The organism is Rhizorhabdus sp. P4_G6 (assembly GCF_056401045.1).
Genome location: NZ_JBFUKC010000005.1, coordinates 1 through 195,690 on the forward strand (window position 1 = coordinate 1; position 195,690 = coordinate 195,690).

A 195,690-nucleotide genomic window follows, 5' to 3' on the forward strand; every position below is an offset into this window, starting at 1 on the left:
GATTTCGGTTGGCAACGGGCCTGCAGCCCTTTAGTGCGCCTAAAACGGTTGACTAAATCATGTCGTTTGCGGAATGCAGAGCGCAAAATCGACTGGGAGCGGATGGTGCAGCGGCTTGTAGGAATAGGCGGTGTCGAATCCGGCCGAGATCAGCTCACTGGCCAGATGTTTACCGGCTTCTGCAACGCCCGGCAGCACGAATTCCTTTTCGACTGGCTCTCCCCAGATATTGTTGGGAAAGTTGTGAAAGCGGAACTCAGGGTGCGCATTCACGCAATAGGGCGGCACGATATCTTCACGGAAATTCTCATACTGATCATCGCCCCACATCAGGACGAAATCGGGATTGAAATCGTCCAGCGCCTGTCGCGCCTTTCGAGTCCAGTCGACCATCTGCTCGCGGTGGACCGCTGCAGCCGCCTCGCCCTCGTCGTCGCCCCATTCCTTCTGCATCGCCTCCGACCATCCTGCCGGGGTCTTGAGTGATTCAGGGAGGTTCGGATTCCGCATCATCGCCTTGAGCAGACCGGACATGTTCTTGTCGGGCCAAAGTAGCGGCGGATAGTGACTGATCCCAAGCGCCAAGATTTCGGCCATGTGAGTTCCTTCCGTAGCAATCCGTTAGTTCAACCRAAAAGGCAGATCACGCTGCCACATCCGCTCCCAGTCGATTTTGCGCTCTGCATTCCGCAAACGACATGATTTAGTCAACCGTTTTAGGCGCACTAAAGGGCTGCAGGCCCGTTGCCAACCGAAATCTGCGAACAGGTGCAATGCAATGCTTTCATTGACGCGTGGATGGCCCGTCCAGTTCGGCGGCCTAGGGCAGATCTGGGGCGCTGCGCATGAATAACACATATATGGCATCACTGCAGAATGTACGCGTGATTGCGGTGGCCCGCGCAGAATTAGGCAAATTCGGGTGCATTGGCGTCACCCTCTTGCTACCGTGGTTGGCAACTGATCGACTGATGCCGTCGCCATTGAACGACCGAAAGATCCGGCGTTCTCTGTCTGCGCTTATTACGCTTTTAACACGAATGTCTAAAACGATCAGCAGGGTCCGGCACGACAGGAATGGTCGTAGATCGGGTCGGTAGTCTACGGAGAGGTAGCTCGTGCAATTGAACTATCCAAGCGCGAAGCCGGGGAATTGCATAGTGCAGACAGAGGAGGAGGAGGAGAGCGGCTCTCCCCTGCGAGGCGCGACACTCACCGTCGCCCTTCTGACGCTGCTCTATGCCGTGTCCTATGTCGATCGCAGCATCTTGGCGCTTCTGGCCGCGCCGGTGTCCCAGGCCCTGGGTTTGGACGATCGCCAGATGGCGCTGCTGCTCGGCGTGGGCTTCGCGCTGTTTTACGCGGTGGGTGGCCTTGTTCTCGGTCATTTAATCGACACACGCAGCCGTCGCATCGTGGTCACCGCGGGGATCATTCTGTGGAGCCTCTCCACGATCCTGTCAGGATTTTCCAACGGCTTCTGGATGATGCTCATCCTGCGCAGCGGAGTCGCGCTTGGCGAGGCGGTGCTGACGCCGGCAGCCATTTCTCTAATTGCGGATCTCTACCCCCGTTACATGCGCGGACCTCCGGTAGCAATCTACACTTCCGTTGCCGGGGTCATGCCGATCGGTTCATACGCGGTGGGCGCAATGGCGATGGACCTGGCGGGTGCGACGAGTGGCTACGCCGGTCTGCAAGCTTGGCAATTGACATTCGTCTTCGTCGGACTGCCGGGTCTGTTGCTCGCGGTGCTGTTCGCACTGACTGCCACGGTGCCGGAGCGGCGCGCGATCAACAATATCGCGACTAACGACGCCGACATGCGGGTCGTTTTTGCCTATCTGCGTACCCGCATCGGTTTTTTCGGTCCGTTGCTATCACTCACTGGACTGAACAGCCTGTTTGTCCTCGCGATCATTGCCTGGTTTCCCTCACTGCTGGCGCGTGAGCAAGGGATCAGTCCATCGCACGTTGGCTATCTGATGGCGATCGTCGGCGTACCCGCGGGTTTGTTCGGCAACTTCTTCTGGCAATGGATCGCGACCCGGAAACAGTTGGCAGATCCGGTAGCCGGCATCGTGCGGACCTTCTGGCTGCCGTCTCTCCTTACAGCCCCGGTCTTCGTGGTCGGCCTCATGCTGGATTCGCTCGTCTTGCAACTCTGCTGCGTCGGCGTGGCTATGGTCATGAGTACCGCCTTTGCTGTGGTGTCTCCAATGAGCATCCAGCTTTTTGCTCCCCAGCGGATGCGCGCGCGTATGAGCAGCATCTACCTGTTGTTTGTCGCAGTCCTGGGCTACGGGCTGGCGCCGCTCGCCGCGGTGGAACTGGGAGCACTCGTGGCAGGTGAAGGAAAGGGCCTGCGGCAGGGGCTGATCCTCCTGTCACTCTTGGTCTGGCCGGTGCTCATCTTGCTGACTTTCCTCGCCAATCGCAATGCCCGCCTTGCCGAGGTGCAGTGATCCGCTGGAGATCATTTGGCTTTCCGCTACGCAGAAACAAGCGATGAAGCAAAAGGGGCTTGCCCGAATAGAACCGGGAAAGTCCCCCATTCGCATGCCAACCCGCGGAGGAGGCTCAAGCCTGCTGGCTCCTCCATTGCGCCAGCCGTGCGGCGACTAGCTGCAGCGAGTCGACGCCGAAATACATGTCCGTACCGTTCAGGAAGGTCGACGGTACACCGAAAGCACCGCGCTCGATCGCTTCATCCACCTTTGCACGTAGCGCCGCCTTGGAATCGGGCTGTACGATACGCTCCAGCAGCCAAGGACCATCGACCCCGACCCGCTGGCAGATGTCGAGCAGGACTGCATCATCCGCAATCGAACGATCGTCGCCGAACAGGGCCTGGAAACAACCTCGCGCGAAGGGAACCATAAGCCCCATTGGCTTCAGGATCAGGCAGGCGCGCATTGCCTTGACACTGTTTAACGGGTGACCAGTGGGCGGGAAGATGATCTTGACCCCGGTGATGTCGGCCCAATCCTGCATGACTTTGATATGATAATCGATCTTGCGCTTCGGAAGTATGTGCTTTGACTTGTTAAATTCGATCCCGGGATTGACCGCATTGAAAACACCACCAACGAGGATGGGTTGCCATTCGACCTCAAGTCCGAAACTCTCGGCCAATGGCATGATCCGCTCGAACGCGAGGTAACTCCAGGGGCTAGCGCAATCAAAAAACATCTCGATTTTCATGGTCTCTCCTACGAATCGTTGTGAACCGCAAACAAGCCGGGTGGCGGCCCGGCGCGCATGCCTGCGACGCCGCCACCCGCGGCGATCCCGCGCTGCACTGCAGGCCGGGCGCGGACCAGTGCAAACCAGGTCTTGATTGCCGGGTAATCATCAAGCGTCAGGCCCTGCGCCTTGTGCGTCATGATCCACGGAAAGCAGGCGATGTCGGCGATCGAATAGGCGTCGCCGGCAACGAATGCGCCGGTGCAGGCCAACTGCGCGTCCAGCACCGCGTAAAGGCGGCGCACTTCCTTGCCAAAGCGCGCGATCGCGTAGGGTATCCGCTCCGCGGCGTAGAGCAGGAAGTGGCCATTCTGACCCGCCATGGGGCCGAGGCCCGCCACCTGCCAGGCCAGCCACTGGATTGCCGCATAGCGCCCGGCAGGGGAAGGATCGAGCAACCGGCCGGTCTTCTCGGCAAGGTAGATCAGGATCGCGGCGCTTTCGAACAGGGTTATGGACTTTCCCTCGGGCCCGTCCGCATCGAACAGTGCCGGAATCTTGGCGTTGGGGCTCGCCGTGAGAAATGCCTCGGACTTGTCCTCACCCAATCGAACCGGGATCAGCCGATAGGGAAGGCCCATCTCCTCAAGGCATATCGTGATTTTCCAGCCATTGGGCGTTGGCGCGTGATAGACAGCGAGATCGGCATCCGGCACGGTCATGGTGCCTGCAACATCGAGAGCGGCCGGCGGGTAACGGGATAGCCGCATTCTTCCGGGATGCAGATCCATGATTCGCCGTGCTCGTCTTTCTGCAAGCGGGGCGAAATGGGCTGAATTGCGATGGTGGCAAGGTGCACGATGGCCGCGTCGAAAGCCGGAAAGGCGGCGAGCCTTTCGAGATTGCACAAGGTTGGGAAGATGATCTTCGCCGCGCCGGCTTCCGCTTCCGCAATTGCCTCTTCAGCCAGGATCCAGCGCGCATGCCCAACTTCGTCCTCATCGATGGTCACGCTGCGATCGCCAAGATGCCGCACAATATAAAAACGGGTATCGAAGCGGCGATGCGACTGGAACCTTGGATGCCATTTTGCCCACGGCACGATGACTGACAGGTCGAGCTGGCCGCCTGCTTCGGTGAGCACGAAGCTGAACGGATTATTGGCTTTCAAGGCTGCCTGCATCGCGCCTGCATTGAGGCCCGCCGCCGGCAAGGCTCCCACCAGAATGCCCACTTCCTCCAGCATCTCGCGGATGGCCGCGACCCTGTGTGCTCTTTCCAGCCGGTCTTCCAACGAAACATCCACCAAGGCTGGATCATCCGCAATCCGGTGATCGTCCTCGTCCACACGCCCACCGGGAAAGACGAGGGCATTGGGCGCAAATCGCATCTGCGGCGACCGTTGGATCATCAGGTGCCGGGCGGGCTCTCCCTGCTGTTCCGAAAACAGTATCAGCGTGGCTGCGGCAATGCCGGGGCCGGGATCTTCCGCGTCGGCTTCTTCTCCCATCCAGCTGCTCCCCTTGGCCCAAAGTTGTTGGTCCAACCATAAGCCAAGCGCGCCGAATATTCGCGTTCGACGTCGCACATCCGCCCACACTTCAGCAATTTTCACATTTCCGTTGGTTGCGGGACAGCGGACTAGCGAATTATCCTTTTTGTTCTAGCATTGATCACCATGGCGTAAGCCATATCCAATGCGGCTAGCAGGCCGATTGTGAAGGATGCAGGCATGCTCGATACCAGCACGCGTCAGGGTTTCGATGAAAGCCACGAGCAGTTTCGGGACACCGTACGCAAGTTCCTGGCGAAGGAAGCTGAACCCTTTCTCGACAAGTGGGAAGCCGAGGGAATCACCAGTGCTGCGTTCTGGCGAGCGGCCGGCGAGGCTGGCCTCCTGTGCGCGAGCATGCCGGAAGCTTATGGCGGCGTCGGGCTCGACATCTCCTACGATCTCATCCTGCTGGAAGAGCTCGGTTACATGAACTGCCCGGTGGGTGTCAGCCTGCAGTCGCTGATCACCGCACCCTATCTGCTGAATTACGGGTCGGAAGACCTCAAGGCGCGTTACCTGCCGCGCATGATCAGCGGCGAAATCATCACGGCGCTAGGCATGACCGAGCCTGGTGGCGGGTCCGATGTCAAGAATCTGCGCACCCGTGCCCGGCGCGACGGCGATCACTATGTGGTCAACGGCAGCAAGCTCTACATATCCAATGGCCTGCTCTCGAACCTCGTATTTCTCGCCGTTCGCACTGGAGGTGAAGGCGCGCGAGGCGTTTCACTCCTGCTGGTCGACACCGACGCTCCGGGGTTCGAACGCGGCCGTAACCTCGACAAGATCGGCTTGCATGGGGCCGATACGTCAGAGCTGTTCTTCCATGACGTGCGCGTGCCCGTGTCGAACCTGCTTGGCGAGGAAGGCATGGGCTTCCGCTACATGATGTCGGAACTCGGCCAGGAGCGGCTGTCGCTGTCGAGCATCTCCCAAGCCCAGGCCCAGCGCGCATTCGACGAGGCGGTCAAGTTCGTGAAGGAGCGCAAGGCCTTTGGCCAGCCGATCTTCGAGTTCCAGAATACCCGGTTCACCCTGGCCGACATGGCCGCACGCCTCCAGGCCGGCTGGGCCCATCTGGACTGGGCGCGGACCCGCCACCTTCAAGGCCAGCTCTCATCGGAACAAGCGGCCGCGTCCAAGCTATGGCATTCCGAGAACGTCTGGCACATCGTCGACGCGGCGTTGCAGTTGCATGGCGGCGCGGGCTACATGAACGAATATCCGATTGCCCGGCTATGGCGCGACACCCGGATTCATCGCATCCATGGCGGCACTTCGGAAATCATGAAGGAAGTCATCAGCCGCAGGATCTGACCGGCTGATTCTCTCCTTAGGGCGGCCGATTCCGACCATGAACCAGAGGCAAGCTATGTCCAAATTTATCGACGCCCATTCCCACGTCTCACCGCTCGATTTTCCCGCGGCCCCAAACGCCGCGGTGGCGCCGCGCTGGCCGTGCATGCAGTGCCAGTCGTCGGTCGAGGGCACGCTGATGATCGGTGAAACCCCGTTCCGAAGGCTTGACGCGCGCTCCTGGGACGTCGCGCGCCGGATCGAGGACATGGATCGCGACGGCGTGGACATGCAGGTCCTCTCGCCGATGCCCGAGCTCCTGTCCTACTGGCTCGATCTGACGGACGCGCAGCTGATTTGCGATGCCGTCAATCACCAGATTGCCAGCCTTGTTGCCAGCACGCCTGCCCGTTTTCGTGGCCTCGGCTCCGTGCCGATGCAAAGCCCGGAAACCGCGGCGCGCATGTTGCCGAGGCTGAAGGTCGAATTCGGCCTCAAGGGCGTTGAGATCGGCAGCAATATCAACGGAAAGCTGCTGGGTGAAGCCGAGTTCGACCCGTTCTGGGCCGCAGCCGAGGCTGAAGGCATGGCCATTTTCGTCCATGCGTTGCACCCCATCGCAGCCAAGACCCTGACTCCGGACGTTAACTTTACCGGCTTTGCCCTGTTCCCGGTTGATACGGGCATGACCGCCTCGTCGATCATAATGAACGGCGTACTTGACCGGTTCCCCGGCTTGCGGATCGGCTTTAGCCACGGTGGCGGTACGCTGGGTGCAACGATTGGCCGGTTGCAGCTCGGCTGGGAAAAATTCAAGGCTGCCGACGGGACCGGATCGATGGCACCGTTCGACCAGGCTCGCCGTTTCTTCTACGACACCAATGTCTATGATGCGGACTACCTGCGCCACTTGGCCATCACGATGGTTCCCGGTCAGGTCTTCGCCGGCACCGACTATCCCTACCAGATCATGCAGCAGGATCCGGCGCACTGGATCCGGGGCATGGACCTTCCAGCCGATGTCGAGCACAGCATCTGCTCGGGAGCGGCCGGGCGGTTCCTCGCGGAAGCGCTTTGAATCCGATCTCCTGCCCGGAGTGTTGAGACCGATGCCCGTCTCAGCCCAAGCCCCAACGACTTAGCATCACCTCGCTAGGTTCGCTCGGTGCTATTGCACCCGGCGTGCGCGAGAAGCGCGGTGCGGGGGTCTGCTGCACGATTGCCTCATGAACTGCGTAGCCGCTTCGGGCTTCGATCTGTCGATGTGAAGACGCCTCGTGGAACTCGAGCACCGGAGCGGCGCAGGCATCCCTGTCTTCAAGAATGGCCGTCCACTCGTCGCGGGTCCGGGTGAGGAAAATCGACGCCATCGCCGCGGTCCGCTCCGCCCAGACCGAGGCGTCGTACTGGTCCTCCGCCCACTCCAGCGGCGCGCCGATGCCCTCCAGAAGCGCACGATAGAATTGCGGCTCGACTGCTGCAACGGCGACCTCCTTACCGTCCCTGCAAAGGTAAACACGGTAATAGTTCGAGGCACCGGCCAGGAAATTACGTCCGCGCTCCAGTGAAAGTGCGCCCGTCGCCACGTGCCCGGCCGCGCCGGCAAACAAGGTCGCGACGCCATCGATGATCGCCGCGTCGATTATCTGCCCGCGGCCTGAACGCTCGCGTTCCCACAAGGCGGCAAGGATGCCCATCATAAGAATCATCGAGCCGCCGCCGAAATCGCCGACCAGGTTCATGGGCGGCACCGGCAGTTCGCCGCGCCGGGCGAAGGCATGAAGTGCCCCGGTGATTGCAAGATAGCTGAGGTCGTGCCCCGCCCTCGCCGCAAGTGGCCCTTCCTGTCCCCAGCCCGTCATCCGGCCATAGATCAGCCGCGGGTTGGCGGCGAGCGCATCGGCGGGGGCAAGCCCGAGACGTTCCATGACCCCCGGCCGATTTCCCTCGATCAGGACATCGGCACGGCTGACAATCTCCAGCGCACGGGCGGCATTTCCCGGCTCTCGCAAGTCAAGGACAAGCCTGGCGCGGCCCCGCTCGGTGACGGGATTGACTGTGAACGCTGCCGGGGATGGCCGCTCGATCCGCAACACATCGGCACCCAGATCGGAGAGCATCATGGCGCAATGAGGTCCTGGGCCCATCCCCGCAAATTCTACGCACCGCAGCCCGGCAAGCGGACCGCTCCGGCCTGTCTGCCCCATCGCCTTGTCCCTCCGATGCGCCTTGCCTGCCTCCAGAGCGTTGAAAATACCTGCTGAGCACCACCATCGCTTCCCGCGACCCCAAGAGCGGCTCAGATTAGAACGCCGTTAGATGGATGGAACGCGCCAAGGCCGGCTGTCAAACCCGCTCCGACAACGACGCACCCTTAACGTATGTGCGGCACTTGCATCCCTGCCCTGCGAAAATGTGAGCGGCGGATCCGACCTCCGGTAATGATGGCGCAACTTCCGGTCCGGTTGCAAGGGCAATTGGCGGCGATTGCCGCAGTCCATGCGCAACCCGAGCGCGAGAGGACGGATAATGCTGGCCTATCAGGAACTGATGCATCTGGAGCGCGAGTTTCGCTGCAGCTGGAATGAACGCGACGTAATGATCTATGCGCTTGGACTTGGGTTGCCGTCCGATCCGCTGGATGAGCGGCAACTGGCATTTGTCTATGAGAAGAACCTCGCAGTCCTGCCGACCTTTGTCTCATCGCTGGTGTTGGGAGAGACAGCCATTGCATTTGCCAAGCTGGACTACGCCCGCGTGCTCCATGGGGAACAATCCGTGACGGTGCACAAGCCCATCCCCACCCGGGGCGCGGCCCATGTGCGTTCAAAGTTTCTGGGGGCGTGGGACAAAGGGCTGGGCAAGGGCGCAGTTCTTACCGATATCTCGCATCTCTACCTCGAAGGAGACGATGAACCATTCGCGTCCGTACTGAACACGGCATTCGCGCGTGCCGAAGGGGGATTTGGCGGACCCACTGAGGGCCAGCCGGCCCCTCACCCGATCCCTGCCGGCTGTCATGACCGGGCCCTTATCCTCCCGACCTCGCGACAGCAGGCGCTGTTCTATCGACTATCGGGCGATTCCAATCCGCTGCATGTCGATCCGGTTGCAGCGCGAGCAGTCGGCTTTCGCGAACCTATCCTGCATGGGCTCTGCACTTTCGGCATCTGCCAGCGAGCCATCCTGGCTGAATATTGCGGCTTTGCGTCTGATAAGCTGGAGCGGATCGCGGTTCGCTTCACCGGGGTTGTCTACCCAGGTGAAACCATTCGCGTCGACATGTGGCGCGAGGGTAGCGTCATTTCCTTTGAGGCTTTCGCGGAAGAGCGGCAAGAGAAGGTGATCAGCAACGGCATGGCGGTACTGCGCTGAGCGGTGCTCGATCCCGGCAATGACATTCTTGCTGGATATGCGTTAAACGCCAACTCCACGCTGCGATGCCTCGCACGAAGTTGCATGCGCTGACCGTGGCACTACACCGCGATAGTGCAACATCCCCATCACCGCCCCATGCTGGCGCTTGCCCTTCGCGCTGTAGCTTCGTTCCTGATCGCGACCTTGTTCATGCTGGCCAAATTGGCCGGCCGCCGTGATGTTGCCCTACCCGAAATCCTTTTCTGGCTTCAGTTCGTCTCTCTACCGCTGATGTTGTCGTGGTTCGCCGCGCGTCGCAAACTCCGTAGCCTCGCGACCGGGCAGGTAGGCGGCCACTTTCTTCGCGCCTTGATGGGGATGATCAGCGTCGCGCTCAGTTTCGCTGCGGCTCGAATGCTGCCCCTGTCCGAATTTACCGCACTCACCTTTACGGCACCACTTTTTGCCGTGTTGATCACGGCGTTCGTGCTGCGCGAGCACGTGGGACCGTGGCGGTGGGGAGCCGTCGCCTGCGGGTTTGCCGGCATCATCGTGATCGCCCGTCCCGGTAGTGCAGTCATACCGGTGTCCGGTGGCATCTGCGCATTGCTTGCGGCGCTGACCTCTGCGGTAATCAGCTTCCAGATCCGCCACCTCGGTCGAACCGACAACCCGGTGCGGGCGGCTTTCTGGTACGCGTTTTTCGGGAGCCTGATGACCGTCGGGTTCCTGCCATTTTTCGCGCACGGGCATGATGCAGGGACTTGGGCACTCCTACTGGCCATCGGCATTGTCGGTGCCTTGGTGCAATTGCTGCTCGCCGCCTCGCTCCGACACGGAGCGGTCGCCAGCGTCATTGTCATGGACTCGACCCTGTTGCTTTGGGCCACCCTTTACGGTTGGGCAGTCTGGGGCGAATTGCCGCCGCCGACACTGTGGCTGGGCGCGCCGATGGTCGTTATGGCCGGACTCGTGATCGCCTGGAGCGAACATCGCCTCGCCAGGGCAGCATCCGCCAACATCCCTGGGAAGGAAGCATCCCATCGCCTGGCCCCGGCGGAACGTCCAAGGTCCCAGACCGCCTGAGATAACCGGAAAAGGCCGCTCGGCAGGCCTGATGTTTTCCTATTCCGTTTTAGCACTTGGACCGCTAAGCAGGCTCACTGGTCGGGTGAGCTAGCCCGCGCATGTTCTGCAAACGGAAATTATCGCATATGTCCGGTTCTGCAATGGCACGTCAGGATAAGGAAAGTCGCACTGACACCCGCAGAAATATAAAGGTCACCGCCCGCAGGTTGTTCGCCGAGCGGGGCCTGGAAGCCGTTACGGTAAGAGAGATCGTTGCCGCAGCGGGCGCGAAGAACGGTGGGTCCCTGAATTACTATTTCAAGTCCAAGGAAGGCCTGATCCTTGAACTGGTCAACGATATTTTCAGTGACTTGAGCAGGGTCTGGCTGGATCACTTGTCCGAACTCGACAAAAGAGGCGGACCAAATTCAGTCAGGGACATTGTCGATATCATTGTTCGCGGCCATGTCGCCGAAAGTATCTCTGATCCTTCGCCGACGATGAACCGGTTTATTGCTGGGGTACTCTACATCCGCCGCAAGGAGTTGACCGAATACCTCGATCAGATGAATCTGCTCGTGTACAAGCATCTCCTGCAACGGATCATGGATCTCCGTGCAGACATACCGGAACCGGTCATGCGGCAGCGACTGATCTTTTTCTCTTGGTACGTGGTCGCTGTTCAAGCCGCTTATGAAAGCTGGCGGGCATCGCGTAAGCGGAGTGACGTGTGGGCACAGCCCAACCCGCTCGTTCATCTTGTCGATACGGCAACCGCGCTGCTTGAAACCGGGGTCCCCGACCTGGATGCGCCCGTCGCGGATGGTCACCCCTTTCGGGCGGCGAAGCCCGGCACCAAGGTTGCAATGGCCAGATAAGACCGAATGGTTACGCCCGGCCTCGCGCCGGGCTGACTATTCGGCGGCGATTGCGGTTTCGATCGCTGGTTCGCCAGCTGGCCGATGGTCAATCACCCACCGGACAGACCTCCGCATAGTTTCGATGCCGTCGTGGGGCAGGCCCGCTGGATTGGCATTGAACTCGCGGTAAACCCCGGCCGCGTCACCGCCCGACAGCGGCACGAACTGCTGAACGCCGGCGAGCGAGAATGGATCGATCAGGCGGTCACGCAGCGTCTCCGGATAGATCCCGACGTTCTGAGTGGTATCATCGCACCATTTGATGGCGTCGAGCAGATCCGCAACCGGGACGAGGTTTACGACGCGGTTATTGAGCTGGTCGTAGAAGTCCACCCGGTCAGGGAATCGTGAGATGACCACGCCACCTTCAACAGTGTTTCCGATGACGGTATAGAAGTCTTCCTCCATCGCCACGGCTTCGAGTTCTGCTTCGAGATCGTGGTTGGGGGCGGCGGCCGGAGTCGAAAAGCACGAAGGCAGCGTCTTATAGGCGGCGGCAATTCGTCGGCCAAGGTATTCGAGCTTGGCGAGGCTTTCGTCGTCATCGCCGCATTCGACATAAACCATGCGTGTGTTGACGCAGGCGGTCTGGTTCATCAGACCGGACATGACGGCGATGCCGGTGGCCGCTTCGTCCATCGCCTCTTCGCTTTCTAGCGCCTCTGCACCGATCAGCGAGATTGAAAACTTCGGATTGAGTGCGATCAGGTCGATGCCCGGCTGGAGGAACTTCTGGATATGCTTGACCGAGTTCATCCCGCCCCAGGCCGTGATCTTGTCGATGCGGGTGGTGCGGACGATCTGGTGTTCCATCGCCTCGTCGCCGCCCTTCCAGTAAGCGACCGCAACGTGCTTGGTCACCGGGTGCGAGGCGTCAAGCTCGATCATGGTCCGGGCAATCGCAATGGCCGTCAGCGGATCGTTGGAAGGCGACTTGATCAGGATGTCGGACTTGGAAAGTGCGCCGCCGATGATCGTGGTCGCGGCGACGACCGGAACATTGCCGGCGGTGATGTGCAGCTGACGCGTCCCGACTGCCCGGATGCGATGGCGCCCGTCGCACCCCTCGCGTGGCACCCAGCCGTCGAGAAAAGCACTACCGATGGTGTGTTCGACCCGCTCCGTCAGATAGCCTCCATCGAACATCCCGGGCAGGCGCTCATATACCGACCGCAGAATTGGTTCAGACAGGCCGCCTGCCAGCAGCCCGAGCTCGAAGCTTTCCTGGAAGAAGGGATTGTCGTCCAGCCTCAACCGCTTGCCGACTTCCACCAGGAATTCGATGATCTGGCTGGTGGGCGTGTCCATCAGGTCGGTGAGCAGGACCGGATTGCCCATGACGAGGTCGTGGATGTGGCGATGCGGATCGGGCGAGCGGAATTGGCCCCCGCCGCGCGCGTTGTAGATCGCCACGTCGTCCTCCGTCGGCCAGATGATACGGCCGCGGGAGATGATCGGGATCTCGCGGATGTCGCTCATGGCTTCAGCCCTCCGATACAAAGCTGAGGAAGTCGTCATAGGCTTTCGCCGTGCCTGCGCAGGTGATCTTGTCGTCGCCACCGACCTTGTCGGCATAGCGTGAGATCGCCGGGCCGACATAGGGCTGCTTCCAGCCGCAGCCGCAGTCCTCTTCCCAATGCATCGTCACTTCGTCTCCCGAGATAAACCCGCCCCAGTAGGTTTGCGCGAGCAAGTCGAAGAATCCGTATCGCCCTGTCTGTGTGCCCTCGCGTGGGAGGGGTTTCATGTCAGCGTCGAACAGCACCGGGATGGTCATCGGCATGACGTGATAGTTACCATGGCGGCAGCGCGGCGACTGGCACATCACCTCGGACATGCCGTAGCACGTCCCCAACCGCTCCATGCCGAAGAATTCGCAGACATAGGCCTCCCAGTCCGGCAGGTCGTGCTTGAGCCCCTTCAATCCACCGCCATAGAACGCGATCGACCCTTCCGCGAAGAAGGGCTTCACGCCTTTGTTCGCGCCGTCGATCGCGGTGCGCAACAGGTCTCCGCCGAGGCCCGAAATCTTGACGCGCTTACCCCGGTAGCCCTCGAACAGTGCCTCGAACCAGTCTGCGAGGTCCTGCGAGCGGCGCTTCGCCAGCGCAATCATGTCCTGGCGAGCACTGAGCAGTGCCGGATCGAAGCCCAGCTTTTCCAGTTCGCCACGGTCCTCCGCTGCCTGCATCCGGCCGGCGAGCGACATCAAGTCGGCCGACATGTGGGTCTGGTAAAGCGTGTGGTAGTGCTCGGCGCCACCCGCAGCGAATGTGTTGAACATCATCGGCACCTTGAGCGCCGTCTGGTGCCCGCCGCGATAGGACGGCGCAAAGGTTTCAACCTTGTCCGTATAGGGATCGACGCCCAAGCTGGCGTGCAGCGTTTGCATATAGCTTCGCTCCCAGGCCGGATATTCGGTCTGCGAGCGCGGAACGAAGCTGAGCTTGCCAGTGGTGCCTGACGAGGTGGTAACGAGCATGCCGAATTCGTCGAGCCGGTCGAGCCAAGCCTCGATCGTGGTCAGTCCGTTCAGATCCATGCCGGAGATATCATGGGTGGTCAGGCGGCCAAGCCATGCATGGAGCTTCGGAATATTGCGAGTCTCGATCAGCGACAGCGGATAGTTCTTGAAGACGCGATGGTCGAACATCAGCGGCAAGGCATCCTCGATCCCGTCGACGCTGGTGATGCCTTCCTTTGAGGCGAGCTTGTCCATGGCCGGAAGCGATCCGCTCATCTGCCGGAACCGATGCCTGAGCGCCTCGGTCTGCGCTTCAAGGCAATTGCGCCAGCTCATGGCGTAGAGAGCCTCGAAGCCGAGCTCCGGCCAGTGCTCCGGATGAGCGGGGTCGAGCACCATTTCTGTCGCGATTGCAGCTTCGGCCATTCCAGCTCTCCATTGTTTTGTTGATCACTTTCTTAGCAGCCTGCGCGAAGATGATCAAGGCGGCCTCGGATCCGCCAAACGGACGAGAATCAGGTGAATTTTTCGAGCAGACCTTCCAGCAGCGAACGAACCTCGTCGTGCCCTTCCGTCATGCCCAGTGCAGCCTCCCGGGCCATTACCAGCGAGGTGCTGTGGATGATGAAGGCGAGCGCCGTCGGGGTTGCGGGCGAGATGTCGATGCCACGCGCGGCGGCATCTTTGGCGATCATGTCAGCCTGCAGCTTGCGCGACTGGGACAGAAAGCGGGTATACACGTCGCGCACCCGCTCATTGTGGCTGGCAAGCGAGACGAACGCGAAAGACATCCGGGCATCGAGTCCTTCATTGAGGTCCTTCCAGATCGCCGCGACCGGCTTGTCGGATCGGGCGTCTTTTTCATAGCGGGCCATCCCCCTTTCCGTACGGCGCTGGAAGGTGGCGACCAGGAGGTCATCCATTGACTCGAAATAGTAATAGACGAGACTCTGCTGGATAGCCGCGACTTCCGCCACCCGGCGCGACGAAACCGCGGCATAACCCTCATCGCGGATGACTTTTTCGGCCGCGTCCATGATAGCATGGGAAATTTCGGAGTTACGCGGACCGAAGCGCCGTTTCGAAGTCAAGCTCATTCCCCACCTGCAAAGACGGAGGATTGTTAGACACTACAAAACAGCTTTACAATTTGCGATGGCGCTGCAGTACCGCTTCCATAACGCGGCCCGCCCGCCCCGCCTGTCTTGGTAGGTTCGCGAAAATCACGCAAAAATCGGGAGAATCAATATGACCGAGCCGCAGCGCGTTGTTGTCGTAACTGGCGCCAGTTCGGGCATCGGCCTGGAAACCGCGAAGGCCTTTGCGCGCATGGGATGGCAAGTGATCGGCCAAGGGCGCGATGCGGAGCGCAGTGCCGTCGCCGAAGCGGCGATCCGCGCAGAGTGCGACGGCAGTGGAAAGGTCGACTTCCTGCGTGCAAACCTATCGCTCATGAGCGAGACCAAGCGTTTGGCGGACGAGATCAAAGCACTCACCGGCGCGGTGGACGTGCTCATCAACAACGCTGGGGGCATTCGCGACGGGAAATACATGACCGTCGAAGGGACGGAGGAAACCTTCGCGGCCAATCATCTTGCACCATTTTTTCTGACGCGCGAACTGATACCTCTGCTCGAGGACGCAGCTGCGAACCGACCGCCGGACACGGTGCGCGTCATTGCTGTATCCTCGATCGCCTACGCCTGGGCAGAAGCCGGTTTGAATTTCGGAGACATCCAGCATCTGGAGGGGCCATTTGTCCCGGGCACAATCTATCGCGAGGCCAAGCTTGCCAACCAGCTTTTCAACTTGGCGCTTGCCAAGCGGCTAGCCGGCAAGGGCATCGTATCGCAGGCGATGGTGCCGGGGGTGGTACACAGCAATTTCAGCTCTCACGGGGATGAGCAGATCAAGAATTTCATTATGGGCGCGGAAGGTGTGACACCTGCCGAGGCAGCCGAAAGCCTGGTCTGGATCGCGACGTCCAGCGAGACCGGCGCACCGGGCGGGCGGATGTTCTACGAAATGGAAGAGAAGCCGGTGGTGCCGCACGGAACGGACGAGGCTGCCGCCGAACATCTCTGGACCGAAACCGAAGAGATACTTGCCAAACTGGGCGTCTGACCCAGTGCGCCAGTCAACCGTTGCGAGTGCTACGGCTTGAGACCCCGTTATCGTGGACCGCGCCCTGGCCCTCATGACAGGCCAGGGCACGCGTCAGTTCACGGCATCACCAACAGATTACTGGCTTACTTGGCGTACTTGGCGAAGTTCGGCTTGCGCTTTTCCATGAAGGCATTCTTGCCTTCAACCGCTTCCTCGGTGTCATAATAGAGCGCGAGCGCGGAAGTTGCGAAGTTGCCAAGCGCTCGAAACTGCTCCGTTGCGCAATTGAACGACTGCTTGGCAAGCTTGATCGCCGTGGGGCTCTTGTCGGCGATCTCGAGCGCCCAGGCCCGCGCCTGGTCCATCAGTTCCTCATGCGGGTACACCGCGTTGACGAGGCCCATTTCGAGAGCTTGGTCGGCAGTGTACTGGCGGCACATGTACCAGATTTCGCGCGCCTTCTTCTCGCCGACGACATGAGTCAGATAGGCCGTGCCAAAGCCCGGGTCGACGCTACCTACTTTTGGGCCGACCTGGCCGAATTTTGCCTTGGCCGAAGCCAGCGAAATGTCGCACAGAACGTGCAGCACATGACCGCCGCCAATCGCATAGCCGTTGACGGCAGCAATGACCGGCTTGGGAATGTCGCGGATGACCGAGTGCAGCGCATCCATGTCGATGCCGGTCGCGAGACGAGCGGGACGCGCACTCTGGTAGCCGCCTTCGGTGCGTTTCGACAGGTCGCCGCCGGTGCAGAAGGCGCGGTCGCCGGCGCCGGTCAGGATCACTGCGGCAATTGCGCGGTCGGACCAGGCGTCGAGGAACGCCTCGACCATCTCGTCCACTGTCTCGCGTGCGAATGCGTTCATCTTTTCAGGGCGATTGATTGTGATGGTCGCGACCGGGCCGGTCTTGTCGTAGATTATGTCCTGAAAGCTCATGAAAATTTCCTCTACACATGGGAGAATACCGCGGCGCACTCGCAACCCAGAGTATCTGAAGGAGGGCAGCGCCTACTACGCGCCGTATGCAGTGGGTCTCAAGATGTCATCGCCAAGTCTCGAAAAACCGACCCATACGCGCCACTTTTCTGGGTTGGGTTAGCGCAGCCGATTGCAAACAATAGTTGGCATGGCACTTGCTTTAGAAATGATCAGGGTTGCGTCGATCGCATCAGCCATCCCGCCGTCTCGCAGGCTTAAGAAACTTGCGAAAGCCAGTCATGAGCGCGAGGGCATGGGGGCGGCCTCCCGTCAGCGCACGAATCCGGCGGCGTGGAGCTGGCTGATCCGTTCCTCGTCGTAACCGAGCTCGCGCAGAACCTCGTCGGTGTGCTGCCCTAGCTGTGCCGCCACGCCGCCGCCGAGTGCCGGCGTTGCCTGGAAATCGACCGGATAGGCCATCGCCGTGACCGGCCCGTAGTCCTCGCTAACGTACCGCTCGACGCAGCCCAGGTGCTGAACCTGGGGATCCTCCAAGAACTCATCGATGGACTTCAGCTTGCCGATGGGCAGCCCATCGCTGATCGCCAGAGCCTCAAGCTCATCCGAGGTCATCTTGATTGAGCCTTTCTCAAGCTCCACCCACATGGCTTCCCAGTTCGCCACCCGCTTCATCGGCGTCTTGAACCGATCATCTTCGAGCAGATGTTCCATGCCGAAGGCGCGGCAGACCGTGGCAAACAACTGGTCGGTCTGGAAATAGCCCATGAAGACGCCGTCGGAGGTCCGGAACGGGCGGGTCACATTGGGAGCGATCAGCCGATCCTCACTCTCCGCGAAGCAGTGGTTGTAGACGTTGTCTACGAGGTTGAGGAAGGAGAAGGCTTTCAGCAGAGATGCCGAGACGAACTGTCCTTCCCCGCCATTCCTCTCGCGATGGTAGAGTGCCGTGGAAATCGCGCTGGCCGCCGCTGTGGCGGTAAACTTATCCACGAACATCGAACGCAGCGGCTTCGCTGGAAGAGCGCCATCGCTCTGGAGGAACATCGCGGCGGAGAGGCCCTGGATCACTTGATCATATGCGGGCCGATCGGCATAGGGGCCGTCGGGGCCGAACCCGCTGATCATGACGTAGATGAGGCCCGGATTGGTCTTCTTGAGCGTCTCGTAGTCCAGCCCCAGCCGCTGCATCACCGCAGGGCGGGTGTTGACGATCATGACGTCTGCGGCAGCGGCCAGCGACTGGGCGATTGCCCGCCCTTCCAGATTCTTGAGATCCAGCGCGATGCTCCGCTTCTGTCGGTTCATGGCGAAATAGTGCGCCGAAAGACCATTGTGCATCGGCGGTACCCAGCGGAACGGATCGCCGGTGGTCCCTTCCACCTTGACGACCGAGGCACCAAGGTCGGCGAGCATCGCTCCGGCCAGCGGCCCCGCCACCATGGTCGTGATTTCGAGCACCTTAACACCCGCAAGCGGCCCCTGTCCCGTTCCCTCTGCCATGTCTTTCCTTCTCCTTCAGCGTGTCACCCGGACGAGTCCGTCCTGCGTGTGGTATCTTCTTCGATCACTCAAGTTCGCAGCACCGGCGGGACCAAGGGTATCGCCTGCGGGACCCGGCACTGCGCGGTCTTCGAGCTGCCACTCGACAGCGAGTTCTGTTCGGAAGGTTCATCGCCCCGTGAAGACCGGCGGCCGGCGCTCGACGAAGTGGGCGACCCCCTCCTTGAAATCTTCGCACTCGAACGATTTGAGTTCCTCAACGAGTGCCTCCGCGGTCGCCTCGCCAAGGTCCTGGAACAATCCCTCGTAGATCTGTCGCTTGATAATCCCCGTGGAGCGGGGCGATGAGTAGATCGCCAGTTCATTGGCTATCGCCATGACGTCGGCCATGAAGTTCTCGGCTGGCAGAGTGCGGACCAATCCCAGCCGCTCCGCCTCGGGAGCTGGCACGACCCGGCCGGTCATCAGCAGGTCGATCGCATTCATCAGTCCAATCAGCCGCGGCAACATCCACGACAGGCCATGCTCGGCAACCAGGCCCCGCCGTGCGAACGAGGTGGAAAGCTTGGCCGTGTCCACCATGTAGCGAAAGTCGCAATAAGCCGCGATGCTGAGACCCACCCCCGCTATCGGCCCGTTGATCGCGGCGATAATCGGCTTGGGGGTAGACAGGATATAGGTGAGACGGTGGCCGTAATTGCCCTCGTAATCGTCGGGGTTGGGCAGGACCGCGTCCTCGACGTTCTGCAGGGCCGACATATCGGCCCCCATGCAGAAGGTCTTTCCGTGCCCGGTGAGCACGACCACCCTGACCTCGTCGTCGCTCCCCGCCTGGCTCAGAGCTGCGCGAAGTTCGGTTTCCATCACGACGCCGAAGGCGTTGCGCTGCTCCGGATTGTACAATGTGACCGTCGCGACATGGTCGGTGACGTCATAAAGTAGGCGCTCGTACATGATTGTGAACTCTCACAAGCCTCGTTGCCAGCTTGACTGCAATCAGCCCCAGTTCAATAACCGCGTCCCACATACTGCAATTGTGTTACTTCGATGGGCCGTGGGGTAGCCTGAATGAGCCTATCTCGGTGTCCACCAAACCAGCAGCCCATATCGACTTGGAACAGGAAACCCTGCAAACCATCGACATCCCGTTCGGCACGAGGTTATTACCCATGTCCTAGGTACAACCTGTCACCCATGTCTCCGGTATGTACAGGATATGTTTGGTAGCGGAGGAGGGACTTGAACCCCCGACACGCGGATTATGATTCCGCTGCTCTAACCAGCTGAGCTACTCCGCCCCAAGGCGACCGCCGATGCGGTGGAGCGGGCCTATAGGCGGGGCGTTTGTCGCGGTCAACTGGACATTGGCGCTCCACCGGATAGACAGCGGCGGATCGAACGGCTGACCAGGGGAGATTCGCAGTTGGCTCATTATGACGTGCTTATCGTAGGGGCTGGCCATGGCGGCGCGCAGGCAGCGGTCGCGCTCCGGCAGAACAAGTTCGAAGGCACGATTGCCGTGGTTGGCGACGAACCCGAACTCCCCTATGAGCGCCCCCCGCTGTCGAAGGAATATTTCTCCGGCGAGAAGACGTTCGATCGCATCCTGATCCGTCCGGCCGCCTTTTGGGCCGATCGCCATATCGATATGTTGCTCAGCCGCCGCGTCGCGTCGGTCGATCCCGCCGCGCATCTGGCAACTCTGACCGACGGCTCGACGATCGGCTATGGCAAGATGATCTGGGCGACCGGCGGAGCGCCGCGCAGGCTCGTCTGCTCGGGCAATGACCTGGCGGGCGTCCACGGCGTGCGCACGCGCGAGGATGTCGATCGCATGCTCGGCGAGATGGAGGACACCACCAATGTCGTCGTCATCGGCGGCGGCTATATCGGACTGGAGGCGGCCGCGGTGCTCTCGAAGTTCGGCAAGAAGGTCGTCGTACTGGAGGCGCTCGACCGCGTCCTCGCCCGCGTCGCCGGCGAGCCCCTGTCGCGCTTCTACGAGGCGGAGCATCGCGCCCATGGCGTCGACGTCCAGCTCGATGCGAAGGTGGACTGCATCCTCGGCGGTGCCGGGAATCGCGTCACCGGCGTCCGGATGCATGACGGCTCGGTTCTGCCCGCCGACATGGTGATCGTCGGCATCGGCATCGTCCCGGCGGTCGAACCGCTGATCGCGGCGGGCGCGGCCGGCGGCAATGGCGTCGATGTCGACAGCTATTGCCGCACCAGCCTGCCCGATATCTACGCGATCGGCGATTGCGCCATGCACGCCAACGACTTTGCCGGCGGCGCCCGCCTCCGCCTCGAATCGGTGCAGAACGCCAATGACCAGGCGACCACCGCAGCCAAGGACATCCTGGGCATGGCCGAACCCTATCATGCGGTGCCATGGTTCTGGTCCAACCAATATGACCTGCGCCTGCAGACGGTGGGCCTTTCGGTCGGCTTCGACGAAGCGATCGTGCGCGGCGATCCTGGCACGCGCAGCTTCTCGGTGGTCTATCTCAAGGACGGCCGGGTGCTGGCGCTCGACTGCGTCAACGCCGTCAAGGACTATGTCCAGGGCAAGGCGCTGGTGGTTGGTGGACTTTCGCCGGACAAGGCCAGCCTCGCCAACCCCGAGGTCCCGCTCAAAGGCCTGCTGGCCGCCTGAAAGCGACGCGGAACCGCAGCACCGCGTCCACGTTTGGGTCCGGAACCCCGGCTGTTGGGGCGAGGATGATGCCATGGAATTGACGGTTTCACTGGAGACGATCTGCCGCTTGATCGCGCGCGCCCGCGAGCTGGAAACACAGGTGCCCGCGACCGAGAATGACGATGAGGACGAGCCGGCCGATACCGACGACCCCCTCGCCGCGCTCGATGACGACTCCAATGAGGCCGCCGAGGACGAGGTCCGCACCCTGCTCGAGGATCTTTCCGACGACGAGGGGGCGGAGGTGCTGGCGCTCGCCATGGTCGGGCGCGGCACGTTCGACGCGAGCGAATGGGACGAAGCGATCGAAGCCGCCAGCGAAGAAGATGCCGATTCGATCATCGATCAGCTGCTCGATATGCCGATGCTCGCCGGTTATCTCGATGCCGGGCTGGCCGCGTTCGACCTGAGCTGCGACGGGCTCGGGCAGATCGACTGAGCTGCACCCGGACAGTCCCGGCGCAAAGCTCGATCAGCCGCGAAATCGCCACTCGGCGATCGGCTCCCAGGGGCCGCCGCGATACCAACAGGCGGCCAGCCCGGTCAGCTTGATCGGGCGCGGCTCGAACTCCGCACGCAGCGCCTGGAGCAGTGCACGCGCCTCGCTGGGCGCCACCTTGTTCTGGACGGTGATATGCGGCCGCCAGGCGGCCTGGTCCTGCGGGGTCAGCTGGCCATGCATAGCCTCGGCGATACGCGCGCGGATCGCCGCCAGGCCGGGACTGTCGATGCCCAGCGCCACGCCCCGCCCGAGCGACAGCAGCCGCGTGATCCGCGCCGCGGGCGGCCTCGCCGCGCGAAGCTCCGAAGCGACGACGTGCTTCAGCGAGTCGAGCGAAGACGGCGGCAGGTGGTGGAACAGGATCAGGTGCGCCGGCACCTGGTTGCGCTCGGCGGGAAAATGCGCCCGGCGCAGCCCGTCGGCCCAGGCGAAATCCTCGGGACCGATCACGGCGGTGACAATGATGGGGGCGTTGGCAGAACCAGGCATGCGGCTATGTATCACGCCTCTTCGAAGGGCGCCTGGAAATGCGGATGTCTTGCGCTCGGGCCCAGCTCAGGCGGCGCTGACCATCTTGACGAAGCACATGCCCTCGCGGCCGTCCCAGCTCGCCGGCAGGCATTCGATGACCGAATCGGGTTTCTGCGCGAGCACCTGGAGGCGCGCTTCATCACGCCATATCGTGCGGGCATAGCCGGGGAACTCGCTCATGGCGCTCCACGCCTGGCCGGCGCCAGCCGCGAGCCGCACTGCGATGTCGTCGAGGGGGATGGTGTCGATCTTCTTGCTCATGATCCGCGCCTAGCAACGTGGCGGGCAGGCCGCTGTTGCAAAGATCACAGATTGTAAAATTCCTAGATTTCCACCTGGCTGCCCAGCTCGACCACGCGGTTGGTGGGCAGCTTGAAGAACTCCATCGCGCTCTCCGCGTTGCGCAGCATCCAGGCGAACAGCTTCTCGCGCCAGATCGCCATGCCGGGCCGCGCCGACGCCAGCAATGTCTGCCGCGCCAGGAAGAAGCTCGTATCCATCATCTTGAAGTCGGCACCGCAGCTCTTGGTGCGGGCGAGCACCGCCGGCACGTCGGGGTCCTCCATGAAGCCGTAGTTGATCACCATCCGGTAAAAGCCCTGGCCGAGATCGGTGAACTCCATACGCTGGGTGGAGACGACATAGGGGACGTCTGCGATCCTGACGGTGAGCAGGATGACCCGCTCGTGCAGCACCTTGTTGTGCTTGAGATTGTGGAGCAGCGCGTGCGGCACGCCCTGGGCCTGCGAGGTCATGAACACCGCCGTGCCCGGCACCCGCACCGCCGAGTTCACCGCCGACTGCACGAACACCTTGACCGGCATCGCCGCCTCGCGCAGCCGATCGATCATCAGCGCCCGGCCACGCGCCCAGGTCGTCAACATGGTGAAGGCGATGAAGCCGATCAGCAGCGGGAACCAGCCGCCGTCGGGCACCTTGGTCAGGTTGGCGCCGAAATAAGCGAGATCGACCAATCCGAATATCGCGATCAGCGGCGCCGCGAGCCACTTGTTCCATCCCCACAGGTGGATCAACACCACGGCGATAAGGCACGTGTCGATCGCCATCGCGCCGGTCACCGCGATTCCATAGGCCGCGGCGAGGTTCGACGAGGTGCGGAAGGAGATGACCAGCAGGATCACCATCACCATCAGGCCCCAGTTGATCGCCGGGATGTAGATCTGGCCGATCGAGCCGGCGCTGGTGTGGGTGATTCGCAGGCGCGGGATGAAGCCGAGCTGGATCGCCTGCTGGGTGACCGAGAAGGCGCCCGAGATCACCGCCTGGCTGGCGATCACCGTGGCCATCGTCGCCAGGATCACCAGCGGCAGCCGGAACATCTCGGGGGCGAGCAGGAAGAAGGGATTGTGGATGGTGTGCAGCGCCGTCGCCATGTCCTGCGACAGGATCATCGCGCCCTGGCCGAGATAGTTGAGCATCAGCGCCGGCAGCACGAACACCAGCCAGGACAGTCCGATCGGCTTGCGCCCGAAATGCCCCATATCGGCATAGAGCGCCTCGGCGCCGGTGACCGCCAGCACCACCGAGCCCATCGCCAGGAACGCCATACGACCTTCCTGGAGGAAGAACTGGACGGCGTACCAGGGGTTCAGCGCGATCAGGACATGCGGATTGCCCAGGATATGCCACACGCCGAGCACGCCCAGCACGGTGAAATATACCAGCATGATCGGGCCGAACAGCAAGCCCACCTTGGCGGTGCCCCGCGCCTGGATCATGAACAGGCAGATCAGGATCCCAACAGCGAGCGGCGCCACCATCGGCGCAAATGCAGCCTCGACCGTGGTGAGGCCCTCGACCGCCGACAACACCGAGATCGCCGGGGTTATCATGCTGTCGCCGTAGAACAGCGCGGTGGCGAACACGCCGAGCAGGACGATGCCCTTGCTCCATCGCCGGCCTTCGGACTTGCGGTTGATCAGCGCGAGCAGCGCCAGGCTGCCGCCCTCGCCCTTGTTGTCGGCGCGCATGATGATCGCGACATATTTGAACGTCACCACCAGCATCATCGACCAGAAGATCAGGCTGAGCACGCCGAGGATGTGAAGCTGGTCGGGCGGCAGCGGGTGATGGCCCGCGAACGTCTCGCGAAACGCATAGAGCGGGCTGGTGCCGATATCGCCGAACACCACGCCGATGGCGCCCACCACCATGGCCCCCATGCTGCCATGGCCAGGGACGGCCGGCACCGGAGAGACAGGCGTCCCCTCTGCGTCGGCTGGCGTGCCGCTGGTCATGCGAGAGTGGACTTCATGTGTGAACAATGCCCATGTGGAGCGCCCTGGTTCCCCCCATCGGCGCATAGCGGCGGGCAACTAGCATTTGTTCCCCGGGGCCGCAACACAGGCCGGAAGAGACGCTGTTTCTCGGGGCGCAGGCGGCTCGCTCTGCGACGTTCGCCCCGCCGACCAGCCCCTCAGTTCGCCGGCGGCGCGGAACTGCTCTCCAGCTCGACGATGTCGACATCATAGCCGGTCCAGCCGCGATTCACGGCGGCATCGGCCGTAGCGCTCCGCTTCTTCTTCGCCTCGGCGAGCGACTTGCTGTGCCCCCAGAAGACTTCGGTCTTCCCATTGCCCAGCGTCGCGACGATCCGCCAATAATGGGTGAATTCGATCGCCGTGGGCCCGATCGTCTTGACGGTGCCGTCCGGCAGCCTCGCCGTCAGATATATCTTCTTCCTGGCCATAGCGGCATCCGGCTCCCGCCCTGCTTCTCCGCCCCCGGCGTCGCGGCTTACGCCTACTGCCCCATCTGCTTCATGCGCTCGATCTCGAGCAGCCGCTGTTCGAGTTCGGGCCGCCACGAAGCGTTGGCGGGGCTGCGGTCGAGCAATCCGCGCCAGACCGTCTCGGCCCTGTCGAGCTGGCCGGCCTGGGCATAGGCCAGGCCCATGAAGAAAGGCGGCCCCGGATGATCCGGCGCGATCGCCTCGGCGCGCTGGAAGGCGAGCTGGGCAGCCGGAGACATCATTCCGCCGCTGTGGATCACCAGCTCGTTGCCCAGCCCGACCCAGAGGTCCGCGCTCTGGGGCCGCTTCTCGAGGCCGTTCTTGATGATGGCGATGGCATAGAGGGTGAGGCCCTGGCTCTGCAGGCCATCGGCGCTGCGCAGCACGTCCGCGTCGCTGCCGATCTTGCTGAACATCTTCTGGCGTTCAACGGCGGCCTCGTTGTCGGGCGTCCTCACCTCGGCGGGCGCGGGTGTCGGCTTGCCGGAGAGGCCAGGACTGCCCTGCCATGCATAGCCTGCGACGGCGAGGAACAGCGCGGCCGCCACCAGCTCGATGCCGCCCTTGGGAAGCCGGCCGAAGCGCCACAGCAGCCCCGCGACGACCAGCGCCATGAACAGGAAAATCAGCCAGCCCATCAGCTTTTCCTCCGGCGCTTCAGCCGCCCGCTCACGATCCACAGGCCGAGGGCAAGAAATATGACCGGTAGCGCATAGAGCGGCCAGGTCAGCGAATCGAGCGGCGGCGTGTAGCTGACCCAGTCGCCATAGCGCTCGATCAGCCATGCGCGGATCGCCTCGGGCTTCTCGCCCGCTTCGATGCGGGTGCGGATCAGCGCGCGCATGTCGCCCGCCATCTCGGCCTCCGAATCGGCAATCGACTGGCCCTGGCAGACGAGGCAGCGGATCGTCTCCATCAGCGCCTTGGCCTTGGCCTCCTGCGCCCGATCCGGAAGCTGCTCGTTCGCATATTTGGCGGCCGGCATCAGCGAGTCGGCGAAGAGTGGAGAGGCGAGGATGAGCCCGATTCCCAATGCCAACGCCGTTCGTGTCGAGCGAAGTCGAGACACGTATCGCGACGCAACGTCACTCGATTTCGGCCGAAGGCCGAAGCCTGTCCTGAGCGCCTGCCTTGCAGGCAACCGAAGGGCTCGGGACAAACGGAGGCCTTTTTTGCTCATCGGGCGGCCGCCAGCGCCGACATCATGCCGGGCACGTCCTCGGGTTTGATGTCGCCGATATGCTGCATCCGGATGATCCCCCTGCCGTCGACCAGGAAGGTTTCCGGCACGCCCGACGAGCCAAGCGCGATCTGCACGCTGCTGTTGGCGTCGCCGCCGATCGCCCGATAAGGATCGCCGTTGCGCTGCAGGAAGCGCGACAGGTCCTCGGCGCGGTCGCGGATGGCGATGCCGTAGATCGGCGCGCCCGCGTCGGCGAGCTGTTTGAGCTGCGGCGCCTCGGCGATGCACGGCACGCACCAGCTGGCGAAGACATTGACGAGATGGGGCTCGCCAGTGGCGAGTTCGGCGCTGCTCAGCCCCGGCTTGCCCGGCAATGCGGCGGGCAGCGTGAAACCCGGCATCGTCTTGCCGACGAGCTTGGAGGGGATCGTCTTGCTCTCCGGGCTGATCAGGCCGCCCGCGAACACGCCGAGGAAGACGAGGAACAGCCCCAGCGGCAGCCAGATGAGCAGCTTCCTCATATATAGGCCCGCGGCGGCGCGTGCCGTATCTCGCGGCGAACCCGGCCGATCAGTGACAGGAAGCCGCCGAATCCGACCAGCGCGCCGCCCAGCCAGATCAGGGTGACGAACGGCTTCCACCACAGCCGCAGCTGCCAGCGGCCATCATCGTCGGACTTCCCGACGACGACATATAGCTGTCCATCGAGCACGGTGGTGATCGCCGCCTCATTGGTCTCGGTTTGCGGCGAGGGGAAGTTGCGGGTCTCGGGATGCAGCGTGAACGGCCTGTTGTCGCCGCGCTGCGCGGTCACGGTCGCCGCGATCGCGGTATAGTTCGGGCCGGCGACGGGTTCGACGCCGTCGAGCCGGATCGTATAGGGCCCGACGCCGTGGACCTCGCCGACGCGGGCGGCGACCAGCGTCTCCTGGTTGAACGCGCTTTCGGAGGCCATCCCGGCCAGCGCGACGGCGATGCCGAGATGCGCGACCACCATGCCATATATATAGAGCGGCGTCCGGCGCAGGTTGCGCTTCCACAGCGGCGCGAGGCTGGCGAGCGCCACGCCCGCGGCGGCCACCAGCCCGAGCAGCGGCAGGATGCGGATGCCGGGCGACAGCAGCACCAGCCCAAACAGCGCCAGCGCGGACAGCAACAGGGCGGGCGCCAGCCGCATCAGGGTGAGCTTCAGGTCGTCGCGCCGCCACTTCATGATCGGCCCGGCCGACATCACCAGCACCAGGATCAGCGCGAGCGGCCCGGCGGCGCTGTTGAAATAAGGCGGCCCCACCGACAGCTTCTCGCCGGTCACGGCCTCGGCAACCAGCGGATAGAGCGTGCCGACGAGGACGATGCCCAAAATGGCCGAGAGCAGCAGGTTGTTGATGACCAGCGATCCTTCCCGGCTGACCGCATCGAAGCGCGATCCCTCGCGCACCGTGCCGACGCGCAGCGCGAACAGCGCCAGCGCCCCGCCGATATAGATGGCGAGCAGCGCGAGGATGAACGAGCCGCGCCGCGGGTCCACCGCGAAGGCGTGGACGCTGGTGAGGATGCCCGAGCGGACAAGGAAGGTGCCGACCATCGACATCGAGAAGGCGACCACCGCCAGCATCACCGTCCAGGCGCGCAGGCCTTCGCGGGTGGCGAGCACCGTCACCGAATGGAGCAGGGCGGTGGCGGCGAGCCATGGCATCAGCGAGGCGTTCTCGACCGGGTCCCAGAACCACCAGCCGCCCCAGCCCAGCTCATAATAGGCCCAATAGCTGCCGGCGGTGATGCCGAGGGTCAGCAATATCCAGGCGCCGAGCACCCAGGGCCGCATTGCCCGCGCGAACGCCGCGCCGACATCGCGCGTCACCAATGCGCCGACCGCGAAGGAGAAGGCCACCGACAGGCCGACATAGCCGAGGTAGAGCGTCGGCGGATGGAAGGCGAGGCCCGGGTCCTGAAGCAGCGGATTGAGCCCCTGCCCTTCGATCGGCGCCGGGTTCAACCGCGCGAACGGGTTCGAGGCGAACAGCAGGAAGGCGTAGAAGCCGAGGCCGATCGCCGCCTGCGCCGCCAGCGTGGCGATCAGCGTCCGCTCGTTGAGCCGCCGCTCGAACAGCGCGACCGCGCCGCCCGCCACGGCGAGGATCGTCACCCACATCAGCATCGAGCCTTCGTGGTTTCCCCAGGTGCCGGCGAATTTATACAGCAGCGGCTTGGTCGAGGCGTCGTTGGCCGCGACCAGCGCCACCGACAGGTCGACCGCCACGAACAGCCAGATCAGCGTCAGGAAGGCGACGGCGGTCAGCCCCGCCTGCACCAGCGCGATCGGCCGCACCGCAGCGAGCAGGTCGCTGCGCCCGCTCGCCACCCCCATCGCGCCGAGCACGAGTTGCAGCGCGGCCAGCGCCGCGGCCAGCCACAAGGCGGCCAATCCCGCTTCGGCGATCACTTCTGCCCCTTCTGCTGGTCGCTCTGCGGTTCCAGGCTCTCGGTCTTGTGCATCTCGCCGGCCACCTGCGGCGGCATGTAGCGCTCGTCATGCTTGGCGAGGATATTGGTCGCGACGAAGCCGCCGTCGGCCTGGAAGCTGCCCTCCGCCACCACGCCCGAATCCTCCTTGAACAGGTCGGGGACGATCCCGGTGAAACGGACGGGCACGGTTTCGACATTGTCGGTGACGATGAAATCGATGGTGACGCCATCGGGCTGTCGCTTGATCGATCCCTTCTGCACCATCCCGCCCAGCCGAACCGCGCGGCCGGGCTCGACATGGTCGCGCTTCGCGTCGGACGGCGTATAGAAATAGGCGGCCTGGTCCTTGAGCGCCGACATGGCGAGCAGCGCCGCACCGACGATCGCGACGATCGCGAGCAGGGCCAGGATCAGCCGCTGGTTCTTGGCCTTGACCGCCATCAGTCGCGCCGGGTCAGCGCGTCGGCCTGCCGCTCGGCGCGGCGCATGCCGGCATAGCTCGCCACGGCGATGGCGAGCGTACCGATGATGGTGATCGCATAGGCCGCGATAATGAAGGGCCAGTGGTTCATCAGGATCTCTGGATCATTCTGCGGTCATCCGCTTGAGCCGCGCCACCACCTTGGCCTGCGCCAGCAGGGCGCGCATCCGCATCAGCACGATCGCCCCGAACAACAGGCTGAAGCCGAGCGTGGCGATCGGCAGCGGCCACAGGATCGAACCGTCGATGGTCGATCCGCTCAGGCCGATGCTCTGCCCCTGGTGCAGCGTGCGCCACCATTCGACCGAATAATGGATTACCGGAATGTTGGCGGCGCCGACCACCCCGAAGATCGCCGAGATGCGATCGTTGCTGCCGCGCTCCGCGCCGGCCGAAGCCAGCGCGATATAGGCGAGATAGAGGAAGAACAGCACCAGCATCGAGGTCAGCCGGCCGTCCCATTCCCACCAGGCACCCCAGGTCGGCCGTCCCCAGATCGAGCCGGTCACCAGGCAGATCGCGGCGAACAGCGCGCCCGGCACGGCGATCGCCCGCGCCGCGACGGCGGCCAGCGGATGGCGCCAGATCAACTGCATCAGGCTCGCCGTCGCGATGCCCGACCATCCCGCCATCCCCAGCCAGGCGGCCGGGACATGGACGTACATGATCCGCACGCTCTCGCCCTGCAGATAGTCGCGCGGTGTGACGAACAGGCCTGCAAAAAGCGCTGCGACGATCAGCACCGCGCCAACCCAGCCGAGCCAGGGCGTCAGCGGGCGCGCGATCGACAGGAAACGGGCGGGGTTGGCGAAGATATGCACGGAGGGTGGGGAATAAGGGCCAATCGCGTAGACCGCAATGGCCCCTGGATCAGCCCCGTCCGATCAGCTTCATCGCCATCCGGTCGGCCACGACCGCCGCCGGCAGGTCCGCCGCCGCGCTCTCGGCCCAGATCTGGTCAAGCCGTTCCGGGATCTTTGCGACGCGCGCGTTCACCTCGGCGCGGTCGCCCTGCCCCAGATATTCGAGCGCGACATTGATGATGCCGCCGGCGTTGATCACATAGTCGGGCGCATAGAGGATGCCGCGGGCATGGATGCGGTCGGCATCGGCCGGCGTGGCGAGCTGGTTGTTCGCGCCACCCGCCACCACCGGCACCTGCAGGGCGGCGATTGAGCGTTCATCGAGAATCGCGCCCAGCGCGCACGGGCTGAGCACGTCCGCCTCGACCGTCAGGATCTCGCCGGCGCCGATCGCGGTTGCGCCGAGTTCGGCCGCCAGCGCCTTGGCGCGCTTGACGTCGGCATCGGCGAGGGTGAGCCGCGCGCCATCCTTCGCCAGCAGCCTGGCCAGCCCGCCGCCGACGCTGCCGACGCCCTGGATCGCGACATGCACGCCGGCCGCGCTATTCTTGCCCAGCGCCCGCGCGATCGCGGCGCGGACGCCGAGATACACGCCCTGTGCGGTGGTCGGCCCAGGGTCGCCGCCGGCACTGCCCGCCTCGACGGGCAGGCCCGAGACATGCTTGGTCGTCTGCGAGATCGCAACCATGTCGGCGTCGCTCATTCCGACATCCTCGGCGGTGACATATCGGCCGCCCAGCGAATCGATCGCGCGGCCGAAGGCTGCCAACATCTCCGGCGTCTTGGTGCGCAGCGCATCGGCGAGGATCACGCCCTTGCCGCCGCCCATCGGCAAGCCAGCCATCGCATTCTTGAAGCTCATGCCTCGCGACAGCCGCAATGCGTCGGTTATCGCGTCGGCAGGATCGGCATAATGCCAGAACCGCGTCCCGCCCGCGCCTGGGCCGAGATGGGTCGAATGGAGCGCGATCACCGCCGTCAGGCCGGAAGCCGCATCGCGAAACAGATGCAGGCCTTCGTGGTCGTCGAAATCGGGGTAGGTCCAGGGAGCCGTCATGCCACTCTCGCGAAATTAGATTATAGGCGAGCGCAATAATATTATTCGCAGTTGATGGCCAGCACTGAACGGCGCAGCGAGAAAAAAATGGGGCGATCGACGGGGATTGAACCCGCAACCTCCGGTACCACAAACCACTGGCCTGTATCCAGCGACATTGTTTTTCATAGGTTTTCCGCCGCAGCTGATCCCGCCTGATCTCGCATTTTACCCGGAAATCCCGGCTCCTCTGTTCACCCTGAACAGAGGAGCACCGGTTTGCGCCGCGTCAGCGGAGTTCACATATCCGTTTCGGTACGGAATCAATTTGCCGTCGCCGAGGCGATCTGCAAATTCAACGAATCGAAAGGGGCAGGAATGGCAAAGCATCATCGCGTATTCATCGCCTTCGCAATTGAGGATCAAACGGTGCGAGATTTGGTCGTTGGTCAAATGCGCAACCAGAACTCACCGTTCCAGTGGACCGACATGTCCGTAAAGCAGCCTTGGGCAACAGACTGGAAAAACCAATGCAGATCCCGCATTCGAGGTTGTGACGGCATGATCGCCATTGTGAGCCGGAACACCGCGCAAGCCAGCGGCCAGCTCTATGAAATTGCTACTGCGCGTGAGGAAAAAATCCCCCTGGTCGGATTACACGCGACACGCGATCAGCGCCCTCTCGTTCTTCCGCCAGCGCTCAATGGAGTGCGGATTATGGACTGGTCGTGGGAAAACATCTCCGGCTTCCTGCGGAGCCTATGACAGCTTCGGAACCAGAGCGTGGGTTCGAGGCTCGGGCCGCCGAACGTCTTGAGATATACAAACTCCTGGTCGAAATGGCTGATCGCGTCAGCCAGCGGAGACAATCCGCCAACAGCTTCTATTTGTCAGTGAATACCTTGCTTGTCGGGGGCTCAGCGTTTCTTGGAACGCTTGGCCCTGGTGCCAGAAACATCGTGGTGATCTCCATTGCGGGGATTGCCATATGCATCCTGTGGATCATGAATATCCTCAGCTACAAGACCCTTAACGGCGCGAAGTTCAAGGTGATCACCGCAGTCGAAGGCAGATTGGTAGAACAGCCATATCAGGAGGAATGGGCGCACTTGGACCCGAAAGGGTCGGGTGAAAGGCATCGTCCGTTCCACCAGGTGGAAGCCGCCGTTCCCTACGTCTTTATGGCGGTCTACGCCCTGCAAGCCGCTGCCGTGCTGCCATGGCGCCTGCTCTGCCATTACTTGCTACACTGCGCCTGCTAATCAGGCAGGAAATAGCGCCGCCAGCCGCTCGGCCGGAAGGTTGGTGATCACCAGCTCGCGGGCGTCAACCTCATTCCCACCTCCGCCGATCGAATAGATCAGCTGCAGCTCAGCCATCGCGAAGCCGTCGAAGATCCGGCGGATCTCGGGATGGTCGTTGATGCTGAGGAGGAAGGTGCCGCCGATCGCGCGCAGCGTCTCGGCCATGACCGGAAACTGCGCACGGTCGAACAGCTCGCGGCCATAGTCGCCCTCTGATCCGTAATAAGGCGGATCGAGATAGAACAGCGTCTCCGGGCGATCGTAGCGACCGATGAAGTCACGCCAGTCCAGCCGCTCGATCACGACACCGGCCAGCCTTTCGTGAATCGATTCGAGCAGGGGGCCGAGCTTCGTCACATCGAACTGGCCCGGCTGCCCAGGAGACACCCCGAAATTGCGTTGCGCCACCTTCCCGCCGAACGCCAGCCGCTGGAGATAGAGGAAGCGCGCCGAGCGTTCGAGATCGGTCATGGTCGAGGGATCGACGCGCACCAGCTTCTCGAAGCCCGATCGCGTCGTGAGCTGAAAGCGGAGCATGTCCAGAAACGCGACATAATGCCGCTGCAGGATGCGAAAGAAGGTCGCCACGTCCTCTGACCAGTCGTTGATCACCTCGGCCGGCGCCCTGCGCCCGCGACGGAGGAACACGCCGCCCATACCGATGAACGCCTCCGCATAGGTGTGGTGCGGCACCCTGTCGATCGCCCGCGTGATTGGGCGGGCAAGGCGGCGCTTGCCGCCGATATACCCGGCCGCCGGGTGAGTGGACGTAACGAAATCCTCGAAAAGCAGACTCGACTCCATGTCCTATGTTCCATATTCGTTCCGCTGTCCGGGCTCGGACGGCGGGATGCGACCAAGTGGCCGCTTGGAGACATGGTGGCGTGATCCACCGGCTTGGGGCGTTGGCGCGCCCCGGCCCCCGCCTATCGACGGGGAAAGGAATTGCGTAATCCCGTGCGTTACAAAACCCTCCGGGACCTCGACGAAGCCGGGCTCGATCTAAGGGTCTGGTGTTATGGCTGCGCTCGGGCCGTGGATGTGTGGTCGGGCCTATGGGCGGAGTTCGAACGCAAGGGCTGGTCGATACGCCTCGATGAGATGCCGCCGCGATTCCGCTGCAGGCGCAACCGGCACGACGGCACTCGCCACGATGTTCTCCTGATCCCGACCAAGCGCCCGCCGCCCAAGTCGTGGGAACGCGAGGTCACCGGCTTCTTCCACGCCAACCGAAAGCGTCGCACAGTGAAATAAATACGCACTGAGTGCGTTTTCCTCTTGCGGATTACGCACCTAGTGCGTATAAGAAGCTCACCGGGCCGGATGGTTCGGTCCGGTAAACGGAAGGACCGAAGATGGTGAAAACCCTCTTCAAGTTCATCCGGAAGCTGAGCAAAATCAAGGTCAAGCTCCACGTTGCCCTTGATATCAGCATCGGGTGAATGAAGGGGGAGCGGGTTCCACGCCGCTCCCCAACTTCCGCCGACTGGAACGGAGAAGGCAATGGACGGATCGGAGATCAGGGCACGCCGGAAGGCGCTTCGGCTTTCACAAGCGGATTTCGCCGCTCGCGCCGGTCTCAGCCGGGACTTCATCGGCCAGTTGGAGCGGGGCGTCGCCGAGGTGACGCCCCGCACTGCCGCGGCAATCCGCAGCGTTCGCGCCGTTGCGCCAGCAGCCACGCCGCGATCGCGCGACCCGATGGAATTGATCGTTGAGAAGGCGCTGATCGATGGTGGGATATCCTATCAAACAGATCTTGAAGCCGAGACCGGCTCGATGCTCGATTTCTACCTGCCGGATTTCGACATCTCGATCGAGGTGAAGCGATTCCACAGCACGCGCATCGGCGAGCAGATGGCCCGAGTGCGCAACGTCATAGTTGCCCAGGGCGAGACGGCCGTTCATTTCCTGGCGGCGGCGCTCCGGTCAGGAGACTTCGTGCATATGATAAGGCAGGGCAAATGATCCACTGGAAGCCCATCGCCTCCATTCCGGCGAAAGGCAGGCGGGATCAGAGCATCCTTCTTTGGGTGTTAGGGGGGATCGGGCCACGCGCCGAGCTCGCCGAGTGGATCGACGCAGCGCAGCTGACCTGAAATCTCAGGCCATGCCAACGCGGCCATCCTAGCAAAGGTGAAAGCGCTCCGTTTCGGGGTATAATAAAGTGGGTTCGAGCAGATGGGGGAGAAGGCATGCCACCGACCCGGCCCATTATACGAGCCGTACAATATGTGCGGATGTCGACCGAAAAGCAGGTTTATTCGATCGAAAACCAGGCCCTGAAGATCGCAAGCTACGCCCTCGTCAACGGCTTCGAGATCGTTCGAACCTATGCCGACGAAGGGCGGAGCGGCCTGCACCTCAAGGGGCGCTTGGCATTGCAGCAGCTTCTAACCGATGTCCTAGCCCAAGACCGAGATTTCGAGGCTATTCTCATTTACGACGTCAGTCGGTGGGGCCGCTTTCAGGACACCGACGAGAGCGCGCATTATGAGTTTATCTGCCGCAGTGCCGGCGTGCGGGTTCACTACTGTGCAGAGATGTTTGAGAACGATGGCAGCCTGGCCAGCACGATAATTAAAAACCTTCGACGTGCGATGGCCGGTGAGTTCAGCCGCGATCTGTCTGACAAGGTCTTCGCGGCCCAGTGTCGACTTGCCGCCAAGGGGCACAAGATGGGCGGTCGCCCGCCCTATGCAATGCGTCGTATGCTGTTCGACGAGCACGGCAATTCAAAGGGTGAGCTTGGCCCCGGGCAAATCAAAAGCTTGCGGAGCGATCGGGTCGCCCTGGTTCCCGGCCCGGAGCATGAGTTGAAGACGGTTCGCCGCATCTTCCGAATGTCGGCGGACAAACTTTTGCGGGACTATGAGATAGCTCGCATCCTCAATTCTGAGGGCATTACGGGTCCCACGGGCGAAGCCTGGAGCCGCCACATGATCAATCGCGTCCTGCAGTCCGAACGCTATATCGGCACCAACGTGTTCAATCAGGTTTCGAGCAAGCTCCGCGCCGGGTCGCGCAGGAATGACCGAGAGCAGTGGGTTCGCTGCGAGGGCGCCTTCACGCCGATTATTACCCGCCAGCTATTCAATCGAGCGCAGCGAGTACGAGGGCGAATCGAGCGCAGATATGAGGATGAAGAGATGATTGCGGGCCTGCGCCTGCTCTTGGAGCGGGAAGGCAAGCTCTCCGCGGTTGTCATCCAAGGCTGTAAAGACGTCCCCTCGCTCTCGACATATCGAAAACGCTTTGGCCCACTCTCTGCGATCTACCGGCTCGTCGGATTCGACAGCGGCCAGTTTGCTCACGTCTCCGTTGGCCGGGGCCTGGTCCGCCAGGCGGTCGACCTGTTCGAGCAAACACGCACGGCGCTCCGCTCCGCGGGAGCTCGCGTCCGTCAGGTGCGTGGCTCGAAGCTACTTCGGGTGGACGACCATTTGCTGCTTGCCGTTACCGTCTGCCGATATGTCGCCTCGTCGGAATCATTCTGGCGGTTTTCGGTGCGTACGACGCCAGCGGTCGGGGCTATTTTGGTTGGGCTTATGGATACATCGAACCGGACGGTCGACCGACTGTACCTGATACCAGCCTCGCGCTTCAATAAATGCGGGAAGATCTACTTTGTCGAGGATGGCAACCGCTTGGAGCCTTACCGTGTCGATAATCTGGACGAACTGTACCTGAAGCTACGAAGCGGCTTGCCGGCCGAGGGGCACGACGGCCCCGTGCATCTGGTGGGCGGTGACGGGCTCGAACCGCCGACCCTCTCGGTGTAAACGAGATGCTCTACCAACTGAGCTAACCGCCCTCGGGGCCGAAATACAGGCTTTCGGCAGCGGCGCAAGAGGAAGTCGGCCGCCGGCCGGATCGATCGCGCGCAAGACGTCGCGCCTCGCGCAGCACTCTGATCTCGCTCAACGCTGACGCTAAGGCCTTGCATCATCGGTCGGATGGCGCTCGCGCAGCTTTATCCAAAGGCCTGCCAAGTATGCTTCAGCATCTCCGTCGACGGTAACAAACACATCGAGGGTTCTACCGCTGTCCATGCCACCGGCGAGCCGAGCGGCGCGCGCGGCCGGGATATAGCCAAGGATCAACCCATCTGCCGTTGCGACCGCAATCGCATTCTTGTCGTACCGGTTTCTAGGCTCTCGCACGAGTGTTAGCCGAGTGCCGCTGGAGAGCATTTTGATAGCGCTCTGCCGTCTGTTGGCATCACGGCCCGATCGCGTTCCAACGACCCTCAAATGGTAAAAGCCATTTGCGTCGGGCTTGAGTGGCTCCCAATTCAGCATTGCCAATTCCCGCATGTTCACCCCCCCGAATCTTCAGCGGAGAGTATCGCGGGCTCAGCAATATAACAGGGGCTCGAACGACGCCGCATGCTAGCGAGACTCGTTAAGGTTCCCGTGCTACACCGAATCCATGGAGAGGATATGCAGGATCTGCGGCTTCGTGCCGGCGCGCGCCTATCTGATGGACGCCTGCATTTGCCACATGAGCAATGAAGAGCTAATCAACCGCTACAAGGTCGAGCGCGGCCAGGGGCCACTGGCTGACCATCTTCGCAAGCTCATGGACGAACGATGCCTGACCTACTGACCATCGCCGACACCATCGCGGCCGCAAGTGAAATCCCATTCATACTAGGTTGGATTGCATTCGTTGCCTGGCTGATCGCAGGATTCCTGTGCATGCGCGATCGCGAGTGCACTGAACTGCACGAAGATCTCGAACGCCATTCCCCCGGCGATTGGGCTAACCACCCAAGGCGGGACGACGCTTAAGGGTAGCCGCCCACCGATCGAGCGCGCCGATGATCTCCTTGCGCTTAGACAGGATCGGCTTTTCGATCACATGCCATGAGAACGCCGCGCAGACCCCGACAAGCGGCAGCGTCAACGCAATGTTGATCCACCATTCCCGATATGCGCTGGGCAGCATGTGCGTGACTGCCTGCTGGATCGGATAGCTGTAGAGATAGACTCCATAGCTATAGTCCCCGTCCATCAGGACCGGGATTTTGGGCGGGTCGAGCATGCCGAGATAGACCGCGGCATATGCGGCAGGCAGGCCCACGAAATAGGCAGCCTGTCCGAACATCATGCAGAGCCCACCAACCACCAGCGCCGCCGCAAACAGCGGGAAGCTCAGCACCACCCGCGCGCGGCCAAAATAGAGGATCACCCCATAGAGGAACGCGAGCACCAGAACGCGGCCCGGCACCGCCTTGATGTCGCTGAGGCTCTCATGGCTGAAATGGTCGAGGATCGGAACCAGCACCTGCAAGACCGCCGTCGTGATGATCAGCGCCTTGAGTGACTTGATGACCCCGGTGAGGCGCAGAAGGATGATTGCCAGATAGCATTCCAGCTCGAACGGGATCGTCCACAGCGATGCGTTCACCATCCCCGGCTTAGGGTTGTCCTTGAACACGCCGGGCAGGTAGAAGTGGATGTCGCCCACGATGTTCAGCAGATATCGCCACGTCTTATGCGACGTGAAATAATCATGCAGCGGGAAAGTTGTGAACAGCGCGCCGATCACCATGATCGCGATGAAGGTGTCGACCGCCAGCGCCGGGATGATCCGCATCGCGCGCAGGGCAACAAACTCATGGATGGAGCGCACCCGCATGAGACTGCCGCTCACCAGATACCCACTGAGCGCGAAGAACATCGGGAGCACCAGCCCGAACAGCGGGCGATACCAGCCCTCCATTGCCATGCCCGGATAGGAAACGCGCGTAGAGTGCCAGAGCACTACCGCCAGCGCGAGCCCGATTCGGAGATAATCGAAGCCGCGTGACCGCGCGTGCGTCCGCTCGATTGCCGCCTCAAGCGTTTCCGTTTTAGTGAGCCACCCCATACCTCAAACTAGATGGCAATCTCTTTCGGATCAATGAAAATGCTGCGGTGCGGTATCAAGCCACCCCGGCAAGGCCACGGATCATAGCAGCGACGGGCGCTCCCATAGTCGCTGATGCGGCGGCCTTCCAGTGCAGGTCGTCCGTTGTCTGGCTGGCTGCGTTGCCGTCAGCCCACGTGCCAAGATAGCTATTCGTGTTCAAGAACGGACACGCATTCATGGCGGCAAGCTCTCGATAAGCCGTCAACATTTCCGCCTGCGTGAAGCTACCCTCTCGCGCTGTGTCGACGGGCATGGGGAGGACAAGCCCAACAGACGCGCCCGCCGTCACGCACTTGGTGATGATCGTCTGCATGTTGGCCTTGAACGTCGCGAGACTGTTCAGCGGCCCTCCAGTCCGGAAGTCGTTCACGCCAAGCATGATTATGGCGATATCGCCGCTTCCGACCATGAACGGGATGCCGGTAAGAGGCCGCCAAGGCTGATCCGCGACAATCCAGTCAGTCGTCGACCAGTTGCGCGTCCCCATGTTGATCAGGCGGAAATCCTTGGCCGCCGAATTGTAGGCAACGACTGTGTTGAGGTAAACGGTCCCGGTAATCGCGGAGCCCCCGACGCGGAGTTCATGTGTGCCGAGCGTGGTCGTAAAGGTCGTCTTGAGGAACGTCGACGCGCCGTTCTCGTCGATAGTTGTCGATGACCCGCCGTCGATGTTGACTCCCATCGTGCCGTAGGTGTTGCGCGGGGTCCAAACCTCGAACGTGTCGACGGGGCTGGAGGGCGTAAAGCGCAGGGAGGTAGATCCATCCCCGGCAGTTTTCGTTAGCAAGAGGCCGCACAACCCAAGCCCGGCGCCCGTAACCGACCAACTATTCATGACCACGCGCGGGTCGTACAGGTCCAGCGTCCCGCCGGTATTATTCGCTTGGGAAAAGCTCTCCGATGATGCCGGATAGCCTGCCGTGATCAGCGCGTCGCGGGTCTTCGTCGGGATCGCAAGAGCACGGGCGCCGTCCATATTCACGGAGCCACCACCCGTGCCCCGCCCCGCCATCTGACTGTCGCCGATGAAGAGGACGCGCTTGGCGCTTGATAAGGTTCGCCGCTTTCCAAACACTGTTGCGCGGACCGAGGGATGCATCAGAGAACGATCCCATAAAGCAAGATCTGACGCGCGGCGGCGTTCAGTGTGAACCCCGCCAATGTCTGCAGTTCGCCGAACAGGCTGGTGCCGGTCAGCTTGATCTCTGCGTCCACCCTGGTTTTTAGGTAGCACGCGGCGCCGAGATCGACCGGCGTCCCGATGTTGATCACGTCCCGGTAAACGGAAAGATCGGCAGACGCCAAAGACCACGCCGCATTGTCGAGCTGCCCGCTCGGCGGCGTCGCGCTGTAGCATTGCAGCGCATAGGCGCCCTCGCTCGCCTGCAACGCCGTCTGGTCGATCTTGATGATGACGTCGAGTATCCGGATCAGCGACCCGCTCGGGATCGCCCGGCCATCGGCAAAGGTGAACACGAACTCCTGCGCCACCGATATGATGTCGTTCGCCGAATAGACGCCAGCAACCGGCGTGAAGCTGGCGGAGGCGGTGATCCCCACCGGCGCACCCGACACGGGCAGCGGATTGCTCGCATCCACCTGTGTGGCGGGGCCATCGAGCGTGCCGAACGCCATCGCCTGGGAGGGCACCATGCCCGCCGGCTGCAATACCAGAGCCGTCATATCAGTCTCCCTGTTCGGTGTCGGTTCGCGCGCTCAGGCGGCGTCGTGCGGCTTGGTGCTCGCGGCGGCCAGGCCGACGCCGATCACCTTGGCGGCCACGGCCGCGGCGATGCCCGCGCCGGTCGCGGCGCCGGCCGGCGACGCCAGCCCCATCGCCTGGGCGGCCTCGCCCAGCGCCGTGATCGTGCCCGCCGCCTTCGGCAGGCCCACCGCCCCGGCCACGATCGCCAGCCCCACATAGGTGCTGCCTTCCTTCGCGCGCCCCAGCGCCCAGCGGCCGAGCTTCTTCAGGCTGATCTTCATCGTCTGTCTCCTTGGTGGATCTTCGGTCAGGCTTCGTTGGTCGAAATCGGGCCGCCCGCATCGGCGACCAGCGCCAGCGGCGCGGGCTTCGGCTCCCCGGCGGGCCAGCGGCAGCCGATGATCCGGGATCGCTCGAACTTCGCTTCGCACACCCGGTCGCCCTGGTTGCCGCCGATGCCCCAGACATGGTTCATCGAAACCTTGGTGACGAAGAACACATGCCCCCCGCCGGCCCGGTCGAGGATCGCGACGGCGCCATAGGCCAGCTGGCAGGGCTGCCCCCACTCCAGCCAGCCCTTGGCGCGGTACCAGTGCTTCGGCAGGGGCTGCTCCGCCTTCTGCAGGACATGCGCGACGAACACGCCGCACCAGGGCGTGGCATCGTCGGTCCACCACGCCTTCAGGCCCTTCAGCCAGCTCGCGATCGTCGCGCTGTTGGCCGGCCCCGGCACCTCGCGCACCCCGATCAGGCCGAGCGCATAGGCCATCCATGATAGGCTTGCGGTCATGATTTTTCCCCTGTTGCTGTCTCGATGGCGACGAGCTGGCCCACCATGTCGGCGGGCGATGCCGGACTGATCGGGAAGGCCGATCGGATCACGTCCTGAGCCAGGCCCAGCGCCGGATTGTGCGGGTCGGAGGTGCGGAGCGCCGACGACACCAGCTCGAAGGCGATCCGCAGCGCCCGCATCTGCAGGTCCCGCGCGGCGTCCTGCGCCTCGCGCGCATGTTCCTTGGCCTCCACTTCGGCAAGCCGCTGTTCGAGGCGCGTCGTATAGGCCGTGCGCCCCTCGTCGAGCCGCCGCTCCTTCTCTTCAAGCTCAAGCTGGTACGCATCCAGCTTCTGCTCCCGGGTGCGCTTCGCCACATCGCGGCGGCCGAACAGCCAGGCGATGCCGGCGCCGATCATGCCCAACACGGTCACGGCCCCGCCGATCAGCCCGCCGGCCTCCGATGTCGATATGCCCCCCGGGTCGCTCACGGCCACCCGGCCCCGATGTCGATCGCATCGAGTGCGGCGAAGTCGGCCGCCGTCGCGATCGCGGTGCCGATCGCCTGGGCGTTGGCATGGCACGCCGCAACATGCGCCATCACGGCCATCCCGGCCGCGATCATCTCGGTCGCGTCGAGCGAGACGATCACATTGTCCGCCAGCTTCCAGTTCACCGCGAAGGGCTGCGCCGCCATCTGCGCGATCAGCGCACCGGTGACCGCCCCGTTGATGTTGGATCGGGACAGCGGATCGCTGTCGAACGTCCCCACCCCCGCCACCGCGCATCCGCCATCCACCGCTTGGTCGCGGCGGATCTTCGCCTGCGCCCAGGCCGCCGCCTTGACCTGCTCGAACTCGTCGCCCGTGCGCGCCCGGATCGCCCATTGCTGGGTCCAGACGCCATCGATCAGCGCGGGCGCGGCTTCCTCCGCCACCTCGCCGGCCGCGGTGTCCGGCGCGGCCAGCGGCGCGACCGGATAGACGCCCCAGTCGGCAAGCCGTTCGTCGGGAATATCCGCCGGGAACGACGTGTCGGGATGGTCGCCGCGCAGCTGATCCGGGGCATAGGGATAGAACGGCCCGCCATCGGCGACCCGGATATAGCTCGACATTGCTGGAACCCCGCTCAGTTGGGCGTGAAAGTGCCGCTGCTGGTGAATGTGTGGATGGTGAAGCCGCCCGACGCCGTGATCGTGCCGCCGGTCGCGCGCTGCGCGCCTGGATAGGCGATGATCACCACGCCCGATCCGCCGGCGCCGCCGGTCAACCCACCGCTGGCCGTACCGCCTGCGCCGCCACCGCCACCGCCGCGATTCGCTGTACCGGCCGAGGGGTTGCCGCCGCCACTGCCGGGAGAGAGGCCGCCGCCTGCGCCGCCGCCGCCAGACCCGCCGGCGCCGCCCTGCACCAGCGAGCCGGAGACAATATTGCCGCCGCCGCCGCCGCCGCCGCCATAGGTGACCGATCCGCCGCTGATGCTGCTCGCCGTGCCGGCCCCGCCTTTCGGGTCGGACGCTGTGTTGCCGCCGGCCTGGCTGTCGCCGCCGCCGCCGCCGCCATTGCTGCTGCCGGCCGCCGCGCCGTTGAAGCCGGTTCCTGTTCCGGCCGCGCCCGTCGAATAGCCGCCGCCGCCGCCATTGGCGCCCGCACCACCCGCCGCATTGGCGTTGCCGCCCGCGCCGCCACCGCTCGCGCTGTCCGAGACGCCGGTTCCGACCACCGATGATGCGTCGCCGGCCGTGTTCGCCGCGCCACCGGCCCCGATCGTGACCGTGTAGGAAACGCCCCTGAATAGCCGGCGCGACACGGCGGAGACATCGCCGCCGCCACCGCCACCGCCGGCCGCCGTTCCCGTCGAATTGCCGCCGCCACCACCGCCGCCGACCAGCAGGATGCTCGCGCGCACGCCCGACCCCGCCGCTGCGAGCGCCCGGCTCATGACGCGTAATTCCCGATCCACGCACCCCGCACCACGCCGCCGGACTTGCTGAGCAGGACGCGCGCATAGCCGCTGGTCGGAAGCGTCGGCGCGATCGTGTCGAGCCAGACTACGCCGATCGTCGACCATGTCACCGAATAGGCGGTTCCGTCTGCGATCAGCAGCTCGACGCTCTGCCCGTTCGCCAGGTTCGTGGCGGTGGGCGTGCGGTTCGCGCCCAGCGTCCAGAACTGGATCGAGCCATTTGCCGGGTCGATATCGACCGAACCGCCATCGGGAATCGTATAGATATCCTCGGTCGGCGTGCCGTCGAAGATCACGCCCGACAGCGTCTTGTGCGTGAGCGTCTGCGTACCTGTCAGGCTGACATCGCCTTGCCCGGCGAGCAGCGCCCAATTCGTGCTGTCGGCCGACGGATCGATCGAGCCCGCCCCGTTCGTCTTGCGCCGATAGCTCTTATAATCGACCGGCGACCAGCGAACGTCGCCGATCGCATAGGTCGTGCCCGTCACCCAGATCGCCGCCCCGCTCGCCGCGACGGCCGACGCTGCCGCAACTGCTGCAGTGGCGGCATCGGCCGCCACGTCGGCGGCGATATCATCGATATATTCGCCGGCAGCATTCTGCTGCAGTACTCGTGACGTCATCTCGCTCAGGAACTGATCCATGTCGGCCGAGAAGGTCGACGGGCTCGCCGATCGCGACGGCGTGGTCGTAAAGGGCGTGATCGTGGGATAGGTCATCAGACGAGTCCTCGAACTTCTAGGTTGCAGCTGGATATCGCCTGATCGGAAAGCACGACGTTCAGATCGGGATAATAGCCATAGACGACGGTCTCGCGCCGGGCCGGATCGCCGATGAAGACCATCGGCGTGTCTCGCATTGACGCCAGGAATCGCTTGATCCCGGCAACCTGCGGCGTCGGTATCGCGAGGGCATATTCGACCTTGTCGACATATCCCCGTGGCGCGATCCGGATCGCCCCGAAGGCATCCTCGGTCTTGACCGAATAGGACTGGATGCCGACCGATGTGCCGAACAGCGCCCCGCCGATCATTACATGTCGGCCCAGCACCAGCTCGCCGCACCGGGCCGTCTCCGCACCCGCGTCGATCACCACCTCGATCGTCGCGTCGCCATAGGGCGGCAGGTCGACGAAGGTCGCCTCGTCGAGATAGATGATCGGGTTGAAGCAATAGCTGTAGCCATCGACGATCAGGCTGTTGTCCTGAAGAGATACCGGCTCGTCAAACACGGTGCCGTCCGAAGCCGATGTCACCGTCACCCGGACGGACGAACCCGACAAGCCGAAGGCGCAAAGCGTGTTGATGATCTCGCCGGGCGTGTAGGACACTTCGATCGTGCCGGCGCGCACCGTCTGCAGGCCGATCGCCCCGTCATGCATCTTCCAGCGATTGGTCAGGCCCAGATCCTGCCAGGTCGCCACATCGGCCGCAGCGCCGATGTCAGGCCTGTCCGTAGTCGATGGGTCCGCGACCACCTCATAGACCCGGTGACCGTACATCCGCACCGTACCTTTGACATAGGTGCCGGCGGTCCAGGCCGTCGCATCATCCTCGGGCACATTGGTCGAGGTCATGATCGTGTCGACGCCGGGCGTGCCATGCACAACCGAGACTGGGGGGATCACCCTCATGCCGCGTCTCTTTCCGGCGGCAGGCCCTCGCCGTCCCACTTGTCCGCGAGCTTCGAGCTTGTCAGCGTGTTCTTGGCGATCTCGAACAGATAGGGCCGCAGCGCCAGCGCCACCGCCTGCCCGATCGCGCCCGGGTCCGCTGAACCGGCGACCGCCGCGGCGATCTGGTCTGCATTCCAGATCCTGCTCGGCCCGGTCGCTTCCAGCTCCGGGCCATTCTCCCCGACGACGCGCAGGCCGCCGGCATGCATGCCGCCATCCGCGAACCCCGGAATGGACCCCGCTATCACGCCATAGGTCCGCTCCAGGCTCGCCGCCGTGATCGCCTTGATCCGCTGCAGCATCCGCCCATCCGTCGCCGCCGCGGTCGCAGCGTCGAGCAGCGCCTGCGACAGCCCCGGCAGCAGCTTGGCCGCATCGATATTCCCGCCGCGCGCGGCATCGGTGGCCGTTTGGAACTGCTTCTGAAGGCTGGCATAGCTCTGGCCGCCGGGCGCGAGTTCGCCCCGGATGCGGCGGACCTCGTCCATGATCGCGTCGCCCACCGAGTGCCAGGCATCGACGAGCCGCTGTGCCGTCGCCGCCGCCTCGGCCGCCGCCTGCTCGGCAGCCTGCCGAGCCTGTTCGGCCGCCTGCTGCGCCGCCTGCTCGGCCGCGATCTCGTCCTGCCGCGCCTGTATCTGGGCCAGCAGCGCCCGGTTGCTCGGGTCGACCGCGGCGAGGTCCAGTTCGCGCAGCTTCGCCGTGTCCCCGTTCAGTTCGAGCATTTGGCGCTCCAGATCATTGCGCTCGCGCAGGATCGACGCCGCCGAGGCCGCGTTTCGGGCGCCGCTGGTGATTTCGGCGAAGGCCGGCGCCAGCTGGAGCAGGGCCGCGTACATCTGCTGCCCGGACGCCGTCGTCAGATCCTGGGCCTCCACCAGTGCGCGGAAACTGGCGATGCTGTCCGGCATGGCGATGCCGAGCGAGTCGAACACCTTGCCCAGCTGCGCCGTCTTCGCCGCCGCCTGCTCGGCGTCCGAGTAGAAGGTCTGGAAATAGGCGCCGGCCGCGCTTTGATAATCGGAGACGCTGCCGAAGAAACCGGCAATCGCCATGCTCGCATCGGTGCCGAGCGAGGTCGCCGAAAGACCGAGCTGATCCAGCGAGCTGGCGACCGCCTCGACCGTCGAGGCCACCCGGATCAGCGTCTCGAAATAGCCCTCGCCGACCTGCTGGAACTTCTCCAGCCCGGCCACGGCATATTGCGCCATCTTGTCGGCCTGCGCCCCGAACACGGCTTCCAGCTTCTCCTGGATCTCGTCGCCGGTCAGGCCGTCGAGGTTGATCTTGCCGATGTCCACCACGAAGCTGTCCAGCTTTCCGGTGATCGCATCGAGATCGATGCCGAGCGGTCCAGCGGCAAGCTTGATCGCGTCGCCGAAACTGGTCAGCAGCAGCCCGAACTGGTTGGAGATATCATCGGCCAGAGCGCCATATTGCGTCGAATATTTGCTGCCGGCTTTGATGCCGAAGAACTTCTTCGTGGACTTGATGTCCGCGAAGGTCTGCCCGGCGAAACCCATCTCGTCGATTGACCCCAGCGACTGCGGGCCGCCATAGATGCCCGACCCGACGACGGTCTTCTTGGTCCCGAACAGCGAGCCGATGACCTTGCCGATACCGCCGAGGATGTCGCCGATGACTGGGATCTTGTAGATCACCTTGCTGAACAGGTTGCCGACAACGTTCCCGAGGAGTGCGCCCAGCGGGCCGAGCAGTAACGAACCTGCCATCGCACCAACGAGGCCACCTGGGCCGCCGCCCAGGGCTTTGCCAAGAAAGCTCGTCTTGAACCCCGTCTGCACATTCATCTTCCCGGCGACATCGTCGAGCCCGTTGCGCAGGACGAGGTTCGTGACCCCGCCGATCTGGCTCTCGATATTCTTCAGGCTCGCCGCCATCTGGCGCGTGAAGACCAGCGTCTCGCCATCGATGTCCGCCAGGAAGTCGACCGAGCGTTTGAGGCTCTCGCTCTTGGCGTCGCTGTCGCCGAAGACCGTGCCCTTGCCCTCATTGGACTGCGGTAGCTTGGCGCCGCCACCGCCACCGCCGAAGCCGAGCGATGCCATGACGCCGAGCATCGCCGCCACCGCCGGAAAGGCGTACGGGCCGAGCGTGGCAAACATGCGCGCCGCGCCGCCGGCAACGTCGATCGCGGTTCGCGCCAGTTGCACGATCGTCAGCGCCTTCTCAGCCGCCGCCATCGCCTTGTAGCCCGCGCTATGCTCCTTGAAGAACCCCTTGGCCGCGCCCGTCAGGCCGATCAGCGATGTCAGCTGGAGATCGCTGCTGCGCTTCTGGCGCTCGGCCGCGCTGCCGGCGGTCTTGTCGATCTCCTGCTGCCGCACGCCATATTCGCCGAGGATCTTGACCATGTCCCCGAGCGCCCGACCTCCCTTGCCGAAGGCCTCGGACAGGCTGTCGCCCAGCGAGCCGGCCAGGTCCGCTGTCAGCTCGAGCTGGTCATGCAACACCTGCAGATCATAGTCGGCGAGCCGCTGCACCCCCTCCCGGACGTCGTTGATCGCCTTCATCTGCTCGCCCAGATCGGTGGGGCCGCCCCACTCGACCTTGACATTGAGCTTCTTGTCCAGATCGACGGTCATTTGCCCCAGGAACGCGCCTGACAGTATATCGCCCAGCAGCGAACCCTTTTCCTTGGCCTCGTCTTTGAGTTTCTTTTCCGTGCGATCGTCGATCAGCTTGGCGGCTTGGCCCGAGATCCGCTCCTTCGCCACGGCGATCGAGTTGCTTCTCCAGTCGGCGTAGAACCCTGACATCGCCTTCTTCGCCTGCCCGAAGGCGCTCACATAGCCATCGGGGATCGCCTTGACCGTCGCCAGCGCGCCCGCGAAGTCGCCCGACAGCGCCTGTTTTGCGGCGGTTCCCAGCGCGATCACTGCCTTGCCGGTTCCCATGAACGCAGCCCAAGCGCCCGCAGCGAAATTATTTACCCATTCGAGGGCTGTCTTGAACGCATCTACGGCCCAGCTCTTGATCGTGCTGAAGATCCGGCCGGCGCCGAGCCCCTGGTCGATCGTCCGCCACAGGCCCTTGAACATGTCGCCTGCGGTAACGCCGACATCGGTCAGCTTCCCCATTTCCTCTTTGGTCAGGCCAAGCGAGGCCGCATATTTGTCCAGCTCGGCGGACTTGTTGATCTCGCCTTGGAACAGCTTGAACGCCGCAGCGGCGACGCCCGCCGCCACCGTCAGGGCGACCAGCAACGGGTGCGCGCTGAGGAAGCCGGTGATCAGCCCGATCACGCTCTTGCCCGTTTGGTTGAAGGCATCGCGTATCTGCGGACCCTGCTGTACGAACGCCATGAACGCCATGCGCAACGGATCGGAGCTGCCGGCGGCGGAGGCAAGCTGCACCCCCAGATCCTGCGCCTGAAAGGCAAGGTTCCGCATCCCGAACGCCGCCGCTTTCGCACTCGGTGCCGTCGCGGCCATACCCTTCGACATGCCTGCCAGATTGTCGTTCGCCGACCGTGCCGACGCCGCGATATCGCCCGACGCGGCCTTCACCGCCCGCTTCGCCTTGTCGAGATCCGACTGCAGCCGCGCAATCTCGGCGACGATCTCGATCGACAGCCGCCCGGCGGGGATTCCAGCCATGCGCGCGCTCCTCCAGCTATTTGTCTTTGCCAAAGGCGACCAACATCGCCTTGAACTGTTCGTCGATCTTGTCGCCCTGGGCCTGCGCCACCTCGGCTTCGTCGAGCATCGGCTCCGGGCAGTCCGGCTTCTCGGCCTTCTGCCTCTGCGACAGGAAGGCCAGGCTTAGCCGCCTGATCGTGCGCGCCTCCCAGACATCTAGTTCGATGCCGGTAAGGTGCTCCCACGCCGCGATGTCCTGCCAACCGATCGGACTCTCGCCCATCCCGCCGGCCACGGTCGGCCCGATTTCGAGAAACCATTCGGTGACATGGGGGGCAGGGTTCGGCGGCCAGTTGACCGCCTCTCCCTTGCCCTGCCTTGCCTTCAGCCGGGTGACCGGCTCGGGCTTCGGACCCGTCCCCTTGTGCTCTATGTCGGGCGCCGTGTTCAGCCAGGCGAGCTGACGGGTCCAGCGTTCGAGACCTTCTGCGAGGCCTTCATAAAATTTTCCCAGTTCTTCGTATCGGCCTCCATATGGTCACGAATGAAGCCGAGCAGCGGCGCTTCGTAGATGGCGCGCACAGTTTCCTTGTCCCCCCGGATCTCGGGGTACTCGAGATTATTGAAGCGCTTGGTGACCGCGCAGAGGAAGTCGACGATATCCTCTTCCTCATTGTCGAAATATGCCTCGGTCTTGCCATTGGCTTCGCGGGTGCGCTTCACGCCTTTGCGACGCCGCGCGGCGTTGGCCACCTGCCAGATCTTGGTGCCTGGGCCGAATACGGTGGCGGTCACTGGCGCGCCCTGCTCGTCGAGCATCGGCGATCCGTCGGGGTTCTTGATCGGCAGGTCGGCCACCTCGGCCACCTGTTTCGTAAGGATATTCACGGCCATGTTCAGTCCCTTCACGGAAGGATGGTGCCCCCGCCTGCCCTGCTCCGTGACGCGAAGGCAGGCGGGAACAAAAAACCCGCCGAAGCGGGTGGATCGGGGCTATGTCGCCCCATCGGATCACGGTCCGAAGCTGGTTAAACGGTGACGATGCCGTCGCTGGTGGTGCTCGCCATCTTGTACTCGATGGTGATCTGCTGGGTGGCGGGGGTGTTGTTGTCGCCCCATGTCTTCGGCCCGCCCATCACCAGCGCGCGGGCGTAGATCGTGCCCAGCACCGGATGATACAGCTTGATCGAATAAGCCGACGTGCTGTTGGTCGCCGCGGCCAGCAGCACTTGGCCGGCATCGGCGGAGTCGAGCGCGACGGTGATCGTCTGATTGCCCAGGTCATAGCCGCCCTTGGCCTTGTCGGTACCCGAGGACGCGAGATACATCACGCTCACCACCTGATAGACGCGGCTCGGAATCTGGCCGAAGTCGGTGATCTTCCCGACGTCGGTGAAGCTCAGCGCGCCATAGCCGGCGGCGTTGTAGGTTGCAGGTGCGGAAGCGGTAATGCCGAAGGTTGCCCCGGCGCCCGTGGTGAAATCAGTCATTCGGATTCTCCGTGGAAACCCCGATCACGGGCGGGGCAGGTTCATTGCCGGGGTTCGGCAATTTGGTTTAGCCGCGCTTGCGCAGCGGCTTGGGTACTCGCGCCGCGGCGGGCTTGTTCTCGACCAGGCCGCAGCCGGCGAGATCGCGGAACTGGTTGTCGGGGAAGGTCACGGCTTCACCCGGTTCGAACGTACGTCCCGACAGGCTGAAGCGCCGCGCCGCTATCCCGTCCATCACAGCGAAACGCCGGACTCGATGATGTTGAGCGCCAGAACGGTCGTCGACGTCGCGAAGCCGAGGAAGGTCGGGTAGGCGCCCGTGCTGAGATCCGCGACAGGGCAGATTCCGCCCGGCGTCGCGCTCAGATAATAGCCCACGCCGGCCGTCAGCGTGGCACCAGCGGTGACGTTGCCGCGGCGTGCGACGCCAACCGTCTGGCCGCTGGCAGCACCGTTGAGGGCCATGCCACAGGGCGATCGGGCGGCGGCAGTGCCGCTGTTCGCGTCGGCCAGCTTCAGCGTTCCCGTCGAGCTGTCCAGATACAGCATCTGGCCCGCGGTGATCGCCGCGCCAGCGATGCCGGAAAAGATCGTTACGTCGCCCGCCGGGGCCACGCTCGCTGCTGTTATGCTAAGGTCCGCCATTGGTAACTCCTATCTCGCCTGATTGTAGGTCACGATCGCGTCCTGGATTCCGACGCGGACGTCGCTCTCGGGCGCCAGCCCATCTGGCCCTTCTGCCTCGCTGTGCACGGTCACGTTCGTCAGCCCTGAGACTGTGGGGAAACGGCCCGCGTACAGCGCCCGCCGCACCTGCGCCCGCACCGCCGCCCGCGACGTCGCCGTCTCGGCATGGATGCGGATGCGGATGCGCTGGCGGACGTGCACCGTCGCGCCCAGGGTCAAAGGGTTGAGGTCGACGCCGCTGGGCGTCGTGATCTGGATCGCCGGCAGCGTGCCGGCGGGCAGCACGTCATCGGTGATGATCCGCGCCTCCGCCACCAGCGCCGTCAGGGGCGCGAAACCAGACAGCACCCCATAGATCGCCGTCGCGCCGTCCATTATGCCGCCTCGTCGAGCGGTGCGGCAAAGCCGGTCTTGCCCTCGACGAACTGGGCCAGCTTCACCTGCCCGGCGCGGATCGCATCATCGGCCCGGATATCGAGCGAAACGACCATGAACGGGTGCGGACGGACGCCCGGATGCGAGATCACGCCGGAAACGAACCGGTCGCCGATCTTGATAGCCTTCGCCGCGTCCCGGGCCGCAGCATTCCGGCCCGCCTTGCCGCTGCTGCTGCGCTTGAGGGTGATTTCGTGCGGCCGAATCCCGTTCTCGAACAGATAGCCGAGCCATCCGTCCTCGCGCGTTTCATCGACGTAGATGCGGATCGAAAATGTTCCGTCATCATGCTTGCGAGGCGAGCCCTTGCGGATCGCCTTGGCGATCTTGGGGCTGATCGCCATGGCACGCTGTCTCGCTTCCTCCACGATCGGATCGGCCATGGCCGTCAGCATCTGCCGCGCGCCGTTGGTCTGCATGTTCTTGGGCAGGAGAGACAGGACGCTCAACACGTCGTCCAGGCCCTTCACCGGAAAGTCGCGGCTCATGGCTCCTGCCCCTCCGTCGTCACTTCCTCGGCCACGATCTCGATCCCCTCGCGCCGGCCCAGCTCGGCCGGCATCGACACGATGCGCAGCGTCCGCCCGTCGAGCGTCACCCGCATGTCCGACGTGATGTCGTCGCGATAGCGCATGCGGATGCGGCACGGCCGGCTCGCCACATTCACCCCCTCGGCAATCCGCTCCCCCCGCGACGGCAGCATGTCCTGCACACTCGCCCACACCGTCGCGAAATCCGCCCACCCGGTAGTCGGCCGCCCGCTGGCATCCTTCGTCGACGTGCGGCTCTGGATCACGATCTCGCGATCGAGATCCCCCGCCTGGATGATCGAACCCGTACGCCGAGCCATCAGACCCGCCGCAGCTGGTAAGGTTCGAGAAGATCGGCGGCACTGTCGGGAAACGGCGCCGACCGATCGTCATACCATGTGGCCAGCGCCAGGCGCGCGGCCGTGGTGACATCCGCCGGCACAGCATTGTCGGCCCAGCCAACATTCCCCGTAACGGTGATGACGGCGCCGCCATCGGCTGTGGCAGGCCACTCCGAGCCGATTGCCGGCAGCAGCCGCACATGGTGCCCCGACATGACCGCCCGAACGTCCGACAACGCCTGTTCCGCACCGTCGGCGTCGAGATAGGCGACCGCGACCGTGTCCGGATCGACCGGTACACCGGGAAGCAGCATGAACGGTTCGAAGCGATCGAACGTCCATGTCCGATCGGTCTGCTCGTCGACGATGACGCCGAACTTGTTCTCCATGTGACTGACGACGGAGGAGATCAGGTCATTGATCGTGTCATCTTCCGCATCGCCGGCCCGCAACCAGGCCTTCGCTAGGGTGAGTGAGATCAATGCCATGATCGCCTCCGCCGCCCAGGTCAGGCCGTGCCGCGGATCGCCTGGCGACCGCGAACGACCGAGGCCGCGATCGGCGTCCCGGTGCCATGCGTGCCCGAGAAGTCGGCCAGCAGCTTGAGATAGCGTTTTCCGCCGATATAGCCGAGCTTCTGGAGCGTCGCGGCAGCGTGTGCGGCGGTCAGCGAGCGGATGATGCCGCTGGTGATCGTGGCTGGCGCCAGGCTGTCCTTGACGAGATCGTCGGCGGTAACGGCGGTGTAGGTCGAGTCGTCGTCGCTATGGGTCAGCACGAACTCGATCTTGTTGCTGCTCGAGAAGGTGATGCCGCCAACGCCGATGTGCAGCGACAGCACCGCGGCGCCATAGTCGAGCAGGTCGATGGCCGCCGGCGTATTGTCGGCGGCGAGGACGGCAGGCGCGATCGCCTCGATAAGCGAGATATTGGAAGCCAGGTCCCGTTCGGGGGTCATGACGATATCCTTTCGATGTCTGAAGGGTGAGGCGGCGATTGTGCCGCCGCCTCAGGCCGGTGAGCCCGACCGGGCTTGTTCAACGTCGATCTTCCGGCTTCGCGGGAGATCAGGAGGCGGCGAACTTCATCGCCTTGACGGCCTCGAAGTTCACCGCGCCGCCGCCAACGCGACGCCGCATGTGGAACTTCACGAACCCAGGCTGCGTGATGTTGTCGCGCACTACTGAGGTGCCGAGGCGATCGACGATCGTATAAGCCTCGGCAAAATCGCCGAACAGGATGCTGTAGCTGTTGGCAGCTATGGCCGGCATATCCTCGCCGTCGACGACGGGGAAACCGAAGATCGACTCGACCAGCGCCCCGTCCCGCAGGCGAAGGTCGACCAGGTAATTGCCCTGGCCATCCTTCAGCTTGCGCACCGCTCCGACAGTGCGCCGCGCCATCAGGAATTGCGCAGGCTGCCGATAGCCGGCCTTCACCTCGAAGATGAGGTCAACGAGCTTGTCAGCCGGGTTGCTCGACGCGAATGCGCCGGACGCGCCGGAAGCGACATATTGGAAGGTGCCCCAGCTGCGGGTGTCGTCGGCAGTCGAGGCAAAGCCATAGGTCATGATACCCTTGGGCTGCAGCACGCCGGTGCCGTTGACGAATGCCGCGTTCTCCTTCCGAGCGAACTTCGCCGCGGCCTTCATCGCGATCCACGCCTCGACGTCGATCTTGCCATCTTCGAGCAGCTTCTGCGTCACCCAGGGATAGGCATAGAGTTCATTCACCGGAATCCGCCACATGCCCAGCTGGGGAGTGTCGGTCTGGCTTCGGGTCGCCTTCTCGCCGACCCACTGGGCATCCATTTCGCCGTTGTCGATCGGGCCTTCGAGCGCATCGGTTCCGATCGCGACTACATTGGCGAGCTGACGCATAGGCGTCGACTCGTAGATCTTCGACACCATCCGGCCTGACACGTCTGGAGTCACCCAATAGCCGCCGGAAGGGTCGACCGCCACCTGCATCGTGGTCGCCTTGATTTCGTGACGCCGGATATATCCCGCCAGGTCGGCGCGATATTCCTTGAGCTGGTCAGGCGTGAACTCCTTCACGTTGATCAGCTCGGCGAAGTCGGCCGCAGCCTTGACTTCCTTCGCCACATCGCCGCCGGACAGCGCAAGCCGGTTGGCCTTCGCCTCCATTTCGTCCAAACGCTTCTTCAGCTCGACCTGGGCATCGTCGATCGCCTTGTTGAGCTTCTCGACCTCATCCTTGGTGACCGCGTCCTCGCCCTTCTTCTCGGCCTGCGACAGTCGCTGATCGTTCTTGGTCTTGAACTCCTCGAACGTCTTGCCGAGCAGTTCCACGGCATTCTTCACCTCAATGGTGAGATCGCCATCCTTGCGCTCAGGCGCCATAGCAATCGACAGGGGCGACGCGCCCGCGAGGAGCGCGCCCTGCTTTCCAATGAACATCGTGAAACCTCCGATTAGCGCAGGGCCGCAGCCGCTTTGCGCAGGGACAAGAGCACATCGGTGACCCCCTCACGGGACCGGTGCTCGCCATCACCTCCATCGCGGAGATGCTTCTTGACGATCGCCACCGCCTTCACGGCGTCGGCGCTCGACAAATTGAGTTGCGACCGCAGCGCGCGCTCCAGCTCGCGCGGGTCGAGATCCTGTTTGACGCCGGTGATCTGCGCCTCCGGCAGCATCGCAAAGGTGACCGGCGATATCTCCCACAGATCGACCTGCTTGAGCGATCGGGCACCGGTCACGCGGTCGATTTCGTCCTTGATGGTGCGATAGCCGATCGACAGCCCCTTGACCGCGCCGGCCGCGATCAGCGCGCGGGCGGCCGCGGCCTGCGGCACATCCATGATCAGCTGGCCTTTGACCTTCAGGCCCTTCTCGTCTTCGGCGATGTCGGTCCACACACCGATCGGGCTGTACGGATCATGCTGCCACAGCATGGGCGGGAGCGCCTTCTTGCGCTTCCACTCGGCGAGGCTGGCCTTGAACGCCCCCGGCAGCACGATATCGCCGCCGCGATCCATCAGCCCGAACACCGAACCATAGCCCTCGATCGTGCCGGTCGCGGCTTCGTCGCCCGCGAGCTTGATCTCGCAGTCGAAGGAAAGTCGATCCATTACTTGCTCCTAAGCGGCGTTCGGGGCGGCAGGTGCTTTGGGCGGCGGCAGATCACGGCCATCCTGCAGCGCCATGTTCGCCTCCACGATATATTGGCCGCCGCCTTCATCGGCGCGCGGGTTCATGTCTTCCAGATCTCGCCACTCGTTGGCGTTGATCACCCCGTTGCGGCGCTGGATCTGCAGACCCTCCTGCCGCGACTTGTAATCGCCGCGCATCATCGCGGTCAGGTTGAACTTAACCTGATACCCGTCGCGCTGCTCCTTCGCGGTGAGCAGGTTGACCTCGATCGACTGCTCGATGCGCGTTGCCCAGGGCACCAGCGTATGGGTCACATGCGCCAGGAACATCTGCTCGGCGCTGGCATAGGTGGCGGTCTTCTCCGACAGGCCGACCATGATCGGCATGACGCGGAATATCCGACAGATCTCCTCGATCTGAAAACGCCGGGTTTCGAGATGCTGGGCGTCCACACCCGTCATCTGCTGCGACAGCCATTTTGCCCCGCGATCGAGCACCATCGGCGTGCCGCGATCGGCCGCAGCGAACTTCTTCAGCCATTCCGTCAACTGGACATGCTGCGGCTCCGTTAGCGTACCGTCGACCGAATAGATCCCGCTCGGCATGGCGCCATTCTTGTGCAGGCCGGCATGGCTCTGCTCCAGCGCCATCGCCAGGCCGATCGCTTCGCGGGCCAGGCGCACGGTGTCCATGCCCATCCAGCCATTCCAGCTCACCCCGCGCAGATGCCACATGCTGCCCGACGGCACCTGGCGCCGGCCGCCTTCGAGCCCGTCGACCTCGTAGGTCAGGCTCATGTCGGCATGCCTGGTGACGGTCACCTTGCCCGGTTCGAGCAGGATCAGTTCGAACACGCGCCCGTTGACCCAGTTGACGAAGACGAATGCGTTCCCGACCAGCATCATATGGGCGACGATCGTCTCCCAGAATTCGAATGCGGTCTGCTTCCCGAACGGCTGACGATAGAGCAGCCAGAACAGCGGATGATCCCGCGCCAGCTCCATGCCGCCTTTCTTCAACGCCCGCATCAGCTTGCACGGACTCTGCGCGATCCCCTCGGCGACCACCTTGATGCAGGCCAGCACCGCCGCGACCTGCAGGGCGGTCGCATAGCTGACGCTGACACCCGACTTGCTGTCCGGCCCCATCAGGAAACCCGGCAGCTGGTCGAGCGTCCGCGCGGCCTTGGTCCCCAGCCCGAAGCTGTCGAACAACCCCCTCACGACGCACTACGCCCGGCCATGAACGCAGCAGCAACCAGCATGGCGCCGCCAACGATCCATCCCGCCGGGCGATAGATCTCGCCAGCGCCGACCGCGATCATCGCCGCACCAACGATGCCCGCCCCATCGCGGACGATGACGCCCGCGTTGCGGCGCGCCGAGGCTGCAAAGCTCTTGATCATGCCGCTTCCCAAAATGATTTCCCTGTCGACTCCGGATTCCGGCTCATCAGATGAAACGCGTTCAGCATCGCGATGAACGGGTCGATCTTGGCCTTTCCGGCGACGGACTTCTCGATAACCACGGCGCTGCCGCGCTGCTCGGCCTTCGCGTTGCCGACGCACCACGTCAGCAGCTCCTGCCCGCAATGCACCAGCGTCCCGTTCGCGAGCTTCCGCTCCGCGCCCCAGATGTTCGGCGAGAGGCGATAACCCTGCGCGACCGGCACCATCAGCTTGTCGCCAATGCCGGGCCGGCTCATCACCTCGTCGATCAGCGCCGTGATCCCCGCAGGATCGACGCCGACGCCATATTCCTGCGGCAGCAGCCCCGCCTCGTTCAGCATCACGATCAGGTCCGCGACCTCGCGCAGATCCTGATCGGGCTGTTCGATCAGCACCAGATCGCCCTGCTTGATGAAGTCGCGCAGCCTCGGCGCGATCTCCTTTCGCAGATCCAGCACCGAAGGGTGGCACCAGGCCTTCGCCCAGGCCATCCACCGCTTGCTCTCCCGATCGCGGCCAATGACGCTGGCGCCGAACAGGTCGTCCAGCCCACCGCCGTCGATGCCGACCGTCGCCACGTCCGACCGCGCCATCAGCTCGGCCAGGGTCACGATCTCCGGATCGACCGCTGCCTCCCAATGATCCGCCCCCCGCCAGCGATGCCGCCCGAGCCGCATGCCGATCTCGACGTTCAGATGCTTGGCGAGAAAGACCTGCTTCCCCTCGCCGTCGCCGCGCATCGCTTCGGCCAGCTTGTCCTGCAGCCACCGTGCGTCGACCGACCGGCCGATGTTCGGATTGGTCACGTAGAAGTTCGCCGGATCGAGATAGGCCTCGGCTTCCAGCATGCTTTCCGACCATTCGTACAGCACGCCCAGCTTGCGCGGATCGTCCAGCCTGCCGTCGCGGATGTCGCGGAACAGGTCCAGCTTTTCCTTGAACACGCCGGCCGGGGCTTCGTCGCTGTGCGTCGTCAGATAGACGACGAACCCTTCCGGCCGCGACACCATGCCGCCGGTCGCCTCCATCAGCATGCTCGACGCGTTCGGCCGCTTGCCGAACAGCCAAAGCTCCTCGACCAGGATGAACGCGGCCTTCTTGCCCGACACGATGTCGGTATCGGCCGCGACGACCTTCAGCTCGGCGCCCGTCACCAGATGCTTGATCGACCGCAGATGCTCGACCGGCTTCAGCAGCGCGCTCAGCTCCGGATCGAGCCGGACCATCCCCATCGCCGGGGTGAAGACGTTGTTCGCCACCTCCTTGGTCGGCGCCAGCACCAGCAACTCGGCCGAGTGGCGCCAGTTCCGGATGAGCGCCGTGATCATGATCCCGGCCGCGATCGTCGACTTGGCGTTCTTCTTGCTGATCAACAGCAGGAACTCTGTGATCAGCCGCCTGGCATTGTCCGCGTCATAGGCCCCGAAGATCGCGCCGACGAAGTCGAACACGAACTGCTCGCAGGCCTCGCCGAACGTCGGCTGACCGGGCACGTCGACGATCCGCAGCGACTTGAAGACGGCGAGCGCCGCCTCCGCCTCATCCGGAAACAGCGGATCGAACGGCACCAGCGAGCGCCGCGCGACGATCCGCTCTTCCCAATCCGGGCAGGCGGTCGACCACTGCATCAGTTCACCAGGCGGGGCTGCGGCGGCGGGGCGTAGATCCCCGCGACACGGCCCGCATCGGCCTTCGCCTTTTCCTTCTTTCCGGCGGGCGGCGCGCTGGCCGCCTGCGGCTGCCGGTTCGCCACGGTCTTCGCCAGCTTGGCGTGATCGTGACTCTCCAGCATCTTGTTCAATTCCTTGAGCGCGCCGACGTTGCCGCCCGCAGCTTCGCGCGCCAGCGTCGCCATGATCTCGCCGTCGAGCCGGAGCCGCGCATCCCCGCGCACCTTCAGCTGACGAAAATAATGCTTCCGCAAAGTCGGCGCCGTGATCCCGATCGCCGCCGCGATCTGATCCTCGGTCTTTTCGAGGGCCAGTAACAGCATGACTTTCAAGCGCTTTTCGGTGGTCACGACATGCGGCGGCCGACCGCGACCCGTATGCTCCGGCGGGATCTCGTCCCCGAGCAGATCGAAATATCGGTCAACCAAGAAAAAAATCTCCAAATGGGATCGGATGCGGTCTAGGGGCCGAGGGGGCGGCAGACTTTCGGCCCGCCCCCCCCTGCCGCGCAACATTGTTGCGCCTCGCCAGACCGCCCTCGACGCCGCCCCACCTCGCGACCGTGAAAATCGGCCCTGCTGACGGGGTTAGGCGCCACAACTTTCCTACTCGCTCAGCCTCCGCTCGCCCGCTCGGCCTGCTCCTGCCGCTGCTTCCAGCTGTCGTGGCAAGGCTTGCAGAGGGTCCAGAGGTTGAGGATGTCCCAGAACAGCGCCTCCACCCCGCGATGCGGCCGCTTGTGATCGGCGACCAGCTGCGACGTGTCCGTCTCCACCTTCCTGCATCGCTGGCAGGTGAACAGGTCCCGCACCAGCACGGCCCAGCGCAGCTTCTGCCACCGCGCCAGCTTGTACCATCGCCGCCACGGTTGCGCGTCGCGCTGCCGATCGCGGCCCTTCTGATCGACCGGCGCGGATGCCAGCCTGGGCGGCAGCGCGGCGAGCATCGACGGCAGACGCGTCAGTTTGCCCATGCACATGGCCCAGAAAGCACCGCGCCCGCCTCGAAGGGATCGAGACGGGCGCAGTGAAGGTTAGGAGAGGATGCTCAGGATTGGCTGCCAAGCCGATATCCCGAACGTACAGCTGAATACGCCTAAAACCCCCTAGAAACGGACATACAAAATTAGCATCCCTGAATATTCTAGGGCTTGACAGCCTCTAGGCCGCAGAACGCCTGGCGTTCAGCGCCTTGGCTATCGCGGTGATCGCGCGCGAGTAGCGCTTGCGCAGGCCCTCCGTCGTCCATCCGCCGGCCTTGCCGCCCATCCGCGCCCAGATCCACGGCCAGTCGGGCCGCTCGCCATCGTCGAGCACCTGCGCGACCAGCGCGATCCCCAGCACCCGCCGCGTCGGCCCCGATGGCACCCATGCCGCCACCCAGCCCATGGCTTCCGATGACAGCGCCTGTTGCTGGCGCGTGAAGGCGCGGGTGACGATCGGCTTGTCGTCGGCCTGCAGCTCCTCGTCCTGCACCATGCGCCAGATCGAGGAGCCCGACGCACCCAGCCACTTACGCTCGCGATCGGGAGACCGCACCACCACGGACATCGCCTCGATCAGCCGCTGTTCGACATCGACGAAGCGCCAGAACGTCGCCGGAACCGTCCCGGAACCGTCATGGAAGCTTCCCTGATCATCGCCGCCCATATCTTTGCCCTTTATCTCAAACACTTAATCTCAACCCCGGAAGGGTTGGAAGGATTGGAAGGATGATAGGTGGATTGTGCGCACGCATCTGCGCGCGCACCCGCACCCGCACATACGAGGCGAAGCCCCGAAAACGCTTCCGACCCTTCCAGAGGCGCAGAAATCCGCCATTTCACCCTTCCGTTCACCCTTCCGCCATCCTTCCGACCGGAAGGATCATAGCGGTACGTCATCATTATCGAAGGTCCGGAAACCGTCGTCGGGATCGCCCCATCGGCCGCTGTCGGAGGTGGGCGGAGGCGTGGCTGGCGGCGCAGGCGGGCCATCATCGACGCTGAACGTGGTGATCGCCTTGCCCGTATGGGGATCGACGAAGTCGGCCGGATCGCGCACGATCCGCATGCCGAGCCAGTACATCCCGTCCGATTGCTTCTTCTGATAGCCCTTGGCCGACATCGCCCGGCTGAAGCCCTTCTGCTTCCACTCGGTCTCGTCGGCGCATTTGCACCACGCCTGAAACAGCTCGTAGAGCTTCGAGGAGCGCGCCGTGCTTTCGGGATCAGGCACGGTGCAGAGCTTGAGGAAGCGCGCCAGCGGGTCGTTCTCCGCCCGATATTGCGCGGTGTCGCTGGTCACGTCCTCGGGCTCGATCAGCCCATGTTCGAGATAGTCCATCAGGCCGGCGACCAGGCGGTTGAAGATGCCGCTCAGCTCCGGCGCCATCTTGTCCTTTAGATAAGGATCTTTCTGGCGCGATCCGTGCGGGTTGGTCTCGTCGATCACGCGCTCGCCCCAATGGATCAGCTTCACGCGTCGCCAGATGCCATCATCGGTCTGCCGAATGTCGGGCTTGTGATTGCCCTGCACCGTCAGCTTGAACTGGATCTTAAGGTTGAAGAACCCGCGATTGAGATGGCGCACCGGCACCGGCTCGCCGCCGGTCACCAGCTTGATCAGGCCCGTCGAAAGCTTCGCCCCTTCGTCGGGCTCGGACGTGCGCAGCAGCCGCACGCCGCCCAGCTTGGCGAGATCGGGCGATGCCTGATCGCCGCGCTTCTTTATGCCCTGGTCTAGGAAGCTTTCGATCGGGATGGTGTCGCTGTAATCGCCCAGCGCCTCGCACCATATGTCCATGACGGTGGACTTGCCGTTGCCGCCGAGGCCGTACCAGAAATGGAGCATCTGCAGCCCCACCTCGCTCGTCATCGAATATCCGCCCCACGCGTGGATGTAGCGGCGTTTCGCGGGCTTCGGCTGCGCCCATTCGATCAGGTCATCATAGATCGGGCAGATCGCCGCCGGATCGTAGATGACCGGCGCCAGCTTGCTCAGCAGATCGTCGCGGCGATGCGGCGTCAGCGTCATCTCGGCTCGATATCGGTCTTTCCCATCGACGATGCCGAGCGGCACCTTGCGGAAGCGCAGCGTGCCGTTCAGCACGTTGATCGCCAGCGGATCGGTATCGAACTGGTCGACCCGCACCGCGAGCCAGCTGCGCGCGATCTGTGCGATGGCGGAAAGCTTGCCCGATGCCTCCGACGTGCGCCCCCACTTGCGGATCACGTCCGACCAGAGCGGATAGCCGCGCGTGTCGAGCACATAGTCGATCGCGTCTTCCTGCTCGCCGGTCTCGATGAACAGGGCCAGCTGCTTCTTCTCGCGCGGCGTCATGTCATCCAATTCGACATGGTCGACAAAGGGCTCCTTCACCCCGCTCAGCGCCACGAAAGCCGCCTCATCCTGTATCGCCCGCACGGTATCGAACACGGCCTGCATGACGACGGCCGGCACGCTCTTCTCATCCTGATCGAGCGCGGCCCAGCGCCGGCCATCCCATCCCATCCAGCCCAGCGCCGGTGACCAGCGGAAGTCGCGGCCGAAGCGCGCCCGGAACCGCTCGGCATTGCCCAGGTCGGTGTGCGGGAAGTACAGGCACTCGCGGTTGATCTCGTCGGCGTCGCGTTCGTCGCCATCGCCATCGTCCCCCCGGCCCCCACCAGCATCATCGGGGCCGCTCCCTTCCGCCCGGAAGCTTTGCAGGGCTTCCCCCGAGTTGGGGGCCGGGGGCGGGGGGCGAAGGCGGGCCGAGGATGACGGCCTAGACCGCGAAGCCCGCGCGCGGGCAGCCTCCTCGATCTCGCGAAGGTCGCGCGGATTCGCAGCGCCGGCCGTCAGCCCGCGCTCCAGCGTTGCACGCGCACCGTCGGGATCGTCATTCGCCGGCATCCGGTCGATCACCGCCTGGATCGCGGCGCGCACGACATGCTCACTGATCGCCCCGGCGGCCGCCAGCGATCCCATCTTCAGCCCGGCATGAAAGATGCCCTGGTTGCGGCCGTTATATTGGCCGCCGCCCTTCGGCGTCGCCGCCAGCTCCTGGCACTCGCCATCGAGCGCCGACAGAGCATATTTGCGCACCGAGTCGCCCACATCCCGACCGGAACCGTCCGGAAGGGTCGCGCTCGATCGCCCGGAGGGCGCGGGAGGGGGCGGCGTCGAAGAGGGGGAAGACGATGCGGACGCCGGCGTCCCGCCGGCGGCGTTGCCTTTGGTCGAGCGCGTGCCGCGCTCGCGCAGAGCTTGGATCAGCGCTGCCGGCGCCTCGACCGGATCGATGTCATGTCGGCCGGTGAGCCAGCGATAGCGGCCCTCCGTCCCATCCTCGCGGTACAGGATCGAAGGTGCCACGACGATGTAGCCGCCCTTGCCGCGCACATCGACATGGCGCGGCAAATTGCCACGGTTGGTGATCGGCTCGCCCTCCGGCTGCCGGTAAATGACATGGACGCCATCGGATTGAGTTACGGAAGTCAGCGAGATCGGCAGCGCACAGCCGATCTGCTCCTCGGTCGCCGCCTTCAACCCTTCCAGCTCGAAGATCTCGCCGGTCGACTCGTCATGACGCGGATCGAAATCGAGCGCGAACAGTCTGTTTCCGCCCATCGCGAGCCCGATCATGGCCTGCGGATGCTGCCGCCACCAGGCGCGTATCCGCCCCTCGTCCGTGGTCGCGTCGTTGCAGCCCTTGCCGGTATAGGGCGACTTCGCCTTGAACAGCTTCGGCTTCGGCCCATCGGCCGTGCGCACCTCGATCGTCTCGTCGCGCTCGCGGCAGGGGAACACCTTCCATCCCCGGCGCGCATAACGCAGCGCCGCCGTACACATCGGCGACGGCAGAGACTCGTTAACACCCATCGAAATGCACCCCGCCCCTAATTCGACGCCCTCAGTCAGGCCGTCTCTCCGGCTGTCACGCCCAGGCGCGGGCGTTGGCGGTGAAGGTTAGAAGGGAACGTCATCGTCGAGATCGCCGGGGTCGAAGGGATCGCTGCGGGAGCTGCCGGCCGTGCCGCCGCCATCGCCCCAACTGCCGGCCGAACCGGAATCCGATCCGCCGCCACGATCGCCGCCCTGCGCCCCATCGAGCAGCACCAACTTGGCATTGAAGCCCTGCAGCACCACTTCCGTCGTCCACTTGTCGACGCCGGCGTTATCGGTCCACTTCCGGGTCTGCAGCTGGCCTTCGAGATAGACCTTGCTGCCCTTGCGCAGATAGCGTTCGGCGACGTTCGCGATCCCCTCGTTGAAGATCGAGACGGCATGCCATTCGGTCTTGTCCCGCCGTTCGCCGGTGTTGCGATCTTTCCACTGCTCGGAGGTCGCGACGCGCAGGCTCACCACCTTGCCGCCATTCTGGAAGGATCGACTTTCCGGATCGCGGCCGAGATTGCCGACGATGATGACCTTGTTGACGCTCGCCATTAACTCTCTCCCATCATCGCCAGCATCGGCGCATCCGCCGCCCAGCCGAACCGCGCCGCATCGTCAGGCCGCCACAGCCGCTCGCGCGTCCCCGGCCCGATCGGCTGCGGCGGCATCGGCGCCGCGCCCTTGATCCAGACAAACCAGGCATAGGCCGTCGCCGAGCTGGCGGCCGGGTCCCAGCGGCCGAGCACCATCGGCACCCGCTCGCTGAACGGTGCCAGCGCCGTCATCGGCCGATCGCCGTAGAGTAGCGGATAGCGGCCCACGCCTTCCAGGAACTGCACCCGCAGCAGCAGCGCGACGCCGCGCCGGGCGCGATCGAGCGCCCGCGTCAGAAAGTCGGCCGCCGGCTTGAACGGTGGGTTCGTCGCGATCCAATCCCAGCGCGGTATGTCGAAGCCGCGATCTTCCGCGAGGAAATCACGGACTTCGCCATGGCCATGGCCATGCACGTCGCTCGCATAGACGCGCTCGAAATAGTCGGCGAACGGGATGGCCATATGCCCGGCCCCGCACGCGCATTCCCACACGCTGCGAGCCTCAGGATCGAGCCGCAGGATCAGCTCGGCGCCTGCACGCGCCGCCCATGGTGGTGTCGGGAAATAATCGAGCTGCCGATACAGCGCGGTCGCAGCATCGTCGCTCTCGACATCCGCCGCCGATCGCCGCGCCATCACGGCCGTGCTGCCGCTGGCGGCCGTCATCGCCGCACCTCGCCAAGCACGCCCCGGACATAGGTCACCAGCTGGGGAACATCCTCAACATAATGTCCATCAAGGATCGGCACGCGCGGCGCCGCGATGCAGGCGCCGGCCAGGATCACCCGCAGCAGCTCTTCATGCCGCCGCTCGACCTGCTCGATCGCCGCCCGCTCTCGCTTCCGCCTGCGCCAGGCCAGCTCGGTCATGACAGCGAAGCCTCCACCAGCTGCGCCACATGCGCAGGCACGTCGAAGAAGCCGAGCTTGCCTGGGCACGGGATCAGCTCGATCGGCCGGGCATTGCGCAGCACGAACCCATATTTTCCGAAGAACCAGCGGCTGTCCGAGGCCGACACGCAATCGACGATATCGACAATCCCGACGATCCCGCCCAGCGGCAGATCATGCGCGCGGATATACTCGCGATCCTCTTCCAGCGACAGGCTGGCATGGATCAGCACCTGCCCGCGAAACTTCGTCGGCCAGTCGCGATTCTCCACGTCCTTGCCTTCGTGAAAGATGCGGTGGCACCAGGGCTGCCGGATGCTCAGCGCCTTCATGCCGGCATCCCATTATACTCGACGCCATCGAGCAGGCGGCCGGCTGCCTTCTTGCCTAGCGGTATGACAAGATTCTCCGGTCCAGGCCGCTCCCCATCGTTCAGAACATGCCGGCCGGCATGACTCGGATCGCGTCGGCCGTAATCGTCACGCTCCGAGTCATATGGAGCCCACGCGCCCCATTGCTTGAACAGGAACGGCACCCCAGCAACGGCGCACTGATCGCGCAGGCTCCGCGCCCAATCCGGATGCATCGGCCGCGCACCGGGGCCGCTCTCGCCACCGGCGACGATCCAATCTAGTTCCGGCTGCTTCCAGCTAGGGATGTCATTCCACAGCGGGTTCGGCAGATACTCCGCGATGTGGACCGGCCCCAACAGCGGCTCCGCCGAGATCCACCGCTTCGCCGCTGGCGTGGCGAGCAGATCGGGGATGCGCTCATCCGCCGCCCGCTGATCCTCAACGGAGACGCCGAGCCAGACGTTCGGAAGGGGCCATGTGGAGAACGTGCCACTTCCCCGGCCAAAGCCGGCTGCTTGCCCGGTCGCGTCCATGAGGTCGAGCATGTTGCCCAGCCAGTCGGCATTTTGGAACCGTTCGAACCATGCCCGCATCCGATCGGCCCGCTTGGTCAGCACCTGAAACTGATGCTGCGGGCAGAGCGCCATCACCGCGAAGACGCGGTCGATCCACGCATCGCGCACGGCTTCATGGAACAGGTCGCCATGCGCGACGACGAAGATCCGGCGCGGCCGTTGCCAGCGCAGCGGTTCCGTCAACCATCGCTCGTTAAAACGGACCTCGCCGGTCCATACCGGCCCCGCCTTCGTCTCGGCGGTCAGGCCGATCCGCGACCTATGATGCCGCAGCCGCGTCCCCGCCAGCTTCATCGCATAGCAGTTGGTGCAACCCGCGCTGTGCACCGAACAGCCGGTGATCGGATTCCACGTCGCGTCGGTCCACTCGATCGGCGTATTGTCAGCCATCCGCCGTCTCCACGACATCAGGCACAAACAGGCCGGCCAGCAACCCGGCCGCGCAGGCGCGCATCCTTTGCCGCGCGAAGCTGATCTCGCCCTCGGATACGTCGATCCCGGCGCCACTCTTCAGCGCGTTGGACTCATCGAAGATCCACGCCGCTGCTGCCTCTATGTCTGGCGACACCTTCATCGCGCCAGCGCCTCAAGCTCGGCCAGCTCCGAGCGCAGCTTCGCAATGCGCCGTGGAAGGCGCAGCATGCGATCATAGTGGATACTGTCCAGGCGCTGCAGTTCGAGGGCTTGTTCAAGCGTCCGTTCGCGTACCGGTATCGATCGGAGCGCATCGATGCGCGCGACGATCTCGGGCAAGCTCAGCCCGCAACGCTTATACCCGCCGCGCTGCGGGACAGCCGGCCTCAACACGCCCATCACGCCACCTTTCTCTGCTGATTTTCCCATTCGGCCGCCCATCGCCGCCCGATGCCGATCGGCACGCCCAGGCTCTCCGCGATGTCGACGATCAGCCCCTTGCCCAGGTGATCGAGCCGCGCTTCGAACGCTTCGCGCCGATCCTCGAACGGCGCGACCGCCGCCGCGAAGCAGGTGGCGCAGCGATGGACATGCTCGCCGTCGACCACATCGAACTTCCAGCCCTCGGGCAGGAAGGCCGCTGTCAACGCCCCGGTTTTCTGGTTGCGCGTCTCGACCGCGTCGGCCTCTTCACCGCAGCTGTCGCACACCGCGACCGCAGGCTCACCACGCCGGATCATGCCACCGCCCTCTCGGGCTGCAGGATGAAATCCCCCCACTGCTCCGCCATCGCTGCAGCGATACCGGGGAAAAAGCGGGAGCGTTCATGGCCCGACTTCCCCTGATGGAAGTAGTAATTATAGCGCCGCCCCGCCCTCGGCCCGCTTCTACGAATGCAGAAATCAGGCTTAGGCAACGCAACGGATTTTGTAGGCATGAGGGGCGGGAGGTTACGGAGCCAGAGGCAAACCTTTTTCTGGACGGCATCGCCGAATTGCCACGGCTGCACCGCCTGGGCGGGCTCCTGATAGTTTACGATGCGGGCTTTGGCGTGACGGTGCATCATCGGGTTTTCGAGCGCGACGTGCCGGATCGGGGCATTCCAAAGCGCGGAAAAGAGAGCAGCGCCGTCGTCCAGTTCGCGCCACATCTGGTCGAGCGTTTTCCCCTTGGCAGGCCGAGTGAGCCAGCAAATCCCGCTGTTGCACAGGCGCGTGCAAGGCGGGTGCGCGACGATCATCAGATCCCATCGCTCGTCGAGCACATCGCGAACATCGCCACGAATATGGCGGTTGCTGCCCTTCTCGTCGGGCAGAAGATCACAGCTCCACGCGTCGAAGCCCTGCGCGAGAAAAGCGTCGCGGACGGTGCCTGAATATTCGCAGGCGACAAGAACGGCCGGCGCGCTCACTCGCCCTCTCCGACAAACAGCGCGACGGGAGGATGCCCGACGCCCAGCACGCGCAGGTAGATCTTCGACCCGCCTACGATCGCCGCGATCTCATCAGGCGTCGGCTCCCAGGCAGACACCATGCACGGCACGTCGCCGTTCATTTCGTCACGGATCGGCAGGCCCACGCACGGGCCGCTCGTCTCGGGCGTCCAGCCGGTGGGAGCGCCCAGGACACGCGTGCAGCCGGCGATGCGAGCGATGATCACGCCACCACCCCCGTGCAGATCTCGCGCCCCGCGCGATCGAGCTTGCCGACGATCGTGATGATCCGCTTCGGCTCAAAACAGCTCGCGTCGTTGCGGATGAACCCGTCGTCGCGCAGGCATTTGAGCAGGTAGCTCGCCCGGTCCCCGTTCTTCAGCTCGGCTTTCTCCGCCAACGCCCGGTTATACGGACAGGGCTTGCCCGCTCGCGCGAGCGCGGTCAGCACCGCCAGCAGCCGCTTCTGCTCGTCGTCGCGCGGCGCGATCTCGCGCGCGATCCGCAGGGGCTTCGCCGCAGGTCGATAGCCCTTGTCGAGCCGCCGGATCACATATTGCGGCGGCGATACCGATGCATCGCAAAAGGCGAACACGATGTCCCGATTGGCCAGGTCGCGCACCAGCGGCAGCGCCTTGGTCCACTTGGGCAGCGCGCCCTCGGCATAGGCCAGCTCCGCGCCCACCGCCGCCGCCTCCACCCACTCGATCAGCTTATGCGTCGGCATCGCCGCGCCCGTGCCGCCGATCCGCACCGGATGCATGATCCCGATCTCGCGCACCTTCCCCGCCCCCCGTTCGCCGCTCCCACCTCTCCGCTCACCCTGAGCAGGATCGAGCGTAGTCGAGAGCCGTGTCGAAGGGCCGTCCTGAGCAAGCACTGAGCCTGCCGAAGGCCGCGTCGAAGGATCAAATTGAGCCGCCATCATGCCCGCCGCTCCACCAGCTCGACGCCCAGAGCATCGGCCAGGCACTCGACGATATCCGCCGCCGATCCGCGATCGAGCGCCAGCGATATCCCCTGCCCCGTCAGGATGTAGCGGTTCTGCCCGCTACCCCGGACGCAGCGGAACAGCTTGCCGATCGCCGTCTCGCCCAGCGTGCCGTGAACAATCGGAAGGGGCGACGATGCAGCCGGGGGGGCAAACTCTGCCGCATCGTCGCCCAACGCCGCCGGAGGCTTCGGGGGCAATTCCCCGGCGTCGCTATAGGATTTCGTCCAGTCGCAAAGGGCGATCTCGCCGCCGCTGATCTCTTCGAGCGCGATCGCCTGCCGCGTGTCGATGTCGACGCGCGCCGCCAGCAGATCGGTGATGCTGATGCCGATCCACTCCACCGCCGCGACCCGCGCCGGATGATCGCCCATCAGCCATCCGGCCAGCTTCACCTTCCCGGCAGTCAGCTCCGGCATCCCGCCGACATCGCCCCAGATCGCCCACACCCATTCGATCAGCCGCCGACCGCCGGCCTGCGTCTCGATCAGGTGACTCGGAATGTGAAAGCCCCCCGCCATCGTCAGCCCTCCACTTCGATCTGTTCGAGCAGCGCGCGCAGCTCCGCCGCCTTCGCCACCAGCTGCGCCGCTTCGGTCACAAGATCCCCGGCCCGCACCTCGCGCGCCGTCACCCGCCCATCCGCCAGCGCGCGCAGCAGCCCGGCCGACACGTCGGAATATTCGGTCGCCAGCTCGGCCAGCCGCTTGTGGAAATCCGCCGAGCTGGGCCGCGACACCGGCAGCGGCACGAAGGTGCCACCGGCCCGCCCGCACATCAGCCGCGTCAGGTGCGGCCAGCCCGGCAGGCCCACCGTCACCTCTTCCAGCTCGATCGCCGCGTCGATCGGAATGAAATGATCGACCGTGGCGAGGCTGTAATCGGAATAGCTCTGCTGCCGCTTCACCCGCTGTGCGAACTGTGCCGCCCGCGTCGGCCCGCCGGCCGCGTCGACCAGCTCCCCGGTCGCCCGCTTGATCGCCAGCCGCTTGGGATCGAACCGCACCATCCGCTCAGGCATCGGCCGTCCCCCCGGTGGAGTAAGCCGTTTTACCAGTGGCGGCGCCGGTCGTTTCGGACTCAAGCGTCGGGCTATGAACAGCCTCGACCACGCCGCAGAATATTCGGATCTCCTGGCCGATCGCATCGCCCAGCACGATGATCGCGCCGAACCCGATCAGCCCGACCAGGCTCAGTGCGGTGCCGACGATGATGAGGCCCCCCGCGTCGATCATGGCTGCTCGCCCGCCTCGAATGGCAGCTCGGGATCTCCATCCAGCTCCGCGAGCGCCTGCAGGGCACTGGCCAACTCGCCGGATTTCCCGCGCGCCACGGCCGCAAGCTGGAGATGATCAAACCTCGCCTCGGACATGCCGACACGCCGCCAACCGTGGACAGTGGTGTTGGGCGTGCGGGTGAGGCGGGCCACGGCAACGGTCCCACCGAAATGGTCGAGCACAACGGCCGCGCGGGTTCCATCCAGAGACGTGGGGTTGATGTCGGCGATATCCATAGTGGCGGCATACTTGCGATAATCGCAACGAACACGCAAGCGAAAAGTTGCGATAGTGGAAATTGCGATAATCGCGCCGTTCCGCTCCATGGTCTGATGGAGATCTCGGACATCAAAGCCCGCATGACCGTGCTGGGGATCAAACAGGTACAGCTAGCCAACGCGCTGAACCTTTCGCCCGATCAGATCAGCAAATCCTTTTCCGGCATCCGTCGGTTCACCGCTGCCGAGATGGACATAATCCGGGCGATGCTGGCCGAGACTCCTCCAATCACGCTGGACGGCGCGCTGCCTACAAGAGGCGTTCCGATCATCGGCAGCGTCGCCGCCGGCAACTGGCGCGAAGCGATCGAGAAACCGCTAGGTCATGTGCCCATGCCCGCGGCCGACATGCCGCCAAATGCCGTCGCCCTGCGGATCGAAGGCGACAGCATGGATCTGTTGGTCAAAGACGGGGGCACTATCATCTTCGATCCGGATGATAAGTCCCTATATCCAGATCGTTACTATGTAGTGGTGAACGGCGGCGGAGAAGCAACGTTCAAACAGTTTCGCGCCGACCCTGCTCGCCTAGTTCCCTGCTCGACCAATCCGGCGCATCGCGAGATGATTATTGGCGGCGGCGACGATTTTCAGATCGTCGGCCGAGTGATCTGGTACGCAGGCCGGCTCTAAGCAGCAGCCTGGTCTTCAAGCGCAAACGCCTGTTGTATTCGTCCAGGCACTATATCGAACCACTGCCCGTAGTCGTCATAGGCTCCGAGCCCCAATCCCACGGCATCGCGCCGCGCCTCCTCCTTCGTCTCCCGCCATGGGCCACGCGGCTTCTCGAAGCACAACACTCGATACCAAAGCACAGCTGTCAGCATTTCCCACCTTTGCCGATTCGCGTTACGACGATGGAACAATAGAAGAACATAAATCAATGGCGTTTCAATGAGTTGCGATAGTGGCAACTTTTTAGCTTGACTGATACGTTGCGATAATCGCAATACGCAGCCGTCAACAACGACGGAGGCACCGATGCTCAGCCCATCTCTCTCGACCGAGACCCCTACCCGCACCCGCCGCGCCAAGCGGGCACAACCCCTCTCCGCTCATCCTGAGCAAGGGTTGAGCCTGTCGACACCCGCGTCGAAGGACCAACCGCCAGCGCACCTCAATTTCAGCTTTGACGAATGGTTCAAGGCGAACACCGAACTGCCGCGCCAGGCCTCGGGCTGGACCCCGGCCGCCCGCCTCTACGCGGACTATCTCGCCTTCTGCGCCGCCACCGGCGTTCCGGCCAGCTATCACCTGAACGACGCCGCCTTCGCGGAGCGGATGCGCGCCGCCTGCGACCGCAGCGCCGACATGCGCAAGGTCAGCGAGGGCACGAAGCTGGACTACCGCCTCTGCTGGCCGCGCTTCCTCCGCCCCGCGATCCGTGTGCCGTCATGATCCGCCGGCCGCCCCCGATCCTCCGCCTGATCCTCGCCGGCACGCTGTCGCTCGTGATCTGGCTGCTGATCGGGGCGGCCGCCCTGCTCTAACCTCGCAGCGGCCCCGGCCGCCCGATTGGCTAATCGCGCCGACATGGCGCCTGCCACCGAAAGGATAGCGCCCATGCGCTGCTACCGTACCCCTGGCGGCCGATGGTTCGGCACCCAAGCCGACGCCCGCGCCGCCTGCCTTGACGAAGCTTGTCCCAGCGACGCCTGGGTCGAAGTCGACGTTCCCACCGATAAGCCCGGCCTGCTCGACTGGCTTCATCTGAACTGTGGCCCAGCGACGGTCGAAGCATTCCGCGCCGAGCGCGAGCTGGATAAGCTCCGCGAGCGCGAAGCCGCTGCGATCGAGCGCATCACGCCCAGCGCACCGCCCCCGATCCAGCCGCCGTCGCGGCCGGCTGCCTCTGCCGCGCTCGATCTCACGGCGGCCGAAGAATTCATCCAGGCCGCCGACCATCGCCAGCTCGCCAGCATCATGGAGAACGCCATCCTCCGCATGCGCGAGCTGGGCCGGGAGGCCGGGCTGTGACCGATCAGCCCCGCCTCACAGCGGACGGCTTCCACCGCGAGTTCGCCGACCTGGCCGAGCTTATGGTGCGCGAGCGCGAACGCGCCTGGCCGGACATGATCAAGGCCGGCAAGCTCACCCAGCGACAGGCCGATCACCGCCTGTTCGTGATGCGCGCCATCGCCGAGATCTGGCGCTGCGCCGCCGACCGGCTCAACCCTAACAAGCGCTTCATGGCGCTCACCCGTGCCGAGGCGCTCGACGAACTGGCCGCAGCTCTCGAAGCCGCCGAACATCGCGTCCGCCAGAAGCCCACCGATAAGACCCGCACCCTGCAACGCGATCAGCTCGCGGCAATGCGCTGGTGGCACGCCCACTATCCGGCCGGGAAGATCTCCTACGCCCTCAACATGCTCCTGATGCTCCCCCACGACGCCCTGCAGCTGCAGCTCGGCGCCGGCGCATCCAACGAGAGGAACGCCGCATGAGCAAAGACACTCTCCGCCCCATCGTCGGCAACACTGAACGGGGGGCAATCAGTCGCGCTGATTTTGAATACCACCCGCTAGGCGAGGCCATCTTGAAGGTGCGACGGCGTGCCGCTGGCGATTTCTCGCCGGAGTTCAGTGGCAACCGCGGTGCAGATTTCGATCGGGGCTTGCTGGCAGCTTACGATGCTGTTTTCGAGGCATTCTCTAGCACAGCATCTGTCGACGCCCTGATTAACAATCTGCGCCAGCGCATCGACCGGGTGATTGAGTTCAGCGGACACGGATTCTGGTACACCTGCTCGGGCTGCCACGAGAGCGAAGACGGCTATCCGAATGGACATTACTCGCGCAGCGCCGTTCTGGGCTGCACGCTCGGCAGCGGCTGCTCTGAGTGCGGCGGGATCGGTGCCGTCTGGGATGGAACCGATTACGAAGACATGGCCCGTTGGATGCGCGAAGGCTGCCCCGAAGAAAAGCCGCCGTTCAACCGATACTCGGGTGTCGATGAGGCTATAGCCGAGTGCAAAAAGATGCTCGGCAGCACATTCGATATCCGCCGCATCCTTGCCGAGATCGCCGCTCAGTCAGCACCGGGGTGGGTCATAGTGCCCATCGAGCCGACACCGGACATGTACGCTGCGGCAGATAAAGTCGACTGGAGCAATGAGGACGAGCGCGCGACAGTAATCAACCTTTGGCAGGCCATGACCGGCAGCGCTCCAATCCCCGGAGCCCACCCATGAGCCAGCAGCAGCAGACCGCCAACGCCGCCGCCTTCGTCAAGGCGAACCGCCGCTCCCCGGTGATCGCCGGCGCCGCCAGCGGGCAGGGCGGAGAAGGCTGCCACTACACGCTCGCGAGCGGCCGAACTTTCACCCTCACCCGCGAAGAGTGCAGCCAGATCGAGCCAAGGTGGAAGCTATGAGCGAGCAGCAACAGATTGCCGCGCTCGCCGCCGCCAGCCAGGCCACCGAAGCCACCGCCGAGCTGATCCGCTTCGCCCGCGAGGGCACGAGCTTTCCCGGCCCGTTCGGCGATGTCGAAGTGATCGAGAAGCTCGCCGACGCTCTCAAGCTGGCGATCGAGGCGGAGAGCGTCGATCCCAACGCCGAGGCCGCCGCCTCCGAAGATCGAGCAGAGCTACATGCCGCCGTTGCCCGCTATCTCGAAGGATGGGCCGGCTGATGGGCGGTCGTCGCATTCTCTCAGATGCCCAGCTCGACGAAATGTGCGCGCTGCGGGAAAAGGGCTGGGGCACGGATAGAATAGCCGCACACTTCACTGCGAAGGGCTCCCCGATCTCAAAGGGTTCGATCCACTGGCAATGCCTGCGGCTTGGCGCGGATGCGCCCAAGCGGTTTCATTATCGCCGGGCGGATCGCCCCGACGCCTATCAGCGCAACGGTCGCGCCGTCCGCACCTTCACCGCCGAAGAAGATGCGAAGCTTCTCGCATTGGAGGCCGAAGGCGCGAGCTACAGCGCAATGGCGCGGCAGCTCGACCGCAAGCCGAACAGCATCAAGGGCCGCCTCTACACTTTGGCCCGTCACGCCGCCCGCGCCGAGGAGGCCTAAAGGCCGTGGCCCACGCCCCCGCTAGAACCGCCCCACGCGCCCAGCCAGCCATTCCCCCGAAGGCGAGTGGCTGCGCCGAGTGCTTCGCGCCACTGGCCGGCATACAGCCCGGCCAGCACTTTTGCTGCCCGGCGCACCGCACCGCCTTTCAGGCGCGCATGCGCGTACGCGGCCGGCAGTTGGTGCCATATGCGATGGCCGATCGGATCACGCGCGGCGGCAGCGCGGGCGACAAGGAAACCGGCAAGATGGCCCGCGCCGTCTATCAGCGCCTGATCTCCGCCTGGGCGGCCGAGGACAAGGCAGCCGGCCGCATGTCGATGGTCGACTATGTCCGCCGCCTCTCCAAGCATTTCGATGTGCCGCTATGACGCCCGCCAGACCCTTCACCGTCGCCACCCTCGCCGAGCATTGGGATTGCAGCGACACCTTCGTCTATGATGAGATCAAGGCCGGGCGCCTGAAAGCCATGCGATTCGGCGGCAAGCTGCTGCGCATCAAGCCCGAGGCCGTGGAGGAATATGAATGTCAGAGCGCGGCAACCCAGGAGCATATCGTCTCGGCAAGCTCACCCGCACCCGCGAAGACGGATCGAAATACTGGCATTGGTGCGTCAAATGGTCCGACGACACCGGACCGCACCGCATGTCGCTTGGCACGAACGATCGATCGGCCGCGGAGGCCGCGGCTCGTGACTTCTGGAGCCGCCGCGCAGTAGCCGCCCTGGGCACCGTCGGCGAAGTCGTCGAGGCCTATCTGCTGGCCATCGCCGGCCGCAACGGCGTCAAGCGCAAGCATGAAGCCTGGACGGCCGCCAAGCCATTCTACGCCGCCAAGCGGATCGAGAGCCTTGTATCCGATACCGACGATCAGGACGGCACCGGCAAGGATTATGCGGCGTGGCGTCAGAAGGCGGCCAACACCATGCGCAAGGAAACCGGCATCGTCATCGAGGCGCTGGGCTGGGCGAAAGACAAAGGCTTCGTCGATCGAGTGCCGAGGCTCTGGATTCCGGCCATCCCCGAAAGCGAGGTCGAGCATCTGACCAAGGCGCAGTTCCGCAAGTTCCTCGCCGGCTGCAAGGCGCCGCACGTCCGCCTCTTCGCCCAGCTCGCTATCACGACTGGCGCGCGATCGACGGCGCTGCTCGAACTGCCGTGGATCAGGGTCGACCTCGATCGCCGCATGATCAACCTCAACCCGGCGGGCCGCATCCAGAGCGAGAACAAGCGCCGCGCCAAGGTCCCGATCAACGATCGCCTGCTGCCGCTGCTCACCGAAGCCAAGGAAGCGGCCCTGACACCCTTCGTGATCGAGAGCGGCGGCGAGCGCATCAAATCGATTCGCAAGGGCTTCGAAGCCGCCAGCGAACGGTCAGGCGTCCACTGCACCCCGCACATGCTCCGCCACAGCGCCGCCGTCTGGATGGCCGAGGCCCGCACGCCCATGGAAGAGATCGCCGCCTACCTCGGCCATAAGGACACGCGGATCACGACGGCCGTCTATGCCCGCTTCAATCCGGACTACCTGCGCCGCGCTGCTCGCGCGCTGGACTGGTAGTTAGCGCCTTCGCGGCTTTTTTGGTCGGCCCAGAATGCCACTTGGTATCATTCTCTGGACATCGTGTTCGAATCGGCGGCGCAGTTCGGTCGTTACGGCCGAGATCTCACGGATTACGTCAGTCATAGCGGCACCAGCCGCTACGCGATCCAGCGGCCCATCGGCCGTAAGCGTACCGAGCCGTTTTGCAGCTCCGGTCAGCATAGGTTCGTACCTTGATTTCCAGTTGCTCCCTCCAGCGAAGGAAGAGGCATCCGCATGCTCGAAAAGTAGCACGAGGTCATCGATCGCGAACTCCAGCACAGCCAGCTGGCCCGAAATCTTCTGCTTCAATTCATCGTCGGAAGAGGCATTCGGCCGCATCAATGCGGACAGCGATTCCCTGACCTCAGCAAGCTTGTCGAGCTTCTGCTGAATAGGTCCCCGAACCTGACTCCGAAACTCTTCGAGTTGAATCGTTCCAGACCGGATTGAATTGGTCACGATCCAGTTCCGGACGCCAATTAGCGCGGAACCCAACACGCCGACCCCGGTAATAAGATCCTTCGCTTCTATCGGCACCCGCGCCTCAGAGAGCGAGCTGGCCAGGTCGGCGCGTCAGCACCGCGCGAATGCCGCGCTGGATCTGCGTGAGCACATGAGTAGGCGCATTGAACGAATAGTGACTCAAAAACCGATCAGGATCACGCTCGAAGGTTTCCAAGAGGCTTTTGGCAAACATACCCTGAAAAAATGATGGACTGATCGCGTCGACATCCGGAGGAACGGCTACGGTGATCACATCATCAGTGATATCAAGATCGTCCAGACGGTAATGAGCTCGCGCCTCAACGCCCCGCTCCTGGCCGGAGAGCGAGTGCACGCGACCATTTCCGGTCAGCTCTCTCAACTCAATCGTCGCCATCTTCTTCTCCATTGATCCTTTCCGGCGCAAACACGAACGACATCGTTACGAGTGTACCCGGAAACGGTTTCCGCAGTCTGAACGCATAAGAGGCATCCGGCGGAGCATCCGAATCGTTCGCTGCATTGAACCAAATTTGGCGCGGCGCATAGGGGTCATTGCCCGGTCGCGTACCGATTGAGTACGGACCGTGCAGTTTGAGGCAAGCATTTCCCGACACGATAGTGACCCGTGGCTCACATCCGAGTACATGGGATTCGCCCAGATCGTTGACAAGATCGAACACTTCTTGAAACCCCGTCCCCCCGCGGCCGGCAGCCGCGGACGAGGAAACGCGGGTGATGCCGTCCTGTACCGCCATGACCGTGCGTAGCACGTCCTGATCGCAAACATGGCGGTGAGCCGTCACATAACGATCAACCTCTGCGGTTACCTGCGGAGGACTCGTTCGTAGGCTTTCTGAGATCGATGCTCCAACCGACACAAAAGCGATCGAGCACTTGAAGTGTTCGTTTTCAGTGTCGGCGTCGCGCCTGGCCATGAACCCAGCCGTACTCCAGTCGCCGTCCATGGTGTGAGGATCGCTATGCCGTTCCGCATTGTCGAGGATTTCGCCAACGATATTCTTGATATTGCCGCGACCATCACCAGTCAGCTCCATATTGAGCTTCGGGTGATCCAACCAGCCATTGATCGATGCGACAAGCCCGTCGCCTACCTTCTCCCGATGTTGCGGATCTAAGTGCCGCGTCGGAGAGGTCGACGTGTTCGCAGGCCGGCGCTGGTGCAACGGGAACGCATGGATTGGATCAAAATCGTTCGCCACGAGCGGGAACTTGCGCATGCCCAAATGCCGTCGCAGGTTCACAGCCTCCAACACGCGTTGGATTTCTCGCTTGATCCGTCCCCCACTGAAGATCGGAGCTAGATGCCGCCAAACCATGGCAAGCACCAAGTACGGAGCGATATCGAGGCATTCTTCGTCCTCGAAATGCACCCGGATATCATAAGCGCCGGTTTCAGCCCTGATAAGGGCTCGTATGCAATCGAGCGTTCGATCAGGCGCGTCGAGGAACGAGAATCCTTTCAATTCTACATCGATGTCGGCACCCTGCCTTGCGCGCTGGAGTGGCCCCAACCAAAGACGCGGCCTTTCAGGATCTATGGAGTCGACCAGAAAGGAGGGTTTGCGTCGGAACGCGAGTAGTTCGACGGGTACGGTTGATCGCGGCCGATCCTTAAACTCTCGAGTTATCGATCTCACGATCGAAGCGACGTATCGCTTTGCCGCAACAGCGTCGCTTCCGGTGCGTCCGGCGCCGGCCCGCTTGCTCAGCAACGACGCTTTTCGGTGCAGGAACTCCTCGAAAACAGGATTGCCCGGTACGGCTTCTGCCGCGTCACGCCTCCTAGCGAACTCTGAGAAGTCTCTGCGCCACCGCAAAGCCTAAGACCTCAACAAGCAAAGCATATTCACGGCGGCTATAGCCTCCCCCCCGGAGCATCATCGGGGCGGTGGCTACCATTACACTTCAGCAACAATCAAGCGCCAGCAGCGCCGTTTCGGCGATGTCTGTTCAGTTGAACAGACGGCCGCCGCTTCGCACCCCACCTAAGTCATTGTAATGATGGGGCGATCGACGGGGATTGAACCCGCAACCTCCGGTACCACAAACCGGCGCTCTAACCAATTGAGCTACGATCGCCACAGGACGCCCGCAGGCATCGCCGATCCGGCGCTCCATAGGCAAAGCCCCCCGGGGACGCAAGCGGGATACGCGCGCTCGTTAACTCTACCAAAGCATTATAGATGGGGTTGCCTCGCCCGCCCGCAGGTTCCACATAGGCATCACCGTGCTGTCCCAACGAACCCGCTATGCTATTCGCGCCCTGCTCCACCTCGGGGATCATTATGGCCAGGGCCCGATCCAGCTGGCGGAGATCGCCGACCGGCAGAATATCCCGGGCAAGTTCCTGACCGTGATCCTGTCGGAAATGAAGCGGGCCGGCTTCGTCGAGACCATGCGTGGCAAGGAAGGCGGCTATTGGCTATCGCGCCCGCCGAGCGAAATCACCTATGGCGACATCGTCCGCGCGACCCGCGGATCGCTGGCGCTGGTGCCCTGTGCCGCGCGTCTCGCTTATGAGCCCTGCGATCATTGCGTCGAGGAAGCGGAGTGCCGCTTGCGCCGCGTGATGCTGTCGGTGCGCGACGAGACCGCCAACATTCTCGACCGGCTGTCGCTCGCGGAAACCGTTGCGATTTGAGCGGCGGGCGCTGTCGGACGACAGCGCAACGATCCCGGATTTCTGCGGCGCTCCGCCCGCCGAACCGGCGCTGGACGCCCCGCGCGAGCGCCCGCGTTTCACCGCTTAACCCTTCGATTCATGTCGATTTTCCGTTGACGGCCTCTTCTTCAGCGTTATGTCAGCGGCAGGAACGGCATTCGAGCCGGGCCGATATAGATGCTATGGGAGCTGCTCGAATGAACAAGTTGACCCTCGTTTTGGTTGCCGCTGGCCTGATGTCGGTTGCAGCGTGCAGCAAGCAAACTCCGGCCGAAAATGCCGTCGACAACACGGCAGCTGCACTTGAGAACCAGGCCGATGCGCTCGACGCCGCCGCGGATGCAACCTCGAACGATGCGGCTGCCGCGAACCTCGAGAACGCTGCCGACGCAGCCGAGAACGCTGCCGACGCAGTCGAAGACAAGAAGTAATCGGCCGGCTCCTCGGAGCCGCTTTTACGAACAGGATGGGCGTCCCTTCGGGGGCGCCCATTTTGTTTCGATCACGGAGCGGCCCGCTATCCGTTGACGATCGTGCCGCCATTCGGATGCAGAACCTGCCCCGACATATAGCTTGAATCCTCGCAGGCCAGGAACAGGAACGCCGGCGCCACCTCATTGGGTTGCCCAGGACGACCCATCGGCGTGCTCTCGCCGAAATGCTCGAGCTTTTCCGGGCTTGCCCCGCCGAACGGGTTGAGCGGCGTCCAGATCGGGCCGGGCGCCACCGCATTGACGCGGATGCCTTCGCCGACCAGATTTTCAGACAGCGAGCGCGTGAAGGCGGTGATGGCCCCCTTGGTGCTCGAATAGTCGAGCAGTTCGCCGCTGCCCTGATACATCGTCACCGACGTGCAATTGACGATCGTCGCCCCCTTTTTGAGGTACGGGCGCGCTGCCTGGGTCAGGAAGAACATCCCGAAGACATTCGTCTGGAAGGTGCGGCGAAGCTGCGCTTCGGTGATTCCCGTGATGTCCTTGTCGGGATGCTGCTCGCCGGCATTGTTCACCAATATGTCGAGCCGGCCCCAGCTGTCGATCACCTCGGCGACGGCGCGGTCGCAGAAATCCTTGTCGCCGATATCGCCGGCGATCCGCATCGCCCGGCGTCCTTCGCCATGGACGATCTCCTCGGTCTTGCGGGCATCCTCATGCTCGCAGAGATACAGGATCGCGATGTCAGCCCCCTCGCGTGCATAGAGCGCAGCCACCGCGCGGCCGATACCGCTGTCCGCCCCGGTGATCAGCGCCACCTTGCCATCGAGCCGGCCGGAGCCCCGGTAGCGCGGTGCCCAGTCGGGCTTGGGCTCCAGGTCGCTCTCGCGCCCGGGAAGCTGGTCCTCATGGACCATCGGCTGCTGCTGGTCGGTCATGACTCTCTCCTTTCGCGCTCAAACGAAAGGGAGAGCTGCCGGTTCAGTCCGTTGCGGGCGCAGCGCGGCGGGTGGTGAGGCGATCGCTCACGACCTCCATCCGGAAGATCGGATCGGCATCCGGCGGCACCTCGGCGACCGCATCGACGAACGCGGCGCGCGTCTCCGGCTCGTCATAGACCATCTTGAGGTCGAACGCCCTGCGCCAGGTCGCCTCGTCGGGCCACTCGGCGTAGCCGACGAACCGCCCGTCGCCGTCGCGATGCAGGCGCGAGCCATAGCTGCCGTAGATCTCGCGGATCAGGTCGGTGCCGCGCGACCAGGCGCGGACGAACTGCTCCTCCTTCCCCGGATGGACCCGCCACCAATAGACTGCCACGAACATGATCGATCCCCTTCCGAGATCGTCACCCCAGCTTAGGCTGGGGTCCATGTCTGTCGGTGAAGAGAGACATGGATCCCAGCTTCCGCTGGGATGACGGTTAGCAATTACACGTCGGGCAGCAGCTGCTCCGCCATGCCCCATCCCTTCAACGCCTTCGACGATGCGCGCGCCAGCAGCTTTCCGGCGTCGCGGATCGTGAAGGCGCTCGCCTTGTCGAAGCCGTCGAGTTCATCCCAGCTGATCGGCACCGCCACCGGCGCGCTCTCCCGTGCCCGCGCGCCATAGGCGACGACCGCGGTCGCGCCGCGCTGGTTGCGCAGGTAATCGATGAAGATGCGGCCGACCCGCTTCGCCTTGGCCATGTTGGCGACGAACCGCTCGGGCTCAGACTGCGCCAGCGCCTCGGCGAAGCGGTGGGAAAAGTCCTTCACCGCCGGCCACTCCGCCGCCGGCGTCAGCGGAACGACCACGTGCACGCCCTTGCCGCCCGACAGCATCGCGAAGCTGGCCAGCCCGATATCGGCCAACATCGATCGGATATCCTGCGCGGCCTTCTTCACATCGGCGAAGTCGAGGCCGACATCGGGATCGAGGTCGAAGATCATCCGGTCGGGCTTCTCGATATCCTCGATCCGCGATCCCCAGCCATGAAACTCGATCGTACCCATCTGCACGCAGGCGAGCAGCCCCGCGACATCCTCGACATAGAGATAATCCTCGGTGCTGCCGTCCTTCTCGCGAACCGGGATATGGTGGACATGGTCGCCGAAACTGCCGGAATCATGCTTCTGGAAGAAACATTGCTTGCCCCGCCCCTGCGGGCAGCGGACCAGGCTGATCGGCCGGCGCGCCGCCCATGGCAGGATCAGCGGCCCGATCGCCTGATAATAAGCGGCAAGATCGCCTTTCGTCGCCTTCGCCTCGGGAAAGATCACCCGGTCCGGATTGGTGATCCGGATCAGCGGCGCCTCGGCGACGGCTTCCTCGACCGGCACCGGCTCCTCGCGCGTCACCTCCTCGGCCTTCTTGTCCGATCGCAGGCCGATGAAGCTCGCATGGCGCAGCACATCGTCATGGGTGAACTCCGCAAAGGCTATCTCGGCGACCAGATCGGGCATGATCCAGTGCGCCCCGCGCGCCTCGGCACGCGGTACCGGCGCGGCGGGTGACGTCGCCTCGCGCTCCGCGAACTTCTCCGCGAGCATATCCATGCTGTCCTGGTTGAAGCCGGTGCCGACCTTGCCGGCATAGACGAGCTTGCCATCCTTATGCTGAGCCAGCAGCAGCGCGCGAAAACGGCGGCTGCTGGCGCTGCTGCTCGACCAGCCGATGATCACGAACTCCTGCCGCCGCGTGCATTTGACCTTGAGCCAGTTGTTCGTCCGTGCGCCGCGATAGGCCGCATCAGCCCGCTTCGAGATGATGCCTTCCTGGCCCGCCGTGCACATCGCTTCGAACAGCTTCTCGCCGGAACCGACGACATGATCGGCATAGTGGATCGTCGCGCTGCCGTCCGACAGCAGCCCCGCCAGCCGCGCCTTGCGCTCGACAGTGCTCAGTCCGGTGAGGTCCTCTCCATCGAACGACAGCAGGTCGAAGGCAAACAGCTCGAAGCCGCCGCCCTCGCCCTTGATCGCCTTCTGCAGGGCAGAGAAGCTTGGATTGCCCTTCTCGTCCGGACTGACGATCTCGCCATCGATCAGCGCCGGCGGCAGGTTCAGCTTCGCTACGGCCTCGGCCACCGGTGCGAATTTGTCGGTCCAGTCGAGACCCGAGCGCGTGTAGATCTTCACCTGGTCGCCCGCCGCCGCAACCAGCGCGCGATAACCGTCGAACTTGATCTCGTGGAGCCACTGGCTGCCGGCCGGAACATGGTCGACGAGCGTCGCGAGCTGGGGCTTCCGAAAGCCGGGCAATGTGCCCCCGCTGCGTTTTTGGCGGCTTCCCCTTTCGCTCGAGCGCCGGCTCACCTCCTCGCTGTGCTTGTCCGCTTCGGCCATGATCGCATCGAACGCCTTGCCGCGCTTGCCTTTCAGGCTGGTGCTGCCCTTCTTGTCGGCGGCGATCTCTGCCATCGTCCGGCCGGTCTTGACGCTGGTCAGCGCGCGCGCGACCAGGTCGTCGCTGCCGCCCGCCTCGGCATCGTCGATCTTGCGCAGCAGCCAGTTCTCGTTGCGTTCGCCGGGCTTGCCCTTCATCCGCACCAGCAGCCACTCGCCCCTCATCCGTTCGCCTTCGAGCATGAAGTGGAGATGGCCTTCGTCGAGGTCGCGCTCGCTCTTGCCTTCGATCGGCGCCCAATGGCCCTTGTCCCACAGCATGACGGTGCCGCCGCCATATTCGCCTTCGGGGATGATTCCCTCGAATTCGGCATAGGAGATCGGATGATCTTCGGTGCGGACCGCCAGCCGGCGATCCTCCGGGTTGAGGCTGGGGCCGCGCGTCACCGCCCAGCTCTTGAGCACGCCGTCCATCTCCAGCCGGAAGTCATAATGAAGCCGGGTCGCGTCATGTTTCTGGACGATGAAGCGATGCTGATTACCGCTGCCGACCTTGCCCGCCGGCTCGGCGGTGCGCTTGAAGTCGCGCTTCCGGTTATAATCGGAGAGGCTGGCGCGCGCCATCGATCAAGCCCGCTTGCGCGCCGGGGCCTTCGCGGCGGGCTTTGCCGGCGTCTTTTTCGGCGGCACCTTCCCTGCGGGCGGCTTGGCTTCCGCCGCCGCGCCGCCCACCGACTTCTTGAGCGCGGCCATCAGGTCGATGACATTACCCTTGCGGACCGGCGTGTCGCCCTCGACGTCCTCGAGGATCTTCTGGCCCTTCGCCTTGCGCTTCTTCTCGATCAGCGCCTTGAGCGCATCGACATAACGGTCGTGGAACTCGCTCGCATCGAACTTGGCGGTCTTCTTCTCGATCAGCGTCTCGGCCAGCTCGAGCAGGTCCTCGTCCGGCGTGGTATCGGGAATGTCGCGGAAATAGCCCTGCGCCTTGCGCACCTCGTCGGCATAGCGCAGCGTCTCCATCACCAGCCCGCGCCCGCACGGCTTCAGGCTCACCACATATTCGCGCCCCCGCATCGCCAGCTGGCCCAGGCCGACCTTGCGCGTGCGCCGCAGCGCCTCGCGCAGGACGATGAACGCCTCTTCGGCGAGCTCGTCGGCCGGCACCACATAATAGGGCTTCTCGAAATAGAGCACGTCGATCTCATTGGCATCGACGAACTGGATCAGGTCGAGCGTGCGCTTGCTCTCGAGCTTAACGGCATCGATCTCGTCCTGCTCGAGCAGGACGTAATTTCCCTTCGACACCTCAAAGCCCTTGACGATCTCGTCGGTGTCGACCGGTCCGAGCCCCGGCACCACCTTCTCATATTTGATCCGCTTGCCCGAAGGTTCATGAATCTGGTGGAAGGCGATCTGCGCGCTGCTGCTGGTCGCATTGTAGATCTCGACCGGTATCGAAACGAGCGCGAGGCGAATCTGCCCCTGCCAATAGGCACGCGCGGCCATGATGATTCTCCTGCGGAACGACTGATGGATTCAAACCATCAGCCCGCGGATCGTTCCCGACGACGTTGGCGCGGCCATGGCTGGCCGGCCGATCCATGCCCATTCGATGCAGGGCAGCGGGATCCCGGACACCAAGCTACACGATCATCTTACGCAGCGCCGCGATGGTGTCTGCCTCCTCGGGCGGCTTGTCCTTCCTGATCCGCGCGATCCTCGGGAAACGCATCGCCACGCCCGACTTGTGGCGCCGGCTCTCATGGATGCTGTCGAACGCCAGCTCGATCACCAATGTCTTCTCCACCTCGCGAACCGGGCCGAAGCGGTTGACGGTGTTGTTGCGCACGAAGCTGTCGAGCCATTTCAGCTCCTCGTCGGTAAAGCCCGAATAAGCCTTGGCGACCGGCAGCAGCTCGCCTTCTTCGGACCAGCAGCCGAAGGTGTAGTCCGAATAGAAGCTCGACCGCTTCCCGTGCCCGCGCTGCGCATACATCATCACGCAGTCGACGGTCAGTGGATCACGCTTCCATTTGTACCAGAGCCCGGTTCGCCGCCCCGCGACATAGGGGCTGTCGCGTCGCTTGAGCATCACCCCCTCGATCGCGGCATCGCGCGCGCCGGCGCGCGTCTCGGCCAGTGTGTCGAAATCCTGCGCGTCGATCACCGCCGAGACATCGAACCGCGCCGGATCGAGCCGCGCGGCGAAGGCTTCGAGCCGGGCACGCCGTGCGGTCCAGGGCAATCCGCGCAGATCCTCGCCACCCACGATCAGCAGGTCGTACAGCCGCACGAAGGCCGGATAGTCGGACAGCATCTTCGCGGACACGGTCTTGCGCCCCAGCCGCTGCTGCAGCGCGTTGAACGACGCCGCCGATCCACCATGCTCGGCCGCGCCCTGCGCCTCGCCCTGCACCAGCATCTCGCCGTCGAGCACCGCGTCGAGCCCTTCGGCGGCGCGGACGATATCGGGAAAGGTCGCGGTGATGTCGTCGCCGGCACGGCTGTAGAGGCGCAGCGCGCTGCCGGTACCGACGATCTGCACGCGGATGCCGTCCCATTTCCATTCGGCGGCATAGTCGACGAGATCGACCGTCCCTTCCTCGAGCGGATGGGCGAGCATGAACGGGCGGAAGAAGGGCGTGCCGCGCGGATCGGGCCGCTCGCCGCCCTGCCCCCAGGCGAACAGCTCGGCATAGGGCGGACGCAGCGCGTGCCACACCTCCTCGACGGCGTCGACATCGAGGCCGAACGCCTGCGCGAAGCCCGTCTTCGCCAGCCGCGCCGAAATTCCGACGCGCAGCCCCCCGGTCGCCAGCTTGAGCAGGGCGAAACGCCCGCTGGCATCGAGATGGTCGAGCAGCTCGCCGAGCGCGCCCGGCGCCTCGGCGCGCCCCAGTCGTGCCAGTCGGTCGACGATCGCCGCCAGCGTCAGCGAGCCGTCGTCGATCTCGGCGGGCTGGTCGATCCGCTTCGGCCAGATCAGCGCAACCGTTTCGGCAAGGTCGCCGACATAGTCGCGGCTCATCGCGAACAGCACCGGATCGACCCGCTCGCCGACGATCGCATGGATCGCGGCGCTCTTGACCACCGGCAGGCTGAGGTCGCCGGTCAGCGCCGCGAGCGCCCAGCCGCGATCGGGATCGGGCGCCTCCCGCATATAATCGGCGATCAGCGCCAGCTTGGCGTTGCGCGAGCGGGTGAAGACGAGCCCGTCGAGGAGTTGCGAGAAGGCGCGCATTTACAGGTGGCGCCGTTCGTCCCGAGCGAAGTCGAGGGAGCCGCCCGAGCGAAGCCAAGGGCTTCTCGCTACGCCTGACGCAGTTTCTCGCCTTTGACCCACCGGAATCACCCCTCGTCCTCATCCTCATAGCCGACCACTGCCAGCGCGCGCGCCCGCATCTGATGCAGGCCGCACCAGTGGACCAGCGCCTCCTCCCGCCCGTGCGTCACCCAGATCTCCGACGGCGCGACTTCCAGGATGGTCGCGGTCAGCTCGTCCCAGTCGGCATGGTCGGAGATCACCAGCGGCAGCTCGACATTCTTCTGCCGCGCCCGCTGCCGCACCCGCATCCAGCCCGACGCCATCGCCGCGATCGGATCAGGCAGCCGCCGCGACCAGCGATCGTTCAGTGCCGAAGGCGGACAGACCACGATCTTGCCGCGCAGCTGGTCGATCGACGCGGACGTTGCCGGATAGAGCTCCCCCAGCTCGACGCCGAAGTCACGGTACAGATCGCACATCCGTTCCAGCGCGCCATGGATGTAGATCGGATCGCCATGGCCATGCGCGCGCAGTTCGGCGATCACCCGTTGCGCCTTGCCCAGCGCATAGGCACCGACCAGCACGCAGCGATCCGGCGTGGCATGGAGCGCGCCGAGCAGCCGGTCGATCTCCTGCCCGATCGCGGGATGGCGGAACACCGGCAGGCCGAAAGTCGCCTCGGTGATGAAGATGTCGCAGGGCACCGGTTCGAACGGGACGCAGGTCGGATCGGCGCGGCGCTTATAGTCGCCGGTGACGACCACCCGCTCGCCGGCATGTTCGAGCATGATCTGCGCCGAGCCGAGCACATGGCCCGCGGGCACATAGGCGATATCGACGCCGCCGAGCCGGACGCTCTCGCCCAGCGCCACCGGCGTTCCCGCACTGGTGCCGTAGCGCAACGCCATGATCGCCAACGTCTCCGGCGTCGCCCAGCTCATCGCGTGTCCGCCGCGGGCATGATCGGCATGGCCATGGGTGATCAGCGCGCGGTCGACCGGCACGGTGGGGTCGATCCAGGCGTCGGCCGGCCGCACATAAATCCCCTGCGCGAAAGCTTCGATCCAATGGGCCAAAGCCGGCGCTCAGCCGTTCCGCTTGAGCGCGTGCGCGCCGAGATAGTCCATCGCCGCGACGCCGGCGACGATGCCGAGCGCCAGGAACGCCATCTTGCGCTTCGGATTGGCCGGCGCCGCGATATAGCCGAGCGCGGCCAGGTCGAAGATGTCGCCCGCCAGCCGCCATTGCACGGGCGATGCGCTGCCGGGTGCGATCAGCCCCGCTACGCCGGTCGCCACTTCGCGCATGCCCACCACCTGGAACAGCCGGCCGCCCATCTCCTCGCCGGCGCCGATCCCCCGCCCCAACCGCTTGCCGAGCAGCATGTCGGCGATGCCGAAGGCCAGGCTGGCTGCCCCGATCGCCCGGCCGATAGTCTCCCTGTTCATCCCGTCCTCTCCGCTCGCCGCATCTCTCTCCCTGCTCAACGCAGCGGAGGCAATCCGGCTCCGCCGTGGCACTTCTCGCCAATACCGTGCGTTAAGCCACGGTCACGCAACAGGAGTTCATCACCATGGCGCAACCCGAGTTCACCGATGCCATCGCACTGCTCAAAGCCGATCACCGCACCGTCGAGGAGCTGTTCGAAAAGTTCGAGAAAGCCAGCAGTTCCTCGTCCAAGCAGAAGCTCTGCCACCAGATCTGCGTCGAGCTGAAGATTCACGCCATGATTGAGGAGGAGATCTTCTATCCGGCGCTGCGCGGCAAGATCGAGGATGACACGCTGGACGAGGCCTATGTCGAGCATGACGGCGCGAAGATCCTGATCAACGACCTGGAGAGCGCGGGCCCGGACGCCGAGTTCTACGACGCCAAGGTCACGGTGCTGTCCGAGGAGATCAAGCACCACGTCAAGGAAGAGGAAGCTGCCAAGGAGGGCATGTTCGTCCAGGCACGCCAGGCCGACGTCGACCTCGTCGCGCTCCGCGACCAGCTGCTCGCCCGCAAGAAGGAGCTGATGGCGCAGGAAAAGACCGGCGGCCTCCCGCTCGCGGTGCCAAGCGCGGTGAATCTCGTCACCGCTTGAAGACCCTCTCCCGCCTGGGGAGAGGGAGGGGCCCGCTGCCGAAGGTAGTGGGAGGGTGAGGGCACGAGGCGGCAGATCGATCCGTCGACAAGCTGTCCAGCGTGCCTCGCCCGCCCTCTCCCCGCACGGGAGAGGGAAATGGGGGATAGGCGCGGCCGCTCCAAGTCGCTATCGGCTCGCGCATGACCGAGATCACGCCAGCAATCGTCGCCGAGCACGGCCTGTCCATCGAGGAATATGAGCGCATCCTGCGCGCGCTGGGGCGGGCGCCGAACCTCACCGAACTGGGCATCTTCTCGGTGATGTGGTCCGAGCATTGCAGCTACAAGTCGAGTCGGATCCACCTCAAGAAGCTTCCGACCACCGGCCCGCAGGTGATCTGCGGCCCCGGCGAGAATGCCGGCGTGGTCGATATCGGCGACGGCCAGGCCGCCATCTTCAAGATGGAGAGCCATAACCACCCCTCCTATATCGAGCCCTATCAGGGGGCCGCGACCGGCGTCGGCGGCATATTGCGCGACGTGTTCACCATGGGCGCGCGGCCGATCGCCAATCTCAATGCGCTGCGCTTCGGCCGGCCCGATCATCCCAAGATGCGCCACCTGATCGCGGGCGTCGTCCACGGTATCGGCGGCTATGGCAATTGCGTCGGCGTGCCCACCGTCGGCGGCGAGGTCAATTTCCACCGGGCCTATGACGGCAACATCCTCGTCAACGCCATGACGGTCGGCGTCGCCGAGACCGACAAGATCTTCTATTCGGCCGCTTCGGGCATCGGCAACCCGATCGTCTATGTCGGCTCGAAGACCGGCCGCGACGGCATCCACGGCGCGACCATGGCCTCGGCCGACTTCTCCGAGGATTCGGAGGAGAAGCGCCCCACCGTCCAGGTCGGCGATCCCTTCACCGAAAAGCTGCTGATCGAGGCCTGCCTCGAGCTGATGGCGACCGATGTGATCGTCGCGATCCAGGACATGGGCGCCGCCGGCCTCACCTCCTCCTCTGTCGAGATGGCCTCGAAGGGCGGGGTCGGCATCGAGCTCGACATGAACGCCGTCCCCTGCCGCGAAACCGGCATGACGCCCTATGAGATGATGCTGTCCGAATCGCAGGAACGCATGCTGATGGTGCTCAAGCCCGGCCGCGAGGCCGAGGCCGAGGCGATCTTCCACAAATGGGAGCTCGATTTCGCGGTGATCGGCCGCGTCACCGATACCGGCCGCATGGTGCTGCGCTTCGACGGCGATGTCGTCTGCGACATCCCGCTCGGCCCGCTGGCTGACGAGGCGCCGCTCTACGATCGCCCCTGGGTCCCGACCCGCGCCCCCAAGCCGCTCGGCGCCGTCGCGCCCAAGGGGACCATCGGCGAGAACCTGATCGCGCTGATGGGTTCGCCCGATCTCGCCAGCCGTCGCTGGATCTGGGAGCAATATGACCACATGGTCGGCGCCGACACCATCCAGCGCCCGGGCGGCGACGCCGCAGTGGTCCGCGTCCACGGCACGAACAAGGGCATCGCGGTCAGCACCGATTGCACCCCGCGCTATGTCTTCGCCGATCCGGTGATGGGCGGCGCGCAGGCGATCGCCGAATGCTGGCGCAACATCACCGCGGTCGGCGCCAAGCCGCTCGCGACCACCGACTGCATGAACTTCGGCAACCCGCAGCGGCCCGAGATCATGGGTCAGTTCGTCGGCGCGATCGAGGGCATGGCCAAAGCCTGCCTGGCGCTCGACTTCCCGATCGTGTCGGGCAATGTCAGCCTCTACAACGAGACCAAGAACGACGACGGCACCGGCAGCGCGATCCTGCCCACCCCGGCGATCGGCGGCATCGGCCTGCTCGCCGATGTCGACCGGATGGCGACGATCGCGTTCAAGGCCGCCGGCGAGCATATCGTCCTGATCGGCGAGACCGGCGACCATCTCGGCCAGTCGCTGTGGCTGCGCTATATCGCCGGCCGCGAGGAAGGGCCGCCGCCGCCGGTCGACCTCGAGCTGGAAAAGCGCAACGGCGATTTCGTGCGCGAGCTGATCCTCGACGACCGGGTCAGCGCGGTCCACGACATCGCCGATGGCGGCCTGCTCGTCGCCATCGCGGAGATGGCGCTGGCCGGTGGCATCGGCGCCGAGATCGAGCCGCTCGGCCACGCCGCCGCCTTCGGCGAAGACCAGGCCCGTTACGTGGTCACCACCCGCAACTCGGACGCCGTCCTCGCCGCCGCGCTCACTGCGGGCGTCACCGCGCGCCGCCTCGGCACCACCGGTGGCGACAGGCTGGCCGGCGTCGCCCTCGGCGCGCTGCGCACCACCCACGAGGCCTTCTTCCCGGAACTGATGACGCAGTAAGCGGCTGGGGCGAGCGGCCGCGAACCGCGATGCCGGTCGCCCAGCCTATTCCTCGCCCTCCTCGAGGAACACGCCCTCGCGCTCCGCCTTGCGCCGCCGTAGCTCCTCCAGCCGCGCGCGGCGCTGCTCGCGCGCGACCTCCTGGGCAGCGGTGTCGGCATCGGAATCCGCCCCGTCGGGCCGGGCGTCATGGTCGCCGCGCAGGAAGTCGGGCAATATCCCCTCGATGAAGCGCCCGATCGGCGAACCGTCGCGCAGCTCGTCCTCCGCCTCGGCCGCCTCGAGCTCGGCGAGCTCGCGCTCCTCCGCCGCCACGCGCATCGCCGCCTGCCGCTGCTCGATCGCCGCCATCAGCATCGGCGGCAGGTCCAGGTCGCTCGCGCGCAGCCTGGCCGCGCCCATGAACCGCGCCCAGATCGCCGCGGGCAGGCTCCCGCCCGTCACCCCGCGCATCGGCGTGTCGTCGTCATTGCCGACCCACACCCCGGTGATCAGCCCGCCCGCGAAACCGACGAACAGCGCATCGCGATGGTTCTGGGTCGTCCCGGTCTTGCCGAAGGTCGGGATGCCCAGCGCCGCGCCGCGTCCGGTGCCCTGGTTGGTCGCGGTCCACAGCAGGTCGAGCATCGCCTCGCGCACGCGCGGATCGATCGCCTGCCCGCTCGCGGCGGATGCGTGCGCCAGCCCGCTGGCCTTCACTGGATACCGCCCGCTGGCCACCGCGGCATAGGCCGATGTCAGCTCGATCAGGGTCATGCCCGAGGTGCCCAGCGCCATCGACGGCCCCGGCGTGATCGGCGCGGTGATGCCGAGCCGCTTCGCGGTGTTGGCAACATTGCTCAGCCCCACCCTCTCGGCGACCCGCACCGCGGCGACATTGCTTGATTGCGCGAAGGCGCTGCGCAGCGTGGTCGGCCCGCCATAGCGGCCGCCATAGTTGCGCGGGCTCCAGCCATCGATCGTCAGCGGCGAATTCTCGACCAGCGTGTCGGGCGTCTCGCCATTCTCGAGCGCGGTCAGGTAGACCGCCAGCTTGAACGCCGATCCCGGCTGGCGCTGCGCCTGCGTCGCGCGGTTATAGGGGCTCGACTTGTAGCTGCGCCCGCCGATCATCGCGACCACCCGGCCATCGGGCCGCATCGCCACCAGCGCCGCCTGGCTCGCCTGTACGCCGTCGCCATAGCCGGTCAGCACCGATGTCACCGCCTTGATCGCCGCCTGCTGCAGCTCGCGGTCGAGCGTGGTGCGGACGGTCAGCTGACCGCCCTGCCCGCCGGCGCCGCCCTCCTCTGCCGCCGCCTCGACCTGCGGCGCGACCCAGTCGACGAAATAGGTGCCGCCCGGCAGTTCGTCGGGCGCGATCCGCGGCACCGCGAGCCGCACGCCCGCCGCCTCGCTCGCGGGGATCATCTTCTCCTGCGCCATCGCCGCGATCACCAGCCGCGATCGCGCCTGCGCTGCCTTCAGGTTCACCGTCGGGTTGAGCCGGCTCGGCGCCTTCACCATCCCCGCCAGCATCGCCGCCTCGCCGACGCTCAGCGTCTCCGGCCTCTTCTGGAAATAATGCCGCGCGGCGGCGCGCAGACCATAGACGCCGTCCCCGAAATAGATCGTCGACAGGTAGCGCGACAGGATCTCGTCCTTGCTCAGCCAGGCATCGAGCCACAGCGCCAGCACCGCCTCCTGCACCTTGCGCGCGATCTTCCGGTCGGACGAGAGGAAGGCGGTCTTGGCGAGCTGCTGCGTGATCGTCGAGCCGCCCTCGACCGTCTCGCCGGCCCGGAAATTATGCCAGAAGGCCCGCGTCAGCCCGCGCGGATCGATGCCGATATGCTCGGCGAACCGCCGATCCTCGATCGCGATGAACGCCCCGCGCACCGGCAGCGGCAGGGTCGCGGCATCGACCGGCGCCTCCCCCGCGCCGCGCCGCGCGATCGGCGTGCCGTCGGCAGCGAGATAGACGAAGCTCGGCTTCTGCGGCGGCTGCATCGCCCCCCAGGGCGGAGCGACCCAGGTCGCCCACAGCATCGCGACCGCGACAAGCCCGAGCACGGCAAGGCCGGCCCATGCGGCGATCCGCCGCCACGACGGCCGACGACGCCACCAGCCCGGCCGCGCCACGCCCGCCGCCGCCTCACTATCGGGAGCGGTTTCCACGGCAGCCGCCACCGGCAAGCGCCAGGCCGCCAGAAGCCGCTTCAATCTGATCCGCAAGCCACCCATCGATTATGCCGAACCCATAGCGACGGAGAGCTTTCCGCACGTTGAACCAGCGCTCATAGGTGGATCGGGTGGAAGGGGCAAAGCCTGCCGCGCGGGAAGCTGTCGCGGCCCTGCTTCCTTTCGGCTCTTTTTGAGAGCAGGCTAGGAATCCTTTTTCCCGACAAGGAGCCGGTAACCGACGGCGGGCTCGTTCAGTATGAGCTCGGGCTCGGCCGGATCATGTTCCAGCTTCTGGCGCAATGAGCGGACCGCTACCCGCAGATAGTCGATCTGCTTTTCCTGCGCCGGCCCCCAAACCGTGCGCAACAGATGTCCATGCGTGAGCACACGTCCAGGATGCCGGGCCAGCTCGGCCAGCACCGCATATTCCTTCGGCGTAAGATGCACTTCAACGCCATCGCGAACGACCGAGCGATGAAAGAGATCGATGCTCACAGGGCCGACCTCGATCGGTTTGCGGTCCGATCCAGGGCTCAGCTCGACTAGATTGTCGATATAGCGTTCGAGCTTCACGGTCTCCGCCGCGACGCTCGATATGAGTGCCTTGTCACCGGTGCCCTCGCGCTTGAGCGCCTTTGCCGCGGCCGAAATCGCCGTTAGCCCCGGCTTGACCTTATCCCCGATCGACGCGAGCAGAGCGGACCGCAAGCGATCCTGTTCGCGCACCGCGCCCAGCACGCGCATCTCCTGTTCGAGCCGCGCCCGCTCCAGCGCGAGGGCGATCTGGTCGACCAGATTCTCGAGCAGCGGCAGCCGATCCTTCGCGATCGGAGCGACGCCGTCGTTCCTGGCCAGGCCGACCGCAGCGATGACGGCATCCGGCGCCATGACGGCCCGGAAGTGCCAGTCCGCCAGATCCATGCGGCGCACGCCGCGCCCGGCCGCCTCGCCGGTCGTGAGCGTCAAGGCCGCAGCGGCGAAATCACTGGGCGCGAATATCGGCGTGGCCGGCATGGCGGCGATGATCTTTGGTGCATCGGCGCCCGTCAGCAGCGCCGCGTTGCAATCGAACAGCGTCGACAATTCGCGCACCGTCACCCTGGCGATATCCTCCTGGTCGGCGCAGGACAGCAGCTGCCGCGCGAAACCGGCGATGGTGGCGTTACGCGCGGCATGGCTGGCCGCGAGCTGTGCCTGGACCCGCAGCGAACTGGCCAGGTGGCTGGTCACGACGGCAATGAGGAACAGCATCACCACGGTCACCACGTCCGCAGGACTGTGGATGAACAGCGTTCGATAAGGCGCCGTGAAAAAATAATTGAAGGTCAGCGTCGAAGCGGCGGCCGCGGCCAGCGCGGGCCACAGGCCGCAATAGATCGCCGCGGCGAGCACGGCGGGGAGATAGAGCAACACGACCGGGGCGTTGCCCCAGCGCGGCGCTATGACGAGGCCAAGTCCTGTCGCGCCCGCGACGAGCAGCAGCGCGCCTGCATAGGCCAGCACGCCTGACGTCAAACCGCGCGGTCCGTCGCTGGAAACAAGGTTCATGCTCATGGACTGAAGATCGTTGCCATGCTCCCCGCCGTCGAGAGGGAATCGACGTTTCCGTGGCTTCACCACCGCAATCCACATGGAATCTTTATGCGGTCACAGCGCAGATCATGGGCATGTCCACGATCGCACAAACTCGCAATTCCGCCCTGGATGGCGAAATCGCGGCCCACGCCGCCGGCCCCAAGGCCGCACTGACCCTCAGTGCGCTCGGAGTCGTATTCGGCGACATCGGCACCAGCCCGCTTTACGCGCTTCAGGCAACGCTCGATCCGCGTTACCATCTCGGCGTGAACGTGACCGATCTCTATGGGATCATCAGCCTGATCTTCTGGTCTTTCATCCTTGTCGTCACGATCAAATATGTCTTCATCGTCATGCGCTGCGACAATCGCGGAGAGGGCGGGAGCCTTGCGCTCTTCGCCCTGATCAACCGGCAATTGGGGGCGGCCGCGCCGCGCCGCTGGCTCCTGATCGGTGCGCTGTTCGCGACGGCGCTGTTCTATGCCGACGCCATGCTGACGCCGGCGATCTCGGTCATCTCGGCAGTCGAGGGGCTCGGCATCGTCAGCAACAGTTTCGAGCCCCATATCGTGTGGATCGGGCTGGCGATCCTGATCGGCCTGTTCGCGATCCAGCGGCATGGCACCGAGCGCGTGGGCAAGCTGTTCGGCCCGATCATGCTGCTGTATTTCATTGTGATCGCCGCGATGGGCGCGGTGCACATCAGTGCCTACCCGCAGGTGCTCCGGGCGCTCAGCCCCGTGTACATCTGGGGGTTCTTCGCGGCTCACCCGTTCTACGCGTTCCTGTCGCTGGGCGCGGTCATCTACGCCGTCACGGGCGCGGAAGCGCTTTATGCGGACATGGGTCATTTCGGACGCAGGCCGATCACCGCCGCCTGGCTCTTTATCGTCATTCCCGCACTGATGCTGAATTATATGGGCCAGGCAGCGATGCTCCTTCAGCATCCGGAATTTGCCGACAATCCGTTCTTCCATATGGTCCCGGCCTCGCTGACGATCCCCCTGCTGGTGATCGCGACGCTCGCGACCATCATCGCCAGCCAAGCCGTCATCTCCGGTGCTTTCTCGGTGACCCAGCAGGCGATCCAGCTCGGTTTCCTGCCCAGGATGCGGATCGCGCACACCTCCTCGCGGGCGAAAGGGCAAATCTATGTGCCGGCGGTCAACTGGGCGCTCGCGGCGATGGTCGCGCTACTGGTCGTCACGTTCCGCCATTCGGCCGCCATGCTGCCGGCCTATGGGCTCGCGGTCGTCGGCACGATGCTGATCACCACCCTGATGCAATATGTCGTCGTGTTCCGCATATGGAAGGCGCCGCTCTGGCGCGGCGCGATCGGCTTCGCCACATTCATCACCATCGACGTGATCTTCCTCGCATCGGGAGTGGCCAAGCTGTTCGAAGGCGCGTGGTTCCCGATCCTGGTCGGCTCGCTGATATTCATTCTGCTCAGCACCTGGGCCTCGGGACGCCGGCTGATGCGCGAAAGGCTGGCGGAAGACGCGCTGCCGCTGCCCGTATTCGTCAGGTCGGCGGCCAGCTCGGCCCACCGCGTCCGCGGAACGGCGGTGTTCCTGTCGGCGTCGGCCGAAGCCATCCCTGCCGCGCTGCTGCACAATCTGAAGCACAACCAGGTGTTGCACGAGCGCGTGCTGATCCTGACCGTGCAGGTCGACGAAACACCTTATGTGGAGACCGGTCGGCGGTTCGAGACCTCCTCCGTCGGGGACGGGTTCTACCGCGTGATACTGCATTACGGCTTCATGGAGGAGGTCGATATCCCGCGCGAGCTTGCCGACCTGAAAACGATCGGTGAGCCGTTCGCGATGATGAGCACCAGCTTCTTCCTCAGTCGACAGAAGCTGATAGCCTCGAAGGATCAGCCGGGCATGGCGCTGTGGCGCGAACGACTGTTTGCCGGAATGACCAGGAGTTCGGAAAGCGCGATGGAATATTTCAAGCTGCCGACCAACCGGGTGGTGGAGCTGGGCAGCCAGCTCAAGATTTAGGTCAGCGAATGAGGATCATCTCAACTTAACAGCGGTTCGAGTGCTTCCCACTCACGCTCGACCGCGCGGCGGCCGGCGTCGATCGCGGCACGGATCTTCGCTGGGTCGAATTCGAGCGTCTCGGAATATTCCTCGTCGGGCTCGATGATCCGGATCGGCGCGAAGCGATAGCGCGCGATCTGAACGTCGAGCGGCCGAAGGATGCGCGCTGCCTGCGCGCCTCCGATGCCTTCGGCTTGCAGCGCACGAAGCTGCGCTTCGCGCGCCGCGATCAGATCGTTGATCAGCGCGGCGCCGGCCAAATCGTTGGCCGATACCTCCGACTGCAGGATATCCACCGCCCGCAACCCGATCTTGATCAAATTGCCGTAGGTGCGGACCCGCCCCGGTTGCGGTGCGGGTGACGCGCGCACCGCAATCACGCCGCGCGGGTTCAGCTCCAGCGCAGTGCTGAGCGGCGTCACGTCGCGCACTCCGCCGTCGACCCATTGTTCCTCGGTTCCGTCACGGGCGCGCGTCTTCAACGGATCGAAGAAAAGCGGCATCGCGCAGCTCGCATAGACCCAATTGTGGATGCCAGGCACGCTTTCGTCGATGCTGCGATAGGTGCCGGCGCCGAGGTTGACGACGCCGAGCCGCAACTTGCGCCCGCTCGCTGCCAGCTTCTCCTCGTCGGCGAAGCCCTTGATGAGACGCTTCAGCGGCGCAGCGTCGTAGATCGCATCCTCGCCGAGAATCCCGCCGACGACACCGAGCGGACGTTCCTTGTAGATCGAGCCATTGCCCTTGATGCCGAGCCAGGCGTCCAGCAAGCCGGGCACATCGTCCTGCGCGATCCCCAGCGCTTGGATGGCGCCGGTCGAGACCCCGGCGGCGATATCGACCCGAACGCCGCGATTGACGACGAGCTCATGGATGACACCGACCTGAAAGGCGCCCTTGGCGCCGCCGCCGCTCAGCACAATGGCTAGACCGCCTGCCATATCGGCTCTCCTTAACAACGGACGAGATTACAGGAATTCAGGCAGTGAGTCTGCTGCTCATAGCCGCAAGGCGCTGGATCGCCCTGCCGGTCGCCGGCCGTCGGGGGCCGCGCGCGCTGCCGGATGCATGGCGGCAAGGGCAGCGGCGCGCCGCGCGGCAATCGCCACGCCTGGAAGCATGGCGTGCGCTCCGGCCGGATCAGGGCGATCGCCCGCTATCTGCCCGACTGCCGGGCGCTGCTGGACTCGATCCCGTTCGGATTGAACCGGATCGATCCCAGGTTTTGTCCGTTTTCCGGGATTTTCCGAGCCGGCAGATGATTCCATCTGCCTCGAAATCCCTCTATCCCGCTGCGCTTCGCATCATGCGCTGCGGGCTCATCTGCTCGGCTTCGATCGGCTGGTCGAAAGCCACCCCGAACCGGTCCTCGTCGGCCCAGCGGATCACCCCGCCCACCGGCCGGCCGTCGCCGAAATCGAGCGTCACGGTTTCGCCCGGCCGAAAGCCGATCCCGCATTCGATCATCGCGCCGGAGCGCGAAAGGTTGCGGACGCGGCCGGTATCGACGCCATGCCGGCTGCGGACAGTGGCCGCTCGCAGCACCGCGACGCGCGGATCGCGGGTCACCAGCAGCGCCGGCATGACAAGCTTGCCCGACCCCGAAACCCGCGCGCGGGCCTCGTCCGACAGCATCGGGCGGCCGAAGATATAGCCCTGGATATGGCTGCAGCCGAGCGAGCGGATCAGCGCCAGCTCCTCGGGGGTCTCGGCGCCCTCGGCGGTCGTCTCCATCTCCAGGCTCTCGGCCAGCGCGACGATCGCCCGGACGATGGCGGCGTTGCGGTTGCCTGGCACGGCGGCGCCCTGCACGAAGCTCTGGTCGATCTTGATCTTGTTGAACGGCGCCTTCTTCAGATAGCCGAGCGACGAATAGCCGGTGCCGAAATCGTCGAGCGCGAAGCGGACGCCGATCGCCTTGAGCTTCGCGAACATCGCGTCGGTCGCGGCATCGTCGTTCAGGAACACGCCCTCGGTAATCTCGAGCTCGAGCCGGTGGGGCGGTAGCTGGGCCGCGGCCAGCGCGCTCATCACGATGCCGGGCAGCGCAGGGCTGGCGAACTGGATCGGCGAGATGTTGACGGCAACGCGCACCGGATCGGGCCAGTTCGCCGCTTCCAGGCAGGCGGTGCGCAGCACCCATTCGCCGATCTGCGCGATCAGCCCGATTTCCTCGGCGATCGGGATGAACTCGCTGGGCGACACCGGCCCGCGCGTCGGATGATTCCAGCGCGCCAGCGCCTCGAAGCAGACGATCGTCTCGCTCTCCGCGTCGACCACCGGCTGGTAGACGAGATGCAGCCCACCCTCGTTCATCACCTTGCGCAGGTCCATTTCGAGCAGCCGCCGCTCCTTGGCGGTGGCATGCATCTCGGGCTCGTAGAAGCGGTGGACGCCCTTGCCGTCCGCCTTGGCCGCGTAGAGCGCGAGATCGGCGTTGCGGACCAGCTTGTCGGCGCTCGCGCCATCGTCGGGCGCCATGGCGATGCCGATCGACGCGCCGATCGAGACATGCGCGCCCTCGATCGAATAGGGCTTTGACAGCTCGGCGATGATGGCGGCGGCCAGGGTCGCCAGCCGGCTCTTGTCGACGATGCCGGGCAGCACGATGTTGAACTCGTCGCCGCCGAGCCGGCCGACCTGGCCGTCATTATGGACCACCTTGTTCAGGCGATCGGCGACCTGACGCAGCAATATGTCCCCGATCGGGTGGCCCAGCGTGTCGTTGACGGTCTTGAAGCGGTCGAGGTCGAGCATGAACAGCGCGGTGCGCTGGGCGCGCCCCGATCCATCGTGCAGCGACTCGTCGAGCGTGCGGCGCATCAGGATGCGGTTGGGCAGGCCGGTCAGCGCATCGTAGCTCGCCAGCCGCTTCACCTCGGCTTCGGAACGGCGCATCTCGGTCAGGTCGGTGCCGCTACCGCGAAAGCCCAGGAAGCTGCCATATTCGTCGAAGGCTGGTCGTCCGGACAGCGACCACCAGCGGACATCCTGCCCGGCCGCGGCGCGCACCGCGATCTCGGAAAAGGCGAGGCGGGTGGACAGGTGGAAGCCCAGCGTGCGTTCGCCGTCGCCGGTCCCGCGCACATCGCGCCGCTCGTGCAGGACGAGGCCGGTCATCGGCGTCCCGAGAAGATCGTCGACCGACAGGTCGAGCGCGGCCGCGATCTGCGGCGAGATATAGCTGAGCAGGCCGCGCGCGTCGGTCTCCCAGAACCAGCCGCGCCGGTTCTCCTCGAACTCGCGGAGCAGCACCGCCGCCTTCAGCGCCGAGGCCGCGTTGGCGAGCCAGCGGCGCGAGGCCAGGTAGCTGCGCTCCGAAATGCCGCCGAGCGCGACCGTGGCGATACCCAGCAGCGGGACCAGGATGACCAGCGCCATCCAGTCGTTCACCACCAGCGCGACGCTGATCGACAGGGTCAGCCACAGCGCCAGCGCGGCGGTGGGCACGGGCGCGAACACCAGTGTCGTGATCACGAGCAGCGCCGAATAGGCGACCGCCGCGATCGGCCAGTTCGCAGAAGTCATGTCGCGCGCGGCGCCCAGCATCCAGGCCGACCAGCACAGGCCCTGCGCCAGCCCGAACAGCGCGACCAGTGCGTGCATCTGTTCGGGCGATCTGCGCGCCGGCCGCTTGTGGCGGGCGAGGTGGCGGATGACGGTACCTGCAGCCAGGAGCAGGCCCAGCGGCGCAACGATCGACCCCAGCGCGAGGTTCAGTCGCGGCGCCCGCACCAGCCAGAGGCCACAGGCGACGGCGGCGTTCGCCAGCAGCAGCATCGGCATGGCGTCGACCGCCATGCGGACGCGATTGGCGAGCGACTGCTGGTCATGCTCGCCGGCGCGCGGAAACAGGCCGCGCACGAAGCGAAAACGGATCGCATCGATCTCATCCAGGGCTTCGACGGCAAGAGCCGATCGTCCACGCACCCGCCGCATGCGGCGCATCCTCCTCGTTATCGGCGAGGCGCCCCGCCGGTCCCCCGGCAGCGGGCGCCCGCCCCCGATTCGGTGCTTAACCCAGGCTGCTTAATTTCGTTTGAACTTCGCCATCGACGACGCTGGCGCGCACCAGCCACCGGCGCTCGCCTTCCAGGCCCAGCGCGGTCAGCACGCCGGTCCGATAGGCGCCGGTGTCGATGCCGATGCGATTCGCCTGGACGTCGGGCTCGGTCGAGATCGAGTGGCCATGGACGATGCACGCGCCGAGATCGCCACGATGTTGCAGGAACTCGTGGCGGATCCACCGCATGTCGCTCGAATTCTGCTCTTCGAGCGCAACCCCCGGCCGAATGCCGGCATGGACGAACACATAGTCGCCGAAGCGGATAGCATCCGGCAGACTGTCGAGGAACTGGCGATGCCGCTCCGGGATATAGTGCCGCAGCGTCTCGACCGGCGGCAGCTGTTCGCCGAGCGTCGACACCGGGACGCCATAGCTGGCCAGCGTCTCATAGCCCCCGAACTTCAGCCACAGATTCTCGCTGCGGTCCTCCAGCGGATCGAGCGCCCGCAGCATCGCCTCCTCATGGTTGCCCATCAGCACGTGGAAGGTCGCGAAGCCGGGGAGATAGCCGAGCGCGAACTCGATCGTCTCCGCCGAATAGGGGCCGCGGTCGACCAGGTCGCCGAGCAGCACGACATGGTTGTCGGCCGGCGCGCGGGCGGCGATATCGTCGCGGATCTGCGCCAGCAGCGGCAGCAGCAGGTCGAGCCGGCCATGGACGTCGCCGACCGCATAGACCCGCTGGCCAGCGGGAATCTGCGGCCGGGACGCATCGCCGCGCCGGGCGGTCAGCGTATTCATCCGCTGCAACCAGCCCCTGTCGCCGCCCTGCCCAAATCCAGCCTGGTTCAAATCTGCCTCCGCACGGGAGAATATGGCGGTGCACTGGAGGAATGGCAATGCTGGCGGGCGGGACCATCTGCATGGTTGAAAGACCAGCTTCATGGGGCCATAGCGTGGCCGATCTTCAATTTCAGCACTCCGCAGGGGGAATATTGGTTTTCCGTGAATTGTCAGCGTCGGCCTGGTCATCGATCGTCGCGCTGCCCTGTTCGGCTCCCGGTGAGCGCGCGCCTGGCGCCGCCGTGAACGCGGGACAACGCTGAAATGTCGCTGTTCAGCGCGCTGAAGCGTGCGGTCAGGGCCCCTGCCGCAACCGTCGAGGGCAAGCCGCTGTTCGACATCGCCAGCCTGCAGCCGGGCAGCCGCGGCCGCAACCAGGCGATCATTCGCGGACTGTGCGATAATGCCTATCTCGGCGACAACAGTTCACTCTGCCGCGTGCTGGGCCGGTATAGCATGTTCGTCGACACAACCGATCTCGGGTTTTCGAGCCACATGCTGCTCAGCGGCTATTGGGAGATGTGGGTCACCGAAGCCTTTGTGACGCGCGTGCGGCCGGGCATGCATGTCGTCGATTGCGGTGCGAACCTCGGCTATTTCACGCTCATCATGGCGGATCTGGTCGGCGAAACCGGCCATGTCGACGCGTTCGAGCCCAATCCGGCGATCGCGGCGAAGCTCGCCAAGACCATCGAAGTGAACGGCTTTCTCGGGCGGACTACCCTGCACCGGGCCGCCTTGGGCCGCGCCAGCGGAGAAGCGATCCTCCAGATCCCGCCGCACGAACCCAAGAACGCCTATCTTAGCCCGCATCCAGCACGAGCGGAGGATATCGCCGCGAACATCCCGATCCTGCGTCTCGACGAGCTCCCGGGCGCCGATACGATCGATCTGATCAAGATCGACGTCGAGGGCGCCGAAGAGCATGTCTGGGCCGGGATGCAGGGTATTCTCGACAGCCGGCGGCCCCTTACCGTCATCCTCGAATTCACGGCGGCGCGCTATGGCGACCCGGGCGGGTTCCTCGACACGATAATGTCCAGCGGCTTCTCGTCGGCCCATATCGACTATGAGGCAGGCGTCGTTCCGACGACGCGCGAGGAGATCCTGGCAAGACCCGCCCATGTCGATCAGATGCTGGTCTTTACTCGCTAGGATTCGACCGATGGGCCATCCCCTGAACTACGCGTTTCTCGCGCACCGCCGATCATGGCTCCGCCGCTGGCCGCGTTTGCAGATTTTGCTGCGCGAGCTCTATCTCAGGCATATGGCGTGGGCGATCCGCCTCGATGACGAGATGATCCTTTGCCGTATCCTCGGCCGTTACAAGCTCTATGCCGACCCTTCGGATCGGAGTATCTCACCGCATCTGATCATGCAGGGCTATTGGGAACCGCGAACCACCGAAGTCATCATCGATTTGATGAGGCACGGCATGACGGCCATCGATGTCGGCGCCAATCTCGGCTATTTTACCATCGTCATGGCGGCTGTCGGTGGAACTCCCGGACGGGTGCTGGCCTTCGAACCGAACCCGGGAACGGCGAAACGGTTGCGGGAATCCTTGTTGCTCAACGGTTTTCAGACCCGCGTGGATCTCCATGAGGTCGTGCTTGGCGCGACGGATGGCGAGGAGGTCAACCTCCTCCTGTCCGTCAACCATCCCGGCGGCACCCAGGTTACCTCGCTCACCCCCGACGGGCCGAACTTCATCAAGGCGCGGACCCGACGTCTGGATGGTGTGCCAGGGGCGCTCGATGCAGCGCTGGTCAAGATCGACGCAGAGGGCATGGAGGAAGAGATCTGGCGCGGGATGACTGCGATGATCGCGGGCGATCGTCTCCGCAACGTGATCGTGGAGTTCACGCCATCGAGCTATAAGAACGCCCCAGCCATGCTGGACGAAGCCGAAGCGGCAGGCTTCAGGATTTCGAGCATCGACGACGAACGCGGCATCTGTTCTATCAGCCGCTCCGATATACTGCACGGCGCAGCGCAGCAGATGCTTATCTTCCAGCGCTGATCTCGCGACTTTGCAGCGCCGAGCTCAGCGCTGTGGGGCAGCCCTCTGATCTGCGTTGTTGAAACGTTGCGCTCGCGGTCATACAGGGACGCTCCTACCATGACCATCAACAGCCCCCTGTCCGCAGAGCGTTCGCCGCGTCCGATTTTACCACTGCGAGGATGGGCCGCGCGATTGGCTCAGCGTTATAGGGCACGCTTCCTCACGTTGCTGCGCAGCGCCCCCAAGGTGCGCCTGCCTGGCTTTTTCTTTCCGAATGGCCATGCCAGCGGCGTCGTCGATCATGGCGGAACGGATGCACGGCTGGTGTCAGGTTATATGTTTCATAGCGATTACATCGCGGCGGCCGGCACCGGCATAGATTTCGAGGTGGGCCTCAAGGGCCTCACGGCGCAAGCGGGTGAACTGACGCTGACGATCAACCGGCTCGATGATCGCGGGCAGACTGAGGTGGTCAAAACTAAGCAATGGCCGCTGCGTCGCCTTGCTGCTGGTGGAGGCCGGATCGAGTTAGCGGTGTCGGCGGACCCGGACCATAGCTACGCGCTCATTGGAACGCTTTCGTCCGATGCCGACGCCTATGCCGATGAGATCGAAATCAGCGCGATCGGCGGCGAACCCGACCACGCCCTGGTAGCGCGGCTCGATACGGCGCGGCGCGATTTCCTGTCGGAGCCGGGTACCGGTACGCTGAAAAACATCGTCGTTGATAGGAAGGCCACGCTGGTCGAACCGATTTCCCAGATGTGCACGGCGCATCAGATGCAGGAGCCTATTTTCCGGGAATTGTCCGACCGGCTTGGCCAGCCCAACTCATTGCACCGCAAGCATTGGGAATTCGCCTTTATTCTGCGCGCGCTTGAATATCATGGCGCCATTGCGCCTGGTCATCGCGGGCTCGGTTTCGGGGTGGGTGTCGAACCGATGTCATCGCTGTTCGCCGCTGCCGGTTGCGAGGTGCTGGCAACCGACCTGCCGACCGAGGACGATCGCGCAAAGATTTGGGGCGACACCGCGCAACTGGGCGGAAATCTCAGGGAGATGCATTATCCCGGGCTATGCAGCGAGGTCGATTTCTTCGCGCGCGTCTCCTATCGACCTGTCGACATGAACGCGATCCCCGCCGATCTTACCGATTTCGACTTCACATGGTCGTCCTGCGCCTATGAACATCTGGGATCGATCGAGGCAGGCCTGCAATTCTTCGAGAACTCGCTGCGATGCCTCAAAAAGGGAGGCCTGGCGGTGCATACTACCGAACTAAACCTCAGCTCGAACGAGGGAACGCTCGAAGGCGGGGCGACCGTGCTGTTTCGCCGCGCCGACTTCGAGTTATTGTCCCGTCGCCTGATCGCCGCGGGGCACGAGGTTTTTCCCATCACCTTCGATAGCGGCGACAGCGAACTCGACCGCCTCATCGATGTGCCGCCGTACAGCAGCGATCCCCATCTGAAACTCGCACTATTGCGTTGGGTATCAACGTCTTTCGGAATGATCGTGCGTAAGGGCTAATCGGCGCCAGCCCGGCCGCGGCGTCCATTTTGGTGCATTGCCGCAATTAAGATGTTGCAACAAATGCCGGCGTGGCTATTTTGCGCCGACGCTAGGGGGCCAGGGAGACGAGCGTGATAACACACGACATCCGGTCCAACGCGACCAATCTGAACATTTTGTCCCGGGGTCGGGAGGTCTTGAAGGCCGAGATCGATGCCTTGGTTCAGCTCGAGGCATCTCTCGACGACAGCTTTTCCGCAGCGGTGCGGCTACTGGAATCGACCAGGGGCCGGATCGTCGTTACCGGCATGGGCAAGTCGGGCCACGTGGCGCGCAAGATCGCAGCCACGCTGTCCGCTACGGGCTCTCCGGCCATCTTCATCCATCCCGCCGAGGCCGCGCATGGCGATCTCGGCATGGTGCAGCACGGCGACACCATGATCGTCCTGTCCAATTCGGGTGCCACCACCGAATTGACGCCGATCATGCAGCATTGCCGCAGCCTGCGCATCCGCATCATCGGCATCGCTTCGCGCGCCGATTCTCCGGTCATGCAGGCTGCCGATGTGCGGCTGCTGCTGCCGCAAGTGCGAGAAGCCTGCCCCAGCAACATCGCACCGACCACCTCGACCATAATGATGCTGGCGCTCGGCGATGCACTGGCGATGGCGCTCATGGACGTGCGCGGCATCGCGCGGGACAGCCTGAAGCTCCTGCATCCCGGTGGAGCAATCGGCCTTCGGCTGATGGCGGTCACCGAGATGATGCACAGCGGCGCCAGTCTTCCGTTGGTGGCGCTCGATACGCCGATGCGCGACGTGATCATGACGATGACCTCGATCGGCTTCGGTGTTGCAGGCGTCGCCGATGACGATGGCCGGCTCGTCGGCGTGATCACCGATGGCGATTTGCGGCGTCACATCGGCGATCTGTTGGATGGCACCGCGGCCCAGGTCATGACCGCCAGCCCCAAGACCGTCCCGCCCGACACGCTCGCCGAAGATGCGCTGATGATCATGAACGACTGCAAGATCACCACCGTCTTCGTGATGGAAGAGGACCGCCCGGACTATCCGGCTGGCATCGTCCATATTCATGACTTCGTGCGCTACGGGCTGAGCTAGGTTTGAAATTCCTGCCATGACCGATCTCGCGGTCATCATCCCCGCACGCTATCGATCGTCCCGCTATCCGGCCAAACCCCTGGCGCTGCTCGTCGGCGCCGGCGGCGTGGCCAAACCGCTGGTACAGCGCAGCTGGGAATGCGCGGCGACGATCACCGATCGGGGATCTATCTGGATCGCTACTGATGACGACCGCATCGCCGATGCCGTGCGCGGCTTTGGCGGACAGGTGGTGATGACTGCGGAGAGTTGCGCCAACGGCACCGAGCGTTGCGCCGACGCGATCGCCCGGCTGGGCATCAAGCCGCAAACGGTGGTCAACCTCCAGGGCGACGCGCCGCTCACGCCGGCCCATGTGGTGACCGCGCTGGTCGATGCCCTGCGGGCCACTCCGGACGTGGCGATGACGACGCCCGCGATCCGTTGCTCCCGGAGCGTCTATAGCCACCTCGTGGAGGACCAGGCCCAGGGCCGCGTCGGCGGTACGACGGTCGTGTTCGGCAGCGACCATCGCGCGCTGTATTTCTCGAAGCGGGTAATCCCGCATCTTCCGCCCGATGCCGCAGCCCAGGCTTTTCCCCCTGTCCACCTCCATCTCGGCGTCTATGCCTATCGGCCCGAGGCGCTGCGCCGCTATGTCGCCTTGGGCCCGTCCGAGATCGAGCAGCTCGAAGGGCTGGAACAGCTTCGCTTCCTCGATGGTGGCATAGCGGTCGGCGTGGTCCCGTTCGAGCCGCTTGGCTGGGATGCGATCGAGTTGAACAACCCAACGGACGTGGCTCCGATCGAAGCCGTACTCAAAGCGCGCGGAATCGCATAAGAACCGCTGCATGACCGGTTCGATCCTGCGCTTGCTGCTTGCGCCCTGGTGGGCGATGCAACTTCTGACCGGCGCGAAATCCTTTCTCGATAATCCGCTGATCGGGTCGGAACGCCTCAACCGGCGTGGCCTGCATGTGCGCCGCGTCAAGCTTGCACATGCGATGGCCGAGCGCCGCCGCACCCGGCTCGCGAAGCGGGCGGACCCCGTCGACATTGCATCGTTCGAAAGCAACGGCTTCGTCATGAAACGCGACTTCCTGCCGCCCGACATCTTCGCGGCGCTTCGTGAGCAACTGCTCGCATGGCAGGGGCCTGCGCGCGAAATGGTCCAGGGCGACACCATCACCCGCCGCTACGCGGCCGACCCCGAATTGCTGGATGCGGTCCCGGCGATGCGCGCCTTTCTGCGCGATCGGCGCTGGCGCGCGCTGGCGAGATATGTGGCGAGCTTCGACATCGAGCCGCTGCTTTACGTCCAGGCGATCCTCAGCCAGCGTTACGACGCGGCGCCGGATCCCCAGACAAACCTCCACGCGGACACCTTTCACCCGACGATGAAGGCCTGGCTGTTCCTCGAAGACGTGACACTCGAAGACGGTCCGCTGACCTATGTCGCCGGATCGCACCGACTGACCCCGGAGCGGCTGGCATGGGAGCATGGTCGCAGCCTCACAGCCCGGAGCGAGGGAGATTATCTTTCGGCACGCGGCTCGTTCCGGATCGAAAGGGGGCAATTGACGTCTCTTGGCCTGCCGGAGCCGACCGCCTTTGCCGTTCCGGCCAATACGCTCGTCATCGCGGATACCTTCGGCTTCCATGCGCGAGGCCGCAGCGAGCGGGCGTCTACCCGCCTGGAACTGTTCGCCTATAGCCGCCGCAACCCGTTCCTCCCCTTCGCCGGGCTCGACATCTGGAGCCTGCCGGGACTCGCCGAGCGCCGAGTGCCATTGTTATGGCTCACCCATGACATCTACCGGCGCTGGATCGGCCAACCTTGGGCCAAGGCTGGCCGCAAACGCCCCCATGAAGGATAATCCCGTCGCAGCGAGAGCGGCTTCGCTGGATATCCCAGCGCTCCGCCGCTAAGAGCCGCGATCATGGATGCCAATATCAAGGACGCGGTTCGCACGCTCGATCCCTTCGGATTCCTGATCGGGCATAGCAGTGCTATCCGTTCGCTCGGCGGGGCGGAACGCGGCCCCGATCCACGCTATGTCTTCCACACGCCTTATGTGGAGTTCCCACCCGGCCGGCTGATCTTCCATATCAGGTTCGACGGGTTGAAGGCGAGCTTTGGCGAACTTCAGGTCAACATCAATGCCTTCATCCCGGATAGCGGCCGCGACGCCGTTTTCGTCACCTCATCGCGCCTGCATCTTCCGGATCGTGCCGCCGCGGAGCGCGGGCTGACCATCTCGATCCTCAGCGTGGCGGGCGCTGCCTATGCCGCATACGGCTTTTGCACGGGCGGAACCGACGCCAGCGCATCGGGCCTGACCATCACGGTGGAGGAGCTCGAAGCGGCCGAGGGACGCGCGGCCGAGGAATTGCTGCTGCCGACCCGGCTCGGCACGGCCGCCCTAGATATGCCGTCGAGGCTGATCGAGGACGTCAGGCCATCATTCCGTGACCCGGTATCGCAGGCGATGACCGAGGATCAGTTTGCGGAACCCGACTTCGGCCGGTGGGCGGCGACATTGACCCCAGCTCCGCCGAGCAATGCCGCACGCTGGGAACTCGCCTTTATCGCCCAGGTGCTGGATCGGTATGAAATGCTGCGCCCCGGCGGCCGCGGCCTTGCTTTCGGACGTGCAGGCAGGGCGCTTGCGCCGGCCATGAGCGCCGCTGGCTGCGAAGTCTTGCTGGCTCTGCCGGCCGAAGAGGGAACGCCAAATTTCGCGGCGGATCCTTTGCCGTGCGCACGGCTCGATACCCAGCCCGCTCCCGATGGCGCCCTGCCGGCTGTCCTGCTGTCGATGGCGGAGACGGCCGCCGATCAGCGAGGGTTCGATTTCACCTGGTCGATCGGCGTGGCCACCCAGGCCTATGCCGCGCGCAATTTGGTCCCGGCGCTGCTCGATATGATGAAGCTGCTCCGACCTGGGGGCTATGCAGTGCACATGCTCGACATGGCGGTCGCGGCCGGCGGCCCCATTCCCCGAGCGGAGTTGGAGCGCACCGCCATCACCTTGATCTCGCGCGGCTTCAGCGTCGCCCAGCTTAATTTCGGCGGCTCAGCCGTTCGCGGGAATAGCGTCCCCTTCGGTCTCATCGTCCGCAAGGGCTGAATCCATGAGCCTCGACTCCGTCCGCGCCTTCTTTGCGGAGCATGCGCCCGAGATCACTATCATCACGCAGGCAGCGAGCACCGCCACCGTCGACGAGGCCGCCGAGACGCTTGGCGTCCTGCCCGGCCAGATTGCCAAGACGCTGTCGGTGCGAATCGGCGACGCGGTGATGCTGATCGTCGCGCGCGGTGACGCCCGCCTCGACAACCGAAAAGCGAAGGACGCTCTCGGCGGGCGTCCAAGGATGCTGGATCGCGCGGAGGTTGAAGCCCTGACCGGGCACCCCGTGGGCGGTATATGTCCGTTCGGGCTTGCCCGGCCACTGCCGATCTACTGCGACATCTCGCTGCGCGACTTTACTGTCGTCTATCCTGCGGCGGGCGCGCGCACCGCATCGGTGCAGATCAGCCCCGATCGCCTGGCCGCGCTGACCGGCGCCAGCTGGATCGACGTGTGCCACTTGCCTGCATAGGCATAAAAAAGGCCGGCGGAGCATCGCTCGCGCCGGCCTTGCAATTCAAGGGAAAGGGATCAGGCCTTGCAGCTCTGGGCCGGCTTGCCGGGGGCTGCGATCTCGACCTGCGGGCCATCGCCACTCACCGAATAGCCGTCCGCGGTGTAGGGCTTGCCGGCCTCCGCGGCCTTCAACATTGTGGGCGTGCCCTCCTTCGAGGTCTTGTACGCAGCCGTGTTGTTGCTGAAGAAGTCGACGTAGACGAGGCTGGCGTCCTTGCACCGGTAGGTCCGGCTCTGCGTCACCATCGGCGGAAGCTCAACCGGCGCGGCAGCATTGAGCGCCGCGGCATCGGGATCGGATTCACTGGCAGTGATGGTTTCCGGTTTGCCGCATGCGGTGAGCATGAGAGCGGAGCCGAGAACGGCGGCGGTGATGTAGCGGGTCTGGATGTACATAGCGGCGGTGCTTGTGGTCCTTTTGTGCGGTGCGTCAAGTACAGGAACGCCATGAAGCCTGCATGAACATCGGTTTTTTTGCGATCAGACCCCGGATCAGGTGGAATGTTCCACAAATCTCTGCAGGCGGAGCCAGCTCAGCCGCTTTTCCGGGAAGGCGAGCGTATAGGCCGGACTGCTCGACGGGAGGTCGATCAGCTCCAGTTCGGCCACAGCGCCGATCATCTTGCGGCCGATTCGCGCGGCCGTCCCTCCGTTGAACCCGATTGCGCGCAGGGCAGGCAGGGTCGCCACAAGGGCAGCCAGGTCGTTCGGCCGGTGGTCGCGGATCGCGCCGTCGAGGCTACCCGGACGCACCGCGTCGGCAACGACGTCCCACAGGCCGACACCCGCGGCGCCAAGCAGGGCCAGGCGCTCGGCATATGCGAGTTGATTCAACTCTTCCCGGCCGATCGCCGCGCCGATCAAGTGCCAGAACTGATTTTGCGGATGCGCGTAATAGCGCTCTGCGCGCAGCGATGCCTCGCCCGGTAAGCTGCCCAGCAGCAGCAGACGGGTCTCGGGGCCGACGACGGGCGGAAAACTGGCTTTGCGGGTCATCAACGCCGACAAGCAGCACAGACGAACGCCAAAGAGAAGCTATGTTGGCAAGCGCGACCGCGCTCGGCTAGATTCCGCCAATGGCACAAGACAAGATTGCGCACGACGCGCTCGCTCTCATCGGCAACACCCCGCTTGTGAGACTGAAGGGCCCGAGCGAAGCGACCGGCTGTGAAATTCTCGCAAAGTGCGAATTCATGAACCCTGGCGGTTCGGTCAAGGACCGCGCAGCGCTGGCGATCATCACCGACGCGGAGGAACGCGGCCTGATCGAGCCGGGCGGGATCATCGTCGAGGGCACGGCGGGCAACACCGGCATCGGCCTGGCGCTGGTAGGCAATGCGCGCGGCTATCGCACGATCATCGTGATGACCGACACCCAGAGCCAGGAGAAGCAGGCCACGCTGCGCGCGCTGGGCGCCGAGCTCGTCCTCGTCGCGCCGACCGCTTATTCGAACCCTGCCCATTATGTGCATACATCGCGACGCATAGCCGAGGAGACGCCGGGCGCGCTTTGGGCCAACCAGTTCGACAATACCGCCAATCGACTGGCTCATATCCGTACCACCGCACCTGAGATCTGGGCGCAGACCGGCGGCCGGATCGACGGCTTCACCTGCGCGGTCGGCACCGGCGGCACGCTGGCGGGGGTCGGCCTCGGGCTTAAGGAGTATAGCGAGGATATCGTGATCGGTCTCACCGACCCGCACGGCGCTGCGCTCTACAATTATTTTGCGCATGGCGAACTGAAGGCGGAGGGATCGAGCCTCGCCGAAGGCATTGGGCAGAGCCGGATCACCGCCAATCTCGATGGCGCGCCGGTGGACACCCAGTTCCGCATTTCCGACGAGGAGGGCCTCGAGCAGGCCTTCGCGCTTCTGCAAAACGAGGGGCTGTGCGTCGGTCTTTCCTCCGGCATCAACGTCGCCGGGGCCATCGCGCTCGCCCGGGAGCTGGGGCCGGGCAAGACCGTCGTGACCATCTTGTGCGATTCCGGGATGCGCTATCTCTCGTCGATGTACAATCCGGCCTGGCTGGAGGCAAAAGGACTGCCGGTCCCGGCCCTGCTCAACCGCTGAACGGGACGTGATCGTCGCGACGACGGCCGAACGGCTTAACATTTGCAATTGACCTCCGCCCGAGCCTGGCGGAAGTTGGCGCTTATGGGGATTACCGGCTGATGCAGCGCGTGCGGATTGGCATTACCGGCTTGGCCGTGGTGTTCCTGGTCGTGCTGCTGGCTGCCGCCATCGTCGGCTTCCATTCCAAGGACAATGCCACCGGCGGCAATGGCTCGTCGGCTGCCGGCAATAATAGCGAAGTCGCGCCAGCTGACCCGCTGGCCGAGCTCGGCGTCGCGCCGGGCGGCACAGCGGGCGACGACCCCGGACCGCAGTCCACGAAATAACGGGGCGGAACTCGGGCTGCGATTCGCACTCGATCGAGTCGCGCGCAAAGCCGCGCCCACTCCAGCTAGGCGACCGGCCTGAGGTTGTCACCACCGATCCGGGGTAGCGCGGCGCCACTCGCCCTCAATGTTCTCGACATAGTTATCCACAGCCTTGTCCGCACCGGCAGTGCCGGTTTCCCGCGCCCCGCGGTCGCGCACAGGTCGCGGCGCTGTCCACAGGATTCCTGAAATCCACAGCCTGAAGGCAGCTAAAACCACGAAATGGTATAAAAAGGCTTTGAAAACCCGACCCAAACCAAGTACATCCAGGCGGTGAAATGGGGTTAGGAATATCGCCCGGCGTATTGACGCCTCCCGCCGTCCGGAAAGGGCAGCGCGGCTCCGGCGATCCTCCTCCCCCGAACGGGGTACGCGGTGGCGGCGGGTGCGGTCTTCAATGACGTTCATTTGAACGGCGTCGACGCCAAGGGGCGGGTCTCGCTGCCGGCTGCCTTCCGCCAGACCATCGACATCCGCTGCACCACCGGAAACGTGGCCAAGGGTCTCGAAAAGACGCTGCGCATGGCCAAGCACCCGACCCTGCCGTGCATCGAGGTCAGCGACGCGCTGCAGATCGCCGAAACCGAAGAGCAGATGAACGCCCATGCCGCCCGCATGGCAGAACAGACCGGCCAGCTGCACGGCGACGTGCTCGACGAGCTCGAGGCCAAGACCTATCCGCAGATGAAGGATGTCGGCTACGATTCCGCAGGCCGCATGATCCTGCCGGAGCGACTGCGCGCCAAGGCGCAGATCGGCAGCGATGCGCTGTTCGTCGGCCGCGGCCGACGCTTCCGCATCTGGAACCCCGAAATTCTCCGCGCCAACCTCGATGCCGAATCCGAAGACGTCCTCGAGGAGATGGACGACTTGCTGGCCAAGCGGAAGGAGCGCGCATGACCGCCACCGCCTCCCAGAATGCCGCACCGCATATCCCGGTGCTCCTCGACGAGGTGCTCGCCGGCTTGGCCCCCAAGGCAGGCGAAACGCATGTCGACGGCACCTTCGGGGCGGGCGGCTATACGCGCGCGATCCTGCGCACCGGGGCGCACGTCATCGCCTTCGACCGCGATCCCGACGCCATCGCCGAAGGCCGCGCCCTGGAAGCGGAGAATGACGGGGCGCTGATCCTGGTATCCGATCGCTTTTCCCGGATCGCAGAGGCCCTGCATGAGCGCGGTGTCGACCAAGTCGATGGGGTTACCCTCGACATCGGTGTCTCGTCGATGCAGCTCGACCAGGCCGACCGCGGATTTTCGTTCCAAGCCGATGGCCCGCTCGACATGCGCATGGAGCAGGCCGGCATGACCGCGGCCGATTTCCTCAACGAAGCCGACGAGGCCGAGATCGCCGACGTGCTGCACGAGCTGGGCGAGGAGCCGCGAGCACGCCGCGTCGCGCGTGCGATCGTGGCGGCGCGCCCGATCAGCCGGACCGCGCAGCTGGCCGAAGTGGTGCGCCGCGCGCTCGGCCATCGGCCGCATGAGAAGAAGGATCCCGCCACCCGCACCTTCCAGGCGATCCGGATCCACCTGAATGCCGAACTCGACGAACTGGAGCAGGGCCTTGCTGCCGCCGAACGGGTGCTTCGCCCGGGCGGCCGCCTCGCGGTCGTGTCGTTCCATTCGATCGAGGATCGGATTGTAAAGCGTTTCCTGCGCGAGCGAAGCGGGGCGACCCCGGCCGGCTCGCGGCACCTTCCAGACGTGCGCGGCGGGGGGCCGCGTCCAAGCTTCGAGGCCGTCGCCAAGCCGGTGCGTGCTGGCGATGCCGAGGTTGCCCGCAACCCCCGGTCCCGTTCGGCGACATTGCGCGTCGCACGTCGGACCGAGGCCTCGCCATGGGGCCCCGCTGCACAAAAAGAAGGACGTCTGGGATGATCACGACCCGATTCAGAGAGGTGGTCTGGACTGGGGGCATCTGCGCCGCAGCGCTCTCCTTCTACATGGTGTCGCAGACCGTGGCGACGAAGCGCGCGGAGCTGACCGGGGTCGAGCGCAAGATCGCCGCGACGAATCAGGAGATCCGCCAACTCCGCACCGAGATCGACACGCGCGGCGGGCTCGCCCAGATCGAAAGCTGGAATCAGCGGGTCTACGGCTTGCAGGCTCCCGGTGCCGGCCAGTTCGTCGACAGCGCGATCAAGCTGGTGGCACTCACCCAGCCACAGACGGCGCCAGCGCTGCCGCTCGATCCGGCTATCGTCGCCAGCCATGGCGCGGTCAGCCAGGTCAACCTCAACGTCATCGAGGATGGGGGCATGCGCGCACGGGCGATCAAGACCGTGGCCGCCGCGACGCCATCGCCTCAGATCGCGCAACCGACGCTGCGTCAGGCCAGCTTCGTCCAGGCCAAGCCGTCGGCGCTGGCGCCCTCGACGCCTTCGCCGATCCAGGAGATCGCGCAGCACCGGCCGGCCAGGGCGGGACTGGGCGACGATTTCCTCGCCGATCTCGGCGACGAGGGATCCGCCGGCCGCCCGCGCAAAGCGCGGCCATGAACGCGATCGCCGTCGGGCTCGCCCCGCCGCGCGATCGCGCCCTCGCCAAGATAAACGACGCGACCCGGATCGCACATTACCGGCTGATGATCCTGATGCTGCTGTTTGCGCTGCTCACGGGCATCATCGGACTGCGCCTGTTCTATCTCGCGCTGTTTAACGCGCCCGATCGCAGCGCCGTCTCGGCCGCCGCGGGTCCGCGCGCTGACATCACCGATCGCAATGGCGTCGTGCTCGCCGCAACCATCAAGGGCGCCAGCCTGGCCGTGCGCCCGCCGCGGGTGATCGGAGACAAGGAGAAGCTGGCGACCGAGCTGGCGCGGCTCTTCCCATCACGGCCGATCGACTATTACCGGCGCATCCTGCGCGGCCCGCGCAAGTTCGTCTATCTCGAGCGCGGCGCGACGCCGGCCAAGATCCACGCCGTGCGGCTGCTCGGCGAACCGGCGATCGAGGAGGTTCCCGAGCCAAAGCGCTTCTATCCGCAGGGCACCATGGCGAGCCAGGTGATCGGCTATATGGACATCGGCGGCGTGCCGGTGAGTGGCATGGAGGCCTATCTCGACAAGCGGCTGACCAGCCCTGCCAATGCCGGCCAGCCGGTGGCGCTGTCACTCGACAGCCGGGTGCAGGCCGCGATGGAGAGCGCCCTCGCCGCGCAGGTCATCAAGCATAGCGCCGTCGGCGGTGCGGGCATCGTTCTCGACGTGCACACCGGCGAAATACTGGCGATGGCGTCGTTGCCGGTGTTCAACTCCAATGCGCCGGGACTGGTGCCCGTCGGCACCGATCCGCTTCGTCCGGACGCCCGCTATAATCGCGCGATCAGCTCGGTCTATGAGCTCGGCTCGACCTTCAAGATGATCACCTTCGCCAACGCCATCGAAAACGGCGTCATCACCGACTTCGGCAAGAAATATGACGCGACCGCGCCGCTGCACGTCGGCGGCTTCACGATCCGGGACGATCATCCCGAGAATCGCTGGATGTCGATCCCCGACATCATGATCCATTCGAGCAACATCGGCACCGCGCGGATCGCCGACGAACTGGGCGAGGCGCGGACCTCCGCCTTCTTCCGCAAGCTGGGCTTCGATCGCCCGGTCGATCTCGAGCTTGGTGCGCGCGGCAAGCCGCTCTGGCCCGGCTTCTGGGCGCGGACCACCGTCATGACGACGGCCTATGGCCATGGCATCGCGGTGAGCCAGCTCCACCTCGCCAATGCCTATGCGGCGCTGGTCAACGGTGGGATCATGCGTCCCGCGACGATGCTCAAGCGGGCGCCCGGCACGGTGCCGGCGGGCCGGCGCGTCATCTCGGAGGCGACCAGCGCGCGGATGCGGCAGCTGATGCGGCTGGTGGTGACCCATGGCACCGGCAAGAGCGGCAATCTTCCCGGCCTGCGGATCGGCGGCAAGACCGGGACCGCCGAAAAGAACCTCAATGGCCATTACATCCATAACAGCCTGGTCACGACTTTTGCCGGCGTCTTCCCGATGGACGCACCGCGCTATGTCGTGATCGTCACCATGGACGAGCCGCAGGGCATCAAGGAGACCTATGGTTTCCGCACTGCCGCCTGGACCGCGCTGCCCGCCGTGAAGAACATCATCGCCCGCATCGGCCCGCTCCTCGGCATCATTCCCGATCCCAGCAAGGACATCGATTTGTCCGACCTGCTTCCCTATGTCTACGAAGAGCAGCTGAAGGCGAAAGAGGGCGAGCAGAAAGAGACCTCGATCCATGCGATTGACTGATCTTCTCCCGGACATACCCGCCGAGGCAGGACAGGCCCGCATCACCGGCTTCGCCATCGATCATCGCAAGGTGGCGCCGGGAACGGTGTTCGGCGCCTTCAAGGGAGCGCGCTTCAACGGCGAGGATTTCATCGGCCAGGCGATCGCCGATGGTGCGGTCGCGGTGATCTCGGCGCCCGGCGTGGCGGTCGAAGGGGCGGTCCATGTCAGCGATGCCGAGCCGCGCCGCGCCTTTGCCGCGCTCGCCGCACGCTTTTTCGCCCCTTTCCCCGAGACGACGGTTGCTGTCACCGGCACCAACGGCAAGACCTCGACGGTCGAGCTGACCCGCCAGCTCTGGCGGATGGCGGGTTACCACGCGGCGTCGATCGGCACGCTCGGCGTCACGACCGCGGACGAGCAGGTTTCGACCGGGCTCACCACGCCGGACATCGTGACCTTCCTGTCGAACATGGCCGGGCTGCGCCGCGAGGGCGTCACCCATGCCGCCTTCGAGGCATCGAGCCACGGCCTGTCGCAGTATCGCACCGAGGGTCTGCCGGTCCGCGCCGCCGCGTTCACCAATCTCAGCCGCGATCATCTCGATTATCATGGCACCATGGAGGCCTATTTCGCCGCCAAGCTGCGGCTGTTCACCGAGGTACTCGATCAGGACGGCACCGCCGTGGTGTGGGTCGACGATCACAAGGCGGCAGATGTCTTGGCGGCGATTTCGGCGCGCGGCATCAGGCTGCTCAGCGTTGGTGCCAAGGGCGAGGCAATCCGGCTGCTCGATCGCACCCCCACCGCGCTGGGCCAGACCCTGCGCCTCGAAATCGACGGCCAGGCACGCGAGCTCAAGCTGCCGCTGATCGGCGCCTATCAGGCTGCCAATGCGCTCGTCGCGGCAGGCCTGGTCATCGCCACTGGCGGCGAGATCGACCTGACCCTCGCCAATCTCCAGCGGGTGGCGCCGGTCCGCGGGCGGCTGGAACGCGCCGCGATCACGAAGACGGGCGCGCCGGTCTATGTCGACTATGCGCACACGCCGGACGGGCTCGAAGCCGCGATCAGCGCGCTGCGCCCGCACGCCGCCAATCGGCTCATCACCGTCTTCGGCGCGGGCGGCGATCGCGATACCGGCAAGCGCCCGCTGATGGGCGAGGTGGCGACCCGCTTGTCCGACCGCGCGATCGTGACCGACGACAATCCCCGCAGCGAGGATCCCGGCGCAATCCGTCGGGACATCATGGCTGGCGCGCCCGGCGCCATCGAGGTTGCAGGCCGCCGCGAGGCCATCGCCGCCGCAATCGGCGAGGCCCAGGGCGGCGACATCGTCCTGATCGCGGGCAAGGGCCATGAGCAGGGCCAGATCATCGGTGCCGGCGAGACGATGCGCGTGCTGCCGTTCGACGACGTCGGCGTGGCGCGGGAGTGCGCGGCATGACCCCGCTCTGGACCGCCTTCGACATCGCCGCGGCGGTCGATGGAGAAGTGCATGGCGATTTCTCCGCGAGCGGCGTCGCCTTCGACTCGCGGGAGATCGGCGCCGGCGACCTGTTCATCGCGCTGCAGGGTGAAGCGACCGACGGGCACCGCTTCCTCGACAGGGCCTTCGCGGCAGGGGCCGCCGGCGCGATCGTATCGGAAGCCTGCAGCGGCCCGCATGTTCGAGTCGCCGATACGATGGCGGCACTGGACGCGCTGGCGGCCGCGTCCCGCGCCCGGATGAAGGGCCAGATCATCGGCGTCACCGGTTCGGTGGGCAAGACCGGCACCAAGGAAGCCCTGTTCGATTGCCTCGACCGGTCGCTGCGCGGCAGGGTCCATCGATCGGTCAAAAGCTATAACAATCATACCGGCGTTCCGCTGAGCCTCGCCCGGATGCCGGCCGATACGCGCATCGGCATCTTCGAGATGGGGATGAATCATAGCGGCGAACTGGCCGCGCTGACCCGACTGGTCCGTCCGCATGTCGCGATCGTGACCGCCATCGCCCCGGCCCATAGCGCATTCTTCGCAAGCGAGGCCGCGATAGCCGAGGCCAAGGGCGAGATATTCCAGGGACTGGAGCCTGGCGGCACCGCGATCATTCCCTATGACAGCCCCCACCGCGAGCGGCTCCTCGCCGCCGCCCGGCCCTTCGCAGGCCGGATCCTCACCTTCGGCGCCAACCGGGCCGCGGATGTCCACATCCAGGACATGGTGCCGCTCGACAACGGCACCCTGGTATCGCTGATCCTTCCCGATGCCGAGCTCACCTTCACCATCGCGCCTCCAGGCGAGCATTGGGTATCGAACGCCATGGCGGTGATCACCGCGGTCTGGGCAGTCGGTGGCGACCTGGCCGCCGCCGGCCTCGCCTTCGCGGACATGGCGGGCCTGCCCGGGCGCGGGCTACGCAGCCACGTCGCCGCCGGCGGCGGCACGGCGCTGGTCATCGACGAGAGCTATAATGCCAACCCCGCCTCGATGGCGGCGACGATCAAGATGCTGGGCGAGGAGAAGGCGGAGCGCCGGATAGCCGTGCTCGGGGAAATGCGCGAGCTGGGCGCCGGATCGCCCGCCTACCACGCCGATCTCGCCGGGCCGCTGCACGAAGCCAAGGTGGATTTTGCACTGCTCGTCGGCCCGGAGATGACCGCGCTCGCCAACGCTCTTGAGGGACGCATCGATTTCGCGCATGTGCCCGACGCCGGCGCGGCGCTCGATTCGATCGAGACACTGATCGCGCCCGGCGATGCCATATTGATCAAGGGATCGAACGCGATCGGCCTTTCGCGCCTCGTCGAGCATCTGCGCTCGAGGGCAGGAGCCGGCGAAAGGACGACATGCTCTACCTGATTGCCGATCAGCTCGGGTTTCCGGGAATCCTGAACCTCATTCGGTACATCACCTTTCGCGCGGGCGCGGCTGCGCTGACGGCCCTGTTCATCGGCATGCTCATCGGCCCGCGCTTCATCGGCTGGCTGCGCATTCGCCAGGGCAAAGGCCAGCCGATCCGCGCCGACGGCCCGCAGACCCATCTCGCCAAGGTCGGCACGCCGACGATGGGGGGACTGATGATCCTGATCGCGGTGATGGTCTCGCTGTTGCTGTGGATGGACCTTACCAACCGCTATGTCTGGGCCTGTATCGGCGTGACGCTCGGCTTCGGGCTGATCGGCTTCCTCGACGATTACGACAAGGTGACGAAGCGCAGCCACAAGGGCGTCTCGGGCAAGGTTCGCCTGCTGGGCGAATTCGTCATCGCCGGGCTGGCAAGCTGGCTGATCGTGTCGGGCAACGGCACTGAGCTGTACCTGCCCTTCTATAACGGACCGGTGATCGATCTCGGCCCCTTCTATATCCTGTTTGCCGCCTTCGTGATCGTCGCTTTCGGCAATGCGGTGAACCTGACCGACGGGCTGGACGGACTCGCCACCATGCCGGTGGTGATCGCCAGCCTCGCCTTCTTCGTGATCGTCTATCTGGTCGGCAACGCCAAATTCGCGCATTATCTCGGCATTCCGCATGTCTTCGGGGCGGGCGACCTGACGATCATGACCGCGGCGATCATCGGCGGCGGCCTCGCCTTCCTGTGGTTCAACGCGCCGCCGGCGGCGGTGTTCATGGGCGACACCGGCAGCCTGGCGCTCGGCGGAGCGCTCGGCGCGATCTCGGTGGTCGCGCATCACGAGATCGTCCTGGCGATCGTCGGCGGCCTGTTCGTGATGGAGACCGTCTCGGTGATCCTCCAGGTGTTCTTCTACAAGCGCACCGGCAAGCGCATCTTCCGCATGGCGCCCATCCACCATCATTTCGAGCAGCTCGGCTGGAGCGAGCCGACCGTCGTGATCCGCTTCTGGATCATCGCCTTCGTCCTCGCCCTCGCCGGCCTCGCGACGCTCAAGTTGCGGTGATCACGAGCAGCGCCTTTGCGGGGAAGACCTACGCGGTGCTCGGGCTGGCGCGCTCGGGACTGGCGGCCGTCGAGGCGCTGCTGGCGAGCGGCGCCCGCGTCACCGCGTGGGACGGAAAGGAGGAAGCGCGCGCGAAGCTTCCGGGCGGCGCCACCCCGGCCGATCCGCTCGCCTCCGACCTCAGCGAATATGAGAGCGTCATCGTGTCGCCCGGGGTGCCGCTGAACAAGCATCCGATCGTAGCGCACGCCGCGCAGTTCGGCGTGCCCGTGATCGGCGATATCGAGCTGTTCGCCCAGGCGCGCGCCGACCTCCCTGCCCATAAGGTCGTCGGCATCACCGGCACCAACGGCAAGTCGACCACGACCGCGCTGATCAAGCACATCATCGAAACGGCTGGCGTGCCGACCCTGATGGGCGGGAACATCGGGCTCCCCATCATGGGCCGTGATCCGCTCGAAAAGCACGGCATCTACGTTCTCGAGCTGTCGAGCTATCAGATCGACCTGACCTTCAGCCTCGACTGCGACGTCGCGGTGCTGACCAACATCACCCCCGATCATCTCGATCGCTATGACGGCTTCCAGGGCTATGCCGACAGCAAGGAACGGCTGTTCGCGATGCAGTCACCCGAGCATGTCGCGATCATCGCCGTCGAGGATGCGCCGAGCCGGGCGATAGCATCGCGCTATCCCCAGGTGATCGGCGTGTCTTCGGCCGAGGTATCCGGCCAGGAGCATTGGCCGGCGCTGCAGGGACCGCACAACGCGCAGAACGCCGTCATCGCGATACAGGTCGCCCGCGCGCTGGAGATCCCGGAGGGTGCGATCGACAAGGGTCTCGCGACCTATCCCGGCCTGCCGCATCGGATGGAGCGGGTCGCCGAGAAGGCCGGCATCCTGTTCGTCAACGACAGCAAGGCCACCAACGCGACCGCGACCGCGCCGGCGCTGGCCGCCTATCCGCGCATTCACTGGATCCTCGGCGGCCTGCCAAAGACCGACGATCTCGACGACTGCGCACCGCAGTTCGATCATGTGGTCGCCGCCTATACGATCGGCCAGGCCGGCCCGATGTACGCGCGGATTCTCCAGGATGCCGGCAAGCCCGTTACCGAGAGCGGCACGCTCGACCAAGCGGTGCGCGATGCCGCCGCCGCTGCCAGACCCGGCGAGGTCGTGATGCTCTCGCCGGCATGCGCATCGTTCGACCAATTCGGCGATTATGAAGCACGCGGCGACGCTTTCCGTCGCGCGGTGAAGGGGCTTTCGCTATGAACGTCTCGGTGAATTTCGACTCTGCCGTCCCGCCGTCGCCCCGCCCCGTGAAGCGCTCCCGGTTCGGGCGCGGCAAGCGCACGCCCTTCGCGCGCTGGTTCTGGGAGATCGACCGCGTCCTGCTGCTGCTGGTGACGATGCTGATCGGCATCGGCCTGATCGCCGTCGCCGCCGCCTCGCCGGCGGCGGGCGTGCGCTATTCGGGCAATGGGGTCACCGTCGCCGCGCGCCACTATTTCTGGATGCAGCTCGCCTGGACGATCATCGCCGTGCCGGTGATGATCGGCGTCTCGGCACTGCCGGTAAAGGTCGCGCGGCGGATGGCGCTGATCGGCGGCGGTATTTTCCTGCTGCTACTGGCGCTGGTGCCGGTCGTCGGCAGCGCCGCCAACGGGGCGACACGCTGGATCGCGCTCGGCCCGGCGAAGATCCAGCCGTCGGAGTTCCTGAAACCGCTGTTCGCGGTCGGCATGGCCTGGCTCTTCTCGCTGCGCACCCGCAATCCGGGCATTCCCTTCGCGCTGATCTCGGTCCTGCCCATGGCTCTGATCGCGGTGCTGCTGATGAAGCAGCCGGATTTCGGCCAAACGGTGATCTTCGTTTCGGTATGGATCGTGCTGTTGATGCTGTCGGGCGCGTCGCTCAAGCTGCTCGGGATGCTTGGCGCGGGCGGTCTCGCCGCGGTCGTCTCCGCCTATCTGTTCTATTCGGTGGCCACCGAACGCATCAACAAATTCCTGTTCAAGCAGGGCGACACCTACCAGATGGACCGCGCCCATGCCACGCTCACCAACGGCGGACTGCTGGGGACCGGCCCGGGTGCGGGAACCGAGAAATTCACCCTGCCGGAGCCGCACACCGACTATATCTTCTCGGTGATCGGCGAGGAGTTCGGGCTGATCGCGTGCATCGCCATCGCCTGCCTCTATCTCGCCATCGTCGCCCGCGTCTGCCTGCGCCTCCTGCGCGAGGAGAATGATTTCCTGCTGCTCGCCTCTGCAGGCCTCGTGTCGCAATTCGGGCTGCAGGCGCTGATCAACATGATGGTCAATGTCGGGCTGGCGCCGTCCAAGGGCATGACCCTGCCGTTCATCAGCTATGGCGGCTCGTCGATGATCGCGCTGTCGATCGGATTCGGGCTGCTCCTCGCCTTCACCCGCGAGAACCCGCACCTCAAGGAAGCCGCCTATACGGTGCGCTGGAACGGCCGATGACGATCGTTCGCCATTTCGCCCTCGCGGCCGGCGGGACCGGGGGCCATATGGTCCCCGCGCATGCATTGGCGGCCGAGCTGATGCGCCGCGGCCACCGCGTCGCCCTCGTCACCGACGAGCGCGGCGCGCGCATCCCGGGCCTGTTCGACGGCGTCCAGACCCATATCATCCCGGCGGGGCGTCTTGGCGGCGGCCCGCGCGCATGGCTGAAGGCCTGGCGCGACATTCGCGCGGGTACGGCGATGGCGCGAACCCTCTACGAGACCTTCGATCCGGCGGCGGTGATCGGCTTCGGCGGCTATCCCGCCCTCCCCGCCCTGCGCGCCGGCTTCAAGGCGCGCGTCCCGACGCTGGTGCACGAGCAGAATGCGGTGCTCGGGCGGGTCAATCGGCTCGTCGCCGGCAAGGTCGACGCGATCGCCACCGCCTATCCGCAGGTCCAGCGACTCAAGCCGAAATATGAGGAGAAGACCTTCCTCGTCGGCAATCCGGTGCGCGACGTCGTTCGCGACATCCGCAACCAGCCCTTTCCCGAAATCGGCCCCGACAGCATCTTCCGAGTGCTCGTCACCGGCGGCAGCCAGGGTGCGTCGATTCTCTCCGATGTCGTGCCCGACGGGCTCGCGCTGCTGCCGCAGGGCTTCCGCCGCCGGCTGCAGGTGACCCAGCAATGCCGCCCCGAGGACATCGAGGCGGTGCGCAGCAAATATAAGGTGCTGGGCATCCCCGCCGATCTCGCTACCTATTTCACCGACCTGCCCGAGCGGCTCGCCTGGGCGCATCTCGTGATCGCGCGCGCCGGCGCGTCGACCATCGCGGATATCAGCGTCGCCGGCCGGCCCGCGATCCTGATCCCGCTGCCGTCTGCCGCCGACGATCACCAGACCGCCAACGCGCGCGAACTCGCGGCAGTCGGCGGCGCGCGATCGATCAGGCAGGAGAACTTCACGCCGCAGGAGCTGGCCAAGCAGATGCAGAAGCTGGCGCTCGATCCCAAGGCGCTGATCAACGCGGCCAGGCGCGCCTATGGCGTCGGCCGCCCCAACGCCGCGGAGGATCTCGCCGACCTGGTCGAGCGGATCGGGCTCTCCCCGATCATGGATCCCATCCCGGTACAAAATCTCGAACTCCGTCCTTTGAAAGGCGCATTCGCATGAAGGGTGTCGCAATTGACATCGGCACCATCCACTTCATCGGGATCGGCGGCATCGGCATGTCCGGCATCGCCGAGGTGATGCACAATCTCGGCTATAAGGTGCAGGGTTCCGATGTCGCGGAAGGCTATGTCGTCGAGGGGCTGCGCAAGCGCGGCATCGAGGTGATGATCGGCCACAAGGCGGAAAACCTTCGCGATGCCGCAGTGGTCGTCACCTCGACCGCGATCAAGCGCGGCAATCCCGAGGTCGAGCTGGCGCTGGAAAAGCGCGTGCCCGTGGTTCGCCGCGCGGAAATGCTGGCCGAGCTGATGCGCCTGAAGTCGACCGTCGCCATCGCCGGGACCCACGGCAAGACCACCACGACCTCGATGGTGGCGGCGCTGCTCGATGCGGGAGGAGTCGATCCGACCGTCATCAATGGCGGAATCATCAACAGCTACGGTTCCAACGCCCGGCTCGGCGCATCGGACTGGATGGTGGTCGAAGCCGATGAAAGCGACGGCAGCTTCCTGCGCCTCGACGGCACCATCGCCGTCGTCACCAACATCGATCCCGAGCATCTCGATCATTACGGCTCGTTCGAGAAGGTAAAGGACAGCTTCGTCGAGTTCGTCGAGAATGTTCCTTTCTATGGCGCGGCGCTGCTGTGCATCGACCATCCCGAGGTCCAGGCGATCATCCCGCGGGTTCGCGACCGGCGCGTCGTGACCTATGGCTTCTCGGCGCAGGCCGACGTCCGGGGCGACAATGTCACCCCGATCCCCGGCGGCAACCGCTTCGACGTGGTCGTCCGCAACCGTGATGGCGCCACCCGCCGGATCGAAGGCGTGACCCTGCCGATGCCTGGCCGCCACAATGTCCAGAACGCGCTCGCCGCGGTCGGCGTCGCGCTGGAGATGGGCATAACCGACGACATCATCTCCACCGGCTTCGCCAAGTTCGGCGGCGTCAAGCGACGCTTCACGAAGGTCGGCGAAGTGCCAGTCGGCAACGGCGTCGCCACGATCATCGACGATTATGGTCACCATCCGGTCGAGATCCGCGCGGTGCTGGCCGCGGCACGCGAAGGCGCCCGCGCCAAGGTGATCGCCGTCGTCCAGCCGCATCGCTACACCCGGCTGCGCGACCTGATGACCGACTTCCAGACCGCCTTCAACGATGCGGACATCGTCTATGTCACGCCTGTCTATCCCGCCGGCGAGACGCCGATCGAGGGCATCGACGCCGCCGCGCTGGTCGCCGGACTCAAGCAGCGCGGGCATCGCGCCGCACAGGCTATTTCCGGGCCGGATGCGCTGGCCGACACCCTGGCGCGGACGATCGGCCCCGATGACATGGTGATCTGCCTGGGCGCCGGTGATATCACCAAATGGGCGGCGGGACTCTCAGGGGCGATAACCAAGGAGAAGGCAGCATGACCGACTATTTCGCGTCCTGGAAACTCCTGCAGGACCAGGCCCTGCACATGCACAAGACCGCCGTCGACGCGGCGTTCAAGGCAATGGGCAGCGGCGAGCAATTCAACAACGCGGCCAAGGCGGCCAAGGAACTCGCCGACATGCAGGCCAGGGCGTGGGAACAGTGGATGGCAATGTGGGGCATCAACAAGAAGTGAGCCCCGCGTCCGCCACGACCTTGCCAGCGCCGCGGCTGCCGCCCCTGCGCGGCAGCGTGGAGGCGCGTGCGTCGCTGGCGGATTTCATCTGGTTCCGGACGGGCGGACCTGCCGAGTGGCTGATCCGCCCTGCCGATGCGCAGGACTTGTCCGACTTCCTGAAAGAGCTCGATCCCGCAGTTCCGCTGTTCCCGGTCGGCGTCGGATCGAACCTGATCGTGCGCGACGGCGGCGTGCCGGGCGTGACCGTGCGGCTGCCCAAGAGCTTCGCGAAAGTGACGATCGAGCCCGGCCATCGGGTCCGCGCAGGAGCGGCCACGATGGGCATCACGGTGGCGAGCGCCGCGCGCGACGCGGGCGTGGCGGGGCTTGAGTTTCTCCGCGGCATCCCGGGCACGGTCGGCGGCGCGGTTCGGATGAACGCCGGCGCCTATGGCCGCGACGCCTCCGACATCCTGGTCGAGGCGACGGTGGTGCTGCGCGACGGCAGCGTGGAAACCTGGCCCGCAGCGCGGCTGGGCTATAGCTACCGCCATTCGGCACTGCCCGAGGGTGCCGTCGTGGTCGAGGCGCTGTTCGAGGGAGTGCCCGGCGAGCCCGGGGTGATCGGCGCCGAGATGGACCGCATCGCCGCCGAACGCGAAGCGAGCCAGCCGCTGCGCAGCCGCACCGGCGGATCGACCTTCAAGAACCCCGATGGTCACAAGGCCTGGGCGCTGGTCGACGCGGCCGGCTGCCGAGGCCTCACCCGCGGCGACGCCCAGGTCAGCGAGAAACACTGCAATTTCCTGCTCAACCTCGGAACGGCGCTTTCCGCCGATATCGAGGCGCTGGGCGAAGAGGTGCGCGAGAAGGTGAAGGCGACGTCGGGCGTGACACTGGAGTGGGAGATACAACGGGTCGGCTTGTTTCGGAACGACGCGAGGGTGGCAAAGTGAGCGGATTTCGGTTCCCCGCGCCGGGGAGGAATTGGGCATGACCCACCCCAAGCTGCACGTAGCGGTCCTGATGGGCGGCTGGTCCTCGGAACGCGAGGTGTCGCTGACCTCGGGCCATGGCGTCGCCGATGCGCTGGAGAGCCTCGGCCATCGCGTCACCCGCATCGACATGGATCGCGAGGTCGCGCTGCGTCTTGCCGAGGCGAAGCCCGATGTCGTGTTCAATGCGCTCCACGGCACGCCTGGAGAAGACGGCACGGTGCAGGGCCTGATGGACCTCATGGGCTTGCCCTATACGCATAGCGGCCTCACCACGTCGGTGATCGCGATCGACAAGGAGCTGACCAAGCAGCAGCTCGTTCCCCACGGCATCCGCATGCCCGAGGGCAGGATCGTCGCGAGCGCCAGCCTGTACGAAGCGGACCCGATCCCGCGCCCCTATGTGCTTAAACCTGTCAACGAGGGCTCGTCGGTCGGCGTGGCGATCGTGAAAGAGCGTGACAATCACGGCACGCCGATTCATCGTGACGCGCATGGCCCCTGGCAAAGCTTCAAGACCCTGCTCGCCGAGCCCTTCATCCGGGGCCGCGAGCTGACCGTCGCAGTGCTCGGCGATCGCGCCCTGTGCGTGACCGAGCTGGTGCCCACCAGCGGCTTCTACAATTATGAGGCCAAATATACCGACGGCCTCACCACCCATATCTGCCCGGCAGACGTGCCGCAGGATATCGCTGATGCGGCGATGAAGATGGCGCTCGACGCGCATCGCCTGCTGAACTGCAAGGGCACGTCCCGCTCGGACTTCCGCTGGGACGACGAGAAGGGCGAGGCCGGACTCTACCTGCTCGAGGTCAACACGCAGCCCGGCATGACGCCGCTCAGCCTGGTGCCCGAACAGGCCCGCCACGTCGGCATGAGCTATGCCGATCTCGTCCAGGCTATCGTCGACGAAGCGCTGCCCCGGGGCGAGCGCGGATGACCGCCGCCCGCGCCCGTTCCGCCGACCGGCGCCCGCGCACCAATGCACCGCCACGCCGCACGCCGGCCAAACGCCGCGCGTCGACGATCGATCGCGCCGTCGACAATCTGCCGATGTCGCGCGATACGCTGCGGCGCACGGGCAACTGGATCCTCGGCGGCGGCATTTGCGTCGGCATCATCGCCGGCCTGATCGCGATGGGCCTGCCCCAGATGATCGGCCTGCTGATCGCCGACGGGATCGGCGACGCCGGCTTCAAGGTCCGCAACGTCGAGATCCTCAATCGCCGCCAGGTCGACAGCGCGGTGGTCTACGACATCGCCATGCGGCAGCAGGCCCGGCCGATGCCGCTGGTCGATCTCGACGGCACCCGCGCCGAGCTGATGAAGCTCGGCTGGATCGCCGACGCCCGTGTCTCGCGCCGGCTGCCCGACACGCTGGTGGTCGACATCGTCGAGCGCGTGCCAACGGCGATCTGGCAATATCAGCACCGCCTCGCACTGATCGACAAGGACGGCGTGGTGATCGGCCCGGTCGACGACCGCGCGATGCCCGATCTGCCGGTTGTCGTCGGCCCCGGCGCCAATCGCCGCGCCACCGAACTCGCCAGGCTGATCGCGACGACGCCGTCGCTCAGGCCGCTCGTCACCGCCGCAAGCTGGCAGGGCGACCGCCGCTGGGACATCATCTTCCAGTCGGGCGAGAAGCTGATGCTGCCGGAAGGCGACGAGGAGGCGGCCAAGGCGCTCGCCTTCTTCGCGCTCGAGGATCGCCGCGCGGGCCTGCTCGGCAAGGGGCTGGTATCGATCGACATGCGCGATCCGACCCGGGTGGTTGCCCGCATGTCGCGCGAGCCCGGCACCAAGATAGAAGCGCCAGCGCCACTCAGCGCCAAGTCGGTGACATGAGGTGGGTGCATGGCGATGTGGGGAAAGGGAGCTGTGATGGCGCAATCGCGTAACGACGGTCTGATCACCGCCATCGACATCGGGTCGTCGAAGATTTCGGCGCTGATCGGCCGCGTCGACGAGGCGGGCGAATTCGAAGTGCTCGGCACCGGCCAGCGCGAGAGCCGGGGCGTGCGCCGCGGCTATATCGCCGACATGGAGGCGACCGAAGCGGCGATCCGCGAGGCTGTCGAACAGGCCGAGACGATCGCCCGCACCAATATCGACCATGTCTGGGTAAGCTTTTCGGCCGGCGGGCTGGTCAGCGACGTGGCGCAGGTCGAGGTCAACCTGGGCGGCGTCCAGATCGAGCAGCAGGATATCGACGAGCTGCTCCGCCAGGGCCGGCGCTCGCTCAATCCCGAAGGGCGGATGGTCCTCCACGCCCAGCCGACGCTCTACACGCTCGATGGCCTCACCGGCGTCAAGAATCCGCTCGGTCTCCACGCGGACAAGCTCGGCGTCGAGATCCATGTCATCGCCGCGGAGCCGTCACCGGTGCGCAACCTCGCACTATGCGTCCGATCGGCGCATCTCGGCGTCAAGTCGATCGTCGCCTCGCCGATCGCGACCGGCGTGTCGTGCCTGACCGAGGAAGACCGCGAAATGGGCATCGCGCTGGTCGAGATGGGCGCCGGCGTCACCAATGTGGCGCTGTTCGCCGGCGGCCTGCTTGTCGGCCTCACCTCGCTGCCGATGGGCGGCTCCGACATCACCGACGATATCGCCTCGGCCTTCAACATCCGCCGCGCGCAGGCCGAGCGGCTTAAATGCTTCCACGGCTCGGCACAGAACTCACCGCGCGACAATCACGAGATGATCGAGATCGGCTCGCCCGAGGAAACCGAGGACGGCGCCGAACCGCCGCGGATCAGCCGGGCACAGCTGATCCAGGTGATCCGGCTGCGGCTCGATCACTGGATGGACGCTGTCGCCAAGGCGCTGACCGAACTCGGCTATGTCGGGCCGGTTGGCCGCCAGGTGGTGCTGACCGGCGGCGGCGCCGAACTCAAGGGCATCGCCGATTATGCGCAGGGATTGCTGGGCCGGAGCGTGCGCATCGGCCGGCCCAAGACGATGCACGGGCTGCCCGATGCCCATAGCGGCCCCGCCTTCGCCACGCTCGCCGGGCTCGCCCAGGTTGCTGCGACCAATCCGGCCGACCTGAGACCATTCTCGGCCGAACCGCAGACCGTCCATCGCGCTCAGGCCAGCGGACTGGTATCAAGGCTGATCACGGCCCTGAAGAGTGGCTATTGACCGTGGGTTTCGGCGCCTCGCCTCCGTTAACCCCGAAAATTGTGGATAGCACAACTTTTCGCGTGATTCGGCGATTCGCGTCTGGCAAGATTCGCCGCATGATGCGGTTTGGCGGACAGGGCCGCAAAGGAGATTTAATATGACGATCGAGTTCATGCGCCCGCAAGTCGACGAACTGAAACCCCGTATTGCCGTGATCGGGGTCGGTGGCGCGGGCGGAAACGCGATCGCCAACATGATCGCCGCCGATGTGCAGGGAGTCGACTTCGTCGTCGCCAATACCGACGCGCAGGCGCTCAATGCGTCGCCTGCGGAGCGCCGTATCCAGCTCGGCCTGAAGATCACCCAGGGCCTGGGCGCCGGAAGCCGTCCCGAAATAGGACGGGCCGCCGCCGAAGAGACCATGGATGCGGTCGAGAAGGCGCTCGACGGATCGCACATGTGCTTCATCGCCGCCGGCATGGGCGGCGGCACCGGAACGGGCGCCGCCCCGGTCATCGCCAAGGCCGCGCGCGACCGTGGGATCCTGACCGTCGGCGTTGTCACCAAGCCGTTCAGCTTCGAAGGCAACCGCCGGATGCGCTCGGCCGATGCCGGCATCGAGGAGCTGCAGAAGCATGTCGATACGCTGATCGTCATCCCGAACCAGAATCTCTTCCTGATCGCCAACCCGAACACGACCTTCAAGGAAGCGTTCCAGATGGCCGACCAGGTGCTCCAGCAGGGCGTCCGCGGCATCACCGACCTGATGGTGATGCCGGGCCTGATCAACCTCGACTTCGCCGACATCCGTTCGGTGATGAGCGAGATGGGCAAGGCGATGATGGGCACCGGCGAAGCATCCGGCGACAACCGCGCGATCGAAGCAGCGGAGAAGGCCATCGCCAACCCGCTGCTCGACGGCGTCAGCCTGAATGGCGCCAAGGGCGTGATCGTCTCGATCACCGGCGGTGACGACATGCGTCTGCTCGAAGTCGACGAAGCCGCAAATCATATCCGCCAGCTGGTCGACCAGGATGCGAACATCATCTGGGGTTCCGCGTTCAACAATGACCTGGAAGGCAAGATCCGCGTGTCGGTGGTCGCCACCGGCATCGAGGTCGATGCCGCGACCATGCCGGAGCCGTCGAAGAGCTTCAGCTTCCCGCCGCGCACGCCGGCCCGCGAGGAGCGCTCGGTCGCCGTGCCGCCGGCTGCGACACCCGCGCCTGCACCGACGGCCGCCGCTGCCGCCCCCCTGACGGCACCGACGATCGAGCCGGCCGCCGACACGCCCGCCGAAGAGCGCATCGTCCTGGAGGCGCCCGAAGCCGCAGCCGAACCGCTCGAGCTGACCAACCTGTTCAACGACGAGTTGCTGCTCCAGCCGGAGACGGCGATGCCGACCCCGGCTGCCGAAGCGAAGGCGGAGGAAACGCCCGAGCCTGCGGGCAATCGCCGCTGGGTCGCCGAACCGGAGCCCGTGCGCCGTCAGTCGGCCGCCGGTGCGACCCTGTTCGAGCGGATGTCGAACATCGCGCGCGGCGCTGCCAAGGCACAGGTCACACCCGAAGATAGCGCTGCAGAAGGCGCCGAGATCCCGCGCTTCCTGAACCGCCAGGGCAATCAATAGCCGTCCCGCGGGGCCGGCCGCGCCAATAGGCGCGATCCGGCCCCGCTTCGGCGTTCTGCCTCCATTCACCTGTTGTCGGCGACAAAGCGAACGTCTGTAAGCGATGCGCCCATGAAGATACACCATATCATCTCTATCTCGGTGCTGCTCGCCGCGATGCCGGCGCTCACCCAGAGGGCGGCCTCCCAGCCGATCGGCGAGGAGCCGCTGATCGTCGACCCGATGGCGTCGGCGCGCGACGCGATGGCACGGGGCGATCCCGCCGAAGGCCTGGCCCGCTATCTGCGCGTGCTGGCGCGTGATCCGGGTGACCTCGACGCACTGTCGGGCGCGGGCGCTGCGGCGCTCGCGGTCGGAGACGCCGATGCCGCCATCAACTTCTATGTCCGTGCCGACAAGATCTCGCCGCGCGACGGGCGCATCAAGGCAGGGCTCGGATCGGCGCTCGTGCAGAAGGAGCAGCCGCGCGCGGCGCTGAAGCTGTTCGACAGCGCCACCGACCTCGGTCTGGCGCCGTTCGAAGTCGCCCTCGACCGCGGCCTCGCCTATGATCTGCGCGGCGACAACAGGCGGGCGCAGGCGGAATATAATCTGCTGCTGCGCGTCCGCCCCGATCCCGAGGCGATCCGCCGCCTCGCGCTGTCGCTGGCGATGAGCGGAGACAGGGTCGGCGCGCTCGCCATCCTCGATCCGCTGTTGCGCAAGCGCGACATCCCGGCGTGGCGCGCACGCGCCTTCGTGCTTGCGATGACCGGCGACACGGCAGGCGCGGAAGCCGCAGCCGATGCCGTGCTGCCGCGCTACCAATCCAACGCGCTCAAGCCCTTTCTGGAGCGGCTACCCACGCTCAGGCCCGCCGAGAAGGCGGCGGCGGTCCATTTCGGGCACTTCCCGGAAGACAAGGTGCCGATGCAGATGGCAGCCGCCAGCCCGGTGGCATCGAACAAGGCGGCGCCCGCACCGGTTGCCGCCGCCCCCACTCCGAAGGTGCAGTTCGACAATGCCGGCCGGCTGATGGTGAGGACCGAGGGGCCGGCCGCCAAGGCCGGCTCGGCATCGCAGTCCGCCGCCGCTGCCATTTCCCCCGATCCGGCCTCCGATGCCGAGCAGCGCGCCATCGATTCGCGCAGCCTGGCCCAGGACAGACGTGCCGCCCAGAAGAAGGCCGCGGCCGAAAAGGCCGCAGCCGAGAAGAAGGAGAAAGAGAAGGAGGAAGCCAAGGCGAGGAAGGCCAATCCCGAGCGCTATTGGGTGCAGATCGCCAGCGGTTCCTACAAGCCCGACCTCGACAAGGAATGGGCCAAGCAGAAGTCGAAGTTCGGCAAGCAGCTCGCCGGCCGCACGCCTTGGACAGCGCCGTACCGCGCCACCAACCGGCTGCTGATCGGTCCCTTTCCCAGTTCGTCGGCCGCGCAGGACTATGTCAACGACGCCCGCGCGGCGGGCTTCAGCTGCTTCCCGGTGACGACTTCGCCAGGGCAGAAGGTCGAGCGGCTCGACTGACGATTTCTTAACCTTGCTGCGGCATGCTAACCTCTCAAAGGGACATGGGGGCGGTATGCTGAAACATATGATTCTGGCGCTCTTCACGCTTACGGCAGCACCGGCGGTGGCTTCCAAGGGAACGGTCGGCCTCAAGCAGGTCTCGATGCCTGTGGACATGCTCTACCCGGAAATCCAGGTCAGCGAAGATGCGTGGCGCGGGCTGTTGCCGGTCATCCTGCTCGACATCGACGATGTCGCCGAACGGCCCGTGAAGAACGACGAGCGCAGCGAACTGCGCTGACCCGACGGCTTGAGGCCGAGCGGATCGCGAAGTCCCCTCGACTTGCGCACGTTGCTCGGCCATCACGGCGCCGATGCCGACGCTTGCGCCTTATGCCTCCGATCCGGCCCGTAGCCGGGGCAGGTTCCACATTGCGGGCGGCGGCGAGACGCGGGGACCGCGCGATGCGTTCCAGCGCGACCGTGACCGCATCATCCACTCGATCAGCTTTCGCCGGCTGCGCCAAAAAACACAGGTCTTCGTGGCGCCGGACGGCGACCATTACCGCGTCCGCCTCACCCACAGCCTCGAGGTCGCGCAGATCGGCCGCACCATAGCGCGCGCGCTGGGCCTCAACGAGGACCTGACCGAGGCGCTCTGCCTGGGTCACGACATCGGCCACCCGCCCTTCGGCCATGCTGGCGAGGAAGCGCTGCAGGCGGCGATGGCGGAGGTCGGCGGCTTCGATCACAACGCCCATACGCTGCGCATGCTGACCCGGCTGGACTCCCCCTATCCGCTACACGACGGGCTCAATCTCAGCTGGGAGACGCTTGAGGGCCTCGCCAAGCATAATGGTCCGCTGGCGCGCAGGACCTGGGCGATGGCTGAGATAGACGCCGCCTGGCCGCTCGAACTCGACAGCTGGCCCGGTGCGGAGGCGCAGGTCGCGGCCCTCGCCGACGACATCGCCTATGACAATCACGATATCGACGACGGCGTGCGGGCTGGGCTGCTGACGCTCGACCAGGTGCTCGAAGACCCGTTAGTCCGCTCCAATTGGGACAAGGTCCGCGCACGCTATCCGGACGTCCCGCCACCGCGCCTGCTCGGCGAACTGGTTCGCGAGCAGATCGGCTGCATGGTCAACGACCTGCTCGCGGAGAGCCGTCGCCGTCTCGACGCAGCCGCGCCCCGCTCGGTCGAGGATATCCGCGCAGCCGGCGGGGCCCTCATCGGCTTTTCCGATGACATGGCAGCACGCGAAAAGGCGCTGACCCGCTTCATGTACGCCAATCTCTATCACCATCCCCAGCAGCTCGACGTCGCGGCGCGTACCGGCCGGGTGATCGCCGGGCTGGCCGATGTCTACAAGGCCGACCCCGGCACGCTTCCGCCTCATTGGCGCGAGACCATGCCGCACGCCGAGCCGGGACGGACTCGCCACATCGGCGACTTCATCGCCGGCATGACCGACCGATACGCGTTGTCCCGCTACCGCGAGCTGGTCGAGCCGATCGAGTTCGACGAGGGATTCTGATGGCGCGCGCCATCGCCCTCGCCGCGGCGCTGGCGGGCGCGATCCTCTGGGCGGTGTTGAGCGTGATGCCGCCGGCAGCGCGGGGCGTCGACGCTCCGCCGGCTGCCTTCTCAGCCGACCGTGCCTTTGCGGACATCGTGGCGATCGGCCGTGCCCCCCACCCCGTGGGTTCACCGGAAAATGCCAAGGTACGCGCCTATCTGTCCGCCAGATTGCGCGTGCTCGGCGCCGAGGTCTCGGAGCAGGTCGCACCGCTGCCGCAGAAGTCGCTCGACCGGCTGGGCAAATGGAGCGGCCGCGAGCAACGGGGCGTCGTCGCGCATAATGTCGTCGGCATCATTCCCGGCCGCGATCGTGCCCGGGCCGCGCTGCTGCTGATGGCGCATTTTGACAGCGTGTGGGGTTCGCCGGGCGCAGCGGACGATGCGATGGGGATTGCTGCGGCACTCGAAGCAGGCCGCGCCCTGCGCGCGCAGGGGCAGCCGCTGCGCGACGTCATCCTGCTGTTCACCGACAGCGAGGAGATCGGCCTCGACGGCTCGACGGCCTTCTTCACCCGGCATCCTCTCGCGGCCCATGTAGGGATGATCATCAACATGGAGGCAAGGGGCGCGGGCGGGCGGGCCAACATGTTCGAGACCGGATCCGCCAACGGCGCGCAGATGCGGCTCTATGCCGACAGGGTCGCGCGGCCGGCGACCAATTCGCTGTCGGTCCTGATCTACGACATGATGCCGAACTACACCGACTATAGCGTTGCCAAACAGCGCGGCATCGCCGGCTTCAACCTCGCCGTGCTGGACGGCGGCTATGCCTATCATTCGCCGCTCGCAATCCCGGAAGCGGTCGATCGCGGTTCGCTGCAGGACATGGGCGATCAGGCGCTCGCGCTCGCCTCGGCGATGGCCTTCGCGGCCGACCTGCCGGCCAGGACGCCGAATGCCGCCTTCGCCGATCTGCTGGGGCGGGTGACCATCGTTTATCCCATAGCGGCCGGCTGGGCGGTCCTGCTGCTGGCCGGTGCGCTGATGGCCGCCGCGCTGTCGCGGACGCGGCCGGGGATGAGCTCGATCGGCCGGGGCATGATCGTGACGGCCGCGCTGCTGCTCCACGCATCGCTGCTCTTGACCATGTTCAATGCGCTGTCGGGGAGCGGCGGCGCCAATTATTATGATCGGCTCGCCGCGCTGCCCCGCCTGGAGATGGCCGCCGCATTGGCCATCCTCGCCGCGTTGATGTTGTTCGATCGCTTTCGGCGTCACGAGCTGCGTCCGCTGATGATCGCGCCCGCCATGGCGCTGATGTGGGTAGGACTGCTGACCGGCGGTCCGCTCATCCCGCTGGTCGCCGTCGCGCTGATGGCGATGGCGGCGGCCTGGTTCCTGCCGGTGTCGAGCGACGATCGCGGCGAGGGTGCGGCATTGCTGCTGCTTCTCGCCGGAGCGCTGGTCCAGATCGTCGAGCCGACCGCCGCGCCGCTTCTGCACTGGCCGCTGCTGCTCGGCGCGATCGCCCTGGCGGCGCGCGCCTGGCTGCCGCTCGCGCCGGCCCTCGTCATCGGCGCGCTCTGCGCGGCGATCGGCATCGGCCATCTGCTCGCACAGGCGCACTTCATCTTCCTGGCGATCGGCGCCGAGATGCCGGCAGTGACGATCGTCCTGCTGTTCGCGGCACTGCCGCTGATCCAGCCGCTGCTGCCGGGGCGCTTCCCGCGCTGGATGCCGGGCACCGCCCTGGCCGCGGCGATGCTGCTCGCGCTGTGGGTGCGGCTCGATCCGATCGCCCCTTCGATTCCGACCTACAGCCGCGCCGAAGGCGGCATCAAAACTAAGGCCTGACCTTTCGCGGCAGTTCGGTTAGAGCGGCCATCCATTGACCAAGTGCTGACGGAACATCCCTTGCCCACGCTTTATGCCAGTTTTGCCGCCCGTATCGGCGCCATCCTCGACGACCTCGAAGCGACCGGGGCGCTGCCGGCCGGCATCGATCGACGGAATGTCGCGGTCGAGCCGCCCCGCGATCCTGCGCATGGCGACCTGGCCACCAATGCGGCGATGGTGCTCGCCAAGCCGGCCGGCACCAATCCGCGCGCGCTCGCCGAGCTGATCGTGCCGAAGCTCGCAGCGCTGCCCGAGATCGCCGGAGCCGAAGTGGCCGGCCCGGGCTTCATCAATGTTCGGCTGACCGAGGACAGCTGGCGCGACGAACTCGCGCAGATCCTTGCCGCCGCCGGCGATTACGGCCGGTCGCAGCTCGGCACCGGCAAGCGCGTCAACGTCGAATATGTCTCGGCCAACCCCACCGGCCCTATGCATATGGGCCATTGCCGCGGCGCCGTCGTCGGCGATGCGCTCGCCGCCCTGCTCGAATATGCCGGCTATACCGTCACCCGCGAATATTATGTCAACGACGCCGGCGCGCAGGTGCAGACGCTCGCGCGCTCGGCGCAGCTGCGCTACCGCGAGGCGCTGGGCGAGACGATCGAGATTCCCGAGGGCTTCTATCCGGGCGACTATCTGATCCCGATCGGGACGGCACTCGCTGCCGAGTTCGGTTCGCGCTACGTCGGTGCGCCCGAGAGCGAGTGGCTCGACCTGTTCCGGGAAAAGACCGTCGCCGCGATGATGGAGATGATCCGAGCCGACCTGGCACTGCTCGGCATCGAACATGAGGTGTTCGCGTCGGAGGCAGCGGTCCAGAAGGCCGGCAAGGTCGACGCAGCGCTCGATCGGCTGCGCGCCGAGGGGCTGGTCTATGAGGGCACCCTCGAACCACCCAAGGGCGAGCTCCCCGACGACTGGGAACCGACCGAGATGACCCTGTTCCGGGCCACCGCGTTCGGCGACGACAGCGACCGCCCGGTGCGCAAGTCCGACGGCGGGCTCACCTATTTCGGCACCGACCTCGCCTATCATGCGCAGAAGGCCGATGGCGCGGACATGCTGATCGACATCTGGGGGGCCGACCATGCGGGGACCGTCAAGAGGATCAAGGCGGCGGTGCAGGCACTGACCGGTGGCAAGATCCCCTTCGACGTCAAGCTGGTGCAGATGGTGCGGCTGCTGCGCGGCGGCGAGCCGGTCAAGATGTCGAAGCGCTCGGGTAGCTTCGTGACCCTGGCCGATGTGGTCCGCGAGGTCGGCAAGGATGTCGTGCGCTTCACCATGCTCACCCGCAAGGCCGATGCGCAGATGGACTTCGACTTCGCCAAGGTGGTCGAGGCGTCCAAGGACAATCCGGTCTTCTACGTCCAATATGCGCATGCGCGCGGCCGGTCGCTGCACCGCCGCGCCGCCGAGGCGGGGATCGACGTTACGCCGGCCGCCGATCTGTCGCTGCTCGACGCCGAGGAACTGGCGCTGGTCAAGCTCGCCGCCCAATATCCCCGGATCGCCGAAGCCGCGGCTATCGCGCATGAGCCGCACCGGATCGCCTTCTATCTCTACGATCTGGCGGCGCTGTTCCACGCGCTGTGGAATCGCGGCAACGACGATCCGTCTCGTCGCTTTTTGCTGGCCGACAGACCCGAAATCACCCGCGCGCGGCTGGCGCTCAGCGACGCGATCGGGCAGATTATCCGCAACGGCCTTGGGGTGATGGGCGTCGCCGCCGCGGAGGAGATGCAGTAGATGACCGATTACTCGCGCGACCGCCTCGGCCCCGACGACGAGGATCGCCTGCCGTGGCTCGAACCGGTCGAGGAGGAGCCCGAAGAGGGCGGCATATCGACCGGGAGACTGATCCTGTGGGCCGTCGCCGCCCTGCTGCTGATCGGCATGGTCGTCGGGGGTTATTTCTGGATGCGCGGCAATGACCGCGCCGCATCCGGCGAAGGCGCGCTGATCGAGGCGCCCGACAGCTATTACAAGGAGCGCCCGGCGGACCAGGCCCCCGCAGCCGGCGACGACGAGATCGTCTACAGCGCGAGCAAGGGCAACGAGGTCGAGAGCGTGATCGACACGAGCAGCGCCGCCGAGACGCCGGTCAATGTCGCTCGCGCGCCGGTCGAGGAACCCGCAGCGCCGCCACCCGCGCCGGTCGCGGCCAAGCCCAGCGCCGCCAAACCGGCTGCTGTTCCCGCACCCGCCGCGACGGTCAAGACCGTGCCGAAACCCAAGCCCGCCGCAGCCGCCGCGGTGCCGGACGCCGCGCCGGTGTCGGGCGGCTCGACCATCCAGCTCGGCGCCTTCTCCAGCCAGGCCAAAGCCAATGCGGCGTGGAAGAACCTGTCGACGCGCTTTTCCTTCCTGGCCGGGCTCACCCAGTCGGTGGTGCCGGTGCAGTCGGGCGACAAGACGCTCTACCGGCTCCGCGCCAGCGGCGGCAATGCAGGCGATATCTGCGGCCGCCTGAGGACTGCGGGCGAGAGCTGCTCGGTGATCGGATAAGCAATAGTCGTCATCCCGGCGGAGGCCGGGGTCACAGGGGGCTCGCGCGCTACGCTGCTCCCGAGACCCCGGCTTCCGCTGGGTGACGCTGAATGGACAGGGAATTACAGGCTGATGACCCCCCTCTTCCTTGGCCTCGCGAGTACCGCGCTGAGCGACGCTGAGCGCGGCTTCTTCGCCGATCTCGATCCGGCCGGCTATATTCTGTTCAGGCGCAACATCGCCGATCTCGTCCAGCTGCGCGCGCTGACCGATAGCCTCCGGGCCCTGTCGGGCCGCGACGACGTGCCGATCCTGATCGACCAGGAGGGCGGCAGGGTAGCGCGGATGCAGCCGCCCGAATGGCCTGCCTTCCCGAAGGCCGAGCTGTTCGACCGGCTCTATGACATCGCACCGATGACCGCGATCGAGGCCACCCGTCACAACGCCCAGGCGCTCGCGGTTATGCTGGCCGAGGCGGGAATCAACGTCGACTGCCTGCCGCTACTCGACGTCCGCCAGCCCGGGGCGCACGACATCATCGGTGATCGTGCGCTGGGAACCGAACCCATGCGCGTCGCAGCGCTGGGCCGAGCGGTGCTCGAGGGGCTGCGCGCCGGCGGGGCGGTCGGCGTGGTCAAACATGTGCCGGGCCATGGCCGCTCGATGTCCGACAGCCATGTCGAACTGCCGGTGGTCGATGCCGACGTGGCGGCTCTGGAAACCGATCTCGCCCCCTTCATCGCGCTCAACGACGCACCGATGGCGATGACGGCGCACGTCGTCTACACCGCCTGGGACGCCGAGGAGTGCGCCAGCCTGTCGTCCAGGGTGATCGGGAACATCATCCGCGGGCGGATCGGCTTCGACGGCCTGCTGATGTCCGACGATCTCGGCATGCACGCCTTGTCCGGCGACTTCGGTGCGCGCGCGGCCGGCGTGCTGGCGGCCGGCTGCGACATCGCCCTGCACTGTTCGGGCGAAATGGCCGAAATGGAGGCCATTGCCGGGGTAACTGGTCCGATCGGAGAAGCGGCGAAGGCGCGGCTCGACCGCGCGATGGCGACGGTGGCCGGCGCGAAAACGGGTGCTTCGCTGGACGAGCTGATCGCGAAGCGGGATGCGCTGATGGCCTATCTGCCCGCCTGACATCCGGAACGCCCGTTCGTCAGCCCGACGGAGGCCGCGGACAGGGATGATTTTCATACAGTGTCGGTTTCAAAGGGCCGCGAATCCTGTTTTAATCGCGCGATGCTGGGGGACGACGCCGATGATAATTTCGACCTGCCGCTGTCCGAAGCGGGCGCGGACATGCTCACGCTCGAGCTCGACGGGTGGGAGGGACCGCTCGACCTGTTGCTGAACCTGGCGCGCGTGCAGAAGGTCGATCTGCGCGAGATTTCCATCCTCGCGCTGACCGAGCAATATCTGTCGTTCATCGAGAACGCCAAGGCGCTGAAGCTCGAGATCGCCGCCGATTATCTGGTGATGGCGGCCTGGCTCGCCTATCTCAAGTCCTGCCTGCTTCTGCCCAAGGACCCCGCGGTTGATCCCAGCCCGGAAGAGTTGGCAATGCGGCTTCAGCTGAGGCTCCAGCGCCTGCACGCCATGCGGGAAGCCGGCGCGCGGCTGATGGGGCGCGACAGGCTCGGCCGCGACGTGTTCGGGCGCGGCAGGCCCGAGGGACTCAAGGTGATCCGCAAGGCCGCCTGGGACGCGAGCATCTACGATCTGATCGCCGCCTATGGGATGGTGCGCGCCCGCGCCGACGTGCCTGTCCATATCGTCCAGCGCCGCCCCGTGATGACGCTCGAACAGGCGATCGAACGGGTGTCGCGGATGGTGGGCGTCCTGATCGAGTGGACCAGCCTCGAAGCCTTCCTGCCGCCCGACGCGGTCGGCGAATATCGCCGTTCGGCGCTCGCTTCGAGCTTCGTCGCGGCGCTTGAGCTGGCGCGGCAGGGCCGCATCGCACTGATGCAGGATGGGGCGTTCGCGCCGCTCATGCTCAGGGCGCCGGAGGTGGCATGATCGAGGAACCCGACGACCTTCTCCGCGCCATCGAAGCAGCCCTGTTCGCGGCGGAGACGCCGATGAGCCCGGCCGAATTGATGAGCGTGATCGGCGCCGACGGCCTGGGCGATGCGCTGCCACGGCTGGCGGCCCTTTATTCCGGGCGCGGCATAGAGCTGGTGGAGCGCGGCGGGCGCTGGCACTTCCAGACGGCCGCGGACCTCGCTCATATCCTCCGGCGCACGCGCGAGGAGCCGCGCAAGCTGAGCCGCGCCGGAATCGAGACGCTCGCGATCATCGCCTATCACGAACCGGTGAGTCGCGCCGAGATCGAGGCGATTCGCGGTGTGCAGATTTCCAAGGGAACGCTCGACGTGCTGCTCGAAGCCGGTTGGATCAGGCCCGCCGGACGGCGCGAGGCTCCGGGCCGACCGCTGCTGTTCGCGACGACGCCGGCCTTTCTCGCCCATTTCGGTCTGGGCAGCCGCAAGGACCTGCCCGGCATCGCAGACCTGAAGGCCGCAGGCCTGCTCGATCCGGTCGATCTCGCTTTCGAGCAACTACAGATGGAAAAAGGCGGCGAGGACGACTAGATGACACCCATCCAAGGAGATTCATGATGGGTGGTTTGAGCATCTGGCACTGGCTCATCGTCGGCGTGGTCGTGATGCTGCTGTTCGGCAAGGGCCGTTTTTCGGACCTGATGGGTGATGTCGCCAAGGGCATCAAGAGCTTCAAGAAGGGCATGGCCGAGGAAGACGAGCCGGTGCAGCCTGCACCACCGCGTCCCGCCGCGCGCCTGCAGCAGCAGCCTCCGCTGGAACCGAATCCGGATCCGACGCTGCAGCCGATGCAGGATGATCGGCCGCACAGCTGATTCAGGGCACCGGCCGCTGATCGATCGCGATGTTCGACGTCGCCCCAACCGAATTGCTGCTCGTGGCGGTCGTCGCGCTGCTTGTGATCGGCCCCAAGGATTTGCCGCGGGCCATGCGCTTCGTGGGTCAATGGGTCGCGCGGGCGCGCGGCGTCGCGCGCCATTTCCGCTCCGGCATCGACGAAATGATCCGCCAGGCCGAACTCGAAGAGATGGAAAAGAAGTGGGCGGCGGAAAATGAGCGGATCATGCGTGAGCATGCCGCGGAGCCGCCGATGATCGAGGGGGAGATGGTGCCGCTGGGCGGTCCTCCGGAAGCACCGCCGACAGCGGATGCGCCAATGCCCGCTCCTGTCGATATCGAAGCCGAGCCGGCCAAAACTCCGCTGCCATGAACGAGACTGCCGACATCGACGAGAGCCGCGCTCCGCTGCTCGACCATCTGCTCGAACTGCGGCGACGGCTGCTGATGTCGGTCGCGGCGCTCGCGGTCGCGTTCGCCGTGTGCCTCTATTTCGCGCGGCCGATCTTCGCCTTCCTCGTCCAGCCGCTGCTGCGCGCCGGCCAGGGCAAGCTGATCTACACGCAGATTTTCGAGGCCTTCTTCGTCGAGATCAAGGTCGCCTTCTTTGCCGCGATGATGCTGTCTTTCCCGATCATCGCCAACCAGATCTGGCAGTTCGTCGCCCCCGGCCTCTATCGCAACGAGAAGCGCGCGCTGCTGCCCTTCCTGTTCGCAACGCCGATGCTGTTCCTGAGCGGGGCAGCGCTGGCTTATTATGTCGCGATCCCGGTCGCCCTGCATTTCCTGCTCGGCTTCCAGGGCAATCTTGGCGGCGTTCAGCAGGAGGCGCTGCCCGGCGTGGGCAATTACCTGTCGTTCGTCATGCAGTTCCTGTTCGGCTTTGGTCTGTCTTTCCTGCTGCCGATCCTGCTGATGCTGCTGGAGCGGGCTGGCGTGGTCACCCGCAAACAACTGGTCGGCGCGCGCCGTTATGCGATCGTCGGCGCGTTCGCCATCGCCGCGGTGCTGACGCCGCCCGATGTCGGCTCGCAGCTGTTGCTCGCCGTTCCGCTGGTCATCCTGTACGAACTGGCACTGATCGGCATCTGGATCACCGAGCGCGGCCGAAAGAAGGACAGCAACGAAAAGCCCGAGACGGCCTGACCGCCCCGGGCTTATGCCCTGCCCCGGCTACGCCCGGGCAGTTCGTGCCTTTACTTGGCGTCGTCTGCAGCGTTGGCGACCGCCTTGCCAGCCGAGGATACGTCCTTGCCGGCACCTTCGACGGTGTTGCAGGCCGCGATGGCGAGCAAGCTGACGCTGACGAAAGCAATGGCGATGGTGCGCTTGAACATGGTGAACCCTTTCGGTTGATCCAGGCCCCTCCTCGGAGAGGCTCGATCGTCAATGCTCCCGCGCAGGCTTTGTTCCCGCGCGGTAACATATGCGGTGTGCATGGACATTACTGGGAAATTTATTGGGCCCGGCCGCATCTACGGGGGGGATGACGCGACCGGGCCCTTGTTGAGCGGATAGCGGGAGCGGGGGGGGGCAAAGCATCGCTATCCGAAGACGAGAACGGGTTGCCGCTGATTTGGTTCCTGTCACCGCGAAAATTTTTCGACGCGGGCTGCAGGATCTTGAATCGGCTGGTCAGCCCAGGATGCTGATCCGGATTTCAAAGCGCCCGGCGTGAAGATCTTCGGCCAGCGGGGCCCGGAACTGACGGGCAATACCGGTCACCACCCGCTCGAATCGCGTGATGCCCGGATAATGATCGAGCGCGCCCTCCGGCATGCCCACAGACTCGATGCGCAGGTTCGCGCGATCCGGCTCGGCGGTCGTCTCAAGCGATATCAGCACCGATCCCTGCGGATTGCAGTGCATCATCAACTCCACCACTTCGGTGATCAGGAACGCCGCCGGCACGGCGACATCCTGGATCACATAGACGTCGATCATGTTGAGCGCGATCGGCATACCCGCCGCCGACGCTGGAGCCGACGCCCGGAGCGAACTGGCAAGCTCGCCAGCCAGCGACCGCATCGAGACGCCGCGATTCTCCTCCAGCTCCGCATAATGGTTGCGGTGGACCACCGCCAGCGCATCGACACGGCGCTGGATAGCCCCATAGGCGTCGGCAACGGCGCCCTCTGCACCGCGGGCGTGCAGGTTGATCAGGCTCGACACCACCTGCAGGTTATTCTTGACGCGATGATGGACTTCGCGGGTCAGCTTGGTTTGCCGGGCGAGCCCTTCCTCCAGCTCTCGCTCATGCTTGTAGATGCGTGCTGACACAGTCGCGAAGCTCTCGGCAAGATCGCGGATCTCGTGGCTCGGGGTATTGATCCGGGGCAGGACGAGAGGACCTCCGGTACCCTGCCAGGCATCGATCGATTCCTTGAGCTGGACCAGCGGGAGCACCAGCAGCCGGCTGACGATGAACCAGCCCGTAAAGGCGGCCGCGGCCCACATCAGGATCGGCAGCATGACCATGAGCAGGGTCCTCGCCCGGGCCGGCGCGAGCCTGTATTCGGCCGACAAGGCCAGCCGGCCACCGGCCAGCGGCTGCGACAGGCGCAGTACGCCGTCATCCCCCTTGTTCGGGCGATTGAGCAGGACAAGCACGCTATCGCCTTGCCGCAAACTCAGATGCGTCAGCGGCAACCCCTCCTCTTCTCGCCGGTTCAGGTGAATGGCGGCAAGCGGAAGCTCGGAGTGGATCGTCACGCTTCCGTCCGCGCGTGCGGAGGTGAAGCGTAAAAGTCCTCTTTGCGGATCGAGTTCGAGACGATCGGTTCCAGGTGGCAGCGCGGTCGCGAGGCGGATCGGCGAGCCGACCGACTGGCACAGCTTGCGGCCAGACCGGTCGAAGATCGCGGTGGGCAGGCGGCGGATACTGCTGAACTTCGTCTGCCGGTTGAGCGCGGCACATAGACTTCGGGGCTCTTGCACGCTCGCCGCTGCGCCACGGACGGTATCGAGACCATATTTAAGGGCCGCATCCAACTGAGCTGCGTACATGGCCGTGGTGGTCTGCGCCGCGGTCCTGCTTTCGAGCGATGCCGAGCGGGCCATGTCGAGCGAGGTGAGCAACGCGATGAATCCCAGCGGCAGCATCGCGGCCGAGAGGATAATCAACATCTTTGTGCCGGTGGAGAGACGGGCAAAAGCGAGCTTGGTCGTCAGCTTCATCCGTAGGCGTCACCAGCGCGTTTAGCCCGGCCCGTCCGAGGGTTAGCCGGCCTCATGGGGTCAATCCAGCTTGCTCAGCAGATCCAGAAACTCGTTGGGAACAGGTTCATCAACCGTCTGGGAATATACCGAACGCAGTGCGGCGCCGACATTGGTGTCGCGCGCAGTCTCGCTGCGGCGGCGCTTGGCTGGCTTGCTCGCCGCGATATCGTTCGCCGGTGCTTGTGATGTATCTTTTTGTGCCAACCGGCCCGCGCCCCTGAACATCATCTATTGCCCAACACTCTCCAGCAAAACGGCGCTCCGCTCAGCCGCCCCCTTGGATAGATCCGGATGCGTATCATCTTATGGAGTTCCATAAAATGCACGCTGTGGGGATGAAACAAAAAACTCTTCCGTTGGTTCCATAGCTCGAATGTCTCTTTTCGCACATTCGATAATGGAAGCTGCGGGTGGCTTCCGCGACACGGGTGGGGCTGCTATTTCCCCGATAATCGTGGCGGCATATGCCTGCGGTCAATGAAGTCAGGGAGTGCTAATACACCATGTCGCTCGGCCWGAAACTCGCCCCCCACCTGCCCTTCCTGCGGCGTTACGCTCGGGCGCTCACCGGCAGCCAGAGCCATGGCGACAATTATGTCCGCGCCACGCTCGAAGCTATCGTGGCCGCACCCGAAGATTTTCCGAAGGACGTCGATGCCCGCGTGGGCTTGTACCGCACCTTCCAGGCGATCTGGGCATCTGCCAATTATGACGAGATCGAGGCGGCCGCGGGCGGCGTGGAACGCGAAGCCATCGCCCAGGCCCGCCTGCAGGGAATCACCCCATTGTCGCGCCAGGCGCTGCTGCTCACCGCCATGGAGGGCTTCACCGTCAGCGACACCGCCTATCTGATCGACACCACGTCGGAGGAGGTCGAGGCGCTGGTCGCCGACGCGATCGCCGAGATCGACCGCCAGACCCGCACCGATGTCCTTATCATCGAGGACGAGCCGATCATCGCGATGGATCTAGAAACCATCGTCCGCGATCTTGGCCACAGCGTCAGCGGCGTCGCCGTCACCCGTGATGAAGCCGTGGCGCTGGCGCATGCGCATCGGCCGGGCCTCGTCCTCGCCGATATCCAGCTGGCCGACGACAGTTCGGGCATCGATGCGGTGAAGGATATCCTCTCGGAGTTCAGCGTGCCGGTCATCTTCATCACCGCGTTCCCGGAGCGACTGCTGACCGGGGAGCGGCCGGAGCCGACCTTCCTGATCACCAAGCCGTTCCAGCGCTCGACCGTGAAGGCGGCGATCAGCCAGGCGCTCTTCTTCAACGCGGCAACGATCGAGGCCTGAGCGATATCGCTTCGGATGCGGTTTTATTGGAACCGAGATGCCCGGCTTTTGTTCTAGCATCGGAACGGACGGCCCTCGCCGTCCGATCACATCCGGGTGGGATTTTCAGTGCTACTGACGAAACGCGCAAGGGCTCACTCGTTTAGCGGGACACGGCAAAAGATGGATGGTGAGGATCAAGACGGCGTCGCTGGCGTTGCGCCACCGGCCGCCGAACTGGTTTCACTTTCGGATGATGATTTCAAGGCCGAGCTGGCCCGCGTCATCCCTCATCTGCGGGCATTCGGCCGATCGCTTTCGGGTAATCGCGACCTCGCCGACGATCTCGTCCAGGAAACACTGATGAAGGCCTGGGCGGCGCGCAAGCGCTTCCAGGCCGGGACCAACATGCGGGCCTGGACATTCATCATCCTGCGCAATCTGTTTCTCTCGCAGATGCGGCGTGCCCGCTTCCGGGGCGAGTGGGACGAGCATACCGCCAACCGGCTTCTAGCCGCCCCGGCCTCGCAAGATCGCCACATCGAACTGGCCGACATGCAGCGCGCGCTGCTCCACCTGCCCCAGCCTCAGCGCGAAGCGCTGATACTCGTCGGCGCTGGCGGCTTCGCCTATGAAGAAGCGGCGGAGATCTGCGGCTGCGCGGTCGGCACCATCAAGAGCCGCGTTGCCCGGGGTAGAGCCGCGCTCGAGCAACTGCTCGACCATGGCCAGCTGCCGTCGCGGCGCGACCACAAGACCGACCCTTCGACGACGACGCTTCAGCAGATCATGGCGGACGTGGATTTCCTGAGCAAGGAATAGGAAAAGGTGCGGAACCTCGTCGTGCCGATGCGTGCGCGGCACGATGATCAACGGCGCCGACGGACTGCGCGTCAAGCGTTTTGCGCATCGTCAGCCGGATCCAGCCGGCCAGAAATACTCTACCCGTCGATCTTTCCCAGCAGCCGCACCAAGTCCTCGGGCAGCCCGTAGCTCCCGGGGTCGAAGGCCGCGCGAAGGGCATTGCCGATCCCCTCGTGCCGCGTGGGCGCATCGATCGCGCGGGCGCCGGCGATGCGCGCATGCGACGCGAGATAAGAGGCGCTAGGCTTTTCCATATATTCATAACGCAGCGACAGGGCGCAAGTTTCCCATTCTTGCACTCCACGGCAAATCGCCTATTCGATGATCATGACGTCGCGCGCGGATATCGTTGATTTTTCCGACACTTTGCGCCGGATCGAGAGCCATTCGCCGTTTCTCGCAGCGCTCGTCCATCGTCACCCCGCGACAGTTGCGGCGGTTCGTGACCAGGGTTTGGCGCGTGCGATCCGGGACGGATTGGCCGAGGCGAGATCGCCGGACATCGCCAAGATGCTGCGCCGCCAGCGCCAGGTGGTCTCGCTCGCGACCGCGCTTGCCGACCTCTCCGGAATGGCATCGCTCGAGGAAGTGGTGGAGCATCTCTCCGCCTTCGCCGACCATGCGCTGGACCTGGCGATCCGCACCGCGATCATCGAGCGCATGCCCGATGCCGAACCCCGGGGCTTTGCGGCCCTCGCATTGGGTAAGCACGGCAGCCGCGAGCTCAACTATTCTTCGGACATCGATCCGATCCTGATCTTCGATCCCGATACCCTGCCGCACCGCCCGCGCGAGGAGCCGGTCGAAGCCGCCGTCCGCATCGCTCGCCGCGTGGTCGAGCTGCTGCAGAATCGCGACGAGCACGGCTTCGTGTTCCGAGTCGACCTTCGCCTGCGCCCATCGCCCGAAGCATCGCCGCTGGCGCTGCCGATCGGCGCGGCACTGAGCTATTATGAATCGGCAGCATTGCCGTGGGAACGGGCGGCCTTCATTCGCGCCCGCGCTGCGGCCGGCGACACCGCGCTGGGCCAGAGCTTCCTCGATGCGATCCGCCCCTTCATCTGGCGGCGATCGATCGATTTTGGCGCCGTCCAGGAGATCCGCCTGATCTCGCGGCGTATTCGCGATCATTTCGCCCAGGGGCAGCTGCTCGGCCCCGGTTATGATCTCAAGCGCGGGCGCGGCGGCATTCGCGAGGTCGAGTTCTTCGCGCAGATCCAGCAGCTGATCCATGGCGGCCGCGAGCCGAAGCTTCGCGCGCCCGCCACGCTGGACGCCCTGCGCGTGCTGGGCGACGCGGGACGGATCGATGGCGACATCGCCGCCGCTCTCTCCGAAGCCTATCGCCTCTATCGCACGATCGAGCACCGGCTGCAGATGGTCGACGATCAGCAGACCCATCGCTTGCCCAGGCAGGCGGAGGCGCTCGACAATGTTGCGGCGCTCCACGGTCTCGACGATGGCGCCGCATTGCTCGCCTTGCTGAGCCCGCACATCGAGACGGTCGGCACCGCCTATGATGCGCTCGACAGCGGCGGCGAGGAACGGCTGCCACACCAGCCCGAGAAGCTTGAAGCGCTGCTGCGCGAGAGCGGCTTTGCGGACCCCTCCTCGGCGCGCAAGCGGATCGAGATATTGCGTGCCGGCAAGAGCCGCTCGCTGCGCACCCCAGTCGCCCAAGCGGCGCTCGAGGCGATGCTGCCGACGCTGATCGCGGCGCTCGCCAAGGCACCGTCGCCGCAGAATGCACTCAACCGTTTCGAAGACCTGATCGCCGGCCTGCCGAGCGCGATCAACCTGTTCCGGCTGCTGGAGGCGCGACCGTCGCTGGCGCGTGCGCTGATCGATGTGCTGAGCCACGCGCCGACGCTGTCGCAGGCGCTTAGCCGACGGCCCGCGCTGATCGACGGCCTGATCGACTCGACAGCGCTGGAGCCCCCACCACCCCTCCCCCAGCTGATCGCGGAGCTGGGCGCGGGAGAACGCAGCGACAGCTATGAGCAGTTGCTCGACGGCGTCCGCCAGAAGGTCGGCGAGCGGCGCTTCGCGCTGGGCGTGCAGCTCATTGAAGGCATCGCCGATCCGATCGACGTGGCACAGGGCTATGCGCGTGTCGCCGAGGCCGCATTCGATGTGTTGGGCCGGGCGACCATCGCCGCTTTCGAGGAGACCCACGGCAAGGTGCCGGGCAGCGAGTTGCTGGTGATCGCGCTGGGCAGACTCGGCGGCGGGGTGCTCACGCACGCCTCGGACCTCGACCTGATCTACCTGTTCACCGGCGACATCCTGGCCGAATCGGACGGGCGGCGGCCGCTCGGTGCCACCACCTATTACAACCGGCTGGCACAGCGCGTCTCCGCCGCCCTGTCCGTTCCGACCGCCTCGGGTCCGCTCTACGAGATCGACACGAGGTTGCGTCCGTCGGGTACGCAGGGCCTGCTCGCAGTGTCGACCGCGAGCTTCGCCCAATATCAGCGCGAGAGCGCATGGACCTGGGAGCATATGGCGCTGACCCGGGCACGGCCGATCTTCGGCTCGCCCGGCGCGCGTGACGAGGTGCAGGCCATCATCACCGAAGCGCTGTCCCGCGAGCGAGATCCCGCCACCCTGACCGCGGACGTTATCAAGATGCGCGGCGACATCGCCCGGCACAAGCCACCGTCCAGCCCGTTCGACGTCAAGCTGATCGATGGCGGGCTGATCGATGCCGAGTTCGCGGTACACCTGCTCCAGCTGCGCCATCGCACCGGCTTCGATCCGCGCCTGCGCACCGCCATGCGACTACTGGCGGATCAAGGGCTGATCGATTCCGCCGTGATTGCTGCGCATGAGCTGCTGACGCGGATGCTGGTGACGTTGCGGCTCGTCTCGCCGACATCGGGCGAGCCGCCGCCTGCGTCGAAACCGCTGGTCGCGCGGACCTGCGGCGAAGCGGACTGGGATTCGCTGGTTAAAGCCTATGAAACCTCACGAGCGCTCGTCAGCGCCGCCTGGGCCGGGGCGGCAAACGGCCGCTGACGCCGCCCGGATCCCGCATTCCGGCCTCGTTCCGCCTCCAGCCGAAATCGGCGGAAGAAGAGGGTTTTCACGATTTTAACCACGCTAGGCGACGCCGGTTTAAAGACTGGCTGCTAGTCAGGGAGCATCAACTGTGTTGTTGCTTAGCGTGAGAAAATCGATGGTCGTATTCATCGAAGGGCGCCCCAGCGTATCGGGGCGTCCCCTTTCCTTCGGGCCGGAAACGGCATGAAGCATGATCCCAGGCTCCAGGATGTCGCCGGCGGCATCGTTCGGGCGGCAGAGCCCCAGGTTCCGGCTGCCCTGCTCCTGTCCGAGCTCGAACGGCGCTGCGTCACCCTCAAGGTAGCGTCGGGCGGCGAGCGGATAGACGCGCTGTTCGCCAGGCTGGACGAATTCGCGGTGCTGGCAGCCGATCTTACCGACTGCCTGTCGATGCCGACGTCGCTCCAGCCGTCGATGCGCCGGAGCTTCGATGCCAGCTACGCCGATCTCGAAGCCGCGTTCGGCGAGGCCGAGGCGGTCTTGGCGCCGCTGTCCGATCTTCTGCTCAGCAGCGATGGCTTCGATGGCGCAGTGGCGGCGGCGGCCGAACTGCTGGTCACGCTGGCACCGATCCGCGCCGATGCCGCGCGGCTCTACGACCGGCTGTCGCGCGATATCCGAGCGCTGCTCTATCGCGGCGTCCGCGACGCTACCGAAGTCGCGCTGATCGACGCGGGGTTCGCCGATCCGATCACCGCCGCGCGGCGGCTGCGCGAGTGGCGGGCCGGAGTGCCGGCGGCGCTGCGCTGCGGCTCGGAGCGGCGTGCAGTCGAAGCGGTTCTGCCTATGCTGGTGGCCGAGCTGGAACATTTCGAAGACCCCGACGGTGCGCTCGCCGCGCTGGACGAGATCGTGTCGCGGCTGCCGGCCGACGTCACCCTGTTCGCCCCGCTCGAGGCACGGCCGTCGTTGATGAAGTCGCTGCTGTCGCTGCTCGGCCATGCGCCGATGCTGTCGCGCCACCTGATCGCGCAGCCGGAGCTGATCGGCCGATTGATCGACAGCAGCGCCTATGCGCCGCTTCCACCGGCCGCCGATCTCGATGCCGAGTTCAGGCTGCTGATCAGCGGCAGCGACCGTGGCGCCGGCCAGCTCCGCGTCGCCCAGGCGATCGGCGGCTACCGCTTCGGCCTCGGCCTGCAGCTGCTCGAGGCGACCGACGATCCGCTCGATCTCGCCATCGCCAATTGCGATCTGGCCGAGGCCGGCCTGCGTGCGATGGCCGACGATGTGCTGGCGCGCATGAAGGAGAATCACGGCGAGGTGCCGGGCGCAGAGCTGGTGATCCTGGCGCTGGGGCGATTCGGCGGACGCTCGCTCACCAACATCTCGGACCTCGACCTGATCTACCTGTTCACCGGCGACGCCCGCACCCATAGCGACGGACGCAAACCGCTGGATGCCAACGAATATTTCAGCCGGGTCGCGCAGCAGATCACTACCGCGATGTCGACCGTGACGACGCTGGGCCCACTCTATGAGGTGGACACGAGGCTGCGGCCATGGGGCGCCAAGGGGATGCTCGCCTGCTCGATCGAAACCTTCGAACGCTATCATGGCGAAAACGCCTGGACATGGGAGCATATGGCGCTGACCCGGGCGCGCCCGGTCTTTGGGTCGGATGCCGCGCGCAAGGCGGTCAAGACGGTCGTCGACCAGCGGCTGCGCTGCCCGCGCAATCGCGCCACGCTGCTGCTCGACGCGATGAAGATGCGCGGCGACATCGCCCGCCACAAGCCGCCGCGCGGTCCCTTCGACGTCAAGCTGGTTGCGGGCGGGCTCGTCGATCTCGAATTCGCCGTCCATGTGAACCAGCTCGATCAGCATGTCGGCATTCACCCCCGGCTGCGCACGGCGCTGCGTTCGCTGGTGAGCGCGGGACTGATGGACGCCGCTATCATCCCGGCGCACGAAGTGCTCAGCCGCATGCTGATCGTCCTGCGCATGCTGTCGCCGCACAACCAGTTGCCTGCGCCCGAGCAGCGCGGCGTGATCGCCCAGGCCTGCGGCTATCAAAGCTGGGATCTGTTGACCGCCGCCTATGCCGAGGCACGCGAAATCGTGCAGAAGGTCTGGTCCAGCGCGATATCCCAGCCGGCCGCGCGAAGCGGTTGAACTTCGGGCGCAGCCCATCCTAAGAGGTGGTATCCACAAGAGGACAGATGATGCTGCAGCCAGGCGACAAGGCCCCCAACGTGACATTGGCGCTGCCCGACGGGACCACGACCAGCGTCGCTGACCAGGCCGGAAAGATCCTCGTCCTCTATTTCTACCCGAAGGACGACACGCCCGGCTGCACCACCGAGGCCCAGGGCTTCACCGCGCTGGCCGGCGCCTTCGCCGCGAAGGGCGCGACGATCATCGGTGTCTCGAAAGACACGCCTGCGAAGCACAAGAAGTTCATCGACAAATATGACCTGAAGGTCCAGCTCGCCTCGGACAGCGACGGCAGCCTCTGCGAGGCGTTCGGCACCTGGATCGAAAAGACGCTCTACGGCCGCAACTATATGGGCATAGATCGCGCGACCTTCCTGATCGGCGCGGACGGCAGGATCGCCCGGATCTGGCGCAAGGTGAAGGTCAAGGGCCATGCCGAGGAGGTGCTGGCCGCGGTCGAGGCGATCTGATGCCTGTTCATTCCAGCATGGATTGAACGGCGGCTACCGCATTGCATCAATCCCGGCCATTGGTGCGCAAGCCAGCCTTTGTCCCAGCTGCACTTGACACCTGCAACGGCATAGAGCGTCTCATTCCATCAGACTGGAAGCGTAGCCCCATGAACGACCGTCAGCAGGATCTCCTCGCGCAGATCGTATGTGAAGTTCTTGAAGCCAATCGTTCCGAACTAGGGGCCAGTTATATTTCTTCGCCAGCGATCCGCGAAGCGCTGGTCACGATACTCGCGATGTCGGTCGAGGCTGGCGACAACAAGGCCGGTGCAGACATCCGGGCTGCCGCCGAGCGTGCGGCATATCAATTGCGTGAGGACATCATTCCTTTCCTGGAATGAGATCGCCAGCACCCGCCGGCCTGCTGGCGTCTCAGTACACGTCCGAAGCTTCGGGCCGCCCCATCGCAAACCGGATGCCGATGGTGAGCAGCGCCCATGTGGTGACGAAGGCATAGCCCAGCAGCGGCCAGACCATGCTGCGGACATCGACCAAAGCCATGAAGACCAACGTCAGCAAGGCGGCAACGATCATGGCGCAGAGCGCGATCAGGAAGAGTCTCATCGGTCGCATCCTTCGATTGCCCCCGATCCATGTACTACGCCTGCTCCAGCCGGAACTCGAATCATCTTCTGCGGCCTTCCAGCTATTCCACACCGGATTGAACCGAACGACGGTTGCGACCAAAGCCAGACGCTTGATCCGTTGCCCGCTCCGCCCGATAGCAGATGGTAGAACAGAAGCGCGAGATGGACGATGGGAGCAGGTGTAAGCGGTTTGAACCACATCACGCTGGCGGTTGCGGACGTTGAGCGTTCCTTGGCATTCTATCGTGACGTTCTCGGTTGTACCACCCGAGCGGTGTGGGCCGACGGCGCCTATCTTGAGGCTGGGACGTTATGGCTTTGCCTTTCCCGCGATCACCACGCACGGTCGTCACCGCACCCGGATTATAGCCACATCGCCTTTAGCGTGTCCGAGGCGGATTACGGGGCGATGAGAGAGCGCCTGATGGCCGAATGCATCATCTGGAAAGACAACAGAAGCGAGGGAGCTTCGACCTACTTTCTCGATCCAGACGGGCATAAACTCGAAATCCATTTGGGGTCGCTTGAGAGCAGATTGTCCCACTATCGCGAGAACCCGTCCAAAGGCGTGCATGTGTTGGACAACTGATGCGCCTCAACGGCAGAAAATCTGATTATCGTACCGAAATCTGCCCGGCAGCTAACACCCGTCTCCCTCCTTCCCGCTTTCACGACCAGCCTCGCCGAAAGCGAGCTTATCGCGGCAGAAACTCCGAAAAAGCCTCCACCACCTGCGCATAAAGCGTTCGCTTGAACGGCACGATCAGGTCGACCAGCTCGCGCGCATCGACCCATTTCCAGGCGCGGAACTCGGGTTGGGGGGTGTCGATGTTGACGTCGGCGTCGGTGCCGAGGAAGCGCGCAGCGAACCAGTACTGGCTCTGGCCGCGATATTTGCCGCCCCAGATCTTGCCCTGCAGCTCGGGCGGCAGGTCGTAGAGCAGCAGCTCGGGCGCCTGGCCCAATATCTCCACCAGATGGGGCGGAATGCCGGTCTCCTCCTCCAGCTCGCGCAGTGCGCCGGCCTGGGGATCTTCGCCGGCGTCGAGGCCGCCCTGCGGCATCTGCCAGGCCTCGAGCTGGCTGTCGATGCGTTGGGCGACGAACACCTTGTCCTCGCTGTTGAGCAGCATCACCGCCGCGGCGGGACGGTAGGGCAGAGTCTTTTTCACGGGCGATATTCCTCGATCATCATCCGGAACGCGGCGAGGCAGCCGCGCAGGTCCTCCTGCGAGGACGGGATCGCCCGTCGCAGCGTCAACCAGCCGTGGATATTCCCCTTGGCCTCGCGATAGGCCACCGGCACGCCGGCCTCGATGCAGGCCATCGCATAGGCCCGGCCCTGGTCGAGCAGCGGATCCAGCGTCGAGGTCACGATCAGCGCCGGCGGCATGCCACGCTGGTCGCCCAGGCGGGGCGAGGCGCGCCAATGGTGGAAATCCGGATTATAATGCTCGTTGAACCAGCGCAGCGTATCCAGGCTGAGCATATAGCCCTCGCCCAGCCGCTCCGTGGACGGATAGCGCTTGCGGAGGTCGACCGCCGGATAGAGCGGCCAGATCGCGATCACCGGCAAGGCCGCCGGATGATTGCGCAGCGCCATGGCGGTGACGATGCTCAGCGTGCCGCCAGCGCTGTCGCCGGCCAGCGCGAGCGAATTGATCTGGCGGCCGAACAGCATGGCCTGCTCCGCCACCCAGCGCGTTGCGGCTTCGCAGTCGTCGGGCGCCGCCGGCCAGCCATGCTCGGGCGCGAGCCGATAGTCGATCGAGAGGAGCGGGAGATCGAGGCCGATCGCGATCTCGGCGCAGGCGGCGTCATAGGCCTCGAGATCGCCGAGCACGAAGCCGCCGCCATGGAAGAACACCACCAGCGGCCCGTCCCCGCGCCGCTCGCGGGCGTCGTAGAAGCGCGCCGGAATGGAGCGGCCGTCGGCAGCCGAGATGTAGAGATCCTCGCGCGTGGCGATCGGCGGGCTCGGCAACTCGGCGATGTGACGCAGCTTCGCGGACATCCGGCGCGCGGTGCCGACGTCCACCTCATGCGTCTTCGGACCATCCCGGCCGTTGAGATCGTCCAGAAAGGCGCGGACATCGGGGCGTACAAATTCCTGGGTCATGGCCTTCCATCGGTAAAAGGCGCTACGCTGGCAAGATGCTGCAGCTCGTCCATCATCCTTATTATGTCTCGCCGGCGGCGCCGGGCAGCGGCTTCAGCTTCGATAAATACGGGCTGGTGATGATCGCGATGGCGGAGACGCAGCTGCCGCACCGGTTGCACCAGCCGGAACCGATGCCGCGCCACTGGATCGAGGCGGTCCACGATCAGGCCTATGTCGCGGAAGTAGCGTCGTCGCAGGTTCCGCCCGAAAAGGCCCGCCGCATCGGCTTTCCCGTCACCGAAGGCGTAACGCGGCGCGCCTTCCTCGCGCCCGGCGGCACCTGGCTGGCGGCGAAGCTCGCGCTCGATCATGGCTATGCGGCCAACAGCGCGGGCGGCAGCCATCATGCGCTGGCGGATAGGGGCGCCGGCTATTGCATCTTCAACGACCTGGCCATCGCGGCGAACCGGCTGATCGCCGAAGGCGATGCCGCACGGATCATGATCGTCGATCTCGATGTCCACCAGGGCGACGGCACCGCCGTCCTGATGGCAGGGCGCGAGGACGTCTTCACCCTTTCCCTCCATGCGGAGAGGAACTTCCCCGCGCGAAAGGCGCAGTCCAGCTTCGATCTCGGCCTGCCCGACGCAACCGGCGACGAAGCCTATCTCGCCGCTCTCGCCGAGCATCTACCGTCCGCGCTCGACGGCTTCCGTCCCGATCTGATCCTGTACCAGGCCGGGGTCGACCCGCATCGCGATGACAAGCTCGGCCGGCTCGCGCTGAGCGACGACGGCCTGCGCGCGCGTGATCGCTTCGTGATGCGGCAGGCGCGGATGCGCGGCATACCGCTAGCCAGCGCGCTGGGCGGGGGCTATGGCGACGACCGCCTCGCCGTGGCGCGGCGTCATGTTCGCTCGATCCTCGCGCTCGACGAGGCGCATCGCGAATATGCGCGGGCCCAGGCGGCCTCCTGATGACGGGCCGTTTCGTGATGGACGTTTCCGCGGCCTGCCGAGCCGTCCTCGACGAGCCCGACCCGCTGGCGAAGGTAAAGGCCGCCCGCCGCGCCGCGCGCCGATGGCGGCTCGGTGAACTCGACTGGGCGTTTGCGACGCCGATGCCCGACAAGCCCGCCAGGACAGACCGGCCGCCCCTGCTGCCGCCAACGCGCATGCCCAGGCGCGGGCGGGCCGGATCGGAGCGGGCGCGGATCGCGATGCTGCACGCGATCGCCCATATCGAATATGTCGCGATCGACCTTGCCTTCGATCTCATCGGCCGCTTCGGCGCAGCCTTCCCTCGTGCCTTCGTCGATCGCTGGATGAAGGTCGGCGCCGAGGAAGCCATGCATTTCGCGCTGCTGGAACGCCGGCTGAATGCATGCGGCGCACGCTATGGTGACCTGCCCGCGCACGACGGCTTGTGGGAGGCCGCGCAGCAGACCGCCGGCGATCCGCTCGCCCGGCTGGCAGTGGTGCCAATGGTGCTGGAAGCGCGGGGGCTCGACGTAACCCCTTCATTGATAAGCCGTTTCGAAGGCGCTGGTGATCGCCGGTCGGCGCAGGTGCTGCGCCGCATCGCAACCGATGAGATCGCGCATGTTGCAGCCGGGGTCGAATGGTTCGGCTTTTTGTGCGGTGCGATGCGAATCGACTGCGTGCAGAGTTGGCAATCGCAGGTCCGCCTGCATTTCAGGGGGAGCATCAAGCCGCCATTCAACGACTCAGCCCGCCATGAGGCCGGGTTAACGAAAGAAATGATGGCTGGGGTTGCGGCGTCCTGTGATCTTTTTCACAACCGCCCGGTCGCAGAAGGGGGGGCAAATCCCGACGGCGAATAACAGGGCCCGGCCGGGTGTTTCGGTCGGGATCGTTCCGGTCGCGGGGGAATAATGCACTTCCTGAGCAATTTCGTACGGGCCGGTCTGCGCCTTCTTTCCAGCAACCTGCGCTCGAGTCGCACCAAGGCAATCGCCGCAGCACTGCTGATGACGTCCGTGGTGACGCCCGGCCTGGCCCAGACCGGGGACTCGTCTCCAAACGCCCAGTCGGCTGCCCAGTTCCAGGCTCTGTTCCAGTCCTGGAAGAAGCTCGACGCGATGGACAACGGGGTCATCTCGATCCCCTCGATCCAGCCGATCGCCAACTACACCTTCACCAGCGCCTTCGGCGTCCGCTCCGACCCGTTCCGTGGCTATGCCGCGATGCATGCCGGTGTCGATCTCGCCTCGCCGACCGGAACGCCGATCTACGCGACGGCTGACGGCATCGTTGACCGTGCCGAGTGGTTCGGCGGCTACGGCAACATGGTCGAGATCGATCATGGCAAGGGGATCGCCACCCGCTACGGCCATATGTCCCGCATTGCCGCGCATCCGGGTGAGCGCATCAAGCGCGGCGAACTGATCGGCTATGTCGGCTCGACCGGCCGCTCCACCGGCAGTCATCTCCATTATGAGGTCCGGATCGATGGTCATGCCGTCAACCCGATCCCGTTCCTCCAGTCCGCCAATTATCTGATGGCGGCGAGCCAACAGCGCTCCGACGTCGCGCTCGGCGGTCCCGAAGACTGAGCCGTGGCGGCATAAAAGGACCGCAGAAGCCTGCCAGCGATTGTCGGCGGGCTTCCAAGTGCCTATCTTCCCCGTCATGACAACCATCGCAGACATCGACCTGACCCCCTCCGCCGCTGCGCGCGTCGCCGCGATCGCGAAGAAGACGGGCAAGCCGGCGATCCTCCGGCTGGCCATCGACGGCGGCGGCTGTGCCGGCTTTCAGTACAAGTTCGAGCTGGCCGAAGCGCCGGCCGAGGACGATCTGGTCACGATCCGCGACGGCGTGTCGCTGGTGGTCGATCCGATGAGCCTCGACCTCGTCCGCGGCGGCGCGGTCGACTATGTCGAATCGCTCGGCGGCGCGGCCTTCCAGGTGACCAACCCGAACGCCGCCTCCGGCTGCGGCTGCGGATCGAGCTTCTCGATCTAGCTTGAGGGAGGGCAGTCGGAAGTTGAGCGGTGACGCCGCTCTCGCTGCGCGCTATCTCCTCGCCCATGAAAATCTCGACGTTCAACATCAACGGGATCAAGGCCCGTCTTCCTCGCCTGTTGGAGTGGCTTGAGCAGAAGGCGCCCGATGTTGCCTGCCTGCAGGAGATCAAGACCTCGGATGAAACCTTTCCTATCGCGGAGATCCAAGCTGCCGGATATGGCGCTATCTGGCACGGCCAGAAGGGGTTCAACGGCGTCGCCATCCTCGCCAGGGGAAGCCAGCCGATCGAGCGGCGCAAGGGCCTGCCCGACGACCCCGATCCCAGCCACAGCCGCTACATCGAGGCGGACGTCGAAGGGGTGATCGTCGGATCGATCTATCTGCCCAACGGCAATCCCCTGCCGGGACCGAAGTTCGAATATAAGCTCGCCTGGTTCGACCGGCTGATCGATCACGCCGCGGAGCTTTGGAAAAGCGAGGCCCCCGTCGTGCTGTGCGGCGACTATAACGTCATCCCCACGGCTTCGACCGACGACGTCTTTTCGGAGCGGGCGATGGCGAGCGACGCCCTCACCCAGCCGGAAAGCCGCTCCGCCTTTCGCCGGCTGTGCAACGGCGGGTGGACCGACGCCGTTCGCACCATCCATCCGCATGGCCCGGTCTATACCTTCTGGGACTATCAGGCGGGCGCCTGGCAGCGTGACGCGGGATTCCGCATCGACCACCTTATGCTGAGCCCCGCCGCCGCGGACCGGCTGACCGGTGCCGGCGTCGACAAGGATACGCGCGCGATGGAAAAGGCCAGCGACCATGCGCCGACTTGGATCACGCTGCGGTAGGAGACGCGCTCACGCGCGGTTCTTCGCTACGCTCGCATCCATCCGCGCGAGTTGCTCTGGCGTCGCCGCCGGCTGGCCGGCCTTCCACTGCGCATAAGGCATGCCATAGACCGCCTCGCGCGCCGCCTCCTTGTCGAGCGCGCCACCTGCCGCCTCGCCGACCCAGTCCGACAGGCAGTTGCGGCAGAAGCCGGCGAGCCCCATCAGGTCGACATTCTGCGCATCGGTGCGATGCTGCAGATGGCGGATCAGCCGCCGGAACGCGGTCGCGGCGGCCGCGTCGTCGATATCGTCGATCGTCAATGTCTCTCTCCTACCGGTGGCGCCACGCCAGCAGCGACACGCCGAACAGCATGAACAGCCCACCCGTAGCGCGATTGAACATCCTCTGCCATTCCGACCTGCGCATATAGCGCGCGAGCCCATGCCCGCCGCTGGCATAGGTGAAATACCAACTCATTTCGATCACGACGAAGGTTATCAGCAGGATCGCGAATTGCGGACCCTGGGGAAGCGCAGGGCTGACGAACTGGGGGAAGAACGCCGTCGCGAAGATCAGCGCCTTGGGGTTGCTGATGCTGATCACGAAGCCGCCGCGGAACAGCTCTGCGCCGCTCTCGCGGCGCGCATCCATGTCGCAGCCCGCGACGTCGAAGGGTGCGCTATCGTCGCGCCAGGCCCTGATCCCGATCCAGACCAGGTAGAGCGCACCGACGATCTTGATCGCGTTCAGGGCGTGAGGCAGCACCGACAGCAACGCACTCATGCCAAGTGCCGAGAGACCGAAAAGGCCCAGCAGCCCCAGCATGCACCCGAGCATGGCGAACGATGCGCGCACTATTCCATGCCGCATGCCCTGGCGCATCACATGCAGCATGTTCGGTCCCGGCATGGCCGAGATCAGGAAGGTTGCGCAGACGAAGATCCACCAGGATTGCAGGGTCATGTCGCGGCTCTACGCCGTTCACGCGAAATCCGGAATGCCCCTTCCGCCGGTCGCGGCGCGATCACAAGGCCTTGGAATATATCCGGTAGGTCTTGTTGACGCTGCCCTCGACCGTCTCGGCGATCGAGCGCATCCCCTGGTTGTTGTCGAGGATCCAGCCGATCTCGGCGCGGGTCGCACCATAGTTGGCCACCGAATCACGGCGGATATACTCGATCATCATGAAGGCGAGCTGGCTGGCAAGGCGTGTCGCCTGGAGCTTTTTCACGACGCCCATCAGCGGCACTCGCATCGTGCTCACCTGCGGCCTGCGCAGCCGCCACAGCAGCTTCGCCCAACCGAACGGGAACAGCCGCCCGTCGAGGTCGGCGGTCAGTTCGTTGAGGTCGGGCAGCGTGAGCATGAAGGCTACGGGCTCTCCGTCGACCTCGGCGACCCGGATCAGGTCCTCGAACACGATCGGCTTCAGCTTGCGGCCGGTATAGGCGATCTCGCTAGGGGTAATCGGCACGAAACCCCAATTGTCCGACCAGGCATCGTTGAGGATCGACAGGATCAGCGCCGCCTCCTCGTCGAAGCGGCTCTTGTCCACCTTGCGGATGCGGATGCGCGAATTGCGCTCCCCGGAACTGACGATACGCTGGACCAGCGCCGGAAAAGGCTGCGCGATGTTGACCGCGTAGCACAGCAGGTCCTTGACGCCGGCATAGCCGAGCGGCTCGATCCAACCCTGATAGGCGGCATTGTGATGGCCCATCATCACTGTCGGCGAATGATCGTGGCCGTGGACGAGCAGGCCCGGCTCTTCCCAGATCGAGCAGCTGATCGGGGCCATCACGCTCGTCATGCCCTTGGCCTTGAGCCAGGCCTCGGCCTCGGCAATCAGGGCGGTGGCGATGTCCTGGTCGGCTGCTTCGAGCAGGCCCCAATTGCCGATCTCGGGGCCGCCGCCCTGCTCGGCCGGCATCGACAGCCAGAGATGATCGATATGCGCCGAAATGCGGCCCAGCGGCTTGCCATCCCGCTCGGCGATGAACAGCTGCTGTTCGGCATGCTCGTAAAAGGGGTTCTTGCCCGGGGTGATGAGCTCCATCGCCTCGATCCGCAGCGGCGGAACCCAGTTCGGATCGTCGGCATTGAGCCGATAGGCGAGATCGATGAAGAGTTTCCGGTCCGCCTTGCCGGCCACCGGGCGGACGGTGACGGCCATCAGTGCTTGATGCGCTGGCTCGGGTGGCCGGTAGCGACACCGCCGGACAGGCGCGCGACGTGTGGATAGCGCTCGGCCACCTCGGGCGTGTAGCCGAGGTTGAACACAGTCTCGCTCTTCCTGTCCTTGTCGATCCGCTCGTAATAGGTGCCGAACAGCCTGTCCCAGAAATAGTTGGTGATGCCGAAATTGCCGCGCTCGTCATGGAAATGATGGGCCATGTGGCGCGCCTTCATCTCGGCGAGCGTCCTGTTCTTCGGCTTGTAGGCCAGATGCTGGATGCAGTGGCAGAATTCGTAGAAACAGGTCGTCAGCAGCCCCGCCGCCAGGCCGGCCAGGGCACCGCCGGTACCGCCGATCGCATAGCCGACCGGCGCCGTCGCCAGCGCGATCGTCGGCAAGGTCGTGTGGAGCGCGCCGAACAGGATCTCGAGCCGGTTCGGATCCTGGTGATGATCGTAATGGATACGCTTCCAGGTCGCGGCCAGCAGCGGCACCTTGAACATCCAGCGGCTGTGCAGCACCCAGCGGTGAAGGCAATACCAGACGAGCGGATAGACCATCACAGCGACGCCGACCGACGCCAGCGTCGACAGCACCGGGGCCGGGTAGCGGACATAAAAGCCGATGGCCACCGAAGCGCAGGCGAGATAGCCGATGATCGCCGGATATTGAAAATAGGCGACAACCAGCTCGCGCAAGGTCATGCGGTCGAGGTGGTGCTCCTTGGCCCAGAAAGAGGGCTTGATGGCGGTCAGCTTCACTCGGAACCTCGAAATCAAGTCGATAGTCCCCCGTCAGGGACCCATATGGGGCTGCGCTCTGGCTTGGCAATGCGGCGCTTTTGCGACGGCGGCAAGGCCAAGCTTTGAAAGCTGCTATTCCTCGGTGCGGATCAGCACCGCTTCGCCGATCAAAAGGAACAACAGAAAGGGTGCCCAGGCGGCCAGCACGGGCGGATAGGCACCGAGATTACCCATCGCCAGCGCAAAATTGTCGGCGACGAAATAGGCGAAGCCGAGCGCCATGCCGACGACGGCACGGATGAACAGATGCCCGGTCCGGGCCAGACCGAAAGCGGCAACGGCGGCGAGGAGCGGCATCAGCACCGCCGAGAAAGGTCCCGACAGCTTGTGCCATAGCCCTGCTTCGAGCGGACCGGTCGGCCGGCCGGCGGCATCGAGATCGTGGATTGCCGAGCGAAGCTGCAGAATGGACCGCGCCGCCGGATCGACGCTGGCCAGGGTGAAGCGATCCGGTGTCACCCCGCGCCCGAACTCGAAGGCCGGCAGGCGCGTGGTTACCCCCCGCGAGACATCGAAGCGCGACACATTGGCGAGTCGCCAGCCGCCGCCGGCCTGCACCGCGCGAGCGCCCTTGACGATCGAGATGAGCCGGCCGCCGTCGCGATCGTAGATCGTAACGGTATCGAGCGTGGTCTGCGCTTGCCGGCCCCGCGCCGACACCGCATGAATCAGGTCGTCGCCGTCGCGGACCCAGACATTCGCGACGATGCCCCGATCCCTGGGGATGGGACCATAGCCCGCATCCTGCCAAGCGCTGAGGGTCGCGGTGGAGCGCGCGACCACCCGCTCGTTGAACATCAGCGAAACCAGCGCGACGCCGATGCTGGCGACCACCAGCGGCGCCAGGATCTGGTGCGCCGAGATGCCCGCCGCCTTCATCGAGATGATCTCGCTGTTCTGGTTCAGCGTGACGAAGGTGATCAACGTCGCGAGCAGCGCGGCAAAGGGCAGGAAGCGCGCGATGATCTGCGGCGTCCGCAGGGTCACATAGACCCATAGTTGGTGATCGCCATTGCCCGGATAGGCGAGGATGTCACCCGATTCGCCGAGCAGATCGAGCGCCATCAGCACGATCACCAGCGCCGCGAGGACCGCCGCGAAGCGGACCAGGAACATCCGCGCCATATAGAAGGTAATCGTTCGCGAGGCGAAGAAGGAGATGTTCATGCCGCCCGCCTCCGGCCGAGCTTGATCCAGCGGACAACCGCCTTCGCCGCCTTGTCGGCCACGCGTTCGAGCGCACCGATCGGCTGGCCGCCCGGCACGTGCGCGATCGTCCGGTACATCCACCACACCAGCGCAGCGAAGCCGAGGAAGGGTATCCACAGCGCGAGGATCGGGTCGATCCGGCCCAGGGCCGCCACGGAGGCCGCATATTCGTTGATCTTGTGCTGGGTGACGATCATCACGATCGACAGGAACACGCCGAGCGCGGAGGAGGAGCGCTTGGGCGGAATGGCGAGCGCCAGCGCCAGCATCGGCAGCAGCAGCATCGTTGCCACCTCGACCAGCCGGAAATGGAATTCGGCCCGGAACTGCGTGCGCTGCTTCTCCGGCGTGCTCTCCTTGTGCGCGATCACGGCGAGTTCCGGCATCGTCATTTCGAGATCGCGACCACCACGCTGGCGAAACGCCTCCATTTTCGGCAGGTCGATCGGCAGGTCATGGCCGACGAACTGGAGAACGCGCGGCTCCTTGAAGCTTGGCGCATCATGGACGAGCACGCCCTTCTGCAGCCGCAGGATGATCGTGTCCGGATCGTCGGTCGCCATGAACTGGCCATGCTCGGCGGTGACCGCCAGGCTCTTGCCGTCATTGGTCTCCGTCATGACGAAGATGCCGGACAGTTCCCGGCCACCGTCGCGGCTGGTTTCGACGCGGATCGTCATCCGCTTGCCGAGCCGGGTGAACTCACCCACCTTGATCGACGCGCCCAGCGCACCCGAACGCAGCTCGAAGCGGAGCCCCTCATAGGCATAGCGCGAATAGGGCTGGATGAAACCGACGATGGCGAGATTGAGCAGCGCCAGCGCGATCGCATAATAATAGGGCACACGCAGCAGCCGGCCATAGCTCATGCCGACCGCCCGGAACACGTCGAGCTCCGACGACAGTGCCAGCTTGCGGAAGGCGAGAAGGCAGCCCAGCATCAGGCCTATCGGGATGCCAAGCGACATATATTCCGGGATCAGATTGGCCAGCATCCGCCACACCACGCTGACCGGCCCGCCCTCCGAGACGACGAAGTCGAACAGGCGGAGCATCTTGTCGAGGGTGAGCAGCATCGCCGCGATCACGAGCGTCGCGAACAGCGGAGTTGCGATCAGTCGGGCGAGGTAGCGGTCGGTAAGCGTGTCAAATCTCAACTTTTGGACGCCCCGTGACCATGTTCTGGCCGCAATCGCAGCCCATTTTCCGACTCATGGGGCAGCGTACCGGCCATGCGTCTTCGCAGGGCTATAGCTTCCAGGAGTAGAGAGGTCATGTCGAAACTTGTGGCAGGGGTGGCTGGATTGATGCTTGCAGCGGCGGCTCCCGCCGGCGCGCGCGCAGCCGTGCTCGGCCCCGATGCGGCGGCATGCGACGGCAATGGTCCGGCGATGCTCGTCCATGTCGAAGGCTTGAAGAAGCGCAGCGGCGTAATCCGCGTGCAATCCTATGGCGGCAATCCGAGCCGCTATTTCGACAAGGGCAGCTATCTGCGGCGCATCGATGTGGCCGTGCCCGCCACGGGACCGATCGATATCTGCGTGTCGGTCCCGGGCAACGGCAACTATGCCGTTTCGGTTCGCCACGATCTCGACAATTCGGGTAGGACCGGCCCCTCCGACGGCGGCGGCATGTCGGGCAATCCGCGGCTTTCGCTGTTCGACGTGATGTTCAAGCGCAAGCCCGACCCGCGCCAGGTGCAGGTTTCGGTGCACGGCGTCGCGAAGGTTCCGGTGGTGATGAACTATGTCCAGGGCGGGTCGTTCGGCCCCGTCGCGATGGCGGCGCGCTGATCGATGGCCAGCGTCGCGCTCCTCTCCAATCCGCGCTCGACGGGCAATCTGTCGATGCTGCCGCGGATGCGGAGCTTTTGCGCGTCCCATAGCGACGTCTTCCACTATGAGGTCGAATCGATCGAACAGATCGGTGAGGCGCTGCGGACGATCGCCCGGGTGAACCCCAAGGTGCTGGTGATCAATGGCGGCGACGGCACCGTCCAGGCGGCGTTGACCGAGCTCTATCTCGGCGGCCATTTCGATGGCTCGCCGCCGCCGGTCGCGGTGCTGCCCAACGGCAAGACCAATCTGATCGCGCTCGACCTGGGCTCGGTCGGCGATCCCATCGTGGCGCTCAGCCGGGTGATCGAGATCGCCCGCACCGGCATCGAGGAGCATGTGGTGGTGCGCGAGCTGATTGCGCTTTCCGACGGTGTCGCCGGCAGCCGGCCGGTGCTGGGGATGTTCCTCGGCGGCGCCGGGCTCGCCGACACGATCCTCTATTGCCGCAACAAGATCTATCCGCTCGGCCTGCCCAACGGCATCAGCCACGTACTCACCGCGGTTGCGGTGCTGGCGACGCTGATCCTGGGTATCCGGACCGCTTTCCTGCCGCCCGCAGCGACTCCCCTCAAAGTGTCGATGATGCGGCAGGGCCAGCTTCACGGGCGCTTCTCGCTGCTGATCGTGACGACGCTGCACAAGCTGCTGCTGGGCAGCAGCGTGCCCGGCACGGGATCGCTGCAGATGATGGTCGTCGAGCAGCGCCCCCTGCCGCTGCTGCGAGCGATATTCGCCGGGATGTTCGGCCGGGTCGGGCGCGACCAGATGGACGGCGTCCACTTTGAGCGCGGCGACGAGATCCGCATCGAGGGAGATCGTTCGAGCGTAATCCTCGATGGGGAAATCTTCCAGGCCGACCCCGGCAGGCCAATCGTCCTCAAGACCACTCCGCCGGTCCCGTTCTTGCGCCTCGCTGCCTGAGCGGGCGTCCCATGTTCCTCGAACAGCTGGTCGCAGCCGAGCTTGCGGAGCCGGTCGATGCTCGCGTCACGGCGATGGCCGCAGCCATTGCGGCGCGCTACGGCCCGGCCGCGCGGGCCGTGCTGTTCTATGGATCCTGCCTGCGCGAGGCCAATCTCGACGGGCTGATGCTCGATTTCTACCTGATCGTCGATGATTATGCGCGGGCCTTTGGCAAAGGCTGGCTCGCCTTCGCCAACCGGCTGCTGCCGCCGAACGTCTTTCCATTTGAGCATGAGGGGCTGATCGCCAAATTTGCCGTGCTCAGCGAAAGCGATTTCGCACGGCTCGCGTCGTCGGAAACCCGGAATGTCTCGGTCTGGGCGCGCTTTGCACAGCCGTCGCGGCTGATATGGGCGGCCGACGAAGCGGCGCGGAGAAGCAGCATTGCGGCGATCGCGGGCGCGGCGCCGGCGCTGCTCGCGGCAGCGCGGCCGATGCTGCCCGACAGGCTCTCGATCGAAGCGCTGTGGGAGGGAGCGTTCGCGCTGACCTATCGCGCCGAACTGCGCGCCGAGCGGACCGGGCGCGCGGCATCCGTGGTGAGCGCCGATCCCGGGCGCTTCCGCCGCTTCACCGCACCAGCGCTCGACGCCGCCGGGCTGGAGGCGGAGATCGAGGACGATATCATAGGGTTTCGCCGTCCGCTCAGTGCCGCGGATCGTCGGGCCGGCGCGGCGACCTGGCAGCGCCGTCGGCGCGAAGGGAAGGCACTGACCATCGCCCGGCTCGCCAAGGCCAGCACGACCTATGCCGGAGGCATCGATTATCTGGCCTGGAAGATCAATCGCCATGCCGGCACCGCGATCACGATCAAGCCCTGGCAACGCCGCTGGCCGATCCTCGGCGCGATCAGCCTGCTGCCGCGACTGCTGTTGAAAGGCGCGGTGCGATAAGCTGGTTCGCTCTCGACAATGCTGGCGCTAGGCGAGCGGATCAGGCCGCCTGATATGTCGGCGTCTTGCCCTGGCGGCTCATCGCCTGGCCTATGGCCACGCCGAGCGCGGCGATTGTGAAAGGCTTGCGCAGCACCTCATGTCCCGCAAAGTCGTCGCTTTGGCCGGCTTCCCCGACATAGCCGGTCACGAACAGCACGGCTGTGCGCGGATAGCGGCGGCCGATCGTGGCAACCAGCTCGGGGCCGGTCATGCCCGGCATCATCACATCGGTCAGCACCATGTCGAATCGCGCATCCTCCGCGAGAATCTCGAGCGCTTCGTCGCCCGAGCCGCAAGCCCGCACCTCGTGGCCCAGCTCCACCAGGCCATGGCGCGTCGATGCCTGGACACGCGGATCGTCCTCGACCAGCAGGATCGACAGCGATCCCAGTCTCGGCTTGGCCGCCGCCGAGCTTTCCGCCACCGACCGGTCGACCGCTGCGCCGATGTGGCGCGGCAGATAGAGCATGATCGTCGTGCCCTGGCCGACGGCCGATTGGACTCGCACATCGCCTTGCGATTGCCGCACGAAGCCGAAAATCTGGCTAAGGCCGAGGCCGGTCCCCTTGCCGACCGGCTTTGTCGTGAAAAAAGGTTCGAACGCCCGCGCGACGACCTCGGGCGACATCCCGCAGCCCGTGTCGCGGACGCTGATCCGGACATATTCGCCGGGCGCAATCCCACTTTGGTCGCCGGTGCCGATCGGCACGTCGGCTACCTCGATGTCGAGCCGGCCTGCTCCATCCATGGCGTCGCGGGCGTTCACCGCCAGGTTGAGGATGGCATTTTCAAGCTGGTGCGCATCAGCCCAGATCGACCAGCTCGCCTGGGACGCATCGACATTGACGCGGATTCGATCCCCCAGTGTACGATCGAGCAGGACGTTCATCCCCGCCACCAGCTTCGACGGTAGCACCGCGTCGGGAAGCAGCGGTTCGGCCCGTGCGAAGGACAGCAGCCGTCGCGTCAGCGCAGCCGCCCGGTCAGCGCCTTCCATCGCGCCATCGATATGGGTGATGACATCGGGCGAGCGCTGCGCCAGCTTGCGTCGCGCGAGATCGAGCCCGCCGACCACCACCGCCAGCATATTGTTGAAATCATGCGCAATGCCGCCGGTCAGCTGGCCAACCGCTTCCATCTTCTGTGCCTGGGCGAGCTGCGCCTCGGCGCGGGCTCGTGTCTCGGTCTCGGCACGCAGCTTCTCGTTGGCGCTGAGCAGTTCCTGGGTGCGCTCGGCAACCGCCGTTTCGAGCATGGCGGCGCGGTCGCCCTCTGCCTCGGCGAGTTCGTCCGCATAGGCGCGCTTCGCCGCCGTCGCCGCCGCAAGCCAGCCGAGCAGGATGGCGAGCGCGACGAGCGCCAGCCCGAGCACCGACAGCAGGGTGGAGAAGCTGTTTGCCCGCTCGGCCGAGAAGAAGGTCGCCTCGGATCTCCGCCCCAGCCGGGCCCGCTCATTGGCCGCGATCCGGTCGAGCGTATCGGAAATCGCCCGGACGTTGGCCGATTCGCCGGCGCGGTTGAACATGCCGATGGCGTACCAGCCCTTGCCGACATTGGCGAAGGCGGCCGCCGCCGCCAGTTCCTTGGCCCGCGCATCGCACAGCCCGTCGAGCCGGCGCACCAGCGGAATCTGGTCGGCCTGTCCGTCGGTGAGCTTTTCCAGCTGGCGTAGCTGGCTGCTCGCGCGCCGCCACTCGTCATAGTAGATCGTGCCGGTGCGGCGGTCGCCACTCACCACATAGCGACCCAGCGATGCCTCTGCACGTGCGAGCGAGGCATCGAGTGAGCGCGTCAACACCATGATGTCATAACTGCGTTGCTCGCGGACCAGCGCCTGATCGCGGGCCGCGTTCGAACGTGCCACCATCGTCACCACGGCGACCAACAGGCCCAGCGCCGCCAGCGCCAATATCGCGGCAGCGACCACTCGCCCCGTGGCCGGTGACAATTCCCGCCTCAAGGCCTCCGGAGAGAACGTCGCCATGCGCCCGTTGTACCGCAGCCGAACCGACGGGCAAAGCCGTCTAAATGCCGAATGCGATAGATTGCTCAGGCGATCACTCCGATTGCCCGGCCAGCCCGCTCGAACATGCCGAGAATCTCGTCGACCTGGGCGTCGCTATGCTCGGCGCACAGCGAACAGCGCAGCAGGAACATGCCGGCCGGGGTCGCCGGCGGACGCGCAGTATTCACATAGAGCCCGGCCTCGAGCAGCCCCTGCCACAGCCCGACCGCCTGGGCCATGTCGTCCAGGATGACGGCAATGATCGCCGACTGGGCGGTTTCGGTGCCGAGTTTGTAGCCCATGTCGCGCAGCCCCTGGTGCAGCCGCCGCGAGTTCTTCCACAGGTGCGCGCGCTTGTCCTGCGCGTGCATCAGCTTGCGGATCGAAGCCGCCGCCGTCGCAACCACCGATGGCGGTAGCGAGGCCGTGAACACATAAGGCCGGCAGACCAGGCGCAGCACTTCGAACTTGGGATGATTGGACACGCAAAAGCCGCCGACGGTGCCGACCGACTTCGAGAAGGTTCCGACGACGAAATCGATATCGTCGGAAACACCGGCTTCCTCGAACACGCCGCGGCCATGTTCGCCGAAGAAGCCCATGCCATGCGCCTCGTCGCACAGGATCATCGCGCCATGCTTCTTGGAAACCGCAACCATCTCCTTGAGCGGGGCGATGTCGCCCATCATCGAATAGACGCCTTCGAGCACGACGAGCTTGCCGGCCTCGGGTGGAAGCCGGCCGAGCCGCTTGTCGAGATCCTCGACCGAATTGTGGCGGAAGCGGATCACCTCGGCCTTGCCCAGGGCGCAGCCGTCATAGATCGAGGCGTGGCTGTCGGCATCGAGGATGATATAGTCGCCCTTGCCCGCGAGCGTCGAGATCATGCCGAGATTGGCCTGATAGCCGGTCGAAAACACGATCGCGTGCTCGGCCCCGTAAAACTCCTTGAGCGCGTCCTCGCATTCCCTGTGGGTCTGGTAGGTCCCGTTGAGGACGCGGCTGCCCGTGGTCCCCGATCCGAAGGCGTCGAGCGCGGCCTTGCCGGCCTCGATCACGTCGGCATCGAACGTCATGCCCATATAATTATAGGTGCCGAGCAGGATCGTGCGCTTGCCGTTGATCATGGCCTCTGTCGGCGACAGCACCTTCTCCATCACGATGCCGTAGGGATCGCGCACGCCGGTATCGAGCAACGCCTCGCGCTCGGCGATCAGCGGGTCGAATTTCGAAAAAAGATCGCTCACCGCTGCTCAGCCCTGCAATTTGACGACGGCATCGACAAGCTGGCCGACCGTCTCGATCTCCGCCTGCATGTTCATCGTGATGATGATGTCGAACTCGTCCTCGACCGCCGCGACGAAATCCATCACCGTCAGGCTGTCCCATTCCAGGTCGCCGGCAAAGCTGGTGCCGTCGGCCAGATCCACGCCCTTTTTGTTGAAGGGTTCGATCTGTTCCGCCACGCGGGTAAAAATATCGTCTCTGTCGCTCATGATGCGTCCTTAAGGTCGTTGTGCCGCGCATGACAAGCGATTGCGGCGGCTTCACGGCAGCGGCTTGGCGGCGATCCGATAGCGTGCCATGAATATGACAGGGAAAAGGGGATGCCATGCCAGCAGACGAGACGAGAGCACCGCCACGGGGCCAGTTTGCCCCCGACGCGGTCCATCTCCTGCGCACCGCCCAGCAGATCCAGTACCAGCTCAGCCAGATGGCCGATCAGAAGGCCAGCCTGCTGATGGGTGCCACCTTCGTCATCTTCACCATCACGGTGGGCCAGATCAAATCCGGCGGCGCGCCGACCGCGCTGCTCATCCTCGGCGCGACGGCCTTCCTGTCGGCGTTGCTGGCGGTCATGGCGGTGTTGCCATCGACCAAAGTCCCCCCGCAGGCCCATGGCCCGTCAAACATGCTGTTCTTTGGATCCTTCACCCAGATGCCCGAGGAGGATTTCGTCCAGCTCGTGCTCGACACGGTCACCGACAGCGATGCCGTCTATGCGGCTTTCGCGCATGACATCTACCAGAATGGCCGGGTGCTCGCGCGCAAGAAATACCGGCTGATCGGCTATGCCTATAGGGTGATGGTGGTCGGGCTGGTGCTCAGCTTCATCAGCTTCCTGTTGCACTTTGCGGCGGGGATCGGCTGAACTGCGTTGAAGCTCGTCCCAGCCAAGGGCCGCCTTTGCAACCGTGCCGGCCGGACTACAGCCAGCCTTGCGCCTGATACCAGTCGGCGGTCGCCTTCAGCCCGTCACCGGCCTTTATCGCCGGCTCCCACACCATAGCGGGTGGCCGCTTCTGCGCCACCCAGTCGGGATGGCAGAAATAACGAACCCGATCGGGCGTCAGCTTGGCGCGATCGCCCAGCCGCAGCCGCTCGGCGGTTGCGGCAAGACGCAGCACAAAGCGCGGCACAGCAAGCAAAACCACCCGCGATCGCCCAACCGCCCGGCCGAGCAGCGCGCCGAATTCGCGGTGGCTATAGCCATCGATGCGGCCATCGTCCGGCTCGTAAACCTGCCCGATCGCCGCACCAGTCTGGAGCAGGTCGACCAGCAGCCTGGCGAGATCGCCGGCCTCTATCAGCGACAGCCGTCCCGCCGGCGGCAGCGGCACCACGCCCTTGCGCTTGGCGATGCGGAACAGCTCGAGCATCTCGCGGTCGCCCGCACCATAGATGGCCGGCGGCCGAACGATCGTCCAGTCGAGCGGCGACTGGAGCAGGAGCGCTTCCGAGGCCGCCTTCGACCAACCATAATCGGAGAGATCGGGCTCACGCGCCGACAGCGACGACACATGGACGAAGCGCTTGATCCCGGCCGCTTCCGTCGCAGTCAGCAGCGAGGCGGTGCCGGTGACATTGGCGGCGACGAAGCCTGCCAGCGCCGGTGCGTTGATGGCACCAGCGATGTGGATCACGGCATCGGCGCCGCCAACCAGTGCAGCGAGGCTGTGATAATCGTCGAGCGTTCCCGGCACCCACTCGACATTGGGGCGAGGCAGTTGCGCGCTGCGCGCCAGCGCCCGGATGCTATGGCCCTGGGCCGCCGCCTCGCGCAGCACATGTCCACCGAGAAAACCCGTACCGCCCGTGATCGCCAGGATCACAGCACCACCATATGATCGCGATGGACCAAGGCAGAGCGCGGCGCATAGCCAAGGATCGCTTCCAGCGCGTCGCTGCGCCGCCCGACGATGCTTGCGGCATCGGACGCATCATATTCTACCAGGCCGCGTGCCACCACATGGCCGTCGGGCCCGACGATATCGACGACATCGCCGCGCGCAAAGCGTCCATCGACGGAGATCGCCCCGGCGGCGAGCAGGCTGCGGCCCTGGGTCAGTGCCTTGGCTGCACCGGCGTCGACCACCACCCGTCCCTTGGCGGTGAGACGCCCGGCCAGCCACGCCTTGCGCGCATTGCCGGCCTTTTCGCCGACGAACACCGTGCCATGGCCATCGGCGTCGAACGCCGCGAGCGGGTGCTCCCGCTTCCCCGAAATGATGGCGAGATGGGTGCCGGACCGCTGGGCGATCCGTGCTGCCTCCAGCTTCGAGATCATGCCGCCCGATCCCATGCCCGAGGCCGATCCGCCATCGGCCATCGCCTTGATCCGCGCGTCGATGCGGCGGACCTCGGGCACCAGCCGTGCGGTCGGATCACGATGAGGGTTGGCGGTATAAAGCCCATCGATATCCGACAGGAGGATAACCCCCTGCGCACCAGCCGCCTGGCCGATCCGGGCTGCGAGCCGATCATTGTCGCCGAAACGGATCTCCTCGGTCGCGACCGAATCATTCTCGTTGATGACCGGCACGACGCCCAGGCTCAGCAGCCGGTCGAGCGTCGAGGCGGCGTTGAGATAGCGGCGGCGATCCTCGAGATCGTCGAGCGTCACCAGGATCTGCGCCGCCGTCAGCCCCTGGGCGTGGAGCAGTTCCGCCCAACAATGCGACAGGGCGATCTGGCCTGTCGCCGCTGCGGCCTGTGCGTCTTCCAGGCTGGCGCGCCCGCCCTTGGTCAGCGCGAGCCGCCGCGCGCCCAGCGCGATCGCCCCGGATGAGACGACCGCAACCTTCTGTCCCGCCTGGTGCCGCGCGGCGATGTCTGCGACGACGCCGGCAAGCCAGTCGCGCCGCACCCGGCCCTCGGGATCGACGAGCAGCGCCGAGCCGATCTTGACGATCAGGCACGGGCAATTGGCCGGGTTGAAGCGGGCAGACATGCGGCTAAAGCGCCATCAGATGGGCGACCAAGGCTCCACCCCTTCATCGTCGTTGACCGCGACCTTGTCGGGCATCGGCCCCAATATCTCGATGATCCGGTCGAGCACCTGCTCGAGCCCTTCGCCGGTGGCACCCGACAGGCGCATCACCTCGACGCCGCTCTTCTTGGCGAGCTTCTTCACCAGCTTGTCGATCAGTTTGGGGTCGATCGCATCGATCTTGTTGAGCGCCACGATCTGCGGCTTGTCGGCCAGGCCCGCGCCATAGGCGTCGAGTTCCCCCTGGACGATCTCATAGGCATCGACCGGATCATCACCGCCCACATCGACCAGATGGAGCAGCACCCGGCAGCGCTCGATATGGCCGAGGAAGCGGTCGCCGATGCCGGCGCCTTCGGCCGCGCCTTCGATCAGGCCGGGGATGTCGGCGACCACGAACTCGCGGCTCTTGTGGCTGGCGACGCCCAGTTGAGGCCGCACCGTCGTAAACGGATAGTCGCCGACCTTCGCCTTGGCGTTCGACACTGCGTTGATGAAGGTCGACTTGCCGGCATTGGGCAGGCCCACCAGGCCGCAATCCGCGAGCAGCTTGAGCCGCAGCCACACCCACATCTCCTCGGCAGGCCAGCCGGTGCCATGCTGCCGCGGCGCCCGGTTGGTCGACGTTTTGTAGCTTGCGTTACCGCGCCCGCCGTCACCGCCGCGCAGGAACACCTCGCGCTGGCCGGGGACGGTGAAATCAGCGAGCACCTCTTCCTTGTCCTCGGACAGGATCTGGGTGCCGACGGGCACGCGGATGACCAGATCGTCGCCGCCTGCGCCGGTGCGGTTCGAGCCCGCCCCGCCCTTGCCGCGCGGTGCCCGGAAATGCTGAGTGTACCGGAAGTCGATCAGCGTATTCAGGCCGGGCACGGCTTCGAAGATGACGTCGCCGCCCTTGCCGCCATTGCCGCCGTCAGGGCCACCATATTCGACGAATTTCTCACGCCGAAAGCTGACAGCCCCCGGCCCGCCCGCACCCGAGCGAATGAAAATCTTGGCTTGATCCAGAAAATGCATCGCGCGCCTTTATACGAATTGGCGGCGAAAAGAACCCTTACCAGCCGCGCATGATCCGCAACTGGTGCGCCAGGTTCGCCCGCGTCGTCTCCCGCGGCACTTCGAGCGCGGCGGCAATGGGCGCGCCGATCATGCCGTCGCCCAGCGCCGCCAGCACGAGTATCTGGGTAATCTGGCGGACGGGAGCGCCGCGATATTCGCCGAGTTCCTCGACGAGATTGTGGACCGCATCCAGGATCGGCGCCAGGCCGTCATGCTCGCCCGTCAATATCATCCACGACATCAGCGCGGCCACGCCCTGTTTTTCAAAGGCATCGAAGGTAATGTCGACGAGTTCGCGGATATCGCCTTCGGTCTGCCGCTGTCGCAACACCAGCTCTCCGATCTCGCCGGTTATCCGGCTGATCATCATCTCCGCCATCGCACGGCGCAGCTCGCCGGCCGAGCCGAAATGATGGAGAATATTGGCGTGGGTGCGGTTGATCCGCTTGGCCACCGCCATCAACGTCACCGCCTGCGGCCCCTCCTCGATCAGGATGGCGCGCGCTGCCTCAAGCGCTAGCCGGCGCATCTCGTCGGTAGATAGACGCAAACGTAAATGCGGCATGCAAAGCTTCTCATCGTGGCAGCGGTATGACGAACTGGGCTCCTGCCGGCCACGACTCTGCCGGAACGGGAGCCGCGCTTCCACCCCCATCGGCGGCGCGCATAGCACCATGGGCCGGCCGCGGCCTCGCAGGATTTTCTGTCACCGTTACAAGCCGGGCTTGGCATCATATGTTACCCTCGGCACAGGGTATATGGCCGCCCCCCAATGGCGATGCTCAGGCCGCCATCGCATCCTCTCGATCATATCCGACGGCCGCTGCCGGCCGCTCCCGTCCGACGGCACCGGCAGCGCGACTATATTCGACGCAGGTCTCCACCGAATCGCGCGCGCGGCAGGGTGCCATGCTGCCCACCCCGCTGGGCGTGAAGCCCAGTTTGCGGAGAACCCGTGCCGCAGCGGGATTGTGGACGAAGTGCCGGGCGAACAGGCGCTGAAGGCGCAGCCCCTTGTCGGCCAGTTCGATGACGGCCCGCCCCGCCTCGGTAGCGAAGCCGAGGCCCCAGTAGGACCGCGCTATCCAGTAGCCGAGTTCGATGCCCACATCGCGCTGCTCGAGCCCGATGCCGCCAACGAGGCGCGGCGCACCATGCGTCCGTGAAAAGATAAGGAAGTTCGGCAGGCGTCCATGATCGGCAGCGAGATAGGACTCGGCATCTTCGATCCGATAGGGCCAGGGTGCGCGGGCGAGCTTGCCGACGATCGCATAATCGCTGATCGCGGCCGCCAGTGCGGGCGCATCTTCCTTCCAGCCAGGACGCAGCAGCAGCCGCTGAGTACGAGCGAACATTGGTAATCTCCCTCTCCGCCGTCCCGAAACGCCATTGAACCCAAAAGGTTACAGGGCAGCGACAATGTTATGAGGGAGACACGAAAAAGGGAGCCGGTGCTACCGTCTCCCCTCGCGATCCGGCTTGCCGGATCATCGGGTCGCCCTCTGGACGACCCGGATATGGGCTCGCCCGTTACTCGGCCGCTTCGGCCATCGCATCGACGCTCACATATTTGCGGCCAAGCTTGCCGCTGTGGAAGGCGACGCGGCCTTCGCTGAGCGCGAACAGGGTGTGATCCTTGCCCATGCCGACATTGCGGCCAGGATAGACCTTGGTGCCGCGCTGGCGGATGATGATGTTGCCACCGATCACGATTTCGCCACCGAACTTCTTGACGCCGAGGCGCCGGCCGGCCGAATCGCGACCGTTGCGCGAAGAGCCGCCTGCTTTCTTATGTGCCATCTCAAACTACTCCGTTGGCTCTATCGATCAGGCTTCGGCAGCCACGGGCGCATCCGCCTTGGCCTTAGCCGGAGCCTTCTTCGCCTTGGTCTCGCCGCCGATCGACAGGATCTTGAGGATCGTGTGCTGCTGACGGTGGCCGTTGCGGCGACGATAATTGTGACGACGACGCTTCTTGAAGACGATGACCTTCTCGCCCTTCGCCTGCGCGATAATCTCGGCCGAGACGGTAAGGCCCGCCACGTCCTTCAGCTCGGCACCTTCGCCAGCGAGCAGGACGTCGCCCAGCGACACTGTCGAACCTGCATCGCCGTCGATCTTCTCGACGACGATCTTGTCTCCTGCGGCAACGCGATACTGCTTGCCGCCCGTGCGCACGATAGCGAACATGGCCCTCATCACTTCTTCAAATCAGTTAGCGCAAGCGCAATGGCACGCGGCCATTTACCCCCGCACGGGAAAGCGGTCCGCTAAAGACTGAGTCCCGGAATGTCAACCACGCAGAGGGGTTTCGCGGGAAACTTCCCTGCGCGCACGACCGGGGCCGGCACTGCCCGCGAACTGAATGCGCCGATATGGACCATATAGCAGGGAAGACAGCCTAAGCTGGAACTTCTCGACGTTCGATACGCCCGACGAATGCACCCGATCATCCGATCGAGCCGGCCATACACGCAGGATTCTCGTTCTAGGCCGGCGGCGGTTTGGCTTGATCTTTCCTAGATGTCGCCGGGGGTAAGAGCTCCCCGATGGCACTCACATCAGTGCCGATGCTCGCGCCGCAGCCGATACCGCCCATCGACATAACTGTCGAACAGCCCGGCGATCGCAGGGTGGTCGATCATCTCGTCGCTGTCGTCACGGACCAGATTCTGCTGGCTGACATAGGCGATATAGTTGCTGTCACTGTTCTCGGCGAACAGATGGTAGAAGGGCTGCTCCTTCGACGGACGAATATCCTCGGGGATCGCCTCATACCATTCCTCGGTGTTGGCGAAGACCGGATCGACGTCGAAGATCACGCCGCGGAACTCGAACAGGCGGTGCCGCACGACATCGCCGATCGCGAAGCGGGCATGCGCTACCGACGGCGTACTGATCCCCTTGTGCGGAGCGCCAACGACGGTGGGAACGGACAGGTTTTTTTCAATCACCTTTCCAATGTAGGGAAGTCTCACCCACTTGCAAGCAGGCGCTTGGCAAGTGCCGATCCATCCGCTAATGCCCCGCCCCTATCGACTGGCGGACGGCTCCACGGCCTCCCGCTTGCTCCTCTGCGGAGAGGTGCCGGAGTGGTCGATCGGGGCGGTCTCGAAAACCGTTGTGCCCGCAAGGGTACCGTGGGTTCGAATCCCACCCTCTCCGCCAGGAACCCCTCCGCAGGGGTCCGCAGAAGTCCACCGATATCGACCTTTTCCCTCTGATAACTGAAATTCGCTCTGGAGGAATTGCCGTTGGCAAAGCCGGAGCTCTCGCTCGGCGGATTTCTGTCAGATATCCCGCTTTGCTACATGGATGGCGCGAAGCGGCTCACCCTTCGGCTGACGCGGTGCTCACGAGGAGTGTTCCTTCAGTGTTGCCGCGAAACAGGTCAACAAATGCCTCGGGCAGTCGTTCGAATCCCTTCCGCAAATCAATGCGACACATGATGTCGCCGCGCTCGATCCACAGGCGAAGTGCGGTGTACGCCTCGTCATATCGCGCGGCAAAGTCACCGACGACAAAGCCCTGCATCAGGATGCGGCCGTAGACCAGTTTCATCATGTCGCGCGGGCCGGGCGCAGGCTGTCCTGTGTCATAAGCCGAAATCTGGCCGCACAGAACGATGCGGCCATGCACAGCCATGGCATCCACAGCCGCCTGCAAGACAACGCCTCCCACATTGTCGAAGAAGAGATTCACGCGCTCGGGACAGAGTTCCGCAATCCGGGCGGCCAGATCCTCTTCCTTATAGTCAATCGTCGCATCCACCCGGGCAACATCGCGGAGCCATGTGCATTTATCGGGCCCGCCGGCGATGGCGACGACCCGGCAGCCCCGGATCCGCGCGATCTGGCAGGCGACCGCACCGACCGAACCCGCGGCGCCCGAGATGAGGACGGTATCACCCGCCGCCGCCCGCCCCACGTCGATCATGCCGAAAAAAGCGGTCAGGCTGTTGGGCGAATAGGGGCCGAGCGCGTCGGCGAGCGTGAGCCCGTCGGGTATCGCGACGATCGGCACGGCCGCCCGATCCGGCGTCAGCACCGCATAGTCCTGCCAGGGCGACACCGCCGTGATCAGATCCCCGGCGCTGAAATGCGGATGGCACGAGGCGATCACCTCTGCACCTGCCATGCCCGCCACCGGCTGGCCGATGCCGATCGCGCTTCGATAGCTGTTGCCCGGCTGGTTAAGCCAGTTCCGGATCGTCGGCGCGCAGGAGAAGAGGTGGTTGCGCACCAACACCTCGCCTTCCGCCAGCACCTGCGGCACGAACGGTTCCTCGCGATATGCGAAATCTGAAATCGACACGCGCCCCTGCGGCCGCCGCGCGAGCAGCCAGGCGCGATTGACGGTCATGGCTGGAACCGCGCGCCTCGCGCGGCGAGATCGACGAGCAGATCGGCAGGACGGAAGGCAGCGCCATGGCTGGCTTCCAGATCGCGCAATCCGGCGACAACTCGATCGAGGCCGACGGCGCCCGCCCAGAACATCGGCCCGCCGGTATAGACCGGCCAGTTATAGCCGAGCACGGCTGCGACATCGATATCGGACGCGCGCAGCGCGATGCCCTCCTCCAATATCCGCGCGCCTTCGTTGACGACGGGATACAGCAGGCGCGCAAGCAGCGCGTCCGCGCCCAGCGTCGGGGCCTGTGTGACACCCCTGGCCTGCGCGACATCGCCGATGATCCGGTCTGCCAGCGGGGAAGGCGTCGGCCGGCGGGCCGCGTCATAGTCGTAATAGCCGCCATTCTGCTTCTGCCCGAGCCGGCCGGCGGCGACGAGATCGCCCATCGCCGTGCGCTCATTGCCCTCGCGGCCGACCACGTCGAGCCCGACCAGATCCATCATTTGGAAATGACCCATGGCGAAGCCGTAGTCGAACAGAACGCGATCGATCGTGGCGATCGGCGTGCCTTCGAGCGCAAGCGCGTCGGCCTGCGCACCACGCGGTGCGAGCAGCCGGTTGGCGATGAAGCCGGGGCAGGTGCGGCTCAGCACCGGCACCTTGCCGATCCGCCGCGCGAGCGCCATTGCCGTCGCGATCACCGGCTTCGCGGTCTGCGTCCCGCGCACCACTTCGAGCAGCCGCATGACATTGGCGGGCGAGAAGAAATGCAGGCCGACCACCCGTCCGGGATTGCCTGTCGCCGCGGCGATGGCGTCGAGATCGAGGAACGACGTGTTGGAGGCAAGGATCGCTTCCGGACGGACGATTCGGTCGAGCCGGGCGAAGATGTCCCGTTTGACCTCGAGGCTCTCGAATACCGCTTCGATCACGAGATCGGCAGCCGCCACCGATCCGATGTCGATCGTGGGCGTGAGCAGCCGAAGTCGCTCATCGACCTGATCCCGAGTCAGCCGGCCCTTCTTCGCGCTCGTCTCGTAGACGCGGCGGATATTGCCGACGCCCCGATCGAGCGCGGCGGTGCTGGTTTCGACCAAAGTTACCGGCAGGCCCGCATTGAGGAAATTGATGGCGATGCCGCTGCCCATCGTGCCTGCGCCGATGATCCCGACCGTGCAAATGTCGATCGGCCGGATATCGGCACGGATATCGGGCACGCGTACCGTCTCGCGTTCGGCGAAGAAATTATAGCGCAGCGCCTCCGATTCGGTGCTGGCCACCAGCGTGTCGAACGCCGCTTGCTCGCGCGCCATGCCGTCTTCGAACGGCAGGGCAGCGGCGGCCTCGACCAGCGAGACGATCGCCTCCGGGGCTTTGAGGCCGCGAAAGCGCTGGGCGTTCGTCTTGCGAAATTCGGCGAACAGCTCAGGCCGCGCCTCCACGCCGGTTCGGTCGCGGATGCGCGGGCGAGGCGCGCCCTTGCGGATCACGTCCTGTGCGAATGCGATCGCCGCTGCGCGCAGCGCCTGATCGGGCACGACCGCATCGACCAGGGCGAGGTCGAGTGCTTCGGGTGCGCGCACATGGCGGCCCGAGGTCAGGATGTCGAGCGCAGCCGCCGCCCCCGCGAGGCGGGGAACGCGTTGCGTGCCGCCGGCCCCCGGCAATATGCCCAGGGTCACCTCGGGCAGGCCGACCCGTGCCGATTGCGTCGCGATCCGATAGTGGCAGACCAACGCAAATTCGAAGCCGCCGCCTAGCGCGGTGCCGTGGATCGCGGCGATCACCGGCTTCGGCCCGTCCTCGATCAGGTCGAACAGGTCGAAGAAGGTCGGCAACGCCGCCGGCTTGCCGAGCTCGCCGATATCCGCACCGGCGATGAAGGTGCGGCCAGCGCAGATCAGCACGACGGCCTGCGCGTCGGGAGCCGCGAACGCCTCCTCCAGGCGATCGAACAAGGCGCGGCGGAGCGCCGCACCGAGTGCATTGACCGGAGGATTGTCGATGGTGACGACGGCGACGCCATCTTCGATCGCCAGCGTGGCTAATGCGGTCATGCTGTCTTAGACCCTTGTGCGCTTTGCAGGACGTCTTCGGCGGCGCGCGCAGCCATCGCCTTCTTGTCGATCTTGCCGGTGGCGGTCAGCGCCATCGCATCGACCAGCACCAGATGTTCGGGCCATTTCTTGCGGCTCAATCCCTGCCCCGCCAGATGATCGAGCAAGACCGGCAGATCGACCTCGCCGGCGCCGGGGCGGACGCGGCAGACCGCGCAGGCCTGCTCTCCGAGCTTGCGTTCGGGCACCGCGACCACCGCGACTTCGGCGATGGCCGGATGGCGCAGCAAAGCCGCCTCGATCTCGGCCGGATCGATGTTGAAGCCACCGCGAATGATCTGGTCCTTGATCCGCCCGACGACCCGGACGAAGCCGCCCTGATCGCGGATGATCTCGTCGCCGGTCAGGTAGAAGCCGTCCGGCGTCATGCGTTCCTGGCCCGCCCCGAGACCGTCGGCATAGCCCAGGAATAGCGACGGCCCGCGTACGCCGGCCTGCCCGCGGGTGCCGCGCGGCTGCATCCGCAATTCATCGTCGAACGCTTCCTCCTCGGTTCCGGGGAAGGGGATGCCATCGAAGTGCTGGCGCCGTTGGAGCGGGTGGCCGGGATGGTTGGAACTATGCCCCATGCATTCGGACATGCCGAACATCCGCAGCACCTTGAGCCCGAGCAGGGCGTCGGCATCGGCGATCAGCTCCGGCGTCATCGCGCTGCCGCCGACCGCCATCGCGCGCAGCGGCAGCGTGCCGCTCCACTCGCCCAGCCGGACGGCCTCGATCATCGTGAACAGGTGCGTCGGCACCGCGATCGCCCAACCGCATCGATACCGCTCGGCGCGTGCGAGGGCCGCGGCGGGGACCCAGGGATCGATCAGCACCAGCGGATAGCCGAGCGAGAGCGCGAAATGCGCGGTGAAGGTGAAGCCTGGCGCGCTATCCATCGGTACGATGCCCAGGATCGCGTCACCGGGCTGGAGCCCCGCGATCGTCGCGCAGGCTCGCGTCGCATAATTCAGCGCGCCCGGCCCGTGCATCACGCCTTTGGGCACGCCGGTGGTGCCCGACGTGAAGCCGATCAGTGCGGTAGCCCTGTTGCGGGGATCGGAGGAGCGCGGCATCGCTGTCGGCCCCGCGATGGTGAGATCGCCGCTTGCGTCGGCATCGATCCGCGCGGCATGGCCCAACCGCGCCTCCAGCACCGCCACATCGCCGGCGCTGAGCTTGGGCGAGAATGGGCAGAACACCGCGCCGACGGCTGAAATGGCGAGCGCGGCTGCCAGGGTCTCCGCGGTCTTGTGGGCGGCGACCAATATCCGGTCGCCTGCACCGATCTCGAGCGCCCGCAGCCGATCGGCGATATCGTGCGCTATCGCGTGCAGCGTGCCGCGTGACCAGAGTTGGTCGGCACAATCGACGACTGCCAGCGCGTCGGGATCTGCGGAGGCCAGCCCATCGAACTGGGGCCAGAGGCGGGTATCGTCCCAGGCCAGGTCGGTCGTGGTGGAGCTCTCAGGCAAGCGATTGCCCTCCGTCGACCAGGAAGGTCTGGCCGGTGATGAAACTGCCAGCCTCCGAGGCTAGCAGCGCCAGCGTACCGGCCACTTCGCCGGGGCGGCCAAAGCGACCGAGCAATATGCCGGCGCGGGTTTTTTCCTGGACGGCAGCATCGAGCGTTTCGGTCATCCCGGTTTCGATCGATCCCGGCGCGATCGCGTTGACGCGGACGCCGTGCCCGGCCCATTGCGCGGCAAGGTCGCTGGTCAGGTGAACGATCGCCGCCTTGCTCGTCGTGTAGGGCACGACCTGCCCCGCCTCGGGCCGATAGGACAGATAGGCCCCCACCGAGGCGATGTTGACGATCGCCCCGCCACCCGCCTCGATCATGTGCCGCGCCGCGTGGCGGCAGGCCAGGAACGTGCCGGTAAGGTTGACGTCGATCACCTTGCGCCAGCCCTTGAGCGGGATGTCCTGCGGCAAGCCCCACCAGGAGGCGCCGGCATTGTTGACGAGGATGTCGATGCCGCCGAGCCGCTCGACCGTAGCGGCGACCGTCCGTTCGACCGAATCCTCGTCGGTGATGTCGCAGGACAGGCCGATCGCCCGTGTGCCGAAGCGTTCGGAGACCGATGCCGCGGTCGCGGCACAATCGGCCTCATGGCGCGAGGCGAGCGCGATGGCACAGCCGAGATCGGCGAGGGTCACCGCGATCGTCTCGGCCAGCGCGCCACGGCCGCCGGTGATCAGCGCCTTTTTGCCGTCGAGCCGAAAAAGACGGCCGGTAAAGCCTGCGGTTTCGTCAGCCATGATCGCATCCTTGGGCAGGGTAATCGGTCAGATACTGATTATATGCCATGGTCTGTTCCATACCGATCCTCCCAGGGGGAGTGGCAGCGCAAAGCGCTGACGGAGGGGAGGACGGCGTACGCCTCGGAGGAAGAGGAGCAGGTGAGCCCTCAAGCTGCAGCTGGTCGCCGCCCGCCCCTCCGCCGCCTTGGGCGACACCTCTCCCTAGCGGGGGAGGATAGATGAACGTCTTCGCCCACGAGCCTTATCTTGGCGTCTGTGGGCAATGGCCGACGAGACAAAGCAAAGGCGCTCCGCTCGTTCACGCGCTTCCCCCGCTTCCCGGCATCAGCAGATCGACTTCCTCGGTAATGAGGACGATCCGCTTGCCGCCCATGCCCTTGGTCTGCCGCGTCGCCGCCGCCCATTCGGGCGAGGCGAACGCGGTATCGAGCGCCTTTTGATCGGCGAAGGTCAGCACGGCATGGCCGTCCCAGGCGGGTTCATCGGGATTGTCATAATCCCGCGTCACCACGCCATGCCGATAGGCGATCAGCCCCGGCAGCACCCGGGCCGCGTCGGCATGCGGACCGCGCCACCAGGTCGTGAACCGATCCTGGTCCCAGTCCGATGGCCGGCGCGCCAGGACGACGAAGCTGACCGCCATCGATCAGTTGCCAGTCCAGACCGGCTTGCGCTTTTCGAGGAAGGCGCTGACGCCCTCCTTGGCATCGGCCGAGTGATGGACGACGTTGCAGGTCATCGTTTCCAGCGTGATCAGCGAATTGGTGTCCGCATCCATACCGCGATTGAGCGCCATCTTCGTCATCCACATGCAGAACGGGCTCTTGTCGATCAGCGGCGCGCAGAAATCGGCGATCAGCTTGTCGAATTCAGCCGCGGGCGCGGACGCGTTGCACAGGCCCCATTCGACGGTCTCGTCGCCCGACAGCAGCTTGCCGGTGAGCATCAGCTCCTTGGACTTGCGCATGCCGATGTAGCGCGGCAGGCGATAGATCGGGCCGGCACCGCCGAACAAGGCGCGGCGGATGTGGAAATCGCCGATCTTCGCCTCGGACGCGGCGAGCGCGAAATCGCACGAGATCATCAGTTCGAAGCCGCCGGCGACGGCATAGCCCTCGACCGCCGCGATCGTCGGTTTGCTCATATTGTAGATCTTGTCGTAGGTGCGCGCCGAATCGATCGCCAGCTGCAGCGAAACCGTCGATTCGTGCAGGACCGGGCCGACCAGCTGGTCGAGATCCGCGCCCGAGCAGAAGGTGTTGCCCCGACCGCGGAACACGACGGCCAGCGCCTTCTTGTCGGCCGCCGCGCGATCCACTGCGACTTCGAGCTCGCGCAGCAGTTGCGGGCTGACGCAGTTGCGCTTGTGCGGGCGGTTCAGCCAGATGGTGCAGATGCCGTCATCGGCCAGTTCATACTGAATGACGTCCTGTTCAAGTTCCATGTTGAGTCTCCTTTTTTCACATCGGATGGGCGCGCAGATGGACAGCCGACCTGCGCAAAATCTGTCACGCGGCACCGCTTTCGTCCGGAGGCGCCAGCATCGCGCCGACCGCCATCCAGGCAGCGATGCCCGCCGACGGCACCGCACATAGCACCGCCTCGGCAATCTCCTCGTCGGTGGCGCCCGCCAATCGAGCGCCACGGACATGGGTGACGGCCATCGGGCTGTAGCCGGCGGCCAATATGGTGAGCAGCAGCAGCTCGCCATATTTGGGCGACAGCGGATTGGCGTCGATGCTGCCGCGCCGCATCAGATAATAAGCGTCCGCAGCCGCGGGATTGAGGCGCAGCAATTGCGCAAGCGGGGCGGGGATCGTTCCGAAATACGCGGCGAAGTTGGCGACGGCTTCTCCCGCAGCCGCAGTCGGCAGCGGCTGGGGTGCCGGTGCGTCGATCGCCGCGAACGACGCCGCGATGACCTCGGCAAAGTCGAGCGCCGCCGCTTCGCCGCGCAAGCTGGCCAGCACGATCAATCCCGCAGTGGCTTCGACCGAAGTCAGGCCCAGTCCCACGCCCCGCGCCAGTTCGCGCCGGGCAAGGCAGAGATGGCGGCGGTCTATGGCCGCAACCGCGGCGAACAGCGCCTTGAACTTCGCCGGCACCGCCCCGTCGGTGTCGATCACCGAACGGAATGCGGCGAAACCCGCGAGGGTGTAGGGTGCATGCCCCCTGAGCAGCGGGACGTCCATCAACGGGCTTGTCGGCATTGGTCTCTCCTGCATGAAAGCATGTCGACCGACTGGTCGGGCGTCAATCGGAAATATTCGCACTGACCTATCTGACAGCCGACCGCGTGGTCGGGCATTTTCCATTGACAGCCGACCAGTCGGTCGATTACCAGTTTTTCCCGACCGACTGGTCGAACGAGCCCACCTCGACGGGAGCTGTCTCACGACGGCCTCGTTGGCCAGGCTGTTAGGGGAGCGAAATGGATTTTGAACAATCGGCACGATCGCGGGAGTGGATGGAGCGCGTACGCACCTTCATCGACGATCATATCGTTCCGGCCGTTCCGGTCTATCACCAGCAACTCGCCCAGATCGATCGCTGGGCCGAGATCCCGCCGATATTCGACGAGCTGAAGTCCAAGGCGCGGGCGGAGGGCCTGTGGAACATCTTCATGCCGCCGTCCCCGCATGATGACGAATATTTCACCAGCGTCGGACTGAGCAACGTCGAATATGCGCCGATAGCCGAGCTGATGGGGCGCATCTCCTTCGCGTCCGAAGTGTTCAACTGCATGGCGCCCGACACGGGCAATTTCGAAGTGCTGCACCGCTATGGCACGCCGGATCAGAAGCAGCGCTTCATGATTCCGCTGCGGGATGGCGAGACTCGCTCCGCTTTCCTGATGACCGAGCCAGCGGTCGCGTCATCGGATGCGCGCAACATTCAGACCGAGATTCGCCGCGACGGCGACGACTATGTGATCAACGGCCGCAAATGGTGGTCGTCGGGTGCCGGCCATCCACGCTGCGCCTTCTTCATCGTGATGGGCAAGACCGACCCGGACGCGCCGGCATATTCACAGCAGTCGATGATCCTCGTGCCGCGCGATACGCCTGGCATCACGCTGATCCGCCACTTGCCGGTGTTCGGCTACGATCACGCCCCGCATGGGCATTTCGAGGTGGACCTCGCAAATGTCCGGGTGCCGGCCGCAAATCTGCTGCTTGGCGAAGGCCGTGGCTTCGAGATCGCCCAAGGCCGGCTCGGGCCGGGCCGTATCCACCACACGATGCGCAACATCGCGACGATGGAGGTCGCGCTCGAAAAGACGTGCCGCCGCCTGCTGACGCGACACGCGTTCGGAAAGCCCATCGCCGAGCATTCGGTGTGGGAGGAGCGGATCGCCCGTGCGCGCTGCGAGATCGAGATGGCGCGGCTGCTGTGCCTCAAGGCCGCGCACAGCATGGATACGGTGGGCAACAAGGCCGCGCGCGCCGAAATCGCGATGATCAAGATCGCTGCACCCAAAATCGCGCAGCGGATCGTCGACGAAGCCATTCAGGCGCATGGCGGCGGCGGAGTGTCCGACGATTTCGGGCTTGCCGAACTCTATGCCAACACCCGCATCGTGCGGCTGACCGACGGCGCCGACGAGGTGCATGAGCGCCAGCTGGCGCACATCGAACTCGGTAAATATCGGGGGCCGCGCGCATGAGCGCTCCGCAGCCCGCATCCTATATCGGCGGCACGTCGACCGTCGCCGCCGGCGCCCGGTTCGATGAGCGAAGGCTCGCACAATATCTCGATGGCGCGGTGAAGGGCTTTGCAGGCCCGCTGGCGGTCGAGCAGTTCGAAGGCGGCCAATCGAACCCGACCTATTTGCTGATCACGCCCGACGCCAAATATGTGCTGCGCCGCAAGCCGGCCGGCGTGCTGCTCAAATCGGCCCATGCCGTCGATCGCGAATATCGCGTCACCCGCGCCTTGTTCGAGGCCGGTCTGCCGGTGCCGGAGCCGCTGGTGCTGTGCGAGGACGAGGATGTCATCGGCACGATGTTCTATGTGATGCGCCACGTGGAGGGGCGCATCTTCTGGAACGCGATGATGCCCGATCTCACGCGCGAGCAGCGGGCGGCCGTCTATGATTCGGCCAATGAGACGCTCGCCCGGCTCCATCTCGTCGATTATGAGCGGCTCGGGCTTGGCGACTATGGCCGCCCCGGCGATTATTTCGCGCGCCAGGTATCGCGCTGGTCGCGACAATATGCGGCTTCGCGAACGCACGACTTGCCGGAGATGGACCGGCTGATCGAATGGCTACCCGGCGCGATTCCCGAGGAAAAGGGATTATCAAGCCTCGTCCACGGCGACTACTCGTTCCATAATCTGCTAATCCATCCGACCGAGCCACGCGTCGTGGCCGCCCTCGATTGGGAACTGTCGACGATCGGCCACCCGCTCGGCGACCTGACATATCATATGATGGAATGGTTCCGCCCTGAGGGGGTGGATGTGCGCGGCACATTGCTGGGCAAGGATCTCGGTGCCCTCGGCATCCCAACGGCTGAGGATTATGCGATGCGCTATCGCGACCGAACCGGCTTCGATGTCGATCCGATGTTGCCTTTCTATCGCGCATTCAATTTGTTCCGGGTGGCCGCGATCCTGCAGGGCATCGCCGGCCGCGCTCGGGACGGTGTCCAAACGGCCGCGAACGCATCCGACATCGTCACCCGTATCGAGCCATTGGCCAAGGCGGCGTGGGCGCAAGCCCGGCGCGCGGGCGCCTCGTAAGCAAGCTTAGGACCATCACCGACCCTGAGCTCAAAATCAAAGCCGGCTCAGCGTCCATCCAGGGGAGAGGGAAATGAAGCGCCTATCACATGACATTCCGCTGACGCGACTGCTGCTGGCGAGCAGTGCGATTATCTGCCTGGCTTATCCGGCTGCGGCCTGGAGCGCCGAGGCTGATCAGCAAGCCGAGGCACCTACCGATGCCGCGGAATCATCCGGCACGCAATCCGCTACCGATATCGTGGTGACAGCGCGTCGCCGCACCGAGCGGCTGATCGATGTCCCGGTTGCCGCAAACGTCATCGGCGCGCAGGACATCCGCCAGTATAACATGACGTCCATCGCCAACATCAAGATTCTGGCGCCGCAGATTTCGCTGGACCGCGGCTTCACAGGATCGGGCACGTCGATCACCATGCGCGGCGTCAGTTCGGCGAGCCTCGATGCCGGGGTCGAGCAGTCAGTTCTCCTGGATTTCGACGGTATGGCGATCAGCCGCGGCCGCATCCTCAACGACGCATTGTTCGACATTGAGACGGTCGATGTCCTCAAGGGGCCGCAAGCGCTGTTCTTCGGCAAGAATTCGCCTGGCGGCGTGGTTTCGGTCAAATCCGCCGATCCGACGTCGGAATTGTCCGGTTATCTGCGCGGCGGTTATGAGTTCACCGCCGACACGGCCTCGCTGGATGGTGCGATCGCCGGGCCGCTCACCGAAAATCTGGGCGCGCGGGTCGCCCTGTTCGCGAGCCAAAGCCAGGGCTATATCCGCAACCAGAACAACGGTGTGGTCGACCTGCTGCGCAGCGGCGCCACCGGCAGCGTGTTCGTGCCCGCTGCGCAGCACAAGCTTGGCGCCGAGAAGAAGCTGGCCGGCAGGTTGACGCTCAAATATGAAGCCGGCGATTTCGATGCCACCTTCAAGATGCTCTACAGCCATTACGAAGGCCAGAGTCTGCAGAGCTTCGACGAGGTCATGGGCTGCCCCGCGTCCCGGGCACGTCCCGGCACGAGCACCGGCCTGCTCGATCCGACCGGCGACTGCAAACTCGACAATCGATCCTCGCAGGGGTGGCTGTCGCCCACCATCATCAATCTGTGGCCGCAGGTGAAGAGCCACGACAACGGGCAGCCTTTTTCGAGCAACGATACCGCGATGCCGACACTCTCCCTCAATTACGAGGTCGGGAAGATCAAGCTGACATCGGTTACCGGCTATTATGACTATGATTATGTGAGCCAGGGCAATGCCGACGGCACAGCCTATTCGCAGTTCTGGTCCTACAGCAACGAGAAGAACAAGAGCTTCTACGAAGAGGTCCGCGTCGTCTCCTCGTTCGACGGCATGTTCAATTTCGCGGCGGGCGGCCATTATGAACGCAACCGGCGCACCTTGTTTGTCGGCGGCGCCAATGGGGCGATGCTGCCGGACGCAACGAGCGGCAAATTCCACACCTATGACAACGAGCAGCATAACAAGAGCAGCGCCTACTCGGCGTTCGGCCAGCTCATCTTCAAATTCTCGGATGCGCTCGAGCTTGCGGGTGGTGGACGTTACACCAAGCAAAGGAACAGTCTGAGGAGCTTCACGACTTTCGTGAACTCGAACGCTGTGGGGCAGCTCCCTATCGGCACCGTCATCCGGGGTCGCAAGAGCGAGGACAATTTCTCGCCCGAAGCAACCGTGACCTGGCATCCCGCCCACGACGTGATGATCTATGGCGCCTACAAGACCGGCTACCTAGCCGGCGGGTTCTCCAATCCGGGCATCCTCGCTGCGACCGCCACCAAGGATACGTTGAGTTTCAGCGCGGAAAAGGTGCGCGGTTTCGAGATCGGCACCAAGGCGTCGCTCCTCAACAACCGACTCACCGCCACCCTCACCGGCTTCCGGTACAAATATAAGGGCCTGCCGCTGACGTCGCTGCTGGTGCTGCCGAACGGTTCGCCGGTGTTCGTCACCCAGAATGCCGCGAGCACGTTGACCCAGGGCGTCGAATTCGAAGCAAGCTATCGCCCGGCCAGGGGGACGACTTTACGCACATCGGCATCCTATAACGACGCTCAATTCGAACGCTTCCCGATCGCCCAATGCTATGCCGGACAGACGGTCGCGACCGGATGTATTCCGGCCGTGGCGGCGACCCCAACCACCACAGCGGTCCCCGCTCATCAGGATCTGTCCGGAAAATCCGTCTATCGCTCGCCAGATTGGGTGTTCACGGCGGGAATCGTGCAGGAATTCGATCTCACGTCGGAGTTCAGGATGACCGTGAATGCCGATATTCGTCACACGTCGGGCTATTATAGCGGGCTCAACCTCAACCCGGTGTCGTTCCAGAAGGGCTTCACGACCGTCAACGCCGGCGCGCGGATCACAACCGTGGACGACCGTTGGGCCATCTCGCTGATCGGCCGTAACCTGACCAACCGGCGCTATGCGACGCTGGGCGTCGATAAGCCCGGCGGCATTGGCGAGGTCTTCACCGTCGCGGGTGAACCCCGCGCCGTCGTTCTCCAGGGGGAGATGAAGTTCTAGCTGCCGATACCCCCTCCTCTTTCGAGGGGAGGGGCACGACTCCAGGCCAGGCCAGGAACGGACGGAATGGACGAAGACACCATCGATTGCGATCTGCTTGTCATCGGTGCCGGCATGGCGGGCCTGTCGGCGGCGGGCTGGGCCGCCGAGCGGGGCGCGAAAGCCATCGTTGTCGAACGAGCGCCGGCGATCGGCGGATCGGCGGTGCTTTCCGGCGGGGTGTTGTGGACCGCATCATCGCGCGGGAAGATGGCGCTCTATGCCGGTGGCGACCCGGTGCTCGGCGACGTCCTGTTCGATACCTATCCCGATGCGATCGCCTGGCTCAGGCGTCGCGAGGTGGCCATTTCGCCGCGCATGGGCGTCCTCCACGGCTATGGCTACCAGATCGACATCGTCGAACATGTGCGCGGTTGCGCGTCGCTGGTCGAAGCGGCGGGGGGTCATGTAATCCTGGGCACGACCAGCGATACGCTCATCAAGGACGATGCGGGCGCGGTGATCGGCGCCCGCACGCGTCACGCCGATGGTGATGTGACAGTGCGGGCGCGCTCGACGATCCTGGCCACTGGCGGCTTCCAGGCATCGCCCGAGCTGCGCGCGCGCTATATCCATCCACACGCGCGTGACATGCGGCTGCGGTCGAACCCGTTTAGCGATGGACAGGGGCTACGACTTGGCGAGGCCGCGGGCGGCGAGATTGCCGCTACCAACCCCGGCTTTTACGGCCACCTGGTCAGTGAATCGACGGAATGGGGAGAGGAACGCCTCTATGTCATGCTGTCGCAATATCACAGCGAGCAGGCGCTGTTGCTCAACGAGCAGGGTCTGCGCTTTTGCGACGAGACCTTCGGCGACCATGCCAACAGCTATGCAACGCTGATTCAGCGCAACGCCCGGGCCCTGTGCATATGGGACGCGCGCGTGCACGAGCAATATGCGACCCAGCCGATCGTCGCGACGGGGGTGCCAGTCGACAAGATGCAGGCGGCGCTCGAACTGGGCGGCAAGGGGATCGTCGCCTCGACCCTCGCGGAGATTGCCGCCTTTGCAACGGAGCAGGGCTTTGACGGCGGCCAGGTCGAGCGCTCTGTCGCTGCCTTCAACGAGGCTGCCCGCCAGGGATGGGAAACGCTCGATCCCCCGCGCATGGATGCGTGCGAGCCGCTTGACCGCGCTCCTTTTTATGCGCTGGTCGTGCATCCCGCGATCACCTTCACCTTCGGCGGGCTGACGATCGATACGCGGGCGCGGGTGCTCGATCGAACCGGAAGGCCCGTCCCGGGGCTGCTGGCGGCCGGCAGCGACGCGGGCGGCGCCTTCGGCACCGGCTATGCCGGGGGGTTAGCGCTGGCCATGACGTTCGGGATCACCGCCGCGCGCACCGCCGGCTGGAACTGAAGGGCGATCCGATGAACATCCCGTCTCAAGCGCCAGGCCAGCACGCCGCTTCGGATGACACGTCCGTGCGCAAGAACGCCTTGTTCGCACTCTTCCTGGTGTCGACCTTCAATTATATCGACCGCACCATCCTTTCGATCTTGCAGATCCCGATCAAGACGGAACTTGGCCTGTCGGACGCGCAGATGGGGGCCCTGACCGGCCTGTCCTTCGCTCTGTTCTACGCGACTTTGTCGCTGCCGGTTGCCCGGCTCGCCGATCGCATGAGCCGGCGGTTTCTGGTCGCAGCCTCTCTCGCCATCTGGAGTGCGATGACGGGGCTGAGCGGCCTGGCAATCGGCTTCGGCACACTCGTCTTCTTCCGCATCGGCGTCGCGATCGGCGAGTCGGGTAGCGTTCCAGCCAGCGTATCGCTCCTCGCCGACTATTATCCACCCGCGCGCCGCGCCACTGCCATGTCAGCCTGGGGACTGGCGCTGCCGGCGGGAATGATGCTGGGATATAGCGTGACCGGTTGGCTAGCGGCCACGGTCGGTTGGCGGTTGTCGTTCGCAATCATTGGAATGGCAGGGCTCCTGCTTGCTCCCCTCGCACTGGCCTTGATCAAGGAGCCGCCGCGCGGACGCTTCGAGGCGGCTGGAACGCGCACCGAAACCGTGCCGGTACGGGCCGCGCTGACCTTCCTCTGGCAGGAAAAGGCGTTCCGCTACGTCGTACTCGCCACCATGCTGCACGGCTTCTCGCAATATGCGATGATGACCTGGAACGCACCGTTCTTCACGCGTAATCATGGCCTGTCGCTTCAGAACGTGTCGCTGCTGATGGCGATGCTGAGCGGAGCCGGTGGCGCGGTGGGCATGTTTCTAGGAGGCTTTCTCGCCGACCGGCTGGCGGTTCGCGACCAGCGGTGGCGCGTCTGGATAATGGCGCTGGCCGTGGGCACGACCGTGCCGGTGGCGTTGGCGCAATATCTGGTCGCTTCGACAGGCTTGTCGATCGCGATGGCCGCAATCTCTTCGCTGCTGATGATCGCTTATTACGGCCCGGTACTCGCGGTTACCCAGTCGCTCGTCCCCGCCCACATGCGCGCTTTCAGCAACGCGGTGCTGCTGCTGATCTTCAATCTGTTCGGGCTCGGGTTGGGTCCATGGTGCACCGGCATGCTGAGTGATCTGCTGGTTCGGCAGTTCGGGGCGGGCGATAATGGGCTTCGTTATGCGCTGTCGCTGTCGCTGATATCTTCGGTCGTCGGGGCGATGCTGTTCGTCTACGCGGCTCGGCTCTATCGCGCGGCCATGGCGCAGGGGAAAGCCCCGGAAGTTCCCGGCTCTCGCCCGATCCCGACAACGACAGCCCCCGCGAAAGGATAGAAATGATCTCCGATTTTTCTGGCAAGACGGCCGTCATCACCGGTGCCGGGAGCGGCATCGGTGCCGCGCTCGCCCGCCGGGCGGCGGCCGAAGGTATGAACGTCGTGCTCGCCGATATCCGCTTCGAGGATGCGGCCAAGGTAGAGGCGGATCTGGGCGACGGACGGGCGCTGGCCGTAAGAACCGACGTATCCGATGCAGCGAGCGTTGCCAGCCTCGCCGATCTGGCCTGGGACCGCTTCGGCTCGGTCGATTTGCTCTGCAACAATGCCGGCATCGTTCCCGGCGGACGTCACCGCAAGGTTTGGGAATATAGTCTGGGCGACTGGCAATGGTCGCTCGGGGTCAACCTCTACGGCGTTGTGCACGGGATGCGGGCCTTCGTGCCGCGGATGATCGCTGCGGGCCGCCCCGGCCATATCCTCAACACCGCTTCGGTCGCGGGCGTCGTCAGTGGTTCGGGCTCCGCCTGCTACGGGGCGTCCAAGCATGCCGTCGTGCGCGCTACCGAGGCGCTCTATGCCGGGCTCAAGGAGGTGGGCGCCCCAATCGGGGTGACGATGCTTTGCCCTGGACTGGTGGCCACGGGCATCTACGACGCCGAACGCCACCGCCCCGACGCGTTCGCCGATGGCGACGGCCCACTGCAGGAATCCGCCGATCTCGAGGCGATACGCGATGAACTCTATCGCAACGCCACCACGCCCGAGGAAGCCGCCGACATCGCCTTCGCAGCGATCATCGAGAATCGCTTCTACGCCTTCACCACGACGAGCTTCGATCCGGCGATCCGGCAGCGGGCGGATGACATATTGGCGCGCGCCAATCCGAATTTCGAGGATATCGTCGCGATGAGCCGCCGCGACGCCGGGCTCGACCGCAGATGAACCGGTTCGCCGATCGCATTGTCCTGGTAACGGGCGCGGCCTCGGGGATCGGACTTTCGGCGGTGCGGCGCTTCGCGGCCGAGGGAGCACATGTCTATCTCGCCGACCGCGACATCGATCGCCTTGGCGATGCGCTCGCAGCATTGGCACCCGCAGACCCGCATCGCGCCGTGCGGTTCGACGCCACCGATGAGGCGGCATGGGCGATGCTGGCGGATCGCATCGGTGCTGAGGTCGCTCGGCTCGACGTGCTGGTCAACAATGTCGGCAATGCGGTCATGCGATCGATCGCCGATACCAGCCTCGCACAGTGGCGAGAGGCGATGGCGATCAACCTCGACAGCGTCTTTCTCGGCACACGCGCGATGCTGCCGTTGCTTGCGGCATCGGGGCATGGCGCGATCGTCAACATATCGTCGATCCGCGGGATCATCGGCGGGGTGAACGCGGGGTCTTATTGTGCCGCCAAGGGCGGCGTCCGCATGTTCACCAAGGCGACCGCGCTGGAATGCGCCGCGCTCGGCAACGGGATACGCGCCAATTCGCTGCACCCGGGGCTGATCGAGACCCCGCTGGCGGCGGCCTTCTTCGCTGATCCCGGGAAATCCGCGCGCCGGCTCGCCGAAATCCCGCTCGGCCGCGCCGGCCAGGCCGACGAAATCGCCGACGCGATCCTCTTCCTCGCGAGCGACGAATCCCGCTATATGACGGGTGCCGAACTGGTAATCGACGGCGGCTGCGTCGCGCAATGACGCCGTTTCCGCGGCTATTCTCACCGCTCACGGTCGGGCCGGTCACGCTCCGCAACCGCATCGTCATGCTACCGCACGGCACCAGCATGGTCGCAGCGGGAGCGCCCACCGACGATGATATCGCTTATTACGAGAGCCGGGCACGGTCCGGCGCGGGCCTGCTGATCACCGGAGCCGCCGTCATTTCACCCGATAGCGCACGCCGCGGACGCAAGCTGATCGAAACTTATAATGACGATGTGCTGCCGATGCTCGCACGCCGTGCCACTGCGGTGCGCGCGCAGGGCGCCGCGATCGTCGGGCAGATCGTTCATCTGGGGCGCGAGTCGATCGGCATGGAGAGCGATCATCCCCTGATCGCGCCAAGCCCGATCCGTTCGCCACGCGACCTGTTCTCGCCGCACGAAATGGACGAAGCCGATATCCGCCGCGTCATCGTCGACTTTACCCGCTCGGCAAGCAACCTCAAGGCGACCGGCCATGACGGCGTCGAGATTCACGGCGCACATGGCTATCTCGTCGGCCAGTTTCTGTCGCCCGCCACCAACCATCGCGAGGATCGCTGGGGCGGCGATCCCGAGCGGCGGATGCGGTTCCTGTTCGAGCTGATCGACGCCATCCGCAGCGCCTGCGGCGATGCCTTCCTGCTCGGGCTGCGGCTGAGTGCCGATGAGGAACAGGCAGAGGGCCTTGAACTGCCCGATACGCGGCGCATCGCCGAAGCCGTCGCGCGCGGCCATCCGGTCGATTATCTGAGTGTCACTTTGGGCACGCGCGGCGCCTATGTGAAGGACGCGACCCAGCCGGAGGCGACCGCGGCGCGAGCGGCCGGCACGCTGCGCGCCGCATCGGGACTGGTGACGATCGTCGGTCAGCGTTTCACGTCTCCGGCTCTTGCCGAAGCAGCGCTGGCGGCGGAACAGGCTGATGCGATCGGCTTCGCCCGGGCCTTCGTCGCGGATGGCGATTGGGTGGCGAAGGCCGAGCGAAACGAGGCTGGGCGCATCCGCCCGTGTATCGGCCTGAACCAGGATTGCCGCGCTTTCGCGCCCCACTTGCACTGCGCCGTGAACCCGCTCGCGGGGCGCGAGAGCGATCCCGCTTTCGCCCCTGTCATTCCTGCGGCGCGTCCTCGCCGTATCGCGATCGTCGGCGGCGGGCCCGCCGGCATGGAGACCGCCCGGATCGCAGCGCTACGCGGACATCATGTCTCGCTCTACGAAGCCGGCGACGGGCTAGGAGGACAGTTTCTCTATGCGGCGTCGGTGCCTGGACGGACCGGGCTGTTGCGGCTGATCGATCATTTGCAGAGTGAGCTCAGGCGCCTGCCCGTCACCGTCGCGTTCGGTCGCCGGATCAATGGCCCCGCCGATCTTGCCGGCACGGCCGATGCGCTCGTGCTGGCTACCGGCGCGCTGCCCCGGCCGCTCGACTCGGAGCGCCATGGTGCCGGCGTCAGCGCCTGGATCGACATTTTGCGCGACGGCGCCCCTGCGCCTCATGGCACCGGGCATGCGCTGGTGCATGACGATGGCACCGGCTTCTGGTGGACCTATGGCGTCGCCAACGCGCTGGTCGACGCGGGGTGGCGGATTAGCATCTCGACGCCGTCGGCAACGATCGCCAGCGCGATCCCATCGGAAAGCTTGGCGCCGTTGCTGGTGCGGCTGGGCGCGGGCGACGCGCGCTTTCGGCCATTGTCGGAACTGCTCCACGCCGGGGACGGCAAGGCGCACCTGATGTGCTTGGCCAATGGCAGCGAAACGGTGATCGAGGCCGATCTCATCGTGGTGCAGACCGGGCGGGAACCGGCGGGCCCATCCCCGGCCGCCTTCGCGCGCCACATCGAGATCCACCGAATCGGCGATTGCATGGCACCGCGGCGCCTCTCCCACGCGCTGTTCGAGGCGCACCGGCTCGCGGTACGGCTCTAGGCTGAATCGACATTCAGCACCAGAAGCTGAGGGCAGCGAGGCATAGGCTAGCGAGATAGTTTTGCGGGATGCGATCGTACCGTGTGGCGATACGGCGTAGCTGCTTGAGTTTACCGATGGTCCGTTCGATGCGATTGCGCAGCTTGTACTTGACCGGATCGAAGGCTCGTTTGCGGGGCATGCAGACGCGCTGCGGGATGATCGGTTGAGCACCCGTTGTTTCGATGAAGTCGAGTATCGCGT

Annotated in this window: 212 protein-coding genes, 4 tRNA genes and 3 pseudogenes; 96 read left to right on the forward strand and 123 right to left on the reverse strand. The window is 65.1% G+C overall.

The features are described 5' to 3' along the window. Positions 1–57: 57 nt before the first annotated feature. Positions 58–597, reverse strand: a complete 540-nt coding sequence (locus AC1DPF_RS07215) for a class III extradiol ring-cleavage dioxygenase family protein (RefSeq protein WP_477960408.1) — start codon at positions 595–597, stop codon at positions 58–60. Between the two features lie 563 nt (positions 598–1,160). On the opposite strand from AC1DPF_RS07215, the gene AC1DPF_RS07220 reads away from it, so the two are divergent. Then, the gene (locus tag AC1DPF_RS07220) at positions 1,161–2,465 is read left to right on the forward strand and encodes an MFS transporter (RefSeq protein ID WP_477960410.1); all 1,305 of its coding nucleotides are present in this window, start codon (positions 1,161–1,163) and stop codon (positions 2,463–2,465) included. Between the two features lie 115 nt (positions 2,466–2,580). Here AC1DPF_RS07220 and AC1DPF_RS07225 read toward each other — a convergent pair whose 3' ends face one another. Genes AC1DPF_RS07225 through AC1DPF_RS07235 form a run of 3 tightly spaced genes read right to left on the reverse strand, consistent with a single transcriptional unit; the run spans position 2,581 to position 4,696 of the window. Next, positions 2,581–3,204 (reverse strand): DsbA family protein, encoded by a 624-nt coding sequence (locus AC1DPF_RS07225; protein WP_477869187.1) that lies wholly within the window; start codon positions 3,202–3,204, stop codon positions 2,581–2,583. Between the two features lie 8 nt (positions 3,205–3,212). Then, entirely contained in the window at positions 3,213–3,908 is a 696-nt protein-coding gene (locus AC1DPF_RS07230) for a glutathione S-transferase N-terminal domain-containing protein (RefSeq protein ID WP_477960412.1), read from the reverse strand. Next, on the reverse strand, positions 3,905–4,696 hold the full coding sequence (locus AC1DPF_RS07235; protein ID WP_477869183.1) for an NUDIX hydrolase: 792 nt from the start codon (positions 4,694–4,696) through the stop codon (positions 3,905–3,907). The genes AC1DPF_RS07230 and AC1DPF_RS07235 overlap by 4 nt, the downstream gene beginning before the upstream one ends. A 222-nt stretch (positions 4,697–4,918) precedes the next feature. Here AC1DPF_RS07235 and AC1DPF_RS07240 point away from each other — a divergent pair, with 222 nt between their 5' ends. Then, positions 4,919–6,058 (forward strand): acyl-CoA dehydrogenase family protein, encoded by a 1,140-nt coding sequence (locus AC1DPF_RS07240; protein WP_477869181.1) that lies wholly within the window; start codon positions 4,919–4,921, stop codon positions 6,056–6,058. 55 nt (positions 6,059–6,113) lie between these two features. After that, positions 6,114–7,115 (forward strand): amidohydrolase family protein, encoded by a 1,002-nt coding sequence (locus AC1DPF_RS07245; RefSeq protein WP_477869179.1) that lies wholly within the window; start codon positions 6,114–6,116, stop codon positions 7,113–7,115. 40 nt (positions 7,116–7,155) lie between these two features. Here the strand turns inward: AC1DPF_RS07245 and AC1DPF_RS07250 are convergent, their stop codons facing one another. After that, positions 7,156–8,244 carry a CaiB/BaiF CoA transferase family protein gene (locus AC1DPF_RS07250; protein ID WP_477869177.1) on the reverse strand — a complete coding sequence of 363 codons (1,089 nt, stop codon included), beginning with the start codon at positions 8,242–8,244 and terminating at the stop codon, positions 7,156–7,158. A gap of 322 nt (positions 8,245–8,566) precedes the next feature. Between AC1DPF_RS07250 and AC1DPF_RS07255 the strand changes: the two genes are divergently transcribed. The 3 genes from AC1DPF_RS07255 (at position 8,567) to AC1DPF_RS07265 (ending at position 11,340) form a co-directional block, all read left to right on the forward strand. Then, the gene (locus AC1DPF_RS07255) at positions 8,567–9,412 is read left to right on the forward strand and encodes a MaoC/PaaZ C-terminal domain-containing protein (RefSeq protein WP_477960414.1); all 846 of its coding nucleotides are present in this window, start codon (positions 8,567–8,569) and stop codon (positions 9,410–9,412) included. A 138-nt stretch (positions 9,413–9,550) separates the two neighbouring features. After that, positions 9,551–10,480 carry a DMT family transporter gene (locus AC1DPF_RS07260; protein ID WP_477869173.1) on the forward strand — a complete coding sequence of 310 codons (930 nt, stop codon included), beginning with the start codon at positions 9,551–9,553 and terminating at the stop codon, positions 10,478–10,480. Positions 10,481–10,623: 143 nt separating this feature from the next. Then, entirely contained in the window at positions 10,624–11,340 is a 717-nt protein-coding gene (locus AC1DPF_RS07265) for a TetR/AcrR family transcriptional regulator (protein ID WP_477960416.1), read from the forward strand. Positions 11,341–11,376: 36 nt separating this feature from the next. Here the strand turns inward: AC1DPF_RS07265 and AC1DPF_RS07270 are convergent, their stop codons facing one another. The 3 genes from AC1DPF_RS07270 to AC1DPF_RS07280 form a co-directional block, all read right to left on the reverse strand. Beyond that, positions 11,377–12,861 (reverse strand): acyl-CoA reductase, encoded by a 1,485-nt coding sequence (locus AC1DPF_RS07270; RefSeq protein ID WP_477960418.1) that lies wholly within the window; start codon positions 12,859–12,861, stop codon positions 11,377–11,379. A 4-nt stretch (positions 12,862–12,865) separates the two neighbouring features. After that, on the reverse strand, positions 12,866–14,272 hold the full coding sequence (locus AC1DPF_RS07275) for a hypothetical protein (RefSeq protein WP_477960419.1): 1,407 nt from the start codon (positions 14,270–14,272) through the stop codon (positions 12,866–12,868). An 89-nt stretch (positions 14,273–14,361) separates the two neighbouring features. Then, on the reverse strand, positions 14,362–14,883 hold the full coding sequence (locus tag AC1DPF_RS07280; RefSeq protein WP_477869165.1) for a TetR/AcrR family transcriptional regulator: 522 nt from the start codon (positions 14,881–14,883) through the stop codon (positions 14,362–14,364). A gap of 211 nt (positions 14,884–15,094) precedes the next feature. Between AC1DPF_RS07280 and AC1DPF_RS07285 the strand changes: the two genes are divergently transcribed. Next, entirely contained in the window at positions 15,095–15,970 is an 876-nt protein-coding gene (locus AC1DPF_RS07285) for an SDR family NAD(P)-dependent oxidoreductase (RefSeq protein ID WP_477960421.1), read from the forward strand. A 125-nt stretch (positions 15,971–16,095) separates the two neighbouring features. On the opposite strand, the gene AC1DPF_RS07290 is transcribed toward AC1DPF_RS07285, so the two are convergent. The 4 genes from AC1DPF_RS07290 to AC1DPF_RS07305 all read right to left on the reverse strand — a co-directional run bounded on the left by AC1DPF_RS07290 (position 16,096) and on the right by AC1DPF_RS07305 (position 19,694). Then, entirely contained in the window at positions 16,096–16,893 is a 798-nt protein-coding gene (locus tag AC1DPF_RS07290; protein ID WP_477960423.1) for an enoyl-CoA hydratase-related protein, read from the reverse strand. A gap of 312 nt (positions 16,894–17,205) precedes the next feature. Beyond that, the gene (locus tag AC1DPF_RS07295; RefSeq protein ID WP_477869159.1) at positions 17,206–18,396 is read right to left on the reverse strand and encodes a CaiB/BaiF CoA transferase family protein; all 1,191 of its coding nucleotides are present in this window, start codon (positions 18,394–18,396) and stop codon (positions 17,206–17,208) included. 168 nt (positions 18,397–18,564) lie between these two features. Beyond that, positions 18,565–19,350, reverse strand: a complete 786-nt coding sequence (locus AC1DPF_RS07300; protein ID WP_477869157.1) for an enoyl-CoA hydratase-related protein — start codon at positions 19,348–19,350, stop codon at positions 18,565–18,567. Positions 19,351–19,617: 267 nt separating this feature from the next. Then, a tRNA-Met gene (locus AC1DPF_RS07305) sits at positions 19,618–19,694 on the reverse strand. A 125-nt stretch (positions 19,695–19,819) separates the two neighbouring features. Here AC1DPF_RS07305 and AC1DPF_RS07310 point away from each other — a divergent pair. Both AC1DPF_RS07310 and AC1DPF_RS07315 read left to right on the forward strand, forming a co-directional pair. Further along, positions 19,820–21,052: an NAD(P)/FAD-dependent oxidoreductase gene (locus AC1DPF_RS07310; RefSeq protein ID WP_477960425.1), complete on the forward strand. Its 1,233-nt coding sequence runs from the start codon at positions 19,820–19,822 to the stop codon at positions 21,050–21,052. Positions 21,053–21,125: 73 nt separating this feature from the next. Further along, a complete protein-coding gene (locus AC1DPF_RS07315) occupies positions 21,126–21,533 on the forward strand; it encodes a DUF3775 domain-containing protein (RefSeq protein WP_477869041.1) in 408 nt (135 codons plus the stop codon). A gap of 33 nt (positions 21,534–21,566) precedes the next feature. Here AC1DPF_RS07315 and AC1DPF_RS07320 read toward each other — a convergent pair whose 3' ends face one another. The 12 genes from AC1DPF_RS07320 to AC1DPF_RS07375 all read right to left on the reverse strand — a co-directional run bounded on the left by AC1DPF_RS07320 (position 21,567) and on the right by AC1DPF_RS07375 (position 30,929). Continuing rightward, entirely contained in the window at positions 21,567–22,085 is a 519-nt protein-coding gene (locus AC1DPF_RS07320; RefSeq protein ID WP_477960427.1) for a 2'-5' RNA ligase family protein, read from the reverse strand. Between the two features lie 66 nt (positions 22,086–22,151). After that, positions 22,152–22,388: a hypothetical protein gene (locus AC1DPF_RS07325; RefSeq protein ID WP_477960429.1), complete on the reverse strand. Its 237-nt coding sequence runs from the start codon at positions 22,386–22,388 to the stop codon at positions 22,152–22,154. A 62-nt stretch (positions 22,389–22,450) separates the two neighbouring features. Next, entirely contained in the window at positions 22,451–24,310 is a 1,860-nt protein-coding gene (locus AC1DPF_RS07330) for a potassium transporter Kup (RefSeq protein ID WP_477960654.1), read from the reverse strand. Between the two features lie 254 nt (positions 24,311–24,564). Beyond that, positions 24,565–24,837: a hypothetical protein gene (locus AC1DPF_RS07335; protein ID WP_477869035.1), complete on the reverse strand. Its 273-nt coding sequence runs from the start codon at positions 24,835–24,837 to the stop codon at positions 24,565–24,567. A 53-nt stretch (positions 24,838–24,890) separates the two neighbouring features. Further along, entirely contained in the window at positions 24,891–25,517 is a 627-nt protein-coding gene (locus tag AC1DPF_RS07340; protein ID WP_477869033.1) for a tetratricopeptide repeat protein, read from the reverse strand. Beyond that, positions 25,517–25,864 carry a cytochrome c-type biogenesis protein gene (locus AC1DPF_RS07345; protein WP_477869276.1) on the reverse strand — a complete coding sequence of 116 codons (348 nt, stop codon included), beginning with the start codon at positions 25,862–25,864 and terminating at the stop codon, positions 25,517–25,519. Before AC1DPF_RS07345 ends, AC1DPF_RS07340 begins: the two co-directional genes overlap by 1 nt. 191 nt (positions 25,865–26,055) lie before the next feature. Beyond that, the gene (locus AC1DPF_RS07350; RefSeq protein ID WP_477960431.1) at positions 26,056–26,583 is read right to left on the reverse strand and encodes a DsbE family thiol:disulfide interchange protein; all 528 of its coding nucleotides are present in this window, start codon (positions 26,581–26,583) and stop codon (positions 26,056–26,058) included. Beyond that, complete coding sequence (locus AC1DPF_RS07355) at positions 26,580–28,505, reverse strand: heme lyase CcmF/NrfE family subunit (RefSeq protein WP_477960433.1); 1,926 nt, start codon at positions 28,503–28,505, stop codon at positions 26,580–26,582. Before AC1DPF_RS07355 ends, AC1DPF_RS07350 begins: the two co-directional genes overlap by 4 nt. Then, a complete protein-coding gene (gene ccmE, locus AC1DPF_RS07360) occupies positions 28,502–28,969 on the reverse strand; it encodes a cytochrome c maturation protein CcmE (RefSeq protein WP_477960435.1) in 468 nt (155 codons plus the stop codon). The genes AC1DPF_RS07355 and ccmE overlap by 4 nt, the downstream gene beginning before the upstream one ends. After that, the gene (ccmD, locus tag AC1DPF_RS07365; protein ID WP_477869025.1) at positions 28,969–29,100 is read right to left on the reverse strand and encodes a heme exporter protein CcmD; all 132 of its coding nucleotides are present in this window, start codon (positions 29,098–29,100) and stop codon (positions 28,969–28,971) included. The genes ccmE and ccmD overlap by 1 nt, the downstream gene beginning before the upstream one ends. Positions 29,101–29,113: 13 nt before the next feature. Next, positions 29,114–29,830 (reverse strand): heme ABC transporter permease CcmC, encoded by a 717-nt coding sequence (gene ccmC / locus AC1DPF_RS07370; RefSeq protein ID WP_477869023.1) that lies wholly within the window; start codon positions 29,828–29,830, stop codon positions 29,114–29,116. Positions 29,831–29,879: 49 nt separating this feature from the next. After that, on the reverse strand, positions 29,880–30,929 hold the full coding sequence (locus AC1DPF_RS07375) for a Glu/Leu/Phe/Val family dehydrogenase (RefSeq protein WP_477960437.1): 1,050 nt from the start codon (positions 30,927–30,929) through the stop codon (positions 29,880–29,882). Between the two features lie 258 nt (positions 30,930–31,187). On the opposite strand from AC1DPF_RS07375, the gene AC1DPF_RS07380 reads away from it, so the two are divergent. Further along, the gene (locus tag AC1DPF_RS07380) at positions 31,188–31,673 is read left to right on the forward strand and encodes a TIR domain-containing protein (RefSeq protein WP_477960439.1); all 486 of its coding nucleotides are present in this window, start codon (positions 31,188–31,190) and stop codon (positions 31,671–31,673) included. Then, the gene (locus AC1DPF_RS07385; protein ID WP_477960441.1) at positions 31,670–32,170 is read left to right on the forward strand and encodes a RipA family octameric membrane protein; all 501 of its coding nucleotides are present in this window, start codon (positions 31,670–31,672) and stop codon (positions 32,168–32,170) included. The genes AC1DPF_RS07380 and AC1DPF_RS07385 overlap by 4 nt, the downstream gene beginning before the upstream one ends. On the opposite strand, the gene AC1DPF_RS07390 is transcribed toward AC1DPF_RS07385, so the two are convergent. Further along, the gene (locus tag AC1DPF_RS07390; protein ID WP_477960443.1) at positions 32,171–33,016 is read right to left on the reverse strand and encodes a DNA adenine methylase; all 846 of its coding nucleotides are present in this window, start codon (positions 33,014–33,016) and stop codon (positions 32,171–32,173) included. A 153-nt stretch (positions 33,017–33,169) separates the two neighbouring features. On the opposite strand from AC1DPF_RS07390, the gene AC1DPF_RS07395 reads away from it, so the two are divergent. The 3 genes and pseudogenes from AC1DPF_RS07395 to AC1DPF_RS07405 all read left to right on the forward strand — a co-directional run. After that, a complete protein-coding gene (locus AC1DPF_RS07395; protein ID WP_477960445.1) occupies positions 33,170–33,466 on the forward strand; it encodes a hypothetical protein in 297 nt (98 codons plus the stop codon). A 249-nt stretch (positions 33,467–33,715) separates the two neighbouring features. Next, positions 33,716–34,180 (forward strand): helix-turn-helix domain-containing protein, encoded by a 465-nt coding sequence (locus AC1DPF_RS07400; RefSeq protein WP_477960447.1) that lies wholly within the window; start codon positions 33,716–33,718, stop codon positions 34,178–34,180. Between the two features lie 227 nt (positions 34,181–34,407). Then, a pseudogene (locus AC1DPF_RS07405) lies at positions 34,408–35,265 on the forward strand (recombinase family protein); the annotation flags it as partial. Between the two features lie 36 nt (positions 35,266–35,301). Here the strand turns inward: AC1DPF_RS07405 and AC1DPF_RS07410 are convergent. The 3 genes from AC1DPF_RS07410 to AC1DPF_RS07420 form a co-directional block, all read right to left on the reverse strand. Continuing rightward, positions 35,302–35,577 (reverse strand): hypothetical protein, encoded by a 276-nt coding sequence (locus AC1DPF_RS07410; protein ID WP_477960449.1) that lies wholly within the window; start codon positions 35,575–35,577, stop codon positions 35,302–35,304. 373 nt (positions 35,578–35,950) lie between these two features. Then, positions 35,951–36,026, reverse strand: a tRNA-Val gene (locus AC1DPF_RS07415). Positions 36,027–36,144: 118 nt separating this feature from the next. Next, positions 36,145–36,528 (reverse strand): HIRAN domain-containing protein, encoded by a 384-nt coding sequence (locus tag AC1DPF_RS07420; protein WP_477960451.1) that lies wholly within the window; start codon positions 36,526–36,528, stop codon positions 36,145–36,147. A 145-nt stretch (positions 36,529–36,673) separates the two neighbouring features. Between AC1DPF_RS07420 and AC1DPF_RS07425 the strand changes: the two genes are divergently transcribed. Continuing rightward, a complete protein-coding gene (locus AC1DPF_RS07425) occupies positions 36,674–36,820 on the forward strand; it encodes a hypothetical protein (RefSeq protein ID WP_477960453.1) in 147 nt (48 codons plus the stop codon). Between the two features lie 156 nt (positions 36,821–36,976). Here the strand turns inward: AC1DPF_RS07425 and AC1DPF_RS07430 are convergent, their stop codons facing one another. From AC1DPF_RS07430 to AC1DPF_RS07650, 45 genes are all read right to left on the reverse strand, one after another. Continuing rightward, positions 36,977–38,086, reverse strand: coding sequence for an acyltransferase family protein (locus AC1DPF_RS07430; protein ID WP_477960455.1), 1,110 nt, complete (start codon positions 38,084–38,086; stop codon positions 36,977–36,979). A gap of 55 nt (positions 38,087–38,141) precedes the next feature. After that, positions 38,142–39,227 (reverse strand): SGNH/GDSL hydrolase family protein, encoded by a 1,086-nt coding sequence (locus tag AC1DPF_RS07435; RefSeq protein ID WP_477960457.1) that lies wholly within the window; start codon positions 39,225–39,227, stop codon positions 38,142–38,144. Then, on the reverse strand, positions 39,227–39,811 hold the full coding sequence (locus AC1DPF_RS07440; protein WP_477960459.1) for a hypothetical protein: 585 nt from the start codon (positions 39,809–39,811) through the stop codon (positions 39,227–39,229). Before AC1DPF_RS07440 ends, AC1DPF_RS07435 begins: the two co-directional genes overlap by 1 nt. A gap of 33 nt (positions 39,812–39,844) precedes the next feature. Then, positions 39,845–40,114 carry a hypothetical protein gene (locus AC1DPF_RS07445; RefSeq protein WP_477960461.1) on the reverse strand — a complete coding sequence of 90 codons (270 nt, stop codon included), beginning with the start codon at positions 40,112–40,114 and terminating at the stop codon, positions 39,845–39,847. Positions 40,115–40,140: 26 nt separating this feature from the next. Further along, the gene (locus tag AC1DPF_RS07450; protein ID WP_477960463.1) at positions 40,141–40,623 is read right to left on the reverse strand and encodes a TIGR02594 family protein; all 483 of its coding nucleotides are present in this window, start codon (positions 40,621–40,623) and stop codon (positions 40,141–40,143) included. Further along, positions 40,620–41,024, reverse strand: coding sequence for a hypothetical protein (locus AC1DPF_RS07455; protein ID WP_477960465.1), 405 nt, complete (start codon positions 41,022–41,024; stop codon positions 40,620–40,622). The genes AC1DPF_RS07450 and AC1DPF_RS07455 overlap by 4 nt, the downstream gene beginning before the upstream one ends. Before the next feature lie 68 nt (positions 41,025–41,092). Beyond that, entirely contained in the window at positions 41,093–41,719 is a 627-nt protein-coding gene (locus AC1DPF_RS07460; protein ID WP_477960467.1) for a DUF4376 domain-containing protein, read from the reverse strand. 14 nt (positions 41,720–41,733) lie between these two features. After that, complete coding sequence (locus AC1DPF_RS07465; protein WP_477960469.1) at positions 41,734–42,546, reverse strand: glycine-rich domain-containing protein; 813 nt, start codon at positions 42,544–42,546, stop codon at positions 41,734–41,736. After that, positions 42,543–43,289: a hypothetical protein gene (locus AC1DPF_RS07470; protein ID WP_477960471.1), complete on the reverse strand. Its 747-nt coding sequence runs from the start codon at positions 43,287–43,289 to the stop codon at positions 42,543–42,545. Before AC1DPF_RS07470 ends, AC1DPF_RS07465 begins: the two co-directional genes overlap by 4 nt. After that, positions 43,289–44,203: a hypothetical protein gene (locus AC1DPF_RS07475; protein WP_477960473.1), complete on the reverse strand. Its 915-nt coding sequence runs from the start codon at positions 44,201–44,203 to the stop codon at positions 43,289–43,291. Before AC1DPF_RS07475 ends, AC1DPF_RS07470 begins: the two co-directional genes overlap by 1 nt. After that, complete coding sequence (locus AC1DPF_RS07480) at positions 44,200–47,865, reverse strand: phage tail length tape measure family protein (protein WP_477960475.1); 3,666 nt, start codon at positions 47,863–47,865, stop codon at positions 44,200–44,202. Before AC1DPF_RS07480 ends, AC1DPF_RS07475 begins: the two co-directional genes overlap by 4 nt. Before the next feature lie 16 nt (positions 47,866–47,881). Then, complete coding sequence (locus tag AC1DPF_RS07485; RefSeq protein WP_477960656.1) at positions 47,882–48,361, reverse strand: phage tail assembly chaperone; 480 nt, start codon at positions 48,359–48,361, stop codon at positions 47,882–47,884. Then, positions 48,295–48,741, reverse strand: a complete 447-nt coding sequence (locus AC1DPF_RS07490; RefSeq protein WP_477960477.1) for a hypothetical protein — start codon at positions 48,739–48,741, stop codon at positions 48,295–48,297. Before AC1DPF_RS07490 ends, AC1DPF_RS07485 begins: the two co-directional genes overlap by 67 nt. Before the next feature lie 134 nt (positions 48,742–48,875). Beyond that, positions 48,876–49,337: a hypothetical protein gene (locus AC1DPF_RS07495; RefSeq protein ID WP_477960478.1), complete on the reverse strand. Its 462-nt coding sequence runs from the start codon at positions 49,335–49,337 to the stop codon at positions 48,876–48,878. 67 nt (positions 49,338–49,404) lie between these two features. Further along, positions 49,405–49,575, reverse strand: a complete 171-nt coding sequence (locus AC1DPF_RS07500) for a hypothetical protein (RefSeq protein WP_477960482.1) — start codon at positions 49,573–49,575, stop codon at positions 49,405–49,407. After that, a complete protein-coding gene (locus AC1DPF_RS07505) occupies positions 49,572–49,982 on the reverse strand; it encodes a hypothetical protein (RefSeq protein WP_477960484.1) in 411 nt (136 codons plus the stop codon). The genes AC1DPF_RS07500 and AC1DPF_RS07505 overlap by 4 nt, the downstream gene beginning before the upstream one ends. A gap of 9 nt (positions 49,983–49,991) precedes the next feature. Then, positions 49,992–50,399, reverse strand: a complete 408-nt coding sequence (gp17, locus tag AC1DPF_RS07510; RefSeq protein WP_477960486.1) for a tail completion protein gp17 — start codon at positions 50,397–50,399, stop codon at positions 49,992–49,994. After that, on the reverse strand, positions 50,399–50,947 hold the full coding sequence (locus tag AC1DPF_RS07515) for an HK97-gp10 family putative phage morphogenesis protein (protein WP_477960488.1): 549 nt from the start codon (positions 50,945–50,947) through the stop codon (positions 50,399–50,401). Before AC1DPF_RS07515 ends, gp17 begins: the two co-directional genes overlap by 1 nt. Continuing rightward, positions 50,944–51,309: a phage head closure protein gene (locus tag AC1DPF_RS07520; RefSeq protein WP_477960490.1), complete on the reverse strand. Its 366-nt coding sequence runs from the start codon at positions 51,307–51,309 to the stop codon at positions 50,944–50,946. Before AC1DPF_RS07520 ends, AC1DPF_RS07515 begins: the two co-directional genes overlap by 4 nt. Continuing rightward, positions 51,309–51,818: a head-tail connector protein gene (locus tag AC1DPF_RS07525; RefSeq protein ID WP_477960492.1), complete on the reverse strand. Its 510-nt coding sequence runs from the start codon at positions 51,816–51,818 to the stop codon at positions 51,309–51,311. The genes AC1DPF_RS07520 and AC1DPF_RS07525 overlap by 1 nt, the downstream gene beginning before the upstream one ends. A 20-nt stretch (positions 51,819–51,838) precedes the next feature. Then, the gene (locus AC1DPF_RS07530; RefSeq protein ID WP_477960493.1) at positions 51,839–52,288 is read right to left on the reverse strand and encodes a hypothetical protein; all 450 of its coding nucleotides are present in this window, start codon (positions 52,286–52,288) and stop codon (positions 51,839–51,841) included. Between the two features lie 109 nt (positions 52,289–52,397). Next, positions 52,398–53,750 carry a phage major capsid protein gene (locus tag AC1DPF_RS07535; RefSeq protein ID WP_477960496.1) on the reverse strand — a complete coding sequence of 451 codons (1,353 nt, stop codon included), beginning with the start codon at positions 53,748–53,750 and terminating at the stop codon, positions 52,398–52,400. Between the two features lie 14 nt (positions 53,751–53,764). Beyond that, on the reverse strand, positions 53,765–54,424 hold the full coding sequence (locus tag AC1DPF_RS07540; RefSeq protein WP_477960498.1) for an HK97 family phage prohead protease: 660 nt from the start codon (positions 54,422–54,424) through the stop codon (positions 53,765–53,767). Between the two features lie 9 nt (positions 54,425–54,433). After that, positions 54,434–55,669 (reverse strand): phage portal protein, encoded by a 1,236-nt coding sequence (locus AC1DPF_RS07545; protein WP_477960500.1) that lies wholly within the window; start codon positions 55,667–55,669, stop codon positions 54,434–54,436. After that, positions 55,666–55,851 (reverse strand): hypothetical protein, encoded by a 186-nt coding sequence (locus AC1DPF_RS07550; RefSeq protein ID WP_477960502.1) that lies wholly within the window; start codon positions 55,849–55,851, stop codon positions 55,666–55,668. The genes AC1DPF_RS07545 and AC1DPF_RS07550 overlap by 4 nt, the downstream gene beginning before the upstream one ends. Beyond that, complete coding sequence (locus tag AC1DPF_RS07555; RefSeq protein ID WP_477960504.1) at positions 55,848–57,521, reverse strand: terminase large subunit; 1,674 nt, start codon at positions 57,519–57,521, stop codon at positions 55,848–55,850. The genes AC1DPF_RS07550 and AC1DPF_RS07555 overlap by 4 nt, the downstream gene beginning before the upstream one ends. Next, complete coding sequence (locus tag AC1DPF_RS07560) at positions 57,521–57,991, reverse strand: hypothetical protein (protein ID WP_477960506.1); 471 nt, start codon at positions 57,989–57,991, stop codon at positions 57,521–57,523. The genes AC1DPF_RS07555 and AC1DPF_RS07560 overlap by 1 nt, the downstream gene beginning before the upstream one ends. A 185-nt stretch (positions 57,992–58,176) precedes the next feature. Continuing rightward, complete coding sequence (locus tag AC1DPF_RS07565) at positions 58,177–58,536, reverse strand: HNH endonuclease (protein WP_477960508.1); 360 nt, start codon at positions 58,534–58,536, stop codon at positions 58,177–58,179. A 187-nt stretch (positions 58,537–58,723) separates the two neighbouring features. After that, on the reverse strand, positions 58,724–59,212 hold the full coding sequence (locus tag AC1DPF_RS07570) for a hypothetical protein (protein WP_477960510.1): 489 nt from the start codon (positions 59,210–59,212) through the stop codon (positions 58,724–58,726). Between the two features lie 216 nt (positions 59,213–59,428). Then, on the reverse strand, positions 59,429–62,407 hold the full coding sequence (locus AC1DPF_RS07575; RefSeq protein WP_477960512.1) for a phage/plasmid primase, P4 family: 2,979 nt from the start codon (positions 62,405–62,407) through the stop codon (positions 59,429–59,431). 87 nt (positions 62,408–62,494) lie between these two features. Then, positions 62,495–62,974 (reverse strand): single-stranded DNA-binding protein, encoded by a 480-nt coding sequence (gene ssb, locus AC1DPF_RS07580; RefSeq protein ID WP_477960514.1) that lies wholly within the window; start codon positions 62,972–62,974, stop codon positions 62,495–62,497. Then, on the reverse strand, positions 62,974–63,681 hold the full coding sequence (locus AC1DPF_RS07585) for a hypothetical protein (RefSeq protein WP_477960516.1): 708 nt from the start codon (positions 63,679–63,681) through the stop codon (positions 62,974–62,976). The genes ssb and AC1DPF_RS07585 overlap by 1 nt, the downstream gene beginning before the upstream one ends. Beyond that, complete coding sequence (locus AC1DPF_RS07590; RefSeq protein ID WP_477960518.1) at positions 63,678–63,884, reverse strand: hypothetical protein; 207 nt, start codon at positions 63,882–63,884, stop codon at positions 63,678–63,680. Before AC1DPF_RS07590 ends, AC1DPF_RS07585 begins: the two co-directional genes overlap by 4 nt. Next, positions 63,881–64,237 carry an ASCH domain-containing protein gene (locus tag AC1DPF_RS07595; RefSeq protein ID WP_477960519.1) on the reverse strand — a complete coding sequence of 119 codons (357 nt, stop codon included), beginning with the start codon at positions 64,235–64,237 and terminating at the stop codon, positions 63,881–63,883. The genes AC1DPF_RS07590 and AC1DPF_RS07595 overlap by 4 nt, the downstream gene beginning before the upstream one ends. After that, a complete protein-coding gene (locus AC1DPF_RS07600) occupies positions 64,234–65,223 on the reverse strand; it encodes a DUF5131 family protein (protein ID WP_477960521.1) in 990 nt (329 codons plus the stop codon). The genes AC1DPF_RS07595 and AC1DPF_RS07600 overlap by 4 nt, the downstream gene beginning before the upstream one ends. Continuing rightward, positions 65,216–65,407 carry a hypothetical protein gene (locus AC1DPF_RS07605; RefSeq protein WP_477960523.1) on the reverse strand — a complete coding sequence of 64 codons (192 nt, stop codon included), beginning with the start codon at positions 65,405–65,407 and terminating at the stop codon, positions 65,216–65,218. Before AC1DPF_RS07605 ends, AC1DPF_RS07600 begins: the two co-directional genes overlap by 8 nt. Beyond that, positions 65,404–65,676, reverse strand: coding sequence for a hypothetical protein (locus tag AC1DPF_RS07610; protein ID WP_477960525.1), 273 nt, complete (start codon positions 65,674–65,676; stop codon positions 65,404–65,406). The genes AC1DPF_RS07605 and AC1DPF_RS07610 overlap by 4 nt, the downstream gene beginning before the upstream one ends. Continuing rightward, positions 65,646–65,987 carry a hypothetical protein gene (locus AC1DPF_RS07615; protein WP_477960527.1) on the reverse strand — a complete coding sequence of 114 codons (342 nt, stop codon included), beginning with the start codon at positions 65,985–65,987 and terminating at the stop codon, positions 65,646–65,648. The genes AC1DPF_RS07610 and AC1DPF_RS07615 overlap by 31 nt, the downstream gene beginning before the upstream one ends. Continuing rightward, the gene (locus tag AC1DPF_RS07620; protein ID WP_477960529.1) at positions 65,984–66,658 is read right to left on the reverse strand and encodes a hypothetical protein; all 675 of its coding nucleotides are present in this window, start codon (positions 66,656–66,658) and stop codon (positions 65,984–65,986) included. Before AC1DPF_RS07620 ends, AC1DPF_RS07615 begins: the two co-directional genes overlap by 4 nt. Beyond that, entirely contained in the window at positions 66,655–66,906 is a 252-nt protein-coding gene (locus tag AC1DPF_RS07625) for a hypothetical protein (protein ID WP_477960531.1), read from the reverse strand. The genes AC1DPF_RS07620 and AC1DPF_RS07625 overlap by 4 nt, the downstream gene beginning before the upstream one ends. Further along, entirely contained in the window at positions 66,903–67,460 is a 558-nt protein-coding gene (locus tag AC1DPF_RS07630) for a hypothetical protein (RefSeq protein ID WP_477960533.1), read from the reverse strand. Before AC1DPF_RS07630 ends, AC1DPF_RS07625 begins: the two co-directional genes overlap by 4 nt. Positions 67,461–67,603: 143 nt before the next feature. Next, the gene (locus AC1DPF_RS07635) at positions 67,604–68,191 is read right to left on the reverse strand and encodes a hypothetical protein (protein ID WP_477960535.1); all 588 of its coding nucleotides are present in this window, start codon (positions 68,189–68,191) and stop codon (positions 67,604–67,606) included. Positions 68,192–68,193: 2 nt separating this feature from the next. Continuing rightward, complete coding sequence (locus AC1DPF_RS07640) at positions 68,194–68,691, reverse strand: phage regulatory CII family protein (protein WP_477960537.1); 498 nt, start codon at positions 68,689–68,691, stop codon at positions 68,194–68,196. Then, a complete protein-coding gene (locus AC1DPF_RS07645) occupies positions 68,684–68,905 on the reverse strand; it encodes a hypothetical protein (protein WP_477960539.1) in 222 nt (73 codons plus the stop codon). Before AC1DPF_RS07645 ends, AC1DPF_RS07640 begins: the two co-directional genes overlap by 8 nt. Beyond that, complete coding sequence (locus AC1DPF_RS07650; RefSeq protein WP_477960541.1) at positions 68,902–69,273, reverse strand: hypothetical protein; 372 nt, start codon at positions 69,271–69,273, stop codon at positions 68,902–68,904. The genes AC1DPF_RS07645 and AC1DPF_RS07650 overlap by 4 nt, the downstream gene beginning before the upstream one ends. Before the next feature lie 6 nt (positions 69,274–69,279). Between AC1DPF_RS07650 and AC1DPF_RS07655 the strand changes: the two genes are divergently transcribed. The 11 genes and pseudogenes from AC1DPF_RS07655 (at position 69,280) to AC1DPF_RS07705 (ending at position 74,806) form a co-directional block, all read left to right on the forward strand. After that, positions 69,280–69,858: a LexA family protein gene (locus AC1DPF_RS07655; protein ID WP_477960543.1), complete on the forward strand. Its 579-nt coding sequence runs from the start codon at positions 69,280–69,282 to the stop codon at positions 69,856–69,858. Positions 69,859–70,206: 348 nt separating this feature from the next. Further along, entirely contained in the window at positions 70,207–70,623 is a 417-nt protein-coding gene (locus tag AC1DPF_RS07660) for a hypothetical protein (RefSeq protein ID WP_477960545.1), read from the forward strand. A gap of 165 nt (positions 70,624–70,788) precedes the next feature. Then, positions 70,789–71,202 (forward strand): hypothetical protein, encoded by a 414-nt coding sequence (locus AC1DPF_RS07665; RefSeq protein WP_477960547.1) that lies wholly within the window; start codon positions 70,789–70,791, stop codon positions 71,200–71,202. Further along, positions 71,199–71,669 carry a hypothetical protein gene (locus AC1DPF_RS07670; RefSeq protein WP_477960549.1) on the forward strand — a complete coding sequence of 157 codons (471 nt, stop codon included), beginning with the start codon at positions 71,199–71,201 and terminating at the stop codon, positions 71,667–71,669. Before AC1DPF_RS07665 ends, AC1DPF_RS07670 begins: the two co-directional genes overlap by 4 nt. Beyond that, a complete protein-coding gene (locus AC1DPF_RS07675) occupies positions 71,666–72,415 on the forward strand; it encodes a hypothetical protein (RefSeq protein ID WP_477960551.1) in 750 nt (249 codons plus the stop codon). The genes AC1DPF_RS07670 and AC1DPF_RS07675 overlap by 4 nt, the downstream gene beginning before the upstream one ends. Next, positions 72,412–72,597, forward strand: a complete 186-nt coding sequence (locus AC1DPF_RS07680; protein ID WP_477960552.1) for a hypothetical protein — start codon at positions 72,412–72,414, stop codon at positions 72,595–72,597. Before AC1DPF_RS07675 ends, AC1DPF_RS07680 begins: the two co-directional genes overlap by 4 nt. Continuing rightward, positions 72,594–72,857 carry a hypothetical protein gene (locus tag AC1DPF_RS07685; RefSeq protein WP_477960554.1) on the forward strand — a complete coding sequence of 88 codons (264 nt, stop codon included), beginning with the start codon at positions 72,594–72,596 and terminating at the stop codon, positions 72,855–72,857. Before AC1DPF_RS07680 ends, AC1DPF_RS07685 begins: the two co-directional genes overlap by 4 nt. Beyond that, positions 72,857–73,246: a hypothetical protein gene (locus AC1DPF_RS07690; protein WP_477960556.1), complete on the forward strand. Its 390-nt coding sequence runs from the start codon at positions 72,857–72,859 to the stop codon at positions 73,244–73,246. Before AC1DPF_RS07685 ends, AC1DPF_RS07690 begins: the two co-directional genes overlap by 1 nt. A 158-nt stretch (positions 73,247–73,404) precedes the next feature. Beyond that, complete coding sequence (locus tag AC1DPF_RS07695; RefSeq protein ID WP_477960558.1) at positions 73,405–73,617, forward strand: hypothetical protein; 213 nt, start codon at positions 73,405–73,407, stop codon at positions 73,615–73,617. Further along, positions 73,614–73,757: pseudogene (locus AC1DPF_RS07700) on the forward strand (hypothetical protein); the annotation flags it as partial. The gene AC1DPF_RS07695 and the pseudogene AC1DPF_RS07700, both read left to right, overlap by 4 nt. Before the next feature lie 14 nt (positions 73,758–73,771). Then, positions 73,772–74,806, forward strand: a complete 1,035-nt coding sequence (locus tag AC1DPF_RS07705; protein WP_477960560.1) for a tyrosine-type recombinase/integrase — start codon at positions 73,772–73,774, stop codon at positions 74,804–74,806. On the opposite strand, the gene AC1DPF_RS07710 is transcribed toward AC1DPF_RS07705, so the two are convergent. The 4 genes from AC1DPF_RS07710 to AC1DPF_RS07725 form a co-directional block, all read right to left on the reverse strand. After that, positions 74,807–75,367: a hypothetical protein gene (locus AC1DPF_RS07710; protein ID WP_477960562.1), complete on the reverse strand. Its 561-nt coding sequence runs from the start codon at positions 75,365–75,367 to the stop codon at positions 74,807–74,809. Between the two features lie 7 nt (positions 75,368–75,374). Then, positions 75,375–75,722, reverse strand: coding sequence for a hypothetical protein (locus tag AC1DPF_RS07715; RefSeq protein ID WP_477960564.1), 348 nt, complete (start codon positions 75,720–75,722; stop codon positions 75,375–75,377). After that, positions 75,697–76,848, reverse strand: a complete 1,152-nt coding sequence (locus AC1DPF_RS07720) for a hypothetical protein (protein ID WP_477960566.1) — start codon at positions 76,846–76,848, stop codon at positions 75,697–75,699. The genes AC1DPF_RS07715 and AC1DPF_RS07720 overlap by 26 nt, the downstream gene beginning before the upstream one ends. Positions 76,849–77,339: 491 nt before the next feature. After that, positions 77,340–77,416 (reverse strand) — tRNA-His (locus tag AC1DPF_RS07725). A 148-nt stretch (positions 77,417–77,564) separates the two neighbouring features. Here AC1DPF_RS07725 and AC1DPF_RS07730 point away from each other — a divergent pair. Next, the gene (locus AC1DPF_RS07730) at positions 77,565–77,978 is read left to right on the forward strand and encodes an RrF2 family transcriptional regulator (protein ID WP_477869019.1); all 414 of its coding nucleotides are present in this window, start codon (positions 77,565–77,567) and stop codon (positions 77,976–77,978) included. Between the two features lie 218 nt (positions 77,979–78,196). Further along, a complete protein-coding gene (locus tag AC1DPF_RS07735) occupies positions 78,197–78,430 on the forward strand; it encodes a hypothetical protein (RefSeq protein WP_477960568.1) in 234 nt (77 codons plus the stop codon). 86 nt (positions 78,431–78,516) lie between these two features. Here AC1DPF_RS07735 and AC1DPF_RS07740 read toward each other — a convergent pair whose 3' ends face one another. The 7 genes from AC1DPF_RS07740 to AC1DPF_RS07770 form a co-directional block, all read right to left on the reverse strand. Then, complete coding sequence (locus AC1DPF_RS07740; RefSeq protein ID WP_477869015.1) at positions 78,517–79,371, reverse strand: SDR family oxidoreductase; 855 nt, start codon at positions 79,369–79,371, stop codon at positions 78,517–78,519. A 43-nt stretch (positions 79,372–79,414) separates the two neighbouring features. After that, positions 79,415–79,756, reverse strand: coding sequence for an antibiotic biosynthesis monooxygenase family protein (locus tag AC1DPF_RS07745; protein ID WP_477869013.1), 342 nt, complete (start codon positions 79,754–79,756; stop codon positions 79,415–79,417). Positions 79,757–79,860: 104 nt separating this feature from the next. Continuing rightward, complete coding sequence (gene ligD, locus AC1DPF_RS07750; RefSeq protein WP_477960570.1) at positions 79,861–82,380, reverse strand: DNA ligase D; 2,520 nt, start codon at positions 82,378–82,380, stop codon at positions 79,861–79,863. A 3-nt stretch (positions 82,381–82,383) separates the two neighbouring features. Further along, entirely contained in the window at positions 82,384–83,265 is an 882-nt protein-coding gene (gene ku / locus AC1DPF_RS07755; RefSeq protein ID WP_477869009.1) for a non-homologous end joining protein Ku, read from the reverse strand. A 136-nt stretch (positions 83,266–83,401) separates the two neighbouring features. Beyond that, positions 83,402–85,000: a cisplatin damage response ATP-dependent DNA ligase gene (locus tag AC1DPF_RS07760; RefSeq protein WP_477960572.1), complete on the reverse strand. Its 1,599-nt coding sequence runs from the start codon at positions 84,998–85,000 to the stop codon at positions 83,402–83,404. 107 nt (positions 85,001–85,107) lie between these two features. Then, positions 85,108–86,100, reverse strand: a complete 993-nt coding sequence (locus AC1DPF_RS07765; RefSeq protein ID WP_477960574.1) for a ligase-associated DNA damage response exonuclease — start codon at positions 86,098–86,100, stop codon at positions 85,108–85,110. Between the two features lie 9 nt (positions 86,101–86,109). Then, positions 86,110–86,472, reverse strand: coding sequence for a hypothetical protein (locus AC1DPF_RS07770; protein ID WP_477960575.1), 363 nt, complete (start codon positions 86,470–86,472; stop codon positions 86,110–86,112). 125 nt (positions 86,473–86,597) lie between these two features. Between AC1DPF_RS07770 and AC1DPF_RS07775 the strand changes: the two genes are divergently transcribed. Together AC1DPF_RS07775 and purL are read left to right on the forward strand one after the other, a co-directional pair. After that, positions 86,598–87,110, forward strand: coding sequence for a hemerythrin domain-containing protein (locus AC1DPF_RS07775; protein ID WP_477869001.1), 513 nt, complete (start codon positions 86,598–86,600; stop codon positions 87,108–87,110). Positions 87,111–87,292: 182 nt separating this feature from the next. Continuing rightward, on the forward strand, positions 87,293–89,458 hold the full coding sequence (purL, locus tag AC1DPF_RS07780; protein ID WP_477960577.1) for a phosphoribosylformylglycinamidine synthase subunit PurL: 2,166 nt from the start codon (positions 87,293–87,295) through the stop codon (positions 89,456–89,458). A gap of 45 nt (positions 89,459–89,503) precedes the next feature. Here purL and AC1DPF_RS07785 read toward each other — a convergent pair whose 3' ends face one another. Both AC1DPF_RS07785 and AC1DPF_RS07790 read right to left on the reverse strand, forming a co-directional pair. Then, complete coding sequence (locus AC1DPF_RS07785; RefSeq protein WP_477960579.1) at positions 89,504–91,660, reverse strand: transglycosylase domain-containing protein; 2,157 nt, start codon at positions 91,658–91,660, stop codon at positions 89,504–89,506. Positions 91,661–91,822: 162 nt separating this feature from the next. Then, the gene (locus AC1DPF_RS07790) at positions 91,823–93,175 is read right to left on the reverse strand and encodes a DUF4118 domain-containing protein (RefSeq protein ID WP_477960582.1); all 1,353 of its coding nucleotides are present in this window, start codon (positions 93,173–93,175) and stop codon (positions 91,823–91,825) included. A gap of 113 nt (positions 93,176–93,288) precedes the next feature. Between AC1DPF_RS07790 and AC1DPF_RS07795 the strand changes: the two genes are divergently transcribed. Next, a complete protein-coding gene (locus AC1DPF_RS07795) occupies positions 93,289–95,205 on the forward strand; it encodes a potassium transporter Kup (RefSeq protein ID WP_477868993.1) in 1,917 nt (638 codons plus the stop codon). Between the two features lie 20 nt (positions 95,206–95,225). On the opposite strand, the gene AC1DPF_RS07800 is transcribed toward AC1DPF_RS07795, so the two are convergent. Next, positions 95,226–96,188: a patatin-like phospholipase family protein gene (locus AC1DPF_RS07800; RefSeq protein ID WP_477868991.1), complete on the reverse strand. Its 963-nt coding sequence runs from the start codon at positions 96,186–96,188 to the stop codon at positions 95,226–95,228. Between the two features lie 81 nt (positions 96,189–96,269). Here AC1DPF_RS07800 and AC1DPF_RS07805 point away from each other — a divergent pair. After that, positions 96,270–96,509: pseudogene (locus AC1DPF_RS07805) on the forward strand (hypothetical protein); the annotation flags it as partial. 22 nt (positions 96,510–96,531) lie between these two features. Here the strand turns inward: AC1DPF_RS07805 and AC1DPF_RS07810 are convergent. Both AC1DPF_RS07810 and AC1DPF_RS07815 read right to left on the reverse strand, forming a co-directional pair. After that, positions 96,532–99,186, reverse strand: a complete 2,655-nt coding sequence (locus AC1DPF_RS07810) for an EAL domain-containing protein (protein WP_477868989.1) — start codon at positions 99,184–99,186, stop codon at positions 96,532–96,534. Positions 99,187–99,262: 76 nt separating this feature from the next. Then, complete coding sequence (locus AC1DPF_RS07815; RefSeq protein ID WP_477960584.1) at positions 99,263–100,054, reverse strand: metallophosphoesterase; 792 nt, start codon at positions 100,052–100,054, stop codon at positions 99,263–99,265. A gap of 306 nt (positions 100,055–100,360) precedes the next feature. On the opposite strand from AC1DPF_RS07815, the gene AC1DPF_RS07820 reads away from it, so the two are divergent. From AC1DPF_RS07820 to AC1DPF_RS07855, 8 genes are all read left to right on the forward strand, one after another. Then, positions 100,361–101,251, forward strand: a complete 891-nt coding sequence (locus AC1DPF_RS07820) for an FkbM family methyltransferase (RefSeq protein WP_477868985.1) — start codon at positions 100,361–100,363, stop codon at positions 101,249–101,251. A gap of 112 nt (positions 101,252–101,363) precedes the next feature. Then, entirely contained in the window at positions 101,364–102,119 is a 756-nt protein-coding gene (locus AC1DPF_RS07825) for an FkbM family methyltransferase (RefSeq protein ID WP_477960586.1), read from the forward strand. A 174-nt stretch (positions 102,120–102,293) separates the two neighbouring features. Next, positions 102,294–103,631, forward strand: coding sequence for a class I SAM-dependent methyltransferase (locus AC1DPF_RS07830; protein WP_477960588.1), 1,338 nt, complete (start codon positions 102,294–102,296; stop codon positions 103,629–103,631). A gap of 113 nt (positions 103,632–103,744) precedes the next feature. Next, positions 103,745–104,737 (forward strand): KpsF/GutQ family sugar-phosphate isomerase, encoded by a 993-nt coding sequence (locus AC1DPF_RS07835; RefSeq protein ID WP_477868980.1) that lies wholly within the window; start codon positions 103,745–103,747, stop codon positions 104,735–104,737. A 16-nt stretch (positions 104,738–104,753) separates the two neighbouring features. Then, the gene (locus AC1DPF_RS07840; RefSeq protein WP_477868978.1) at positions 104,754–105,557 is read left to right on the forward strand and encodes a 3-deoxy-manno-octulosonate cytidylyltransferase; all 804 of its coding nucleotides are present in this window, start codon (positions 104,754–104,756) and stop codon (positions 105,555–105,557) included. A 10-nt stretch (positions 105,558–105,567) separates the two neighbouring features. Continuing rightward, complete coding sequence (locus AC1DPF_RS07845; protein ID WP_477960590.1) at positions 105,568–106,593, forward strand: phytanoyl-CoA dioxygenase family protein; 1,026 nt, start codon at positions 105,568–105,570, stop codon at positions 106,591–106,593. A gap of 63 nt (positions 106,594–106,656) precedes the next feature. Then, the gene (locus tag AC1DPF_RS07850) at positions 106,657–107,847 is read left to right on the forward strand and encodes a hypothetical protein (protein WP_477960592.1); all 1,191 of its coding nucleotides are present in this window, start codon (positions 106,657–106,659) and stop codon (positions 107,845–107,847) included. Between the two features lie 4 nt (positions 107,848–107,851). Beyond that, complete coding sequence (locus tag AC1DPF_RS07855) at positions 107,852–108,319, forward strand: YbaK/EbsC family protein (protein WP_477868972.1); 468 nt, start codon at positions 107,852–107,854, stop codon at positions 108,317–108,319. Positions 108,320–108,378: 59 nt separating this feature from the next. On the opposite strand, the gene AC1DPF_RS07860 is transcribed toward AC1DPF_RS07855, so the two are convergent. Beyond that, positions 108,379–108,759, reverse strand: a complete 381-nt coding sequence (locus AC1DPF_RS07860; protein WP_477960594.1) for a hypothetical protein — start codon at positions 108,757–108,759, stop codon at positions 108,379–108,381. A 96-nt stretch (positions 108,760–108,855) separates the two neighbouring features. Beyond that, positions 108,856–109,359, reverse strand: a complete 504-nt coding sequence (locus tag AC1DPF_RS07865; RefSeq protein ID WP_477960596.1) for a DNA-deoxyinosine glycosylase — start codon at positions 109,357–109,359, stop codon at positions 108,856–108,858. An 80-nt stretch (positions 109,360–109,439) separates the two neighbouring features. Between AC1DPF_RS07865 and AC1DPF_RS07870 the strand changes: the two genes are divergently transcribed. From AC1DPF_RS07870 to tatC, 31 genes are all read left to right on the forward strand, one after another. Continuing rightward, positions 109,440–110,438: a cysteine synthase A gene (locus tag AC1DPF_RS07870; RefSeq protein WP_477868966.1), complete on the forward strand. Its 999-nt coding sequence runs from the start codon at positions 109,440–109,442 to the stop codon at positions 110,436–110,438. 101 nt (positions 110,439–110,539) lie between these two features. Next, positions 110,540–110,767 carry a hypothetical protein gene (locus tag AC1DPF_RS07875; RefSeq protein ID WP_477960598.1) on the forward strand — a complete coding sequence of 76 codons (228 nt, stop codon included), beginning with the start codon at positions 110,540–110,542 and terminating at the stop codon, positions 110,765–110,767. 450 nt (positions 110,768–111,217) lie between these two features. Further along, positions 111,218–111,709 (forward strand): division/cell wall cluster transcriptional repressor MraZ, encoded by a 492-nt coding sequence (locus AC1DPF_RS07880; protein ID WP_477868963.1) that lies wholly within the window; start codon positions 111,218–111,220, stop codon positions 111,707–111,709. After that, positions 111,706–112,689 (forward strand): 16S rRNA (cytosine(1402)-N(4))-methyltransferase RsmH, encoded by a 984-nt coding sequence (gene rsmH / locus AC1DPF_RS07885; RefSeq protein ID WP_477960600.1) that lies wholly within the window; start codon positions 111,706–111,708, stop codon positions 112,687–112,689. Before AC1DPF_RS07880 ends, rsmH begins: the two co-directional genes overlap by 4 nt. Beyond that, positions 112,686–113,309, forward strand: coding sequence for a hypothetical protein (locus AC1DPF_RS07890; protein WP_477960602.1), 624 nt, complete (start codon positions 112,686–112,688; stop codon positions 113,307–113,309). Before rsmH ends, AC1DPF_RS07890 begins: the two co-directional genes overlap by 4 nt. After that, positions 113,306–115,066 carry a peptidoglycan D,D-transpeptidase FtsI family protein gene (locus tag AC1DPF_RS07895; protein ID WP_477960604.1) on the forward strand — a complete coding sequence of 587 codons (1,761 nt, stop codon included), beginning with the start codon at positions 113,306–113,308 and terminating at the stop codon, positions 115,064–115,066. Before AC1DPF_RS07890 ends, AC1DPF_RS07895 begins: the two co-directional genes overlap by 4 nt. Beyond that, complete coding sequence (locus AC1DPF_RS07900) at positions 115,053–116,492, forward strand: UDP-N-acetylmuramoyl-L-alanyl-D-glutamate--2,6-diaminopimelate ligase (RefSeq protein ID WP_477960605.1); 1,440 nt, start codon at positions 115,053–115,055, stop codon at positions 116,490–116,492. Before AC1DPF_RS07895 ends, AC1DPF_RS07900 begins: the two co-directional genes overlap by 14 nt. Further along, positions 116,489–117,889, forward strand: coding sequence for a UDP-N-acetylmuramoyl-tripeptide--D-alanyl-D-alanine ligase (locus AC1DPF_RS07905; RefSeq protein ID WP_477868953.1), 1,401 nt, complete (start codon positions 116,489–116,491; stop codon positions 117,887–117,889). Before AC1DPF_RS07900 ends, AC1DPF_RS07905 begins: the two co-directional genes overlap by 4 nt. Continuing rightward, positions 117,877–118,947, forward strand: coding sequence for a phospho-N-acetylmuramoyl-pentapeptide-transferase (mraY, locus tag AC1DPF_RS07910; protein WP_477868951.1), 1,071 nt, complete (start codon positions 117,877–117,879; stop codon positions 118,945–118,947). Before AC1DPF_RS07905 ends, mraY begins: the two co-directional genes overlap by 13 nt. Then, positions 118,944–120,224, forward strand: coding sequence for a UDP-N-acetylmuramoyl-L-alanine--D-glutamate ligase (murD, locus tag AC1DPF_RS07915; RefSeq protein ID WP_477868949.1), 1,281 nt, complete (start codon positions 118,944–118,946; stop codon positions 120,222–120,224). The genes mraY and murD overlap by 4 nt, the downstream gene beginning before the upstream one ends. Next, positions 120,221–121,438 carry an FtsW/RodA/SpoVE family cell cycle protein gene (locus tag AC1DPF_RS07920; protein WP_477868947.1) on the forward strand — a complete coding sequence of 406 codons (1,218 nt, stop codon included), beginning with the start codon at positions 120,221–120,223 and terminating at the stop codon, positions 121,436–121,438. The genes murD and AC1DPF_RS07920 overlap by 4 nt, the downstream gene beginning before the upstream one ends. Continuing rightward, positions 121,435–122,595, forward strand: a complete 1,161-nt coding sequence (murG, locus tag AC1DPF_RS07925; RefSeq protein ID WP_477960607.1) for an undecaprenyldiphospho-muramoylpentapeptide beta-N-acetylglucosaminyltransferase — start codon at positions 121,435–121,437, stop codon at positions 122,593–122,595. The genes AC1DPF_RS07920 and murG overlap by 4 nt, the downstream gene beginning before the upstream one ends. After that, complete coding sequence (gene murC / locus AC1DPF_RS07930; RefSeq protein WP_477868943.1) at positions 122,592–124,013, forward strand: UDP-N-acetylmuramate--L-alanine ligase; 1,422 nt, start codon at positions 122,592–122,594, stop codon at positions 124,011–124,013. Before murG ends, murC begins: the two co-directional genes overlap by 4 nt. Beyond that, positions 124,010–124,210 (forward strand): hypothetical protein, encoded by a 201-nt coding sequence (locus AC1DPF_RS07935; protein WP_477868941.1) that lies wholly within the window; start codon positions 124,010–124,012, stop codon positions 124,208–124,210. The genes murC and AC1DPF_RS07935 overlap by 4 nt, the downstream gene beginning before the upstream one ends. Then, positions 124,189–125,148: a UDP-N-acetylmuramate dehydrogenase gene (gene murB / locus AC1DPF_RS07940; RefSeq protein WP_477868939.1), complete on the forward strand. Its 960-nt coding sequence runs from the start codon at positions 124,189–124,191 to the stop codon at positions 125,146–125,148. The genes AC1DPF_RS07935 and murB overlap by 22 nt, the downstream gene beginning before the upstream one ends. A 37-nt stretch (positions 125,149–125,185) precedes the next feature. Next, positions 125,186–126,127 carry a D-alanine--D-alanine ligase gene (locus AC1DPF_RS07945; protein WP_477960609.1) on the forward strand — a complete coding sequence of 314 codons (942 nt, stop codon included), beginning with the start codon at positions 125,186–125,188 and terminating at the stop codon, positions 126,125–126,127. After that, entirely contained in the window at positions 126,124–127,035 is a 912-nt protein-coding gene (locus tag AC1DPF_RS07950) for a cell division protein FtsQ/DivIB (protein WP_477868935.1), read from the forward strand. The genes AC1DPF_RS07945 and AC1DPF_RS07950 overlap by 4 nt, the downstream gene beginning before the upstream one ends. A 36-nt stretch (positions 127,036–127,071) precedes the next feature. Continuing rightward, the gene (ftsA, locus tag AC1DPF_RS07955) at positions 127,072–128,334 is read left to right on the forward strand and encodes a cell division protein FtsA (RefSeq protein WP_477868933.1); all 1,263 of its coding nucleotides are present in this window, start codon (positions 127,072–127,074) and stop codon (positions 128,332–128,334) included. A 139-nt stretch (positions 128,335–128,473) separates the two neighbouring features. Beyond that, positions 128,474–129,946, forward strand: a complete 1,473-nt coding sequence (gene ftsZ / locus AC1DPF_RS07960) for a cell division protein FtsZ (RefSeq protein WP_477868931.1) — start codon at positions 128,474–128,476, stop codon at positions 129,944–129,946. A 111-nt stretch (positions 129,947–130,057) separates the two neighbouring features. Beyond that, on the forward strand, positions 130,058–131,449 hold the full coding sequence (locus AC1DPF_RS07965; RefSeq protein WP_477868929.1) for an SPOR domain-containing protein: 1,392 nt from the start codon (positions 130,058–130,060) through the stop codon (positions 131,447–131,449). Between the two features lie 67 nt (positions 131,450–131,516). After that, the gene (locus AC1DPF_RS07970) at positions 131,517–131,732 is read left to right on the forward strand and encodes a hypothetical protein (protein ID WP_477868927.1); all 216 of its coding nucleotides are present in this window, start codon (positions 131,517–131,519) and stop codon (positions 131,730–131,732) included. Between the two features lie 73 nt (positions 131,733–131,805). After that, a complete protein-coding gene (locus tag AC1DPF_RS07975; RefSeq protein ID WP_477960611.1) occupies positions 131,806–132,972 on the forward strand; it encodes a deoxyguanosinetriphosphate triphosphohydrolase in 1,167 nt (388 codons plus the stop codon). Continuing rightward, positions 132,972–134,810 carry a M20/M25/M40 family metallo-hydrolase gene (locus tag AC1DPF_RS07980; RefSeq protein WP_477960613.1) on the forward strand — a complete coding sequence of 613 codons (1,839 nt, stop codon included), beginning with the start codon at positions 132,972–132,974 and terminating at the stop codon, positions 134,808–134,810. The genes AC1DPF_RS07975 and AC1DPF_RS07980 overlap by 1 nt, the downstream gene beginning before the upstream one ends. A 60-nt stretch (positions 134,811–134,870) precedes the next feature. Then, entirely contained in the window at positions 134,871–136,601 is a 1,731-nt protein-coding gene (gene argS, locus AC1DPF_RS07985; RefSeq protein WP_477960615.1) for an arginine--tRNA ligase, read from the forward strand. Then, complete coding sequence (locus AC1DPF_RS07990) at positions 136,602–137,360, forward strand: SPOR domain-containing protein (RefSeq protein WP_477868919.1); 759 nt, start codon at positions 136,602–136,604, stop codon at positions 137,358–137,360. Positions 137,361–137,474: 114 nt separating this feature from the next. Beyond that, on the forward strand, positions 137,475–138,488 hold the full coding sequence (gene nagZ, locus AC1DPF_RS07995; protein WP_477960617.1) for a beta-N-acetylhexosaminidase: 1,014 nt from the start codon (positions 137,475–137,477) through the stop codon (positions 138,486–138,488). Between the two features lie 102 nt (positions 138,489–138,590). Next, the gene (locus tag AC1DPF_RS08000) at positions 138,591–139,370 is read left to right on the forward strand and encodes a segregation and condensation protein A (protein ID WP_477868915.1); all 780 of its coding nucleotides are present in this window, start codon (positions 138,591–138,593) and stop codon (positions 139,368–139,370) included. Next, positions 139,367–139,945, forward strand: coding sequence for an SMC-Scp complex subunit ScpB (gene scpB / locus AC1DPF_RS08005; RefSeq protein WP_477868913.1), 579 nt, complete (start codon positions 139,367–139,369; stop codon positions 139,943–139,945). The genes AC1DPF_RS08000 and scpB overlap by 4 nt, the downstream gene beginning before the upstream one ends. A gap of 26 nt (positions 139,946–139,971) precedes the next feature. Then, positions 139,972–140,229, forward strand: a complete 258-nt coding sequence (locus tag AC1DPF_RS08010; RefSeq protein ID WP_477869274.1) for a twin-arginine translocase TatA/TatE family subunit — start codon at positions 139,972–139,974, stop codon at positions 140,227–140,229. A gap of 29 nt (positions 140,230–140,258) precedes the next feature. Continuing rightward, positions 140,259–140,624 (forward strand): Sec-independent protein translocase protein TatB, encoded by a 366-nt coding sequence (tatB, locus tag AC1DPF_RS08015; RefSeq protein WP_477868911.1) that lies wholly within the window; start codon positions 140,259–140,261, stop codon positions 140,622–140,624. After that, on the forward strand, positions 140,621–141,397 hold the full coding sequence (tatC, locus tag AC1DPF_RS08020) for a twin-arginine translocase subunit TatC (RefSeq protein ID WP_477868909.1): 777 nt from the start codon (positions 140,621–140,623) through the stop codon (positions 141,395–141,397). Before tatB ends, tatC begins: the two co-directional genes overlap by 4 nt. 50 nt (positions 141,398–141,447) lie before the next feature. On the opposite strand, the gene AC1DPF_RS08025 is transcribed toward tatC, so the two are convergent. The 3 genes from AC1DPF_RS08025 to AC1DPF_RS08035 all read right to left on the reverse strand — a co-directional run bounded on the left by AC1DPF_RS08025 (position 141,448) and on the right by AC1DPF_RS08035 (position 143,698). Continuing rightward, entirely contained in the window at positions 141,448–141,588 is a 141-nt protein-coding gene (locus AC1DPF_RS08025) for an entericidin A/B family lipoprotein (RefSeq protein ID WP_340315073.1), read from the reverse strand. Positions 141,589–141,886: 298 nt separating this feature from the next. Further along, a complete protein-coding gene (locus AC1DPF_RS08030; protein WP_477960619.1) occupies positions 141,887–143,428 on the reverse strand; it encodes a sensor histidine kinase in 1,542 nt (513 codons plus the stop codon). A gap of 60 nt (positions 143,429–143,488) precedes the next feature. Further along, positions 143,489–143,698 (reverse strand): NepR family anti-sigma factor, encoded by a 210-nt coding sequence (locus tag AC1DPF_RS08035; RefSeq protein WP_477868904.1) that lies wholly within the window; start codon positions 143,696–143,698, stop codon positions 143,489–143,491. Positions 143,699–143,973: 275 nt separating this feature from the next. Here AC1DPF_RS08035 and AC1DPF_RS08040 point away from each other — a divergent pair, with 275 nt between their 5' ends. Together AC1DPF_RS08040 and AC1DPF_RS08045 are read left to right on the forward strand one after the other, a co-directional pair. Next, positions 143,974–144,768, forward strand: a complete 795-nt coding sequence (locus AC1DPF_RS08040) for a response regulator (RefSeq protein WP_477960621.1) — start codon at positions 143,974–143,976, stop codon at positions 144,766–144,768. Positions 144,769–144,930: 162 nt separating this feature from the next. Further along, entirely contained in the window at positions 144,931–145,569 is a 639-nt protein-coding gene (locus tag AC1DPF_RS08045; protein WP_477868900.1) for a sigma-70 family RNA polymerase sigma factor, read from the forward strand. A 119-nt stretch (positions 145,570–145,688) separates the two neighbouring features. Here the strand turns inward: AC1DPF_RS08045 and AC1DPF_RS08050 are convergent, their stop codons facing one another. Continuing rightward, the gene (locus AC1DPF_RS08050; RefSeq protein WP_477868898.1) at positions 145,689–145,865 is read right to left on the reverse strand and encodes a hypothetical protein; all 177 of its coding nucleotides are present in this window, start codon (positions 145,863–145,865) and stop codon (positions 145,689–145,691) included. A gap of 67 nt (positions 145,866–145,932) precedes the next feature. Between AC1DPF_RS08050 and AC1DPF_RS08055 the strand changes: the two genes are divergently transcribed. The 4 genes from AC1DPF_RS08055 to AC1DPF_RS08070 all read left to right on the forward strand — a co-directional run bounded on the left by AC1DPF_RS08055 (position 145,933) and on the right by AC1DPF_RS08070 (position 151,684). Then, complete coding sequence (locus AC1DPF_RS08055; protein ID WP_477960623.1) at positions 145,933–148,629, forward strand: bifunctional [glutamine synthetase] adenylyltransferase/[glutamine synthetase]-adenylyl-L-tyrosine phosphorylase; 2,697 nt, start codon at positions 145,933–145,935, stop codon at positions 148,627–148,629. Positions 148,630–148,857: 228 nt separating this feature from the next. Beyond that, on the forward strand, positions 148,858–150,789 hold the full coding sequence (locus AC1DPF_RS08060) for a [protein-PII] uridylyltransferase family protein (RefSeq protein WP_477868894.1): 1,932 nt from the start codon (positions 148,858–148,860) through the stop codon (positions 150,787–150,789). 50 nt (positions 150,790–150,839) lie between these two features. Further along, positions 150,840–151,301 (forward strand): peroxiredoxin, encoded by a 462-nt coding sequence (locus AC1DPF_RS08065; protein ID WP_477960658.1) that lies wholly within the window; start codon positions 150,840–150,842, stop codon positions 151,299–151,301. Positions 151,302–151,450: 149 nt separating this feature from the next. Beyond that, positions 151,451–151,684, forward strand: coding sequence for a hypothetical protein (locus AC1DPF_RS08070; protein ID WP_477868892.1), 234 nt, complete (start codon positions 151,451–151,453; stop codon positions 151,682–151,684). A 31-nt stretch (positions 151,685–151,715) separates the two neighbouring features. Here the strand turns inward: AC1DPF_RS08070 and AC1DPF_RS08075 are convergent, their stop codons facing one another. Further along, on the reverse strand, positions 151,716–151,907 hold the full coding sequence (locus AC1DPF_RS08075; protein ID WP_477868890.1) for a hypothetical protein: 192 nt from the start codon (positions 151,905–151,907) through the stop codon (positions 151,716–151,718). A gap of 192 nt (positions 151,908–152,099) precedes the next feature. On the opposite strand from AC1DPF_RS08075, the gene AC1DPF_RS08080 reads away from it, so the two are divergent. Then, on the forward strand, positions 152,100–152,519 hold the full coding sequence (locus AC1DPF_RS08080; protein ID WP_477960625.1) for a VOC family protein: 420 nt from the start codon (positions 152,100–152,102) through the stop codon (positions 152,517–152,519). Between the two features lie 106 nt (positions 152,520–152,625). Here AC1DPF_RS08080 and AC1DPF_RS08085 read toward each other — a convergent pair whose 3' ends face one another. Together AC1DPF_RS08085 and AC1DPF_RS08090 are read right to left on the reverse strand one after the other, a co-directional pair. Continuing rightward, positions 152,626–153,102 (reverse strand): RNA pyrophosphohydrolase, encoded by a 477-nt coding sequence (locus tag AC1DPF_RS08085; protein WP_477960627.1) that lies wholly within the window; start codon positions 153,100–153,102, stop codon positions 152,626–152,628. Beyond that, positions 153,099–154,049: an alpha/beta hydrolase gene (locus AC1DPF_RS08090; protein WP_477868884.1), complete on the reverse strand. Its 951-nt coding sequence runs from the start codon at positions 154,047–154,049 to the stop codon at positions 153,099–153,101. The genes AC1DPF_RS08085 and AC1DPF_RS08090 overlap by 4 nt, the downstream gene beginning before the upstream one ends. A 35-nt stretch (positions 154,050–154,084) precedes the next feature. Between AC1DPF_RS08090 and AC1DPF_RS08095 the strand changes: the two genes are divergently transcribed. From AC1DPF_RS08095 to xth, 5 genes are all read left to right on the forward strand, one after another. Next, positions 154,085–155,008, forward strand: coding sequence for a histone deacetylase family protein (locus tag AC1DPF_RS08095; protein WP_477868882.1), 924 nt, complete (start codon positions 154,085–154,087; stop codon positions 155,006–155,008). Next, positions 155,008–155,874: a ferritin-like domain-containing protein gene (locus AC1DPF_RS08100; protein WP_477868880.1), complete on the forward strand. Its 867-nt coding sequence runs from the start codon at positions 155,008–155,010 to the stop codon at positions 155,872–155,874. Before AC1DPF_RS08095 ends, AC1DPF_RS08100 begins: the two co-directional genes overlap by 1 nt. Positions 155,875–156,021: 147 nt before the next feature. After that, positions 156,022–156,606: a M23 family metallopeptidase gene (locus AC1DPF_RS08105; RefSeq protein ID WP_477868878.1), complete on the forward strand. Its 585-nt coding sequence runs from the start codon at positions 156,022–156,024 to the stop codon at positions 156,604–156,606. Between the two features lie 76 nt (positions 156,607–156,682). Next, positions 156,683–157,018 carry an iron-sulfur cluster insertion protein ErpA gene (erpA, locus tag AC1DPF_RS08110; protein ID WP_477868876.1) on the forward strand — a complete coding sequence of 112 codons (336 nt, stop codon included), beginning with the start codon at positions 156,683–156,685 and terminating at the stop codon, positions 157,016–157,018. 65 nt (positions 157,019–157,083) lie between these two features. Continuing rightward, positions 157,084–157,860, forward strand: a complete 777-nt coding sequence (gene xth, locus AC1DPF_RS08115) for an exodeoxyribonuclease III (RefSeq protein ID WP_477868874.1) — start codon at positions 157,084–157,086, stop codon at positions 157,858–157,860. Between the two features lie 9 nt (positions 157,861–157,869). Here xth and AC1DPF_RS08120 read toward each other — a convergent pair whose 3' ends face one another. The 6 genes from AC1DPF_RS08120 to lptF form a co-directional block, all read right to left on the reverse strand. Further along, a complete protein-coding gene (locus AC1DPF_RS08120; protein ID WP_477868872.1) occupies positions 157,870–158,163 on the reverse strand; it encodes a DUF1244 domain-containing protein in 294 nt (97 codons plus the stop codon). Positions 158,164–158,173: 10 nt separating this feature from the next. Further along, positions 158,174–158,806, reverse strand: coding sequence for a LysE family translocator (locus AC1DPF_RS08125; protein ID WP_477868870.1), 633 nt, complete (start codon positions 158,804–158,806; stop codon positions 158,174–158,176). A gap of 61 nt (positions 158,807–158,867) precedes the next feature. Next, positions 158,868–160,016, reverse strand: a complete 1,149-nt coding sequence (locus tag AC1DPF_RS08130; RefSeq protein ID WP_477868868.1) for a GNAT family N-acetyltransferase — start codon at positions 160,014–160,016, stop codon at positions 158,868–158,870. Next, positions 160,016–160,723, reverse strand: a complete 708-nt coding sequence (locus AC1DPF_RS08135) for a sterol desaturase family protein (RefSeq protein WP_477869270.1) — start codon at positions 160,721–160,723, stop codon at positions 160,016–160,018. The genes AC1DPF_RS08130 and AC1DPF_RS08135 overlap by 1 nt, the downstream gene beginning before the upstream one ends. A gap of 171 nt (positions 160,724–160,894) precedes the next feature. Further along, on the reverse strand, positions 160,895–161,989 hold the full coding sequence (gene lptG / locus AC1DPF_RS08140; protein ID WP_477868866.1) for an LPS export ABC transporter permease LptG: 1,095 nt from the start codon (positions 161,987–161,989) through the stop codon (positions 160,895–160,897). Then, entirely contained in the window at positions 161,986–163,188 is a 1,203-nt protein-coding gene (gene lptF / locus AC1DPF_RS08145) for an LPS export ABC transporter permease LptF (protein WP_477868864.1), read from the reverse strand. Before lptF ends, lptG begins: the two co-directional genes overlap by 4 nt. A 117-nt stretch (positions 163,189–163,305) precedes the next feature. Here lptF and AC1DPF_RS08150 point away from each other — a divergent pair, with 117 nt between their 5' ends. From AC1DPF_RS08150 to AC1DPF_RS08160, 3 genes are read left to right on the forward strand one after another with little or no spacing between them, the layout of a single operon-like run. Continuing rightward, positions 163,306–163,824, forward strand: coding sequence for a DUF2141 domain-containing protein (locus AC1DPF_RS08150; protein ID WP_477868862.1), 519 nt, complete (start codon positions 163,306–163,308; stop codon positions 163,822–163,824). A 3-nt stretch (positions 163,825–163,827) separates the two neighbouring features. Further along, positions 163,828–164,790: a diacylglycerol/lipid kinase family protein gene (locus AC1DPF_RS08155; RefSeq protein WP_477868861.1), complete on the forward strand. Its 963-nt coding sequence runs from the start codon at positions 163,828–163,830 to the stop codon at positions 164,788–164,790. 11 nt (positions 164,791–164,801) lie between these two features. Further along, positions 164,802–165,725 carry a hypothetical protein gene (locus AC1DPF_RS08160; RefSeq protein WP_477868859.1) on the forward strand — a complete coding sequence of 308 codons (924 nt, stop codon included), beginning with the start codon at positions 164,802–164,804 and terminating at the stop codon, positions 165,723–165,725. A gap of 40 nt (positions 165,726–165,765) precedes the next feature. Here the strand turns inward: AC1DPF_RS08160 and AC1DPF_RS08165 are convergent, their stop codons facing one another. The 3 genes from AC1DPF_RS08165 to AC1DPF_RS08175 form a co-directional block, all read right to left on the reverse strand. After that, complete coding sequence (locus AC1DPF_RS08165; RefSeq protein ID WP_477960630.1) at positions 165,766–167,751, reverse strand: ATP-binding protein; 1,986 nt, start codon at positions 167,749–167,751, stop codon at positions 165,766–165,768. A gap of 65 nt (positions 167,752–167,816) precedes the next feature. After that, positions 167,817–169,019: a serine palmitoyltransferase gene (gene spt / locus AC1DPF_RS08170; RefSeq protein WP_477868855.1), complete on the reverse strand. Its 1,203-nt coding sequence runs from the start codon at positions 169,017–169,019 to the stop codon at positions 167,817–167,819. Between the two features lie 6 nt (positions 169,020–169,025). Further along, the gene (locus AC1DPF_RS08175; RefSeq protein WP_477868853.1) at positions 169,026–169,268 is read right to left on the reverse strand and encodes an acyl carrier protein; all 243 of its coding nucleotides are present in this window, start codon (positions 169,266–169,268) and stop codon (positions 169,026–169,028) included. 116 nt (positions 169,269–169,384) lie between these two features. Between AC1DPF_RS08175 and AC1DPF_RS08180 the strand changes: the two genes are divergently transcribed. Then, positions 169,385–169,924: a Pycsar system effector family protein gene (locus AC1DPF_RS08180; RefSeq protein ID WP_477868851.1), complete on the forward strand. Its 540-nt coding sequence runs from the start codon at positions 169,385–169,387 to the stop codon at positions 169,922–169,924. Positions 169,925–169,979: 55 nt separating this feature from the next. On the opposite strand, the gene AC1DPF_RS08185 is transcribed toward AC1DPF_RS08180, so the two are convergent. The 8 genes from AC1DPF_RS08185 to hspQ all read right to left on the reverse strand — a co-directional run bounded on the left by AC1DPF_RS08185 (position 169,980) and on the right by hspQ (position 176,004). Beyond that, positions 169,980–170,885: an SDR family oxidoreductase gene (locus AC1DPF_RS08185; protein ID WP_477960632.1), complete on the reverse strand. Its 906-nt coding sequence runs from the start codon at positions 170,883–170,885 to the stop codon at positions 169,980–169,982. Next, positions 170,882–172,003, reverse strand: coding sequence for a glutamate 5-kinase (gene proB / locus AC1DPF_RS08190; protein ID WP_477960634.1), 1,122 nt, complete (start codon positions 172,001–172,003; stop codon positions 170,882–170,884). The genes AC1DPF_RS08185 and proB overlap by 4 nt, the downstream gene beginning before the upstream one ends. Positions 172,004–172,018: 15 nt before the next feature. Continuing rightward, the gene (gene obgE, locus AC1DPF_RS08195; RefSeq protein WP_477868845.1) at positions 172,019–173,062 is read right to left on the reverse strand and encodes a GTPase ObgE; all 1,044 of its coding nucleotides are present in this window, start codon (positions 173,060–173,062) and stop codon (positions 172,019–172,021) included. A 37-nt stretch (positions 173,063–173,099) separates the two neighbouring features. After that, positions 173,100–173,633, reverse strand: a complete 534-nt coding sequence (locus tag AC1DPF_RS08200) for a TetR family transcriptional regulator (RefSeq protein WP_477868843.1) — start codon at positions 173,631–173,633, stop codon at positions 173,100–173,102. Positions 173,634–173,886: 253 nt separating this feature from the next. Continuing rightward, entirely contained in the window at positions 173,887–174,459 is a 573-nt protein-coding gene (locus AC1DPF_RS08205) for a GNAT family N-acetyltransferase (protein ID WP_477960636.1), read from the reverse strand. Positions 174,460–174,634: 175 nt separating this feature from the next. Beyond that, positions 174,635–174,904, reverse strand: coding sequence for a 50S ribosomal protein L27 (gene rpmA, locus AC1DPF_RS08210; RefSeq protein ID WP_477868839.1), 270 nt, complete (start codon positions 174,902–174,904; stop codon positions 174,635–174,637). Between the two features lie 27 nt (positions 174,905–174,931). Next, positions 174,932–175,294: a 50S ribosomal protein L21 gene (gene rplU, locus AC1DPF_RS08215; protein ID WP_477868837.1), complete on the reverse strand. Its 363-nt coding sequence runs from the start codon at positions 175,292–175,294 to the stop codon at positions 174,932–174,934. A 371-nt stretch (positions 175,295–175,665) separates the two neighbouring features. Beyond that, the gene (gene hspQ, locus AC1DPF_RS08220) at positions 175,666–176,004 is read right to left on the reverse strand and encodes a heat shock protein HspQ (RefSeq protein WP_477869268.1); all 339 of its coding nucleotides are present in this window, start codon (positions 176,002–176,004) and stop codon (positions 175,666–175,668) included. Positions 176,005–176,182: 178 nt separating this feature from the next. On the opposite strand from hspQ, the gene AC1DPF_RS08225 reads away from it, so the two are divergent. After that, positions 176,183–176,272: transfer RNA gene (locus AC1DPF_RS08225), tRNA-Ser, on the forward strand. 162 nt (positions 176,273–176,434) lie between these two features. Here AC1DPF_RS08225 and AC1DPF_RS08230 read toward each other — a convergent pair. The 7 genes from AC1DPF_RS08230 to AC1DPF_RS08260 form a co-directional block, all read right to left on the reverse strand. Further along, positions 176,435–177,466: an NADP-dependent oxidoreductase gene (locus tag AC1DPF_RS08230; RefSeq protein ID WP_477960638.1), complete on the reverse strand. Its 1,032-nt coding sequence runs from the start codon at positions 177,464–177,466 to the stop codon at positions 176,435–176,437. After that, positions 177,463–179,514, reverse strand: a complete 2,052-nt coding sequence (locus AC1DPF_RS08235; RefSeq protein WP_477868792.1) for a 3-hydroxyacyl-CoA dehydrogenase NAD-binding domain-containing protein — start codon at positions 179,512–179,514, stop codon at positions 177,463–177,465. The genes AC1DPF_RS08230 and AC1DPF_RS08235 overlap by 4 nt, the downstream gene beginning before the upstream one ends. Further along, positions 179,511–181,031, reverse strand: a complete 1,521-nt coding sequence (locus AC1DPF_RS08240) for a class I adenylate-forming enzyme family protein (protein WP_477868790.1) — start codon at positions 181,029–181,031, stop codon at positions 179,511–179,513. Before AC1DPF_RS08240 ends, AC1DPF_RS08235 begins: the two co-directional genes overlap by 4 nt. Beyond that, a complete protein-coding gene (locus AC1DPF_RS08245; RefSeq protein ID WP_477960640.1) occupies positions 181,024–181,818 on the reverse strand; it encodes an SDR family NAD(P)-dependent oxidoreductase in 795 nt (264 codons plus the stop codon). Before AC1DPF_RS08245 ends, AC1DPF_RS08240 begins: the two co-directional genes overlap by 8 nt. 301 nt (positions 181,819–182,119) lie before the next feature. After that, positions 182,120–182,464 (reverse strand): EthD family reductase, encoded by a 345-nt coding sequence (locus tag AC1DPF_RS08250; protein ID WP_477868786.1) that lies wholly within the window; start codon positions 182,462–182,464, stop codon positions 182,120–182,122. 3 nt (positions 182,465–182,467) lie between these two features. After that, positions 182,468–183,265, reverse strand: a complete 798-nt coding sequence (locus AC1DPF_RS08255) for an enoyl-CoA hydratase/isomerase family protein (RefSeq protein ID WP_477868784.1) — start codon at positions 183,263–183,265, stop codon at positions 182,468–182,470. 64 nt (positions 183,266–183,329) lie between these two features. Further along, positions 183,330–184,031, reverse strand: a complete 702-nt coding sequence (locus AC1DPF_RS08260) for a carboxymuconolactone decarboxylase family protein (protein ID WP_477868782.1) — start codon at positions 184,029–184,031, stop codon at positions 183,330–183,332. Between the two features lie 221 nt (positions 184,032–184,252). Between AC1DPF_RS08260 and AC1DPF_RS08265 the strand changes: the two genes are divergently transcribed. The 8 genes from AC1DPF_RS08265 (at position 184,253) to AC1DPF_RS08300 (ending at position 195,447) form a co-directional block, all read left to right on the forward strand. Further along, a complete protein-coding gene (locus AC1DPF_RS08265; protein ID WP_477868780.1) occupies positions 184,253–185,488 on the forward strand; it encodes an acyl-CoA dehydrogenase family protein in 1,236 nt (411 codons plus the stop codon). Beyond that, complete coding sequence (locus AC1DPF_RS08270; protein WP_477868778.1) at positions 185,485–186,567, forward strand: phosphotransferase family protein; 1,083 nt, start codon at positions 185,485–185,487, stop codon at positions 186,565–186,567. Before AC1DPF_RS08265 ends, AC1DPF_RS08270 begins: the two co-directional genes overlap by 4 nt. A gap of 73 nt (positions 186,568–186,640) precedes the next feature. Continuing rightward, positions 186,641–189,103, forward strand: coding sequence for a TonB-dependent receptor (locus AC1DPF_RS08275; RefSeq protein WP_477960642.1), 2,463 nt, complete (start codon positions 186,641–186,643; stop codon positions 189,101–189,103). A gap of 66 nt (positions 189,104–189,169) precedes the next feature. Continuing rightward, a complete protein-coding gene (locus tag AC1DPF_RS08280) occupies positions 189,170–190,504 on the forward strand; it encodes an FAD-dependent oxidoreductase (protein ID WP_477868774.1) in 1,335 nt (444 codons plus the stop codon). Between the two features lie 11 nt (positions 190,505–190,515). Next, the gene (locus tag AC1DPF_RS08285) at positions 190,516–191,874 is read left to right on the forward strand and encodes a spinster family MFS transporter (protein WP_477960644.1); all 1,359 of its coding nucleotides are present in this window, start codon (positions 190,516–190,518) and stop codon (positions 191,872–191,874) included. 2 nt (positions 191,875–191,876) lie between these two features. Then, positions 191,877–192,761, forward strand: coding sequence for an SDR family NAD(P)-dependent oxidoreductase (locus tag AC1DPF_RS08290; protein ID WP_477960646.1), 885 nt, complete (start codon positions 191,877–191,879; stop codon positions 192,759–192,761). Then, entirely contained in the window at positions 192,758–193,513 is a 756-nt protein-coding gene (locus AC1DPF_RS08295; protein ID WP_477960648.1) for an SDR family NAD(P)-dependent oxidoreductase, read from the forward strand. Before AC1DPF_RS08290 ends, AC1DPF_RS08295 begins: the two co-directional genes overlap by 4 nt. Continuing rightward, positions 193,510–195,447: an oxidoreductase gene (locus AC1DPF_RS08300; RefSeq protein ID WP_477960650.1), complete on the forward strand. Its 1,938-nt coding sequence runs from the start codon at positions 193,510–193,512 to the stop codon at positions 195,445–195,447. The genes AC1DPF_RS08295 and AC1DPF_RS08300 overlap by 4 nt, the downstream gene beginning before the upstream one ends. 13 nt (positions 195,448–195,460) lie before the next feature. Here the strand turns inward: AC1DPF_RS08300 and AC1DPF_RS08305 are convergent. Beyond that, the coding region (locus tag AC1DPF_RS08305) for a transposase (protein ID WP_477960652.1) at positions 195,461–195,690 on the reverse strand (230 nt) is incomplete at its 5' end.

Excerpts from the sequence above, each read along its gene's own strand:
- rpmA (WP_477868839.1), bottom strand. The coding sequence starts at position 174,904 with ATGGCACATAAGAAAGCAGGCGGCTCTTCGCGCAACGGTCGCGATTCG.
- AC1DPF_RS07870 (WP_477868966.1), top strand. The coding sequence starts at position 109,440 with ATGGCACAAGACAAGATTGCGCACGACGCGCTCGCTCTCATCGGCAAC.
- ftsA (WP_477868933.1), top strand. The coding sequence starts at position 127,072 with ATGGCGCAATCGCGTAACGACGGTCTGATCACCGCCATCGACATCGGG.
- AC1DPF_RS07270 (WP_477960418.1), bottom strand. The coding sequence starts at position 12,861 with ATGAGCGACATCCGCGAGATCCCGATCATCTCCCGCGGCCGTATCATC.
- AC1DPF_RS08055 (WP_477960623.1), top strand. The coding sequence starts at position 145,933 with ATGATCATGACGTCGCGCGCGGATATCGTTGATTTTTCCGACACTTTG.
- AC1DPF_RS07300 (WP_477869157.1), bottom strand. The coding sequence starts at position 19,350 with ATGTACGAGCGCCTACTTTATGACGTCACCGACCATGTCGCGACGGTC.
- AC1DPF_RS07555 (WP_477960504.1), bottom strand. The coding sequence starts at position 57,521 with ATGCAGTGGTCGACCGCCTGCCCGGATTGGGAAGAGCGGATCGTCGCG.
- AC1DPF_RS07435 (WP_477960457.1), bottom strand. The coding sequence starts at position 39,227 with ATGCATCCCTCGGTCCGCGCAACAGTGTTTGGAAAGCGGCGAACCTTA.
- AC1DPF_RS07705 (WP_477960560.1), top strand. The coding sequence starts at position 73,772 with ATGTCAGAGCGCGGCAACCCAGGAGCATATCGTCTCGGCAAGCTCACC.
- AC1DPF_RS08075 (WP_477868890.1), bottom strand. The coding sequence starts at position 151,907 with ATGAGACTCTTCCTGATCGCGCTCTGCGCCATGATCGTTGCCGCCTTG.
- AC1DPF_RS08155 (WP_477868861.1), top strand. The coding sequence starts at position 163,828 with ATGGCCAGCGTCGCGCTCCTCTCCAATCCGCGCTCGACGGGCAATCTG.
- AC1DPF_RS08100 (WP_477868880.1), top strand. The coding sequence starts at position 155,008 with ATGACGGGCCGTTTCGTGATGGACGTTTCCGCGGCCTGCCGAGCCGTC.
- AC1DPF_RS08180 (WP_477868851.1), top strand. The coding sequence starts at position 169,385 with ATGCCAGCAGACGAGACGAGAGCACCGCCACGGGGCCAGTTTGCCCCC.
- AC1DPF_RS07680 (WP_477960552.1), top strand. The coding sequence starts at position 72,412 with ATGAGCCAGCAGCAGCAGACCGCCAACGCCGCCGCCTTCGTCAAGGCG.
- AC1DPF_RS07935 (WP_477868941.1), top strand. The coding sequence starts at position 124,010 with ATGACCGACTATTTCGCGTCCTGGAAACTCCTGCAGGACCAGGCCCTG.
- gp17 (WP_477960486.1), bottom strand. The coding sequence starts at position 50,399 with ATGGACGGCGCGACGGCGATCTATGGGGTGCTGTCTGGTTTCGCGCCC.
- AC1DPF_RS08290 (WP_477960646.1), top strand. The coding sequence starts at position 191,877 with ATGATCTCCGATTTTTCTGGCAAGACGGCCGTCATCACCGGTGCCGGG.
- AC1DPF_RS07230 (WP_477960412.1), bottom strand. The coding sequence starts at position 3,908 with ATGACCGTGCCGGATGCCGATCTCGCTGTCTATCACGCGCCAACGCCC.
- AC1DPF_RS07470 (WP_477960471.1), bottom strand. The coding sequence starts at position 43,289 with ATGACCTATCCCACGATCACGCCCTTTACGACCACGCCGTCGCGATCG.
- AC1DPF_RS07850 (WP_477960592.1), top strand. The coding sequence starts at position 106,657 with ATGGATGCCAATATCAAGGACGCGGTTCGCACGCTCGATCCCTTCGGA.
- AC1DPF_RS07990 (WP_477868919.1), top strand. The coding sequence starts at position 136,602 with ATGACCGATTACTCGCGCGACCGCCTCGGCCCCGACGACGAGGATCGC.
- AC1DPF_RS07505 (WP_477960484.1), bottom strand. The coding sequence starts at position 49,982 with ATGGCGGACCTTAGCATAACAGCAGCGAGCGTGGCCCCGGCGGGCGAC.
- AC1DPF_RS07490 (WP_477960477.1), bottom strand. The coding sequence starts at position 48,741 with ATGGCCGTGAATATCCTTACGAAACAGGTGGCCGAGGTGGCCGACCTG.
- AC1DPF_RS07260 (WP_477869173.1), top strand. The coding sequence starts at position 9,551 with ATGCTGGCGCTTGCCCTTCGCGCTGTAGCTTCGTTCCTGATCGCGACC.
- AC1DPF_RS07275 (WP_477960419.1), bottom strand. The coding sequence starts at position 14,272 with ATGGCCGAAGCTGCAATCGCGACAGAAATGGTGCTCGACCCCGCTCAT.
- AC1DPF_RS07640 (WP_477960537.1), bottom strand. The coding sequence starts at position 68,691 with ATGCCTGAGCGGATGGTGCGGTTCGATCCCAAGCGGCTGGCGATCAAG.
- AC1DPF_RS07800 (WP_477868991.1), bottom strand. The coding sequence starts at position 96,188 with ATGGCAGGCGGTCTAGCCATTGTGCTGAGCGGCGGCGGCGCCAAGGGC.
- AC1DPF_RS08035 (WP_477868904.1), bottom strand. The coding sequence starts at position 143,698 with ATGATGTTCAGGGGCGCGGGCCGGTTGGCACAAAAAGATACATCACAA.
- AC1DPF_RS07335 (WP_477869035.1), bottom strand. The coding sequence starts at position 24,837 with ATGGCCAGGAAGAAGATATATCTGACGGCGAGGCTGCCGGACGGCACC.
- AC1DPF_RS08025 (WP_340315073.1), bottom strand. The coding sequence starts at position 141,588 with ATGTTCAAGCGCACCATCGCCATTGCTTTCGTCAGCGTCAGCTTGCTC.
- obgE (WP_477868845.1), bottom strand. The coding sequence starts at position 173,062 with ATGCATTTTCTGGATCAAGCCAAGATTTTCATTCGCTCGGGTGCGGGC.
- AC1DPF_RS07480 (WP_477960475.1), bottom strand. The coding sequence starts at position 47,865 with ATGGCTGGAATCCCCGCCGGGCGGCTGTCGATCGAGATCGTCGCCGAG.
- ku (WP_477869009.1), bottom strand. The coding sequence starts at position 83,265 with ATGGCCGCGCGTGCCTATTGGCAGGGGCAGATTCGCCTCGCGCTCGTT.
- AC1DPF_RS07760 (WP_477960572.1), bottom strand. The coding sequence starts at position 85,000 with ATGCGCGCCTTCTCGCAACTCCTCGACGGGCTCGTCTTCACCCGCTCG.
- AC1DPF_RS07450 (WP_477960463.1), bottom strand. The coding sequence starts at position 40,623 with ATGACCGCAAGCCTATCATGGATGGCCTATGCGCTCGGCCTGATCGGG.
- AC1DPF_RS08250 (WP_477868786.1), bottom strand. The coding sequence starts at position 182,464 with ATGGCGGTCAGCTTCGTCGTCCTGGCGCGCCGGCCATCGGACTGGGAC.
- AC1DPF_RS08130 (WP_477868868.1), bottom strand. The coding sequence starts at position 160,016 with ATGGCCGTCACCGTCCGCCCGGTGGCCGGCAAGGCGGACCGGAAACTC.
- rplU (WP_477868837.1), bottom strand. The coding sequence starts at position 175,294 with ATGTTCGCTATCGTGCGCACGGGCGGCAAGCAGTATCGCGTTGCCGCA.
- ccmE (WP_477960435.1), bottom strand. The coding sequence starts at position 28,969 with ATGGCGGTCAAGGCCAAGAACCAGCGGCTGATCCTGGCCCTGCTCGCG.
- AC1DPF_RS08300 (WP_477960650.1), top strand. The coding sequence starts at position 193,510 with ATGACGCCGTTTCCGCGGCTATTCTCACCGCTCACGGTCGGGCCGGTC.
- AC1DPF_RS07740 (WP_477869015.1), bottom strand. The coding sequence starts at position 79,371 with ATGACCGACCAGCAGCAGCCGATGGTCCATGAGGACCAGCTTCCCGGG.
- AC1DPF_RS07645 (WP_477960539.1), bottom strand. The coding sequence starts at position 68,905 with ATGATCGACGCGGGGGGCCTCATCATCGTCGGCACCGCACTGAGCCTG.
- AC1DPF_RS07595 (WP_477960519.1), bottom strand. The coding sequence starts at position 64,237 with ATGAAGGCGCTGAGCATCCGGCAGCCCTGGTGCCACCGCATCTTTCAC.
- AC1DPF_RS07975 (WP_477960611.1), top strand. The coding sequence starts at position 131,806 with ATGCCGACGCTTGCGCCTTATGCCTCCGATCCGGCCCGTAGCCGGGGC.
- AC1DPF_RS08000 (WP_477868915.1), top strand. The coding sequence starts at position 138,591 with ATGCTGGGGGACGACGCCGATGATAATTTCGACCTGCCGCTGTCCGAA.
- AC1DPF_RS07520 (WP_477960490.1), bottom strand. The coding sequence starts at position 51,309 with ATGGCTCGGCGTACGGGTTCGATCATCCAGGCGGGGGATCTCGATCGC.
- AC1DPF_RS08245 (WP_477960640.1), bottom strand. The coding sequence starts at position 181,818 with ATGGCTGACGAAACCGCAGGCTTTACCGGCCGTCTTTTTCGGCTCGAC.
- AC1DPF_RS07860 (WP_477960594.1), bottom strand. The coding sequence starts at position 108,759 with ATGTACATCCAGACCCGCTACATCACCGCCGCCGTTCTCGGCTCCGCT.
- AC1DPF_RS07590 (WP_477960518.1), bottom strand. The coding sequence starts at position 63,884 with ATGACCGAGCTGGCCTGGCGCAGGCGGAAGCGAGAGCGGGCGGCGATC.
- AC1DPF_RS07685 (WP_477960554.1), top strand. The coding sequence starts at position 72,594 with ATGAGCGAGCAGCAACAGATTGCCGCGCTCGCCGCCGCCAGCCAGGCC.
- AC1DPF_RS07845 (WP_477960590.1), top strand. The coding sequence starts at position 105,568 with ATGACCGGTTCGATCCTGCGCTTGCTGCTTGCGCCCTGGTGGGCGATG.
- AC1DPF_RS07965 (WP_477868929.1), top strand. The coding sequence starts at position 130,058 with ATGAAGATACACCATATCATCTCTATCTCGGTGCTGCTCGCCGCGATG.
- AC1DPF_RS07250 (WP_477869177.1), bottom strand. The coding sequence starts at position 8,244 with ATGGGGCAGACAGGCCGGAGCGGTCCGCTTGCCGGGCTGCGGTGCGTA.
- AC1DPF_RS07400 (WP_477960447.1), top strand. The coding sequence starts at position 33,716 with ATGGACGGATCGGAGATCAGGGCACGCCGGAAGGCGCTTCGGCTTTCA.
- AC1DPF_RS08200 (WP_477868843.1), bottom strand. The coding sequence starts at position 173,633 with ATGCGCCGGCTAGCGCTTGAGGCAGCGCGCGCCATCCTGATCGAGGAG.
- AC1DPF_RS07215 (WP_477960408.1), bottom strand. The coding sequence starts at position 597 with ATGGCCGAAATCTTGGCGCTTGGGATCAGTCACTATCCGCCGCTACTT.
- AC1DPF_RS07865 (WP_477960596.1), bottom strand. The coding sequence starts at position 109,359 with ATGACCCGCAAAGCCAGTTTTCCGCCCGTCGTCGGCCCCGAGACCCGT.
- purL (WP_477960577.1), top strand. The coding sequence starts at position 87,293 with ATGACCGAGATCACGCCAGCAATCGTCGCCGAGCACGGCCTGTCCATC.
- AC1DPF_RS08095 (WP_477868882.1), top strand. The coding sequence starts at position 154,085 with ATGCTGCAGCTCGTCCATCATCCTTATTATGTCTCGCCGGCGGCGCCG.
- AC1DPF_RS07240 (WP_477869181.1), top strand. The coding sequence starts at position 4,919 with ATGCTCGATACCAGCACGCGTCAGGGTTTCGATGAAAGCCACGAGCAG.
- AC1DPF_RS08050 (WP_477868898.1), bottom strand. The coding sequence starts at position 145,865 with ATGGAAAAGCCTAGCGCCTCTTATCTCGCGTCGCATGCGCGCATCGCC.
- AC1DPF_RS08255 (WP_477868784.1), bottom strand. The coding sequence starts at position 183,265 with ATGGAACTTGAACAGGACGTCATTCAGTATGAACTGGCCGATGACGGC.
- AC1DPF_RS07610 (WP_477960525.1), bottom strand. The coding sequence starts at position 65,676 with ATGGGAAAATCAGCAGAGAAAGGTGGCGTGATGGGCGTGTTGAGGCCG.
- AC1DPF_RS07650 (WP_477960541.1), bottom strand. The coding sequence starts at position 69,273 with ATGGAGCGGAACGGCGCGATTATCGCAATTTCCACTATCGCAACTTTT.
- AC1DPF_RS08150 (WP_477868862.1), top strand. The coding sequence starts at position 163,306 with ATGTCGAAACTTGTGGCAGGGGTGGCTGGATTGATGCTTGCAGCGGCG.
- AC1DPF_RS07340 (WP_477869033.1), bottom strand. The coding sequence starts at position 25,517 with ATGGGCTGGCTGATTTTCCTGTTCATGGCGCTGGTCGTCGCGGGGCTG.
- AC1DPF_RS07255 (WP_477960414.1), top strand. The coding sequence starts at position 8,567 with ATGCTGGCCTATCAGGAACTGATGCATCTGGAGCGCGAGTTTCGCTGC.
- AC1DPF_RS07445 (WP_477960461.1), bottom strand. The coding sequence starts at position 40,114 with ATGAAGATCAGCCTGAAGAAGCTCGGCCGCTGGGCGCTGGGGCGCGCG.
- AC1DPF_RS07715 (WP_477960564.1), bottom strand. The coding sequence starts at position 75,722 with ATGGAGAAGAAGATGGCGACGATTGAGTTGAGAGAGCTGACCGGAAAT.
- AC1DPF_RS07295 (WP_477869159.1), bottom strand. The coding sequence starts at position 18,396 with ATGGCAGAGGGAACGGGACAGGGGCCGCTTGCGGGTGTTAAGGTGCTC.
- AC1DPF_RS07600 (WP_477960521.1), bottom strand. The coding sequence starts at position 65,223 with ATGGCTGACAATACGCCGATCGAGTGGACCGACGCGACGTGGAATCCG.
- ccmD (WP_477869025.1), bottom strand. The coding sequence starts at position 29,100 with ATGAACCACTGGCCCTTCATTATCGCGGCCTATGCGATCACCATCATC.
- AC1DPF_RS07690 (WP_477960556.1), top strand. The coding sequence starts at position 72,857 with ATGGGCGGTCGTCGCATTCTCTCAGATGCCCAGCTCGACGAAATGTGC.
- AC1DPF_RS08175 (WP_477868853.1), bottom strand. The coding sequence starts at position 169,268 with ATGAGCGACAGAGACGATATTTTTACCCGCGTGGCGGAACAGATCGAA.
- AC1DPF_RS07575 (WP_477960512.1), bottom strand. The coding sequence starts at position 62,407 with ATGGGTGTTAACGAGTCTCTGCCGTCGCCGATGTGTACGGCGGCGCTG.
- rsmH (WP_477960600.1), top strand. The coding sequence starts at position 111,706 with ATGACCGCCACCGCCTCCCAGAATGCCGCACCGCATATCCCGGTGCTC.
- murC (WP_477868943.1), top strand. The coding sequence starts at position 122,592 with ATGAAGGGTGTCGCAATTGACATCGGCACCATCCACTTCATCGGGATC.
- AC1DPF_RS08165 (WP_477960630.1), bottom strand. The coding sequence starts at position 167,751 with ATGGCGACGTTCTCTCCGGAGGCCTTGAGGCGGGAATTGTCACCGGCC.
- AC1DPF_RS07495 (WP_477960478.1), bottom strand. The coding sequence starts at position 49,337 with ATGACTGATTTCACCACGGGCGCCGGGGCAACCTTCGGCATTACCGCT.
- AC1DPF_RS07315 (WP_477869041.1), top strand. The coding sequence starts at position 21,126 with ATGGAATTGACGGTTTCACTGGAGACGATCTGCCGCTTGATCGCGCGC.
- AC1DPF_RS07440 (WP_477960459.1), bottom strand. The coding sequence starts at position 39,811 with ATGACGGCTCTGGTATTGCAGCCGGCGGGCATGGTGCCCTCCCAGGCG.
- AC1DPF_RS07350 (WP_477960431.1), bottom strand. The coding sequence starts at position 26,583 with ATGAGGAAGCTGCTCATCTGGCTGCCGCTGGGGCTGTTCCTCGTCTTC.
- AC1DPF_RS07570 (WP_477960510.1), bottom strand. The coding sequence starts at position 59,212 with ATGGGCGGCGATGATCAGGGAAGCTTCCATGACGGTTCCGGGACGGTT.
- AC1DPF_RS07945 (WP_477960609.1), top strand. The coding sequence starts at position 125,186 with ATGACCCACCCCAAGCTGCACGTAGCGGTCCTGATGGGCGGCTGGTCC.
- AC1DPF_RS07875 (WP_477960598.1), top strand. The coding sequence starts at position 110,540 with ATGCAGCGCGTGCGGATTGGCATTACCGGCTTGGCCGTGGTGTTCCTG.
- AC1DPF_RS08070 (WP_477868892.1), top strand. The coding sequence starts at position 151,451 with ATGAACGACCGTCAGCAGGATCTCCTCGCGCAGATCGTATGTGAAGTT.
- AC1DPF_RS07460 (WP_477960467.1), bottom strand. The coding sequence starts at position 41,719 with ATGTCGAGCTATATCCGGGTCGCCGATGGCGGGCCGTTCTATCCCTAT.
- AC1DPF_RS07585 (WP_477960516.1), bottom strand. The coding sequence starts at position 63,681 with ATGACGGCCGCCAGCGGCAGCACGGCCGTGATGGCGCGGCGATCGGCG.
- AC1DPF_RS07535 (WP_477960496.1), bottom strand. The coding sequence starts at position 53,750 with ATGTTCATTGGAAAGCAGGGCGCGCTCCTCGCGGGCGCGTCGCCCCTG.
- AC1DPF_RS07900 (WP_477960605.1), top strand. The coding sequence starts at position 115,053 with ATGCGATTGACTGATCTTCTCCCGGACATACCCGCCGAGGCAGGACAG.
- AC1DPF_RS07245 (WP_477869179.1), top strand. The coding sequence starts at position 6,114 with ATGTCCAAATTTATCGACGCCCATTCCCACGTCTCACCGCTCGATTTT.
- AC1DPF_RS07280 (WP_477869165.1), bottom strand. The coding sequence starts at position 14,883 with ATGGACGCGGCCGAAAAAGTCATCCGCGATGAGGGTTATGCCGCGGTT.
- AC1DPF_RS07775 (WP_477869001.1), top strand. The coding sequence starts at position 86,598 with ATGGCGCAACCCGAGTTCACCGATGCCATCGCACTGCTCAAAGCCGAT.
- AC1DPF_RS07810 (WP_477868989.1), bottom strand. The coding sequence starts at position 99,186 with ATGCGGCGGGTGCGTGGACGATCGGCTCTTGCCGTCGAAGCCCTGGAT.
- proB (WP_477960634.1), bottom strand. The coding sequence starts at position 172,003 with ATGTCTGCCCGCTTCAACCCGGCCAATTGCCCGTGCCTGATCGTCAAG.
- AC1DPF_RS08030 (WP_477960619.1), bottom strand. The coding sequence starts at position 143,428 with ATGAAGCTGACGACCAAGCTCGCTTTTGCCCGTCTCTCCACCGGCACA.
- AC1DPF_RS07895 (WP_477960604.1), top strand. The coding sequence starts at position 113,306 with ATGAACGCGATCGCCGTCGGGCTCGCCCCGCCGCGCGATCGCGCCCTC.
- ftsZ (WP_477868931.1), top strand. The coding sequence starts at position 128,474 with ATGACGATCGAGTTCATGCGCCCGCAAGTCGACGAACTGAAACCCCGT.
- AC1DPF_RS07325 (WP_477960429.1), bottom strand. The coding sequence starts at position 22,388 with ATGAGCAAGAAGATCGACACCATCCCCCTCGACGACATCGCAGTGCGG.
- AC1DPF_RS07735 (WP_477960568.1), top strand. The coding sequence starts at position 78,197 with ATGAACAAGTTGACCCTCGTTTTGGTTGCCGCTGGCCTGATGTCGGTT.
- tatB (WP_477868911.1), top strand. The coding sequence starts at position 140,259 with ATGTTCGACGTCGCCCCAACCGAATTGCTGCTCGTGGCGGTCGTCGCG.
- AC1DPF_RS08060 (WP_477868894.1), top strand. The coding sequence starts at position 148,858 with ATGAAGCATGATCCCAGGCTCCAGGATGTCGCCGGCGGCATCGTTCGG.
- AC1DPF_RS07330 (WP_477960654.1), bottom strand. The coding sequence starts at position 24,310 with ATGGGGGCCATGGTGGTGGGCGCCATCGGCGTGGTGTTCGGCGATATC.
- AC1DPF_RS07475 (WP_477960473.1), bottom strand. The coding sequence starts at position 44,203 with ATGAGGGTGATCCCCCCAGTCTCGGTTGTGCATGGCACGCCCGGCGTC.
- AC1DPF_RS07345 (WP_477869276.1), bottom strand. The coding sequence starts at position 25,864 with ATGCCGGCCGCCAAATATGCGAACGAGCAGCTTCCGGATCGGGCGCAG.
- AC1DPF_RS07745 (WP_477869013.1), bottom strand. The coding sequence starts at position 79,756 with ATGTTCGTGGCAGTCTATTGGTGGCGGGTCCATCCGGGGAAGGAGGAG.
- AC1DPF_RS08260 (WP_477868782.1), bottom strand. The coding sequence starts at position 184,031 with ATGCCGACAAGCCCGTTGATGGACGTCCCGCTGCTCAGGGGGCATGCA.
- AC1DPF_RS08205 (WP_477960636.1), bottom strand. The coding sequence starts at position 174,459 with ATGTTCGCTCGTACTCAGCGGCTGCTGCTGCGTCCTGGCTGGAAGGAA.
- AC1DPF_RS07655 (WP_477960543.1), top strand. The coding sequence starts at position 69,280 with ATGGAGATCTCGGACATCAAAGCCCGCATGACCGTGCTGGGGATCAAA.
- AC1DPF_RS08105 (WP_477868878.1), top strand. The coding sequence starts at position 156,022 with ATGACGTCCGTGGTGACGCCCGGCCTGGCCCAGACCGGGGACTCGTCT.
- AC1DPF_RS07905 (WP_477868953.1), top strand. The coding sequence starts at position 116,489 with ATGACCCCGCTCTGGACCGCCTTCGACATCGCCGCGGCGGTCGATGGA.
- AC1DPF_RS07615 (WP_477960527.1), bottom strand. The coding sequence starts at position 65,987 with ATGATCCGGCGTGGTGAGCCTGCGGTCGCGGTGTGCGACAGCTGCGGT.
- AC1DPF_RS07550 (WP_477960502.1), bottom strand. The coding sequence starts at position 55,851 with ATGATCAAGAGCTTTGCAGCCTCGGCGCGCCGCAACGCGGGCGTCATC.
- AC1DPF_RS07675 (WP_477960551.1), top strand. The coding sequence starts at position 71,666 with ATGAGCAAAGACACTCTCCGCCCCATCGTCGGCAACACTGAACGGGGG.
- xth (WP_477868874.1), top strand. The coding sequence starts at position 157,084 with ATGAAAATCTCGACGTTCAACATCAACGGGATCAAGGCCCGTCTTCCT.
- AC1DPF_RS07320 (WP_477960427.1), bottom strand. The coding sequence starts at position 22,085 with ATGCCTGGTTCTGCCAACGCCCCCATCATTGTCACCGCCGTGATCGGT.
- AC1DPF_RS08090 (WP_477868884.1), bottom strand. The coding sequence starts at position 154,049 with ATGACCCAGGAATTTGTACGCCCCGATGTCCGCGCCTTTCTGGACGAT.
- AC1DPF_RS07455 (WP_477960465.1), bottom strand. The coding sequence starts at position 41,024 with ATGATCGGCGCCGGCATCGCCTGGCTGTTCGGCCGCCGCGATGTGGCG.
- AC1DPF_RS08265 (WP_477868780.1), top strand. The coding sequence starts at position 184,253 with ATGGATTTTGAACAATCGGCACGATCGCGGGAGTGGATGGAGCGCGTA.
- AC1DPF_RS07815 (WP_477960584.1), bottom strand. The coding sequence starts at position 100,054 with ATGAATACGCTGACCGCCCGGCGCGGCGATGCGTCCCGGCCGCAGATT.
- AC1DPF_RS07660 (WP_477960545.1), top strand. The coding sequence starts at position 70,207 with ATGCTCAGCCCATCTCTCTCGACCGAGACCCCTACCCGCACCCGCCGC.
- AC1DPF_RS08270 (WP_477868778.1), top strand. The coding sequence starts at position 185,485 with ATGAGCGCTCCGCAGCCCGCATCCTATATCGGCGGCACGTCGACCGTC.
- AC1DPF_RS07530 (WP_477960493.1), bottom strand. The coding sequence starts at position 52,288 with ATGACCCCCGAACGGGACCTGGCTTCCAATATCTCGCTTATCGAGGCG.
- AC1DPF_RS07265 (WP_477960416.1), top strand. The coding sequence starts at position 10,624 with ATGGCACGTCAGGATAAGGAAAGTCGCACTGACACCCGCAGAAATATA.
- AC1DPF_RS08065 (WP_477960658.1), top strand. The coding sequence starts at position 150,840 with ATGCTGCAGCCAGGCGACAAGGCCCCCAACGTGACATTGGCGCTGCCC.
- AC1DPF_RS07465 (WP_477960469.1), bottom strand. The coding sequence starts at position 42,546 with ATGAGCCGGGCGCTCGCAGCGGCGGGGTCGGGCGTGCGCGCGAGCATC.
- mraY (WP_477868951.1), top strand. The coding sequence starts at position 117,877 with ATGCTCTACCTGATTGCCGATCAGCTCGGGTTTCCGGGAATCCTGAAC.
- AC1DPF_RS07420 (WP_477960451.1), bottom strand. The coding sequence starts at position 36,528 with ATGCGGGAATTGGCAATGCTGAATTGGGAGCCACTCAAGCCCGACGCA.
- AC1DPF_RS07890 (WP_477960602.1), top strand. The coding sequence starts at position 112,686 with ATGATCACGACCCGATTCAGAGAGGTGGTCTGGACTGGGGGCATCTGC.
- AC1DPF_RS07840 (WP_477868978.1), top strand. The coding sequence starts at position 104,754 with ATGACCGATCTCGCGGTCATCATCCCCGCACGCTATCGATCGTCCCGC.
- AC1DPF_RS07375 (WP_477960437.1), bottom strand. The coding sequence starts at position 30,929 with ATGACGGCTCCCTGGACCTACCCCGATTTCGACGACCACGAAGGCCTG.
- AC1DPF_RS08235 (WP_477868792.1), bottom strand. The coding sequence starts at position 179,514 with ATGACCGCATTAGCCACGCTGGCGATCGAAGATGGCGTCGCCGTCGTC.
- AC1DPF_RS07285 (WP_477960421.1), top strand. The coding sequence starts at position 15,095 with ATGACCGAGCCGCAGCGCGTTGTTGTCGTAACTGGCGCCAGTTCGGGC.
- AC1DPF_RS07770 (WP_477960575.1), bottom strand. The coding sequence starts at position 86,472 with ATGAACAGGGAGACTATCGGCCGGGCGATCGGGGCAGCCAGCCTGGCC.
- nagZ (WP_477960617.1), top strand. The coding sequence starts at position 137,475 with ATGACCCCCCTCTTCCTTGGCCTCGCGAGTACCGCGCTGAGCGACGCT.
- AC1DPF_RS08230 (WP_477960638.1), bottom strand. The coding sequence starts at position 177,466 with ATGACCGTCAATCGCGCCTGGCTGCTCGCGCGGCGGCCGCAGGGGCGC.
- AC1DPF_RS08295 (WP_477960648.1), top strand. The coding sequence starts at position 192,758 with ATGAACCGGTTCGCCGATCGCATTGTCCTGGTAACGGGCGCGGCCTCG.
- AC1DPF_RS07950 (WP_477868935.1), top strand. The coding sequence starts at position 126,124 with ATGACCGCCGCCCGCGCCCGTTCCGCCGACCGGCGCCCGCGCACCAAT.
- AC1DPF_RS07820 (WP_477868985.1), top strand. The coding sequence starts at position 100,361 with ATGTCGCTGTTCAGCGCGCTGAAGCGTGCGGTCAGGGCCCCTGCCGCA.
- AC1DPF_RS07540 (WP_477960498.1), bottom strand. The coding sequence starts at position 54,424 with ATGGATCGACTTTCCTTCGACTGCGAGATCAAGCTCGCGGGCGACGAA.
- AC1DPF_RS07225 (WP_477869187.1), bottom strand. The coding sequence starts at position 3,204 with ATGAAAATCGAGATGTTTTTTGATTGCGCTAGCCCCTGGAGTTACCTC.
- AC1DPF_RS08125 (WP_477868870.1), bottom strand. The coding sequence starts at position 158,806 with ATGACCCTGCAATCCTGGTGGATCTTCGTCTGCGCAACCTTCCTGATC.
- AC1DPF_RS07665 (WP_477960547.1), top strand. The coding sequence starts at position 70,789 with ATGCGCTGCTACCGTACCCCTGGCGGCCGATGGTTCGGCACCCAAGCC.
- AC1DPF_RS07390 (WP_477960443.1), bottom strand. The coding sequence starts at position 33,016 with ATGGAGTCGAGTCTGCTTTTCGAGGATTTCGTTACGTCCACTCACCCG.
- AC1DPF_RS07385 (WP_477960441.1), top strand. The coding sequence starts at position 31,670 with ATGACAGCTTCGGAACCAGAGCGTGGGTTCGAGGCTCGGGCCGCCGAA.
- AC1DPF_RS08285 (WP_477960644.1), top strand. The coding sequence starts at position 190,516 with ATGAACATCCCGTCTCAAGCGCCAGGCCAGCACGCCGCTTCGGATGAC.
- AC1DPF_RS08275 (WP_477960642.1), top strand. The coding sequence starts at position 186,641 with ATGAAGCGCCTATCACATGACATTCCGCTGACGCGACTGCTGCTGGCG.
- AC1DPF_RS07795 (WP_477868993.1), top strand. The coding sequence starts at position 93,289 with ATGTCCACGATCGCACAAACTCGCAATTCCGCCCTGGATGGCGAAATC.
- AC1DPF_RS08045 (WP_477868900.1), top strand. The coding sequence starts at position 144,931 with ATGGATGGTGAGGATCAAGACGGCGTCGCTGGCGTTGCGCCACCGGCC.
- AC1DPF_RS07855 (WP_477868972.1), top strand. The coding sequence starts at position 107,852 with ATGAGCCTCGACTCCGTCCGCGCCTTCTTTGCGGAGCATGCGCCCGAG.
- AC1DPF_RS07525 (WP_477960492.1), bottom strand. The coding sequence starts at position 51,818 with ATGGCATTGATCTCACTCACCCTAGCGAAGGCCTGGTTGCGGGCCGGC.
- AC1DPF_RS07565 (WP_477960508.1), bottom strand. The coding sequence starts at position 58,536 with ATGGGCAAACTGACGCGTCTGCCGTCGATGCTCGCCGCGCTGCCGCCC.
- murG (WP_477960607.1), top strand. The coding sequence starts at position 121,435 with ATGACGATCGTTCGCCATTTCGCCCTCGCGGCCGGCGGGACCGGGGGC.
- AC1DPF_RS08160 (WP_477868859.1), top strand. The coding sequence starts at position 164,802 with ATGTTCCTCGAACAGCTGGTCGCAGCCGAGCTTGCGGAGCCGGTCGAT.
- AC1DPF_RS07920 (WP_477868947.1), top strand. The coding sequence starts at position 120,221 with ATGAACGTCTCGGTGAATTTCGACTCTGCCGTCCCGCCGTCGCCCCGC.
- AC1DPF_RS07695 (WP_477960558.1), top strand. The coding sequence starts at position 73,405 with ATGCGCGTACGCGGCCGGCAGTTGGTGCCATATGCGATGGCCGATCGG.
- lptG (WP_477868866.1), bottom strand. The coding sequence starts at position 161,989 with ATGAACATCTCCTTCTTCGCCTCGCGAACGATTACCTTCTATATGGCG.
- AC1DPF_RS07235 (WP_477869183.1), bottom strand. The coding sequence starts at position 4,696 with ATGGGAGAAGAAGCCGACGCGGAAGATCCCGGCCCCGGCATTGCCGCA.
- AC1DPF_RS07825 (WP_477960586.1), top strand. The coding sequence starts at position 101,364 with ATGGCGTGGGCGATCCGCCTCGATGACGAGATGATCCTTTGCCGTATC.
- AC1DPF_RS07515 (WP_477960488.1), bottom strand. The coding sequence starts at position 50,947 with ATGAGCCGCGACTTTCCGGTGAAGGGCCTGGACGACGTGTTGAGCGTC.
- AC1DPF_RS07790 (WP_477960582.1), bottom strand. The coding sequence starts at position 93,175 with ATGAGCATGAACCTTGTTTCCAGCGACGGACCGCGCGGTTTGACGTCA.
- AC1DPF_RS08135 (WP_477869270.1), bottom strand. The coding sequence starts at position 160,723 with ATGACCTTGCGCGAGCTGGTTGTCGCCTATTTTCAATATCCGGCGATC.
- AC1DPF_RS08280 (WP_477868774.1), top strand. The coding sequence starts at position 189,170 with ATGGACGAAGACACCATCGATTGCGATCTGCTTGTCATCGGTGCCGGC.
- AC1DPF_RS07635 (WP_477960535.1), bottom strand. The coding sequence starts at position 68,191 with ATGGCGGGGGGCTTTCACATTCCGAGTCACCTGATCGAGACGCAGGCC.
- erpA (WP_477868876.1), top strand. The coding sequence starts at position 156,683 with ATGACAACCATCGCAGACATCGACCTGACCCCCTCCGCCGCTGCGCGC.
- AC1DPF_RS08010 (WP_477869274.1), top strand. The coding sequence starts at position 139,972 with ATGGGTGGTTTGAGCATCTGGCACTGGCTCATCGTCGGCGTGGTCGTG.
- ligD (WP_477960570.1), bottom strand. The coding sequence starts at position 82,380 with ATGGCGCGCGCCAGCCTCTCCGATTATAACCGGAAGCGCGACTTCAAG.
- AC1DPF_RS08080 (WP_477960625.1), top strand. The coding sequence starts at position 152,100 with ATGGGAGCAGGTGTAAGCGGTTTGAACCACATCACGCTGGCGGTTGCG.
- AC1DPF_RS07980 (WP_477960613.1), top strand. The coding sequence starts at position 132,972 with ATGGCGCGCGCCATCGCCCTCGCCGCGGCGCTGGCGGGCGCGATCCTC.
- AC1DPF_RS07430 (WP_477960455.1), bottom strand. The coding sequence starts at position 38,086 with ATGGGGTGGCTCACTAAAACGGAAACGCTTGAGGCGGCAATCGAGCGG.
- AC1DPF_RS07290 (WP_477960423.1), bottom strand. The coding sequence starts at position 16,893 with ATGAGCTTTCAGGACATAATCTACGACAAGACCGGCCCGGTCGCGACC.
- tatC (WP_477868909.1), top strand. The coding sequence starts at position 140,621 with ATGAACGAGACTGCCGACATCGACGAGAGCCGCGCTCCGCTGCTCGAC.
- ssb (WP_477960514.1), bottom strand. The coding sequence starts at position 62,974 with ATGGCGAGCGTCAACAAGGTCATCATCGTCGGCAATCTCGGCCGCGAT.
- AC1DPF_RS07605 (WP_477960523.1), bottom strand. The coding sequence starts at position 65,407 with ATGAAGGTGTCGCCAGACATAGAGGCAGCAGCGGCGTGGATCTTCGAT.
- AC1DPF_RS07970 (WP_477868927.1), top strand. The coding sequence starts at position 131,517 with ATGATTCTGGCGCTCTTCACGCTTACGGCAGCACCGGCGGTGGCTTCC.
- scpB (WP_477868913.1), top strand. The coding sequence starts at position 139,367 with ATGATCGAGGAACCCGACGACCTTCTCCGCGCCATCGAAGCAGCCCTG.